Below are 230,686 nucleotides of genomic sequence, written 5' to 3' on the forward strand. Positions count from 1 at the left end.
TAGGCACGCCGCCAGCGTTCGTCCTGAGCCAGGATCAAACTCTCCATAAAAGACAAATTGATTTGCTGTAACCGAAGGTTACGAGCAGCATTTTGTCGAGAAGTGCTTGTTTAGCTCATTACTTCACTAGCTTTGACATATCGCTCATTGTTCAGTTTTCAAGGAACAAGTTAGTTACTTACCTTTCCGAATCGCTCTCGCGACCGGAATTAGAATATATCATACTTCGTTACTGCTTTGCAACTGTTTTTTTATTTTATTTTCGAATTCCGAAAGTAAAACATTCAGTTGCGACTTCCGCTTGTCCGCTTGTTCAGCGGGCGGATTTATAGAATACACCGCGACGCAATCCAATGCAAGTTGTAAAATATCCCAAATCTCTGAAAAGCAAAAGGCCTCCCCATTGCCAGGGAGACCTCTTCGCGCTTGTATCTACTTCCGCGTAACCGTATAACCTTTGTCCTGCAGCAGCTTGACGATCCCGGTGTCCCCTAGGTAATGAGCTGCGCCTACAACGATGAAGTACTCGGCTTTCTCCGTGCTCTTCAAGTAGCCGTCAATCTTATCTGCCATGCCTTTGTTGCGGTCGTCGAGCATCGCCTTGCCGAATTCCTCGTTCTCGGACATTTTGGCCGTCAGCTCGAGCAGCGCGGCATCGTCGCCTTTCTTCCACATCTCGGCCATTTGATCCACGCCTTCGTCAACCTGATCGAAATTGGTTAGCGTCGTCTTAAGGTTCGCTTCCTGGAGCTCCTTCGAGAAGCCGTCGAACATGTTCAATTGGGATTCGTACGATTCCAGCTCGATGACCGGAATTTTGCGCTCCACCGCTTTCTGGATGAAGTGCAGGTCAATGCCGACCGTACTTTGGTACCCAGCCTCCATCGATTTCAGCGTGGCGAGCGTCGTCTCGACTACCCACGGCTTGAACGTATCCAATGCGTCGGCCTTCAGTCCGCTCTTCGTCAAAATCTCGCCAACCTGCTTGTAGGTATCTGCCGAGATATGATCCTTGAGCGTCGTGCCGTCCTGATAAGTGCCCAGCTGCATGATCAACTTCTGATTATCCTGGTCGGCCGCTTTCGAGATGTCCACCTCGACGCCGAGGTAGTCCGCTTCCGCGAATGCCTGCTCGAAGGAAGGATGCAGCGGATAGAAGCTGTCGTCCGCAATATGCATGGAGCCGACGAGATAAACCGTATTGCCGCCGTTCTTTACTTCCCAAAGAAAGCCTTTGCCGCCTTCCTTGACGATCTTCGACGTCAGTTCGATCGTGCGGGTTGCGGCATCCCAGCGCACCTCGTAACCGGCCGCCTCTCCAATGATGCGAACGGGAACGTACGTCACGCCGCCGATCGTTTTGGGCTTCGCTTGAAGGGTCACCTGTTTGCCGTCGATCACGGCCGTGATCGTGCCGTTCTTGGCGTCTTGAAGCGAAAGATTAAGCGCCTTGGACGTCGATTCCAGCGGAACGAAGGTCGTGCCGTCCTGGGCAATCGGCGCGTTCGACGCGAACTCGAGTTTCTTGCCGTTCACCTCGACGTCCAACGCGGTCGGCGCGGCGATTGCCGGAAAGGCGGATGCAAGCATAGAGGCGGATAAGGCGACGGATAATAGCGCGGTTCTCTTCTTTCTCGACATAGTGAATGTTCCTCCCCATAATTAAGAAACTTCCCGCTCCACGCTGCTTACGCTTAGGAGGTTTCGGCCAAGAGCGGGGACTTGCATAACTTCGGACTAGGCGACGGACGGCTTTCTTCTGAATGTTGCTAGGGCGTAGACGTTGAACGCGACGGACAGACCCAACATGCCGCCTTTCGCCACATCATGAATCGGTGCTTCAAAATGCGTAACCAACGAATAAGCGATCAGCAGCAGTATACCCAGCAATGGAATATACGTTTTCATTCGAAAAACCTCCCACATTTATGAAATATAGTTTCTCGCGAGATGAAGTAATCGGATTCAATCCCCTTATTAGGGGTACATCATCCAAACGCCGAATACCGCCACGACAGAAATACACATAACACGGCTGCAGCGAAGAAAATAACCGAGATACGAAAATTCCTCCGCATCTTCAACCCGTATGCGACAAAAAAGATAGCCGCGGAAAATTTGGCGATGCTTTGATAATTCGTATTGTAAGAGAAGAATGAACTACTAAAAATGATCGCCGAAAGCAAGGATAACGAAACTAGAATCTTAAACGACAGAGGTTCTCTTAAAAAGCCTTTGTACATAAACTTCAATCTTTCCATGGTCTAATCGTCCTTCCTATCGGAAGTGAAGTTGTGCAGCAATCTACACTTTGTATGCCTTCATCGCTTTGCGCAGCTCTTTGATCGTCGGGCGTTTGCCATACATGAGCACCCCGGCGCGATAGATGCGGGCGGACAGCCAGCCGGCGACCAGAATCATGATCAGCAGCAAGCCGATCGATACCCATACTTCCCAGGCGGCCGGATTGCTCAGCCCAAGCCGAACGACCATCGCATATGGCGAGAACAGCGGGATAAAGGAGAACACTTTCATGACCGTCGTGTCCGGGTTGCTTAAGCCGCCGAACATGCATACGTAGAAACCAACCAGCGAGACGACCGTGATCGGCATGACCGCTTGGCCCAGATCTTCGGTGCGGCTGACGAGCGAACCGACCGCGGCGAACAGCGTCGCGAACAGGAAGTAGCCCATGAGGTAGAACACGAGCGCGTACACCAAAAGCACGGGATCGATGTCGGCCAAACGGATATTCAAGTCGGCAAGCGGTTCTCTATTGTGCGGCAGCGCCATGTTCAGCAGGATCACGCCCACGAAGGTGAGCATCTGAGCCAGACCGACGAGGAACATGCCGAAGATTTTGCCGAACATGCTCGTGACCGGCGCCACGCTCGTGATGAGGATTTCCATGACGCGCGAGCTTTTCTCGGCCGTAATCTCGCTTGCGATCATTTGGCCGGTGACCATAATGGCCATCACCAGAAGAATGAGGATCACGTAAACAAGGCCCATATCCATCGCTTGCTCGGAGGCGGTCTTGCCTTCGCCTACGTTGCCCGCGCCGGCGCTTGTCGAAATCTGAACCGTCTGGACATCCACCTCCGCAAGCAGCAGGTCGCGTTTCTCTTGCGACAGGTTGGAACCCTCCAGCATCATCTTGGTCTTCACCGCCTGCAGGGCGACCGCGAGCGATTCGGTCACGTTCGTGTCCATGAGCTTCTCAGACTTATACACGACATCGGGGAAGCCATTCGGGAAGCCGCCCGTCTTGCCTGGCTGGAATTCGATGTAGCCTTTGATTTTGCCATCCGCGATTGCTTGCTTGAGCGCCTTCTCGTCGCCTTCTGGCGACCCGCTTTCCTTGAACGGGATCAGCTTCACCGCCGGCTCCGGCAATGCCTCGAAGTACTTATTGAGCGATTGGGCCAAGAACGCATTATTGAACGTCGTCGACTTAAGCAAGTCTTCCGACTTCTCGAGGTATCCAACTGATACGGCCTCGTTCTCATTACTGCTGAATTGCTTAATGATATAAGGCAGATTGATGCCGATGCTCATTATAAGTGCGATAACCAGCGTCGTAATGACGAATGCTTTGCCTCTGAATTTGTTGCGAACCGTGAAGCCGACGACCGTCCAGAAACTATTATTCATGGCTCTCACCTACCGTCTTAATAAAGATTTCGTTAAGCGTGGGCTCCATCACTTGGAATCGCTGCACGTTCGTCTGCGCCAGCGCCAGATCTATGATCGGACGCGCCGCTTCTTCCCGGTCGATCATGAGCTCGTAGCCGTTCTCCCGTCGATCTACCCGCAGCACGCCGCCGATCGATTCCAGGCCACTAACATCCCCGTCCGTGTGCAGAATGACGCGCTCGCGCGGGAACTGCTTCTTGATCGTCTTCAAATTGCCCTGCAGCACCGGGTTCGACCTGTGCAGAATCGTAATGTTCCGGCACAGCTCTTCGACATGCTCCATCCGGTGCGTCGAGAACAGAATCGTCGTGCCCGAATCGCGCAGCTCCTTAACCGTGCCCTTCAACAGCTCGACATTGACCGGATCGAGCCCGCTGAACGCTTCGTCCATAATGATGATTTTCGGACTATGGATGACCGACGCGATGAACTGGATTTTTTGCTGATTGCCCTTGGACAGCTCTTCGACTCGCTTCCCGTAGTACTCCGGCACGCCGAACCGATCCAGCCAGCGCTTCAGATTAGCGTCCGCGTCCTTGCGCTTCATGCCGCGAAGCTGGGCCAAGTAAAGAATCTGGTCGCTGACCTTGACCTTCGCGTACAACCCGCGCTCCTCCGGCAAATACCCGAGCCCGCGCAGCTGTTCCGCGCTATAGGGCTTGCCGTGATACTGGATCGAGCCGCCGTCCGGATAAATCAAGCCGAGCACCATCCGCATCGTCGTCGTCTTGCCCGCGCCATTCCCGCCGAGCAGCCCGTAGATTTCGCCTTCGCCAACCTCGAAGCTGATCCCGTTCACTGCCGTCTTGTCGCCATATTGCTTGAAAATTCTGTCTACTTTCAATGGATTCATCGCGTTAAGCCCCTTCTCTCGAAAAATAGCTTGCCTTCTCGTTCGCTATGAGTGGATCCGCCGTCGTTCCTGCTCGATGAGTACGGTCAAAATGTCATCAAGTTCCAACTTCTGCCTTCCTGTAATGCGCAGCCCTTGATTGGCGCACCACGACTCGGCTTCCAGCACGTCGCTCGTCACCAGCTTGACCTGCGTGCCGCTTAGCTGTTCGTGCTCGCGGTAGCCGGGCATCGCCTTCCAACTGCCTGCCGTACTCCCGGACTCGATATAGAGGGCGTACCACGATTCGAGCAGCGCGTCTTTCTCGAACATGCCGAGCACCCGACCGTGAACGATGAAGACGATATAGTCAGCCAGCCGCTTGACCTCGTCGACGATGTGCGAAGCCATGAGCACCGTCCGGTCGCCCCGCTCCATGTAGCGGTGAAGCACCTCGATCATCGTTTTCCATGCGATCGGATCAAGGCCGGAGGAGGGTTCGTCGAGCAGCAGCAGCTCCGGGTTGTGCGCCATGGCGAGCGCGATGTCGAACTTGCGGCGCATCCCCTTGGACATCTTGCCGAGCTTGATTGACGGGTCGACCTCGAACCGCCTCAGCAGCTCTTGATAACGATTCAGCTCCCAACTTGGGTACCACAGGCTCGCGAAAGCCGCCTTCTCCTCCGCTCGCATACAGTCCTCGACGTCGATCGCCTGATCCGGCACGTAGCCGATCCGCGCCTTGAGCTGCCGGTCGTCTCCGCCGACGCGCTCGCCGAGCACTGTCATCTCGCCTTCATCCGGCTTGCTCAGATCGAGCAGCAGCCGAAATAGCGAGCTTTTGCCGGATCCGTTAGGCCCGACGATCGCCGTCACGTAACCTTTGGGCACCGCCAGCTCCACCGGACCGAGCTGGAAATGCTTGCGCCGCTGCACAACGCCTTTCACTTCTATCGCCGTCTCTTCCGTAAACATCCCGTTAGTCTCCTCCCCGCTTACCCATCGCGCCGCTTGCGCAATATCTCCTCAAGCATCTCCCGCATCTCGTCCTCGCTGCACTGCACCCGAACGCCCGCCTCCACGGCCGACTCGAACGCCTCGATCACCGCGCTGCGCCGGTGTACGTCCCGCATCTCGTCCCCCACCTTCGCCACGAACGTGCCCGTCCCTTGCCTAGTCCGCAGCAGTCCTTCGTTCTCTAAGTCCTGATAGACGCGCCGCACCGTGATGACGCTGCATTTGACCATCGCCGCGAGTTCCCGGATGGAAGGCAGCAGCGTTCCTTCCGCCAGCTGGCCGCTGACGATCAGCGCCCGAAGCTGCACTTCAATCTGGTGGTATAACGGCTCTGCGCTCTGTTCGTTAATTTGTATCGGAATCCACACCGTGCACACCTTCTATCGTATCGGCTGCGGACGCGCCCTTCACCGGAAGTCCACGTCCTCCAACACCGGAGTCGTCATTCATGAATTAAATTGCGCCTTTCGAGTTTCTGCCGAATGTAATGTCCCGATACGAGCAGCGCGACGATGCCGGCCACGATGAGGATCAATGCGCCCGCAGGGTTGCCTTCGCCCGCCAATTCGATCGACAGCCGCGTCGGCGAGATATCCAAGTACCATAGTCCCGCCACGACCAACGCGTACATCACGATATAGCACCAGCAGACGATAAAGTACGTGCGGCCGCTGTAGCATTGCTCGGCGAACATGTACGTAGAGGCCACCAATAGCGCGTACCCCATCCAGAAGAGCGCGAATAGCAGGTACTGCCCGAAGGAAAGCATCTCTCGGAACTCGGCGACAAACGCGTATTCGATGCCGAAGAAGTAGATGCCTACGATAGCAATCATGGCGACCAACTGCAGCATCCGGTAGAGGACGATCGATTGGAAGCCGATCGGCAGCGTGCGCCAATAGGCGAGTTTGCGCGTGTACGGATTCGTCTTCCAATAGCTGAACACCGTGCGGTTCATGATGAAGCCCATGTTCGGCAGCAGCGACAGCATCAGGAAATCGATCGGGAACGCGGCATCCCCTTCTCCATTCTGCATGCCGCTTAGCATATCGCCGATCACCAAGACGAGTATGAAGCCGAAGTAGCTGAAAAATCCAATCGTGATCAGCACGCCGACCCACGATCGCCGCATTTCGTGCCTGAACAGCATGAGCGCCCCTTGCCAGCTAGACATTTCGCATTTCCTCCAGTTCTTATCTGTGCTCACTGTGTTTAGTGTGTTTACTGTGTATATCTTTATATACAGTATAATCACACCTCTACTCGGCAGTCAACACCTTCCAGTAAAATTATTCCTGCTGCTTATCCAGTCCGCGTATTCGGCTCCCCAATTAAGGGATATGAGGCCGTGATGGTTATGCTCAAAGCGCAAAAAGCCCATCGCCGCGCGCTCGGCAATGAGCTTTTGATTAAGGTCATGAGTGATTGCTTACGTGTAGGATCATTCAATTTACGTCGTGAATGACTATCCGCATCAATGGACGTTCGAATGCGGGCGATGCATGTTTTTGGCCGTCTATAATTAATTGATTAACCTCATGAATATGAACGATGACAAGCACTACTGCCCGGTCGCTTCCTTCACCTTGGCAATCGCGCCAGCCCTGTCGGCGACTTGCAGCTTATTGAAGATGTTCGTCATGTAGTTCGAAACGGTCTTGGAGCTGAGCTCCAGCCGCTTGGAAATCTCGGCGTTAGCATGCCCTTCCACGACCATGCTGAGCACCTCCCGCTCCCGGTAGGTCAGCTCGGTGAACATTTCGAGCGGCTGCATCGGCTTCGTCGCGAAATCGATCATCCGCGCGGCCACATCCGAGCTAAAGATCGCTTCCCCGGAAGCAACGGCCCAGATCGCCCGGATAATGTCGTCCCGATCCGCATCCTTGAGAATATAGCCTCGCGCGCCTGACTTCATGGCGGTGATGACGGAGGCATCGTCTTTGAACATGGTGCAAATGAGCACCCCGATTTGCGGATTGGCCGCCCGGATGCGCGCGGTAGCTTCGATGCCGTTCAAGCCGGGCATGCGGATATCCATCAGCACGACGTCCGGCGCAAGCTCCAGCGCGAGCCGGACGACGTCCTCTCCCGTGGCCGCCTCGCCGACGACCGTCAAATCCGGTACGCTCTCCATGATGCTCCTGACGCCCTCCCGGAACATCGGATGGTCATCGGCCAACAATATTCGCAGCATCTTAATATCCCCCTCTTCTTATATTCGTTCGAAGCGGCAGCTGCGCTGCCACTTGCGTGCCGCCGCCGGAGACTTCCCGTATGCTGCAGCTGCCGCCTAGCTCTTCCGCCCGTTCCCGAAGCGAATACAGCCCAAGACCGCCTTCGGTCGGGACCGGATTGCTTGCGAAGCCGATCCCGTCATCTGTAACCTCGATCGCAAGCGTGCCTGCCTCTTCGCGAAGATGAATCCGGATCAGGCAGCTGCTCGCCCGCGCATGCTTCACGACATTAAGAAAGGCTTCCGTCACGATCCGGTAGGCGCCCACTTCGATCGCCGCAGGCAGGATCGGAAGCCGCTCTGGCAGCATAAGCTCCACCTGCAGCGGCGGGGCGCTTGCGGCGATGTCCTTCACTTGGCTGATCTGCCCGATTTGCTCCACCCGCTGCCGGATTGCGCCGTTCAAGCCCAGCTCATCGAGCGCCTGCGGTCTTAAATCATAGACAATACCTCTAATTTCGTCCACGGCGTCCCCGATGTCCTGCTTGAATTTGTTCATGATGTCGATCGCTTTGTTCGGATCCTTCTGAATCCAATCCACCACCAGGCTGGACGTCAGGCGCATGGCCGCCAATCTCGGCGCAATGTCGTCATGCAGGTTCTTGCGCATGGAACGCCGCTCTTCCTCCCTGGCGAAGATCAGCTGCTCCCGCGTATCCTGCAGATCGCCGAGCAGCCGCTCGATTTCCGTCGCCTGCTTCACGCCCTGCACGACCGTGCCCGCCTGCCGGGCCAAAAAGCGCAGCAGCTTCCAATCGGCTTCGCTGAAGCTCTCGTCCGGGCCGCGCGCGCAGACGAGCAGCCGGCCGATCTCTTCCCCGCCGGCGATTAGCGGAATCGGTATGACCTCCCCCTGCTCCTCGCCAGCCGAACTCACGCTCAGCGCTTCGCCGCCCACCATCAGATGAATGGCCGTGTACGGCAGCCGAAGCGAATCCTTCACGGTCCTCGCCACGATCTCGAGCACGGCGGCCGGGGAAGACGGCTCCTTGAGCCGGTTGCCCAATTTCTCCAGAACGGAGAACGGATCGTCGTGAACGCCGTAGATCATCCGGTTGACGACCCGCTGCAGCCGCTCCTTGAGCGGGGCGAACAGGACGGCCACGAGCGCTGCGCCGACGATCGAGAATACCATGTTAGGCCCTGACCGGAACAGCACCGATAGATACCACACCGCGACCGAATACAAGACGATAATAGCGGCGCTTAGGCAGCCGTAGACCAGCGTTCGGTTCACGAGCGGATCGATATCCCATAATCGCCTGCGCAGCATGGAAATGCCCAGCGTTATCGGAATGGGCATCATGATCAGCATGATCGCGATATCCAGCGCAAACAGCACGACGGGATCGGGCGACTGATAGAAATCGGGGTTATGCAATAACGGAGAGACCGAAACGACAAGCATCCCGCCAATCGCCAGCAGCAGCCCGTAGAGCACCCATTTGGTCTGCTGCTTCTCGGCGACTTCGGCGTGCCTGCGGTACCGGATGAGTTGATTCCACACAATCGAGCCGTACAGGAGCACCATCCACAGCAGCGTCAGCCAGGTCGGCCAATTCGCCGCTCCCCAAGGTTGATCGGAGGCATACCATGCCGCGTTTCGGATCACGGCAGCCCCGATCGCCGTCCAGAACATCGGCTTGACCACGATTTTGCCGCTCGGAAACAGCAGTAGGAAGAGGATGAACGACAAGGTGGACAAATCCCCTAGCACATTGGTCAATCCGTGTAAACCCGGCCATTGCACGGCGATAAAGCTCGCGCTATGAAACGAAATCAGGGCCGTCGCGGCAATCCAAGACATAGGCTCGTTCGGCCGTTTCCGCAGGACAAGGAACGCAACCGCGAAATAGACGGCGAAATCAAACAAGGCGATACCCGTGTACAACCCGGCGAACCCGCTGTCCGAAAGTCCCCAGCGGGCGATCACCTCGGCTGGGATCGGGGTAAGCGCGGCGTACTCGCAGGCAGTCTGCAAGCAGCTGTCCCGTAAGTAAACGTAGTAGGACGGGATCTTCGCCAAAAATAGTCCCGCATAAACCGCGCATAGGAGGAAAGCCCACCAACGCGCAGCAGACCGCCACCCCATCGGGCGGCGGCCGGCGCCATGCTCTGCTTGCGTCTGAATTGGAGCAGTCTTCATGTTCTTCTCACCTTTGCGTTCAGCTCATGATTGAATCGTATTCGGCTTTGCGACGGAAGCATGGGGCGCCAGTTGTCTAAGGACGATTACGGCATAGACCATGCCGTATGCAATCGCAGCCGCACCGCCAATGATCCCCCAGCTTCCCGGATGATCCGGCAAGGTGACCGAGGCTGCGCCCATGTACGCATACGCCGCGCTTTGAATGATGCCGAGCGTGCGCGCCCCTGTGCGGGACGTTGCGGTTAAGTACCCGGCGTAGACAAGCGCAAGTCCGAGCGCTGTCCCTTCGCCCCAGCGGAACTGCATCTGCGTATCGCCAATCTGTCCGGTAACCCCGTTGATCATGAACGGAAGCAAGCCGAGCAGCGCAATGCCCGTCATGACGAGCAGCGGGCGATTCATCGCCTTCGGCTGACGCGGGCGGAGAATGTCGCGCCGCTTCGGATAGACGGCGAACAAGACACCGAGGACGGCGGCGAACAGAATAAAGACGAAGAACGATTGCTTGGCCAGCGCGGGATCCGTCACCAGCAAGGTGCCGAGGAAGATAAGGTGGCCAATAAAATAAAACTGCAGCAGTAGCGGCTTATTCAGCGGTGCGCGGAGCATTGCGAGCAGACTTACGCTGAACAGAATGCCGATGAGCGCGCCGTGCGATGCCCCGTGGAACCGCAGGTCATCCGGGAGCGGCGCGGCTGCCATGAAGCCGCGGGCCCAGGGCTCCAGCCCTTCCGACAAGCCCTGCAGCATGATCAAACCCGCCGCGGCAAATACAATCGCAATAAATCGAAACACTACGCCAAGCCAAGTTTTATTCCTGCCATTACCAATGTCTGTTTTCATTGTACGCCTCCGTTTTCGTGTTTTGAAGCACTTCTTTGTCTTCAGGATAACGAAAGGCGCATTCCCGGTTATAGAGAGCGGTTCCCTGCGAGATGGGAAAACAGGTTAGGAAAGCAGCATGGTTGGCGAATTCGCGACGCAGATAACGGGGGCGGGCATGTGGGGACGATTAAGCGGAAGGGCGATGGCCCGCAGAACAGGCTGCGAGCGCTTGGACAAGCGGATCGCCGAGCGGCCCGAGCGCCGGGCTTGAAGCGGTCAAATTCAGCAGTCCGTTGTTTGACGACTGAAGCTGCCAACTTCAGCAGTCCGTTGTTTGAGGATCGAAACGGCCAACTTCAGCAGTAGGTTGCTGACGATCAAAAGGGCATCCCGCGTCATGGCATGACGATGAGATGCCCCTGTTACATGGCTACGCTTGCGATGCCCTCGCGATATCGATCGTCGTATGCGGCATGTCGACCACCGGATGCGCGCTCCCGCTACCGCTTCCCGTTGAAGTCCCGCACCGTCTCGAACGATTTGCGGCTGCGCGCCGCAAGGCGAATCCATTCGAGCATAATTTTGACGCCCAGCTCCGGCCCCTGCGATCCGTTCACGATCAGATCGGCATGCCACTTGGTCGGCTCGACGAATTCGTCATGGCGGTAGCGGACCAGCTCCAAATATTCGTTCACGATGTCCTCGTACGCATATCCCTTCTGAAGAAAGCGGGCCGTCCGCCGCAGCAGCCGCTCGTCAGCCGGGCATTCGACGTATAGCTTGACGTCCATCCACTCGCGCAAATAGGCGTGATGCAGCACTAATATGCCCTCCACGATGACGATCTCCGTCTCCCCATCGTTCGCCGCCCGCAGCAAGTCCTCCAGCATCTTCGGAAAGTCGAGCGAATCCGGATGGTTGAAATCATCGTACATCTTGCCGGTGAACGGCGCCGTCGTCTTCATCCGCGTGCGGAAATAATACTTGTCGGCATGTATACTCTTGATCCGATAGCCTTCCAACTCCGCTTCCAGCCGAGTGCACAACGTCGTCTTGCCGCTGCCGGAGCCGCCTCCTATGCCAATAATGATCGGTTTCCCTTGCTGCATCCTGCACGTCCCCCCATGCGCTATTCCTTCTCGGTTGCGATAGCCTGCGCTTCGCTCTCGACGAGTTGGCCCTGCTCGATCGGCACCGCAGACTCATTCTCCCTCTATATTACCATGGATGCCCAGCAAAGGCTTCCGAAAACAAAAACGTCCCGGACAGCCTGTATCAGGCCATCCGGGACGAATCGTTCGGGCACGCTGCCGCTTATTACGGCTGCAGCTTGCCGAGCAGGATATAGACGACTTGCGCGGCTTCCGCGCGAGTCAGTTTGGCTTTCGGCGCGAACTTATTGCCGCCTTGACCTTGCACGAGCCCAAGCTCCGCGGCCGTATCCACGGATGCCGCAGCCCATGCGCTGATTTCGGCTTGATCCGCGAACCCGCTCGCGGCTGCTTTCGCCGCGCCTTTGCCCTGCTTGGCTTCCAGCGCGCGCACGAGCATGACCGCCATCTCTTCGCGGCTGATCGTCGCGTTAGGCGCGAACTTGTCGCCGCCCACGCCGCCGACGATGCCCGCTTTCACGGCCGCGGCGACATAGGCCGAGTACCAAGCGCCGGAAGGCGTATCCGCGAAGGCCGCTTGGCCTTCGGCTTTCAAGCCGAGCGCCCGTGCCAGCAGCGCGGTGAATTCGGCGCGGCTGATCGATTGGGCCGGTTTGAACGCATCCGCCGTCACGCCGGTTGCGATTTGTTTCGCCGCAAGCGCTTGGATCGCGGCGTGCGCCCAGAAGCCTGCCGGGACATCGGCGAACGACTTGCGGATTTCAAGCGCCGCGTACGTGCTGAAATGCGTGACTTGCGTCGTGACGATGCCGTCTTTCACGGTACCGCCCATCCATTCCAGCTTGCCGTCTCCGCTGATGTAATAAACGCCCAGCAGCTCCGGATTCGCGCCGTCTTTCAGACGGAACGACAGTGTAATCGGCTGCTCGAACGCGCTCACGTTCTGGCGGGTGCCGTCCTTCTTCACGATGGCGAGCGTGAACTCGACCACCTCGGATACGGCAGATGCCGCCGTGTTCTTGTTCGATAGTCCTTGCAAAATGGCTTGCGTCTTGCTGCTTGGCAGCGGATTCACTGCGAAGGCGATACGCGCGCCTTCCGCATCCGCGCCGGATACGAGCTTGCTAATTGCGCCTAGCACTTCGCTTGGCACAAGAGCCGTCACTTCGCCCGACTTCACGAGCAGAGGGCTCGTGCCGAGCGTCTTCGCTGCAGCGATCGGGAGCAGCGCTTCGGTCTTGCCTGCCGCGAGCGTCACTTCCGCTTGACCGTTCTTGACGTTCTTCAGTTCGGCTTCCGTTATCACCTGCGCGCCTTCCGATACGTTCGGTGTGCTAGGCGTAGGCGCAGGCACATAACCCGAACCGTTCGCTACGAAGGTTAAAATCGCAGTGCCGCCGTCGTTACGGCTGGGCAGATTAATCGTCACCGTTCCGTCGTTGGCAACAGTGTAGGTCGTTCCGCCGTAAATGTCCTTGATAGTCGCGGATGTGCCGAACGGTACCGGTATCGTCGCCTTCACGGCTTCCGCCTTGGTGTTGATGACCGTTACAACATCCGTAGAGCCATAATGCTTGTTGAACGCAAGGTATCCGAGGACATCCGAACCGGCCAGCTTCGTCCGCGTTCCTTTGGCGAACACTTTGGAATACTCGGCGCGGATGTTCAGCAGCTTCTGATAATGATCGTGAAGCGCCTTCTCCTCTTCCAGCTTGTTCCACGGCATATCCTTGCGGTTCTCGCTTAACAAGCCGTTCTGCATATTGGCGTTCTTGCCCGAGTTACCCAGCTCCTCGCCGTAGTAGACGACCGGCTGACCCTTCGCCGTAATTTGCAGCGCCGCCGCGATCTTCAGCTTGCCTTTGTCCCCGCCCACATAGTCGGAGAGGAAGCCGTTCTCGTCATGGCTGCTCAGGAACTGCGCCATCATCTTCGTGTTGTCGATGCTAGCCTCGCGGTCCTGCAGATACGTATCGACCGCGTCGATTTGACCATCCGTAAATTGCTTCGCTCGCTCTTTGAAGCCGAAGTCGAGCAAGCTATCCATCTGGCCGGTCTGCAGCATGCCGCCGTCGTTATTGACGGTGCCGCCGTAATACTCGCCTACCATTTTGAAGCTTGGATCGATCGCCGTCAGGGCGTTCTTGAACGCCTTCCACGTCGTGTCTTCAACGTGCTTGACGGTATCGACGCGGAAGTAGTCGATCGTGTCGCCGCGCTGGGTGCGCGCGTTGTTCAACCAGCCGGTCTGCCATGCGATGACCTGATTCCGAACCGCTTCATCCTCAGTGATGAAGTCTGGCAAGAAAGCTAGCTCGCCTTTGATCGGATTCACGTCCGCGCTCAGGCCGTCCGTGCGCAGCATGCCATTGAAGCGCTGCTTATCCGCGATCGATACGTCTGCCTTATCGCCCGGCTTCAGCCCGTAACCAGTGTGGTTCAACACGACGTCGACCATGATCTTGATGCCGCGGTCATGCGCCTTCTCGATCAGTTCCTTGAAGGCGGCCATGTCGCCCAGATGCTCATCCAGCTGGGTAAAGTCCTTCGCCCAGTAGCCGTGGTAGCCATATTGCTTACCCCAGCTCTCGCCTTCGCCTTGGTTGAAATCAATGTTGTCGACGATCGGCGTAATCCAGAGGGTATTGATGCCAAGCTCTTGCAAGTAGCCCAGCTTGTCGATCATCCCTTTGAAGTCGCCGCCATGGTAAGCTTCCAGATGCGTTTTGTCCACGTTCGCGTTATTCGTCGCATCGCCATCGTTGAACCGGTCGGTCAGCGCGAAGTAAATCCGTGCCTCATCCCAGTCAAAATCAAGCTCGCCGCCCGTGTAAGTACGGGCCTGCACGGTGACCGTCGCATTGTGTCGGTGCGGATTGCCATACTGATCGACGAGCGTGACCGGAATCGTCTTCTCGCCTGCGCCGATCGTATCTTTCACCGCGATCGTATGCTTCATCAGCGTCGTGTCGAGGGTCACGTTGGACGGTCCGCCAAGAGCAGTCAGATCCAAATACCCTTTCGTAAATTGCACGTCTTCGTCGATCTGCGCGTTCACGGTCAGAACCGCGTTCGTGTTGGCGTTCAACGCTTGCGGTGCCGTGCTCGTGGTAATGGTAACCGCCGGCTTGCGGTACACCAGCGCCGTATCGCCGTTCTTCGGATCGGCGATTTCCGTCGTCTCGCCGTTCTTCGTTACGAGGAACGTATACGGGTGCTCGCCTTCCTGCACGCCTGTTAATTTGTAAGCAAACCACTCTTTGTCCGCGTCATAGACCATCGGATAGACTTTGCCGTCCAATTTGACCTTGACGTCGGTAATTGCCGTCATACCACCGCTCTTGAACAGCGCCTCGTCGCGGTAGACGAGCGTGATGCCGCCATCCTCATAGATTGGACCGTTGTTGGCCGGAACGAGGTTGATCTCCTTCTTCATGCTCGTGACGACGACTTTCGTCAGCGCTTGCCCAGCCGTCAGCGAGATGGTGCGGTCATCCGGAATATCCTGCTTCGCGGTATTCCAATCCGTCCCTTTGCGAAGCACGAAGCCGACGCTCGTCGCTTGCGGATGCACTTCGATCAGGACGCTTGCGGTATTGTTCTCGAAGCTCGTGAAATCGATTTGGTCGTTCTTGGCCCCCGTACCCCACACCCACAAGTTCCAGTCGGTGTAATCGTGGTCCGGACGGACGTAGGTGAAGAGCACGTAACGCTTATTATCGGCCGCTTCGCTGGTCACGTTCACCAGCGCGGTCTTCTTAACGCCGCCAAAGGAGACCGTTATTTTGGCCGTGCCCGCGCTAACGCCTTGAATGACGCCTGCGTTCGTTACCGTCGCGACGCTTGGCTTGTTAGAGGCATAGACAGCCGCCCCCGTTACCGCGCGCTTGCTGCCATCGGCATATTTCGCCGTTACCGTCGTTTGGTGCGTCTTGCCGACTTGAAGCGCGTAAGCCTCGCTGTCGATTTCAAGCGTCCGCAGCTCTGCGCTCTGCTCCATTCGGATGACCACAGTTGTCAGCGGATCGAGTGTAAGCGTGCTTGCCGTCAGCGCGAAGCCGGATTGCTGCGCGGCAGGAATCGCTTCCGCTCCCGCTTGGTCGTTATCGGCCAGCACTTGCCCCGTCGTCAAATTCTCCGGCAGCGTCAGCGTTCTGGATGTATTATCCGCATTCATGAACACGTAGTAGCTGCCCGTGCCGTCGGTCGAGCGATTCTTATAGGCGATGAGCAGATCGCTCTGCTTAATCTCCGGCGCCGTAATCAGCGTGACATTCTGATCGACCGTCGCTTTGTCGCCGAGACGGAAAGCATTCGTCGACTTACGGAGCTCAATGAGTCCGGCCGTGTAGTCTTTCGTCTGGTTCTGAACCGGGAACGCGGCTGCATCCGTCACCTTGGACCAATCGAACATGTTGACCGCGTCCGAGGAGTCGTAGGAATCATGGATGAAATAGCCAAAGGATTGCCCCTTCGCGTCTTTCAGCTCGGTATACTTCTGTTCTGGCACCCCTTCGCCCTTCCACTGCTTTGTGCGGCCGTATTCTTGACCGGCTTGCATGAATGCCGTGCCTTGCGAGGTCATGATCAGCGTATTGCCGAGACGAATCCGCTTCTGGATCTCCAGCTCGTTCGCCGGAATCGACGGATCCTTCTTGATCGACTGCGCGATGACGTCGTGCAGCGTCAAGTTATCATGGGCTTCGATGTAGTTCACCATGTCGCCCGGGTCATCAGCCGGCGTATTCGACGGCTGCGCCTTGATATTATTCAGGATCGTCGCGATCGGACGCGCGCCGCCCGTAATGAACCGCGGTTCCCCTTCCGAGCCGTAGCCGGATTTCAATTCGTTGCGAATTTCGTCGGAGAACACGCCCACGTCATTCGTTTTGTCCATCCAATCCTGGTCGGCGCCATGGCCCGCCAGCGACGGATCGGCAGACGCGCCTTTGAACGTTCGCCAGCCTTCGCCAATGAACAGCGCCTTCGGATTGATCGCGACTGCCGCGTTGTATGCGTTCTGCACCGCTTCCTGCGTCGCATCGCCCATCATGTCCCAACGCATGCCGTCGATTTTGTATTCCTCGAACCAATACTTCACGGAATCGATCATCAGCTTCTCGGCCATCTTGTGGCTGGTCGCCAGATTGTTGCCGAAGTCGCCGAGGAAATTGCCATTCGCATCCTGGAACGCGTAGTAGTTCGGCACGATATCGCCAAGCAGCGTTTGCTTCGACATATGCGTGTAGACGACGTCCAGGACGACGCCCATGCCTGCTTCATGCACGGCATCGATCAGCCGCTTCAGTTCTTTGACCCGCAGCTCCGGATCGGTCGGATCCTGCGAGTACGCGCCATCCGGCGCGAAGTAGCTGTGCGGATCGTAACCCCAGTTAAACTCGTTGTCCTTGGTGGAATAATCCATCTCGCGCTCGCCCATCTTCGTCTCGTCGCCATAGTACCAAGCCATGACGGGAAGAAGCTGAATGTGCGTCACGCCAAGCGATTTAATATAGTCGAGCTTCTGGATGAACGCATCGTACGAACCCCATCTTTCGCCGTTCAAGCTAATTTCGACGGAAGGATCGGATGTAAAGTCCCGGACATGAACCTCATAGATGACTGCATCCTCGCGCTTCTCATAACCTGCAATGTCGGCATACGTGAAGCCCTCTGGATTCGTCCCGCTTAGGTCGACGATCGCGGCTTTGCCCACTTTGTCGCCGTCCGCGCCCGCTTCATCCTTCGTATTGACGGTGAAAGCCGCCATTGATTTGGCATACGGGTCGAGCACTTGTTTCGTAATGCCGTTATTGGTCACTTCATACTGGTAGAAGTAGTCGCGCACAGCTTGCGCGCCCGCGATGTCCGCCGGTTTCAGATCGACGGACCATACGCCCTGTTCGCCTTTCGCCAGCCCTACGCTGCCGACCAGCTTCGACGCGTCCGCTTTGTCGTACACCTTTGCGACGACCTTCGTCGCGAGAGGCGCCCATAGCTTCAACGTCGCGGTTTTGTCGGCCGCATGATACGTTGCGCCCAAGTCATCGCCCGTGTAATTATACATCTCGTCCAGCAAGCGCCAGCCCGATGCCGCGCTCACCGTCTTGCCCTCGTAGCTGACGCTAAGCGGGAGCTGAGCCAGATCGAAAGGATCGGTCGCAGCGTGAACTTGCGTCCCATCGATGATGGTCGCACCCGTCACTTTAATCGCCGCCCCATCCTTGTCTTTGACGGTCAGTCCCTGGAGCAGCGCCGCTTCGTTCAGACCGCTCGTCAGCGTGAACCCAAGCAGCAGCTTGTTCGTCGACAGCACCTCGGCAGAGACGAAGCTGTCCGCGGTTTCGCCGAATGGCGATACGTACACCTTCGTATCGTTCTCTTGCAGCCATAGCTGGTTGTAGCGATCCAACAGCGTGAAGGTGCGATTATCGCCATCCTTGACGTCGCCGTCCGTCGGCTTCATGACGATCATGCCGATCTTCTGCGCGTTCGCTTTGAGCGGAACATCGACATACGCGCCGAAGCGGTCCGTCTTCTCGAACGGCGTCGCGCCGCCCGGCCAAGCGCCGTTCGCTTCGGACGTCTTCGCGACATCGTCCCACAGCCACAGGCCGTATTCGGTTTCCTTATCATCTGCGCGAGTATAGTGAATCCGAACGGATCCTTCCGCCAGACCGGAAGCCGGCGGTGAAGTAGACAAGGCATCCGAGCCTTCCTTGATCCATACTTCGTTCGTTTGCGCGGTCGGAATTTTGAAGACTTTGTCGTTCCCGTCCTTGACGCCCGAGACCCGATCGACGACCAAGAACGAGAATTTCTTGGCTTCCGCCTTCAACGGGATGTCAATGTATGCGCCATATCCATCCGCTTGACCCTCTGGGAACGGCATGGCGCCGGTCGGCCAACCGCTTGTTGGCGTCTGCACGTCATCCCAAGTCCAAAGGCCGAGCGTCGCATACTCATTGTCCATCCGCTGGTAGTGCACGCGCACGGAGCCTTGCGGAACCGCTGGCACCTCGACTTCGGGCACCACGACAGGCGGCACGGTAAAAGCTGCGTCTGTCGCGTGCGTGACCGCATCGTATTTGAAGGTCACTGGCAGCACCGATGGCAGCACCAGACTTGCAGGCTCCGCCGGATAAAGCGCATCGCTGGCCGCTTCCGCCCCCGGTACGGACACCTGGTAAGCGTAGCTGCCTTGCGGCACGAATACACGACTCGTGTAAACGTTATCAAAATCCGGATCGGACAGCACGATTGCCGCATCCGACGGCGTCGTAGCCGAAGCATCATCCAGCACCTGTACGTTTCCTGTCACGGAAGGCAGCTTATCGGCCGCGATTGGCGCGTAGTAAGTAGAATCCGCGATTTTCTTCGTCGTATCGTTGTAGTAGAACGTGACCGTCTTTTCTTCAGTCAGCGTAATTTGGATATTTCCGTCTTTGTTCGTTCCTTGCGGATTCGTGTAATTCCCGAACCCGTAGCTTTCATCCCATTTGCCGTTCAAGGCGACTTTATACTGATACGTGCCCGCCGGCAGCGTACCCGTAAACGAATAATAGCCGCCCCCAAGGTCCGTCAGCTGCGTGGCCGCCGCATCCGGCGTCCAGTCGCCCACCGGCGTCTGCTCAGCCCCCAACTTAAACTTGGACTGCAGATCGCCAACGAGATAAGCCGTCCGGCTTGCCGCTTCGGCCCCGTTCGGATATAGGCCGATACTGGATATCAGCAGCGCGGCAACCAAGACATAGGCCAAAACACGCCGCACACTTCCCCTAATTTTCATTTTCGCGTAACCTCCTATGTAGCTGTCCCTTTAATGCAAGCGATTTCAAATCAAGCTATAATTATGACCCATTCTTCTAATCCCCGTTACCTGCTATAACGTTGTTCGCTATGACATCAGCCGCCGAATCGCCATCCCCCCCATTTGGCATTGCAAACCTTCGTTGCACAAACGTTTGCACAAATTGCGACAAATTTCCAGTTGTTTTTATGCCATTTAACGTTTGTTTCCCACGGATGTCGAATCGTTCCACATCCCATTGTACAAACGTTTGCACAAATTCTACCACTATGTTATCACGCGCAAGCTATTGTGTAAACGGTATCATTTTTTTGGGGGGAGTGTTTCTCTCCGCTCGTACGTGGTGGCTCCAGGCGAACTTGCAGTGTGCCTATCTGGGCGGCGAGGCGCATCTCATACCACGGCGGGGCTTGCACGATGACCGAAACGATGCGAGAGCTGCCGAATTCAAAAAAAATAAGCAGCACCCGCTAAAGGTACTGCTTGTCTGATCTACGATAAGCCGAATATAGCATCCAGCACCGGCTTCGTATGGCCGCCCGGGTACATCATATACAGCAAAATGTATACGGCGACACCCGTAATTGCCGTGAAGAACCACATGACCGAGGTTACGCGTCCCCACTTCCGGTGCTTGGCGAATCTTTCCTTGAACCCCAGCACGAGCGTCGAAATCCCGAACACAGCCGCGACGGTGGCCAGCACGATGTGGAAAATTAGAAATACTCGATAATACAGCTCTAAATTGTCCGGTCCGCCCCATTCCGTGTTCCCGACGAAAATCGTCCGCGACGTATACACGATAAAGAATAAGGTAGCGAACACCGCACCGGCAATCATCACTTTCTTGTGCGCATCCAGCTTGCGCTTGATCGCCAGGTTCCACCCGATGGCGACGAGCACGGCGCTGATCACGATGAAGCTCGTACTGATCGTCGGAAATAACGTATAAATCGACACTTGCGCATCCCACCAATTCATTGATCAATCCTGTTGCCTTATTACAGTGGACGAGCCCGCCTGAATGACGGGCTTCAGCCTAGGAATCCAACCGCCAACGCCAACTGATTGCCACCCTTATGTATTCGCTCCGGCTGGTCCCAGTCTGCCGCCGCTCGAATCATCGGTATCGACATCGTCGGCATGCTCGCGTTGGTACCATTGCTTAAACACATAAATCAATATGCCCCCGTACATAAACTCCTGCACGAGCTTCATGATGATGCCGCCCGTCTGTTGATCCTCAAGCTGGCCCATTAGATTGAAGAAAGTCGGACCGCTGAATTGGCTCAACAACGTGGCTGCATCGCCGCCGACGCAATATCCCATGGCATAAGCCCATATTTCAGGGTCATTATACGTCGCGTACATCGGCGCCCCTGCAAAGATGATCAAGGCACACGCCGGAGTCAGCAGCAGCCCATTCGCGAAAATATACGCCATCTTGCGAACATCAGCCAGACGATTCCATTCCGGCACAGGACCCGCGATTTGCCACCACATCATAAATGCCGTGATAAGCAGGACAACGTAATAGACGCGGTGGATGAAGAAATGCGTCATCACATAGTCATGCACGACAGGGAAATGGTAGACCGAGAACAACACGTTAAAGGCCACTAGCGTCAAAATCGGATTCATGAAGAAGCTAAGACGCTTCCAGAATGGAGCTTGAAACATCAGTCGCCACATAAAAGCCGGGACGCCGAGCATGATAATCGGCGGCACAATGAGGTACGACAGCGACATGCTGGCCATGTGGAACGAGAACATCATATGGCCGAGCAAATCGATAGGTCCTCCCTGTGCCAAATAGAACAGGACGGCGCCGATTACAAACCATGTCTTCTGTCCGGCCGTTACCGGCGGTTCATCCGGCCGATGCTGCAATCGCCACGGTCCCGCGATATAGAAATAGAGCAGCACCAGCGCAGCCATAAAGAAGAAGAACATGGGGCTCCACAACTCTTCAAAGCTGAAATACTGTAAGCCTAGCACGCCAGGTTGGACTCCCCTTTCGTAAAACAAGCATTTACGTACGACAAAAGAGGGAGTCGCCTAGACCTCCCTCTCCCTCATTCGATTTTACCACCAAGTCCAATATTCGGCCATAACGACAATTGTCAAAACAACGAACACGCCGGTAAGAATCGCGATTGTCGGATACAAATGTCCACGGTCTTTCATGTGCATCCAGAACGACATCTGGATGAACACTTGAATGACAGCCATAACTAGCAGCATGACATAGACAAATGTCGAGTTAATCTCGCCAGCCGCGACCATCGCAAATGCGATGACCGTCAGCACGACCGAGAAAATAAATGCTACGATATGCTTCTGCGGGCCTTCATGCTTATGGCGTCTGCCATGCTCTTCCGCAGCGGAATGATGATTTGCCATTGATTAGCCCACCTTTCCCATCAGGTACACGACGGTGAAGATGAATACCCATACGACGTCGATAAAGTGCCAGTACATACCGGCAACGTATACTTTCGGCGCGGTAACCACCGTCAGACCTTTCTTGGTCGAAATCTGGATAATCAGCAAGGTAATCCACAGGACACCGAACAATACGTGCGCGCCGTGGAAACCAACGAGCGTGTAGAATGAGGTACTAAATGCGCTTGTCGAGAATTTATGGCCCTCATGCACGTACTCATAAAACTCGTAAATCTCGAGGCCAAGGAAGCCAAGGCCCAGTACAACGGTAATGATCAACCAGTTCAGCATCGCTTTCACATGGTTGCGGTGCATCGCTTGAATCGCGAATACGCTCGTGAGCGACGAAATAAGCAGGATCGCCGTCGCGATTGCAACGGTCGAGAGCTTGAAGAGCTCATCGGCCGTTGGGTTGCCGTCGCCGACTTGATGGCGAAGGGCAAGGAATGCGGAGAAGAGGGTACCGAACAGGACCGTCTCACCGCCAAGGAACAGCCAGAAGCCAAGGACCTTATTGCGGCCTTCCAGCGTCGCCTTCTCCGGCTCATGAGGCAGTTTGCCTTCTACGTGCGATGCGCTCATCCTTTTACCCCCTTGTCATGCAGCTCGTCTGGCTCGATATGGAAGCCATGGTCATCGAACACCGAGCGGAGGAACATACAGAGCAGCGTAATCGCCAGACCCGCGATCGTAACCACATGCCAGTGATACATCAAACCGAAACCTGCAATGAATAGTCCTACCGACATTACGAAAGGAAGAATCGACGGAGACGGCATATGAATCGGCCCAATCGGTTCTGCAGGCGTCATGGCCTTCTTGCCTTCCATTTTCTCTTTCCAGAATGCATCGTAACCGCGTACGAGCGGTGTTTGAGCGAAGTTGTACTCCGGTGCAGGCGAGGAAATCGTCCACTCCAGCGTACGGCCATCTTCCCACGGATCGTTCGCCGCGTCGCGCGGTTTGAATGCCGTGATGATGACGTTGATGATGAAGAACACGGTGCCAAGACCCATCAGCATGGCGCCGATCGTACTGATCAAGTTCAAGTTATTGAAGCCAAGGCCATCCAGGTACTGCCAAACGCGGCGCGGCATACCCATCAGACCAAGGAAATGCTGAACGAAGAATGTCAAGTGGAAGCCAATAAAGAATGTCCAGAAGCAAAGCTTGCCAAGACCTTCATGCAGCATGCGACCAAACATCTTCGGCCACCAGTAGAACAGACCCGAGAAGATACCCAGGATCAGACCGCCTACGATAACGTAGTGGAAGTGGGCAACGACGAAATACGAGTCATGATACTGGAAGTCGGCTGGCGCAGCTGCGAGCATGACGCCCGTTACGCCACCCATGACGAACGTAGGAACGAAGCCTACGGCGAACAAGTTGGCCGTCGTGTAGCGGATCGAACCGCCCCACATCGTGAACAGCCAGTTGAAGATTTTGATACCGGTTGGAACCGCGATCAACATCGTCGCGATCGAGAAGAGCGCGTTCGCTACCGGTCCGAGACCGACGGTGAACATGTGATGCGCCCAAACCATGAAGCCAAGGAAACCGATCAGCACGGTTGCAAACACCATCGAGCTGTAACCGAACAGACGCTTGCGGGAGAACGTACTGATAACCTCGGAAATAACGCCGAAAGCCGGCAAGATGAGAATGTACACCTCAGGGTGACCGAAGATCCAGAAAATATGTTCCCATAGGACCGCATTACCGCCATTGGAAACTTCGAAGAAGTTACCGCTGAATAGTCGGTCGAACATCAAGGCAACCAGACCAACGGTCAGTGCCGGGAAAGCGAACAGGATCAGCGCGGAAGTGATGAACGCCGTCCATGTGAACATCGGCATGCGCATGAAGCTCATGCCTGGCGCACGCATGTTGATGATCGTCGCCAAGAAGTTGATACCGCCGACGAGCGTACCTATACCCGCGATCTGAAGACCGAGCACGTAGTAGTCGACGCCATGGTCGGAGCTAAATGTCGTCGTCGACAGTGGTGCGTACGACGTCCAACCGGCATCCGGCGCTCCGCCCGTAAACCAGCTGACGTTCAGCAGCACGCCGCCGAAGAAGAACGTCCAGAAACCAAGTGCGTTCACGAACGGGAACGCTACGTCGCGCGCGCCGATCTGCAGCGGTACGATCGCATTCATCAGCGCGAACAAGAGCGGCATTGCTGCCAAGAAGATCATCGTCGTGCCGTGCATCGTCAGCAGCTCGTTGTACGTATCGGCGCTGACGAAGTCGTTGAGCGGCTTCCACAATTGAATCCGGATCAGGAGCGCTTCCAGGCCGCCGACCAGGAAGAAGAAGCCGCCGGAGATCAAATATAGAATGCCTATTTTCTTATGGTCAACCGTCGTCAGCCAGTCCATCAGACCGCTGTAACGTTTGACCGCATGTCCATGAGCCAAAGTAGGTACCCCCTTAATCCGCCAGTATTAATATTCAAGCTTCAGATCGGCCAAGTATTTCGAAATCGCATCCAGCTGCTGCTCGGACAGATCGACCTTCGGCATCAACGTGCCCGGTTTAACCGATTGAGGATCTTTGATCCATCTCTTCAGGTTCTCTTCAACCGAGCCTTCGTTAGCGTACTCTGGTTTATCTGTGTTGATCAGAATGCCTGCTACCGATTCGCGGCTGCCGATGCCGGTCAGGTTCGGATACATTTGACCGCCGTTCGCGCCTACCGCATGGCAGGACAGACATTGATTCGTGAGCACATCTGCGATTTCTTGGTCGGCCGGAAGCGCTACCGGAGATTTCTGAGCTGCTACCCACCGTTCGAACGATGCGCGATCCACGACTTTGACTTTGAAGTCCATCAAAGAGTGGGAAGGTCCGCAAAGCTCGGCGCACTTACCAAGATATACGCCTTGTTTCGGTGCTTCGAAGTACATGATATTCACGTTGCCGCCTGGGTTTGTATCTACTTTGCCTGCCAGCGACGGAATCCAGAAGGAGTGAAGCACGTCTGCCGTCTTCGCTTCAATCGAGATGACCGCGTCATCCGGAACGAGCAATTCTTGAGCTGTCTTGATTTGGTATGTAGGATACTCGAACTCCCACCAGTATTGGTGAGCCGTAACTTTGACTTGTACCGCGTTCGGATCTTTGGTGTAGTCTTCTGCAAGGCCGAAAACGGTCTTGATCGTAGGCACACCGAGGATGATCAGCAGGATAATCGGAATGACCGTCCAAATGATCTCTAGCTTATGGTTGCCCTCCACCTGGACCGGAACCGTTTTGTCGCCTGGGCGACGGCGGAATCGAATAATTACGTAGAGCGCGATTGCAAACACGACAATGACAACCAAAATCATGATCGTGATGGACAGTTTCATTAGTCCGAATTGTTCTTCGGCTACCGGTCCTTGCGGTCTTAGTGTCGACAGGTCAGCTCGTCCGCATGCTGACAGCAGCAACACCATTCCGGCAAGAAGCGGCATGAGCCGTTTTAGAACGTGCCACCGATTCATCATCAATCAACCCCACTTTTGACGTTTTCGCTTCGGCCGTGATGGCAAAAAAAAACGACCTACTGCGTGAAATACCTAGCTGTGTAGACAACTTCCGCAATCTAATCACTTTAATTAATATAAAGTTGGAGGTGCTTTTTGTCAATGTGAGTTCACACATTGTTCTCAAAGCTGTCATATTTGCAATTTGACTGTTTTCAAAGGCTTTGCACCCTCGAAAATTCGCCATCTCTATCCTTCATTGTGCTCCAAAACCATGGGTCTTTATGTATCGGTTTGAAGCGCATATTTCGAATGGGCTGGCTCATGATAAGAACAATCCCGAATACGGAAGGAGAAACTGATCATGACCAGGGGATATTTGCGGAGGACGCTCGTGCCTCTGATCGTCCTTGCCGTCGCGTTCGGCCCCGGCGTGAGCGGCTGCGGGTACAAGCGCTACGTGCAGAACAGCACCTACGATTACGGAACGAAGCAGAGGAACGATCCGAAGATGCTGGGCAGCCGGATGTATGGCACGGCTTCCGTCAATCCGCATCAGCATGACAACAATTGGGTCGAATACAGCTCCATCCTCTCCGCCGACGTCTCGAATATAAACGGGGTTGCTGGGGCGTTCGTCTTCCTGACCGACAAGAACGCCTATGTTGGCATGACGCTCGATTGGACGGCGGCCGGCACGAAGAAGACGGGCGGCGCGGGATCGAGGGAACAAGACAATACCGGCTCCAACGAAGGCGTATATAATGTAGATAACGGCAGTCCTTATTGGAATAACCAACGCGTCGCGGGGCCTTACAACTCTTACTTCACGGTCAACGACCACAATCAAATATCGAGCGAACTGAAACAAACGATCGCCGTTCACATCCGGCGAATCGCCCCAACGGTACAAGAGGTGCATATCTCGGCCAACCAGGAGTTCGTTAATCATCTCGTGCAATATGCGCAAGAAGCATGGGCGGGCCGGCCGCTTGCGCCATGGCACGATTCGTTCAACCAGCTGGTGAAGCATCAGTTCGAGGGCGGGAACGAAGTCCCTGCGCCGATCAATGTCCAGAAGCTCCAGCATGCAGGGTCTGCCGATCGTACGATCAACCCACATCCCCAGCATTGAGCCTGGTCTATACCCCTTTACCCAAGACCGCTTCGTACGAAGCGGTCTTATTTATCACCGCATTATCGGGACTTCTTCGACTTTCTTATGTCCGAACACCTCCGTTCTCTACCACGATTCCGCCGGTGTTTTTGTAATTACCAAAAAAATCTCTTCTATTAAATATAGGAACGTACGCGCAAGATGATTGTAAAAAAAAGGGTTGATGCAAACCACGCTTTAGGTTATGATAGCGTTCCGCTGCTTTTACGCATTTCACCACCGCATCCGCAAGGCGCCGGCGCCGTTACCGCCGCGGCCTCAGCATTCGATGAAAGAGGTGGACCATGCTGTTCCTCGTTTTGGCGCGCAAATCCTATTTGCGCAACCTGCAGTATCGTAGTTCCCACATGATTCACAACATCGCCAGCTGCTTATTCGGCCTCATCTATATTTATATCTGGGTAGGTATTGCCGATGACAATTCCCTTGGCGAATACGGCCTAAGCGGCATGATCAGCTATGTTGCGTTCAATCAATGCAGTCTCTGGGTGACCTCATTCCTAACGCACGGCCTCGGTATCGGGCAGTCCGTCCGGACCGGACAGATCGCCACGGATCTCATGCGGCCGGCTCATCTGTTCTACCAATCCATGTGTAAGGAATGGGGCCAGATCGCGTATCAATTCACGTACAAATTCGTTCCGATCTATCTCCTCTATTTCATCGTGTTCCCGCTTCATGTGCCTAGCTCATGGCCTACATTCGCTTGGACGGCCGCCGCGCTTCTGTGTGGCGCTTACATCTCGATCTGCATCAACTACTTGATTGGCGCTGCCGCGCTATGGACGACGGAATCGCATTGGCTGTACTGGGTGAACTTCGCGATCAGTCAGCTGCTATCCGGTTTTCTCATTCCAGTCGATTGGCTGCCAGCTTGGATGCAGTCCGCAAGCGCGGCCTCCTTTTATCCGTTCCTTCATTATATACCGGCGAAATTGTACCTCGGCCACGAACAGGCGCAGGCGCTGATCGGCGCGGTCGGATGGGCGGCTGGGCTTACGTTACTGTGCTTGGCCGTAACCGGATTGATGAGAAGGAAAGTCGAGGTACAGGGCGGATGAGAACATTGCGGGTATACCGATTACTCGTCGCTTCCAGCTTGCGAAGCCGTATGCAATATAAGTTCAACTTCTGGTTCTCCTCCGTCATGTCCGCCTTCATCAGCGTCGTCGAATTCGCCATGCTTGCGGTCATTCTACATAAGTTCGGCCATATTCAAGGCTGGAGCCTGACGGAATCGGGCTATTTGTACGCGGTGCTTCATCTGGCGAGAACGCTGTACCGCACGTTCGCCTCCGATGTGCATCATTTGGAGAAATACCTAGTCAGCGGCGACCTCGACGGCCTGCTGCTCCGTCCCGTTCCCGTCCTGCTCGGCTTAATGACGCTCAATGTCTCCATCCGTCTCGGCGAGCTCGCCCAAGGGGTCGCCATCCTAGTCTGGTCGATGCACGGGCTGCTCGCAAGCGGACAAATCGATTTCTCCGCCATCCCGCTTACCGTCATCGTCATACTCTCGGGCGCGGTACTGATGTTCGGCATTGGCCTTGCAACCGCATCGGTCGGATTCTGGATCACCCGCATCGAAGTGCTGCAGAACATAACCGAAGACGCCGCACGCACAGCCGCGCAGTATCCGCTCACCATTTATCCCAAATGGATGCAGATGCTATTGGCGAGCGCGATCCCGATTGCTTTTGCCAACTACATTCCGTCGCTCTATATTCTTCGGGGAGAAGGCGGCTGGTGGCTCCTCGCGGCATCCGCTATCTTCGCTTTGCTTGTTCTCGCCGCCGGCTTGGCGCTCTGGCGCCTCGGCTTGACCCGTTACCAAAGCACCGGCAGTTAGCGATAGCCCCAAGCCCCATACTCGAGAATCGAGGAGGCACCACATGATTACCGTATCGAACTTAACGAAACAATTCCGGCAGACCGTGCCCAAAGAAGGACGATTCAGCGGCATTCGGACACTGCTGGCTCGGGATTACCGGATCAAGAATGCCGTCACCGACATTTCCTTCTCGATCCCCAAAGGCGAATTCGTCGGCTATATCGGGCCTAACGGCGCAGGCAAATCCACGACGATCAAAATGCTTGCCGGCATCCTCCACCCGACATCCGGTACCGTGCGAATCGACGGATTAAGTCCTCATCGGCAGCGGCGGGCCGTCGCTCGCAAGCTAGGCGTACTCTTCGGACAGCGCACCCAGCTGTGGTGGGATCTGCCGACGGCGGACTCGTTCGACATCCTCGCAGCAATGTACGGATTGGATCCGCAGCGCAAAAAGGATCGTATCGGTCTGTTGACCGAGCTGCTTGAATTGAATGCCTTCATGGCGACGCCGGTCCGTAAGCTCTCGCTCGGCCAGCGCATGCGCGCCGACATTGCCGCCGCGCTGCTGCATGATCCGGAGATTTTGTTCTTCGATGAACCGACGATCGGACTCGACGTGACCGCCAAGAAGAACATTCGGGGGTTTCTGCGGCAAATCAACCGAGAGCTGGGCAAAACGATCCTGCTCACCACCCACGACATGGATGATATCGAGCAGCTGTGCAGCCGCGTGATCGTCATTAATGAAGGCGCATTAAGCTTTGACGGTACAATTCCTGAGCTCCGACACCGGATCGGGCTGCCCACAAGGATGTCGGTCACTTATAAGAGCGAAGTCGTGGCGATTGCAAGCATTCACGACGCCTTGAACATTCATGCCATCGACGGCCGTACCGTCCTTGCGACCTGCAACCGGGAGAAGATGAGCGCGATGGAGGCATTGCGCTTGCTCGAGACTCTTGGCGAAATCGAAGATATTCATATGGAGGAACCGAATTTCGAAGATATCGTACATCATATTTATTAGAAAGAACGCGGAGCTGCCCGGCTGGGTAGCTCCCTTCTTCGTTGGAGGCACATGTTCGACAAGTCGAGCCGTCAGGAGAAAAGTTTCACGTCATGAAGGACGATTCAAGGCAAACAGACGCACGATCGCTCTAGGAGAATCGGGTGATGTTCTGGCACGAACGAGCCCACGATTAATAACAAACATAACCGTAATCTCTCGATGCATGGCCGCAATCGTTGACGGTCATACTGCTCATATGGAGAATGAACCAGGCCGCTAAAAATTTGAGGTTGACATTTTCGCCGAAAACATTTATCTTTAAATTAAGATATTCGACGTAAAGATTCAAAGAGGAGGTGACCATCATGAATGAACGGCCAGATGCGGCATTGGACAGCGCCCTACATTTATTCATCGTCCTGTCCCGGGCGTTCCAGTCGGTAAGCGCCCATGCTGCCGCGGATATCCGAAATCATGGCTTGAATACGACCGAATTCGGCGTGCTCGACGTCCTTTATCATAAAGGTGAAATGCCCCTTCAGCAGATCGGCGAGAAAGTGCTCATGTCCAGCGGGAATATTACCTACGTGGTCGACAAACTCGAGAAGAAGGAATTCGTCCGCCGCAAGTCCAGCCCCTCCGACCGGCGTGTCATTTATGCGGAGATTACCGACAAAGGGCGCGCCTTCCTCGACGAGGTGTTCCCGAAGCACGAACGTGTAATTGAACGAGCGGTAAGCGGACTGTCACATGAAGAACGGCTTCAAGCCGCCGCCCTGCTGAAGAAGCTGGGACGCGCAGCGCAAGAACAACAGCTGCCATAGCCTTACATGGGGCAGCTTTTTAACCGGCTATTATCTTAATTTAAAGAAACTTAAAACAAAAATATGGAGGTTTTCACAATGAACATGGATCTTGGTCTTCTTCTTATTCGTCTGGTAATCGGTATTCTCTTCGTCGGACACGGCGCTCAGAAGCTGTTCGGTTGGTTCGGCGGTTATGGCATTAAAGGCACAGGCGGCTGGCTCGACTCGATCGGTGTGAAACCCGGCGTTCCGATGGCAATTGCAGTCGGTCTGGCGGAGCTCGTCGGCGGCTTGCTCGTTGCAGTCGGCCTGTGGCTCCCGGTCGGAGCAGCGATTCTCATCGTTACGATGATCGGCGCAATCGCAACTGTACACGGCAAGAATGGCCTGTGGTCTACGCAGAACGGGATGGAGTACAATCTCGTGCTCATTGCCGCATTGCTTGGTCTGGCGCTAATCGGCGCTGGCAGCTACTCGGTCTTGTAAGGTATCCTACTCTTAACGAACGATCCGAATTAGGAGGCGATCATGATGCAAACAATGATATACGGGCCCACGATGCAGGCAAAAGGCGCATTCGATCATGGCAAAATTATGGAGCAGAAGCCGATCGGTTTCCCGGGCGAAGGCTCGGTCATCAAAGGAATCGGCCCGCTCTTCTACTGGGCGTGGGCGACGGCCACGGATGAAGGGGCGATTCCGCTTCATCCTCATCAAGGCTTTGAAATTATGACCTATGTGACGAAGGGGCAGGCACAGCACGGCGATACGCTTGGCACGCAGAGCACGGTCGGCGCCGGCGGCGCGCAGGTCATGCAGACCGGTTCCGGCGTTAGCCACGAGGAGCGTTTCCTCGGTCCGGATATGGAGGCTTTCCAAATCTGGTTCGAGCCGCATATGCGTCCTGCGCTCCTGCGCGAGCCAACGTATTCCCAGATCGAGCATGAACAGTTCCCGCTCGAGGAGGGCGATGGCTACACGAGAAAAACAGTGCTCGGCGATGGTTCGCCGATCGAGCTCGTCGCTGATGCGCGCATGTGGGACGTCGAGGTGCAACCAGGCCGTACGATCCGTCATACCGTGCCGAAAGACCGGACGCTCGCGACGCTGGCGATCCGCGGCGGAGGCCTGGTCGCCATTACCGACGAATCGAGAGCGCCGTCCGCCTTCGCGCACCGCGATTTCCTCGTCCAGCGCGCCGAACAGACGCATGAGGCGGCATTCACGGCCGGCGCGGATGAGCCGCTTCGTCTACTTCTGATCGAGGTGCCCTCCAAGGTCGACTATCCGCTCTACCCGAAACGGTGACCGTGATCGGCACATGCACTACGCGATCGCCATGAATAAAAAAAGGAAAGGCCGTCCCCCAACCAAATCGATGGGGAATGGCCTTTTTCGCGCGGCGACGGCTGGTTGGGCACAATCCGTCTTTTTATCCGATGGCTTGCAGCTTTCCCTCCGTTCGCCGACTGGCCATAATAGCATTCGAAGCACGAATCGCGCTCCCCGCCGCGGCGTCCGCGAGCAGCTCGTCATCGTGGCTGGCCCAATCTCCAGCAACGAACAGTCCGTCTACCTCTGGCACGAACGGACCCACATTCATCTCGGAACGGAGTGTATGCATATAATCGTGGACGACCGTAATTCGAGGCAAGTACTGCCTGGCCAACAGCTCCTTACGCCATCCCGGCTGGGCAAGGTCCATGAATCCTTCCAGCTGCCGTTCGTCCGCTTTCGGATCATTCGGTTCCAGGCCATGGTATTTGGTCACGTGCACGACGACAGATCCGTCATCGGTCAGCTTCGCCGAGGCCGAATGGTTCGAGAAGAATACCGGCTGATCGATGCCAAGCACGAAAGGCCGTCCGGGCACCGGCAGCTTGCGCAGGCACAAGTCCAAGCTGGCCACCGCCGTAGCCCGCGCTTCCTCCTTCCACCGGCGGAGCGCAGTCTGCTCCGCCCCGGGTACCAGCCGGACACATTCCGACGGCGACACCGCCATGATCACCCGGTCCGCATCCAGCAGCGTCCCATCCTGCAGCCGCACGCCGATGACATTCTCCCCATCGGCGCCTCGCACGACTTCCGCGATCGGCTGACCGGTGCGCAGGTCCGCCCCCGCTCGTACCGCCGCCGCTGCCACCCCGTCTATGATACGCTGCCAGCCGCCGTCCACATAAAGCAATCCATCCTTGAACGAGCGCAGCAGCGTCCGGACGACCGGCCGCGCCAGCTGATGATCCGGGTCCAGCGTATACGAAGCCGTCCGCAGCAAGGCGTACAGAATATGCCGGGCCGAAGGATCGCCTGTCATCCGTTCGGCATATTCCCGCAGCGTCATCCGCGCATCCGGCATCGAGGATTGCCGTCCCATTTTGAACAGAATCCCGGCCAAGCTCGCCTTCCCTGACAGCGTCAAGCAGCTGCCCGACGCCAGCAGCTTCGGCAGCGTGACGAGCCGCCCGCCCCACATTAGCTGCGCGCGATTCGAAGGCGGCGCCGCCCCTGTCACTTGGACACCCATGCCGGTCAACTCCCGGTCGAACGCGCCGCCTTTGTAGTACGCATGTCCGCCGAGGTTCATCCATGCATCCCCTTTTCGCACCGACATGCCTCTGCCGCCCAGCGTGGCCGACTTCTCCAGCAGGACGACCGACTCGCCCGCCTTCGCCAAACGTCCTGCCGCTATCAATCCCGCTAATCCTCCGCCAATGACGACCGTCTTTCTCGTTTGACCTTCCGCTGCTTTCATCTTCATCCATCCTTTCGTTATCGCCCGCGCAAGGTGACGCCACACCGCCTTCCTTGGCGACGGAATGGAATGCACCCATCTCGAAGAGCACCCTTTCATCCGGGTCCCTCATCGCGGCTTTTGCTAACAAGACGGTTGACGCATACGGGTTTGTGACACGGTGGCTTACTAATTTATCGCGCCTCATCCGAATCAGGGTATCCGAAGTGGTCATGATCATGAGGTCCCCTTCGTTCTGTACGACTTTAAACGCGACGATAGCTCCGCTCTTCTTCGGTGACGTTAAGTGTCTAGATGCCCTTACCGGCTCCTCGACTCGAACAACAGGCGTGCATCCGGAGGGTAGAGGTCAGCGGCAATGGGATGAATCGCGCACAAAAGAGCCCCTTCGCGCTAGGCGATGGGGCGAATCCGATCGGCTTCCAGCCGCGCCAATTTGTCCGGGTTCACGACGTAGAACAGATTGACGATTCTGTCGTCACGCACCTCAAAAGACAAGACGCCGTGCGGGCTGCCGTTCTTGAATGTCACGATGGCGCTGAGTCCGTTCACTTCTGCGAAAGCAAAGCTGTATGCGCCTTCCGCTTTGGCCAGAATGCCCAGGAAGAAGCGAATAATCCGGTCTGCGCCGAGAATCGGCTTCGTCGCGGCAAGAATTCGGCCCCCGCCATCGTTGCGCATAACGGCATCCGCGGCAAGCACCTCGAGCAGCTTCGGCACGCTTCCGCTCTGCATCGCTTCCGCGAACCGAAGCACCAGCTCGGTCGTCTTCCCTTGCAGCGCAGGCGTGGCAAGCGGCGCTTCGCCGATACTTCGTTTGGCGCGGCGGAAAATTTGACGGCAGTTGACGCTGCTCTTGCCGACGATCTCCGCAATCTCGTCGTAGTCGAAATCCAGCACCTCCCGCAGCAGGAACACCGCCCGCTCCGTCCACGTCAGCTGCTGCAGCAGCAGCAAATAAGCGGTGGACAGCGACTCTTTGTGCACATATCGGCTCAGCGGGTCGCCCTCCATGCCTCCGCCTTCATCCGTAATGACCGGCTCCGGCAGCCACGGGCCGATATAGGTCTCCCGCTTGCTGACGCTGCCGCGCAGCTTATCGATACAGCGATTGGCCACCATTTTGCACAAATACGACTTGGCGCTGCGGACGTTCTCCTCCGGCACTTGGGCGAACGCGATGAACGTATCCTGCACGATATCCTCTGCATCCGCCGCGCTCCCGAGCATCCGGTAAGCCAGCCCGACGAGCATGCCCCGATGCTCGCGGTACAATAGTTCGGTCTCCATCTCCACCCCACGCTCCGATCCTCAATATTCTCTTACCCTTAAGACGAACGCCGGCGCATGATTGTGACAACGCTGCAGCGCCAAATGAAAAAAAGCACATCCTCCTCGTCAACCGAGTCATGATGTGCTCGTCCTGCTGCATAATCCATTATTGCGCCGTCCATGCGGTGCTTCGATCCGTCCGGCTGACGGTCACCTGCTTGCCAGCCTTCGTCAACCGGTCCACGGTCTTCGCCAGCGCAAGCTCGGCCGTATGATCCCATACCTTCGTGCCGGTCAGGTCAATGTGCACCTCTTCCGCTTCGCACGCATGCTCAATGCGCGTCTCCAATTCGGCAGCGGACGCGAAGAACAGCTGCCCTTGAATCCGGTACGTTCGCTTCTTCCCTTCCCACTCGCTGCCAATCTGCATCCGCGAGGCGTTCACGGCGAACAGGATGAAGCTGATGAGCACGCCGACGAGGACGCCGATCGCAAGATCATGCGTGACCACGACGGCGCCCACCGTAATCAGCATGACGATCGTCTCGCTGGCTGGCACCTCGTTCATCTTGAAGATCGACTTCCAGTCGAAAATCGAAATGCACACCATCAGCATAATGCCGACGAGCGCCGCCATCGGCACCATTGCCAGCACATCGCCGAGCACAAGCACGAGCAGCAGCAGGAAGAGCGCCGCTACGAGCGTGGACAATCGGTTGCGGCCGCCCATCTTCACGTTCAGCACCGACTCGGCTACGAGCGCGCAGCCGGCCATGCCGCCGAAGAAGCCCGCGACGAAGTTCGCGATCCCCTGCCCGCGCATCTCGCGGTTCTTGTCCGTCCGTTCGCCCGTCATCTCGTCCAACAAGTTATGCGTAAGCAGCGTCTCGGTAAATCCGACGATGGCCAGTGAGAACGACGTCGGCAGAATAATCATCAGCGTCTCCCAATTAAGCGGCACATCCGGGAACAAGAAGGCCGGCAGCGACGCGTCGATCTCGCCGATGCGCGCCACGCCGTCCATGCCGCTCGCCCACACCGCGAACGTCAGCAGCACGACCGCCACCAGCGGCGACGGGATCGCCTTGAAATATCGCGGCAAAATGTAAATAATCGCGAGCGCGGCCGCAGCCAGGGCGTACATTGTCCAAGACGCGCCCTTGAAATAGCGCAGCTGCGACATGAAAATCAGAATCGCCAGCGCGTTCACGAAACCAATCAACACGCCCTGCGGCACGAAGTTCATCAGCTTCCCAAGCTTGAAGACGCCCATCAAATATTGGATGACACCCGTCAGCACCGTCGCCGCGAACAAATACTGGATGCCGTGCTCTTCCACCAGCGTCAGCATAAGCACCGACATCGAGCCCGCTGCCGCCGAGATCATCCCGGGTCTTCCGCCCAGGAACGTAATGAGAATTAGAATGCAAATCGTCGCGTAGATGCCGACCTGCGGCGGCACGCCCGCCATGAACGAAAACGCGAGCGAGTCGGGGATGAGCGCAAGCGTGGCGGTCATCCCCGCCAGCACATTGCCCTTCACATCCGTCGTCCACTGCTCGCGCCATGAAGTTGCCGTTAAAGCCATAGTCCACCTCGTCCTTTAAAGGAGATCCCCTACCATACCGTCCCAGCCGGGGATGATTCGCTTCGGATATAATACCCTCTTGAGGTTGACGTGGTCAAGCCTTATATGAAGTTGCTTAATAAAGGTAACTGGTGACCTGCAACAGAATGCCCGTAATCCTATAATTGCCGATCTGGTGACCGAATTAATGCGCCGCAACCGCGTTCGCCTGGCGGTAAGCTTCGCGCTTTGCCTCGCGGTCGCTTTCTTTCAGCTTCGGACACGAGTAGCAGTATTCCTTCGATCCCGTCTTATAGTACATACAGCAAACGTTCTTCATTCGCATCTGCTTGTCGCAGTCCCGCAAATCTTGAATGTACCGCGGCTTCGCCGTGAACGGGTTCTTCGCACGATCCAGCAGTGCCGGGTCCAGCTGCTTGAGCAGCTCGTAATCTTCGGATAGCCGGGTCTTCGCCGCTTCGTCTTCCAGCGTGCTGAGCAGATAATCCACATAGTAATTCGAGTACGTCGGCATTTGGCCCCACAGGTGGCCGATGTTGATGCCGGAGGCCGTCTCGATCGAGCGGAAGATCGGTAGAATCGTCTCGTTGTAGAATTCGCCAAGCGAAGCCGTCACCCATGCGCTGCGCTGCTCTTCATCCAAGGGGGCCGCCGCGCAATCCGTACCGATGACGAACGAGATTTTGAAATACGTGCCCATGGAGATGAGTTGGAGCGTCACTTGATCGATCGAGGCCGGCAGTCGGCGATTCCAGAGCGACAACGCCGCTTGATAGCCTTGGGCAAAGCTGCCGAACGTGCTGCCGAAAATCGCGCCTACTGTATCGAGCCCTTCCGCCTTCAGCAGCGGCACGTATGTGTCCAGCACTTGGCGTACGACCTCGGGACGAAGCAAATCCGCCGCAGGCACCGTGATCAGCGCCTGTTCCTGCAAGCTCGTGCGTATGCCGAACGTCTGCTCCAGCTTGCCGTAATCGATCGTGTTCTCCATCCCTCACGTGCCTCCTTGGTTCCCGACCGGTTCTTGGTCAATATCTTTGATTCTATCTTCAATGGCTCATTTATTTGTATGATCGCGTTAGGCCACTCCTGTATCCACCGCAGCCTACGCATTAAGGTATATCGGGTATCGGGAATGAAGTCCCGTCGTTACTGATTCTCATTCTCAATACATTATAGCCGATTACTTCATTGAGAACCAGACTCATTTGCAAAAAAATAAAGACGCTTCCTCCGATTCGCAAAATCGGAAAAAGCGTCTACAGGCGGAAGCGGCCAAAGCCGGTTCACGAGAATGGCAAGTCAGGTCTAGAAACGGAAATCGTCGTCGGTCAGCGGCTCCACGTGGATCGTGCGTACATAGCCGTTGCCTTTCTTCGAGAAGAAGTCATGCTGCTTCGTGCGCGTGCTAATGCCGTTGAACACGATCGGGTTGACGTCCTCTTCCGGGAAGAGCGGATCGAGGCCGAGGTTCATGAGCGCCTTGTTCGCGTTGTAGCGCACGAACTTCTTCACTTCCTCGGTCAAGCCGACGGTGCCGTAGAGCGACTCCGTGTACTTCTCTTCGTTCGCATGCAGCAGCTGCAGCAAGCCATGGAACGTCTCGAGCGCTTCGCGCTGCTCTTCCGCATCCAGCTTCGCGAATACTTCCTGCGCCAGCACGCCGACGTACAGGCCGTGGATGCTCTCGTCGCGCAGGATGAGGTCGATGATTTCGCCGCTGCTCGTCATTTTGCCTTGGCCGGCCAGATAGAGCGGGTAGAAGAAGCCGCTGTAGAACAGGTAGCTCTCCAGCAGCACGGATGCCGCCATCGCCAGATAGAGGCTCTTCGGCGAGTCGATGTCCTTGTAATACTGGGAAATGGTCTCCGCTTTGAGCTGCAGATGTTCATTGTTCTCAACCCAGCGGAATACGCCGTCGATCTCTTCCGTGGACGCCAGCGTCGTGAAGATGCTGGAGTACGACTTCGCGTGGATTTGCTCCATCATGCCCATGAAACCGAGCACCGCTTTGCGCTGCAGACCGTCGACATGCTCGAGAATCTTCGGCATGCCTACGCCGCCTTGAACGGTGTCGAGCAGCGTCAGGCCGCCCAGCACCTTCATGTACAGCTCGCGCTCCGCGTCGTTCAGCGTCAACCACGACATCTTGTCGTCGGAGAGCGGAATTTCCTCATCGGTCCAGAATTGCATAATATTCTGATTCCAGAACGTGATCGTGAAATCATCGTCCGGTCGGTTCCAATTGACAGCTCTCATGCTCATGCGTGTGTTTCCCCTTCCCATCGGTAAAACTGCGCGGTTTACACCGCGCAGCTGATGCACTCTTCCACCGAAAGGCGGTTCGTGCGCGTATAGTAGAGCGACTTCAGCCCTTTGCTTGCCGCGTAGATATAGTAACGGGCCAGTTGGCGCGTCGTCACGTCGCTGTTGACGTGGAGCACCGTGGAGATGCCTTGGTCGACGTGCGGTTGGATCTCCGCAATCAGGTCCAGCACCTTCAGCTGGTCCATCTGATAAGCCGACTTATAGAAGAAGAAATTCTCCTTGTTCATGAACGGCATTGGATAATACGTCGTGGAGTTCGCGTACGTACGCGTCTCGATCTGCTCGACGATCGGCATGACGCTGCTCGTCGCGTTCTGGATGTACGAGATGCTCTGCGTCGGCGCGATCGCCATTCGGTACGCATGGTACAGGCCGTGCTGCTTCACTTGTTCGCGCAGCGCCGCCCATTGCTCGGGACCTGGCACATCCATGCCGTCGAACAGCCCTTTGACCTTCTCGCTCGTCGGACGGTAATCCGTTGCCACGTAGCGGTCGAAGTATACGCCGCTCGCATAGTCGGACTTCTCGAAACCTTCGAACGTCATGCCCGCGTCGCGCGCAATCTCCATGCTTTTCTCGATGGAGTAGAAGTTCATCATCATGAAGAACGTGCGGGCGAACTCCTTCGCGTCCTCGCTCTCATACGCGATCTTATTCTTCGCGAGGTAGCCGTGCAGGTTCATCGCGCCAAGACCGACCGAGTGCAGCTCGCGGTTCGCTTTGGCCACGCCCGGCGCGTTCGCGATCGTCGTCATGTCGCTGACGGCCGTCAGCGCGACCATGCCTTCGTATACCGATTCACGCAGCTTCTTGTGCTCCATGACGTTGGCGATGTTCAGCGAAGCCAGGTTGCAGCTGATGTCGCGCTGGATGATATCCTCGGTGCCGTAGTCGCCGATCTCCGACGTCTCTTGCAGCTGGAAGATCTCCGTGCACAGGTTGGACATCTTAATCTGTCCGATTCCCGAGAGCGCGTGCGCCGCGTTGGCATTCGTCTTGTTCATAATATATGGGTAGCCCGATTCGAGCTGGATAGTCGCAATCTTCACGAGCATGTCGCGCGCGCTCATGACGGCTTTCTTCTTGACGCGATCGTCCGCGAGCAGCGTATCGTACATCTCGTCCATGTTCAGGTCGTCCAAATGCTTGCCGTACGCCTTATACACCGTATATGGGGCGAATACGTGCAGCATCTCGTTGGCTTCCGCCAGCTTGTAGAAGCGGTTCGGCACGATCAGGCCGATCGACAGCGTCTTGATGCGGGACTTCTCGTCCGCATTGATCTTCTTGCTGTCCAGGAACTCCATGACGTCCCAGCCGAAAATGTTGTAGTATGCCGCGCCGGAGCCTTTGCGCTGGCCCATTTGGTCCGCGTAGGAGAACGCGTCCTCCATCAGCTTCAGCACCGGCATGATGCCTTTGGCCGCGCCTTCGACGCCTTTGATGGATTCGCCGCGCCCGCGCAGCTTGGACAAGTTAACCGCTACGCCGCCGCCGATCTTGGACAGCTGCATGCATGTCGCCAACACATAGTTGATCGAGTTGAGCGAGTCGTCGGCTTCCAGCAGGAAGCAGGACACCATCTCGCCGCGGCGGCTCTTGCCCGCGTTCAGGAACGTCGGAGTCGCCGGCTGCAGCCGCTGCTCCATCATGGAAGCCGCAAGCGTACGCGCCGTGGCGCCGCTCCCGCGTCCCAGATGCAGGGCGACGATCGCCACGCGGTCCGGATAATGCTCGAGGTATAGCGAGTGGTCGTTGCTCTTCACGGCGTAATCCGTGTAGAACTTCGAAGCGGCCATATACGACGGGAATCGGAAATTGTAGCCGTGCGTGATCCGGTATACGTCCTCGACTTCCTCGGTCGTATACTTCTCGTACAGATCCTCGTAATAGTCGTTATCAATCATATACCGGACCTTGTCAGCCGTGCTCGTGAACACCACGCTCTTCCGGTATACCTCTTCCATAAACGCCTCTACGGCTTCCTGATCGCGCTCCAGCTGGAAAAATCCGTCCGCATCGCGCTGCATGAGCAAATTGTTCAATTCAATATGCTTCAACTGCCCGCACCCCCTGTTCAAATCGCTCAACATCTCTCGCCGTGCCGGCGAGTTCGAATTTATGCAAGACCGGAACTCCGTACATACGAGATATAGTGTCCGCGCTCTTGGCGAACCCTTCTCCCCAATTCCGGTTCCCGCTTGCGCAAACGCCCTTCAATCGCTCATGATTCCTGCGCAGGAAAGCTTGCACCCGGTCAGGCACTTGCCCGAACCCGGTCGTATAGGTGATCAGCACGAAAGGCTCTTCCACCGTCATCGTTTCATCGATCTGAACCGAGCGGGCCTGGACCTTTTCGACAAATCTTCGTACGTTCCCTGTACGCGAATCATAAGCGATTAACATGGCCATTTTCTCTCCTTATACACAGATACTACGAAACTCGTTCGTAAGTATGCTATACACAGTCTGCCTCGACTTCAACCATATGTAGTCGGCCGAAACTAAATCTATATCAATATATAGTGTTTGTCAATCGTTCTCCCCCTCTGATTCTCGCAATGATACTCAACATCCCAGCAACCGCGCCACTTTGCTAGATTCGAAAAATTTTTCGACAAAAAAAGCGCCGTTTCGTAGCAATCGGCGGTAAGCCTTTTCACTGCGCCACTTCTCGAATTCCTGCCCGGATTTCGGGTTTTCGGGAATTTTTTTTGCCCTTGTGGACAGTCTGTGGACGGGATGTGGAACGGTTGTGGACGGGATGTGGATGGCGTGTGGACGATTGTCGAATAAGAGGATGCGCACACAGCGCGGCCGAACATAGAGGCTGCATTTATCAACAGGTCGACACTAGATCTAGTGTTATCCAGCGGGGATCAGATGTGGAGCGATAACAGATGCGGGAATGGCAGCGGATGGTTCTTTTTAAGAAAATTTTCAGCTTCGCTTTAGGAAGGCTTCAGCTTGCCGCGGTATAGTGGGAAGCAATGGCATGATGCCGGAACGATGGAAAGGAGGACGCCCGCCAATGGCTCTCATGCGACGCGTCAGGATCACGCTTCACCTCATCCTCTCGCTGGTACTATTCGCCTCCGGCGCGGCAGCCCTGGCTTCCGCAGACCGCTGGTTCGCCGGTACGCAGCGAACGGCCGGCGCGCCCGGCGGTCCGGCGCTGCATGTTCGCGCTGCATCCGCCGCTTCAGAGTGGACGCCCGCTCCCGGCGATTTGAGTATGCGCGCATCCGAGGACGGTCCGGAACTCAGCTTCTTCGCTCGGCTTGGGCTGTTGATCGCGATCGACCTGGCGGCCGTTAGCGCCATGCTCGTCGCCATATCGCGCGTCCTGCGCGATATCCGGGCGCTGCGCGGCCTATCTGCTTCTCGCCGGGGCGAAGCCGGATAGCATCCCCCCATCCGTGAGGCGGTCATTGAATCGGCACCCGGAATAGCACCAGCCATACCCCCGCGCAGACAACGCTCAGCGCGTACGCCATCCTCGGGCGCTTGCTGTGCAGCGCCAGCATCGGGAACATTTCGCAATAGAAGAGAATCGACCACGGCATGTTCCAACCGTTCTCGTGCGAAATCCCCTTTAGCGTCAGGAACAGCCACTCCCATGCCACGTATACCGTGATCCATCCCAACATATAGCGCCCTTTCGCCGCCCATGTGCTTTCCCAAGGAAAGTGGGCCAAGTACAGCAGTGCCGTTAACGGAAGAAACAGCAGCGTGTACAGGAGCTCCGTGGCGTAACGGCTCCCTAACGGCTTGTGCAGCTCATACACCCATAGCGGATATTCCGCGCAGAAGTAACTGTAAGTCAAATCGCAGACGATTATGTACAGAATCGTGGCGTGATAGTGCCTCCATTTCGCGAATGCGGCTTGCCGCCAATTGATCGCGAGCAGCGCCGCGACGACGCCGATGTGAATCATTCCTCGGTTACCTCTTTCGTATTACATTATTTTCCACCATTATGGTCGCTTTCGCCTTCCCTCATACGATTATTTACCAATTATCTGTAAATTATTGCGAATGCTGCATGAGCACAGCATGGATAATCAAGCCTGGTTCTGGACTGGCGGATTATAGAGGCGTGAGGATGCTGGGGGAAGACGCATCCCCGGCAGCCGTTATTCCGAGTGCAGCGGCGGTCTTGGGCAAATTAGAGTCTGTTCGGAAGGCAAAAGCGAAGCGAAGTTGAGTGTTCGAGGAGTCTTGAAGAGCACTGTAATGAAGGGAAAAACATGTAGAGTAGTGCATGTAGCGTAGTGCATGTAGCGTAGTGCACGCAGAGTAGTACCAGAAGTAGTGCGCGGGCGAAGACCACCAGTCGTTAGACTGCAGATGAAGCCAAACTCTCCGGGCAAGCGCCCCGGCGCTTCGTCCGGGGTTGGCGCCGGTTCCTATCCAAGCCGCATTAACGCATCCGTCCAACGATCCACGGAGCGCGCGCGTTCGCTCGCTTGGCGCAAGGCACCCGTGCGCTCTGGTTTAAAGCCGGTTTCGTACGATGCGGCAGTCCGTTGGCGCAGGGAGGACTTGGAGCGGTGCAGCACCATTTTGACCGCGGGGACCGTGCAGCCGAGCCGCTGCGCGATATCCTGATAGGAATAACCGAGCACCTCGGCCAGCATGAGCATTTCGACCTCCCGCTCGGTCAGCGTTTCGGCCATCCACTCCATTATCCCCCGCATGGTCGCGTAGTTCGGATCGTGGCTTGGATGCTGCATCGCTTCATCTACCGGGACATGAACGCCGCGCCGTCTGCGGTGGGCGTCGATCGTCAGGTTGCGGGCGATTTTGTACAGCAGCGAACGCGGATGGCGGAACTCGCCGACTTTGCGGTAATGCTGGTACGCGCGCAGCATGACGTCCTGAAACAAATCCTCGGCCTCCCATGCATTCGCCGTCAAATAGCGGCAGTATGTCCGCAGATGCGTGAAATGCGGCGTTACGGCATCCTCGAATTCGGTCGTCCACGGCGCCATCGCTCTCCCCCTCCCGGTCGCAAGTTCGTCTGCTACCAGTGTACCAGCGCAATGTGAACAACCGATGTCCGTCCGGGCACGCTTCGAAAAGCCTCCCGCGTTAACCTATTCGGACGCAGAAGCGATCAGCCGCGCGTTCAGCCAAAGCAGCATGCTACCGAACACTTCGCCGCGACCGCGCTCGTTGTGCAGCTCGTGCTTAAAGCCCGGCCAGGCCATGAACTCGCATAGCTCGCCCGCGCGTTCGGCGAACTGCTGGCTGGCAGGCAGCGAAGTCACCTTGTCGTCCCCGCCGTGCATGAGCAGCATCGGCACGGTCAGCTCGGACGCGTGCTCAAGCGCCCAAAGCCCCGCCCGCTGCACGCCGAAGAAGAACGCCGCCGTAATGTTCCCGTGCCCGAGCGGATCTTCGATATAACGCCTCGCCATCTCCGGATCGGTCGTTAAGTTCTGCACGGCCAGCGGGCGCGCATTCGAGAAGCCCGGATACACCTTCTCTACGATCCGGCCGACGACGACCGATAGCTTCGGCGGCTGGAAGGCGAGCTTCAGCCACGGTCCCGTAATGATCGCTCCGGCCAGCGGCGGTTGTCGGCGCAGCAGATAGTTGATAGCCACGTTGCCGCCCATACTGTGTCCAAACAAAAAGCGCGGCAGCGCCGGATAGCGCTCGGCCGCCTGCTTGAGCAGCCAATCCACCCCTTCGAGCAGCGCCTCGTAGGCGGGGGTATGGCCGCGCTTGCCTTCCGTTCGCCCGTGTCCCCGCTGATCGAACGCGAGCACCGCCCACCCGTCAGCCGCGAGCATGCCTGCCACATGCTCATAACGCCCCGTATGCTCGCCCATACCGTGCACGAGAGCGACGACGCCTTTGACGGACGCACCCAGCTCAGGCGTCCACTCGCAGCCGTACATGCGGGTGCCGTCCGCCGCTCTCCAATCGAGCTCTTTGTGGATCATGCGTTTACCCCCTTTTTCCACACTTGGATGATCCTTCTCTCATTAGTATACCCGCCCGCCGTGGCTCTCGTCCAAGCGGGAATGGACAATGACGCAGGAGAAAAAAGAGACTGGCCCTTCGAACCCTGACAAACTGTTGTCAGGAATAGATGGCTATACTGAAATTAACCGAAAAAGAACTGTTTTAAATTACGCGGCTCCAAGGTATCATATGTGAAGGTCAAATATGGAAAACGCATCGGCCGACACACTTGGACCAATCCAAGCGAGAAAGGAAATAATAACCACATGAACACAAAACCTAAATCCCCCGGCATCGTCATCGCAGGCCTCCTCCTTGCCATCTTGATGGCATCGATGGACAACACGATCGTCGCGACCTCCATGGGCACGATCATCGGCGAGATGGGCGGCTTGGACAAATTCGTCTGGGTGACCTCGGCCTACATGGTCGCCGAGATGGCCGGCATGCCGATCTTCGGCAAGCTGTCCGATATGTACGGGCGCAAACGCTTCTTCGTCTTCGGCATCATCGTCTTCATGCTCGGCTCAATCCTGTGCGGCACCGCGGACTCGATCGTCGAGCTATCGCTCTATCGCGTCATTCAAGGCATCGGCGGAGGCGCTCTCGTCCCGATTACGTTCACGATCATGTTCGACGCCGTCCCTCCGCAAGACCGCGGCAAGCTTGGCGGCTTGTTCGGCGCCGTCTTCGGCATGTCGAGTATTTTTGGCCCGCTGCTGGGCGCGTACATTACCGATTACATCGGCTGGGAATGGATCTTCTATATCAACCTCCCGCTTGGCCTGCTCTCCTTCGCGATGATCGCGTTCTTCTATAAGGAATCGCACGAGCACAGCAAGCAGCCGATCGACTGGTCCGGCGCGTTCACGCTCATCTGTGCGATCGTCTGTCTCATCTTCGCGCTGGAACTCGGCGGCAAAGAATACGCATGGGGCTCCGGCCAAATCCTCGGCTTGTTCGCAGGCTTCGCGGTCTTCGGCGCCTTATTCCTATTCATCGAATCGCGCGCAGCAGAGCCGATCATCTCATTCAGCATGTTCCGCAACCGCCTGTACGCTTCGAGCAACCTGATCGCGATGCTGAGCGGCGCAGCGTTCATCACCGCTTCGGTATACATCCCGATCTTCATCCAGGGCGTGCTGGGCGGCAGCGCAACGAATTCCGGCCTCGTGCTCCTGCCGATGATGCTCGGGTCCGTCGTCACCGCCACGGGCGGCGGCTTCCTGCTCACCAAGCTGCCGTATCGCTCGATCATGATCCCGACGCTGCTTATTCTCGTCGTGGGCCTTGCCCTGCTGACGACGCTGTCGCCGGATTCATCCCGTGTCACCGTGACGGCCTATATGATATTGGTCGGTCTTGGCATCGGCGCGTCGTTCTCCGTGCTGAGCAACGCCGCCATCCACTCCTTCTCCGCCAAACAGCGGGGAGCCGCGAGCTCGACGCTCAACTTCCTGCGTTCGCTCGGCATGACGCTCGGGATTACGATCTTCGGCATTCTGCAGAGCCACGCACTGACGCGTAAGCTGACCGACTCCTTCGCCGGCAGCAACCAAACCGTGCCGGAAGGGCTCGACTTCAGCGATCCGCATGCGCTGTTGAACCCGGCCGTCCGCCAGAACATTCCGGGCGATGTGCTGGACAAAATCACGGATGGCCTTTCGTCCTCGATCACGTTCACGTTCGCGATTGGCATCATCCCGGCCGCGCTCGCCTTCGTCTGCGCGTGGATCATGAGCAAGGAACGCATGGATCCGGCGGCGGAAGAAGCCGAATATGCAGCTTCGCACTAACGCCTCACGATAGAGCAAGGCCCGGAAGCAGCAAGTCTGTTCCGGGCCTATTTGGCATGCATTAGGCTCCCCCGATACCGAGCTATCGCGACCTCTTCGGCGGGATTCGCCTCCGTTAATGAGCTGTGGATCGCTATCGCGCATGAATCCACACTGGTTTTTCGGAGGGACGTCTCCTCTCCGATAATGCGCTACAGATTACTATCGCGCTCCAATCCACCGAATGTGTACGCCTGCTGGCACGCTCACCGATGCGCGATCAGCCTCTCGCCATCCTACATCCGTACCTCCGAACGCCAAACAACCGGCTGCCGCTTCGGCCTGCCGGTTGTCCTCTTCCTCTTCCTTGCCATTATGCGATCACTTGCGCGTCAATCCCCGATCGGCATCATGTTGATCGAGACGATCTCCTCGCTGCGTTCGCCTGGTTTCCACTCGATGCGCAAATCCGGCACGGGCTCTGTCCAGATATCCCCGCCCGCGTCCAGGACTGCGCCTGCAGCAGATTCGGCCGCGGCGGCGTCCGCCGCTTCGGCTTCATGCAGCTCGTCGAACCAAGTCAACTCCGGTCCGCAATCCCGCACGAGAAAACGCCCCTGCCGCGCATCGCCCGCCCGGTACAGCTTCAAATACGCGCGGCCGTCCTCCACGGCCAGCACTTCAACGATGCCGGACGCATGATTCATCGACAAGCGTACCCGTTTGCCGAGCCCGCTCGTGAGCGCCTTCGCTTCCTCGACCAATTCATAAGCGCGGACCAGCGGCAGCGCATGCGTCTCGTGCACGCCGTTCGGATCCGCCATGGTCAAATAATACGGCGCCACGCCGGCCCAGACGAGCTTGTCGAGCAGCTCGCCCATCACAACGGCATCGTCGTTGATGCCGCGCATCAACAGCGTCCGGTTCACGACGATGACACCCGCTTGCTGCAGCGACTCCAAGCTCGTCTTGGCTTCCGCGGTCAATTCGCGAGGATGCGTAATATGCACCGTGACGTAGATCCGCCGCTCGGGCGTCGAATACGCGCGCAGCAGCTCCAGCAGCGCTTCGTTCTCGTATATTCGACGCGGCTGACGAACCGGAAGTTCCGTTGTCAACCGAATAATCTGCACGTGGCTGATCGCGCGAAGCCGGCCAAGCAGAATCGTCAGCTGCTGCAGAGAGAGACCGAAGCTGTCGAATCCGCTGAGCAGCACGTGGTTGATCTCCGGATGACTGGCGATGTACGCAAGTCCCGGCTCGAGATTGGCTGAGTCGGTCAGCCACTCCGGCGCGATGTTCAGCAGCGCGCTCGAACCATACGCATGCTGGCAGCCCGGCACGGTATCCCGCATGTCGTCGTGCGGCGGGATTGCCCCGGCGCGTCCGTCCAGCCGGTTCGCCGGCTCGTGCAGCAGACGAAGCGGATCATCCGGATCGTTCCAATCAATAAGGTTCGAATAATAATCCGCTTCCTCCGGAAAGCGGAGCAGAACATCGTCTATCCGCGGCTGGCCACCGGCAGGGGCAGTCGACGCCCGCATGACGGCTGGATTCATTGGGTCCTGGCTTGGCATGGCAGAAACCTCCTTCTCCTGTATTAGTTAATCGATAACGGATAAGGGCCTCTTCATGAAAAAAAGACCAGCGCATGCGCCCATAAGCCCCCGTGTAACGAGCGGCAAGCTTGCGGACTACAACCGGGTCTTCATGAAACAACAAAAAGACCCGTCAATTCGGGTCTCCTGAATGTGAGCGAAGTTGGTGCTGATCACGGGACCCATCTTCTGCTGACGAGGTTAGCTGACGGACTCGGGATAGATGGTTCCCTACGTTACCGGCGTAACGACTCGCCCCTGCCAACAGGCACATAGACCTGCAAGCGTTCCGGCCGCCGCATCCTCTCCTGCGCGAAGCAAGCGAAGCGCGTTCGGGGCCGAAATTGGTTCCCCCGCTTCCCGTTCCTTGGCGTCACGGGAATTAAGCGTACGATAAGTTTACCTCGATCTGTCTGAATTGTCAAACGAATAATCAAACTTCCACCTCTCCATAACCGCTCGTCGTCCCGGACGCACCGCCCGGTTCCCAATCCGCACCTCCATAAAAATAGACCGTCCTAATCTAAGCGGTCATAATCCAAGCGTCTGCTCCCATAAGTTAAATCAGGCACACTCGCTTTCATCGCTGGAAGCCGGGTGTGCTACGGCTATATGCAGGTCACCGCTCCGCTACTTACGCACATGCGCCAGACGGCGGAATAGCTTGACGCACATGGCCAGCCAGCAAGCGCTCACCCAATACCCGCCGAGCACGTCGGACGGATAATGCACGCCCAGGTAGATGCGGGAAATGCCGATGCAGCCGATCATGCAAACGCTGAACGCGATGAGTACGCCGCGCCACCGCTTCGACGGCATATGGCGCCATAGCAAATACGTCAGCAGCCCGTAGAACGTGAAGGCCGCCATCGAATGCCCGCTTGGGAAGCTGTAGCCCGTCTCCTCAATGATCCGATGAATGTCCGGCCGGGCGCGCTCGTAGAGCCGCTTGAGCCCTTCGTTCAGCAGCGTCGAGCCGAACATGCCGCCGATCAGCAAATATAATTCTTTCCGATGCTTCAGCACGACGAAGAGCATTGCCGCCGTCCCGAGCACAAGCGGAATGACGACTTTGCTCGAGCCGATCGTCGTCAACGTCTTGGCGAACGACGTCAGTCCCGGCGATTCCATACCTTGGATGAAATCGATGACCGCCAAGTCGAAACGCATCAATTTCTCACGCGATACGAGCATCGCCAAGCCTTCAAACCCCGCTGCCGCCAAAATCAAATACACCCACCACAGCATAATGATAAGAACCCCCAGGCCAATTTATGTATAAGGTCCGGTACGAGCCGGCACGTTTACAAATACTTATTATAGGCCAAGTGCATGCAGGAGTGAAATCCGTCCATAAATCCTCGCCACCCGGGCAGCCTAGCCGTGTCGGAGGCGCGACAAGCCGCATAGACTGATCATAATAAGGGAGGATGGCGATATGCAGGCGAGAAGCGACAGCAATGTCAATGGCATTGACGTGAGCAGGTATCAGGGCGACGTAAATTGGAGCCGGGTCAAAGCGGCTGGCAAGTTATTCGCCTTCATCAAAGCCTCGGAGGGCAACAGCTCGACCGACCCTCGTTTCGAACGCAACGTCACAGGCGCCAAGGCGGCGGACGTGAAGATCGGGTTTTATCACTACGCGCATCCGGAGCGCAACACCCCAGGCGCCGAAGCGGCGCACTTCGTCGGCACGATCAGCGGCTACGACGCCGATTTCCCCCACGTGCTCGACGTAGAGGGCGCGGCGTCCTCCATCGGCGCGGCGGCGCTCACCGACTGGGTCGACGCTTGGCTGGAGGACGTGCGCAAGCAGACCGGACATCCCGTCATGATCTACTCCGGCGCGAGCTTCGCGAGATCCTATCTCGGCAAGGAGCTGGCCGAATATCCGCTCTGGGTCGCCCACTACGGCGTGAACAAGCCGATGGACAATGGCACCTGGGGACGTTGGGCCGTCTTTCAATATTCGCAGAGCGGACAGACGGACGGCATAAGCGGCAATGTCGACTTGAACGTCATGGAACGCGCTTTTTTCGATCAATACACCGGTACGCACACTGAAGTAGAAGACGTCGATACGACGAAGCCAGATACGATCAAAATCGTCATCAACGACAAACTCGCCGGATACGGACGCACCATCGAGGGCCACGTATTCGCCCCGCTTCGCCAGATCGGAGCGGCGACAGGCAATCCGGTCAGTTGGGATAACGTCGAGAAGCAGCCGCAATTCGGCGCGACCGCCGTCGACAACTTCTCCGTGATCGATTCGACGACATACGTCCCCGTGCGCACGGCGGCGAACTTGCTCGGCGGAAACGCCTATTGGGACGGCGAGACGAAGAAGGTCTATATCTATTACCGCGGATAGCGAGCCGAACAAAAAGCCGCGCCCGCCTGGCAGCATGCTGCTCGGCGGGCGCGGCTTCTCATTGGGACGAAAGCTTACGCTTGTTTCTCAATTTGGGACAGGAATTCGGCCTCGAGCTTGTCGAGGTGCTTATCCATGCACTTGCAATAGTAATCCTTGCGGCACATCGGGCACGGGATATTCAGCAGACGGTTGGCCGCTTGCAGATTCCACTCCGGGTTTTTGCTAAGGAACAACCGATATTTCGACTTGTCATGAAGGGTCACAACGTACTGGTACAGTTTCGTTTTGTCATTGATATCCGACACTTGCATGTCCGTGATTTTCGGGTTGAATGCCATTGTTCAGACCGCCTATTTTCAAGATTTTTATGTAAAATAGCATAGCGTGTTACACCTCTTGTTGTCAATTTATTGTCCCCCTTCCTGCCGGGATTTAAACGTTGCCGGCATACAAAAAAAGCGGAGCCCTCACGAACGCCGCCTCTTATGTAGTATTTCCAATCCGCTTATTAGGGGAGTAAGCCGACGATCATGCCGTTGCCCGACCGGCTGACAACGACATTCGCGAATTTGGCCGTGCGCTCCACGTCCGCTCCCGTTCCTTCCGGTATGAAATAGTGTTCGATGCCATATTCGATCCGGAACCCCTCCCACTTGCCATTAAGCGCGACCTCGCCGTCTTGGAGCGCATCTCCCTCCAGGTACAGCCGGCTGAACCGATAGACGCCCCCAGCGTCCGGCGCGAGCACGACCTTGATCTTGGCGCCGTACCCGAGCTCCTCCAAGGTGGGGACCTCCTTCTGCGGCGGCGTCGATATCCCGTAATTCAGCTGCACGTAATCGCCCTGCAGCAGCGAGCGCGGGTCCAGCGGGGCCAGCTCCAGCTTGACCGTCACGCCGCTCGCCAGCGCTGTCTCGTTGACCGCGATCATGCCGCCCAGCAATGCGCCTTGGAGGAGCAGAATCGAGACGAAGACTTTGGCGCGCAAGCGCGGTACCGGCGTGACTGTCGCCATTGCCCCGCCGCCGAACCGACGATCGTAGAACGCCGTCAGCGCGATGGCTAATGCGCCGGCCAGCGCGAGGCTGAATGATTTATGCAATAGCTTCCAAGCAGTATCGTAATACTTGACGGCCAGGAAGACGGCCCAGGCGGCCGCGCCCCAGCGGTAGTAAAAGCGGGGCGCTCCGTGCGACTGCGCCAGCAGCAGTGCCGTCAACGCGCCGAAATAAATCAAGCTGGCAGCGATGAAACGCGCCATATGACCGGCTTCCTCCCACGTGAGCAGCAAGCCTAACGCGAGAAGCGCCAAGTAAGCGGAATAGCGCAGAGACCGCTTACGCTCCGCGTTCCGAACGAGCGGCCCAGCCGAAGCCCAAGCGAGTGCATTGACCGCGAACAAGGCGGCCAGTTCGTGCCATCCGTCTTGCAGCCATTCGGGCAGAGCCGCATCCAGCAGCCAGAAGGCGTACACGTTCGCCAGCGCATAGAAGAGCAGCGGCTTCGCGATTCCGCTCGTAAGCGCCCAAGCGATGAGCGACAGCGCGACATAGAGCAGCGCATAGACCGGCTTGCCGGCCCAAGCGGCCGTCACGAGACCGAGCAGGATCGCGATCAGCTTCACCGTGAAGCGGATTGGCGCCGGTATGCCCTTCATCGCGAATGCCGCGATCACCAGCAGCAGGAAGCTGACGACGGCCAGCGCTTCAGGCGTGGCATCCCCGGCCCACAGCACGGTCAGCCCGACGATGCAGGAGGCGCCGATCACGACGCCTACGCCGCTGACGACGGCCCACAGCACGCGCTGAATATCTAGCGCCGCCACCGTTCTGCGGCGCGTACGCGTCTGCTCGCGACCCGACGCCTGGGACGGATCGGCAACCTGCACCAGCTCGCGATCCGGCTGCTCTGCTTCTTCTATAGCGTCCGTTCCTTCCCCATCCAACCGGTTCAAGAACCGAATGAAGGACGCGCTCGCCGCGAGCAGCCCGATGACGAAGACAACGCCCAGCGCGAAGAACAGCACGTTCGGGTAATGAACGACCAGTTCGATATATTTCAGAATGAGGAAACAAGCTGCATGCAGGCCCGTCATGGCCAGCAGCTGCTTGCCATCTCTACGTCTGCCCAGCGCGTAACGGGCAACGACGGCAACCCAAACGGCAAATCCCGCATTCATGAGCAGCCCTGCCACATCGAAGCTCAAGGAGTTCGACAAATATACCAGCTGGAATCCCGTCATAAGAAAAGATAACGTACGCAGCAGTTTCTCCTCGCCGCGATATTTCGCCAGCAGCAGAAACAACGCGAGATTCGCCGCCGCGACGATCGCGCCGACAATGAAATCCAGCGTCGCATCCGGGCTTCGCCAGCTTGCCGCGTCGACGTACGCGTAGAACGCCATATGCAGCAGCCCGTACGCCAGCAGCTTAAACGGCCAATATCCGCCAAACCAAGCGAATAGCAACGCTGGCAAGCTCCATAGGAGAAACAACCCGTAGCTGTCCGCATGCGAGTTGTAGATACGCCCCAGAAGCGCGACGCTGACGCCGAACGCCACGCAGCCGGTCACCGCCGCGACCCGGCCGAGCCAAGCGGTGCGGGGACGACGCGAGAGCGCGAAAGACGCGCCGTACAGCACGGCGGTCAGCAGCACGCTGAGCGCGATTCGCGCGGCGCGGCCGAACGTCCCCCACCCCGAAGCGAAAAAATAAATCGTCGCGGCGGCGATCATCGCCGCCCCAAGCGCATAGCCTGTTCGAATAACATAGGTCTTCTGCATCGGAAGAACCTCCTGATGAAGTCGTCTCTTCGGTGTAACCGGGCAGCCCTTTCATGCTCGCACACAACCGGTGCGTGCCTGCCGATGCTTTAAAGTATAACGACGGAACGAGAGCCGAATAAGTACCATCTTCTTCTGGTACCTGCGCAACAGGTCCCGTAATCAGGTTAAGTATGGTATACCCTTATTCCAATTCATCCACGCTCGATGTCATTTCGGCTAAGACGGCAGCGCAAAGAAGACCCGCGTCGGAACCGCCGGTCTTGATTGGCCCGCTCGCGCGGGTATGTCCTGCGCGCGTACGCCGCGCTATTTGTGCTTGCGCCAGTCGAGCTTGCTGTTGTTCAGCAAATGTTCGAAATCGTTATCCAGCCGCTTCTGCTCGGCTTTGCGCGCTTCTTCGGCTTTAATCCGCGCTTCTTCCCGCTGCTGCGCCTCGGCCGCTTTCATCTGGTCGGACTGCGCCTTCAGCTTCTGCACGAGCTCGGGACGAAGCAGGTCCGCGAGCGTCGCCGGTTTGTCCTGAGCAGATGCTGCGACTGGGGCGGCGGGCTTTCTTTTTTTCGCCATATGATGATCACCTCGGGTTCGTTAACTCTCCCGTCATTATAGCACGAACTCTCCTCCCGCGGCCCGGCAAGACATCGCTGCGATTCGCGCCTAAGCCCAGGCGGGTAATAAAGCTCGTACGCGTCACAACGAAAGGAGAAGGATGCAATTGAAAACGGTCTATACCGCCCATGTCACTTCCCACGGGGGCCGCGAAGGCTTCGTGCGCTCCGATGACGGCCAATTGAACTTGAAGCTCGGCATGCCGCAGGAAGGCGCGCAGAACGGGACGAACCCGGAGCAGCTGTTCGCGGCCGGCTACAGCGCCTGCTTCCTCAGCGCGCTTAGCATGATCGCACGCGGCAAGGGCGTGGAAGCGGCGAACGCTCAAGTCACCGCCCATGTCGCGCTGAACAAGGACGAGCGCCATACATACAAGCTGTCGGTCGTGCTGGAGATCGCGATTCCCGGTACGGACGAACAGCAGGCTCGCGAGCTGGCGGAGGCGGCGCATCAGATGTGCCCATACTCCAACGCGATCCGCGGCAATATCGACGTCGAGCTTCGCATCTCGCAGGCGTCGGAGCAGCCGCAGCGCTGACCGGCGCAGGCGGTATTCGCGCGCCGCTCTGCATTATGTCAAGCCTCTGCTATCGGCCTCTCAGGCGGATCGCGGAGGCTTCTTCCTGTTCTCGCCCCCGCCGCCCGATAAGCGCTTATCGGGACGCGCTTCTTCTACCTCGGAACCTGCGCTGCCAGCCGTTCGAGCGTCCCGTCGAACGGGAACCTTCCTTCTTCGATGCGCCGCCGCAAGGAGGCGAGCTCCTCCTTCGCTCGTGTGATCAGCACTTCCGGATAACCGAAGGCGACCGAATTGAACGCGAACTCGTCTTCGTCGACGACCCGCCACTGTCCATCTGCGCCCAGGAGGTCCAGATCAAGATCGACGAACGACACTTCGCCTCCGCCGATTCGTGCCGGTTCGTTCACATTGCAATAATAATGCGCGATCCGCCCGTCCACCACGTCGGCGCTGACCGTGAACCAACAGTCGGTCGCGAAGAATTCCAGCGTCCACCGGTCGATCGTAAACACGGCGTTCTTCGTAAAATGCCGCAGCCGGCGCCCTGGCGCGCTAAGTACGAACAAATGCGTATCGCCGCGTTCGAGCACCCTTGTCTCCCACTCGTAGTGCGGACGCTCCCCGTATTTGAACGCGCGCACCGTCAACTTGCTCTCCATCCGCTTTTCGAACCTCCGTTATTCCCCGCTCGAGGCGGGAGTCTGTAAACCCGATCGTACGCCCCATGCCACTTGCGCGTCAAGCGTCCTGTCCGCTCGGACGGCGGCTGGCCTTTAGCTTATCGAACTCGGGCTGCAGCCTCTTAATAAGAAGACGGGTCTGGCGCTGCCGGACCAACCGATTCACTTTGCCGGTCAATTTGGAAGAAATAAAAATAATCATCGCCCATCCCCCCGTCACCGTTCTATCGTTACGACGGAACAGACGGCCGCGAAGTTTGTCGAGTGCGAAAATTAGGCTTCGCTTAACTTGAAATTTTATCCAAAACATTTTACCATATACCTAGATTCACGATGCATCGATATTAAACCCATAGGAAGGAGCCAAGCATGAAAGTCAACAAGGAACTGATGAAAGGCAGCACGGTTATTCTTATTTTGTCGCTGCTGGACCGCAAAGAGATGTACGGATACGAAATGACGAAAGAGCTGGAGGTGCGGTCGGACGGCATCTTTACGCTGAAAGAAGGCACCCTCTATCCGATCCTGCACGCGCTGGAGAGCGAAAGGCTGGTCGAAGCGTTCTGGAGTGAGGAAGGCGGACGGAAGCGGAAGTATTACCGGCTGACGAAGGAAGGCCGCGCGCAGCTTCGGGAGAAACGGCAGGAGTGGGATCTGTTCGCTCGTACGGTCACGCGCGTGATCGGGGAGGGTCCAGTATGAAGACGATCGAACATCACCCGCTGGTCGCAGGTTACCTTGACCAGGTGTGCGCGCATGTGCGCTCCAAAGAAATGCATGCCGAAATCCGGTTGGAGCTGTTGACCCATTTGGAGGAGCTGGCATTGTCGTTCGCGGAAGAAGCCGAGGAGCCGAACACGGACGCCGCTGTCGAACAAGCGCTTCGCCGCATGGGGAATCCCGAGCTTGTCGGCAGGCAGCTGCACGCGGCGCACAAGCCGAAGCCCGAATGAGCGTCATTGCGTTGGTCACCGGACTGCTGCTGATCGGACTGATTTCCGTATTCGCCCTGCATAACGCGATCGGCGAGCAAATCTCGCCCATCTCCAAGCTCACGCGCGTCTCCATGGGCGTCGTTGCTCTTGTCTGCCTGTATTTCATCGATTATCGCCAACTGCTGCGTTACGCCACCGCGCTCTATGTGCTGACGCTGCTTCTGATGGCATATCCACGGTGGGCGGATCTGCAAATCAGCGGTAGTTATCGATGGATCACGGCTCCCGGCGGCCTTGAATTCAATATTGCCGCAGCTGCTCCCTATCTGCTTATCGTCGCCGTCGCAGGCATGCTTCACCGCGCCGCGAACGAGCAGCGCTCACTTGCGCGATGGCAGCGTCTGCTGAAAGAAGCGGCGCTCTATATGGCGCTCCCTGCCTATCTGTTCACTGTTATGAATGCGCGCTTTCAGCTTGTTGTCTACGGCATTGCGCTTGCCGTCCTACTGCTGGTCATGAAACGGATGTGGTTGCTGGCAGCCGGCATCGGCGCGGCGATCGTCTCGGCGTTTTATATGCTGTATGAAAGAAGTCCTCGTTACGCCTATGCTCTAGACCGGCTGACCGGATTCTTGAACCCTGTTGCGGACGAAAGCTTTTACACCGCGCGTTCAGTCGAATCCGTCCAAGCTGGTGGCTTATGGGGACAAGGCTTTGGCGCGGTTAATGAGCGACTCCCATACATTTATTCCGAAACCACGTTCGCTTATCTCATCTACAGCCTCGGCTGGATCTTCGGCCTTGCCGTTGCGGCTCTGGCCGTCCTATTCGTCTACCGGATGTTCCGCATGGCCTTGAAACTGAGATTCGGATGCGGCCGCGGGATGGTCGCGGGATTGTCGGCCGTCATCGGCATCCAACTGCTGTGGCATCTGCTGATGAACGTCGGCCTTCTGCCTTACTTCGGCGTACCGCTGCCAATTGTGAGCTGGAGCACCGGTTCGATCGTCGAGCTTGGCGCAATCGGATTGATGCTTGGCGCGTACCGGCGCAAAGACATGCTCGCCACCCTCGACTTGCCGCCCGTGCGCAAGACGTGAGTCGGCGATGCCCTCTAGGGCAGCGACGTGGCGAGCGGACGACAACGGAGCTGTGCTTCTAGCGAGAGGAATAACCGATTGCCATCCATTGGTGGGAAGTCTATATAAGCGCCTTAGACGCTGCCCGACTATCCCAGCGCACGGAGATGCGCGATGTTTAGCCCGGCGAATGATTGAAGAGGCGAATAATTCATGCCCCGAATCGTTCGCCAGGTTCATCATGCCCGAGCAGCACGGCATCGACTTCAATCAAGCTCCGAGGGAGGCGTCCCAAATCGCCAATCCGACGAAGAAAACGCTTACGTTTCGGGCAGCCGCGTTTTAATAAAACTTAAGGTATTTCGCAGGCTTTTCTCACCAAAATCCGACAAATTGCGTACGCCGCTCCTGATAACATAGGGACAAGTTACTGCCGCCCGCGCAGGTATCGAACCAACGAAAAGGAGTTGAATGTTATGCGCTTTGTCATGAACCAGGTATTCGAGAACGAAACCATCCAATTCGATGGCTTTCACTATATCGGGTGTTCCTTCAGGGATTGCACCGTTCTCATTACGTCGATGGACTTCGGGTTTGACCGGTGCTCCTTCTCCGGCACGACCTTCCATGTAGCCGAAGGACTGCCCCTCTTCCTCGACACATTGACCTACGAAGCGTATGAGGCAGACTCCGAACCGTTCGAGCTCTCTGGCGGCAAAATCCCAGTCGAATTATAATCGGCAGCGCGCTTCTCGACCGCGTCCGTCCGTGATACGCCAATAAAGCGGCGGCACATTCTAGTGCACGCCGCTTTATTATTTGTCTGCATCCTCGTCAGCCCCCATGCCCAATCGGCCGCGCAAACCCGTATGCGCCTCGCTGAGCCAAGGACGGAGCACCTTTAGCTGGTCGCGCCGCTTCCAGAGATGGTCCTAATTAACGATAGCCGCGTCCATTACGGATACTTCGTACGCGCCCTCCATCTCGCTGAGTTACGGTTGTGCCCCCGGCTGGTCCCATTCGATTTTATCTGCGGGTCCAAGAGTGCGGAACCAAGCAAAAAAGACGCTCCCGCAAGCAGAAGCGCCTCTCGAATTCGATCTAGTCCTCCAAGAACAAGTTCGTGGACAAATATCGCTCGCCCGTATCCGGCAGCATGACGACGATCGTCTTGCCCGCGTTCTCCGGCCGCTTCGCAAGCTCGGTCGCGGCGAAGACGGCAGCGCCGGAGGAAATGCCGACAAGCAGTCCTTCGCGCCGGCCCAACTGGCGCGCGGTCTCCAGCGCCTGTTCGTTGCCGACTTGCAGGATCTCGTCCACGACGGCGCGGTTGAAGTTGCCCGGCACGAAGCCGGCGCCGATGCCTTGAATCTGATGCGCGCCGCGCGCCCCGCCGGAGAGGACCGGCGAATCGGACGGTTCGACCGCGATCACCTTCAGCTCCGGCTTCAGCTCCTTCAATCGGCCGCCCGCTCCGCTGACCGTGCCGCCCGTACCAACGCCCGCGACGAACAGGTCGACGGCGCCTTCCGTATCGCGCCATATCTCCTCTGCCGTCGTCTGGCGGTGAATCGCCGGGTTAGCCGGATTCTCGAACTGCTGCGGGATGAATGCGTTCGGAATCTCCGCCGCGAGCTCTTCCGCCTTGCGGATCGCCCCCGCCATCCCTTCCTGCGCCGGCGTCAGCACGAGCTCCACGCCGAGCGCGCGCAGCAGCTTGCGGCGTTCCACGCTGAACGACTCGGGCAGCGTTATCATGAGCTTATACCCCATGGCTGCGGCCGCGAACGCAAGTCCAATGCCGGTATTGCCGCTCGTCGGCTCGATAATGACCGAGTCCGGCTTGAGCAGCCCCCGCTCTTCCGCATCCTTGATCATGGCATAGCCGATGCGGTCCTTCACGCTGCCCGCCGGGTTGAAATATTCCAGCTTCGCCACAAGCTTCGCCTGCAGTCCAGCCGCCTCGCTATAGTTGCGCAGCTCCAAGAGCGGCGTATTCCCAATTAAGTCCGTTAAATTTTGCGCTATTCTCACAACGATCGCCCCTAGAATCCGGATATGTTTTCGGCACCATTACTATATCATGTTTCGTCTTCGCGCCTCAAATCGGTCGCCTCCCGCTCCTTCCCCGCCAGTATTTGTGTATAATCAAGGGCATACCGATACATGGAAAGAGGAGATTACATTGAAACTGTGCCTATTGGGCGGTACCGGACGAGTCGGCCGCGAGCTGGCTGCGCGCGCCCTCGCCGCCGGACACGAGATAAACTTGCTCGCGCGCGATCCGCAGCGTATAGCATTGGCGGGGGAGAACCTTCATAGTTATACCGGCAGCGCATGCGACCCGAATGCGCTTCTAAGCGTGATGAAGGGAGCGGACACCGTGCTCAGCGCCTTGGGTACGGACGGCGGGAGCGTCCTGAGCGAGAGCGCGCCGCTGATCGTGAGCGCCATGCGGGAGGCCGGCATCGAACGCATCATAACGATCGGAACGGCCGGCATTCTGAACAGCCGCACCGAGCCCGGACTGCTCCGGTATCAATCCAGCGAGTCGAGGCGCACGCTCACCCGGGCAGCCGAGGAGCATCACGCGTTCTATCGGACGCTCTCGGATTCCGGGTTGGCATGGACGATCGTCTGTCCTACTTATTTGCCGGACGGCGAATACACGGGCGTATACCGGGCGGAACGCGATTATTTGCCGGCGGACGGGGTCCAAATTTCGGTGCCAGACACCGCTGAATTCGCTTTTCGCCAAATCGACAGTTTGCAGTACGTCGGCGCCCGGGTCGGCCTCGCCTATTAGCATCGTCGGAAGCGATCCAGGCACCCTGCGGCCGCACGGTACAGGAGAGGCTCATTGCAGGGGCGGACTTGGCAGCAGCGGTCGGAGGGTCGCTCAGAACCAGCACGCCGCAGAACCGTCAACCAGGAACCACGCTGTACGGATCGACTCAGCAGCAGCGGTCGGATGGCAGCGCAGAGCCGGCACGCCGCAGGACCGTACACCGGGAACCACGCTGTACGGATCGACTCGGCAGCAGCATTCGGACGCGCAGCGCAGAGTCTGAACGCCACAGGACCTTACTGCAACGGGTGGCCCGCTGTACGGATCGGACCAGCAGCAGCTAGCTATGCGCGAGCGCTAGACGTCAGGCCGCTGCGCCTATCCGCCCCTGACCGCGTGCCAAATATTCCAATTGCCCTCGGCTGCGGCCCCACCTTGCCTCCTCATTGTGAACAATTCGCGAACGACCAAAAAGCCTATTGCAATTCCGCCGCCGCAGCCGTATGATTAAGCCATCAAGAGGTTGTGAAAATAATCACATAACGCTGCCGATGGTTGTGAAAATAATCACAGCCATAATAAATAACCTATATTGTGAATTTAATCACAACCTAAACCGAGGAGGAAACAACCATGAAAGTTATCGTCATTGGATGCACGCATGCCGGAACAGCCGCCATTACGCAAATGGCCCACCACCATCCCGAGGCGCAAATTACGGTGTATGAACGGAATGACACGATCTCCTTCCTCTCGTGCGGCATCGCGCTCCACGTGAGCGGCGTCGTCAAGCAGGCCGATAAACTCTTCTACGCGACGCCTGCCCAGCTCGCCGAGCTTGGGGTCGACACCCGCATGAAGCATGATGTGTTGAACGTCGATACCGCGGCGAAGACGGTGCTCGTCCGCAATCTCGACACCGGCGAGGCGTTCACCGATACGTACGACAAGCTCGTCATGACGACCGGATCGTGGCCGATCATTCCGCAGCTGCCGGGCATCGACATGGAGAATATCCAGCTGTGCAAAAACTACGCCCACTCGCAGACGATCATCGCCAAAGCGAAGGACGCCAAGCGCGTTACGGTCGTCGGCGCCGGTTATATCGGCATCGAGCTGGTCGAGGCGTTCGAGCAGCTCGGCAAAGACGTGACGCTGATCGATAACATGGATCGCACGATGTTCAAATACCTTGATCCCGAATTTACAGCGGTAGCCGAAAGCGAGCTGGAAGCACGCGGTATCCGTCTTGCGCTCGGCCGCACCGTTACGGGCTTCGAAGGCCAAGACGGGCGTGTGCGCAAGGTGCTGACGACTAACGGCGAATTCGAAGCCGATCTGGTCATTCTGTGCATCGGCTTCCGCCCGAATACCGAGCTGCTGCAAGGTCAAGTCGACATGCTGCCGAACGGCGCGATTATCGTGGACGAATATATGCGCACGAGCAACCCCGATGTGTTCGCGGCCGGCGACAGCTGCGCCATTCATTACAACCCGACCGGCACCCATGCTTACATCCCGCTGGCTACCAACGCCGTCCGGATGGGCACGCTCGTCGCCCGCAATCTCGTGACGCCGACGGTCCGTTACATGGGTACCCAAGGCACGTCGGGCATCAAAATATACGACTACAACATCGCGTCGACCGGCATGACCGAAGCGGCGGCGATCGCCGGGGGCATGAAGGTCAAAGCGGTCACGCTGAACGAGAATTACCGTCCCGAATTCATGCCAACGTTCGAGAAGGTGCTGCTTAAAGTCGTCTATGTGGAGCAGACGGGCCGGATCATCGGGGCGCAGGTGCTCTCGAAGGCCGATTTGACGCAGGCGATCAACACCTTATCGGTGTGCATCCAGAACGGCATGACGATGGATGAGCTCAGCTTTGTCGATTTCTTCTTCCAGCCTCACTATAACAAGCCTTGGAACCTGCTCAACCAGGCCGGTCTGCAAGCTATGTAGATTGCAAATGCTCCGGCTACCTCTACTCCGGCAGCCAGAACCGCTCCGCTCTTATACGCGCAACGAAACAAGCCTCCTTCCCCTGCATCTTGCGGCCGAAGGGGGCTTCGTCGCGTCGCTTAGGCCAGGGCCACGCCGCGGCCCATCAGCTCTTCGGCGAGCGCCTTGCGCAGCTCGCGTCCCGCCCGCCAATAATGCACATCTTTCACCAAGCACGTGATTGTATATTTGGCAACCAGCGAATTGTCCGCGATATCCGCCAACCCATAAAGCTGCGGCGGTTCTACAGGCTGATCGTGCCCGTCGCGCAGGAACAAATACGGCATCGACTCCGTCAGCCGCTCGGATACGGCTTGAACCGCCTCTTCGATCGCCGACGGATCCGTATCGAACGGGACAGAGACGTTGACAATCGCCCGCATCCGTTCGCGGTTGAAGTTTTGACTGATTTTGATTTCCGAATTCTGAATGACGACGACATGCTGCGCCCATGTGCGAATTTTGGTCGCCCGCAGCCCGACGCTCGTCACGGTGCCGTTGATCTGCCCGCCGTTAATCGACACGTAATCGCCGACCGAGAATTGATCCTCGAAGATAATGAAAAATCCGGTAATCAAATCTTTCACCAGCGTCTGGGCGCCGAAGCCGACCGCCAGCCCCACCACCCCCGCACTCGCGATAATCGGGCCAATGTTCACGCCGATATTACCGATGCACATCAGTCCTGCCACGATATATAGAATATAGCGGGTCAGCGACATGAGCAGGGACTCCAGCGTCGCGCGCTGCTTCTCGTCCAGCCGGGTCAGCGTGAATGCCCGCCGGATTACCGTGCGCCGTATTTTTAGAATAAGCCATGTAATGCCGAGTATGATGACGATGACGGCCGCCTTACTTCCGATGATATTCAGACGATTCCACCATAGATCGCTGTTCATCCATTCGGTCATGGGGTTCTCTCCCTCCTTCCGCGCAGAATGCTTATCCTCTTTAACGCCAAAACGATAAAAGGGAAACTTATCGCCGCGAAAGGCACCGTCCTTCGCTACGCCCGCAATTCAACCGTTTGCCGCATGCGCAATAGGCGCCGCGCACGATACGGAAAATAAGAAAGCGCGGGGCCATTAGGCGCCCGCGCCGATTACGCGCCGGTATCCGAACCGGACGCTTGTGCGCATACTGTGTGTTACGTCGCTACGCGTCTTGCGCGCAAATATCGTTTAACCCACGCGCCGGTGTTGATCGAGCTGATATGCACGCCGCCGCTGGCCGTGGAGAACGTGTGGATCATTTTGCCGCTGCCGATGTAGATGCCGACATGGCCGACCTTTTTGTCCGATGAGAACCGCCCCGGCACGGAGAAGAACACCAGGTCGCCCCGCTGCAGGTTCGCTTTGCCGACATAGATGCCTTGCGTCGCCTGGCTGTAAGATACCCGTCTCAAGTTGACGCCGTACTTCGCGAACACGTATTGCGTGAATGACGAGCAGTCGAAGCGCTTCGTCTTCGAATAAGGGCCCGCGCCGAACAAATACGGTACGCCGCGGTATTTCATGGCGGTCTGAATCAGCGCGTCGATGTCGATGTTCGGCAGACCAACCGCCTGCATTTTCATCCCGCCGCTCCCGCTAGCTTCATCGCCCTCGATGATGGCCAGGCCGCCGCCCGACTTCGCTTCGCTCTGTCCTTGGCCGCCCGGCTCTTCGCTAACGTCTCCCTTCTCCAGATCGCGAACGGTACCGCGGTCTTCGGAGAGAGGGCTCAGCTTAATGTCCTTGCCGCCTTCCTTGGTGAAGCGGATATCTTCCTGGAACAGATCGCCCAACGCCGATTCCGGGATTAGCACGTCGTCCCCCTGGCGTTTGGTCGGCTCGGCGAGCATGATGGCTTCCCCGTCGCGCTCGGCTTTGGTGGAATCCAACCCCACCTTGTAGAGCGGATCCGTGCCGCCGATGAGTACCTCGCGCCCGTCATCCGACAGACGCATCTGGTAGCCGAGCGGACCTAGCAGGTCGCGAAGCGATACATAGGGCTTCCCTTCGACTTGCCGAATTCCGATTCGGGCTTCATTATCGTTGACTTGCAGCTTGCTTGGTTGCGCCTCACTCGATTTGGCTTTCATCTGACCGCCGGACGTCCTGTTATTGCCTTGCGCCTGGTTGCCGCCCTGCAGGATCGGTCTTTCTTTGCCGGTCTGCTGCGCTCTCGTCTCATTCTTCGCGGTATTCTTGCCGTTCTCCGCGCCGGAAGGGTTCTTCTGGTTGGAACCCGCGCAACCCGAAGCAGCCAGGGCCAGCAGCAGCGCCGTCCCAGCCAATGCCAAGCGTTTGGATGTCATCATAAATTCTTGTGCTCCCTCGCCTCATTTTCGATTTCGAGGATAGCTTGGCCAACGGCCTGAAAACTATGCGGAGGGAAACCCGAATTTCGGATTGGCAGCGCCGCCATTTTGCCACAAGCGTCGATAACCCGTGATAACAATAAAACCGCCGATGCCCGGCGGTTTGCGTTGCTTACTCCTATGTAGACCTAGACCATTACCAGCCCTTGCGCGCCCGAAGCGCCGTAATGTGCGCCGCATGATGGTTGCCATGCCACGCATAGATGCCAAGGCTCCGGTCAAGCGGTACCGTCTCCCCCGACTCCGGATGATAGAACGCACGCTCGAATTCCGCCTCCGTCAACGATTCGAGCAGCAGCACCCAGCGTTCGTGCAGTGCCTCGATCAGATGCAGCGACAGCTCGACCGGGGCCGTCCTCGTATCGGCAAGCTCGGCCCAACGCTCTTCCGCATAAGGCTTGATCGTCGGTTGGTCCTCCGTCAGCGCAAGCTTGAACCGCGTCAAGCTGTTCATATGGCTATCCGCCACATGATGAACCACCTGTCGAACGGTCCAACCGCCCTCGCGATATGGCGTATCCAGCTGTTCCTCGCTTAGACCCTCTACCGCCAGACGCAGCTTGGCGGGCAGCTTCTCGATCTCCCGAATCCAGGTTTCCCGTTGCTCCGGCGTGACCGCTCCTTCGTGCGCGAACGGCCCGATCGGATAACGATAGTCCATCCCTTATGCCTCCTTCAATAAGTTGAATAAAAAATCGACGCCGTGCATCGCGTATTCTCTCGCCTGCACTTCTCCCGCTTCCACGACGACCAAACAAGGCACGCTCGCGACCTGCCACCGCTGGCGCAGCTCCCGCGCATAGTTGATATTCAGCTTGTGCAGCGGGATCGCTTGGCCGGATGCCTCGACCACCTGCAGCATCCGTTCGGCGACTTTGCAGGTCCCGCATAGCGGGGTGAAGAACAGGATAGCCTCCCGGCCGCCTCCTGCTTCCGCAAGCCGGCTCAATAACTCTTTCTCCGTCAACTCTGTCAGTTCCTTCATGTCCATTCGTTCCTTCCGATTTCGTTAACCGCTGGCCGCCAGAATGCTATAGGGCCGATAAGTAATAGCAAGATGAAGAACACATCGGATCACACTCCTAATCCGCACCGGCCTCACGCTTGCGTTTGGCTTCCCAATATTCCTCGTCGAATGCCCGATTACTCTCTCGGATCTGTTCTCGCTGCCTACGAATAAATCCTCCCAAACCCACATCCCACAGAAGCAGGAAAAAGCCCAGCACGGCCAGCAAAATGCCGAGTACGCCGACTGTCATGAAGCCGTTGCCGCGATAGGCCGATTCGTATAACTCGCGAATCCCGTCTTCCGTATACGAGCCCTGCGATCCGATCATCAATTCCGTGAACTTCAGCGCAGCCAGACGCATGCCAATATATAATCCGATGCCGCCGAGCAGCATGAAGCCGCCTGTTAACGTTCTTCTCAAATGCGTCTCCTCCATTCTGAATGTCAGCCCTCTATCCTCTATATTGCTCATCCGCTCGCTTAGCAAACTCGAACCGATGGATGCCGAAATCCGGAATGCCGGAGGCAAGCACGGCGTCGCGCAGCGGATGCAGATCGGGCACGAACCGAAGCTCGGTCCCTTGGGCAAGCAGCCGACCGATCAAGCCATCATAGGCGTCCACTCGTACTGGATGCACCGGGTTCGGGGATATGTAGTAGCCTGCGGTCGCGTCGAACAGCTCGAACCCGTCCGGCTCGAAGACGTAGCGGTAAATCGTGCAGCGCTCGATCTCGGCATACCATCGGCTCTCCACGGCGAGCACGCTGTCCGCGCCGGATGCTCCGAACAGCAGCCGCTCGGCTTCTATGCTCATAGGTCCTGTACGGCGGTATGCGATGCGCGGGCAATTGCGTGGGCAATAGAATGTATATTCATGCTCCTCGTCGATCGCCCACACGACAGGCGGCATGTTCGTCCGATTCGCCTTCTGTCTCGGCCCGAACAGCGGAATATTCGGATTCTCGCTGAAATGATAGAGCCGATTAGTCATAGAACACCATATGCGATTTCTCTTCCCGGTAGTAGGCCATTCGGTCGGCCAGCGTCCCTGTATGGAATTCGAACCGGTGGCCATCCGGGTCAAGGAAATAGATCGACCGCTTGTCCCGCTCGTCGCGCAGCCTGCCCGGCAGCACGCAGACGCCCAGCTCGTTCAGCCGCGCGACGGCCGCATCGAAGTCGTCCTCTTCCAGCGTGAACGCAATATGCGTATAGGTTCCCGGCTCGGTAGCACGCTCGATATCCTCCTGGTTGAGGGCGATCCAGATGCCCTGCAAATCGAAATATGCGAGCTTACGGCCAGTGACCAGCAGCTTTGCCCCGAACACGTCCTGATAGAATGCTACGGATCGCTCGAGATCCGAGACGGAGAAACAAAAATGATTGACGCCCTTAATATTCATTCCGATATAAACCTCCCATGTCTGAACCATGCATTGTCGCTGATCGGATCACGATCAATCCTCCTGACGCAAAATAAATCCCCAAGGTTCCCAATCAAAGAAAAAATATATTCGTGCCACGCTGACGCCCGCTCGGTATGTCAATCGTTCCAGCACCCATTCTCACTTCTATGCGGTTAGTGCGGTTAGTGCGGTTAATGCGGTTAACGATTAGCGATCTTATCCATTTCGAGCCGGGGAGGTTCATACCCTTTATTTTCCTGTTAAATTGAAAAAGCATCCTTTTGTTGCCGCATGACAACAAAAGGATGCTTCTTGGTTGATCGAGCTCGACTAGTAAGCTTCGACCTCGAACAGAGACGGACCGTAAGGCGCGAAGCCTCTGCCGGTCATATAGAGACGAACGTACCGGCCATGGGCGCCTTGCCCGCCGAGGTCTACCGTCTCCACATAACCGCTCTCGTCCAGCGTCCGGTCTAGTGTTGCGACCGTTTGCCAATCGCCGCTTGCCGCGGACGGGGCGGCTTCGCCGGTTGCAACCTGCACAAGCAGCTCGGACGCATAGGCTCGTTCCCAAATCAGCCTCAATCGTTCGATCGCCTGCTCGGCCCCCAGATCGATCACGATCCATTCCGCCGCGTTATTCGCTTGCCAATTCGCTTCCCACCGCGTATCCGCGCGTCCGTCCGTCAGCAGTTCCGGCGCGAAAGGCGCATTTTGGCTCGATGCCGTCACGCTCTTGCCTAACGCTAAGTTCGCGTCGGCCGCAGCGACGGTCTGTTCGGTCTCGGATGGTTTGTAGCCTTGGGCGGCTACGCTCACCGTATAGCTTCCCGCCGCCGGGAACATGGACGCCCGAATGGTCAGACTGCCATCCGCTAGCGTATACTCGGTATCCTTGACGAGCGTCCGGCCTTCCACGCTAATGCCGGTCACGGCGCCGGTCCATGCAGCGTTAGCCGGAAACGTCAGCGTAATATCTTGCCCCACCTTGTTCTGCGACACATCGGCTGCGAGTGCCGGCGGATCGAGAAGCGACGGCTCTTCGCCCGGGTTGCTCTCCCCTTCCGCCAGCACGCCGTAGGCTTCCAGTTCCCAAAGCGAATACCCGTACGTCGTCCCTCTCGCCGTCCCCGTCATCCGAAGATGCCGCGCCTGCGCGCCATTCAACGCGACCGTATCGAGGCCGCCGTTGCCAGCCGCTTCGGTGTAGACGTCCGTCCAATCCGCGTCGCCAGGGTCTGCCGCCGTCGCAACTTGCAGCTTGTAGGCTTTGCCGTATGCAGCTTCCCAGTTCAGAACGACCGCATCCAGCTTATACACCGCGCCTAGATCCACGCTGATCCACTGCGGATCGGCCGATGCCGATTCCCAGCGCGTCGCTCCGTTCCCATCAATGGCATTCGCGGCAGGCTGCCCGGCCGTCGAAGCGGTCACCGTCTTGCCGAGCGCAACATTCGGCGCGTTCGTCTTTACTTCCTGCACCAGGTTGACGATGCCGTAGCCATCCGCTTCAATCCCGATCCGGTAGGCGCCCATCGCCGGGAACAAGTCCGCAGCCAGTTGGATGCGTCCTGCTTCGATGACGACTTGATCGCTTGGCACGACCGCACCGTTCACGGTGACGGCCGTGATCGCCTCGCGCCAAGCCGGCGCGTCGGCGAACGTCAGCTCGATCGGACTGCCGACCTTGTTGTCCGCACCGTCCGCGGTCAACGCGGGCGCCGCTTTCACTTCCTTCAGTACGACGTCGTCGATCGTGATGACATGAGGCTCGTTCGGCGTCGCGTTGGCGCCATCGATCACATTGCCGAGCAAGTAATTAAGCGTGAAGGTTACCGGAGCGGATGGCTGAATCGTCGTCCGGTACACTGCGGCGCTCTCTTGAATTGCAAAGGCCGTCTTCTGGTTGTTGTTGTATCCCGTGAACTCGATCAGGATCGGGCGACTCTTCGTGGCGGACGCCTTGAAGCTCAGCTCGTACGTCTTGCCCGCTTCCAGCTTGATGTCCTTCTGCATCAGCTGCGTAGACCAGCTGACCGGAATGTTCCACTCCGGATGAATGCCGCCGTTGTAATGAATCGTGACTTTCGCCGCGCCGCTAGCCACTTCGAAGTCCGACACGCCGCCGTCGCCCGCCCAATGCGTCCAGCCGTCTTTGCCGCTAGCGAAGCTGCCGTTGCGCAGCAGGTTGCCGTCGCTTGCGGTCAGGCTTTGTTTGACCGACGTGTCGCCGAAGCCTGCCGCTTTCACCGTGACGGTATGCGCGCCTTCCGCGGCGAACGCGCCGCCTTTGATTGTGAGGACGCCCGCTTGAACCGTGAATTGCTCCGCCGTCAGCGCCGTGCCGTCCACGCTTACCGACGCGATTGCCGCCCGCCACGCCGCGTTATCCGCGAAGGTCAGCTCGACCGGCTGGCCGAGCCGGTTGTCCGTCGTATCCGCCAGCAGCAGCGGCGGACGTTTGACCGGCGCGTCCTTGACCTCCAGCACCATATTGCGGAAGAAGACGTCATGGGCCCCAGCCGGGCTTTGCGCCGTCTTGCCGAGCAGCAGCTTGAGCGCGAGATTCACGTCGGCCGTCGGCTTCACCGTGTACGTGAACGTCTTCCAGTCGCTGCCGATCGCGAGCGATCCGGATTGGAAATGACGGTTATACGCCGCATCCTCCAACGTCGCTTCGATATCGCGGGCGACCGAAGCGCGCGCATCGAACGAAAGCGTATAGGTCAGCCCTTTCTTCAGCTCCAGGCCGGATTGATTCAGCATGACGTTCCAAGCTTCGGTGCCTACGTTGCCGACAGCAACCTTGGCCACGCCGCCCTCGGCGCTGAATTGCGCAGCCGCGCCTTGGGTGAACGGCTCCCAGCCGGCCAATCCGCCCGAGAAGTCGCCGTTGACGAGCGGGAACAGGTTGAGGCCGCCGTAATCGACATTGTTGTTCGTCGTGCGGATCAGCTTGACGTTATCCAGCACAACGTCGGCGTCGCTGCCGCCCAGATCGAAGACGAGCTGGCCTTCCGCATCCGTGACTTGTGCCGGCATCGTGAACGTGACCGTCTGGCTCGCGGCGGACGCGCTCAGCGTAATGCCCGTTTTGGCCCCGTACTGCACGGTGCCGTCCTTGCTGACGAATCGAACGCCAATCGTGCGATTCGCTTCCGCCTTCGCGTCGAAGGTCAGCTGGTACGTATCGGTCTGAAGCAGGTTGATGCCTTTTTGCGTAACGGTGACGGCCTTCGCATCGGTCCCGCCGTTTGCAATCGCGACCTCAAGCGCACGGCGTTCCGCATTCACGCTCGCCGATGCGCTGACCGGTGCGCCGGTCGTCTGGACACTCCAATATTTCATGCGGTCCATCGTGCCAAGATCGAACGTGCCGTTATAGACGTGGTTGCCGTCGGCAAGCGGCGTTTTCGGCCCGTTCGGTTCTTCGGCGCTCTCAACCTCCTCCAACCGGACGTTGCCGATCCAGACCGTATTCGCGTTGAGACCGAGATTCAACTCCAGCCGCGCCGCAAGGTCCGTGTCGTTCGTCATCTGGAAACGGTATTCGTAGTGCTTCACGTCCGTGCCGAGCGGCACCTGGAACTGATCGGAATACGCGCCCCAGCCGTTATCGGCGTCGCCCCCGAGCTTAGCCGCGATCGTGCGGTTCGCCGAGGCTTTGGCGTCGAAGCTCAGCTTGTATGCGCGGCCTTTGACAAGCGTCGCGTATTGGATCAGCTGCAGCGCATGAACCGCGTTGCCTGGATTTTGAACCGTCACCTTCGCATACGGCTTGCCGTCCACCGTCTCGATGGCGCCGCTCCCCGCCCCGCCGAAATCCGGCGCATGCAGGAAATTCCAATAGAGCGGATCCAGCGTCTGGTCGAGCGCGGTAATGTCCTTCAGCCCTTTCGTATAGGCTGGATCATAAATATAGCTGCCATCTATCGCCGCTTTGGCGTTCGCCGGGATCGGCTCTTTCTCCGTCCGCGGCTCGATCGGCGTACGGTAAGGCTTGCCCGTCAATTCATAGGCCCGCACGTAATCGACTTCCATCGTCGCCGGAAGCATCGAGTCGCTCGGGAGACGGTTGCCATCGTATTGCCCGCCGATCGCCAAGTTCAGAATCATATAGAACGGCTTATCAAACGGCGCCGGGTAGGCGTATTTGTCCGGCTGATCGGCCCCTTGGCTGTTCCAGTTGTTCAGCGTCTGATACAGCTTGCCGTCCACATACCAGCGGATCTCGCCCGGCTCCCACTCGACGCCGTACGTATGGTAGCCCGTGATGGATTCGCCCTCGGGGAACGTGTACGCGTTGCCGGTCGCCTTGTTGTTCGGCCAAGGTTTGCCGTAATGGATCGTGCCGCCCACCTCGTGCGGCAGCCGGCCGCGCGCTTCCATAATATCGAGCTCGCCGGAGGACGCCCAAACGCCGTATTCGCTGTCCTTGGGCATCATCCAGAACGCCGGCCACAAACCTTGACCTTCCGGCAGCTTCATGCGGGCCTCGAACTTGCCGTAGGCCTTGCTGAACGTCGGCGACGTCCACAGTCGGCCGGACGTATACGGCTTGCCGGATACCGTCTGCTTCTTCGCCGTAATGACCAACTTGCCGTCTTGGACGACAATATTGTCTTTCGTGTAATATTGTTGTTCGCCGTTGCCCCAGCCGTCCAAGCCGTATTCCGCGCCCGTGCCGTTCTGGTAGCCCCATTTGGACATATCGACGCCGTTCGTATCGAAATTCGCGCCCGTGCCGCCATCGAACTCGTCGTTCCAGACGAGGTCCCATTGCCCGATCGGCTGCGACAGCGTCGCGTCGGCGTAGCCCGTTGCGGACACGGTTACCGCAAGGCTGCCCGCTTCGGTCACCGCTGCCGCTGCGATCGTAACTTGGCCCGGCGTTATGACATACTGCGCAGGCGTCAGCTCCTTGGTACCCAGCTTCACCTTCGTGATTGAGGCCCGCCACTGGGCGTTATCGGTGAATGTGAGGACGATGTCCTTGCCGACCATATTGTCCGTCGCATCCGCTGTGAGCGCAGGCGGCGTCAACGTCTGCCCGCCTCCGTTGCCCGGGTTGCCACCGTTGCCTGGGTTGCCACCATTACCTGGGTTCCCGCCGTTGCCCGGGTTGCCTCCATTGCCCGGGTTGCCTCCGTTGCCCGGGTTGCCGCCGTTGCCTGGGTTGCCGGTGCTGCCTTTAGGAGGTGCGGCTTTCACCTCGCCCTTCTTCACCTCATACCCTGCGCCTTTCTCCACCGGCTGATCATTCAGCTTGGCGCCGCGGGCTTCCGAGTACAGCTCGCCGACCGTGCCTTGGACCTGCAGTTCCGTGCCGTCCGCGCCGTCCGCAACTTTCAGCTTGTCGACGGATGCCTCCGCGCCGACTTCGACCTTGGCGCTGCTCGCGACGTCCAATTGACCGACGGACGAGGTTCCTTCGAGCACGACGCGTACCGCGCCGTCCGGCTTGTCGACAACGACCGCTTTAATTTGGGAGTTGCGGATATGAACCGAATTGGCACCGCCACCGCTAATGACCAGCGTGCCCGTAATTTCGGCCCCGTCGAGCGTGACATCCCCTTCGCCGACTCCCGGCGTAAGAATGACGCTGCCGGCAATTTTGCTCTGCTCGATTGTCACGTCCGGGCTGCTAATGAGCAGTCCCCCCGGAAGTTGAAGGCCTGTGCGTTTGGTTGGCTGGTTCGCGATCTCGCCCGCCAGGCGATCGAGGAGAACGACCGCTTCGGCTCTCGAGATCGGAGCAAGTGGACGGAGCGTGCCGTCGTCAAAGCCCTTCAAGTAACCTCCCGCCACGAGCGCCGCCAGCGGCTCTTTCGCGAACGAGCCGATCTGCGCGTTGTCGGTGAACGCCTGGAGGGCATTACCCGGAGCCGCCTTCAGCGGAAACAGCGCTGCCGCCATCTTCGCCGCTTCCTGCCGCGTGACAACTTGTTCCGGTTTGAACAGCCCGTCCGGATAGCCGGCGGCATACCCCGCCTGCTTCGCGATCGCGACCGTCTCCGCGTACCACTTGCTCGCCGCCACATCACCGAATGCGTCCGCCGCTTTCGCCCGGAAGCCGAACAGCGTGTTGAGAAGCTTCGCGAATTCCGCGCGGCTAATCCTGTCGTTCGGACGGAATTTCCCGTCATTGCCCGAGGCAAGTCCGAGCGTCGCCCACTTCGCGATCTCCTTCTCGCTCCAGCTGCCCGCTACATCGCCGAATGCTGTTGCGCTCACGCTGCCGGCCGACGTTTGCCCGGTATCCGCGCCTTGGCCGCCGGAAGTGCCGGATGCTCCAACCCCCGGTTCAGCCGCCCAGCCCATTGTCGCCGGTCCTGTCATTAGCGCCGCGCTAAGCAGCAGCGCCGTCCATTGCCGTCGTTTCTTGCTCGCATGATTTGCCATATCTCGTGATCGCTCCTTCTGTCTGATGGATATCGATGCGTTTCGTGTTCAGCGTCAAATTTGTTCATACCCGGATACCTGTATCCGCTTACATATATTAATGAAGAAAAAATACTGCCGTTTCGTTGGCGGGACGTGTAGCGCGCTTCATAGTGGGCTGTTCCTCCCCCTGCCTACACCGCCTCGAATAAGGCGCAAAAAAAGGAACGCCACAATCTCTTGTGCTGCAGCGTTCCTCCCCCTGGTGTCGTCGTGCCGATCGGTGTGGTTCTTCTCCTGCGTCATGCTTGCTCAATCTTATTAAATCGCTTGAATTCAGTAAGGTTGCTGGCGCTTAACGCGCGGACCAACGGACATCAGCCGGTCAGCGTTCGGCTGTCACCGGCCAGCGGTAACTGGTCAGGTGCAATACGGTCAACAGGCTTTACGCCTGCCGACCGCAACTGCACTGCCAGCCTGCTGACTCCACAGCGCCAGGCTTAGCTCTTTACTTGCCCGAAGCCGATTGGAACCACTCGTTGACTTCCTTCGTGATTTGCTCGCCGCCGGATTTCTTCCAGTTCGCGACCATCGTGTCGAACTCGTCGATCGGCGATTGACCGTAAATGATTTTGGAATACGTCTGGTTGACCAGCTTATTGAGCAGCTCGTTCTTCTGCTTCATCGTCTCGGTCAGCGGACCTTGGAAGTAGTTCTTCATCCGGATGTCCTTCTGGTCAAGCACGATCTTCATCGCTTCGAGGTTCTCCGGCTTGCGAACGCCCGCCGTCTGCTTCTCGTAAGGCGTCTCCGGCGTGCCGCCATTGGCCAGCTTGATCATCGTATCCGCGTACAGCGACGGGATGCGCGCGCCATCGAACGTCAGCGAGTAGTAGATGGGTTCGACCAAATGCGTGCGGTCCGCGTAGTCCGGGAACAGGTCCGGATATTTCGCCGGGTCCTTCGTGATCGTGCCGTCGGGCAGCTTCGCCCAGTCGTAGCCTTCCGCGAAGCCGTTCTCGAACTCGCTGCCCGCCTGCGGGTTCGCCCAGTTGTCGAAGAAGAAGTTGTAGTAACGCAGCAGCGCTTCCGGATTCTTCGCGTCCTTGTTGATGAGCATCCAGCCGTTAACCGACGGGTTGCCGCTCTGCGCGCCGATCTTGCCGTCCGGGCCCGCAGGAAGCGGATAGCCTTTGTACTTCGCCCCCGGCACGTTGTTCAGCAGATCGCCGAACGGCCAATCCGGCAGCCAGTTGCGGCCGACGATCGCGCCCGCTTGGCCTTTAGTGAACAGCTCGGAGCCGGACACTTCGTCCTTGATGCCGGAATCCTTGGAGATGTAGCCTTCGTCCATCCACGTCTTCAGCGTCGCCAGCGCCTGCTTCGCCGCCGGGTCGACCGAGCCGTACGACAGCGTGCCGTCCGCGCCTTTGTTCCATTGCCCCGGCAGCGTGCCGTAAGCGCCGAACAGCCAGCTGATGTCGCTCATCCAGCCAAGATACGTGTTCTTGAAGCCGGTCGCAAGGCCGATCGTGTCCGACTTGCCATTACCGTCCGGGTCCTTGTTGACGAACGCGTCCATGATCGCTTCGAACTCCGCGACCGTCTTCGGCGCCTGCAGGCCGAGCTTGTCCATCCAATCTTGACGCAGCCACAGAAGCATGTCGTCGTTATACGCGTAATCCAGCACCGGCAGCGCCATCCGCTGGCCGTCGCGCGTCACCGGCAGCCACGTGTCCGGATTGAGCGCGACGCCGGCTTTGTACGCCTCGCCCGCGTACTTGTCGAACAGCTCGCCCACGTCCATGAACTGGCCGGAGTCGATCAGCATGTTGACCGTTTCCATGTCGCCGCGGTACGTGATGACGTCCGGCATTTTCTCCCCAGAGGAGAGCATCAGGCGCAGCTTGGTTTTGTATGCGTCGTTCGTGTCCGTCACGACCCAGTCGTATTTCACGTCGATGCCCAGGTTGTCCTTCATGTACTTCTGCAGGACGTTGTTCTCCATCGTCTCGCCGGATTTGAAATAATAGTTCGTGCCGACGCCCTTGACCGTCGTCAGCGTGACCGGCTCCGCGTATTTCTTGCCGTCCCAGCCGGTCTCGTCCACGTTCGCGTTCGAAGCCTCGCCGCCGCTCCCCGCATTGGACGCCGCGCCCGCATTGCCGCCGCTATTGCTTCCGTTGTTCGCCGGCTCGTTGCCGCCATTGTTGTTGCTCGAGCAAGCCGCCAGGCTCAGCGACAAAGCCGCCACCAGCGATACGCTCAGCATCCGCTGCCATCTGAAAACCATTGTGTGTATCCCCCCGATATCTTGTTGAAAGACGCCTGAGAACGCTTTCCGCTTTCTCTCACGATCACTATAAATCCGTTTGGGGCCCGTCCGAAATACCACGATTTCGAGGACGATGCCAATTTGTTATCCTCTTCGATGAGCCGATCGCCCTATTCCTTCACCGCGCCGAGCACGATCCCCTTGACGAAATACCCCTGCAGCAGCGGATAGACGAGCAGTACCGGCAGGATTCCGATGAAAATTTGCGCCGCCTTCACCGTACGCTGCGAAATGTTCTTCAGCTCGTTCACGTCCGGATTCAGCTTGCTGAAATCCTGCTGGACGATGATCGTCTGCAGAAACGTCGCGAGCGGATAGTTCCGGTAATCGTTAATATACAGCAACCCGTCGAACCACGCATTCCAGTTGCCCACGATCGAGAACAGCGACAGCGTCGCGATCGCCGGCATCGCCAGCGGCAGATAAACGCGGAAGAGGATCGTAAAGTGTCCTGCCCCGTCCATGAACGCCGCTTCTTCCAATTCCTTTGGGGTCGCCTTGAAGAAGTTCATGAGCAGGATCATGTTGAACACCTGCACCGCCCCCGGCAGCACGAGCGCCCATAGGGTATCCATCAAGTGAAGATTGCGCACGACGATATAGGTCGGGATGACGCCGCCGGTGAACAGCATCGTGAAGACGAAATACCACGCGTACACGTTGCGGCTCTTGAACGCCGCGTTCTCCTTGGACAGCGCATACCCTGCGAGGGTGATGACGGCCATCGTCATGAACGTGCCGAGCAGCGTCCGCTCGATCGCCACGAGGAACGCCCGCCCGAAGTTCGGATTGTTCATCGTCTTGGTATACGACTCCACATTGAAGTCGACCGGCCACAGCCCGACGAGATGCGAGTTGGCGGCGGCGCTGGCGCTGAAGCTGACGGCGAGAATATGCACGATCGGCAGCACGCACAGCACGGAGGCCAGCAGCAGAAGGAAATAGTTAAACCCCGTAAACAACCGGTAGCTTGTCGATTTGTAATACATGACGCCCGCCCCTTAAAAAATTTTGTAGTCCGCCAGCTTGTATGCGATCCGGTAGCCGATCACAATGAGCACGAACCCGACGACCGATTTGAAAATGCCGACCGCGGTGCCGAAGCTGTACTGGCCGTTCAAAATGCCGGTGCGGTACACGAACGTATCGATAATATCGCCCTTGTCGTACACGAGCGGGTTGTACAAGTTGAAGATTTGGTCGAAGCCGGCGTTCAAAATGTTGCCCAGCGCAAGCGTCCCGACGACGATGACGATCGGCGTCAGCGAAGGAATCGTCACATGCAGCGTCTGCTTCCAGCGCGTCGCCCCGTCCACCTCGGCCGCTTCGTAGAGCGATGGATTCACGCCCGCCAGCGCCGCCAAATAGACGATCGTGCCGAAGCCGAATTGCTGCCAGACGTCGCTCACGACGACCACGATGCGGAACCAGGTGCCGTCGCCCAGGAACAGAATCGGCTCGAGGCCGAACCAGCTCTTCAGCATGCTGTTCACGATGCCGTCGGACGCCAGCATATCGTTCAATATGCCGCCCAAGAACACCCACGAGATGAAATACGGCAAATACACGAGCGTCTGCACGGTCCGCTTTACCGAATTGCGCCGCACTTCGTTCAGCAGCAGCGCGAACACGAACGGTACGATGATGCTGCACATGATTTTGAACCCGGCGATGAGCGCCGTATTGATGATCACCTGCTTGCTGTCGGGATACTCGAACATGAACTTGAAGTGTTCCAGCCCCACCCATTTCGATCCCCAAATGCCGTCGTAAGGCTTGAAATCCTTGAATGCGATCACCAGGCCCCCGAGCGGCAAATAACCGAACAGAAATTGCAAAATTACGGCTGGCAGCAGCATCAGATGCAGCGGCCATGTCCGCCGGAGAAAGCTCCCCGCCTTGGTCTTGACGCCGCTTCTAACCGGCGTAAGCGCCTCCGTTGTCGTACTCATGCCCATACCCTCTCCACTCTTTATTGCGGATTGACATCTGCGCCGTCATCCTGCAATAGTAAGTATAGCAATGGCAAAAATAGCCCGTCTGTGCCATTAATTTTGGAACGATGCCCGAAATTTTGTTTCCTGATCCTTCCTCCGGAGGCGATGCGCCACGTTCACTTTACGAATGAATACGTTTACAAAAATCGTCGGCCTGATCCTCATGCTGGTCATCCCGATCATCGGGCTCTATTGGTTCTCGTATAAGACAAGCCTGCAGGTCGTCTCCGACGAGGTCGAGAAATCGATGTACAAGGATCTCAGCTACTTCGCCACCCAGACCGACAATATCGCGCTCCAGCTGTCCAAGAGCGGACTGGTCATCAGCGAGGATATCAACGTGAAGGCGCTGGAGTTCATCGAAATCGCGAGCCTCTACGAGCAGACCGCCGAGAAGCTGCGCATCGACGACAAGCTGAAGCTGCTCATCGCCTCCTCCACTTGGGATACGACGCTCAGCATCTACACGCCCGACACGAAGACGTTCGTCTCCTCGAACGCCTCGCTGCAGTACGATCCTGCCGTGCTCGATCGCACCTTCTCGCGCGTGTGGAACTATACGACCGACGTGCCGGCCTATTTCCGGAAGCAGCCCCGGTTCGTCCGCTACATCACCGAGCCGTTCGACGCGCCGCTGCCCGAAGCGACGCTTATCGTCGAGATGAGCTTCCCCGCGACGGAGCTCGTGAAGTCGCTCGACCGCTTCAAGGCGGGCGGCAAGGGCGATCCGTTCTTCATGACGTCGGATGGCGAGGTAATCGCCTCGAACAGCGCGAATCGCGACCTCCAGGGCGAACTGACCGCGTCGCTCGACCTTGGCCAGCTGTCCAAGAAGCCGTTCACCCGCTTCGCCTTGGCCGGCAGCGAATACGCGGTCAGCTGCGTCTGGATGCAGGAGCTGGGCCTATACCTAGTTGACTACCTGCCGATCCAGGATGTCGTCCGGCCGATTACGTTCAACAGCTACCTGTTCTACGGCGCGATCTTTTTCCTGCTCGTGGGCAGCACGATCGGCGCGTATTTCCTGTACACGAACGTCCAGGTGCCAATCCGCGAGCTCGTCCGCGGCGTACGGAAGCTGAAGCGCGGCGATTATCCGACGCTCAACGTGTTCCATCCGAACAACGAGTTCCACTTCCTGCTCGTCAGCTTCAACGACATGGCGCGCCAGATCGAGCAGCTCATCCAGAACGTGTACCTGGAGACGATCCGATCGCGGGACGCGAATTTGAAGCAGCTGCAATCGCAGATCAACCCGCATTTCCTCTACAACTGCTTCACGCTCATCCGCAGCCTCGCCCGGCTCGGCGAGAAGGAGACGGTCATGGAGCTAGCGATGCACCTGAGCAAATATTACCGGTACACCACCCGCTCCGAGCGGATGAGCGCCGAGCTGCGCGAAGAGCTGGATCTGGTCGGCAGTTACCTGGCGATCCAGGCGATCAAGGTGCAGGATCTGCAATACGAGATCGAGATGCCCGAGACGATGCGGGAGCTGGAACTGCCGCGGCTGATTCTCCAGCCGCTCGTCGAGAACGCCGTGCTGCACGGCATCGAGCCGGCGGGCTGCGGGATGATTCGCGTTACCGGCGCGCGCAACGACCGGTACAACGTCATCACCGTCGAAGACGACGGCATCGGCGTCACGGAAGAACAGCTCGCCCAGCTGCAGCAGCAAATTTCGATGCCGCCGACCGAGGACAAAGGCTGCGCGCTGTGGAATACCCGCCAACGGATGCTGCTGCAGTTCGGCCCCGAGGCGGGCTTGCGCATTATACGGCGCGAGGAAGGCGGCCTGATCGCCGAGCTCTACTGGCCGAACAAGGCGGAGGAGAGCTTGGCCGCATCATAGGCCGCGCAACGGCAGACGAGCCTCATTTTAACGAATTCAACAGAGGGACGTGACACAACAATGCACCAACTGCTTATCATCGACGACCAATCGGTACTGGCCGACGACCTGGCGGACATGCTGCCATGGGAGACGATCGGCGTCGACGTCGTGCATAAGGCTTACTCCGGGCGCGAAGCGCTGGAGCTCATGCGCGAGCATTCGATCGACGTCGTCGTCACGGATATCCGCATGCCTGGCATGTCGGGGCTGGAACTGATCGCGGAGATCAAGAAGACGTGGAAGCATACGAAGTGCATCCTGCTGACGGGCTATGCCGATTTCGAATACACGAAGCAGGCGCTGCAGCTGCAGTCCAGCGATTACCTGCTGAAGCCGGTCGCCGACGAAGAGCTGATGCAGGCGGTTCGCAAGGCGCTGGCGGACCTCGAGAAGGAATGGCAGGAGATCACCTCGACCCAGAGGGCGATGTACGCGCTCCGAGAGCAGCTTCCGAAGCTGCGGGAATATCTGCTGCTCGACCTCATTACCGGCAAAACGCCACCCGCCCCACAGCTCGCCAAACAGCTGGACATGTACGAGGTGCCATTCGCGATCGGCGCCCCTTCCCACCTAATGCTGCTGCGGATCGACGATACGGCGCAGCGGTACGACGCGCAGAGCGAGACGCTGATCGATTACGCGCTGACGAACATGGCGGCCGAGCTGTTCGAGGACCGAATGGAGGTGTGGACGTGCAAGGACGCGCACGGGTTCATCGTCTGTTTGCTCGCCGAGAAGACGCGGCAGAGCGCAGTTGGACGTGCGGACGCGGGATCGGCCGACGCGCCGTCCTCAGCCGAGGCAGGCGGACAGACGCTGGAGGATTGGATCGAGAGCCGAGCGTTCCAGCTGCAGCATGCAGCCAGGTCCTATCTGCGCATCGGCATCTCGGTGCTCACCAGCAAAAGCGGCGTATTCCCAGACGAGATCGGCTCGATGCACCAATCATCGCTGGCGAACTTCCGCCATTTCATCGGCCGCGATACCGAGCTGTTCGTCTCCCTTGCCAAGGAGCCGACGCGCGGCGAGCCTCAGCAGCTGGGAGAACTGTACCGGTCGCCGAGCATCGGCGCGCTGCTGGAGATCGGGAATTGGGAGGCGGCCGAGGAGAAGCTCGGGGCGATCTTCCGTGAGCTGGAGGAGCACTGGCAGGCGTCGCAGGAGCATATTCTGGAGACGTATTTCACGATTGCCTCCGCCATCGCCGCGCTCATTCATAAGAACAAGAAGTGGCTGGCGGACACGATCGGCGACGACTTCTACGCGGTGGCCAGCGGACGTCCCATGAATACGGTCGAGGAGCTGCGAAGCTGGACCGGACGCGTCGTCGCCAGCTACCGCCGGTCGGTCAGCAGCGTCGAGCAGGATTCCCGATCCGCGATCATCCGCCAGGTGCAGGAGTATATTCATCAGCACCTGGATACCGCGTCGCTGCACACGATCTCGGCCAGCGTCTACCTGAATCCGTCCTACCTCTCGAAGATTTACAAGCTCGAGACGGGCGAAGGCATCAGCGAATACATGCTTCGCGTGCGCATGGAGAAGGCCGCCTCGCTGCTCGCCCAGTCACCGGACAAAATTTACGAGATCTCGGTCATGCTCGGCTACCAGAAACCGAGTTATTTCATCCAGCTGTTCAAGAAGCACTACGGACTGACGCCGCAGGAGTACCGGAATAAGCTCGGGGTGTAACCAAGGGGCTTCGCCCCTTTATATCCCCCTTTTCTTTTTCCGCCCCCCAAGCCCCCTTGTTGCTCCCTCCCCCTTCCCCCTCCGCCGAGGGGAACCATAGGACTTTGCCCTCTGGACTCCCTTCTTCGTGCTGCCACAATTGCTCGCGGTCGGCGGGTCTGCTTGAGCTGGGCACGCTTTGTCCTCGCGGACAAAGCTTCAGTGGGGTTTGAAGTCAGTTCGAAGTCATAAGCCAGTCAACTACAAGCCATGGGTAGCTTCACCGGATGCACTTGATGCGGCTCCGTCCGACCTTCGCTTTCCTCCGCTTTCGCGGACACGCTTTACTTTGTTCACAAAAGAACATAACGTCAAGAAGCCACCGCTTTTGCAACGGTGGCTTCTTGACGTTCATTCATAGAATCCGAATTCACACGATCCGGTCGGACTGGTTGTATCCATTCTGGGCGGCTCGTATTTCGTTTATTTGCTGCTTCGGAACGTGTAATGGCGCGAATAATTAACCTCATATAGAACGAACAAAGGAGCAGCGCGGGCCGGCGCTGCTCCTTCTTCATTCAGTCGTAAACTTATATTCCGCGACCTGTCCGCAGGCGACGAACCCTACATTACGGTACACCTTATTGGAGGTCGGATTGGCGGCGTCTGCGTAGAGCATCGGCGTCAGCCCTTCCATCTGAAGCATGCTGCACAGCTCGCCCACCACGGCGCTGGCGTAGCCGCGCCCCCGGTGCTCGGGCGGCGTATAGACCGCGTTCAGCCGCGCGTGCCGCGGGGAGCGGTGCGCGATGTTCGCCAGCGCCACCGGCTCGTCGTCCGCCATCCAGAGATACAAGTCGCCGCGGCGAATGAGCGATTCCGCGGCCGGCCGCTTGCTCTGCGCATCGGACTGGCGGCCGAAGGCGTCCGCGTCGAAGCCAACCAGCCACTCGGCCACCGTATCCGCGTCGTCCCACACCGCCGAGCGGGCGTGGCCGCGCACGCCGGACGGCGGCTTCGCCTTCGGGCAGCTATACGCCTCCATGCTCATATAGTGCCGATAGCCGCTTCCCGTCCGCGCGGCATACAGCTTCGCGAATTGTTCCGCCAGGCGCGGCTCGCCCGTGATGCCCGGCGGCGGCTCTCCTTCCGTCAGCACGTCGGCCAAGGCGGACAACAGCGATGCTCGCTCCCCGCTTTCCTCCGCGGCCCAGAGCCAACCGTTAAATCCCGGCGTCTGCGCGTAGATGAGCGTGCGCTCCGGTGCCGCCCAACGAACAGACGTCTCCGAACCCGCAATGAGATGCAGTAAATTATACGTGACCTCGTCCTTCAGAAAACGTCCGGTCAATACGTCGTCCGATGGTGCAAACGTCTCCAGCATGCCGCTCTCCTCCTATCACGCATTTAGCGCTTCGCCGCTCTCGCATCGGCGCTGCCTTCGAATGGTTCGTGAAAGTAGTCCATATGTTAAATCCTCCCTGGCGCTTCCGTCAAGATCGCTTTATTTTCGTAAACGTTTCCATCGGTTTTTCCGATTTCAGCCATTCAAAACTATGGATAACGCTCCCCGCCGGTCCGGTGGTACGATGACATCACCAAATTCCAAGCGGTTCACCAGACGAACATATGCAAGCCCATCCATCTCCGCATCACGAAACGACCGGCCGCTGCACCTACACTTTCGAAAGAGGGGCGAAAAAGATGTTGAACGAGGAATATTTAGCCTTTAAACTATGGGAATACGACAGGCGAGAAGTGGAACGGAAGCTCGAGCTGATGCGCAAACGCGGCGAGTTCGCGCATGATTTCAAAAAGCGTGCCCGCGTGCTTGTTTCCTATCTGCCCCTCACCCGGCTCTTCTCCAAAATCCTCTAACAACAACGTACGGCGGTGATGCAAGTGGACTTCACGTATTTGAAAACATTCATGGAGGTCGCCCGCTGCCACAGCTTCACGAAGGCCGCGGAGAACCTCGGTTATGTGCAATCAAGCGTAACCGCCCACATCCAGAAGCTAGAGAACGAATACGGCGTCGTCCTATTCGAGCGGTTCGGCCGTTCCATGCGGCTGACGTCGGCTGGCGAACAGCTCCATGTCATTTTCGAGCAAATCTTGGCCTTGTACGACGACTCCAAGCACGTCATCTCTCGGCAGACCAAAGGGAATCTGGTGATCGGCACGATCGAGTCGATGGTCGCCTTCTTCCTCCCGCCCGTGTTCCAGCGCTTCCGGCAGTGCTACCCGCAAATCAATGTGCAGGTACGGCCCCTAAGCGAGCAGCAGGTCATGCAGGGCGTCAAGACGGGGGAGCTCGACGTCGGCGTCACGCTGGACCTCCCGTACGACGATGACGATCTGACCAACATTATCGTGCGCGAAGAACCGCTCGTCCTCGTCTCCGCGCCAGGCCACGCGCTGCATGGCCAGGAACGGCTGGAGGTCGCGGAGCTGTTCGGGCAATCCTACATCGCTACCGAGAAAAATTGCGTCTACCGGTGTGCATTCGAACGCCTGCTTGCCAAGCACGGCGTAGACTACCATATCCACAACGAATTCGGTTCGCTCGAAGCGATCAAGCAGTGCGTCGGCTTCGGACTTGGCATCGGGCTTATGCCCCACATCGCGGTCAGCCGCGAGCTCGACGAAGGCAAGCTCGTGCCGCTCGCCTTCCGGCACGCCGACATTACGTTCTACACGCAAATTATCCATCATAAACGCAAATGGCTCGACCCCGTCACCCGCCACTTTATCGAACTGGTGCGAGAGCAGGGACAGAAGGTGACGTAACGAAGCGGCAAAAGGCCGTCCCCGCAGCATGCGCGCGCATGGCGGGGACGGCCTTTTGCATCTCGGCTGCTGCCGGAACGGGTTCGACGTCGAGACGTTCTTTCTTTGCCGGTGCGGCAGCAGAGCGGCGTGTTTGGGCCAATGGCCGTCTAGGCGACCGCCTCTCCCGCGCCTTCGCTCACCCGAACCAATAACTAATGTAGACCATCGCCAGCAGGCCGCCGATGAACGAATACGTCGACGACCGCTCGAAGCCGTGCCCATGGCTTTCCGGTATGAGCTCTTTGTACACGATGAACATCATCGCTCCGGCGGCGAACGCGAGTCCGACGCCGATCAGATTCTCGACGTAGCTGGCCAGCCCGTAGCCCGCCACCGCGGACACCGCCTCCATTAGGCCGGTCAACGTGACGACGGCCAGCGACTTGAGCTTGCTCACCTTGGAATTAATCAAGAACACGGCGAGTATGAGCCCCTCCGGCATATTCTGGGCGCCGATCGAGATCGCCACGAGCGGACCGAGCCCCGCATCCTCGCTTGCATAGCTGAACCCGGTGCTGAGCCCTTCGGGAATGTTGTGGATGAACAGCGCGATGATGACGAGCAGCGACTTGCTGTCGAACGAGCTCATCCGGCTGCCCTCCCAGGCATCCACGTGGGGAATGTTCTTCTCGATCATGTCCAGGATGAAAATGCCGAGTGCAATGCCGAGCGTCAGCGCCACGATGCCCGATTCCTCGATCGCCTGCGGCATGAGGCCGAACGTGGAGGCCGAGACCATAATGCCGGCCGTAAATGCGATCAGAATGTCTTTCCACTTCTCCGATAGTTTGCGGATGAAGAAGATCGGGGCGGCGCCGAGGACGGTCGCCATCGCGGAGATGAAACTTCCGATAAGAGCTGCTTCCAATGCTCCGAACTCCTTTCTTATGCCTATGAAGACGATGTCCTTTATACGGCGAGCGGGCAGGAAGGTGTCAATGTGCAACGTTACGCCGCGCTTCCTCTATTCAACCATAGAAATAGGTTCCCTCCAACCCTTTCCATGCATACCCGCTTTCGCATCCCTCAATTCCATCTCCACGATCTCTTCATGCGAAGCTAACAATCCGATAATCTTAGGCTCGTATCCTTCAAATTAAGCAACAGAAAGCATAATAAAACACAGTAATGCATGTAATTATTATGTAATGTGTTGCAATTCAATTATTGAAGGAGAGACCATAATGAACAGAACGCTTCGTCTATCTGCCACGGCGCTGCTCGCCGCCTTGGTGGCGCTTCCTCCGTTTGCCGCCTCGAGTACGGCATCCGCCGCGGCGACCGTGCCGACCGACGCTTCGCTTCAGCTGAAATTCGAAGGCAGCACCTCCGATACCTCGGCATCCCAGACCTCCGTCGCCTTGAACGGCTCGCCCGCCTTTACGGCAGGCCGCGTCGGCAGCGCAATCTCGTTCACCGCCGCCGGACAATACCTCAATCTAGGCAAGACGGCAAGCACGACGTTCGGTTCGGCAACGGACTATTCGGTCGCCTTCTGGATTCAATCCTCGGGCGTATCCGGGGATCCCGCCATCATCGGCAACAAGAACTGGAATTCCGGGGCGAACGCCGGGTGGGTGCTGTCGCTGCAGTCGAACGGTTCGCTCAAATGGAACTACACGCCCGCCGGCCAGACGCGCACGGACGCGACGATCTCCGGCGTCGCCGACGGCACTTGGCACTATATCGCCATTACTCATAACCGCGATGGGGCGGCAAAATTTTATAAAGATGGCCAGCTCGTTAACACGGTCAACATCGCGGCCAAGACCGGCAGCATCGACACGACGTACGGCACGAACATCGCGCAGGACGGCACGGGCGCGTACGGCTACGCGTTGAACGCCAAGCTCGACGAGTTCCAGCTGTTCAAACGCGAGCTGTCCGAAGGCGAAATTGCCGCCCTCTATCAATCCGCCCCCGCGCTGCCGAAGAAGAAAAAAGTCATCGTCATCGGCATTGACGGTGCTCGTCCGGACGCGCTCCAAGCGGCTAATACGCCGGCGATCGACGCGCTCGTCGCAAACGGCGCCTACACGTGGAGCGCCAATGCCAACTCGAACTATACGTGGAGCGCGACCGGCTGGTCCACGCTGCATAGCGGCGTCTGGTTCGCCAAGCATGGCGTGACGGACAATTCCTGGACGAACGCCAATTTCACGCAGTATCCTTCGCTCATGAAACGAGCCGAGCAATATCAATCCGCGCTGTCGACAGCCTCCATCGTGCATTGGTCGCCGATCAACACGTCGCTTGTCGACGGCGTCGACCTGGAGAAGAATGTTGCCACCGACGCAGCCGTCGTCACCGAGACCGTCAATTTGCTCCAGAACGGCAATCCCGACTTCCTGTTCCTCCAATTCGACGACGTCGACCACGCCGGTCATTCGTACGGCTTCAGCACCACCGTGCCGCAATACATCAGCGCGTTCCAGACCGTCGACGGTCAGATCGGCACGATCGTGAGCGCAATCAAGAACCGGCCAACCTACGCACAGGAGGATTGGCTAATCCTACTCTCGACCGACCACGGCGGCAAAGGCACCAACCATGGCGGCAGCAGCATCGAAGAGCGCACGATCTTCTTCATCGCCAGCGGCGACAGCGCAAGCATGGGTCCGATTAGCGGGGCGACCAATCAGACCGATGTCATGGTCACCGCGCTGGCGCACCTCGGCGTGCCGGTTCAGGCGGCTTGGAATCTCGACGGCAAAGCGGTCGGCTTGAAGTGATGGATTCGCGTGCCTAATCGCATGATCGGAATGCGGCTTTCATCAGCTTGGCGCAAATCAAAATAATACAATCAAAATAGACCCTCATCCCGTCTTGCCCGGGATAGGGTCTATTGCTGCATACAAGGTATAATTGCGGCCACCAGCCTTCTAGTCGTGTTCCCCGCGTGGGGTGCCCATACAGATCATAACGGTTGCTTCTCCGTCGTCGTCAATCCGGCCTTGTCGCATTGTCACACCGAAGACACTAGTCGGTGAGTCGGATCGTGCCAGTTGCCCGGCCGAACTTCCATCCCGCCTGCTACCCAACGAGACGCATCGCCTTCTCAAGCGCGCCGGTCGCGCCGAATCCGTCATGATAATCGATCTTCTTCCCCTTCTTCTCCGCAAGCTCGCGAACCGCCCACATCGACGTATGTTTGATCGCCCCGCGCAGGATGATGATAATATCCGCCTTATTAATGATCCGCTGAAAATAACTTTCCACCGATCCGCCGCCGGTCTTCCCGTCGTGATGCTCCACGATAAAGCCTAATTTGTCGCCCAGCTTCTTGAACGTCTCCGTCTGGCTCCCGCCGATGATCGCGACCCTTGTTCTGCTCATAACCACGCCTCCCGTTCCATGATTTCATTTCGATGCCCCGTGGGGTTACTTCCATCTTAACCCAATATGCGTAAATGTCAATCGATTTAGTCGGAAAAGAACCAAGCCACCCGCCAACTTTTTGCATATACGGTGCAGCGGGTAAGAATGATCTATTGGTTTGCAACTATTCCCACCGCCGAATCGTTAATACAGATGGAGGTGCTTAACGATGAACAAATCCAAACAACTGGCAGCCATCCTGATGACGGCCGTGCTGGCCGTATCGCTCGCGGCATGCAGCAACGGCGGCGGCAATAACACGAACACCCCGCCCGATAGCGGCAGCGCAACGAATAATGAAGGGACCGCGCCAGGCAACGCGGGAAGCGTCACCGATCCCGCTCCGGCCGACAATCCGATCTTGCAGGGAACCGGCAAATATAACGGCGCGGCCGATTCGCATACGGTCGAAATCGAGACCCCGGACGGCCCGACCGCCTTCCAGCTCGGCGAGTCGATCGATCCGGCTATCCTCGAGCAGCTGGAGGAGAACGACCCCGTCACGTTCGAATATGAGGAGGTCGCCATCGAAGGCGATGCCTCTTCGAAGCAGCGCGTGCTGACTAAGATCCAGAAGGCCGAAGCGGCGCAAGGCGGCGCAGCAGGCGGCGTAACGCGCGCGGAGACAACCAAGCTGACGCTCGAGATCGAGGGCATGAAGGAGCAGAAGACCGCCAAGCTCGCGCGCGGCGAAGGCTACTCGTTATATGTCTTCGACGAGCTGTTCGACTTCGACGCGAAGTCGGGCGCGCTGTCCATGAAGAACTTCCCGGATTACAAGGCAGAGATCGTGCAGCTCCCAGCCGATTACAAGCTGGATAAGCTGCGCGAAGAAGCCCAGAAGGCCTTGTCCGCAACCGGCGAGGTGCGCGAGCTGAAAGGCGACGAGATCAACTCCACGATGCGCGACGCCGATCTGTTCCTGCTCGCCAGCTCCGACAAGGAGACCAAAGAGGTCATCGTGAAGGATATCGACGGCATTGGCTATCAATTCAATGTGACGATGCCAGCCGGCGAAGCGTCGGAAGGCTTCGGCCCGCATGCGTTCGCTTCGCTGAATACGATCGCCAAAGAGTAGTACTCGGGAAGGAACGGCGGAATGCGAATCGCGGGTCGCGCCCGAGCGGGCCGCCCAGCTGTCCTGACGAAGCTAAAAACCACCGCATTTCTGCGACATCAGCGCAGAACCGCGGTGGTTTTTGTTTTTACCCGCCAATCTATTATCCTTGCGAAGATGCGCCTTGCAGGCAGAACGCCTCCGCCAGCAGCTCATAAGAGCGTCGCTTCGCTTCGAAATCATGCACGATCGTGGCGACCATCATCTCGTTTGTCCCATACGCGTCCGCCAGGCGCAGCAGCTCATATTTCACCGTCTCCGGCGAACCGATGACGATCCGCTTGCGGTTCTCGCGCACGCGCATCATTTCGACCGCGGTATACGGATACGCCAGCGCCTTCTCCGGCGGCACGACGCCCTCGGACAGCCGGCCCTGCTCCAGCTGCAGGAATTGGTAGTCGAAGCTCGACGCCAGCCGCTCCGCTTCCTCGTCCGTATCGGCGCACACGGCGAAAATACTCACCATAGCCCCTGCCTGCTGTCCCGATACGTTCGGCTGGAAGTGGTCGCGGTATGCCTTGACCGCGTAAGCGCCGCCGGCGCCGTTAATGAACTGCGCGAACGAGAAGGAGACCCCCTTCTCCGCGGCCAGTCCCGCGCTATCGTCGCTGGAGCCCAGCAGCCAGACCTCGGGTGCCGACTCGATGACCGGCGATGTGATCAAGCCCGGGAAGCGATGATCCGCATTCGGCACGAGGCCGAAATAATGCAGCAGATCATCGACCTGCTGCGGGTAACGGTCGATGCCGCCCATCCGTCCTTCCTGGAGCGCGCGCGTCGCCACCGGCATGCCGCCCGGCGCCCGGCCCAGCCCCAGATCGATTCTCCCCGGATAGAGCGCCTCCAGCAGCCGGAAGTTCTCGGCCACCTTGTACGCGCTATAATGCGGCAGCATGACTCCGCCCGAGCCGACGCGGATCGTCGACGTCCGTGCGGCGACCGCCGCAATCATGACCTCCGGCGACGAATGGCCAAGCCCCTTCGTGCTGTGGTGTTCCGACATCCAGAAGCGATGATAACCGAGCCGCTCCGTTAATTTCGCCAATTCAATCGTATCTTGCAGTGCTTCCGCCGCCGACTTGCCCTCCGGCACGGGCGTTTGGTCCAATACGCTTAATCGCAGCATGACCATCGCACCTCCCTCGCATCGATGACAACCTAATATAACTCACAAAAATAAAGTATATATAATTTACGCACAAAAATCCATGGTGAGGCACATCCTGCCGTACGATCATGGGAACAGGCAGGAGCAAGCACCGGGGCCTTATCGCCATCCTCCCGAGCAAACATTCGCTTCAAGCTCACGCCGCCCGGTTCCGGAAGTCCCCTGTCAGCCTCGCGGCTGCCCGACGGCGGTCTGATCTAGCCATGCACGCCGTTACTCCGCCGCTTCTTTCTTCTTCGTTCCCCACTGCAGCTTCGCGAGCTTCTCGCCCTTGGCGCATGCTTCAATCAGCGCCGTCAGCCGCTTGCGCCGCGTGACCTCCCGTTTGGCGCCGGCCACCCACCACAGCGCGATTTTCCGGTACGACGCCGCCATAAGTTCGAACTGCGTCCATGCCTCGCCGCTGGCGCGGAATTCCCGCTCCTCTTCGTCCGTCAGCGCGGCTGGACTCTCCTGCTCGTGCGCGTAGATGGAGGATTTGGCTTCCTTGCGCAGCTCGTACGCCCGAAGTCCCTCCGGTCGCATGCGTCCTTCCGCCGTAAGTTCCGCCACTCGCTTGATGTTGACCGCGCTCCAGATGCTATCCGGCTTGCGCGGCGTGAAGCGGATCATGTACCGCTCCTCGTCGATGCTTTTGCGCAGCCCGTCGATCCAGCCGATGCAGAGCGCTTCGTCGACCGACTCCGGCCACGTCATGGTCGGCTTGCCCGCTCCTTTCTTGTAATACCCTATCCACTGTACGCGCTGACGTTCATGGTTGTCCTCCAGCCACTGCCGGAATGCGGCGGGCGATTCGAAGAATATCGGTTCTCCTTCGTCTTGACGCGCCATGTCGAGCCCTCCTTGGACACATCCATTCTGCGAGGGTGTGCGGCAAATCGGACCTCCCTTGCAGACGAACGTGATGCAACGTCTATACTGGCTATTATTGTATCATCGCGGGATGTGGAATGAAAAAAAGCCGCACAACGGCGGCTGTAAATCCGGCCGGCTAACCTGCCGAGGAGAGCCCGCTCGACCGAGGGCAAGCAGACTAATCGGCCACGAGCCACTCGAAGCGAACGCCCGTCAGCTCCGCGATCCGTTCGACCTGCTCCGGCGTCGCGCAGCCGATGAGTCCATCCGAGCCTTCCCAGGCGTAACACGTGAACCGCAGCCCGCTCCCCGCCTGTGCCAGCAGATGCTCGAACCCGACGAAAATATTCGTGTCCGTCCAATCCCCATCGACCATGAACTCCCACATGTGGCGTTGCCCCTTGTAGGTAAATGAAAGATAAGCGCGTTCATTCTCCGTGTCGAACTCATCGGCAATATCCTCGATCGGCAGCACGCCGCCGGACAACCGGCAAAGCTCGGCCGCAATGGCTGCGTAATCGCCGGGACCATGAATGCTCGCCATATCGAAATGCCAAAGGTGGTCCGACATCGGCGCCCCTTCCGCCACCGTGCCGCCCATGACGATCAGCAGCGTCTCTGCGTCGCCGATTGTATCCGTCGCCTCGCGGATGTCTGCCGGCACGTCTTTGCGCAGTGCAATGCCCGCTTGTTCGAATTGTTGCCTTAACGTCGTCATCCTCTGTTTCCTCCGCTTTCCTGATTCGGCTCTTCGGGCGCTGTCGCCTGCAGCATTCGGCCACTGCCAATTGGATTGCGTGCGGATAATACCGCGCAGCATTTAGCTAGCCCATCAGCGAGATAGAAATACAAGAGCCGGCACGACCGCGATGCGCATCATGCCAGCCCTCATTACCCCAGTATGGCCACTTTATTCTATTTGCGATGCATCTTAAACTCTAGGAACAGCTCGTTATAATGCGAGAGCATTTTCTTCCCGAGGTTGTCGTACACTTCCAGCTTCTCCGTCAGCTCCGGGCTCGGATAGAAACGCGTATCGCCCGAGATGTCCTCCGGCAGCAGCGCGAGCGCTTCCTTGTTCGGCGTCGAATAGCCGACGTATTCGGCGTTCCGGGCCGCATGCTCCGGATCGAGCATGAAATTCATGAAGGCATAAGCCCCCTCGATATTGCGCGCCGTCTTCGGGATGACCATGTTGTCGAACCACAGGTTCGAGCCTTCCTCCGGCACGACGTAGTCGAGCTTCTCGTTCTCGGACATAATCTCCGACGCGTCGCCCGACCAGACGACGCCGACGGCCGCCTCCTCGTTCGCCAGCAGCATCTTGATCTCGTCGCCGACGATCGCCTTCACGTTCGGAGTGAGCGCATCCAGCTTGCGTTTGGCTTCCTGCAGATGCGCTTCGTTCGTATCGTTGAGCGAATAATGCAAGCTGTTCAGCCCGAAGCCGATCACTTCCCGCGCGCCGTCCACGAGCAAAATATTGTTGCGCAGCGACGGGTCCCACAAGTCGTTCCAGCTCGTTGGCGTCTTGCCGTCAAGCAGGTCGGGGTTATACACAATGCCGACCGTGCCCCAGAAATACGGCACCGAATATTCGTTGCCCGGGTCGAACGACAGGTTCATGAACCGTTCGTCGATATGCTTCAAGTTCGGAAGCTTGCCGTGATCGATCGGCAGCAGCAGGTTCTCTTCCTTCATTTTGCTGATCGCATACTCGGAAGGCACGCTTACGTCGAACGTCGTCCCGCCTTGCTCGATCTTCGTCATCATCGCCTCGTTGGAATCGAACGTCTGGTAGATGACCTTGATGCCGCTCTCCTCCTCGAACTCCGCGAGAAGATCCGGATCGATATAATCGCCCCAGTTGTAAATGGTCAGCGTGTTGCCGCCCGAATAGCCTTGGGAGGAATTGAGCAGCGACGTCGCGTACATGAGGCCCAGCGCGACGATGAAGACCGCCGCGAATAGTTGCACCAGCTGTCTCATCGCACCGCACGCCCCCCTTCGGCGCCGCGTACTTGCGATCGGCTCGTGCGCTGGTTAATGAAGTAGTAGCCGATGACGAGCAGCACCGTGAACAGGAACAGCAGCGTCGACAGCGCGTTGATCGACAGCGACACGCCTTGGCGGGCGCGCGAGTAGATCTCGACCGACAGCGTGGAGAAGCCGTTGCCCGTGACGAAGAACGTGACGGCGAAGTCGTCCAGCGAGTAGGTGAGCGCCATGAAGAAGCCGGCGAAGATCCCCGGTTTGATGTACGGCAGCACGACCTTCGTCAGCACATCCCAGCCGCTCGCCCCGAGGTCGCGCGCCGCGTCGATGAGCGACGGGCTCATCTCCTGCAGCTTCGGCAGCACCATGAGCACGACGATCGGCACGCTGAAGGCGATGTGCGACAGCAGCACGGACGCGAAGCCGAGCTTGATGCCGATCATCGTGAACAGAATGAGGAACGACGCCCCGATAATGACGTCGGGACTGACGATCAGCACGTTATTGAGCGACAGCAGCGCGTTGCGCGGCTGCCTTCTGCGGACGTGGCGAATGGCCAGCGCCCCGATGACGCCGAGGATCGTGGAGATCGCCGACGACAGCAGCGCGATCACGAACGTGTTCAGCACGATGATTAGCAGCCGCGTGTCCGCGAATACCTCCTCGTACCACTCCAGCGTGAAGCCATCCCAGCCGTGCATCGTGCCGCCGCTGTTGAACGAATACGCCATCAAATAAGCGATCGGCGCGTAGAGGATCGCGAATACCGCGATTAAATACAGGTTAGCCAAGCGAGCACCTTTCTTGTTCATCCCGCCGCTCTCACCTCCGATTCCCGGTCACAAGCATAATGAGCGCCATCGCGATGATCAGGAAGACGGCGATCGTCGCCCCCATGCCCCAATCCTGCGTGACGAGAAAATGCTGCTCGATTGCCGTGCCGAGCGTAATGACCCGGTTGCCGGCAATGAGCCGCGTAATCATAAACAGCGACAGCGCGGGAATAAACACCGCCTGCGCCCCCGACTTCACCCCGTCCAGCGTCAGCGGGAACACGACCCGGCGGAACGTCGTCCACCAGGATGCCCCCAGGTCGCGCGAAGCGTACACGAGCGTTGGATTCAGCTCCTCGAGCGCGTTGTAGATCGGCAGCACCATGAACGGAATGAAAATATACACCGACACGAACACGAAGCTGAAGTCGGTGAACAAAATTTGCCGCGTCCCGATGCCGATCGTCTCCAGCACCGCGTTGGTCAGGCCGTATGTGCCGAACAGGCCGATGAAGGCGTAGGCTTTCAGCAGCAGATTGATCCAGCTCGGCAAAATAATAAGCAGCAGCCATAGCTGCTTATGCTTCGTCCGGGTAAGCAAATACGCCGTTGGATACGCCACGAGCAGCGAGAACAACGTAATGAGCAGCGCATACCAGAACGAATTGAGCGTCATCCGCATATAGACCGGCGTGAAAAACTTCGCATAGTTATCGAACGTGAACGCCCCGTTCACGTCGAAGAACGAATAGTACACGATAAGCACGATCGGCGCGATGACGAAGAGCGCGATCCACATCGCGTACGGGATTAAGTAGAGGTTGCGCGCCTTAGTGACCATGGCCGCCACCGCCGGTCACATTGCCCTCGTACGACTCCAGCCGCTTGTCGAACTCTTCCTCCGTTTCGCCGAAACGCATGACGTGGATCGCTTCCGGATCGAAGTCGAGACCGATCTGCGCGCCGACCTCCGCCCGCTTGGTGGAGTGAACGAGCCACGCGTTGCCTGCCTCGTCGATGCCTTTGATCTCGTAATGGACGCCGCGGAACAGCTGCGAATCGACACGCACCTGCAGCTTTCCTTTGCCGCTCGCGGTAATCTCCAGGTCCTCCGGACGAATGACGATCTCGACGGCCTCGTTCGGCTGCAGTCCTTTGTCGACGCACTCGAACGTGCGGCTCGCGAATTCGACGACGTAATCCGCCTTCATTCGGGCCGGCACGATGTTCGACTCGCCGATAAAATCCGCCACGAACCGGTTGATCGGCTCGTCATAAATGTCGATCGGCGTGCCGGATTGCTGGATGCGGCCTTGGTTCAGGACGAAAATCTCGTCCGACATCGCCAGCGCCTCTTCTTGATCGTGCGTGACGAAGATGAACGTGATGCCGAGCCGGCGCTGCAGCTCCCGCAGTTCGTACTGCATCTCGGTGCGCAGCTTCAAGTCAAGCGCGGACAGCGGCTCGTCGAGCAGGATGATCTCCGGCTCGTTCACAATCGCCCGGGCGATCGCGACGCGCTGGCGCTGGCCGCCGGACATCTCCGTAATTTCGCGACTCTCGTAGCCGGCCAAGTTGACGAAGCGGAGCGCTTCGGTCACCTTCTTCTGAATCTCCGACTTGGACACCTTCTTCACCCGCAGGCCGAACGCGACGTTCTCGAATACGTTCAAATGCGGGAACAGCGCGTAGTCCTGAAATACCGTGTTCACCTGACGTTTGTTGGCGGGCACGTTATTGATGATGCGTCCGTTGAAATAAATATTGCCCTGCGAAGGCTCGATGAACCCCGCGATCAGGCGCAGTATCGTCGTTTTGCCGCAGCCCGACGGGCCGAGCAGCGTGTAGAACTTGCCCCGTTCGATCTCGAAGCTGACATTGTCGAGCACCGGCGCGTCCTGATCGTACCGCTTGGTAACGTGCTCGAAGCGGATAATCGTCTGATCGGACATGTCCGCTATCTCCCCCTTCCTTCTTTCCCGAAGACCCTCGAAATTTGGCTTTCGCCGTATGCTACTATCATAAACGAAAGACGCGGTTTTACAACAGTTTTCACGGATTCGGCAAGCGGGATCGGGGGAATACGAGCGATTGGCGAAGCGCGTCGAGCTGTGACGAATCCGAGGTGGGTGGGTTGAACAAAGCATGGAGTAGTCAAAGCAGAGACGCCGACCGTGGCGAGGTTGAGAGGCTGCGGGGCTATAGTGGGTTAGATGCCGTTATTGGGGCGGATTTGCAGTGAATGAGAGGCAATAGTCAGGTAGGGGCCACTATTGGACAGGACTTCGATAGAATGAAGTGTATTTTTCGCGTCCATAGGATGTGAGAGGCGATCCATCAACGCTTCACAAGTCATTATCAAACCGGTGGACAGGCTCAACGGCCAAGTTAACGATCCACAAATCACGATCGTACCGTTCAAGAGGATCAGCCGCCAAGTTAACGATCCACAAACCACTATCGTGCTGGTCGTCCAATTCCCCTTCATTAACATGGCGCGAGGCCCTAAAGCTCGCACGTCCCCTCGGAACAGCCGCCCACCTTTTTCACGTCCGAAGCCCCCTTGTGCCTCCCCTTCTCTTCCTCCCCCGTCACATAAAAAACAGCGCCCTCCCGGACGCTGCTTCCTACTAATAATTCGTATTAACCTTGGCTGCCGACCAGCACGTAGCGCAGGACGATCAGCACGGCCAGAACCCACATGAGCCAGTGGATTTTGTATTTGCCTTTGTCGCGCAGGTTGCCGCATACGGCAAGCAGGACATACGACACGAGACCAAGCGAGATCCCGTTCGCAATGTTGTACGTGAACGGCATGAACGCGATGATGAAGAATGCCGGAATCGCGTACACCATGTCTTGGAAGTCGATCTCTTTCACAGACTGTACCATCAGCACGCCGACGATAATGAGCGCCGCGGCCGTAGCCGAACCCGGAATGAGGGAGATCAGCGGCCACAGGAACAGCGCGGCCAGGAACGCGACGCCCGTCGAGACGGCCGTCAGACCGGTGCGTCCGCCTTGCGCGATGCCCGCGGAGCTTTCGACGTACGCCGTTACCGTGCTCGTGCCGAGCATCGCGCCGCCGCTGACGGCAACCGCATCGACGAACATTGCTTTGCCGACGCGCTTCTTGCCTTCCGCCGGATCTTTCATAATGCCCGCGCGGTTCGCGGTACCGATCAGCGTACCGAACGTATCGAACAATTCCACGAACGTGAATGTCACGATGACGGAGACTAGGCCTGTCTCCCACACGCCTGCAAAATCGAAGTCCCAGAAGTTCAGTTGGCTGAAGTCCGGCACCCAATCGCCATTGCTCAGCGTGTCGCCGACATGCACGTTACCCGTGATGATCGCGATAACCGTCGTCGCCAGAATCCCCCACAGAATGGCGCCAGGCACGCGCAGCACCATCATGATTGCGATGAGCGCAAGGCCCGTGAACGTCAGGTAGACGCTTGGGCTTGCCAGATCGCCCATATGGATAACCGTTTCGAATCCAAGCACGTCCGTGAACACGCCTTTCGGAATATCCGTCACCGTGTTCTCGACGCCGATTGTCATAATGCCGCTGTTCTTCAAACCGATAATCGTAATGAAAAGGCCGATGCCGACCGTGATTGCATGCTTCAAGCTGTCCGGAACCGCCACGATCAGCATTTGGCGGACTTGCGTAATCGTCAGAATGAGGAAGATGATCCCCGACATGAACACCGCGGTCAGCGCCATCTCCGGCGTAATCGGCGAATTGCTCGCCTTGGAAGCCAGTACCGTCGAGGCAAAATACGCGTTCAAGCCCATCCCTGGCGCGAGCGCAACCGGGAAGTTGACGAACAATCCGAGCACGATCGTGAAAATCCCTGCCGCCAGCGCGGTCGCGAGGAAGACCGAATACGCGCTAAGGCCCGATGCCCCGAGAATGTTCGGATTCAGCGCCAGTATGTACGCCATCGTCATGAAAGTCGTGAGGCCTGCCAAAATCTCTGTTCTAACATTTGTTCCGTGTTCCTTCAACCGAAAGAAACCATTCATGATTGTATTGCCCTCCCAAGGGTAATATGTCAGAACAAACAAAAGAACCTAGAAAATAATGCCGTACGGCATGTTCTCTAGGTTCCCGCAAAACAGCAAAAGTATGCGAGGAGCCACCCATCCAGGCACGGTTCCTCGCGACTTCTTGCTGCTTTTCGTAGATAGATCATTTACGGTGACCTCGTAGAGACTCTTGAGCCGATTCTCAAGATTATACGAAAATATGCATATTTGTGTTCTTAGCTGTCCTCATCATACGAGGAATAAGCGACATTTGTCAACAAAATATTACGAACATTCGTCTTTCTTGTCGATGCCATCATTCGCCATTTACAAGGATTGGTTGGTGCGCAGTTGACCAAAACGCGAAAAGCAGCGGTTTATGCGAACTTTCTGAAAACAGCTCAGCGTAAGTGCGGATAGAGGCCGGACAACGAATGTTCGGGATCGCATACTGCGTACGTACAGACGGGATTGCCCAGAATCGGTTCGGGCAGGGGAGCGAGTGAAAGCCAACGCCAACCGAAGGCTGCGAAATCTTCGCCCGCATGATTACGCTTAACCTGACGACATTGCGGGCAGGGGCAGCGAGCATGCATCCCCCCTCTTTACACGAAACCGCTCGCTCGTTCTAACGCGTTGTCAACGCAAAAAGAGGCTTGGCAGCAATCCTGCTGCCAAACCTCCAGATATATCCTATTCCCACTCGATCGTTGCCGGCGGCTTCGATGTCACGTCATACACGATGCGGTTGACGTTGTCGACTTCGTTAACGATACGCACGGAGATTTTCTCCAGTACATCCCACGGAATACGAGCCCAGTCGGCCGTCATGCCGTCGATGGACGTTACGGCACGGATGCCTACCGTGTAGGAGTACGTGCGCGCGTCACCCATGACGCCGACGCTCTTCATGTTCGGCAGCGCCGTGAAATACTGCCAGATCTCGCGGTCGAGGCCCGCCTTGATGATCTCTTCGCGCAGGATCGCGTCGGAATCGCGGACGATCTTCAGCTTGTCCTCCGTTACTTCGCCCAACACGCGGATCGCAAGACCTGGACCCGGGAACGGCTGACGCCATACGATCGCTTCCGGCAAGCCGCACTCTTCGCCGACTTTACGCACTTCGTCTTTGAACAGCGCCTTCAGCGGCTCGACGAGCTTGAATTTGATGTCTTCCGGCAGACCGCCCACGTTATGGTGCGATTTGATCGTCTGCGCCGTCGCCGTGCCGCTCTCCACGATGTCGGTGTACAGCGTGCCCTGCGCGAGGAATTCGAAGTCCGCGAATTTCGCCGACTCTTCCTGGAAGACGTAGATGAACTCGTTGCCGATGATTTTGCGCTTCTGCTCGGGATCGTCGACGCCCTTCAGCTTGCCGAGGAACCGCTCGCTCGCGTCGATCTTGACTACATGCATATCGAACTTGCCGACGAACGTCTCCATTACGCTCTCAGCTTCGCCCTTGCGGAGCAGACCGTGGTCGATGAACATACAAGTCAGTTGGTCGCCGATCGCCTTGTGCAGCAGAATCGCCACGACGGACGAATCGACACCGCCGGACAGCGCGCACAGCACTTTCTTGTCGCCGACTTGATCGCGGATATCCTTGATCGTGTCGTCGATGAACGTGCTCATGCTCCAGTCGCCTTCGCAACCGCAGATGTTGTACAGGAAGTTGCGAAGCATCTCGTTACCGTAGACGGAGTGGCGCACTTCCGGATGGAATTGAACCGCGTACAGCTTGCGCTCCGCGTGCGACATCGCCGCGATCGGCGCGTGCTCCGTGCTCGCGTCCACGCGGAAGCCGGCCGGCGGCTCGACGACGAGGTCGCTATGGCTCATCCACACCGTCTGGCGGCTCTCCAGCCCTTGCACCAGGTGGCTGTCGGCGACGAAATCCACTTCCGCTTTGCCGTATTCGCGCTTGCCCGCGCGCTCTACTTTGCCGCTGAGCTGGTGGGACATCATCTGCATGCCGTAGCAAATGCCGAAGATCGGAAGGCCGAGCTCGTACACGCCTGGATCAACGAGCGGGGAATTCTCCTCGTACACGCTTGCCGGACCGCCCGAGAATACGATGCCTTTCGGCTGCAATTCGCGAATCCGCTCTACCGACGTATTGTACGGCAGCAGCTCGCTATAGACGCCCAAATCCCGAATCCGACGCGCAATCAACTGGTTGTATTGTCCGCCGAAATCGAGGACAACGATCATTTCATTTGGTTTATTCATTCGCTCACCCGAGCCTCCCTCAAATCATTGGGACAATTATACCTTTGCGATTCCGACACAGTCAAGGAAGAAAGGCAGCTCCTGTCGAATGGGAAAATCGGCCTGCATAGGCAGTTTGGTGCAGGTTTCACGCAGGCTGTCCAGCGCCTGTCCGACCGTGTCGAAAGCCGGGAACGGCGCGGGTTGCACCCGCTCGCTCGTGCGCCAAGCGGACGGATTCACGGCAGCGCCGCGGTCCGAAATCGGTGAAGCCGCGATATCGCGGAGGACGTGAACAATCTGTTACGCAATAGGCTGCCCGGTGTGGCGGAGCGGTAAAAAAAGAAGAGGCGGCGGCTCGGAATTAGAGCCGCCGCCTCTGTCTTATTTGCGGCCGATCGCCCGGATCGCGGCGACGAGCCGGCCAAGCTCTTCCGCCGCCGGGAGACGCGTCCAATCGGCGGCGTAACGCGCCTGCTCGTCGAGCCGGACGAACTCGGCGAGCAGGCCGGCGCTCTCCGGCGGCAGGCTCAGCGCCGCCGCGTATTCGCGCGCGGTCCCCGCGCTTGGCCGGGGGCCGCAGCGCTCGGTTAGCTCGCGCCAGAGCCGGTCGGCGAGCGCGAGGAAGTGCCCGCGGGCCGCGACGTGCCGGCCCGCGTCGAGCGCGCTGCCGTACCGGCGCAGCGCCCCCGCGAACGCCGCGCGTTCGCGCCCGCGCCATGCCGCCGCAAGCGCAGCGGCGGCGGCGAAGGCGCCCGCGGCCAGCCCGGCCGCGGCCCATGGCCGCGCCCCGGCTGCGCCGGCGGCTTCCCGCGCGAGCGTGCCCGCCTCGCGCGCCGCATCCCCGGCGGCGGCCATCATCGCCGCCGGCCACTGAACCGCGCGCGCGGCGATGCCTGCGGCGCGCGCAGCCCCCTGCGCGGCACCGCCGCCACCGGCCGCCGCGTCAGGCCCGCGCAGCGCGGCGGCTGCAGCCTCGCCGGCTTCGCCGCGGGCGCCCGCGGCGGCGGCAAGCCCCGCCGCCGTAATGCCCGGCGTCGGGTCGAACGCGACCCAGCCGACGCCGCCGAAATAAACCTCTACCCACGCGTGCGCGTCGCTCGCCCGCACGGTGTACAGCCGGCCCGAAGCGGCGCCAAGCCCCGCCGCTTCGGCCGCGCTCTGCGTCTCCGCCGAAGCCGGCTGTCCCGGCGCGAAGCCTTTCACATAACGGGCGGGGATGCCCTCCGCCCGCAGCAGCACCGCCATCGCCGTCGCGAAATGGACGCAGTACCCCTGCTTCTGATTGAACAAGAAGTCGTCCACGAAATCCGCGCCATCGGGGGGGACCGCCGTATCCTTGCGCGTATAGGCGTACGAGCTCTTCAAGAACGCTTCAATGGCCTTGACCGTGTCGTAGCGGACGCCGCCGCCGCCGCTGGCCGCGTAATCCGCCAGCTCCTTCACCCGCTTCGGCAGCGTGGCCGGAAGCGCCGTATAGACGCGGCGAATCTCCTCCGGATCGTCTACGAGGCCTTGCATTTCCCGAAGAAGCTGCGGATCTTCCTTGGGCACAAGGGATTGGACCGTATACGATCCGATAATCGCAGTACTCGAAGGAAACAGCGCACCCGACTCCGGATCAGTCCGATAAGTCGCGGGAGCTTCGCCAGTTCCCTTGACCGTAAGCGCCGTTACGACCGACGACGGACCGGCGCTCATGAGCGGCCAGCCCGGCTCCGGCTTCAACGCGCGAACCGCGATCTCCACCGTGTCAACTGCTCCTGCTTCCCCCGCACCGCTAGCCGTCGCCGCGTCCGTCCCCTCCGCTTGGGCCGAGACCGCCTTGCCTTCGCTATGCGTCTGGCCGACAGGCCGCGTCTCCAGCCGATCCGGCTCCGACAGCCAGCCTCGTCCATCGTACCGGCTCTTGCTCTCGCCGCGCAGATAGACCGCTTCTTCCGCCCGAACGGTGAACAGCGGCTCTTGCTTCGTCCGGATCGGCGCGCCAAGCTCGCCGTCGTCGAAGCCGTAACCTGTCCGTCCGTTCATCCCGCCATCGGGCGATTCCAGGAACGCTTCCAGATTGCGTTCCCGGATCGCCGCCGCGATGGCCTCTTCCGTGAGATGCGCCTGTCCCCACGCGATCGTTTGCCGCGCCCAGGGCGCGGCGACATTCTCGACCGGCCGGCCGAAGGCTGCCGCTCCGCCGGCGGCAAGCAGCAGGACGGTCATGCCCCCCGCTGCCAGCCACCAGCCTGCGGGCCAGCCCAGAATCCCGCCGCCATCTTCGCCGCGGACCGGGGTCGGCGCGCCGAACAGCCGCTCGAGCCTAGGCGCGAGCAGAAGCCCGTGCAGCAGCAGCCCCTCCGCCAGCGTCCGCACGACCGCGCCCATGACGTCGAGCCCCAAGAAGCTGTGCAGCAGCATCAAATAGACGAGCGTAAGTCCCGTCAAGCCGAGCCCCCACTGGCGAAGCCAGACGAGCGACTGGATCGCCGCCGCCATCATGCCAAGTCCGCTGATGAGCAGCAGCGTACGCGTCTCCCCGCTCAAAGCAAGCGAGCCTTGCGCGAGCAGCATCGCGTCCGCCCGCACCGCATTCGCGATCCGCATCAGCGCAGCCCATAGGGAACCGGCGTGCGGGGAATAAATCAATCCGACCGCGAGCACGACGATGGACGCGTTGGCCGCGAACGACGCCGCGACGGGCGGCATCAGCAGGCCGACCGCCAGGAAGCCGCCGACCGCGGCGGCGACCGGGGCGATCCGGTACAGCTCGGTGTATTTGCTCAACTGTACGAGCGGCAGCAGCCATTCCATGAACAGCCCGAACAGGAGCGCCGTCGTCAGCAGACGCCGCATCCCCGGGCCGAAGAAGGCGATCATCTCCAGCTTCTCCGCACGGGCGCGCGACCGTCCTGAACCATGCGGCATGCGCCCATTACGACTGTCCATACCGCGTCCCTCCTTCCGTCGATTCCGCCCTTACGGCCGGCTCGATCATATAGGATGCCGTAAGCGGCAGTGGCAGAACCTCCATGCCCGTTCCCCACGCGCGCAGCTGCGGCATGCCCGATTGTCCCTCAACGCCGCCAATGCCCAGCCACAGGCGAAACAGGCCGCCGCGCGACTGCACCCACTTGGCGGACGCCGCCAAACGCTCCATTCCCTCCAACGCCTCCGTCTCCACGATCGCGCCTCGCCGGCGGCCTGCCTTTCGCCCTTCATCGCCCGCGGAACGATCTTGTCTGCGGTCATGGCCATGCGCGGACATTCGATCCGAGCCCGTCTTGGCATCCGTCATTCCCGTAGCCTTAAGATGCCGATCTGCTATCCGCGCCTCGACACCGATGCCCGCTGCATTCGAGCCGTCCGCAGGCTGCGCCGCTGCGTTCGCCTGTTCCTTGAAGTCAGCCGCTATGCGCGCGATCGCCTCCGAACCTGCCGTCCCCTGGGTAGCCCCGACATGCCCCGCAAATCCCGCACGGGCGGCTCTTCTTGCCGCTCTGCCCGCGCGCCCCGAGAGGTGCGGCTCCGGCCTGATCGATCGCGGATCGGCGGTGACGCAGACGACGTCCGCCCCGCGGGGCAGCCCCGCCAGCGCGGCCGGCAGCCACTCGCCCAGACGGATCTCCCCGCTCGCGCGCAGCCGGCCCAGCTCTTCTTCGGCGGCTAACAGCGCCGCCCCGTCTCCGGCGCGCACCCGCCATCTGCGGCTGCCCGCGAGCAGCGTCGCGCTGCGTCCTGCGACGACCGCCTCCCTCATCGCGGCGGCGGCCCGCCCGACGGCGGCGTCGAATTGCCGGTCGCTGCCTGCATAGGAAGCGGCCGAAATATCGAGCAGCAGCGCGATTTCGCCAGGCGGATCGGGACTGGCGACACGCGTCTGCATCCCGAGTCCCCGTGCCATCGCCCGCCAGCTCACCAGCCTCAGCGGGTCGCCCGGCCGATAAATACGCGTCTGCGGATTGGCGCCCGGCTGCAGCCGGACGCGGCCATCCCGCTGCCAGGCGGCCGCTCCAGTCGGAAGAGCGCCCTTGCCTCCATCTTCCACGCTCCCATGCAGCGCCCCGCCCAGCGGATACGGCGTCTCGCCTCTTGGCGGGCGAGGACGAATCGTCACCCTGCTCTCGCCTGCCGGGTAGAACGTTCTCGTCGTCATGCCCAGCAGATCGCCGCACGCGACGGTCGGTCTGCCGAATGCGAGCTCCCCGCGCCGCAGGCTGCTAACCGTGTACGTCAGCGTTCGGGAACGGCGGAACCACGGCATATAGACGAAATTGGCCTCCATTGCGCTCTCGCCGGAAGCCGATACATTCCGAATTTCCTCGCGAACCGCCACCCACATGAGCGGCATCGGACGGCTGGTGCGAATCGTTAGCCTGACCGTCATGTCGCCGCCGTCCTCCAGCCGATCGGCCTCCACGCTGCGAACCGCCTCCACCCGTCCCGTCGCGAGATACGGCACAATCCATGCGATGACCGAAGCTGCGGCCGCCGCGGCGAACACCAGCCATTCCAGGGCGCCCCCTCGCGCCTCGGCCGCCAAGCCGGCTGCGCCGGCGAACGCCAGCATCATCAGCCGGGCGGCGTGCCGGCTTCGTACCGGCACCTCGCGGCCTCGCTCGGCGGTACGCTCAGCCTGCGCGGCATCTTCCCACCGCGCCATGCCCAAGCCTGCCTCGCTTCCCCCTGCTCCAGCGCTCGCGAGCATCGTATCGCCCGTAACCGCCCCTGCCGTGCCGCCCGCACCTTTACTCGCCTTCCGCCCGCTCATCGGCGTCTTCCGCTTTCCGCGCCGGGCGCCGGGACCGGCACCGCGGCCATGATCCGCGCGAGCACTTCGCCCGCCGTCAGCCCGGCCGCCGCGGCTTCGTCGCGCGGCACGAGCCGGTGCGCGAGCACCGCTTCGGCCGTCCGCTTGAAATCGTCCGGCAGCGCGAACCGCCGGCCTTCCATGTAGGCAGTCGCCTGCGCGGCCCGCACCCAGTCCCGCGACGCGCGCGGACTCGCGCCCAGCGCCAGCTCCTTCGCCGCACGCGTCGCGTTCGCAATATGCACCGCATACGTAAGCAGCGCCGGATGCACATGCACCGACTGCGCGTCCCGCTGCATGCGCGCCCACTCCTCCGGCACGATGACCGGACGCAGCTGCTCGGGTGCGGGACGCGGCGGCGCGTTCTCCAGCATTTGCACCTCGTGCTCCGGCGATGGATACCCGATGGACAGCCGCATGAGGAAGCGGTCCAGCTGCGCTTCCGGCAGCGGATACGTGCCGTCGTCGCGCAGCGGATTTTGCGTGGCGATCAGCATGAACGGATCCGGCAGCGGCATCGTCTCGCCATCGGCCGTAATGCTCCGCTCCTCCATCGCCTCCAGCAGCGCCGATTGCGTCCGCGGCGGCGTCCGGTTGATTTCGTCCGCCAGCACGATGTTCGCCATGAGCGGTCCTTGGCGGAAGACGAGCTCCCCGCGCTTGCCGTCCCACACCAATCCGCCGACGACGTCCGCAGGCAGCAGATCCGCCGTGAACTGAATGCGCCGGAACTCCCCGCCCATCACGCGCGCGATCGCGCGGGCCAACAGCGTTTTGCCGACGCCTGGCACGTCCTCCAGCAGCACGTGTCCGCCGGCCAGCAGCGCCGCGAACGTTTGCGCGACGACCTCGCTTTTGCCCAGCAGCACCGCGTTCACCCGGTTCATCATCAGCCGCAGCGATTGAATCGATGCCTCCGTCCAATTGTCCGTTCCCCGTCCGTCTCCAACCTGCTGCAACTCCGTCTCGCTCTTCCATGGCTGCGGTATCATCTCTACCCACATCCCTTTCGCTAGTTTCCTCTTTTCCTACCAGTCTCGCCATCCGCCGCGCGATTTACACCTGCTAGACAAGGTAGATTAGGAGAAAAGCGGCGTATGCGCTTTCTACTCGCTGTTCCATCTCCACAACAACGCTCCGGCCGCTCTTTCACTTGTCCCGACGCGCTTTACCTGACAGCATTCCCCCACATGCCTCAGCTGAGAGATCGCCCTGATCGTCCCGCTATACTTCGCCCCATAAAATCGACCTAACTCTATCTCGTGATTACCATTCTTCGAGAAATCACTTCCGCCATGCCACCGCTCCAATGCCCGTAACTTGTTTCTGCACACGACAAAAAGAGCCGCCTCCTAAGAGACAGCCCTCTCCCTGCATATAACTGCGTCCTCGTCCCTATTCCCCGCGCATCGCCTGCAGCACGTTGTCCACGTGCCCTTTCACGCGCAGGTTGCGCCACTCGCGAACGAGCTTGCCCTTCTCGTCGATCAGGAACGTCGAGCGCACGAGACCCATATACTCCCGCCCGTACAGCTTCTTCAGCTGCCAGACGCCGTACAGCTCGCACGCTTTATGGTCCGGATCGGCAAGCAGCTCATACGGCAAGTCGTATTTCGCGATAAAACGCTCATGCGTCGCGACATCGTCGATGCTGATGCCGAGCAGCACCGCGCCCTGCTCCGTGAAATCCGGCATCGCGTCGCGGAAGTCGCACGCTTCCGCCGTGCACGCCGTCGTCAAATCCTTCGGGTAGAAGAACAGCACCACCTTCTGCCCGAGATAATCGCTTAGCGACACGTTCTTGCCGCTCGCGGCCGGCAGCGTGAAGTTCGGCGCCTTTTTGCCGAGAACGGCCTTCGCTTTGATTGCTCCCATTACCAATAACCTCTTTCTTCTCTTGCCATTGAAACACGCCCGTCGCCACCTGCGCTGCCCCCGATTCTCGCCCCATGGGCTTCATTCGCGATCCTTCACCCGGCAGGCGTTCCAACCTCGTCCTACGAGCCCGCGCCCCGGTAACGCTTGATCCCCCGGTTCCAAATCCCCAGTCCGATCAGCAGCACGACCGCGCCGACCAGCGGCGTGTACAGCGCCAGCGTCGACAGCCCGTCCTCGTTGCGGTTCAGGAAATACGACGCCGGAATGACGCCGACGAACGCGAACGGCAGCAGCCACGTCAGCAGGAAGCGAATCGCTTTATTGTAAATATTGATCGGGTAGCGCCCGTACCCTTGAATGTTGTACATGAGCGGCAGAATGCCCGTCGGCGCGTCCGAGTAGAACGAGATCGCCGTCAGCGCCGTGTATAGCCCCGCGTAAATCATGACCGCTCCGATGACGAACACGAGCAGCATGACCAGATCGAGCACCTCGAACGGAAGGCCCAGCTGCGACCAGCTCAGCCCCATGATGACGAGGCCGACCGCCGAGCCGATCAAGGACGGCGGGTCGATATTTTCGAGCAGGATCTGGTACAGATTGTACGCCGGCCGCGTCAGCACCCGGTCCATCTCGCCCTTGACGATGTACCGCTCGCTGAAGTTCCACAAGTTGAAGAACGTCGTAAAGATGCCGTACGGCACCATGAAGAACCCGTACACGAAGACCACCTCGGCCTCCGACCAGCCGCCGAGCGTCGGCGTATGCTGGAACACGATCAGGATGAAAATCAGATTAAGCCCTTGGAACATCAAATCCGACAGCACCTCGAGCCAGAAGTCGGCCCTGTAGGTGAGCCGGGTCTTGGCGTAATTCTTCATATATTCCCATAGCAGGGTCACATAGAACATAAGTTTCGCTTAACCTCCTTGCACGAACAGCCGCGTCCGCGCCTTCCGCCATATCCACAAGATGGGGATGATGAGCACGAGGAACCAAACGATCTGCAGCAGCAGGACATGCCATGCGTCCGTACCGGTCGTCCGGCCGGTGAAGACGGAGCTCGGCAGGTACGTGATCGCCTGGAACGGCAGCCATTTCATGAGCATCTCCAGCCAGCCTGGGAACAGCGAGATCGGAATGACGACGCCGGTGAACAAATCGACGAGCACCCGCTTCATCCGCAGCATCCCCTCGTTGTTCTCGACGAAGAAGGCGAACAGCCCGGTCAGCATGTTGATCTGCGAGTTAATGAGGAAGCTGAATGCGAGCATGACCAGATAGAGCGCCCATACGCCCGGATCGGTCGGCAGACTGACCGGGAACAGCAGACACGCCAGCACCATGCCCGGCGCCATGAACAGCACTAAGCGGAAGATCCCCTCGCCGAAGCCCTGCATCATTTTGACCATCAAATACGAGTACGGCCGGATGAACTGGATCGCCACGCTGCCGTCGCGGATCTCATTGGCAATCTCCCGGTCGAGGTTGTTAAAGTAGAACGCCCGCGCCATCCACGATACCGCGACGTAGGTCGTCATTTGGGCCAGCGAGAAACCGCCAAGCTCGGTCTGATTATTATAGATGGCCTGCCATAGGAAATAATACGCGCCGATGTTCAGCGTATAAATAAGAATACCGCTATAGTAGTTAACCCGATAAGCCAGCATCATGATGAACCGGATGCGAATCAGGTCGATGTAGGCGCTAAGCATGGTTCACCGGCTCCTTCTCGCCCTCCGCCGGCCGACCATCCGTCTTGCCGCTGCCTGTGGCAGCATCGTCCGATGCCTGCGCCAGCTTCTCGGTCGCCTCCTTCGACGCGGAGCCCGACTGATAGATCTCTCGCACGATTTCGTCCGTGTTCGTCTCGACGATCTTAATATCTCGGATGTCCGAGCCTCCGCCCACGACCCGCGCCAGCGCATCCGACACGTTGACCGCGTGCGGCAGCCACATCTTGGCCGTCAGCTCGTTGTCGATCGACCAGACGATGCCGTCCAGATCGTTCGTCCGCTCGCGCAGCTTCGCAAGCTCCGGCTGATTGCCGAACTGGAAGTGGATCTCTCTTCCTTTGCTCCAGCGCGCCTTCAGCTCGTCGAGCCCGCCGTCGTAGATAATCCGTCCGTCGTCCAGCATGATGACCCGCGAGCAGAGCGCTTCGATATCTTGCAGATCGTGTGTCGTCAGCAAAATGGTCGTGCCGTGCTCCTTGTTCATCTGCTTGAGGAAGTCCCGGATCTCCGTCTTTACGACGATGTCGAGGCCGATCGTCGGCTCGTCGAGGAACAGAATCGACGGGTTGTGCAGCAGCGAAGCGACCAGCTCGCAGCGCATCCGCTGGCCGAGGCTCAGCTTGCGCACCGGACGGTTCAGCAGCTCGGATAGCTGCAGCCGCTCGACCAGTTCGTCCAGCCGCTTGCGGTAATCGGCTTCCGACACGCGATATACTTTGCGCAGCAGCTGGAACGATTCGATGACGCCGATATCCCACCACAGCTGGCTGCGCTGCCCGAAGACAACGCCGATGCCGCGCACGAATTTCTCCCTTTCTTTGTAGGGGACGAAGCCGTTGACTTGAATGCGGCCCGATGTCGGCACGAGAATGCCGGTCAGCATTTTGATCGTTGTCGACTTGCCCGCTCCATTCTCGCCGATATAGCCGCAAATCTCGCCCTGCGGGATTTGGAACGAAATATCTTTAACCGCGCGAATTTGATTATACTCTCGCTTGAATAGATCCTTGAGCGCGCCGCCGAGCCCTTCGCGGTTCCGCTGGACGCTGAATTCCTTGCGTAAGTCCTGTACGTCAATGGCAAGCATCTGGATTAAATCCCTCTTTTCCGCTTTCGACATTTCCTGGGAAATATCTACCGATTTCGTTGTTAATATATAAAACTTGATTCCATCCGATAGGGCCATCTATAATTTTATGATATGTAATACTACAATAGTTTTGATGTAAGGTAAATGCAGCTGAAATCATCACATCTTAATCTATACGAAATGAATGGAGTGGGAGATACCTTTATGTCTCGCGTTGAAGCTATGAAAGAAAAGAAGGCGAAGGCCAAGAAGAAACGGCCGTGGAAATGGCCGCTGCTGACGATCGGTCTTCTGATTCTCGTGTTTGCCGGCTATATGGGCTACCAGGCATTCGGCGCCTACAGAGGGCTGGACAGCCTCAATAATGACAAACCGCAAATTCCGATCGGCAGCCACGTGGAGGACGAGACGCTCAAGCCCGACGAATGGGTTGGCACCGAGCGCGTCAACATTCTGCTCATGGGCGGCGACAATCGCGGCTTGAAGGAGAACGACCAAGCGCGCTCCGACTCGATGCTCGTCGCCTCCATCGATCCGGTCACGAAGAAAGGTCATCTGTTCTCGGTACTGCGCGACACGTACGTCAAGATCGAGGGCCATGGCGAAGGCCGCATTAATACGGCGCTCGCGCTCGGCGGACCGAACCTGGCGATGAAGACGATCGGCGATCTGCTCGGCCTCAATATTCAATATTATGTGTATACCGATTTCGAAGGATTCAAATCGCTCATCGACGCAATCGACGGCATCGACTTCTACGTCGAGAAGAACATGAACTACGTCGACAACGCGGACGGCAACCGATATGACATTCATCTGAAGAAGGGCCAGCAGCATCTCGACGGCGACAAAGCGCTGCAGTACGTCCGCTTCCGCCACGACGCCATGAGCGACTTTACGCGCACCGAGCGCCAGCGCAACCTGCTCTCGGCCGTGGCCGACAAGCTGAAATCCGGCTGGAGCCTGCTCAAGATGAAGGAAATCGTCGACAGCGTGTCGCCTTACATCAAGTCGAACCTCGGCGTATCCGACATGATCAAGCTCGGCCAGCTCGGCATCGGCATCTCGATGGAAGGCTCTGCCCAGGTGCCGCCGATGGACTTGATCGGCGACAAGAAAGTAAGCGGCGCGTCGGTACTCTCCGTGCGCGACGACGACGCTCTGCACCAGTTCGTGCAGGATGAACTTACGAAGACGAAGACGCCGGACGCAACGACGGATGCGGCGACTGGCACGGATTCACCGGCCACTGCGGAGAACGGCACGAGCCAATAATAAGCAGCGTTACAGGTCGAGGGGCGTTCCGCTTGCAAGCGGAACGCCCTTCTTTCGTGCGTTAACGGTCCTCGCTTTCCGTTCAGCTTCCGAATGAGGTACACTGATATAGGCTCGAGGACGCCCCGGCGTGCGGCAGGCTGTCGATCGTGCAGGACATCTCTGCTTCAGTGTCTCCATCTTCGAGGCGAGAACGACGGTCGATCTCTCGCTGCCGTTATTCGCAGGGGCCTTTCTAGGACCCAGCCACCGGCGACTTTATCGTCTATCGTCAAATCGGCGGTAATTAGCCATCGTCCCTTGACCATCCCGGCTCCTCAGAGCGGTTAGGGTCCGTATTCTGCTTCGTGTCCGAACGCATGGATCTACGACCGCTCCATCGGATCGGTTACGCAGACTTCCGTTGTGCGTTCTCGCGACAGCCCCATTCCGATGTCCGGCTGACTCATTGGGCCGGTACCTACATATTCTCAAGGAGGATTCCCATTCCCATGACTACTTCGCGACCACGTTCCGAACAGCTGTACGCCGAAGCACTGCAGCATATCGTCGGCGGCGTCAACAGCCCGTCCCGCTCGTTCAAGGCGGTCGGCGGCGGCGCGCCCGTCTTCATGAAGCGCGCGCAAGGCGCCTACTTCTACGACGTCGACGATAACCGCTACATCGACTACCTGTGCGCGTACGGCCCGATCATTACCGGACATGCCCATCCGCACATCACGGCGGCCATTACGCGCGCGGCCGAGAACGGCGTGTTGTACGGCACGCCGACCGAGCTGGAGATTACGCTCGCGCGCAAGCTCAAGGCGGCCATCCCGTCGCTCGACAAAGTCCGCTTCGTCAACTCCGGCACGGAGGCTGTCATGACGACGATTCGCGTCGCCCGCGCCTACACGAAGCGCAACAAGATCATCAAGTTCGCCGGCTGCTACCACGGCCACTCCGACCTCGTGCTCGTTGCCGCAGGCTCCGGTCCTTCCACGCTCGGCATCCCGGACAGCGCCGGCATTCCGACGAGCATCGCGCACGAAGTCATCACCGTGCCGTTCAATGACCTGGACGGTCTGAAGCAGGCGCTCGAGCGTTGGGGCGACGACGTCGCGGCCGTCATGGTCGAGCCGATCGTCGGCAATTTCGGCATGGTTATGCCGGAGCCTGGCTTCCTGGAAGGCCTGTGCGCCATGACCCGCGAAGCCGGCGCGCTCGTCATCTACGACGAGGTCATTACCGGCTTCCGCTTCCATTACGGCACGACCCAGACGTTCGGCGCGTTCCCCGATCACGCAGCGATCGAGCCGGATCTGACCGCCCTTGGCAAAATCATCGGCGGCGGCCTGCCGATCGGCGCCTACGGCGGCCGCAAGGAAGTGATGGAGCAAGTCGCGCCGCTCGGACCGGCTTACCAGGCGGGCACGATGGCCGGCAATCCCGCTTCGATCTCCTCGGGCATCGCCTGCCTCGAAGTGCTGGAGCAGCCCGGCGTCTACGAGCGGATGGACGCGCTCGCCGCGAAGCTCGCCAATGCGATCAAGGATTCGGCCGACCGTCACGGCGTCCCGCTGACGGTGAACCGCATCCGCGGCTCGTTCTCGACGCACTTCTGCGCGCACCCGGTTACGAATTACGACGAGGCGCAGGATACGGATGGCGAAGCGTTCGCGCAGTTCTTCCGGCTCATGCTGGAGCAGGGCATCTGCCTCGCGCCGTCCAAATACGAGGCGTGGTTCCTGACGACCGCGCATACGGAAGCCGATATCGACGTGACGATCGAAGCGGCGGACAACGCGCTGCGTCAGATGGCGCGTTAATTCCTCCTGAACGATTCTCCAGTCGAAGAGACGAAAGAGCGTCTGCACCGCCGCAAGGCAGGTGCAGACGCTCTTCTTGTTCTATCCCGCCGCGTCCGCCTTGGCCAGGATATCGAGGAATTCTTCATGGATATGCCCGTTCGACGCCACCACGTGGCGCACGCCCAGGTCGTACGCGCTGCCTTTCGTATCGGTCACATGTCCGCCCGATTCGGTTACCAGCAGTGAACCGGCCGCCAAATCCCACGCGTTCAGCCCGATCTCCCAGAAGCCGCTCAGCCGGCCAGCCGCCACGTAGGCCATATGCAGCGCCGCGGAGCCGCCGGAGCGAATGTTACGCGCTTGCGGCGCGAGCGCCGCAAGTCCGCGCATATTGAGCGGCAGGGCGAACGAAGGATCGGCCGGGAAGCCGGTCGCGATGAGGCTTTGCTTTATCGTGTCCTCGCTCGAGATCGTCATCCGCTTGCCATGGACGTACGCGCCTTTGCCCTTCTCCGCCACGAATAACTCATCGCGCATCGGGTCATACACGACGCCGACGATGACTTCGCCCTTATGCGCAAGCGCGATCGAGACCGAGAAGAACGGGAAGCCGTGCACGAAGTTCGTCGTGCCGTCGACCGGGTCCACGATCCATAGGTACTCGGCGTCGCGCACGCTCTGCAGCGCCTTCGCGGACGCTTCGGGTCCCGGCTCCACGCCTTCTTCGCCCAGGAACGAATGCTCCGGGAAGTGCGTCTGGATGAGGCTGCGGATCATTTTCTCCGAGCCCTTGTCGACCTCCGTCACCAGATCCTGCGCGGAATATTTCAACGATAAGCTTGTATGATTACCGAGTTTCGTCTTGATCCATTCGCCCGCTTTCGCGGCGCAATTGATGGCCACAGCGGTAAAGCTTTTGCTTCCCACTGCGGGCTGCTGCTGATCACTCACGGGCCTACACCACTTTCCTCAAAGTTCGGCTCTGCTCTTGCAGGCCTCAAACACTCGTAAAGCTTTTACTACTATACGCCTCCCATAGCGCAAAGTTTCGTCCTAGCCGGCGGACAACCGGTCCCAATTCGCGCCCAAACGGCGGCACCTGCGCAGCCCCAGTCAACCGCTCTCTGAGCAGGGTGAGGGATGGCACGAGAATGATGCCGCCGCCAAGGCCGACAATGCTGCCGAATACCGAGGCGATCAGGCCAAGCAGCACGAGAAGCGCGATTTCCGGCATAGCTTCGGGGGCGCTTCCCTCCTGTCTGCTACTTCTGATTTTACTCCAACCGCCCGCAAGTCCGCTACCCCACGCCACGCATGAAAAAGGACATTGCCGCCGCACGCTAATCGTCCGACGCAATGTCCGTAACTCACATGATTTCGATGGTCGCCCCGTCGAGGACGCGAAAGCCTTGGCCCGCTGCCGCGAGCCGCTTCATATCGTCCATGAGGGCTATGACCGCGCCGTCCTTGTTCTTCGCTTCGAGCATGCAGTCCAGCTGGTTGACTGAGCCCGCCACTTCCCGCAGGAAGCGCAGCACCGGCTCCGCATCGACATTGTCGGCATGACCGCGCGGATCTCGCTCGCTCTTGGGACTCGACAAATGCAGCTTTGGCGCCAAGCGTCCTTCGAAGCTGACCGGCGCGCCTCCCGCCTGATGGCCGGAACGATCCTCACCGCCCGCGCGCGCCGCGCCGACAGCGACCAGCTCGCGTTCGGGCTTCGCCGCTCCGCCCTGCCAATCCCACGTGCGGAGAATGCGCGGCCACAGCTCGCCGTACAGCGAGGCGTCGCGCTCGCCGCCATCGTTGACGGCGTGATGATGAAGATCGAGCACGACCGGCACGCGGACCGCTTCAGCCGCTTCGAGCGTTTCGCGGAGCGTGAACGTCTTGTCGTCGTTCTCGAGCGTAATCCGGTTGCGAAGCCGATCTGGCAGCGCGCTGAACTGCTCGATGAATCTCGCCTTCGACTTCGCCTTATCGCCATAAGCGCCGCCGACGTGAATATTGCACTTGGTCGACTCGTCCAGCCCCATCTCCTCTAACATGCGGACATGGTACTCCATGTCTTCCTTCGACTTGGCCAGCACCTCAGGCCGCGGCGTACTGAACACGCAGAAGTGGTCGGGATGGAACGAGACGCGCATTCCCTTCTCCTTCGCGAACGCGCCGATCGCTTGGAACGACGGGCGCAGATCCGGCCACGGCGACCAGTCCGCGAACTCGTCATGCGTGACGAGCGGAATGAGCTTGGACGAGAAACGGTACATCTTGATATCGTGCGCCACGGCGTGCCGCATGACCTTGAGCGTGTTGTGTAAATTCTCTTCGGCGATCCGCGTAAGCTTGCGGAGGCCGGCCTCCCTATCGGCCAGTTTGGTGAAATTGGCGTATGTCATCGTCTTGGACGGCGACTTGTTCGGCAGCAGCGTGGTCATGGCGACGAAGCCGAAGCGGACGATCATGCGCCCTGTTCCCCGAAGAACATCTCGTAGGCAAGCGCCGTCTGCACGCGCGCTTCCTCCTCCGTCAGCTTGCGAACGAGCTCCATCTCCACTTGCGTGACTTCCTCGCCCTGAAAGTTGATTTCCGCGATGGAGGCCAGAATGCGCACGATCGCGATCGCCTCGTTCTCCGGCGTGTAGGCAATGACCTTCTGTCCCGCGGGGAATACGCGGAAGCCGCTTTTCATCATTTTGCCCTTGCCGTATTCGAGCAGCTCGTACAGCTCCTGCGCCGACTTGAACTTGCAGACCGAATTAAACTCCGTTTGGAATCCCATCGTCTAACCTCCGTTTGTTCGATTGTGGAAATACACCGTCCTGTCCCCCTTGCGGTCAAAGCGACAAGGGGCAGCCGGCTTGTCCCGCCAATTCCGTTATGTACAAGGATGCCCTGAAGAAGGGCTCATAATGAAACGGCGGCGGATGTCCCGCCGCCTGCCTGGTGTATGTTATAAGTGCCGTATGTTATAAGTGCCGCAGCGATTAATTGCCGCCGCCGTAATCAATGCGCTGCTTCTCCGCATGACGGGCAATGGCCAGCTCGATCAGCGTGTCGAGCAGCTCCTGGTAGGAGACGCCGGATTCCTTCCACATCAGCGGATACATGCTGTAAGGCGTGAAGCCCGGCATTGTGTTGACTTCATTAATGAACAGCGCGCCGTCGTCCTTGCGCATGAAGAAATCGACGCGGGACAGGCCGGAGCCGTCGATCGCCTGGAACGCGCGGACCGCCATGTCGCGCACCGCCTGCGCGGTCTCGGCCGGAATGTTAGCCGGAATATGCATCTGCGATTTGCCGTCGACGTATTTCGCCTTGTAGTCGTAGAATTCGTTCGACGATGCGATCTCGCCCGGCACGGACGCGCGGGGCTCGTCGTTACCGAGCACGCTGACCTCGATCTCGCGGGCATCGACGAACTCCTCGACGATGACCTTGCGGTCGAAGCGGAACGCGTAATCTACGGCCTCGATCAGCTCTTCTCGGTTGCGTGCCTTGGAGATGCCGACGCTCGATCCAAGGTTGGCCGGCTTAATGAAGCATGGGTAGCCGAGCGCCACTTCGATCTCCATGATGAAGAACGCGCGATCCTTCTCCCATTGCGTCCGGTTGAAGTACCGGAACACGCATTGCGGCAAGCCCTCCTGCGCGAATACCTTCTTCATGAGAATCTTGTCCATGCCGACAGCCGAGGCTAGAACCCCGGCGCCCACATACGGAATATTAGCCATCTCGAACAGCCCTTGAATCGTGCCGTCCTCGCCGAACGTGCCGTGCAGCAGCGGGAACACGACGTCCAGCGGCTTCGCAGCCGAGGTGGCCACAGCCGAGGCGCTATCGAAAACCGGCATCAGCGCTTCCGTCCCCGAGGCGGATTCGCCGCCGGCCAGCCGGAGCAGTTCCAGCTCCGTCGGTGCCGCCAGCAGCGTCTGTCCGGAGCGCCACTCGCCGTTCTTTCCAATATAGAAAGGTTTGATCTCGTACTTGTCGTAGTTAAAGGCTTTCATGACCGCGAGCGCGGTTTGCAGCGACACTTCATGTTCGCCCGAGCGTCCCCCGTAAACGAGTCCAACGCGCACTTTCTCCCCCATGAGCTTATCCTCCGGTTACGTATAATTTCCCTCTTTCACTGACCTCCATGCAGATTGAGCTTCTATTCAAAGCGCATGCGCATTAAAACTCATCGGCTATATGAAAGAATCGGTACCGCGTCTGTTCCGTCCACGCGTAGGAATCCTTGTAGTCCCAGTAACGGTGCCGGCTTGGGACCGTGTTCGCGTTCACCAGCGGCATGCCGCTCGCGTCGAATGCCGTCACGATCGTCGAATGCTGGAACCGGCCATCGCCGCTCCAGTCGTACATAATCACGTCGCCGAGCGCAAGCTCCGACGCCGATTCGACGGCGATCGCTCGCGTGCCGACCCGCCTCGACGCACCCAAATACGTATGCAGCGCGTTCGATACCGCCCAGCTGTAGCTCCACGATTCACGGCCTCCGGCGCGGCCCTTGTACCACCAGCCGGAATCCCTTTTACCAGTATAGTTCATCGGCGCTTGGCCTGCAAAGAGGCACTGGGACACATAGTTGGTGCAGTTCACCTCGAAATTCTCGTACGCGGGATTCGCCTCGTTCCACCACCGGTCGGCATATTCCGCGGCCAGATCGCGGCGGTAGCGAATGCCTCGCGAAGGCTTGAATCCGGATAAGACGTCATAATTAATAAAGGGCTTCGAGCCGGAGCCATGCACGATGCCTTCCTCCTCGTAGAAATCCGCCGCGGCGCTTTGCGGATCGCGAAGCGCGTAGCGGGGACGACGCTCGGACAAGTTCGGTTCGACGCGCGCGATTCGGTATTCGCCGCCATCGCCGGAGAACCAGATACGCTCGCGTTCGGCGCGATATTCCGTATAAGTCCGCCCGAGCTGCTCGACCGTGCGAGAGATGTGCAGCTTGATCAGCACGATCACTTCGCGGCCGGATGCCGATTCGCTGACGCGCTCGATCTCCACCCTCGTCTCGCTCTTGCCGGGGATCGCGCCCCGCAGCAGCTCCGCTTCCTTCAACCTCGCCAGCTTGGCGCCATAGCGTGCCAAGTGGTCGGGGTCCTGTATCAGCGTTTCGAATGCCGGGGCGTAGCGGTCGATCTCGGCCTGATTGTACAGCTGGACGTATCGGCGCAGCGCGCCCTTCCACCCTTCCGGCTCTGCCGGTTCGGCGGCGGCCCGGCGATTCGCCGAACTGACGGACGTCTGCGGTTTGGGCGCTGCGGTGCGCTTGACCGTTCTTTTCGTGTTTCCTGCTCGCGGCATGACGACTACCTCCCTGCGACCATTTTTTCTGGCGGGCAAAGTTGGTTCATTATATGAGCTTTCGGGCAAAATCATGAGGAATGGTTGCGGCGGCCGATGCGCAGCTTGGCATTCGGCGGAAATCAAAGGATTCGTCTTTACGAAACGTACGGCTTCGCGGTATACTAAGAACGAAGGAATTTTGAAATTAAGTTTTGCGCAGTGAAACTAACTGGATAAGATTGCTGGTCATTCGCCAGGCAGCCGCCCGACGAGCGTCCAGTGATTATTCGCGCGCAAGTTCTCCTGACGCCCATGCTTCCGCCGCTCGCATTCGCGCTGCTTCGGAAGTTGGCCATAGATGCACTTACATTCTTATATTTAGGAGGTCTCACCCAACCATGTCCCATCAAAACGAGTACTCCGTTCGTTCCTCGCTGGAAGTTGGCGGCAAGTCGTACGCTTACTACCAGCTGCCTGAGCTTGAGAAGCAAGGTCTCGGCGACATCTCGAAGCTGCCTTTCTCCATTAAGGTGCTGCTCGAGGCTGCCGTTCGTCAATTCGACGGCCGCGCGATCACCAAGGAGCACGTGAAACAACTGGCAACGTGGGCCGCTGGCCGCGAAGACAAGGAAATCCCGTTCATTCCTGCCCGCATCGTCCTGCAGGACTTCACCGGCGTACCGGTTGTCGTCGACTTGGCAGCCATGCGCGACACCGTGAAGAAATCGGGCGGCGATCCGAAACAAATCAACCCGCTCGTACCGGTCGACCTCGTTATCGACCACTCGGTCATGGTTGATGCATTCGGCAGCCCGGAAGCGCTCGAATACAACATGAACGTCGAGTTCCAACGCAACGAAGAACGCTACCGTTTCCTGCGCTGGGCGCAAACGGCGTTCGACAACTTCCGTGCGGTTCCGCCGGGCACGGGTATCGTTCACCAAGTTAACTTGGAGTACCTGGCATCCGTAGCGGCTACGAAGACGGTCGGCGGCGAGACCGTCGTCTATCCGGACTCCCTGGTCGGCACCGACTCCCACACGACGATGATCAACGGTCTCGGCGTAGTAGGCTGGGGCGTAGGCGGCATCGAAGCGGAAGCCGGCATGCTCGGCCAACCGCTGTACTTCGTCACGCCTGAAGTCATCGGCTTCCGTCTGACGGGCAACCTGGCAGAAGGCGCGACGGCGACCGACCTGGCGCTGACTGTTACCCAAATCCTTCGCAAGAAGGGCGTTGTCGGCAAATTCGTCGAATTCTTCGGCCCAGGCCTCTCCAACATCGGCCTCGAAGACCGCGCGACGGTTGCCAACATGGCTCCGGAATACGGCGCGACGATCGGCTTCTTCCCGGTCGACGACGAAGCGCTTCGCTTCCTGCGCAACACAGGCCGCACCGAAGAGCAAATCGCGCTTGTCGAAGCGTACTATAAAGCACAAGGCATGTTCCGTACGGACGAGACGCCGGATCCGGTCTTCACCGACGTGCTCGAGCTTGACCTGTCGACAGTCGTACCGTCGCTGGCTGGTCCGAAACGTCCGCAAGACCGCGTCGAGCTGACGAACATGAAAGAATCGTTCAACGACATCATCCGCACGCCGATCGACAAAGGCGGCTACGGCCTCTCCGACAGCAAGATCGAAGAAGTCGTCGAAGTGAAGCACCCGAACGGCGCGCTGAGCAAAATGGGCACGGGCGCAGTCGTCATCGCGGCGATCACATCTTGCACGAACACATCCAACCCAAGCGTAATGCTGGGCGCGGGTCTCGTGGCGAAGAAAGCGGTCGAGCGCGGTCTGAAGAAACCGGCTTACGTAAAGAGCTCCCTGACGCCAGGTTCCCTGGTTGTTACGGACTACCTGGAGAAAGCCGGCCTGCTCGACTCGCTCGAAGCGCTCGGCTTCCACGTCGCAGGCTACGGCTGCGCAACATGCATCGGTAACTCCGGCCCACTGCCGGACGAAGTGAGCAAAGCGATTGCCGACAACGACATGACGGTTGCTGCCGTGCTGTCCGGTAACCGTAACTTCGAAGGCCGCGTTCACGCGCAGGTGAAAGCGAACTACCTCGCTTCCCCGCCGCTCGTCGTCGCTTACGCGCTGGCTGGCACCGTGAACATCGACCTGGCGAAAGATCCGATCGGCTATGACGCGGACAACGTGCCGGTCTACCTGAAGGATATCTGGCCGACGAACAAAGAAATCGCGGACGCGATCGGAGTCGCGATGAGCCCGGATACGTTCCGCGCGAAATACGCGAACGTCTTCACGCAGAACGAGCGTTGGAACGCGATCGATGTGCCGCAAGGCGAAAGCTACGAGTGGGACGCGAAATCGACGTACATCCAAAACCCGCCGTTCTTCGAGAACCTCGGCCAAGGCATCAACGACATGGCCGACATCAAAGGCGCAAGCGTGCTTGCCCTGCTCGGCGACTCCGTGACGACGGACCACATCTCGCCAGCCGGTAACATCAAAGGCGACAGCCCTGCGGGCGAATACCTGCAAGCGAACGGCGTAGCCAAAGTCGACTTCAACTCGTACGGTTCCCGCCGCGGCAACCACGAAGTCATGATGCGCGGTACGTTCGCGAACATCCGTATCCGTAACCAAGTGGCTCCGGGCACGGAAGGCGGCGTAACGACTTATCTGCCGTCCGAAGAAGTGATGTCGATCTACGACGCGTCGATGAAATACCAAGCCGACGGCCAGAACCTCGTCGTTATCGCAGGCAAAGAATACGGTACAGGCAGCTCCCGCGACTGGGCGGCCAAAGGCACGTACCTGCTCGGCGTCAAAGCGGTTATCGCCGAGAGCTTCGAGCGGATCCACCGTTCCAACCTCGTGGGCATGGGCGTACTGCCGCTCCAGTTCCAAGAAGGCACCGGCTGGAAGACGCTGAACATCACGGGCCGCGAGAAATTCGATATTGTCGGTCTGACGAACGATGTACAACCAGGCCAAGCGGTCCAAGTCATCGCTACGCGCGAAGACGGCACCACGTTCGAATTCCCGGTACGCGTCCGCCTCGACTCCATGGTCGACGTCGACTACTACCGTAACGGCGGTATCCTCCAAACGGTACTTCGCCAAATGATCGCGAACAACGCGAAGTAAGATAAGTAATAGCAGCATTAGCGGGATGAACATTCATCCCGCTAATGTTTTATATGGCGCATGGTTTAGGCGATTCAGGAATAGCCGCGCCTCAATACGCGAACGACAAGCAAGGGCTCTCCCTAGTCATGACAATGACATGACAATGGGAGAGCCCTTGTTTGTTATGCGCTGACCCGCGCCGGCCAATTGACTTAGCTGTGGAGAACCGACGAACGCTTACGAGTTTTAAGAAGCAGCATGAGTCCCGTCATCGCCACCATACCTAGGGCAATCCACTGGGATGTGGAGAAGTAACCTACATGCCCGCGTATATTATCGCCTCGAACAAATTCGATCATGAATCTTCCGAACGCATAAAGCATAAGATAGATCCCCGCGATAAGCCCGTTCGCCTTCGTTCCTTTCCCCAGCCGGATTAGCAGGAAGAAGAGGCCGAAGTTAAACGCGCTCTCCAGCAGCTGCGTCGGCACGAGCGGCACGCCGTTGGGGGCGTAGTCGGAATCGTGGAACGTGATGCCGTACCAGCTGTCGGTCTCTTCCCCATAGCAGCAGCCAGCCAGAAAGCAGCCGATTCTCCCGAAGCCCTGCGTCAAGGCAATCGACGGGGCGAAGAGATCCAAGTAGCGCAGAAATTCGAGCTTCTGCCATCTACAATAGACGTACCCAGCCAGAAGGCCCCCGATAATGCCGCCGTATACGACGAAGCCTTGCGAGAGGTTGAGCATAATTGCGGGATCAGCCAGGATCTCCCGGCCAATCGTAATCCAATACAACAGCTTAGCGCCAATAGCTCCTCCCAATAAGCTCCACATCGTTAACGCCGAGAGGTGGTCCGGTGCCAGCCGCTGCTTCTCCACCCGATAGACGATGATTCGAAAGGCAAGCAGAACGCCTATCGCGATCATGAGTCCGTATCCATAAATCGTAATCGGTCCCAGATGAATCAATTCATTGTGCATGGCTATCTTCCTCCGATTATTCGTTTTTCCGTATTCGCACGACTAAGAGCTCGTACATACTACACATTGTAGTATCGCGATTCATAAAAATAAGGGGATTAAGAATCCCCACCCAGCATCAGCAGCATCAAGATCGAACAGGAGGCTAGCAGCGGCCTTAGCAGCGCAATCGGCACGCGAACCGACTGATCCGGCTCCAGCACCTGCAGCATCCGATAATGAAGCGCGGTCGTCTCAAAATGCACCGCGGTCTCGATTCGCCTGGTATGCCCGAGCTTCGACAGCGCGAGCAGCACTTGGCCCAAATACCGCTCCGTCCCCATTCGCCGAATGACGAACCGGTCGGCGAACAGCTCCTGCCAAGTTCGATAGTAGGTCAGAATCGGCTTGACGATCGGCAGGTACCGAAACCCGTCCATTAGCAGCGTCGAGAAGAACAGCTTCAGATTGTCGCGGCTGCGGCAGTGGTGCCTCTCGTGCAGGAGAATCGCTTGGACCTCCTTGTCGTCGAACCGCTCGAGGACCGCGGTCGAGACGACGATTCGGGGACGAAGCATCCCGATCGTCAAGGCGACGAAAGCCTCGCTCCGCACGACGAGCACTTCCGTTCCCCACTCGCGATACTTATAGTTCAGACGTTTAGTAAGCTTGTCATGCCTCATCGCGCCGAACTGCGCGAGCCACTGTCTCGACAGCCGCCATTGCCGAACGCACCGCCAGATGATCCGGCTGAGCGTATAGCCGATGACGAGATCGATAAGTATGTAATTGATCTGGACGGCATGGGCGACTCCATGACGGAACTGGTGTACGATGAATAAGCCCATCTGGACGATGATGGCCGTCACGAAGAGGATCATCAGCCCGTAAATCCCTCTTAGCTTCGTCTCGGGTCTCATTACGTCCTCCCGTTCTTCAGGTCGTTGAGCTTGCGTTCGAGCCTCGCGATGACCACGGGGTCGACATCGTCCAGCGCATCGATCATATGGGTGACGACCAGATCGCCGTACTCCTGGATCAAGCCTTGGGATACTTCCCGTGTCTGCTCGGTTAGGAATTGCTCCCGGGACTGCACCGGACTGAACTTCGCGACTCGGGCCCGGCCGACTCCGGTCTGCGCCTTGGTCAGATGTCCCTTGCCTTGCAGGCGGTTCATGACGGTCATGACCGCATTCACCGTAATCGGGCTTTCATCGTTCAGTATCGTCTGGACCTCCTTAATGCTCAAGCCGGGCGAGGACCACAGAATATCCATAATACGGGCCTCGAGCGGGCCGAAGAACCGATTCAATCCTTCGCCGCCGATGTTCATTCTTTTGATAGGCATGATCATTCCACCTCGTACTACAGAGTGTAGTATGGTCGTGACGGATTGTCAACGTTGCGGACAAAGGGCTTCGCCCTTCAAATCCCGCTTTTCTCCCTCTCCCCTCCGCATCTGCTGTCTGGTTAAGCAAGGGCTCCGCCCCCTTGACCCCACTTTTGTTGTTCCCTCCCCCTTCCCGCTCCGCTGAGGGGAACCAAAGGGCTTCGCCCTCTGGACACCCTCTTCGTGCAGCCACAATTGTTCGCGGTCGGCGGGTCGGCTTGAGCAAGGCACGCTTTTGTCCTCGCGGACAAAGCTTCAGTGGGTTTTGAAGTCAGTCCGATGTCATAAGCCTGTCAACTATAGGCCATTGGTGGCTTCACCGGACGGTTTTCATTAAGGCACGCTTTTGTCCTCGCGGACAAAGCTTCAGTGGGTTTGAAGTCAGTCCTAAGACATAAGCCTGTCAACTATAGGCCGTGGGTAGCTTCACCGGACGTGTTTTCCGTAAGGCACGCTTTTGTCCTCGCGGACAAAGCATCAGTGGGTTTGAAATCAGTCCTAAGACATAAGCCTGTCAACTATAGGCCATTGGTGGCTTCACCGGACGGTTTTCCTTAACCTGACAGCATTGCCCTCCGCCGAGGGGAACCAAGGGACCCGGCCCTTGCTTATGCTTTCGAAGCGCGTTTTCCGCCGGAAAACGTTTAGGATACCCGGAATCAGCGTACCTCGGGGCGAGACCGCGATTGTCCAAGCAAATGGAATTACAAGTCGGATCCACACGCAATTTCCATTGGACAAAGCTCTTGTTCATGCTTCATTTGCAACGTTTTGCCTTGAGGCGGTATCATGCTTCGTTACATTTCTCTTGATGGCTCCGTGCTGACCTTCGCTTACGTCCGCTTGCGCGGACACGCTTTACGTTTTTAGCCAACGCCCTTAAAAATAAAGACGGCATGCGCTCCTTCCCGCGCATGCCGTCTTCTCCTACACCTTAATAGCCGTAAACCTCGAAGTTCCATAACGAGTAGCCGTACTGCGTAGCGCGCTCCGTGCCGTACATCCGGACGTAGCGCCCCTTGCCGCTCACCGCCAAATCCTGCTGGCCGCCAGCGCCGGTCGTCGTGCTGTAAACGTCCGTCCAGTTCGCGCCGTCCGCCGACACCTGCAGCTTGAACGATTTGGCATAGGCCGCTTCCCAGTTCAGCTTCACGCTCGTAATCGTGCGCGATTGGCCGAGATCGACGGAGATCCACTGCGGATCGACGCCGGTCGCGGAGCCCCAGCGCGTGCCATTGTCGCCGTCGACGGCCGCTGCAGCTGCGAACGCATCCTGTACCGACGATGCTGTCGCGGTCTTATTCAAGGACAGCAGCGTCGCATTCTGAGCCGCGGCAGGCTTACCGTACACTTCGGCTTCAAACAGCGAGTAACCGTAGACCGTGCCGCGCTCGGTGCCGTAGATGCGCAGGTAACGTCCCGTACCCGCCGCGGTTATCTCGTCGATGCCGCCGTCGCCGGTCGTCGTACTGTAGATGTCCGTCCACGATGTGCCGTTATCGGACACTTGGATTTTGTACGATTTGCCGTACGCCGCTTCCCACGTCAGCTTCACGCGGCTAATTTGCTGCGGAGAGCCGAAATCGATCGCGAGCCACTGCGGGTCCGCGCCGCTTGCGGACGCCCAGCGCGTCTGCGCATTGCCGTCGACCGCATTCGCGCCGGCGAACGGCGTCTCCATCGAGGAGACGGTTACCGTTTTGCCCAGCGCGATGTTCGTCGTGTCGCCCGTGCCTCCCCCGTTGTCGCCGCCGCCGTTGCCCGGATTCGTCCAGTTGTCGCCGGCATTCGAGTTCGTCATCGGATTCACCTTGACGAGCGACTTCGCCGCGATGACCGCGGTGCCCGTCGTCGCTCCTGCCGCGTTCTTGAACGTGACGGTTACCGGCGCGGAGGTCGGGTTCCAGACGAGCGCGGAATACGTGCTGCCTTTCTTGTATACCGTTGCGCTGCTCCAGCCCGTCGCGTACACCTCTTTCGTGCGCGTGCCGAGCGTCGCCATGTTGTTGACGAACCAGTACGTGTTGAAAATTTCGTTGCGCTGCAGCTTCGTCGCATCCCATTTGGCAAGCGCGCCCTGCGGGTCGCTCAGCGCCTGGATCGGCCAGACGATATGCTGCCATTCCGTCTCCGGTCCGCCGTTGTCGGTTACGAAGCCGTTGTACAGCCCTGCCGCTTTGGCCGGGTCGAGTCCGTAGCTGGTCAGATATTCCGCCGTCGGCAGCCAGTGAATGCCGTAGATGTGCACCGGCAAGCCGCTGAAGAACGTGCCGTAGAAGTACGACGAGCCGTACACTTGGCCGACCGACTTGTGCTTCCATTGCGGCAGCCAGTTGTCGCCATCGTAGTTGAACCAGTATTGCTCGATCGCCTTCAGCTCGGTCGTGAAGCCGTAGATCGACGCGTCGCGATTCGCTTGATCGCCCGTCAGCAGGCTCCACATGTATTGGCCGACCCAGCCGAACAACGATTCGCCGGCGGCTTCCTGGTTGTTGCCGCTGTCGTTGTCCGCGTAGCCGCCCGCCCACGAATGGCCTTGGAACGGATCGAAGCTGCGGAAGAACGGATACATGCTGTCCGTGCGCGACGGATTCGCATAATCGCGGATCAGGTTGTCGACCATCGGTCCGTATTGCGTGCGGAACGTATCGTCGAAGGTCGCCAATACCGCGGATGCGAATACGTAATAGCCGTACGTAAAGTGATGGTCCGTAATGCCGACGTTCGCGCCGAATTCGCTGGAGCGATAGTAGGTTGTGCCCCAATCCGAGTTGTAATAGAAGAAATAGTCCGGCTCGCCCTCGGTGTACGTGTACCAGTCGGTCAGAATCGTCTTCATGCGCGCGAGGAACTTGTCGCGGTACGCCGTCTCGCCCATCTCGTTGGCCGCCAGGACGCCCATCGCGAGCGGATGAAGCCGTTTGCCCTGCCAGTAGGCGTCGGCCGCCATCAGGTTCGTGGCCGTTTCTTCGTCGAGCGTTTGGAGGTACGCCTTCATGTTCGTCTTGCTGTATTCCGGATTCGTCGGCTCGGTGAACTGCGGCACCATGCCGTAGAAGCGGTCGACCGTCGTGAAGGCGTTGCCTTCGCGCACCTTGAGCGTGCCGCGGATCGACGGGTACGTGTAGGCCGTCAGCGGCGACGTCGTGATTTTCCATTGGTGCGGATAGAGCGCCGTCAGCGTCTGGTTGGAGAAGCCGGTGCGCTTCAGCTCCGTCGTGATGTTGAAGTTGGTCGTCACCTGCGCGGTCGCTTCATTATAGTTGTAGCTGACCTTCGTGTCGGTCACGAACGCATAGGCGTGCTGGTAGAACTTGTTCAGATCGGCCGCCGAAGGCAGCGCCGCGATCGCCAGGTAGTTCTGGCCGCCGCCGAGCTGGATTTTGATCTTCGCGCCCGCTTTCTTGAACACCGTGCCAGCCGGGGCGAAAATGCCGTAGTAGCGCGTCTGAGGCGTTCCGTTCGGGTTGTTGTCCACGTTCGCGACGCGCACGCCGATGCGGTCTGTTGTCAGCGTCGCGCCGTCCGTCGTCAGCACGGCGGTACCCGCGTCGTTGAACAGCTGGTTAATGAGCGGCGAATAGATTTCGACCGCGTTCGGATCGCTGAACGTGCTGTACACGTACGGCGAGCCTTTGGAGAGCGTCACTTTCATTTTGTCCGTGGCGTCATCGCTCAGCACGGTGTTCACCGACCAGTCGCCATAGCCCGATACGCGCGGCTTCATGTTGGCGCTGTTGATGTTGCTCGCCATCAGATACAGGTCCGGATTGCCGTCCGCGCTGACGACGCTGCCATCGGCGTTCGCCCAGCCGGAGCCCGGATTCAAGATGCCGAGGCCTTGCTGGAAGAACTTCGACTTCAGCGGCAGCGTGATCAAGTAGTCGCCGAACGGCTTGATCAGAATCGACTGCCACCAGTCGTTCGAGGCGATCGGCGCGTTCACGCTGCTCGATTTGTTCTCCGGATACTTCGGCTGCGGCATGCGGATGTCGTTCGTCAAATAGCTGCCTGCACCGAGCGATACCTTCGTCGGCGTCGGAAGCGGCGGGATCGTGTACGTCGGCTGCGGCTGACCCGCCACGTAATCGTACACTTCGAATTCCAGCAGCGAGTAGCCGAACGTCGTCGCGCGGCCGATGCCGTTCATCCGGACGTAGCGGCCCGTCGCATACAGCGGAATCTCCTGCTTGCCGCCGGCTCCGCGCAGCTCGCGGTATACGGTCGTCCACTGCGTGCCGTTCGCGGACACCTGCAGGTCGAACGCGCGGCCCGCGGCTGCCTCCCAGTTCAGCACGACGCGGCCGATCGTCCGGGATGCGCCCAGGTCGACGCTGATCCATTCGTTGTCCGTATGGTTGGAGCCCCAACGGGTGCCCGTGTTGCCGTCCACCGCGTTGGCGGGGAGGGTCGCGCCGGGAGGAAGATAGCCCGATTGCTCATAGGAAGAGACGGTGACCGGCTTGTTCAACGCGACGTTCGGGCCGTACTGCACCGGCGGCTGGTTCACGCCGCCCGTTCCGTACACTTCAAGCTCGAGAATCGAGTAGCCGTATGCCGCCAGCGCCCGCTGCGTGCCGTAGACGCGCACATACCGGCCCGAGCCGCTCAGCGTCAGATCGTCGACGCCGCCGTCGCCCGTCGTCGTGCTGTAGACGTCGGACCACGTCATTTCGTCGCTGGATACCTGCACCTTATAGGCTTTGGCGTACGCGCCTTCCCATTGGATCTTGACGCGGTCGATCGCCGCCGTCGCGCCGAGGTCGATATAGATCCATTGCGGGTCCGTCCCCCATGCGCTCCCCCAGCGGGTCGCCGTATTGCCGTCGACTGCCAGATTGGCGGCGTTCGCGCCCTCCGACGAAGACGCGTAAGCGGTTCTGCCTTGCGACAAAAGGTAAGAGCCCGGTGCCGCCTGCGCTTCCCGTAGAAGCAGCGAAGACAGCATCGATAGCAGCATGGCTGCGGCGACCGTGTAGATAAGCGGTTTCCTCATCCGCTGCGTCGCCGTTTGGCTTGCGGTGTTCATCATGTTACCTCCCAAAATTGTTCGAAGTTGGCGTTGCTTTCGTGCACGTCGTTGTCCGCCTCTCGCCCCTGCTGACCGTTCGTGGTGTCGCTTGCGCGGGCTGTCCGTCTGCCCCCTTTCTCAACCGGATTAAAAACGCGATCTCGTATTCGCATGACCCAGTATACCGCCCGTCTCCGACCCGGGAACATGCCGAAAATTAGCGATTGATACCCGAATTTTTATGAAATTAGGGAGTGAAAAACAAAAAACATGCGCGGAAGAAACAAGATGTCAGACCGATAAAAAGTCTGGATTCTTGTTCCAGCGCAATAGTTTAGACAGGGTTGAACGTCTAAAATCTTGCGCCCGCACATGTTTTTTTAGGCTATTCTAACGTCTGAAACCATTTGGCCCTCTTTAAACGGAGCCCCATAAAAAAACGCCCGCACCAGGTTCCCCTGATCCGAACGTCTCTCTCCTCTCATACGGCTTAGCGGAGCAGCGCGCCAATTCGTCTAGCCGCTTCCATAATCGCCGGGATGTATTCGCCCATGGCATCCAGCGTGAGCCGATTGGACGGGCCGGACACGGACAGCGCGGCGACCAAAATGCCCGAACGGTTGTACACCGGGGCGGCCACGGCCGCGGCGCCGGCCTCCCGTTCCTCGAAGCTTGTCGCATAGCCGCTGGCGCGGATCTCCGACATCATGCGGCGGAATTGATTGCGGTCGACCGCCTCCGGCCATGTCGAATCCCGCAGCAGCTCCTCCCGCTTCTCGGGACTTTCGAAGGCGATCAGCACTTTGCTGGATGCGCCCACGTACAGCGGCAACCGAGCCCCGACCGGCGCTACCCTTCTTACGGCCTGGTTGCTCTGCACCGCTTGAATGCGAATCCGCTCGCCCCCATCCCGAATATAGAGACTGACCGTCTCCCCCAGCGTATCCCGCAGCCGCTCCATCTCCGGCAGGCCGATAATGCCCGGATCGTCCGTCTGCGGCATGTTCGCCGACAGCTCCCACACCCGCAGTCCGAGCCGGTAGCGCTCGGTCAGCCGGTCGCGGGCGACGAATCCTTTATCCTCAAGCGTGGCGAGCATCCGGTGCACCGTGCTTTTGTGCAAACCCGTCTGTTCGGCCAGCTCGCCCATCGCCCACTCGCTTCGAATCGTAAAACAGAGCAGCAGATCCAATGCGCGCTCGACGGCGCGAACGTTCGATTTGCCTTCTTCGCTCATGATGCCGCACCACCCTTCTTATGTTTCACGTAATGAAACTCTGTTACGCACAGTATATCAAATGAGAACTATTCTCGTAAAGCATTATGACAGGACGCGCGCGAATATTTCAGCTTCGTTACAAGCCGTTAACATTACGTCGACATACATTGACAGGCTTGCGCAGCCCATCATACGATAGGAGTACAGAACTAGTTTAAGCGCTTACAAAAATGGGTAAAGGGGGAGTCTCCATGAGTACTTCGATCGCACCATTGCTGCCCGCCGGCGGGAGTCTGACTCCCGGTCTGTTTCCGTCCCCCGAGTCTTCGTCCGGGAAGATCGCTTCCCGTTCGCGCCGCATGCACGCGGCGATCGCGATTTGCTCCGCGCTGATCGCGATGCTAATGTTCGCCGTTCTCGTATTTCACGGTTACGTCGCGTGGGTGATTGCCCATCCGTACGTCGCCCCGCTTACCTCCAATCCGATGGAGGCCAAAGGTCTCGCTTACCAGGACGTCTCGTTCCCGAGCGCCAGCGGCCGCACGACCGTGCACGGCTGGTACATTCCGTCCGCGGCTGGGTCCGAGGACGACCCGCAGCTGGCCGGCGCCTCTTCGACCGACCTCGCCGCGGCAACAAGCCGGACGGTTATTTTCAGCCACGGCTACGGCGCGAATCGGGAAGAGACTTGGGTGCCGATGTACGATTTGGCCGCGCTCCTTCACCGTTTGCATTATAACGTTCTCATGTTCGATTATGGCTATGCCTCCTCCATCGACCGCTCGCCGGCCACCGGAGGATTCGAGGAATCCCAGCAGCTTCTCGCCGCCGTGAACTACGCCCGCTCCCAAGGCACCGACGAGCTCGTCGTCTGGGGATTCTCGATGGGCGCGGGTACCGCGCTGCAAGCCGCGCTCCAGACGGATCAGATCGACGCCATGATTCTCGACAGCTTGTTCCTTCCGACGCCGGAAGCGCTGTACGGCAACGTGCGGCAATATTTGGACCTGCCGAAATTCCCGTCGCTGCCGCTTATCCAGTGGATGCTGCCGTTCTTCACCGGAACGAACTTTAATCATATCCCATCTGGTCAGGTGCTGAGCACCTCCTATGACATGCCGGTCTTCGTCATGCATGGCACCGATGATGCCAAGGCGCCGGTCGGCACTGCCGAGCTGATCGCCGGCACCCAGACGAACTCCCTCTCCAGAGAGTGGATCGTCGAAGGCGGCAAGCACGAGCTGCTGTTCCAGACCCGGCCCAAAGAATATATCAGTCGCGCCGCCTTGTTCCTCAGCCAAGTCGATGCCGCGTTCAAGAACAAGCAAGCCGAGCAGCTGCTCGCGCATTCCGAATCTTGATGTCATATCGCCGGTCGCGTCCGAATACGCTGGATAAAGGATGCAATCGGCACGCCGCAAGTTGAACGTTCACCTAAGCCGCCCGGCTCCCCGGGCGGCTTTTTCGCATGCGGCGCGAGCCCTACATAACGAGGAGGACGATACCGTGCTGTTTGTTTACGGCCCCTATATGCCCTTAAGGCTGCTGGAGGAAATCCAATTTTGGAAGACGCAAGAAATGGAGCATACCGTCGTCATTCGCGAAATCGCGCCGAACCTGGAGCCGCCCTACGTCGCTCTGCTGCAGGCGTGGGAGCCCGTCTTCGCGCGCACGGCGCAGATGGCCGACAAGCTGCTCTCGTCGCTCGTCCCCCAGGCGGCCGACCTCCCTCCCGCTTGCCGGGAGCAGGTGGATGCGCTGCTGCGCGTCTCAGCCGAGCAATCGAAGCGTTTCATTGAACAGCTCCACCGTATGGTCAAGGAAAGCGCCGCCATCTCTGCAAGCCCGGTCGCCGTCACCGTCGTGCATCACATCATCCGGGAGTCGGATTATTTCCTGTGCGTGCTGGCGACGCTGGTACACCCGCGCGACGACGCCGCTAGCGACGACCGGGAGGCGAACAAGACGTTGGCTGCGCAGCAACCGCAAGGCGCCAGCACGGCGACTGCTGAATCGCCGGATTCGCCCGCTGCTATCGCCGATGCCGGCGACGACCGCGAAGATAACGGAACGTTGGCTGCGCAGCAACCGCAAGGCGCCAGCACGGCGACTGCTGAATCGCCGGGTTCGCCCGCTGCTATCGCCGAAGCTGCTCCTTCTGCCGCCCGGGCGGTCCGAACGAACGCCGGGCCGTACCGCACGCCCGATGAGAACGGCGATGCGGAACCGCTTCGCGCCCCGTCCGCTCCGGTCCCGATCGGAGAACATAAGCTCCCCCCGCTCCCTTACGCTTACGACGCGCTGGAGCCCCATATCGATGCAGCCACGATGCGCATCCACCATGACAAGCATCACCAAAGCTACGTCGACGGCTTAAACAAAGCCGAGAAGGAGCTGCAGAAAGCGCGGCAAAACGGCGATTTCGCGCTCGTGAAGCACTGGGAACGCGAGCTGGCCTTCAACGGCGCGGGCCACTACCTGCACACCCTGTTCTGGCCGTCCATGTCGCCCAAGGGCGGGGGACAGCCTACGGGCGAACTGGCCGCTCATCTTATTCGCGATTTCGGCAGCATCGAGGCGTTCAAGAAGCAGTTCAGCGAGGCAGCCGAGAAGGTCGAAGGCGGAGGCTGGGCGATTCTCGTCTGGAGCCCGCGCAGCCGCAGGCTGGAGATTCTGACCGCCGAGAAGCACCAGAACCTCTCGCAGTGGGACGTGATTCCCGTGCTGCCGCTCGATGTGTGGGAGCATGCCTACTACTTAAAGCACCAGAACAAGCGCGGCGACTATATCAAAAGCTGGTGGAACGTCGTCAATTGGCCGTATGCGAATGATCGGTTCAAGAAAGCAAGCCAGTTGACGTGGGAGCCGTATTGAGCGGATACACGTCCTGCTGTTCACGGCCTGCTCCGTAACGGGCTTCCCCGAACAACAAATAAGAGCCCTCCGTCATCCGAACGGAGGGCTTTCGCTTGCTATGTCACGGCTTTTGGCCAAACTCGAATGTGAGCGAAGCCGATAACCTGAATTTGACGGTGCGGAGCCTTCCGGGAGACTGCGCTTTACCTTGCGGCGCCAACCGGCAGCCGGGACGCCTGCTCCTTGTCCGCCTGCCGGGCGGCGCGCAGGCGTCCTTTCGCATGGGGAATAATCATCGGCGTGCCGTACAGCGGATCCGGCATAATTTCGCATTTTAGCTGGAACACCGACTCGATCAACGCCGCGTCCACTACCTCTTCCGGGCGGCCCTGCGCTTCGACCTTGCCCTTGCGGATCGCGACGATGTGATCGGCGTAACGGCAAGCAAGATTGATATCATGCAGCACCATGACGATCGTGTGCCGATGACGCTCGTTCATGTCGTAGAGCAGATCCAGCACCTCGATCTGATGCGTCAAGTCGAGGTAGGTCGTCGGCTCGTCGAGCAGAATAACCGGCGTCTCCTGCGCGAGCGTCATCGCGATCCAGGCGCGCTGCCGCTGTCCGCCCGAGAGCGAGTCGACGGCGCGATCCGCCAGCTCGATCATGCCGGTCGCTGCCAGCGCGTCTCGCACGGCCTCTTCATCCTCGGACGACCACTGCTTCAGCCAGCTTTGGTACGGATAGCGCCCCTGTTTGACGAGTTGGAGCACGGTCAGCCCCTCCGGCGCGCTCGGTCCCTGTGGCAATATCGCCAGCTTCCGAGCCACTTCCTTCGTCGACAAACCCGCAATGTCGCTGCCCTCGAGAATGACCGCGCCGCGCTGCGGCTTGAGCAACCTTGCCATCGATCGGAGCAGCGTCGATTTGCCGCAGCCGTTGCTGCCGATGAACACCGTGATTTCCCCCTGCGGCAGCGTCAGGTTCAAATCTTCGAATATATAGGCGCCGCCGTAAGACAAGCCAAGCCCCTTCGCTTCAAGCACGCTCATCGCGCTTTCCCTCCCGTCTTAGAACCGGTTCCGGTTCCGGTATAGCAAATACATGAAGAACGGCGCGCCGATCGCGGCGGTGAACACGCCCGCCGGCACGTCTCTGGGCACAAAGGCGGTCCGCGCGATCAAGTCGGCAGCCAGCAGCAGCAGCGCGCCGAGCAAGGCGCTGACAGGCAGCACGCTACCGAACGAAGAGCCGACCAGTTTGCGCGCCATGTGCGGCGCCATAAGGCCGATGAAGCCGATCGCCCCGCCGATCGCGACCGCCGCCCCGGCCAGAGCCACGCTTAGCGCGAGCAGGACGAGGCGCTGGCGCTCGACGTGCGCCCCCGCGCTGCGGGCGACGTCGTCGCCGAGCGCTTGAATGTTCACGTTGCGGGCTTGCAGCCACGTCAGCGGCAGCAGCACCGCCACCCACGGCAGCAGCGTCGACACGTCTTTGTCCCACGACGCGCCGTAGATGCTGCCCGTCATGAACGTGAGCGACCGGTCGGCGAGCTGCATGGGCCCGGCAATGATGAGCATGTAGGAGACCGATTTGACCGCGGCCGAGACGCCGATGCCGATTAGCACGAGCCGCAGCGGGGAGACGCCGTTTTTCCAAGCCAGCACATAGAGCAGCCCGCTGACGATGAACGCTCCAGCGATCGCCGCGATCGGCATCCAGTGTATGGACAGCGTATCGGTGAAGAAGAAAATAAACAGCACGGCCCCGAACGACGCTCCCTCCGTCACGCCCGTTACGTCGGGCGACGCGAGCGGATTGCGGATGACGCCCTGCAGAATCGCGCCCGCCACGGCTAGCGAAGCGCCGACCAGCACCGCGACGACGACCCGCGGCAGCCGAAGCTTCAGGATAATGACCTCGTCCATCGGCGCGCCATGGCCGAATATCGTGCTAAGGACGCGCAGCGGGGAAATATATTGGCTGCCCATGCCGGTGCTCAGGACGATGGCCGCCGCAACCAGCGCCGCCAGCCCCGCGCTGATCCAGATCGTTCGGCGCTCCAGTAGAATGGACAGTTTGCCTGCCCGTATCGATTGATGCTTGCTCATGATTAAGTTCGTCTGCCTTTCCGGGCGATATACACGAAGAACGGGACGCCGATGATGGCGGTCATGACGCCGACCGGCACCTCCTTCGGCATCGCGATATACCGCGACCCGAGATCTGCCGCCACCAGTAGAATCGCGCCGAGCACGGCGCAGTACGGCAGGATCCATCTGTAGTCCGTGCCGACCATATAACGAACGATATGCGGAACGATAATGCCGACGAACGCGATCGGCCCCGCCACCGCAACCGATGCGCCGGCCAGCAGAATGACCGCCGCCGCCGAGAACAGCTTGATGCCGGCAATGCGCTGGCCCAGGCCGCGCGCCACGTCCTCGCCCATGGCCAGCACGTTCAAATGCCGCGCGAGCAGCAGCGCGATCGCCAACCCCGCGCCCATATAGGGCCATACCGCTTGAAGCTGCGGAAGCTCGCGCCCGGCGACCGAGCCAACGAGCCAGACGAGCACTTGGTCGAACATGCGTCCGTCGGAGAGCATCAGCCCTTGGGTAAGCGAAGCGAAGAACGCGGCCATCGCCGCGCCCGCGAGCGTAATCTTCACCGGCGTCATGCCGTCCCGTCCGATGCTTCCGAGGAAGAAAACAATCCCGCCGCTTACGGTCGCCCCAATGAGCGCCACCCAGGTCGTAGCTTGCAAGCCGGAGACGCCAAGCCAGCCAGAGGCCAGGATAACGAAGAACGCCGCGCCCGAATTGACGCCGAGCGTACTGGGCGAGGCGATCGGATTGCGCGTCATCACCTGCATGACCGCGCCGGCCACGGCCAGCGATGCTCCGACGGAAGCGGCGATGAGCGCCCGCGGCACTCGGGCCGTACGGATAATGAGGTGCTCCGTGCTGCCATTATTATGAACGAACGAGTCCCACACGGTCCGCAGCGGAATGTCCGTCACGCCGAGCGCCACGCTCGCTATGACCGCACAAGCCAGAATAATCGCGGAACCGATGAGGCCTAACGTTTTGATCAAATTCATGCTTTCCCACCTATGATGTCAGAGTCGCGCGACTGTAGGAAGCCCGCAAGGTTCATGTAGAATTGTAGAGGAAGCCGCTTCCGGGTGTCAATGATTTTGAGAATCGTTCTCATTTTTTCATTGACACCGGTACCATGCCCCGTTATAGTAGGTTACTGTACTGATAATGATTCTCACACTAACCTATTTAGGAGTTGACTTGCAACATGATATCCATTCCAAAACGCAGCCGCACGCTACTATTCGGTCTCATGGCGCTTATTCTCGTCGTCGTGATGGCCGGTTGCGGTTCCAAGGACGGCAATAACGGCACGAACGCGGCGGCAACAAATAATGCGGCTTCCAATAATACGTCCGCAAGCGGCGAGAAAGCCGCTGGCGGAGACGAATCGGCAAACGCGGCTGCGGACAGCGCCGCGACGCGCGTCATCAAGCACGCGATGGGCGAGACGACAATCACAGGCACGCCGACGAAAGTCGTCATCCTGACGAACGAAGGTACGGAAGCGCTGCTCGCGCTCGGCGTTAAGCCGGTCGGCGCGGTGAAATCGTGGACGGGCTCCCCATGGTACGATCATATCAAAGCCGAGATGGAAGGCGTCACCGAAGTAGGCGAGGAGAGCCAGCCGAACCTCGAAGTGATCGCGGGCTTGCAGCCGGATCTGATCATCGGCAACAAAATGCGCCAAGAGAAAGTATACGAGCAGCTCAAGGCCATCGCGCCTACGGTCATGTCCGAGGATCTGCGCGGCGAATGGCAGAACAACTTCAAGCTTTACGCCGAAGCGCTGGGCAAAACGGCGGAAGGCGACGCGCTGCTGGCGGCGTTCGATACGCGTATCGCGGACTTCAAGACAAAAGCCGGGGACAAAGTGAACGAGACGGTCTCCGTCATTCGCTTCATGGACGGCAAAACGCGTGTGTACCACACGAACACGTTCTCCGGTCTGCTATTCGGCAAGCTGGGCCTTGCCCGTACCGAAATGACGAAGAACGCGAAAGACACGTTCGTCGACGAAATCACGAAAGAGCGTCTGCCCGAAGCCGACGCGGACCGCATCTTCTACTTCACGTACGAGACCGGCGACGGCAAAGCAAGCCAGACCGAGACCGAGTGGACAGGCGACCCGCTCTGGAAAAGCCTCGGCGCCGTGAAGAACGGCCAAGCGTACAAAGTGAGCGACGCGATCTGGAACACGGCGGGCGGCATCAAAGCGGCCAACCTGATGCTGGACGAACTTTACGACATCTACGGCTTGCAAAAATAAATCGGCAAAAAAGAGCTGCTTCTCCGTCCAAGACGGGAAAGCAGCTCTTCTTGTATGACCCGCCCGGCAGCTGCCAGGCAGGCTTATTATCGCCCCCACTCCTGTCCCGTCCGGTGCCGGCTAGATGCCAGCGCCGGACACTGTCCAGTACGGGGCTCGCATAGCCCCGGAGCCGCATACGGCTTCGATCCAGCCGCGATCCTCCTCCAGCACCCGGAACGGCTCGCCGCCGAACCACTCCAGCGATGCGAACAGCTCCGAGTCCCGGATTGCCTCCAAAATCGGCGCATAGTCCAGCGCGCCCTGCGAGAGCGGCACCATCCCTTCGCGGCTACCGCTCGGCGCGTACACCTGATCGGGCGCGAAGACCGTGAGGCGATCGGCAGAGACGACGTTTTTCATATGAAAATGGCCGACCTTCGGCTTGAGCGCCTCATAGGACGCCAGCGGATCGTCGCCCGCCTCCCACAGGTGAAGGAAGTCCAAATTGACGCCGAACCGCGGGTGATCCACCTCGTCCAACAGCCGCAGCGTGGAGGCGAGATTGTCCGACAAGGTGTTCGGGTGCGTCTCGGTCAGCAGCTGCAGGCCATATTCGCCGCAAATACTGCATAGCTTCCGCAGCCTTCCCGCGTACGCTTCTCGCTCCCGCTCCGTCACGTCCGCGCTCGGCTTGGAGCTGGCGAACGTGCGAATCCGGTCGGTTCCATACCACCGGGCGAGCGCCGCGAGCCGATGCAGCTTCCGCTCCGTCGCCTCGAATCGCGCCTCGTCCGCGATATCCAGGTAATCGCTTAACATCGTCACGCGTAACCCCCGGCTGTGCATGATCGCCAGCTGGCGGCTCGTGCGCTCGCGCTCGCTGCCGGCCAAGGCCGCTGCATGCGCCCCCCACAGCTCGATGCCATCGAACCGCTGCCGGCATGCGAACTCGACCAGCCGTTCGAAGGAGACCAGCTGATGCCGGAACGAAATCGTGCAGAGCGAGAGTCTCATCGCGCCCCCGCTTCCTCGGCTGGACGCAGCACCGCCGCTTTCCATAGCCGGTACTGCCGGTCGATCTCCGCCTTGATCGCGAATTCGATCGCGTCAGCCTGATCCAGATACGCCATGATTTGCGGTAGATGCTCCCGGCTGCCGGTCATCGAGCATTTAATGGCTAAATATTGAACCGAGTTAAACACCTGCACCAGATCGCGGATTTGTTGGCACCAAGCCTCGTAGTTCTCTTCCGGCAGGCCGAGCTGATCGCGGAAGAACATGAGCGCGTAGTCGTAGCTGTATTTGCGGATCACGATAATATTGAGCTGCTTGACCGCCGGCAGCAGCATGGATAGATCGCGTCCGCCCGTCCCCTCCGCCATGCTGATGACGATATCGCGCAGCCGTGCCGTCAGCTCGTTCGCGTCCTTGCGCATCGTCTCCTCGTACAGCGCGGCGATGACCTGCGGCGTCGGCGGCAGCATGCGCGAGGAATCGACGAGATAGCCTCCACCGTCGGCATTGCCCATGAACGCCTCGACGACCCGCGCTTTGGGCATGCGGCCCTCCCACCGGAAATCCGGATCGAACATGAACCACTCGTCGGGATCGTCCGTTTTGTAGATCATGAGGAAATGGGGGAACGGCTTCTGCGCGAATTTGTTCTCCCGCTCGGGCATGAGCGACATGTCGATCTGCACAATGACATGCTGATGCTCGCTCAAATTGTCTACCAGCTCGGTGAACGCCGCCAAGTTGTCGGACTTCGGCCGGTCGTAATCGTACCATTCCGCAACCGCGATGCCGAAGAACCGCCGGTACCAGTCGATGAAATGATCATGGCTCGTGCGCGCGGAATAATAGGTAATGGCGCCTTGCTCCGTCACGTCGAAAGCCGAGTCCCATACGCCGAGATAATACGGCCGGTGGTCAAGACTTAAATCGTGCGGCGGCTGATCGACCTTCCCGCGGCGTTTGATAATTTCGCACAGGCAGCTGACCAGACAATGCACCTTGATCATGGCCGCGCCGCCTCTCCAGCCAGAGGCGCAAGCCGGCCGATGAAATCGAGCAGCGAACCGACCGTGGCGAACGCCTTGGCGTCCACTTCCTCCTCCGGCACCCGCAGTCCGAGCGTGGCTTCAATATGGACGATCAGCTGCAGCAGCGTGATCGAATCGATCCGCAAGTCTTCATTAATACGCAGCGTATCCTCGAGCGTCTGCGGAAGCCGGAGCTCCAGCTTCTCGCGCATCAGCGCGGCCACTTGGCCGCGCAGCTGTTCACGCGCGTCGTTCATCAATGGCCTCCCCTTTCCGTTTGTTCGATATATCGGCGGCTGATTTTGCCCGTCGTCGTACGGGGCAGTGAATCGACAAGATCGATCGAAGCCGGCACTTTGTAAGCAGGCAGCCCTTCGCGGCACCAGGCGCGGAGATCGTCGGCCAGTCCCTGCGGACTCGGCACGCCGACCGCGCCCGATGGCGACCAGACGACCTTTGCCCGCACCGATTCGCCCATAACGGGATGGACGCCGCGATAGACGACCGCCTCCTTCACGCCAGGGAAAGCAGCGATGCGCTCCTCCACCTCGAGCGGGAATACTTTCAGTCCGCCGACGTTGATCACGTCGTCCATGCGCGCGGCGTAGAACAAATGGCCGTCCTCCGCATAGCCCAGATCTCCGGTCGCGATTCGGCGACCGTCCAGCCCGCGGGCGACGACGATCTCCGCCGGCTCCTCCTTGGACGCTTGGCCCGCTTCGCCTTCCAGGTGCCACGAGCCAAGCAGCTCGCCCAGATCCGATCCCGCGCGCATCGAGCGGGCGACCGAGATGCAGCCGGCTTCCGTGCAGCCATATTGCTGCATGACATGCGCCGAACGCGCGCGCAGCGTCTCGAACAGCGGGCCGGGCAGCGGCGCGCCCGAGCTGATGACCCGATTAAACCGGCCGCCTAGGCCGGTCATCACATGAAACAGCAGCGGCACGCCGTAGACGAGGTGTGCCGGCGTCTCTTCGATGACCTTCAGCGCGAATTTCGGATTCGCGTTCGTAACCACGCTCGGCGCGATCCCGCGTTTCATGGCGGCGAGCACGCCGCAGATGAGGCCGTAAGAATGCGACACCGGCGCCAGAACCACCGGTCGGCATTCGGCTGCCTCGCCGAGCGCATCGTTGTAGGCTGCGATCTCTAGATCGACGTCGGTCCAGGCGCGGCGAATGAGCTTCGGTCCGCCAGTCGTGCCTGAGCTGTACTGCAGCAGCGACGGCTCCTCCGAACCTCCCCTGCCGTCATCAGCTTCCGGTACGCCGGCCGTCGGCCGAATCCGCCTGGAGTCCTGAAGCGAACCCCACAACAGCAGTTCGCAGCCCGCATCCGCAGCGGCTGTGGACGCCGCCGCAAGCGGCGTATCTCCGTGCATGAGCAGCACCGAGATATCCGCGGACCGCAGCGCCTGCACGGCGGCAAGCACGTCGAGCGGCTCCCTGAGGCAGACCGCTGCGCGCTTGCCTTGCATGCCGGCAAGCGGCACAAGCCCGTGGACGTCGCGCAGCCTAGCTTCGATGCCCGCTTGGCCCACTTCCTCCCGATTAATCGTTAACATCCGTTCTTCTCTCCTCTTTCGCGTATCCACGAACGTCTCTATTTCGCGTATCCGTGATCGTCTCTATTTCGCCTATCCGAGATCTTCTCTATTTCGCGCCTGCCGCTCCGCCGAACGAATCTCCTGCATTGCCGCATGCAGCGGATTTGCGACTTCGTGCATCAGCGTCCCCGGCTCCGCGCGGAACAGCCGTTTCTTCGTCAGCTGCTCCAAGCGGGTCGTCTCGGCGAACGGGTCGAGCAGCGCTAGCCGAGGCCTAAGCTCCGGATGGCGCTCGATATGGTCGCTCAGCGTCTCGGCGGCAATCTGCCAGAAACGCGCCTCGCGCACGACGCCGTGATCGGCCAGCACCATGGCCAGCTCGCCCAGATTGATGCCGTACAACGCGCCGAGCAGCAAATACCGGATCGGCGCGGCTTCGCGCTGCTCGAACCAGGCGCCCTCTCCGAACGCCGGGTGGATCGCCTCGAAATCGGGGGCATCGTCCGCGGACAGCAGCGGCCGGTAGAACATCGCGTCCTCGTGAAAATCCTTCAGCGCTACCCGTACCGGCCAACCATCCCGATGGATGAGCGCCATGTTCTGGGCATGGGATTCCAGCCCGATGCCATGCGCCAGCGCCAGATGCGCCACCGGCAGCACGCACCGCTCGAACAGCGCCCGCAGCCACCGCTCCGCGCCGTGCTTCGCAAGCCACGGGGCGATGAAGAGGCGCCCTGCGATCGGGTCGTAAGCGGATAGCGCATGGAAAGGCGCGCCGCTCTCGTCCACGCGCAGATGGCCACCCAGAGCATCCCGCCAAATACAGGCCAGCATGCCTTCGGACGCCATGCTTCCACCATTCGGCCCCTGCCCGCCTTCTCGCGTCTCCTTCGGCTCATAGCCGACGCCCGCGAATTCGCGGAGCAGCACGACCTCGGCGTCATCCCGAAGGTACGGATCGCGATCGACGGTGCGCTGCAGCCATTCGGAGATTGCCGGCGCGACTTTCGCATAATATGGCTCGATGTGCCGGTACGCCGACGTATTCAGCAGCGTCATGGCCAGCTTCACGGACGGCTTAGCCGGACGCGATGCGTTATGCAGCGTCCGGATCGACTGCTGGGGGCGGTATAGGTCCCCGCCCGGCCCGAGCGGGATGATGCGCCCTTCGCGCAGCTCCTCCTGCATCCGCGGGATCACGGCGTTGCGCCATTGCCATGGATGCACCGGCAAGAGCGCGACCTCCGCCAGCGTCAGCCCTCTTCCCGCGAGCGGCGCCTCGAATTCAGCCAACCGTTCCGCCCCCAGCTCGGAACGCCATAACGCCTCGAATGATTCGCCGGCCGCAATTCCGAAGGCCGCATCTTTCAGGCGCACCGCGATCCACACCGGACGCAGCAGCGGACCGAACTCCGGCCCGTAAGCCAGCTGGTCCTCGGGCGAGAAGCCGATACGGGATTTGTAGCTCGGGTGATACGGGTGGCCATCCATCGCCATCGTCTCTAGTTCGTCGTAGCTACCTTCCATCGCATGCCCTTCGCGCTGCCGTTCGTATTGGGCGATCGCGTCATGCAGCAGCGTCCGCTCCAGCTCCTCGGCGAACGAGCTCAGCTTCGCCGGGTCGGCGCCCGCCCCGGCCGCGACCTCGCGCAAAAACCGCCGCAGGCAGACCGCATCCCGCTTGCCTTCCCGCGATATGCGCTGTACCGGCGCCGCGTTCAGCCGAACGCGGCCGAACGTCAAGCGGCGTCCGCCCCGGCAGTTGTACGTAACCGGAAGACCGCCCTCGTCGCGGCCATGCAGGATGAACAGCGTTTCCTCCCGCATCTGGATCGACTCCACCGGCGCGACCCGCTCGAAGATGAAGGATTCGAGCAGCTGCCGGAATATTCGCGTCCTCACCTGCGCATAGACCTCCGAGCTTACGGCTTCCGCCAGCCGGAGGTCTATCCCCTCCGCGTGTTCCGTCATCCTTCTTCCCTCCCGCTTGCGACTCCGAATTGTTGGAAGACGTTGCGCTCTCGCACCGGGTAGACGTCCCGGCCTGTCAAGCTGTTGATAATGACGCTGCTTCGATGCGCGCCAAGCCCAAGATCCGGCGCGCCGACGCCGTGCGAATGGAGCTCCCCGTTCTGTATATAAATCCGGCCGCCGCCTTCGCCGTTCAACTGCAGCCGGTAGTCCGGCTCAACCTCGAAGCGGCCTTGGGCATCCCAGCGGATACGTTCCCGCAGCGGCTCCAAGAAGCCCGGCACCGGGTGAGCGTAGCCGGTCGCCAGTATGACCAGCTCCGTCTCGTGCTCGAACGCGCGGTCTTGTTCTGTGTGGCGGCAGGACAGACGATACCCCGGCCCGCCGCCCGCCAGCGGCTCGATGGCCTGAACGTCGACATGGGCGAGCAGCTTTATGTCCGGTCGTCCCCCGTCCACGGTCAGCTCGTACAGCCGGTCGTAAATATCCGCGATCGTCCCCGCGCTGATGCCTTTGTACAGCAGATGCTGCTTGCTCCGCACCTCGTCCTTCCGCGCCGGCGGAAGATTGTAGAAGTACGACGTATAGTCTGGCGAGAAATGCTCCAGCCCCAGCTTCGAATATTCCATCGGGAAGAATCCCGGCGACCGGGTCAGCCAATCCAGCCGGTATCCGCATTCCGCCTGCCCGTTCAGCAGGTGCAGGAACACTTCGGCCGCGCTCTGCCCAGAGCCGACGACCGTGACCGACCGCGCCTGACGACATTGCTCCAGCCTGTCGCCAAATTGCGCCGAATGAAACACGCTTCCTTCCCGCAGATACGGCTCGAATGCCTCTCCGACGTGCGGCACGCTGCCGACGCCTAGGGCCAGATTGCGCGCATAGTAGACGCGGGGTTGACCGACGCTGCCAACCGTCTCGATACGGTACAGCTCGCGCGTGGCATCTGGATCGGAGCGATTCCCAGAAACAGACGCTCCCGTGTCCGTACGGCGGTCTTCGTTGCCGACGCCCGCGACCTTGCCGACGTGCTCGATGCCGACGTCTGCGACCTTGCCGTGTTCGTTGCCAACGCCCGCGACCGCAAGCGTCGGCACCATAGCGCGGCTAGCGACCGGCACGGAACCGCCCCGTCTCGCCGCCTCGCTCCCGGCCGCCTCCAACTCTGCCTCCGTCACGGCGCTCACTTGTGTCACTTCAACGCCGAACCGGCACGAAGCGATCCGCTCTGCGGCCCACCGGCAATAGGCATCGTACTCCCGGCGCGGGATGTGGAACCGCTCATAGAAGTAGAAGGCATACAGCCGTCCATGCTCCTTCAAGTAGTTCAGGAAGCTGTACGGATTCGTCGGATCTGCCATTGTGACCAGATCAGCCAGAAACGGCACCTGCAGCGTCGTGCCGTCCAGCAGCATGCCCGGATGCCAGGAGAACGTCGGCTTGCGGTCCAGGAAGAGCGCCTTCACGTCCGGCAGCGGGTCCAGCAGCGCCGCGAGGCCGAGATTGAACGGCCCGATGCCGATGCCGACGATATCGTAGATCTGCGTTTGCTCGCTCATCGGTTCAACAACTCCTCCGCCCGGCTTCGCTCCGCGATCATGAGCGCGGCCGTTTTGTCCGGCAGCTCGATATGGCGCAAGAACGCATAGCCGCACTGCTCGAAAATATGTATCATTTTGGCGTTTCGCGCATCCGGCTCCGCGACGAGACGGCTGGTCGCGCGTTCGCGAAGCTGCAGCCGCATCATCGCCTGAAGCAGCGGCGCGGCATAACCTTTGCCCAAATAAGCAGGCGGCCCGATCAACAAGTGAATGCCCTGATCGCCCGACTCGGCCTCATAAGCGCCGGCCAGCACGTCGCGCTCCGCCCAATACGATTCGAAATAGCTCATTGGTTCGCCGTCCAGCATGCCGATGTACAACGTCTGGTGGGTATCCGCCAGGAATGCCTCCAGATGGGCCCGATACTTCTCTTCCGGAATCGCCAGCTGCCAGAACGGCACGACATGCGGCTCGCGATGCCACGCGTGCAGACGTTCGAAATCCGCCTCCATCGTCACCCGGCGGAAGCTGATCGTGCGGCCGATGCCGGCATGCCACTCTTCATAGGCGACAGCCTCGCCATCCGTCCCCCTTTCGCCTGCCGACATCCCGCTCCCGTCCGTGCTAATTACCGCGTCCGCAGCTTGACCGGATACGCTCGCAGTCCCGGCGAGCGCTCCCGCCCGATTCTGCATCGTCTCTCCGACGTCCCTTGTCTCCATCGGCTTAGACTGTGATGGCAGCAGCTGCGCCTCCTTGCTCGGCATGGACGGCCACCTCCTTCACGAGCGGGTTCGGCACGATGACATAGACGGACTGCGTATCGAGCGAACCGACCAATTCATCCATGTCGTGCAGGCGCGTCAGCAGGTTCGCCTTGCACGGCAGCTGCTCGTCATGCAGCAGCGTAGCCAAGAACACGGATGGCTCCCGGTTCTCAGGCACGAACGCCTCAAGCGCGGCGCGCAACTTGCCGAGCAGCACCCGTTCGTCGATCAGCCCTGCGGCGCCGAAGCCGTTGATCAGCCCGAACATATGGTTGAAGATCAAATAGTACCGGAAGCGCTCGTCGGCGATCGCGTCGTCGCACACCGTCTGGCTCGCTTCGCCGATGCCCGGCAGCTGCTGCGCGAGCAGCGCTTCCGTCGATTTGCAGAAGTAATAGCCTTGGTTATCCCGGTAATAGAACCGTCGCGGGTATCCGTCTTCGAGCTGGACCACGCTATTCTGTTGATGTGCTTCCAGCGCGATGCCCCATCTCATATAGAGGCGAACCATCGGCTTGAGCGAGATGTCAAGGTAGCGGTCGAACCAGTCGGCGCTCACCTCGGCAAGCGGGCGTCCCTCGCGCTGCGCGATGCTCGCGATGATGACGGCAAGCTTCGAGCGCTCGCCCGGCAGCGGATCCTGCACGAGCGCCGCCACCGGCGAAGCGCCGCGCGACGCCTGCCATCGGAACGGATTGTCGCGCAGGACGAGCTCGAAGCCCGATTCGTCCTCGCCGTCCGTCAGGCGCAGCGTGATGAACGCCGGATCGGCGATAATATCGAAGCCTTCGTACTCCTCCCGGACGCGGCCGACCTCCGTCTCTAGCAGCCGTTTCACTTCCACGCCGCGCTCCAGCTCCTTGTATTTGTTCACCCGCAGCGAGTTCGTCACCTTGACCGGGATCGACAGCTTATACATGAAGCGCGCATCGTTGCGGTAGACGGTCCGCAGCGACGAGGTCGCCTGATACGGGCTGCCCGCCGCGCCCAAATATTGAAGGTTGCCCGCCGCGATCGCGCTGCGCACGTTCGATTGCGCCAATAGCCAATCCGCCTGCAGCGGATGGACAGGCAGAAGCGCCCACTCGTCGGAAGACGCGTGCGCGGCAAGCCACTCCTGATTCACCTGCGGATCGCCCCGCAGCTCGGAGAGAATCAGCTCCGCTGCCGGCGCGACCAGCGCCGAACCCTGCACCACCAGCGAGTGGTGCGCGCGGAAATAATGCAGCTGGAACGATCCGCCAAGCTCAGGCGAATACACCGCGTTATCCGCCTCCGGAATGCCTTGACGGCTCTTCGGCGTCGGATGCAGCAGATGGCCGAAGACAAGCGCTTGTTCCGCGTCGATGTAATCGGCGTCCGGACCATACAGCTTGTCGCTGTCGCCCGATCGCGCCCAGGCGAATTCTTCGACGTTGCGGCAGCTTTGAATAATGCGGAGCATCAGCTCGTCGGCTTGGCCGGCTTGGCCGAATTCGAGCGCGATCTCCTTCGTCAGCAGCGCGGCCAGCGACACGTAATCCGCCGGGTACGGCTCAGCGCCGTCTGCCGCGATCCGGATCGGAGAGCCGAACAGGTGGCGACCCGTCGGCGATTTGTACGTCACGCTTGCGTGAACAGTGACCGCTTGACGCGCAAGCCGGAGCACCAGCTTCTCGAGGCTGCCGTCATGCCCCCGGCTATCAGGCGCATGTTCCGCGCGATCCGTATCCCCCGCGTGTGCCCCGATAGCGTTTGCCGCACGTTGATCGTCACCGGCTTCCGCGCTCGACAATTGGTATTGGGACTCTCCCGCCTCGCAGTCCTCCTGCACGCGGAACTCGCCCTGTCCAGTCTCCCGAATATAACAATTCAGCAGCGTTTGCATGGCGGCGTGGCCCGCCGCTTCTTTCGCTTGCAGCTTCGATAATTTCATAGGTCACCTCTTAACAAATGATCAGTCGAATCGGCTGTCGCCGTTCTATGTCAACACCTTGGCATGCCCGCCGCCATGATCGGCGAGCTGCGCTCGCGCACCTTGCGCTTCGCCCGCAGAATCGCTCTCCAGCCGCTCTCCGGCGAACACGACCAGCTCGAGCATCCGCGCCGTGTGCGCTAGCGTAGTCAGCGGATTCAGAATCGTCAACTTCAAGCACAAGCGCCCATTCACGCGCGTTCGGGCGAGTATGCACGAACCTTCCTCCAGCAGGCGGGCGCGTATCCCCGCATTAACCGCATCCGCCAGTTCTCCGTCCTCGCCATCCGGTATGTACCGGAACACAACGGTGCCCAGCTCCGGCTCGGCCATGAGCGCAAGCTTCGCCTCCCGTTCGATTAGGCGGGCTGTGCCGGCGGCGGTGCGAATCGTATGATCGACCATGTCTCCGAACGTCCGACGCCCGTAATACCGAAGCGAGACATACAGCTTCAACGCGTCGAAGCGCCTCGTCGTCTGCACTGACTTGACGACCAGATTCGGCACGCCCTCCTCCTCGTCTTCCTCGGGATTCAAGTAATCCGCATGGAGCCGGATCGTCTGCAGCCGCTCCCCCTCGCGCACGAGGAAGGCGCCGCAGCTGACCGGTTGGTAGAAGCCTTTATGAAAATCAACCGTGACCGAGTCGGCGCGTTCCAGTCCCTCAAGCCGGCCGGCGTGCAAGTCGCTCAGCGCAAGCGCGCCGCCGTAGGCCGCATCGACGTGGAACCACAGCCCGTGCTCCTCGGCGATCACCGCAATCTCCGGCAATGGATCAATGCTGCCGTAATCAGTCGTGCCAGCCGTCGCGACGATCGCGATCGGGATAAGATCGGCCGCTTTCATCTGAGCCAGCCGTCCAAGCAGCGCGTCCGGACTCATCCGGCGCCGCTCGTCGCACGGGACGGTGACGACCGCGTGCTCCCCGAGACCCAACAGCGCCGCCGATTGCTTCACCGTGAAGTGCGCCGCCTCCGAGCACAGAATGCGCATCCGGCCCGCCGCCAGCGGCAAGCCCTTGTGCTGCACGTTCCATCCCCAGCGCGAGCTGGCAAAATGATTGCGCGCCAGCAGCAGCCCCATGAAATTCGACTGCGTCCCCCCGCTAGTGAAGACTCCGTCCGCCCCTGCCGGGAGACGGAAAAGCTCGCGCAGCCATGCGACGACCGCTTCCTCGAGCATCGTGCCCGACATGCTCTGATCCCACGAATCCATCGACTGGTTCATCGCCGAGATCCACGCCTCGGCCGCGAGCGTCGCCAGAAGCGGCGGGCAGTGAAGGTGAGCCGCGCAGGCCGGATGGGTCACGATAGCGCTATGGCGAAGCACGTCTGCGCCGATCTCATCGAAAAGCGCCTTCCAATCCTCGGCTGGCTCCCGCGGCCCGATCTCGCTTCCTTCGAGCAGCTCGCGCAGCCGCTGCGGCGTCTCCCCGCTATACGGCTGTTTCTTCGCGGCGAATTCGCGAATAAGCACGTCGCCCGCTTTGCGCATCACATCCCGGTACAGATGCTGACTGTATGGAGACTCGTTCAGGAACAAGCCCTCGAACCGTCCCGCCTCATCCTCCTGCTCCTGCTCCTGTACATGCTCTAGCTCCGCCCGCTCCCCCAGAATCGCTTCTGCGGACGCCCCTGCTTGTTCGACACCCGGTCCTTCCCAAGCGGCCGGGCTGTAAGCATCCCCGACGCGGCCGCCTTCTCGTTCTTGCATTACGCTTGCACCTCTTCCAATCGTCCGATATAGGCGCGCTCCGCTTCCCGCACCGCGTCATAGAAGATCTCCGCGATCGCCTCCAGCTCCTCGTCCGTCACAATGAGCGGCGGGAGGAACCGGACGACGCTGCCATGACGGCCGCCCAGCTCCAGAATAAGCCCGCGTCGCAGGCAGCCCTGCTGGATCGCCTTGGCGAGCGCCGGATGCGCCGGGTAGCTGCCGAGCGAATCGCGCGCGCCGTGCGGATCGACGATTTCCACGCCGATCATGAGTCCTCTGCCGCGCACATCGCCGATGCAGCCGGCATCCGCCTGCACCCGGCGCAGCCGCTCCATCATGCCCGCACCCAGCACGGCCGCGTGATCCGCCAGCCCATTCTCGCGCACATAGCGGAGAACCGCCGTCCCGGCCGCCATCGCCAACTGGTTGCCGCGGAACGTCCCGGCATGCGAACCCGGCTCCCAGACGTCCAGCGCCTCGTCGTATACGACGACAGCCAGCGGCAGGCCGCCGCCAATCGCCTTGGAGAGAATGACGACGTCCGGCGTAATGCCCGAATGTTCGAAAGCGAACATGGCCCCTGTGCGGCCGATGCCCGTCTGCACCTCGTCCAGCATGAGCGGCACGCCGCTCTTCGCCGTAATGCGGCGCAGCTCGCGCATCCACTCATCCGGCGATGGGATGACGCCGCCTTCGCCCTGCACCGCTTCCACGATCATCCCCGCCCCTTCGACGATGCCGCTCTCCGGGTCGTCCAGCAGCCGTTCGATGAACTGCGAACCGATCCGCGCGCCTTCCGCGCTGCCGACACCGAACGGGCAGCGGTACGAATACGGATAGGGGAGGAAATGCACATCCGCCATCAGACCGGGCACGCGCCGCTTCGGTCCAAGATTGCCGGTCAGCCCGAGCGCGCCATGCGTCATGCCGTGGTAGCCGCCATGGAAGGAGAACATCGTTCGTCGCCCGGTTGCCGTCTTCACCAGCTTCACGGCCGCTTCCACGGCGTCCGCGCCGGACGGGCCGCAGAATTGGATCTTCGCTCTTCCCGCGAGCGGGGCAGGCAGCAGGCTGAACACTTCGTCCACGAACTTCTCCTTCACCGGCGTCGTCAGGTCCAACGTATGCAGCGGCAGGCCGCTCGCCAGCACGTCTTGCATCGCCTCCAGCACGACCGGATGATTATGGCCCAGCGCCAACGTACCCGCCCCTTGGAGGCAGTCCATGTACGTTTTGCCGTCCGCGTCCTTCACGCGAAGACCGCTCGCCGAGACGAAGGCTGCGGGGATTTTGCGCGGGTATGTCCGTGCATTCGACTCTCTGCGACGTTGACTATCTAAGTAGGGCCCATTGCCTACGCTCACATGAATTCCCTCCGAGTCCAATTGAGAATAATTATCAATACATGCTCGAACGATATTGTAAATGATTATCATTATCATTACAAGCGTCTTTTTCACCTTTTCTTGTAAAACTTTTGAAAGGACTGTCTTAATCGACTTATTTCTTGCTTATTGTACAAAAAACTCCGCAGCCATCGGATTACGCCGAAACCTGCGGAGTTCACGCGCCGATCAACGCGATTTGCGCGTGCGATAAAGCAAATAGACGAAGAATGGCGCACCGATGCCCGAGGTCAGAATTCCTGCCGGAATGTCGTGCGGCAGGAATGCGGTACGGGCGACCGTATCCGCAAGCAGCACGATCAACGCGCCAATCACGCCGGCGACGGGCAACAAGCGGCCCGACAAGGAGCCGACCAGTCTGCGCGCCATATGCGGCGCGAGCAGTCCGACGAAGCCAATTGGCCCCGCCATCGAGATAGCCGATCCCGCCAAGCCGACGCTGATCAGCAGAAGCGATATCCGCCCTCGCTGTACCGCGCTGCCGATACCCGCCGCCAGCTCGTCGCCCAGCAGCTGGGCGTTGAGATGGCGCACATGCCCGGCCGCCAGGACCAAGAAGAGCGCCGTCCACGGCAGCAGCGTCAGCACGTTCGTCCAGCTGGTGCCGTACACCGTTCCCGTCAACCACAAATAAGCCGCGCCGGCCGTATACGTCGAAGGCGCCATCATAATCATGAACGTCGTCAGCGCATTCATCAGCATCGCGACGCCGATGCCGACGAGCACGAGCCGAAATGTCTGCACCCCCCTCTTCCAGGCAAGCAGGTACACGATCGAGGATACGGCGACTGCTCCGAGCATCGCGGCGACCGGCAGCAGCTGAATGCTGTAAGCGCCTGGAATTAGCGTCAGGAAAGCCGAAGCGGCCAGCGAAGCCCCTCCGCTGATGCCGACGACATCGGGCGCGGCCAGCGGATTGCGGACGACGCCCTGCAGAATCGCGCCGGCTACAGCCAGCGAGGCGCCGACCAGCATGGCGATCGCGATTCGCGGCAGCCGCAGCGACTGCACGACCAAGACATGGTCGGCAAGTCCCGCTCCGCCCGCCGCGCGCAGCACGTCAAGCGGCGGAATGCGAATCTCCCCCAGGCCCGCGCTTACGATCGCAGCCGCCAGCAGGAAGGCAGACAGCCCGAGGAACCACAGCAGGGAACGTCTGTGGAAGCGGCTCCCGGTTGCAGGGACAGCGTGGCCCAATCCCTGTGCCGGGTGAACTTTGTTGGTCGCGCTCTTCATGCCGCGGCCTCCCCCCTTGCCCGCCGGGCTACGTAGATAAAGAATGGCGTGCCGATAACGGCCGTCAATACGCCGGCCGGTACCTCCAGCGGCATGATGACGAATCGGGCTGCCAAGTCGGCGAGCAGCAGCAGCACCGCGCCCAGTACCGCCGAATAAGGAAGCAGCCAGCGATAATCCATGCCCGCGAGATGGCGTGCGATATGGGGAATGACAATGCCGATGAACCCGATCGGACCCGCGACCGCGACGGAGCTCCCGGCGAGCAGCACGATGATGAGGCCGCAGATCAGCCTGACCGCCGCCGTTCGCTGGCCAAGCCCGCTCGCGGCATCATCGCCCAGCACGAGAATATTAATCTGCCGAGCGAGCAGGAATGAGCCCAACAGCCCGATCAGCATGTACGGGCTCACCGCCTCGAGCATGTCGATCGGCCGACCGGCAATGGAGCCCATGAGCCAGTAGAGCACATCGTTCAATCCGTTCTCGTTCAGCACGAGCAGCCATTGCGTCATCGACGCGAAGAGCGCCGTCATCGCCGATCCCGCCAGCACGATGCGCATGGGCGACAGCCCGCCGGCGCCGAGGGAGCCGAGCGCGTAGACGATCGCCGCGCCGACGGCCGCTCCCGCGAAGCACACCCAAGCTTGCGCCGTCATCGAACCGACGCCGACGACCGTAATGGCCAGGACGACGGCGAGCGTCGCCGCCGCGTTAATGCCAAGCACCCCTGGCGACGCGAGCGGATTGCGCGTCATCGCCTGCATGAGCGCGCCCGCCACGGCCAGACAAGCGCCGATCGCCGCCGCGATCAGCGCGCGGGGAACCCGGGTCGTGCGGACAATGATTTGTTCGTTGACGCTGCTGTCGTAATCCGTCACGGCCTGCACCGCGTCGGCGAAGCGGATCGGCGTGGCGCCGAGCAAGACGCTGAGCGCGATGCATGTCAGCATGAGCGCAATGCCGGCTGCAAGTCCCGCGGTCTTCCAACCGTTGCCGGGTAGTCCCTTGGCAATCAAACGATCCTCTCCTTCTTATGCGAAAAGAATGAGCGCACAAGCGCCCATTCTCTGGCAATGCATGAAATTAGTCCAGATCGAAGTAGAAATACAGATCGTCGAGCATCATTTTCGCCGCCATTGCGCCCCCCGACATGTTCCAGGACACCACGTCGACTTTGTAGTATTTCTTGTTCTTCACGGCATCGAGGTTCTTCCACAAGTCGCTGCCGGTCCAGTCCGTCTGCACTTTGTAAACGCCGCCGTCGCCGACCCAATCCGTCGTGAAGTCGAAGATGTAATCGCCGTCCAGCAGGTTGATCTGCTCCTTCGTCGTTACGCCGATGAAGCCTTTGCCGGTCGCTTTCTGCGCCGCCGGATGAGCGAAGCCGAGCTCGTCGAGAATGTTGTATGCGAAGCCCTCCATGTACGCGCGGGCCGAGCCGTCCGGGTTGAAGCGAATGATCGAGACTTCCGTGTTTCTTGCTTTCGTGCCGATTTTCGATTTAAAATCCGCCACCCGGTTATTCCAGTCCTTGATGAACGCGGTCGAGATCGACTCTTTGTTCAACACTTCCGCGATCGTCTGCAGGTTCGTCTTCCAGGAGTAGATGTCTTCGGTCATGATCGTTGGCGCGATCGCGGACAGCTGGCTGTAGATTTTCTCGTGGCGCATCTTGGAGCCGATAATGACGTCCGGCTTCAACGCGACGATCGACTCTACGCTCGGTTGCGTCTCGTCGCCGAGGTTCTTCACGTTGCTCATGCCGGCACGCAGATATTTGTACCATGGCTGTTCGACGTACGACTCCACCGCGCCGACCGGTTTGACTTTAAGCAGGACAGAGATGTCGACCCCGCCATTGAACAGGACGACGACGCGCTCTGGCACTTTGTTCAGCGTCGTCTTGCCCATAGCGTGGGTGAACGTCTTCTTCGTCTCGAGCACGACCGTGCTCGTGGAAGCCTTCCACGATACCCATACGCCGAGCGACTCCCCCAAGAAACGGAGCGGCACGAGCGTTGCGCCGTTGCTCGTCACCGGAGCCGCGTCCAGCGCGACGGACTTGCCGGCGATCTTCGCCGTTTTGCTGCCGATCGTCAGTTCGACGGTTTTCGTACCTTTGGTCAGGCTGATCTTACCGCTTTTTTGGTCCCATTTGACTTTGGCGCCAAGCTTCTCGGCAAGTGCCCGGTACGGAACCAGCGTCGAGCCGCCGACTATTCTCGGCTTCGAGTCGAAGGAGACAGATTTGCCGTCCAGCGTAACGCTGATCGACTTGCCTGCGGCGGTCGCCGTGAGCGGCACGGCCGCCAGGATGATCGTCAAGGCGAGCATGACGAGCAATGCGCGTATACGTGTGATCGATTGCATGTGTTTGTTTCAACCCTTTCCCTCTATGTATGTATTTAATTCGCTTGTACGGCTTCTCCCGTCAGTGCCTTCCCCAAATCCCGGAACTGCTGGTAGAGTTCGTAGTCCTGCTGAATTAACAAATCCTTATCGGCCTTGGAAGCCGCCGCGGAGGCGAGAAACTCGTCCACCTTCTGCTCCAATTCCGGATAAATATCGCTGCCCTTAGCTTGCACGTCGTCCTTGATCGCTTCCCAGACGCCCGCGATCTGTCCGCTGAGCTCCCGCCACTTGGCGTCGTCCCCGGCTTCGATCGCCTGCTTGAAGTCTTTCGTCAGCGAACCGAGCTGCTTCACCCCATCGAGCGTATCCGCCACTTCCACCGGCGCCGCTTCGACCTTTGGGCTATTCGCCTGCGCGCGCTCGTCCCCGGCCTTGCTCTCGCTTATCGCCGCGCTCTCGCTCCCGGATCTCGTTCCCGCCGGGGTGCTCGTCTCGCCGGCGCACGCGCTTAACAGCGTCGCGGAGGCAGCTAGCAGAACAAGCGCGGCTCCTCGCAATCTCATGGATGCAAACCCTCCCGCCAATCTTCAATTGATAATCAATCTCATTAGGTCCGAGGTATATGATAATCATTCTCAATTATTTTGTCAATGCTATCCATAGAATTTTTTGGTTGATTGCTAACATTATCCTTGATTTGTCCAAATTGGGTAGTCATGAAGTCGCACTACCATCCGTCTAGCGCTGTCGAAAAAACAAAAAAAAGAGAGCCTTCCCTGCTTGGGATAAGCTCTCTTCAACGTCTTGCTGATATTGCCGCGCGCCTCGTCTATTGCTTCAGCAGCGACAGAAATTCCGAGCGAAGCGCCGGACTTGTGCGGAACTCGCCGCGTACCGCGGACGTGACCGTCTTGCTGCCCGGCTTCTTCACGCCGCGCGCGCACATGCATAGATGCTCGCCCTCGACGACGACCATGACGCCGTGCGGCTCCAGCGTATCGTCCAAAATATTGGCGATCTGCGTCGTGATCCGCTCCTGCACTTGCAGCCGGCGCGTAACGGCTTCGACCAGACGCGCGAGCTTGGACAGCCCCGCGATCTTGCCGCTCGGCAAATATCCGATGTGCGCCTTGCCGAAGAACGGCGCCATGTGATGCTCGCATTGGCTATAATACACGATGTCGCGCACGATCACGAGCTCTTCGTGCTGCTCGTCGAACGTAACGCCGAGCACGTCCTTGGGATTCACCTCGTATCCGGCGAATATCTCCTCGTACATGCGCGTCACGCGCGCAGGCGTCTCGAGCAGCCCCTCGCGTTCGACGTCTTCGCCGATCAATTTCAGGATTTCCCTGACATGATGCTCGATCTGCTCCCGATTGCGGCCAACGCTCGCGTTCACGTAATCCTTCATGCCCGCCATGCGGCGAAGCCCCCTTTCATGCCCTCCGGGCGCTGCCGCGAACTACTTGCGGCCGCCAGGACGGCGCATGCCTTGCTGCTGTTTGTTCATCATTTGCTGCGCCTTCTGAAGCTGCGATTTGTTCATATTGTACCCCATCTGCTTGGCCATCTTCTGCAGCATATCCGGATCGCTCTGCATCTTCTCCAGCTGCTTGCGCAAATAGAATACGCCCGCGAAGAAGCCGCCCACGGCGCCCACGATGAGGGTAATGATCGAAATAATGACCGTCCACATGCGTCTATCACCATACCTTATATTTTTAGTGAAATGTGTCAACTTTGCACCTTATCATAGCATGCCCGCCCGCCGCGGAGCAAACGTTAAACGCCGTCGTTACGCGATTGCCGCCGCCCCTTCTCCAAGTCCAGCAAATGCCGCTTGATCGCAAGCCCTCCGCCGTAGCCGACCATCTCGCCGGACGCGCCAATGACCCGGTGGCACGGCACGATGACGGGGATCGGATTGCGGTTGTTCGCGCCGCCGACCGCCCGGACGGCCTTCGGCTGACCGATTGCCTCCGCGATGTACTTATAGGAACAGACCTCGCCGAACGGCACTTCGGTCAACGCCTGCCATACTTTGGTTTGAAAAGGCGTGCCCCATAGGTTCAGCCGCAGCTCGAACGACTGGCGGCCGCCCGCGAAATATTCCGCCAGCTGCACGGCGGCGACGTGCAGCCCGGGATGCTCCGGCCCCCGCGTCCACTCGGCTCCCGGGCGGTAACGCTTCGTCCATGCTGCCAGCTCCTCCGCATGGTCCGCGTACCCGCCGAAATCAATGCGGCATAGCCCCTCGTCGGTCGCCGCCAGCAGCAGCGTCCCGATCGGGGAATCCACCTCCGCGTAATAAATCGTATCGCCCATTCTTCATGCCTCCCCAGCCGGCTTGTCCGCCGTCAACGCCCCGTTCTTGCTGGCTTCGATCGCGCGGTCGACGGCGGCCAGCACCTGTTCGTCCTGCTCCTTGCCTTTGGCGTCCAGGAGCGCTTGCCGCGCCGACTCGCCGCCGATGCGGCCGAGCGACCATGCCGCGGTCGCGCGCAGCTCGAAGCGCGGATCTTCCCGCAGCACGTGGACGAGCGCCGGAACGGCGGTCTCGTCTTTGAAGTTGCCCAGCGCGATGACCGCGTTGCGCTGAATCGGCTTGCGCCCCCGCCAAGCGGAGGACGAGCGGCCGAACGTCTCCTTGAACTCCCGGTTGCCCATCTTCAAGATCGGCAGCAGCAGCGGCTTTGCGGTCTCCGGGTCGGGCTGCAGCTCCGGCTGGTGCGTCCAGTTCTTGCCTTTGTTCACCGGACAGACCACTTGACACGTATCGCAGCCGTACAGCCGGTTGCCGATCTTGCGCATGAACTCGTCGGAGACGATGCCCTTCGTCTGCGTGACGAAGGAGATGCAGCGCTGCGCGTCCAGCTCGCCCGGCCCGACGAGCGCGCCCGTCGGACAGGCGTCGATGCAAGCCGTGCAGTCGCCGCACCCTTCGGTAACCGGCGTATCCGGCGGCAGCGGCAAATTCGTAATCATCTCCCCGAGATAGACCCACGAGCCCCACTCGGGCGTCAGCGTCGCGCAATTCTTCGCGCTCCAGCCGATGCCCGCCCGCTCGGCGACGGCCCGGTCCACGAGCGCCCCGGTATCGACCATGCTCTCGGCTCGAAATCCCGGCACACGCACCCGCAGCCATGCCTCAAGCTTGGCAAGCCTGTCCCGCAGCACGACGTGGTAATCCGTCCCCCAGGCTGAGCGCGACAGAATGCCCCGCCTTGCCCCCGGCTCGGACTTCGGCGCATCTTGCAGCTTGGACGGGTACGCCACCGCTATGGCGATGATGGACTGCGGATCCTCGAACAGCAGCGCAGGTTCGGTGCGCTTGTCGAGATCCTTCTCCTCGAAGCCCGATTCCCGCCCGAGCTCCCGGTGACGGATCAGCCGGCTCTTCAGCTCGGTGAACGGATCAGCCGCGGCGACGCCGATCTTATCGATGCCGAGTTCGGCCGCGGCCGCCTTCATCTCTTCCTTCAGCTTGTCCCATGATGTCGTCTCATTCATCTCGTTATCCTCCGGGGCAGCGCCGTTACAGCCGCTTGATCGCCTCGCGGGCGAGCTCGTCGCAGCGGTTGTTCCATTCGTTGTCGCTGTGGCCTTTGACTTTCACGTAGCTCACCTTATGCTGCTGCATGAGCGTCCATAGCGCCTGCCATAAATCTTGATTCTCCACCGGCTGGCCCTTGCTGTTCTTCCACCCGTTGCGCAGCCAGCCGCGTATCCAATTGTTCTGAAAACAGTTCACGACGTACGCCGAATCGCTGAAAATTACCGCTTGGCACGGCTCCTTGAGCCGTGTCAGCGCCTCGATGACAGCTCGGATCTCCATCCGGTTGTTCGTCGACATCTTCTCCGCGCCGGAAATTTCCTTCCGGTGCTTCCCATAGAAAAGCACAGCGCCCCAGCCCCCCGGTCCCGGGTTGCCAGAGCACGCGCCATCGGTATAGATCATAACTTCCTTCACTCGTTCGTTCACTCCGCTCCCGGCCGCTCGCCCGACATGCGCGGATCGCAAGCCGGCGAGGAGCCGTCTTATAAAGCGTTCAACTTGGGAATCGGCCACAGGATGAAATCAGCCCGTCCCTGAATCAGCTTGCGCGGCACCGCTCCGAACGAGCGGCTGTCCAGGCTCGCTCGGGCATGCCGGTTATCGCCCATGACGAAATACGTATCGGCCTCGACCTTGTACGGCCCGTAATCCAAATCCTCGATGGCCGTATCGGTATACGCCTCCACAATCAGCTCCCCGTTCCGGTACAGCTGCCCGCTGCGCACCTCGATCGTGTCGCCCGGTAGGCCGATGATCCGTTTGACGAGGAACTCTTTGCGGTCGGGGCGGTCCGACGGATCCTTCAAAATGATGACGTCTTCACGCTGCGGATCGCCAATGTAATACGAGAATTTGTTCACGAACAGCCACTCTTTCTCGTACAACGTCGGTTCCATGGAATGCCCTTCCACGGTGGAGAGATTGAACACGAAGAAATGGAGCAGCAGTACGACGACCAGCGCGATCGACAGCGTCCGGCCCCAATCGATCAATTCGGATGCCCACTTCGGAAGTTCCTTCCCGGATTTGTCCGGCTTGGGCGGCTTCGACGATGAGGTCCGCTTCTCCTGCGCTTTGCGGCTGCGCGATAGCCCGCCTGTCTCGGCGTGCTGGTGGGTATCCAATTGGCTCATCTTTGCCGCTTCCCTCCGCCCGTCTGTTTCTGCCACGCCTCGTAATAGTGAGCGACGCCTTCTTGATGGAAGGGTGCGATCTTCGATTCCACGCGGCCGATCAGCGCGCGCAGACCGTCTTGAACTTTGCGCTGCACCTCCGCGGAGTAGTGGTAAATCGCTTTGTGCTGCTCGTACTCTTCGCGGTCGACGATCTGGGCCCGCCCGTCCGCGGTCAAGATCACATCAAGATCATAATCAATATACGTGAGCACGCTCTCATTATAGAACGGAGGCGAGGCCACGTTGCAGTAATACCGCACGCCGTGCTCCTCCATAAGTGCCACGACGTTAAACCATTGTCCCGGAATAAAAAAAGAAACCGCTGGCACACGGCTAATCCACTGCTTGCCGTCGGATTCTTGAATCGGGGTCTGCTCATTGATCAGCACCCGCATGGATTCCGAAGCGTGCTCCGGCAGCAACAGCGTATCCGGAACGAGCCAATTCTCCAGCCACATCCGATGGAGATGGCCGTCGTGCTTGAAGCTCTTGATGATGCAAGGCTGAAATTGTTCCATACGCTAACTCCCAGAGAAGTTCTTACCTATAAGAAAAGCATATCTGCACGCCAAAATCAATGGCATTGCCAGATATGCTTCATAAAGCGCACCGTACGCTCTCTTCTTATCCCGCCACAATGCTGAGCTTCTGGAAGGAACGGAAGAAATCCGTCGTTGCGTAACCGAGCGATTCGTATAAAGAGAGAATGGGCTCGTTATGTTCGTCCGCCGTAATCAAGATTTTCGCAACATTGCGCTGTTCGAACCGTCCGCGCAGCGACTGGATCAGCTTCTTGCCGACGCCTTGGCGCTGGTAATCCGGATGAACCGCGATGCGATAATAATACCCTCTGTTGTTGTCGATCGTACCGATAATCATTCCGATAATCTCATCTTCTTCCACGGCTACGAGCACGAGCTCGCTATCCCAGGACAGTTGACGGGCAAAGGCTTCCATGGTCAGCTCATAACACTCTTCCGATAGAACGGTCTCGAGGAGCTGGGTTACAGGTCGGTAATCCGACAGTTGGAAGGAACGAACGTGCATCATTCAACCTCTCAATCGATAACATAGTTTTGGATAAAGTTAATAATACGACAAATTCGAATCAAATCCTTCTGAATTCTTTAAATTCTCGTAAAAAAAGTGCGAAATCCGGGGAATATTGATGAAAACGCTTAATATTAAGCGCTTCCAAAGCGTAAAGGTTCGGATTTGTCTCGTTTTCTCGTATTTCCTTCGATTATCGACATGAATAGTTGAATTTTACATAGATATCCAGCACAAGATCGACTGTTTTGGCAGATTTTTTCACATTAACTTAGCGACTATTCACAAACGTTTTTGTTAATGATGTCAACTTCATGCAAGGTATACCTGAGAGTGAGAGATGGGAGAAGCGATTTTCCAGCGATTTTGTCACTTGTGCGTCAACCACACCCCAATTATGTACTAATCGCGCAATAATCATGTCAGCTTATCCCACTTCGCTGAACGACGCGTCCGCTTCACTTCCGTTACCCCCTTCCCGGTAACGGCCTCCGTTCCTTGATCTTGTACAGCCTTGTTGTTACACCAATATGAAGATCGAAACGGAAATATGCGAATTGCGAACGGCGAATTGCGAACGGCGAATTGCGAACGGCGAACGGCGAACGGCGAACGGCGAACGGCGAACGGCGAACGGCGAACGGCGAACGGCGAACGGCGAACGGCGAACGGCGAACGGCGAACGGCCCGGCGCTTGAAGCGCCGAGCTTTTCTATGCCCACCATGTCAGTCTTTGCCGTCCGCGGGGTGATGCTCGTCCCATTCTTTGGCCTGGGAAGTAGCGATCGCAATCGCGCGGCCTTCGTCGTAGCCGTCGCGCAGCAGGGCGTTCGCGATTTCGACCGCCTTGTTCCGCACGCGCGGCTCGAAGTTTTTGAGCGACGGCGGGTAATCCCCTTTTCGCCAAGGCATGCTTCCCACCTCCCGGAGCGCAGATCCCGGCTTAAAGCGGGCGGTTCGTCAGGGGCGTAGTCGCATCGCGCGTATCGTACAGATCCGCATTCTCCGAATTATAGCGTCTGAACGTCTCGTACGCGTCGTTGTCGCGTTTAGCGTCAGCGTCTACGAGCACCAGAATGCGGCCGTTATCGATATAATCGTCATAACGCTTCGCTTCGTCCTCCGGAATGCCAAGGCCGATCAGTCCGCCTACCAAGCCGCCCGCGCTAGCGCCGACTGCCGCGCCCGTCAGCGTCGCTGCGATCGGCCCGGCCGCGAGAATCGGACCGATACCCGGAATCGCAAGCGCGCCAAGCCCTGCGAGCAGTCCCGCAGTGCCGCCGAGTATGCCTCCGGTCGCAGCTCCCGTCGCCAGCCCTTCAGGCGCCTTCGTGCCCGTTTCATCCGTCACATCCTGCACGTCGTCCCTGTCCTTGGCTATAACCGATATCTCATCGGACCGGTATCCCTTGCGCTTCAGCTCGTCAATGGCGTCTACCGCCGCTTCATACGTATTAAATACACCGACAATTTTACGATTGTTACCCATTCTAATTCCCTCCTTGGCCTCTCCCGGCTAGCGGGACAAGCGTGGTTGATTTGCTTCTCCTTACCACTCGCATCCCTGTTTGAATCGCCGCATTCCACCGGGTTGCGCGCCGCTTCCGCCAGCTGTTTGCATATGGCGCAAAACGGGTAATATAGCAAGGTTTGTCCGTTTTTTTGAATTATCTCACTCCTATAGGTCATCTTGCATTGCCGTTTCGCCTTGCATAAAACGGCAGTTCCTGGAGACGCTAGTCTAGGGCTCCGACCCACCCGACTTTCGAAACATAAACGTTGATTTATTATCGTGAATCAGGGATAATGGGAAATGAATCCATACATATTTCAAGGAGGTTTTTCATTCATGGCACATCAACTGCCTGCACTGCCTTACGCTAACGACGCGCTCGAGCCACACATTGACGCGCTGACGATGGAGATCCACCACGACCGTCACCATAACGCATACGTGACGAACCTGAATGCCGCGCTGGAGTCCGCTCCTGAGCTGCAATCCAAATCCGTCGAAGACCTGATCGCGGACCTGAACAGCGTACCGGAAGCAATCCGTACTGCTGTCCGCAACAACGGCGGCGGCCACGCGAACCACACCCTCTTCTGGGAAACGATCGGCCCGAACGCGGGCGGCGCGCCTACAGGCGCTCTGGCAGCGGCGATCGACGCGGAACTGGGCGGCTTCGACACGTTCAAAGCCGACTTCGCGAAAGCGGCTACGACTCGTTTCGGCAGCGGCTGGGCGTTCCTCGCGGTAACGAAAGACGGCAAGCTCAAAGTGTACAGCCTGCCTAACCAAGACAGCCCGATCATGGAAGGCGAGACGCCGCTCCTCGGCCTGGACGTTTGGGAGCACGCGTACTACCTGAAATACCAAAACAAACGCCCTGACTACATCGGCGCGTTCTGGAACGTCGTCAACTGGGCTGAAGTTGGCAAACGTTACGAAGCAGCCGTAAAATAATACGCCCTGCGCGCAACGAAACACCCCCGAAACGGCTCAGCCGTCTATCGGGGGTGTTTGCGTTCTTATGTTCAAAAGAGGTCATAGATGGGACTGAATCGCCGTGCGGATTTGCTCAAGCGAACGGTTGACCGTGACGTTCTCGATGACATGCTCACATTGCTTGCGGTACACGACCTCATCCGTGTACAGGCTCAAGTACCGGTCAATGACGTCGACGGGCATCGCCTTTGTCTCCAGCCGTTCCTTGACCGTGCGCTTATCCGCATAGATGAATAGGCGGACAACCCGCTCGCCGTACAGCTTCTTCAGCAGCGAGGCCGCTTCACTATCCACGATGACATACGCGTGGCGTCCTTCCTCCAGCGGCTGCAGCAGTTCCTTCGTCTTAATGCCGTAATGCTCCCTGCCAATCACCGCCGTCTGGATGAACTCGCCGCGGCGCTCCATCGCCTCGAACGTCTCTTTGCCGATAAAATGATAATCCAAATCCGGGGGCTCTAGCGCTCGGGGCGGACGTGTCGTATAGGAAAGCACATGATCGATGCCCAGTTCTCTGCCGATCCGATGCGCGATAGTCTTGCGCCCGGACCCGCTCGTGCCCGTAAAGACGAATATAAACGGTCCAGCCATAGGAAACGCCTCCTTCGCCATGCCCTTAATGAACGATTGCAGCCTGCCAAAATAGCAGCGTCAAGGATGGGAATCGCGCCGTAAAATGCGCCGTACAGCTATTGTATTCCACACCGTGCCGCCATTTTCCTGTTGAGTGCCGTCCCCGGCCAAGATAGCAATATTTTCATACATTTCATACATTGCCAAATCGATGGACTACATTCATCATCGCCGCACCCATCTGACTCTATACCCCCCTCCTTCGATTACACCGCCCAATAAAAAACACACGGGATAGGCTCCTGCCGCATACATTGCATTAAAGGCGTTTACCCATTCGCATGTGCAAAAGGAGACCGAACTATGTGGTATGATCCGTATGCTTCCGGCTATGCGCCGGATGGCAGCGCAGGCGCGCCCTTGGTGCGCGCAGGCGGCGATTGCGGCTGCGGAGGGCCTCGCGCCGTGACGCCGCTGCATCCCGCTCCCCCCGGGCCGGGAATGATTGGACCGGGCCTTGGACCAGGGCCATTCCCGCCTCCGCCAGGGCCGGGGCCATTCCCGCCTCCACCGGGGCCAGGGCCGTTCCCGCCTCCACCGGGGCCGGGGCCATTCCCGCCTCCGCCAGGGCCGGGGCCATTCCCGCCTCCACCGGGGCCAGGGCCGTTCCCGCCTCCACCGGGGCCGGGGCCATTCCCGCCTCCGCCGGGGCCGGGGCCATTCCCGCCTCCACCGGGGCCAGGGCCGTTCCCGCCTCCACCAGGGCCGGGGCCATTCCCGCCTCCGCCGGGGCCGGGGCCGTTCCCGCCTCCACCGGGGCCGGGACCATTCCCGCCGGGGCCAGGGCCGTTCCCGCCTCCACCGCCGCCGGGACCATTCCCGCCGGGGCCGGGGCCGTTCCCGCCGTTCCCGATTCCGATCCCGCTGCCGATTCCACTGCCGCCGGGACCGGGCAGATTCGTCACCGTCGTAGTGAACGGCGGCATCGCCTTCCCATGGGTGACGAACTCGTACCGCATCCCGCACTTCCCCGGCCAGACGATCTATCAAGCGCTGGCCGCGACAGGCTCGGTTAGATTCGGTCCAGGCGGTCGGATCGTATCCGTCGGCGGCGTATCCATCGGCGGGGGCGTACTCGTTCAGCTTCTGTTGAACGGACAGCGTATTCCGCAATCGCTGCTCAGCTTCCCAGTGCATGCTGGCGACGTGGTAGCCGTCCAGCTCTTCCTGGCCGGCACGGGCCAGCAGCGCGAAGATTACGCGCAGCCGATCCATAACGAGGCGTACACGAACCCGCTCCAGCCTGGGGCATACGGCGAATACAGGGCGGAGAACGAAGAAGCAAACGAAGGCTAGCGATTAGCCAAGAAGAAACAACTAGAAGAGGCCGTGCGGGAAAGATGTCCCGCACAGCCTCTTTTTGACGATATCACAAGCTTCAACGCACACCGTCACTTCGCTCTCTGACTATGGCGCGTAACGCGCGAGCTTCCGCATTACGCCTCGTTCCGCCTAAGCGTAAGTCCGCGCAGCCACCCTCTGAACCACTCTGCCCTGCGGCCGTTCACTTCTTCGGCATAATCATCGCCGGCAACTGACAGCACATAGCCGCTATCGGTGACGTAGAAAGTCGAATACCGGGATACGAAGTACTTGCCCGCAAGTCTCCCTGCGTCTTCGCCCGCTTTTGCGACCCCTGCAATGACCCGCATTCCCTGACGCAGCATCGGATCTGCCCCTTCCACTCGCGCGCTGATGATGAGTTCAATCTTCGCAGGCACGACCTCTCCTTCAATGCGCTTCAATACCTCCACGGTAATAACGTGGTACGCTTGGATCCCCCAAACATTCGTCTCCAGCACCGAAGGAGGCGCAATCACTTCCGCCTCTATATAAGAGTCCGCCTTGTCCGCCACTTCCTCAAACTCCGGGATTTGTAATTCAATAAGTTCCGGATAGTACGTATTCGCCGGGTAAGTTGTCCGTAAGGTACGTATTTGCTCAGCCGTTAGCCTGGATTCCAAAGTCCGCTCGCGCACGAATAGCCCCGCAGCTACCACTAAACAAACCACAGACGCAAGAACAATCAGCCATCTTTTACGCCCCACCTCCGCCTCTCCCCTCAACCGCGTCAAACACGAATTCAGATCCGCGAACTCCGCACCTCTCATAACCGATTTTGTCTTAGTTAAATCTTACCATCCCGCTCCAGTTAGGATAAATGCTTTCTTGCTCCCCACGGCGCATAGTCATTCTTCTGCAAAACAAAAAGCCCCAAAGCCAAATAGGCGAGGGGGCTTCCCTTATGAATTCATTCCTTGCATCGATGCTATAACGACGGCTTACTTCTGCCCGTAATATGCGTTCTTCCCGTGCTTGCGCAGGTAATGCCGGTCCAGCAAATGCTGGTCCATCGGCTGTACGCCCGGATTGAGCGCGAACGTATGCAGCCCCATCTTCGCCACTTCCTCCACGACGACCGCATTGTGAACCGCATTGTGCGGGTCCTTGCCCCACACGAAAGGCGCATGGCTATTCACCAGCACCGCCGGAACAGCGGCCGGATCAATACCGCGAGTGCGGAACGTCTCGATGATAACGTTGCCGGTCTCGAGCTCGTAAGCGCCTTTAATTTCCGCCTCGGTCATCGCCCGGGTACATGGAATTTCGCCGTAGAAGTAATCGCCATGCGTCGTGCCCAGCGCCGGAATCGCGCGTCCAGCCTGCGCCCAGCTCGTCGCCCAAGGGGAATGCGTGTGGACGATCCCGCCGATCGATTCGAACGCGCGATAGAGCGCCACGTGCGTCGGTGTATCCGAGGAAGGCCGCAAGTTACCCTCCACGACGTTCCCTTCCAAATCCACGATGACCATTTGCTCCGGGCGCAGCTCCTCGTAAGGCACGCCGCTCGGCTTAATGGCGACAAGACCGCTCTCGCGATCGATGCCGCTTACGTTCCCCCACGTAAAAGTGACCAGTCCGTACTTAGGAAGATCCATATTCGCTTCCCATACGGCTTGCTTCAAAGATTCCAACATCAGAGCTCCTCCTTGTTCCGTTAACTTGATCGGACATGATTCTCGTTGACTGCTGGTCTCATTATAACTTGTACGTACAAGTGTGTCATCTCTTATTTTGCGGGCTCGTCCTCGCGGGCGGCTGCCGTCGATTCCCGAATGATCAGCTTCGGTTCGTATACGACGTCGCCTGAAGCGCCGCGCCCGTGCTTGCCGCCGATCAGCCGCATGAGCATCGCTACCGCGTCCTCGCCCATCCGCGTCTTCGGATGCTCGAGCGTCGTCAGCTTCACTTCCGTCGCGGTCGCCAGCGTCGCGTCGTCGAATCCGACGATCGACAGGTCGCTTGGCACGGCGAGTCCGCTGCGGCGTACGATGTCGAGCAAGCGCACGGCCAGCTCATCGTTGTAGCAGACGATCGCCGTCGGCCGCTCGCCTGGACCCAGCGCGAGCAGCGCCTCGAGCGCCTCGGCCGGTTTCGTCAGCTTCTCTTCGGTCGTATAGCGGAGCAAGCTTCCGGTCGCAAGAGGCAGCCGGCGCTCCCGCAGGCAGCGCATGAAGCCGCGCATCCGGTGGACGCCCTGGAAATCGTCGGTCTTGAAGAAGCCGGCGATTCGCTTGTGTCCAAGCTCGGCCAGATGTTCTGCGGCACGATAGCCGCCCAGCTCGTCATCGACCTTCAGGCATGGCGCGTCGACGTCGCTGTAGCGCTCATTAAGCATGACGTACGGGATGCCTCTGGCCTCCAGCGCCAGGAAATAATCGAAGTTCGGGTTGCCCTCGGCGCTCTTGGTCGGCTCGATAATGAGTCCGCCAAGCGGCTCGCGGAGCATCGACTCCAAGCTTTCGCGCTCCTTATCCTTCTCATTGTCGGTGCTGGCGAGCAGCAGCCGGGCTCCCTGCGCGCGCAGCGCGGATTCCACCCCGCGAACGATAGTCGGGAAGATATAGTCCGAGATGTGGGTCGTCATCAGACCGACGGTCAACCCCGGCGGTTCCGCCGGCTTCCGTCCGTTCTCCGGCATGGAATCGGCGACGAACGTCCCTTTCCCCTGCACGCGATAGAGCCAGCCCTCCGCCTCGAGGTCGCCCAGCGATTGGCGCACCGTCTGCCGGCTCATGCCGGATTGAGCGGCGATCTCGTGCTCGGACGGCAGCTTGTCGTGCGGACTGAACTGTCCCGCCGCGATCCACGAGATAATCTGTTCCTTTAACTGTCTATATTTTGGGGGTAGCTGTTCTTTCACATCGCACCTCACTGTTCGGTAATCCAACTTGTATGATTGAAGTATAACACGCCGCCAACTTGTACGTACATAATTGTACAAGACGAATCAGCGTTCGCCCATCTGTCATTGGCCTAGCGAGGTTCACTCCACAGAACGGCAAATTCCTCCATAGGCAGAGAAGCCCGTACAAAATATGATTCAGCTATTGCGCGAACGGCTCTGGACAAAGACCGAGAGCCGGGGCAAGCCCTCGGCTCTCGATCTTTGGATTATGGTTCGTCCGGGTTCTCGCGCTTCCATTCCGCCGCGCTGCGGCGCGAGCGTGCTCGAAGTCGAGGTCGATCATGACGACATACGGCTTGCCCGCACGGTCTAGCCGGGGCTGTCTATGCCTTGAGCCGCTCGATCATGTAGGCTCGGACATCGTCTGCCAAATCTTCCCGCTTCAGCGCCAGATCAATCGTCGCCTGCACGAAGCTGAGCTTGTCGCCGACGTCGTACCGGGTGCCCCCGAAGCGATAAGCGGCGAGCGGCTTCGCCATGCCCAGCTGCTGAAGGCTATCTGTCAGCTGAATCTCCCCGCCTTTGCCCGGCTTGGCGTTCTCCAGCAGCTCGAAGATCGCCGGTTCCAGCACGTAGCGGCCCATGACCGCGATGTTCGACGGCGCTTCGCCCGGCGCCGGCTTCTCGACGAGCGAACGGATAAGCCCTGGCGACTCCGGATACAGCTCGGCAATCCCGAATTTATAAGTCTGATCCCATGGCACCTCCATCAGCGCCACGACCGACGTCTCGCGCTCGTGATGCAGATCGATCATCGACTTCAGACACGGCGGGTCGGACTGCAAAATATCGTCGCCGAGCAGGACCGCGAACGGCTCATTCTCCACGAAGCTGCGTGCGCTCAACACCGCATGGCCAAGTCCGAGCGGCTCCCGCTGGCGAATGTAGCAGATGTCGGCCAGATGCGAGATGCCGCGCACGAGCTCCAACAGCTCCGCTTTCCCGTGTGCCTCAAGCTCCGCCTCAAGCTCGTACGATTTGTCGAAATGGTCTTCGATGGCCCGCTTGTTCCGCCCCGATACGATTAGAATGCGCTCGATGCCCGAGGCGACGGCTTCCTCTACGATATATTGAATGGCCGGCTTGTCGATCAGCGGCAGCATCTCTTTGGGCTGCGCCTTCGTCGCCGGCAGAAACCGGGTGCCAAGTCCCCCGGCCGGTATAATCGCTTTGCGTACGCGTTTGCTCAACTTCTTGTTCCTCCCCCGCAAAAGGTCATCGTATAAGCTTCATTCTACTCTTCTCTGGAACGAACATCCATAGCCGTACAACCTTTCCACCCACCTAAGATCGCCCGATTTTCAAAGTTTCAAAGGATATCGGTTGAGCGTCCGCCATTTGACTTCCGTTCCCAGATCATGACAAACTTGTGGGAGTGGCTGCAACTAACGTTCCATGACTTGACTTTAAAGAGCGAAGGAGTGTCTTGCTATGCTGTTTACCCGAAACCTGCGAACATCCCGCCGCGACGAAATGATCGACATTACGCGCGAGGTCGCTTCGATCGTCTCGAAGGAGGACATCCGGGAAGGCCTTGCGGTCGTCTACTGCCCGCATACGACTGGAGGCATTACTATCCAGGAGAACGCGGATCCCGACGTCAAACACGACGTGCTGATGCGGCTGGACGAGATCTATCCGTGGGAGCATCCCAAATACCGGCATGCCGAAGGCAACACCGCTTCCCATCTGAAAGCCATAACGACCGGCTCTTCGCAAACCGTCGTCGTTCAAGACGGCAAGCTGCTGCTCGGCAGATGGCAGGGCATCTACTTCTGCGAATTCGATGGCCCGAGAACGCGCGAGTATGTCGTTAAGCTGATTAAAGGCTAATAGAAGTAAGGCCGCCCAAACATTTTGCTTGGCGCCTCCTCATCCACCATTTCCGCCGCGTGCGGGAAGTGGAAGAGCGAGGCGTTTTTTATTATTGACATATTTGCTTATTTATAATAATTTTAATTTAGTAATTATTTTATACATCACCTGTTTTGCATTCAAACAACAATCGTGTCCCAGTAATGTGATTGGAGGAAGCGCCCGATGGAACAGATCATCATTCTCGGCTCCGGCCATTCCGGCCTCGCCGCCGCCATATACCTGGCCAATGCCGGCTATCAGCCGCTTGTCGTCGAAGAATGTCCCTCTAACTTCCGGTTCATTCCGGCAGCGGAGGCGCCGCGTCCCCAAGATTGTGCCGAGTTCGCGCCCGATAGCGTGACGCTATCGTCCGGTAGCTATAGTGACACACTCGCATCCCTTAGCGATACGCACACACCCGGTAGCGACATGCTCGCCGCGATGCGCCTGCAGGCCAGACGGATCGGCGTTCGATTCCATACCGGGCGCATGCCGCAGCCAAAGGGCAATCCCTTCCGGTTCGAGCTCGAACCCGGCGTAGCGGTATCTTCGCGGTCGATTATCATAACGAACGGCAAAATGGCAAACCATATGGATATCCTTGGCGAGCGCTTGAACGAAGAGCTTCTCGAGCCCGCGTTCGCTGGCGGGGACGGCTTCTTCTTGCAGGGACGCCAGATGATGGTCGGCGGGAGCGGCGCTGCCGCCTTCGAGGATGCGCTCTTCCTGACGCGCTTCGCCTCCGAAGCCCGTCTCGTTCACCGGCACATGAAGCAGCGCGCCTTGCGGCTCAGCCAGGAAGAGGCCCTGACCGCTCCAAGCACGCGGTGGACAATGGACATGATGCCGATTGAAGTCATTCCCGGCGAGCTGGGGCTGCACGGGTTGAAGATCCGCATGCGGGCAAACCACTCACAGCCGCAGTCTTCGCCAAGCGGCAGCTTTCCGCTTTCGACTCCGCGCACACGCGTAATTTTACCGCATGAAGCCCCTCTCGTTCCCGACGAACGAGGGATACCGCTGGCGCCTCGGGGTACGACGGCAGCCTATCCCCCCGGTATTTTCTCGTGCCTGGACAGCCGCGAATCCCGCAGCGCCTCTCCGCTTCAGGCCGCTGCGGCGGGATGCCTGGCCGCAATCCGCTGCGAGCAATTCCTCACCTTGAAGGCGGCGGCCGTCTAACGATTCAAGACCACGGCGCCGGTGTAAAAGAAAAGTAGTCCAACCTATTTAAATAAAGGAGTGTTGACCCATGGCAACAGCAACTTCCACGAAAAACGTACAGGAAATTCTCAATAAACAAGTCGCGAACTGGAGCGTGCTCTATGTGAAGCTGCACAACTTCCACTGGTATGTGAAAGGCTCGCAGTTCTTCACCCTGCACGTGAAATTCCAGGAGTTCTACGAGGAAGCGGCGCTGCATGTCGACGAGCTGGCCGAGCGCTTGCTGGCCATCGGCGGCAAACCCGAGGCGACGATGAAGCAATACCTCGACACCTCCAGCATCAAGGAGGCCAAAGGCACCGAGAGCGCAGAGCAAATGGTCGACGTGCTGATCGACGACTTCGGCACCGTGATCGACGAGCTGAAGGACGGCATGGAGAAAGCCGAGAAAGCCGGCGACGAGACGACAGCCGACATGCTGCTCGCGATTCACAGCACGCTCGAGAAACACGTGTGGATGCTGAAGGCGTTCAACGGACGCTAAGCTAATCGGCTAAGGAGCGCTCCGAAGGGCCACCAGGAATTCGAGTTGATGCCCATTCGCGGACCGACAGGGAAGCGAATGGGCTTCAATGCGTATAAATCAGGCTCTCGTCAATGTAACGGCTTGAATCCCGACATATTCGCCATGCGGCGGCATGCGAAATACAGCGCGAAATAAATGGGCGCGGGTTAGCGTAACCAGCTTGTTCCACTCCCATGTTGCGCGCACCGATACGTGAAACAAGCCCGTGTATCCCCCAAGGCGGGGATACACGGGCTTGTTGCCGTTCGATTGATCGCTGAGAGCGCGGCAATTAAACCGGCTGTGGCGCCTGCTGGCTGAGTGCGATCGCCTGCTCCAAGTCGGCCAGAATATCACGGATCGATTCCGTGCCGATCGACAAGCGAATCAGCCCCGGCGATACGCCCGCCGCAAGCTGTTCGTCCGGCTTCAACTGCGCATGGGTCGTGCTCGCCGGATGGATGATCAGCGACTTGGAATCGCCGACGTTCGCCAAGTGCGAGAACAATTTCGTCGCGTGAATCAGCTTCTTGCCGGCGTCGATGCCGCCTTTAATCTCGAAGGCGAGGATAGCGCCTTGACCGTTCGGCAAATACTTCTGCGCCAGCGCGTGCGACGGATGGCTCGCAAGCCCCGGGTAGCTCACCCAAGCCACGTCCGGATGACTCTCCAGGTACTTGGCAACCTCGAGCGCATTGGCGCTATGGCGTTCCAAGCGCAGATGCAGCGTCTCCAGCCCTTGCAGCAGCAGGAAGGAATTGAACGGCGACAGCGCCGACCCGAGATCGCGCAGCAGCTGGACGCGCGCTTTGATGATATAGGCAAGCGGCCCTACCGCTTCGGTGTACACGACGCCGTTGTAGCTCGGATCCGGTTCGGTCAAGCCGGGGAACTTGCCGCTCGCCGCCCAATCGAAGGTGCCGCCGTCCACGATGACCCCGCCGATCGAGGTGCCGTGGCCGCCGATGAATTTCGTCGCGGAGTGAACGACGATATCCGCTCCATGCTTGATCGGCTGGAGCAAATACGGGCTCGGGAACGTGTTGTCGACGATAAGCGGGATGCCGTTCTCGTGCGCGATAGCCGCTACCGCCTCGATGTCGAGCACGTCGCCTTTCGGATTGCCGATCGTCTCGCCGTATAGCGCCTTCGTCTTATCCGTGATCGCCTTGCGGAAGTTCTCCGGATCGCTCGCATCGACGAACGTCACTTTAATACCAAGCTTCTTGAGCGTATGGGCGAACAAATTATACGTTCCGCCGTACAAGCTCGATGATGAGACGATCTCATCTCCGGCTTCGGCGATATTGAGAATCGAGAACGTAATCGCGGCCTGCCCGGATGCGAGGCCAAGCGCCCCGACGCCGCCTTCCAGCGCGGCAATCCGCTGCTCGAATACGTCCGTCGTCGGATTCATGATACGGGAGTAGATGTTGCCGAATTCCTTCAGCGCGAACAGATTGGCCGCATGGTCCGTGTCGCGGAAGCCGTACGAGGTCGTCTGATAAATCGGCACGGCCCGCGACAGCGTCGCCGGATCATATTCCTGCCCTGCGTGTATAGCCAGTGTTTCCAATGCGTAATTCGGTTTGTCGCTCATCTTGAATTCCCCTTCTCATCTGAATTAGGAACGCGATTATGCCGATTCTTGGATGGCTCTTCCATATTCGTATTCTTCGGCCGAAGCCGAATCCCTGCCGACCTTCAATTCTAATAATTCACACCCAAATACTTGGTTTTAATGTAGCTTAGCACTTTCTTCCAAATCCCGTCAACTGTTTTTTTGCCGTTCTCCGCGTAGACGCCGACTCGTTGCCGCAGGCTGGGCAGATCGCGCTTCGGCGCACGCGCGCCCAACGCCGCAACTCTCCGCCTTGGCGCATGAAGAAAAAGCCATCGGCCCGCTGCTGGCGGGTCGATGGCTGTTCCTCGCGCTTTAAGCACGCCTTTCACTTCGTTAATTATGCATGCGTCTAACGATTCATCCCGTTAACGCTGCTTGTTCGCTGCAATCTGTTCGGCCAGCTCGTTCAAGTACGCCCAGCGGTCCATCAGCTCCTCCAGCTTCGCTTCGAGCTGCTGCTGCTCGGCAACGAGCTGCTGCAGAAGCATCGAATCGCTGCTGGACTCATCCATGCGCTTGGCGACGGCCGCGAGCGCTTCTTCGATCTTCGCGATCGTATCGTCGATCGTCTCGAATTCCTTCTGCTCCTTGTAGGACATCTTCGTCGGTCCCGCATTCTCCGCCGCACGTGCCGAAGCTGCCGGCGCTGCGTTCGACGAAGATTTGCCAGCTGCTTCAACCTGTGCTTTGCGTCCGGCTTCCGCCGCCTGGTTCTCCGCGAATTCCGAATAGTTGCCAACGTGGTGCGTCACGACGCCATCGCCCTCGAAGGCGAGAATTCGGTCGACCGTCCGGTCCAGGAAATAGCGGTCATGGGAGACGACGAAGACGACGCCCGGGAAGTCGTCCAGGTAATCCTCGAGCACGGTCAGCGTCTGAATATCCAGGTCGTTCGTCGGCTCGTCCAGCAGCAGCACGTTCGGCGCATCCATCAGCACCCGCAGCAGCTGCACGCGGCGCTTCTCGCCGCCGGATAGCTTGCCGATCGGCGACCACTGCATCGTCGATGAGAACAGGAATCGCTCCAGCATTTGGCCCGCCGATATCGAGGAGCCGTCCGCCGTCGTGATCCGTTCGGCGCCTTCCTTGATATAGTCGATCACGCGCATGGCGTCGTCCATCTCTTCGCGCTCCTGCGAGAACACGCCCAACCTCACGGTAGGCCCCAGCTCCACCGTCCCCGCGTCCGGCGTCAGCTGGCCGGAGATTAGCTTCAGCAGCGTCGATTTGCCGAGTCCATTGCGCCCCACGATGCCTACGCGGTCCTCCGGCACGGCGATATAGCTGAATTCGCGAATGACCGTTCGTCCTTCGAACGATTTCGTGATCCCTTCAATCTCGACGATCTTCTTGCCCAGCCGCGCGGACGCCACCGACAGCTCCAGCTTGCCGGACGCCTTCTCCGGCGCCGCATCCTTCAGCGTCTCGAACCGTTCGATGCGCGCCTTCTGCTTGGTCGTCCGCGCCTTCGCCCCACGGCGCATCCAGGCCAGCTCATTGCGGAACAGGTTCTGGCGCTTCGCCTCCGAGGCCGCTTCCCGCTCCTCCCGCTCGAGCTTCAGCTCCAGGAAGCGGCTGTAATTCGCCGTATAGAAATACGCCTTGCCCCGATCCAATTCGAGCGTCCGGTTCGTCACCCGGTCTAGAAAATACCGGTCATGCGTAATCATAAGCAAAGCGCCTTTGCGCTTGGCCAGCATTTGTTCAAGCCAAGCGACCGACTCGTTGTCGATATGGTTGGTCGGCTCGTCCAGCAGCAGCACGTCGGCCGGCTGAATCAGCGCCGCCGCCATCGCGACACGCTTGCGCTGGCCGCCGGACAGCGTGCCGAGCTTAGCGTCGAAGCGCAGGATGCCAAGCTTCGTCAGCGCCGTCTTCGCTTCGCTCTCGATTGTCCACGCATCCAGCTCGTCCATCCGCTGGTTGGCCCGGACAAGCTTCTCTTGCAGCGACGGGTCGCCGCTGTTCAGCGCAAGCGCCGCAAGCGCTTCGGTATACGCGCGCACCGCCTTCATCGGTTCGGAATCGCCCGCGAGCACGTGCTCAAGCACCGTCGCTTCGGGATCGAAAGGAGGATCCTGCGCAAGCAGCTGCACGGTCACGCCGCTGGCCGTCATGATCGAGCCGGAGTCTGGCTGCTCCAGTCCCGCCACGACTTTCATGAAGGTAGACTTGCCCGTTCCGTTGACGCCGATAATGCCAATTTTGTCGCCAGCCTCGATGCCGAACGCGACGTCTTCGAACAGCATTTTCTCGCCATAGCTTTTCGTTATATGATCAACCGTTAATACGTGCATGTTTCAACCGCCTATCATCTAATGTAGAGACGTCCGTCTCTCCTCTGGCCAACCCTTCGCTTTAACTTTATACGAAGAGGCTTGTGGGGGCAACCAGGCAGTACCGGCTAACGGCCGGTAGATGGTATCTTACGGGGTGATCGCCGGAAGCCTCTCAAGATTCCCGCCCTCGATGCAACGCTCAATGAAACCGCGCACCATGCAAAAAACAGCGCCGCAGGGTGCTTATCTCGCACAACCTGCAGCGCTGCTGCCTACTTACTTCTATTGCTAAACGTTACGACCGGCTAATTACGCCAGCACTGCTTCGCGCTCCGCGCGTGCGTACCGGACTTCTTCTGCACGAGCTGCGATTGCCGCCATCGTGCGCACCGCCTCGAGCGGGTATTTCCCTGCGGCCGTCTCGCCGGATAGCATAACCGCATCCGTGCCATCCCAGATGGCGTTTGCGACGTCGCCCGCTTCCGCGCGCGTCGGGCGCGGCTGCTGCTGCATCGACTCGAGCATTTGGGTCGCCGTCACGACGAATTTGCCGGCTTTGTTGCACGCGGCGATCATTTGCTTCTGCGCGATCGGCACGTCTTCGATCGGAATCTCGACGCCGAGGTCACCACGGGCGACCATGATGGAATCGGATGCCGCGATGATCGCTTCCAACTCATCGAGACCTTCCTGGTTCTCGATTTTGGACATCACTTTAATGTGGGAAGCGCCTGCGTCCGCCAGCATCTTCTTCACTTCGAGCACATCCTCCGCACGGCGAACGAACGACATCGCGATGATTTCCACGTTGTTGTCGATGCCGAATTGGATATGCTGCTTGTCGCGCTCCGTTACGCCTGGAAGCGATGTGCGGATACCTGGCAGGTTAACGCCTTTGCGCGATTTGATGATGCCGCCGTTCAGAATCGTGCAAACGACGTCCGACCCTTCGATGCGCTCGACGGCGAGCTCGATCAGACCGTCGTCGATCATGATGCGGGAGCCGACTTTCACGTCCTTGGACAAATCATAGGATACCGAGATCCGGTCGATCGTGCCTGCAATTTGCTCCGTCGTCAGCGTCAGCGTCCCGCCGCTTTGCAGCAAGTACGACGGTTCCGCCAAATTGCCCGTGCGAATTTCCGGTCCTTTGATATCCAGCATCATTTCAATTGTGGTATTCTTCTTGCGAGCGGCTTCGCGCACGAGCACGATACGTTCCTGGTGATCGTCCAGCTCGCCGTGCGCCAGGTTCAGGCGGGCGATGTTCATCCCCGCGTCGATCATGTTCTCCAGCATCTCCGGGCTCAGACAAGCCGGTCCCATCGTACAAACGATCTGTGTTTTCTTCATTGCGTTGTCCACTCCTGTCAAATACTATCGTTCTTTGTCTTCCGTTAGGTCTATTGTATAGGAGCGGCTGTTCAAGATCGATGAACTATAGTACAGTAGTTATACTATAGTCCGATAATAATTGAGGCGAGGCCATGTTCAGCATTTTTCATATCGGCGAGGAACGGGGCATCCTTCGTCAAGACCGGCGCAGGCTGGGTAATGACAGTTACCTGTTTCTGTGGGTCCGATTCGGACGGGTGACGTTGGAGATCGCCGGCAAGCCTTACGCCTGCGGCAAGAACGAGCTCCTGCTCGTGCCGCCCGGGCGGACGATGTTCGAGCTCTGTGGCGAAGGCGGCATCCGGGATGCGATCGCGATCCGGTTCAGCCCGGCAACCGCGGAAGTCGCCAGCCAACTGCCTCTTCTGGGGGCGGTCAAGCCCTTGGCTTGGACAACCCGCATGCCCGAGCTCATCGACGAGAAGCTGCTGCAGCTGACGGGGCATTGGAACGAACGCGGGTCCTACTACTCCGTCTTGTGCAGCGCCGTGCTGGCGGAGGTGCTCGTCCTCATTAGCCGCGAGGTCGATACCGGCGCGAAGATGCCGTCGACCGTCCAGCATGCCGAGCGGATGAAACGGTATATCGACGAGCATTACCGGGAGAAAATCACGAAGCTGGAACTCGGCCGCTGCGTCGGCGTCAGTCCGAACTATGCCGCCGCGCTCTTCCGCAGCGTGACGGGGCTGACCATTAGCGACTTCGTCCACCGCAAGCGGATGAAGACGGCGCAATACTTGCTCCGCCACTCGCAGCTTACGGTACAGGAGATTTCCGAGCACCTCGGCTACAATGATCCGTCCTACTTCAACCGGACGTTCAAACGGACGGTCGGGCGCCTGCCATCGGAGCTGATCGCGGAGCGAAGCCAGCGGGAGTGAGGCGTTGCGGCGCGCGGGACAGGCTCAATTTTGATAAAAACGACGAATGTAGTTCATATTGGCCTTAGGGGCCTACCTAATCGGAGAGGATGATGGCGATGAACATCAATATTTTGAAGGCGGAGTTGAAATACACCGGGAAAGAGGACGGCTACCTGGGCTTCGTCCATTTTGCGGTCGAAGGCCATAAATCGGACTACGAGCTGACGCTCAAGAGCAAAAACTGCGAGGACTGGATGTACAGCCTGAATTTCCTGAGCGGTCCGGGCAAAGAAATCCAGATCAACAAGGTGGAGGAGCAGATCGAGGAGAACGACGACCTGTTCGACACGCTGATCGATGCTGCGCTGGATGCGCTGGAGAAGGCGAAGAGCGAGGATGGCGAGCAGGCTTAGCATGTACAGGAAGTTTCAATAGCCTATGAGCCCCTTAAAAAAATCAAATGGCGTCACGGGGCGTACCTCGGTGACGCCATTCACCGTCTTCGATTCATTGCGAGTTTCTTCAGCAAATTATTTACAGCGAAAGCTGAACGCACATGGCAAAGAGAAGTTGCAACGCTTTACCTAGCTATTCCTTTCGATATTTCAACCACTCATTCCGACCTATCGTTGATTTGTTATGTCTCAGATTTTAGTAGTGATGAGATTGTATCCTGACCGATCTTCCGTCTCAAATATGTGGATACAACCACAAGCAATACAATGACACCAAACAAGGTTAACGCAAGTATACGGCAATAAACAATCATCGGATAGGATAATTGGTTAAAATATAGAAATGCTATGTATAATCCTGAACTGACGAATGTAGAAATGGAAAAGTAAACAAAAACCTCTAGCAACAAAAAGCTGTATATATCTTTTAGCCTCATTCCGAGCGACCGGTATATGCCCCAGTACCTCTTTCGCACCTGGTACTTGCCGTTGAGAATGGTATATATGCAGGTAATAGACAATAGAATCGCAACGTAAAATGTCAATGCACCTGACCGGTAGATGAAATCGGACATACGCCTCCAATCGCTAATGACCTTCGGTATATACTGAAAGAGACCACCGGGTGTTACCGCCGCTAACGCATAGACTTCGTTATAGATATTCTTGGCATCGGTGTCCGACACGTCTCCGCGGAGATAAATACTCAAGTCTTTGTATCCTTTGGTAATGCCCTGCTGCAGTGCGTACTGTTCATCCAGTACAATTGTTACATCATCGTGGGCAACCACCACATCGTCAGCCGACAATTGGTACGGCGCATTTACTACCTTCGCAATTCGGAACTCCCACTTCTTCACTATAGGGCTGCCCTCCTGGTCAAGGACAATTCTAGATAAGGTTATGTTTTTGCCGAGTAACTGCTTTTGTTCCTCAGGTTGCATATCCGGGCAATAGAGAGCGAGAGAAGGCAGGTCCTTATTCCCCAAATCATTATTCTTATTGAAATTACCCGAAGAATCCAGCATAAATGTTGCGTTTGGTATTATAACATCCTCGTAGAATGTTAACTCCTTTTGCTGGTCAGAGCTGTACTTCTCAATCCAGGAAAGGAGGTAAGGCGTGAGATTCTCTTTTTTTAAGATAGGCATGATATCGAACATGGATGGCTCTTTATCAACCAGGTTAATTCCCTTTAGTGATTCCAGCTTATGTACTTCTTCCGGGGAATAGATAATATCCGGGGAAACACGAACGATGTGACGGTCAATTGTTTTAGAAAAAATATTTTCTTGGGAGGATAGATAATAATCGTCTTCCGAATCCCAAGTTCCTGCCGTTTCCTTAGAAAACGTTACCGAGATTAATATCACCATGATCGAAATAATTATCGTCAACAGCGACAAGAGCGTACGTTTCGGAAATAAAAAAAGTTGTATAGCCAGCTGTTTGATTCGAAATGAATTAATACTTGATATCCATTCAACTGTCCGATGGTTGCCAAGGGCAATGTCTGTTTCGAAGCTTTGCTTCGCGCTCTTATCCTTTAGCGTTCGAACAGACAACAAGGAAGAGACTACAATTACACCATATAATACTACGAGCCATTTTAGAGATCCCGAGCCCATGGCCAACCAATCACTTGACCTCGTTATACCGCTGTTATAATTACCGCTCGTGATGACTTTTTTAAGAATAAGTACAAGCGGTATAGAAAGTAACGTTCCTAGCATAAAAATATAGGAGGTTTGAAACACTGTGAGTTGATACAAGTACTTACTTGTCGCACCTAAAGATTTTAGAACAGCAAAGTTAAAATTACGGTTAGCATTATAAAACGAAATTAACGTCGTAAGGCTTACTAAAGCAACGATTAATATAATGAGCTGCACAACTAGCGACAGCTTCGTTATAATTCCGAAATCCTTTAGGCCGTAATAAATGAGCCGCTCATTCATAAAACCTTGTCCACCGCGATTCATGATTTTCCGATAGGCAGACTCATAATTACCATCACTTGTCATCTTGGAATCATAGGGAATCAAGACGTTTGCGTTGACCTGATTGTCCGAGGCGTTGCGGCCGGCTAATATATTCGGAAACAGCGTTTTCCTTGTATCGACTCCCCATTTTGCAGAGTAATTGTCTACAATGCCAGTCAACTTAAGCTTTCGCGACTCGTTGCCGATATGCAGTTCGTGAATAGTTCCTAGTTTCCAATTGGGGTTCAGAAACTTCAAATAATGGGCTTCAATGGCAACTTCATCATCGGACTTAGGAAATGTACCTGCCAGTAATGATAGATGTCCCAGATCGATGAATTTTTCGTCAATCCACCCTACTGCCGCACTACGATTATTTTTTAAACTCACTGACCCAGTTATTGCAAAGTGCCCGTATGAAACCTCGGATCGACTAGGATATGCTTGATTCATAATTACGCCCGAGAATTCGCCATACTGGGAAAAAGCATATAGCTTCATATTGCGATTAATCATTGTTGTCGAAGAAAAAATGGTTAATACTGTAGTTATGACGATTGAAAAGCTTACCGTCATTAGAATCAGCCACTTTTTTCGTGCAATAAGAAATTTAAATGCCAAATAGAACATGAGTATCCTCCGAGGCCGAAACTTTGCCGCTATCTATTGTAATTTCAATATGATCGGCGTCTATCAGGTGTTCTTCATGCGTGACTATAACGAGAGTTGTCCCCCTTCTTCTAACCGTTCGTACAAGTAAATCTGCGATCATTCTGCTTGTTGCTGTATCTAGGCTTCCCGTAGGCTCGTCTGCAAAAATGATAGCAGGGGACATCATGAGAGCTCTGGCTATAGCCACTCTCTGCTGTTCCCCACCTGATAATTGATAAGTTTTACGTTGCAGCAGTGCACCGATCCCCATTTCTGCGGCTACGTCAAATATCGCATTCGACTTCACTTTTTTCCTCGGATTAAAAAAAACAGGTAGCTTGATATTCTCGTATGCGGTCAGTTCAGGGATAAGATTATACGATTGAAATACAAAACCAAATTCTTCATTCCTTATCCTCGATTGCTCTTGATCGGACAGTTCGTAGAAGGATTTCCCCTCATAAAAAACGGTTCCCGAACTTGGCTTGTCCATCCCCCCGAGTATATTAAGCAGCGTTGTTTTTCCCGACCCGCTCTTCCCTTTAATGATGTATGTTTTGCCTCTCTCTAGCGTAAGCGAACAAGTTGCCAATTCCAAAGTCGCGCTTATGGGATTGTACTTCTTGTTTATACGGTTAGCTGTTAGAATCGCGGTCATTATGCAGTCGTCTCCTTCACCTTTTTCTTTTTATTATGGGTATAGACTCTGAATACAAAACTCGTAATATAATAACCAGCTATACAGCCAATAGTATTTAATATGACATCATCAACATCAATCGATCTTGCTCCTAAACCTATCCAATATAATAACAATTGGACTCCTTCAAATATGAAAGAAATAATTAAAGCGTAATAAAATATAGAATTCACTTGAAATAATCTTATTTTAAACCAGGCATATATACCAAGTGGAACCGTAAGAATCAAGTTACCAATAACATTTTTAATAGCAATATTAACCGAGGGATAACTCGCATATCCTAAAATTGTCTTAAATGGAACTAGGTTGTAGTTTAATGCAGCCATAGGCATGGATCCATAAATCCAAACTATAAAAATTAAAGCAAACACGTATGCAGAGAAGGTATATATATATAACTCTCTAACCATACTGTCACCCTTCTTTCGGACAAAAATGAGCCTTATAACCAAAAAAAGCAATGACGCCGGAAAAACAAATGTTAACATATCCTTTATTATATGCACGAGACTCCTCCGCTAATTATAGTTATTCTATAATTTACCATTTTAACCATGAGGAATTGTCACATATTTCATCCCTCGATGAGCGTAAAACCCTTTCGCTCCTTGTTACTTTTTCGCATTTCATCTGTGAACCGTTGTAAATATTCCCGTACATCTAGCCAGCTTTCTATGGATGTAGACGAATTAGCACTTCCACCAACCCTTGATCTTCGAGTTCCTTCTAAGGAGAAGTGCTGTATCGTTTTGCGATCCTACCGGTCCTTCGTGACCTTGTAACTCGTTTTCCGACTATCCCTTCGGCAATTTATTCGGCGTGGCATAGTCACCCATTGATCTGGAAATTCACACTTTGCTTGCGATAGTAAATACCTATATCGACTCAAAGTCTTCTTTATCTATCCAAAGCCCCACAAGCCGGATTCTGTTGGATGCATAGTGAGCTTCATTACTCCCTAATTGCTTAGGCGAATCATACGATTGTCTGGCCTCCTTATTACACGAGAGCCTTACAACCTTGATTGACTAGTATAGGTCTAATTGACTTGGAAGATACTGCATGTTTTCTGATAAGTAAATAAAACATCCAAAGCACCTTCTCTTTAAGAGAGGATTTGCTTTGGATGCTTTTTCATTATTACTGGTTAATAGTTCCAACACCAATGATTTTAGCTGCACTTCCTCCATTTTTTGACACGTTAATTGTATAGTTACCTTTATCAATCTTACCAAAGTTTTTAGTTTGAGATGAATCGTCAGCGAGCAGATTGGATACGGTGTAATAAGTGTAGAAGTTCTTGTACAGTTGAACAGAATAATTATCCTTACTTGTACTACGAGTACCATCATAGTTGAATGAATCTGCCTTAGCTGTTGTCGAAGTAGCTATGTTCTCCAACGAGTGAACATTCGTTCCTTTAACCTCATAGCCTATATCAAAGGAATACGAGCCACTATAAGCCGCAGCCGACACAGCACCCACGACTACCGACGACAATACCGCTGCAACCATTAACTTCTTTTTCACTACAAAAAACTCCTTTTTCTGATAGATTTTGGAAACATCTCAAATCTTACATAACCATTACAAGATTGTCAACAAGGATTAAAATATTTAAATCAAAAGTCCCCTATCGCCTGCAACACCAAAATAAGTCCATTAACAAAGGAATCTTTTAAGGCATTTTAATGTATTTGCATAGTGCAATAGACCTCTTCATGGTCATAGACGATACCAACACTACGCTATACTTACTCTAGTGATCACCTGATTTCGTTTTTAAATAAGGGAAGATTTACCATGATATCTTAGATTCAGAGGGAATATTAAGACTTTGCATATTCGCGATGCAAAAAATAATGAAGGACAGCTGTGGAGGTACTGCACGGATTGGGCTTTGTCAGCTATTGCTCATTTCGGTTCCGCTCAGGGTGAAATTTAGGTCAAAGGAAACAACATAGAACGGCGCTCACAGCGACTTGGGTCTCAAATTTAACCGAACAGAGTGTCGTTATGGCGCGTTAAAAATATCTATGGAGAAGCAGCCACTTCTATGCGGTTGGTCACCTCGTGCTCGATTCACGTTGACTATCTACAAATCCGGTCTTTCGGGTGTACCTGACCTCCAATGAGCTTGCTCACATTTCTGTAACCAATCTTTAAGGTTATCATAAGCCCGACTTCAGCTTCGTTTAAGGTTCGGCGCCTATACTTAACTTCAACGACCCCCCTTTATAATAGAGTAAGACTTGGACCCGCAGCGATGCGGGTCATTTTTTGCGCTTCTAGCGAAAAACCGGCTTGCTGCCGCAGCCGGTGCTTCTCGGGGTTATAGCCACGCCTTCAGCAACGCGGGCAGCTCGCCAATGTCTCGGATCTCTGCATGCGGTGCATGGTCCGTGTCCGACGCGGCGCCTCGTCGGTTCAGCCATACCGACCGCCAGCCCGCTTCCATCGCGCCGGCAATGTCGTTGCGCCAGGAGTCGCCGATGTATAAGCATACCGCCGGCGCGTATCCCGTCACGGCGCTGACGTGCTCGAATATCCGCGGATCGGGCTTGGCGATGCCCACGCCGTCCGAGATGAAAATCCGATCGGGCGACACGATGCGGTCCAGTCCGAGCGCGCGGATTTTGGCCATCTGATGCTCGACCGGACCGTTCGTGATCATGCCCAGCCCCAGCCCCGCTTCGCGCACGAGCGCAATCGCCTCGAGAACCCCGGCCGACAGCTCGATTCGCCCTTGTTCCTCGATATATCGCGCCTGCACCGCCGCCGACTGTTCGCGCGTAACCGCAAGGCCGAACTCCGCGAACGCCAGAATGACGCGCTGCACCCGCATCTCTTCTAACTCCATTCGTCCCTCCGCGTAAATCTCCCAGAGCCGGTCGCTGTGATAGCGCACCCGTCGGTAAGCCGTCTCCAGCGGAAAATCCGCCGGCAGCGTCAGCACCGCCTCTACCGCCTTGCGGAACGGAGAGAGCGAATCGTACATCGTATCGTCCAAATCAAAAAAGACCGCTTCGAACCGGCCCGCGGCGTTGCTTGCTTCCGTATGCATGTCAGCTTCTGCCTTCCTTCCGTTACATCCTTCGTCCGCACTATCGTATCACGAAGCGGCGCGCAATGAATAGCGCTGGGTAAAGAGGGATGCTGTAGTCGGCTGGGCACCACTATTGTGCGCCAACCTTGGCGGATCGCTTGCTGTAGTCGGCCGGGCACCACTATCTCGCTCCAGCGCAGGTTGATCGCTCGCTATAGTCGGCTGGGCCCCACTATTGCGCTCCAGCGCAGGCGCCCCCCGCTCGCTGCAGGCTGCGCCTTCAAGGCGCGCAGGCGCCCGTCTAGCGGATCGTCGCCGTTCTGACCGGCTCTTCCCGCACGAATCGGTCCCCCGTCCAACGGCGGACAATGTCCATATAGGCGCCGGCCTCCTGATCGTAGTAGGTGTTCCGGAAAGCCCGATCTCCCTCCATCGGGTATTGAATCGAGTAGGCTCGTTCCGCGGAATGGATATTCCGTTCCAACACCCCGAACCCGTCCCGTTCTAGGGTGAACAAACTATAGATATTGCCGTTGCTCCCGCCCCACTGCCCTAAGGAAAAATCATCCCAACCATCCCCGTTGTAATCCGCGAGCGCCAGCTCAAAGGGATCCGCCTTGCGGAAGATCATCCTACCGCCTCCATCGAACGATTCACCCGCATCGAGGCGCGCAAGCTCCTTGCCATCTGCATCCCATGCCACGAGCTCGCAGATTCCTTGGCGGAACTCGCCCTGGAACGGCCCCGGCTCAGGATCGTTACTTTCGTTGCCCCTGGTCATCATCAGCCGAATCGTAACGCGGGTGCCGAACGGATTGCGTTCCGATACGCCTTCTGCCAGCGTGACGGGCTCTTGAAGCCGGGCGTCAACCATACCGGCGGTTTCGGAGGAGACGCCCCCGGCCGATTCGGCGCTGCTCGATGCACCGCCGGTTGGCCCCGTCTCCTCCTTGGTTGCGTTTGCCGAACCGCCTGCCGCGCAGCCCGACAACAAGGCGATAGTCCCGACCACCGCCAACGCGTTCTTTATTTTAAGCTTCAACCTGTGTTCCCCCATTCTTGACGACTATCGATACAGACGCTCGGCAGACAGTCATAGTTGCACCATCAAGGCCCCCAAACAGCTTAGATGCAGTCGCCGCGCGCAAAAAAAGCCATCCCCATGCATCACGCCTTGGGATGGCTTCGCTCTATTCGCCCGCTAATTCCGGTTAATAACGACGAGCTTCAGCTCGGTCATATCCTCGATCGCGTATTTGATCCCCTCGCGGCCGAGGCCGCTCTCCTTCACGCCCCCGTACGGCATGTGGTCGACGCGGAACGTCGGGATGTCGTTGATCATCACGCCGCCGACGTGCAGCGCGTCCGCCGCATCGAGAGCGGTGCGCAGGTCGTTCGTGTAAATCCCCGCCTGCAGGCCGTAAGGCGAGTCGTTCACGAGCCCGATCGCCTCTTCGATCGATCCGACTTTGCCGACCAGGACGATCGGCGCGAACACTTCCTTGCACGACACCTGCGCGTCCGGCGGCACGTTCAGCAGCACGGTCGGCAGCAGAATACCGCCCTCCGCCGTTCCGCCGCACGCGATCCTAGCCCCGCTCTCCACCGCTTCCCCGATCCAGCCTAAGGTGCGGGTCACTTCGCGTCCGGCGATGAGCGCCGACACATCGGTCGCCGGATCAAGCGGGTCGCCGACCTTCAGTTGACCGACCGCCGCGACGAGCTTCTCCACGAACGCTTCGTACAGCTCGTCGACAACGTAGATACGCTGCAGCGAAATGCACACCTGCCCCTGGTTCGAAAAAGCGCCGACCGCGCAGCGGGCGACGACCGCATCCAGGTTGGCATCCTTGTCGACGATGACCGCGGCGTTCGAGCCAAGCTCGAGCGTCACTTTTTTCAGCCCGGCCATCGCCCGGATCGAAGCGCCGACGGCGGCGCTGCCGGTGAAGCTGACCGCGCCGACGCGCGGGTCGGACGTGATCGTCTCGCCGAGCAGCTTGCCATCGCCGGTGATGACGTTCAGCGCGCCAGCGGGCAGCCCCGCTTCCGTGAACAGCTCCGCGATATAGAACGCGGACAGCGGCGTCTGCGGCGCGGGCTTGAGCACGACCGTATTACCGGCGGCGAACGCCGGACCGAGCTTATGCGCGACGAGATTCATCGGGAAGTTGAACGGCGTTATCGCGCCGACGACGCCGATCGGCTCGCGCATTGTATACGCGAGGCGCCCTTCTCCGCCCGGCGCGGCGTCGAGCGGAATCGTCTCGCCGTGCAGACGCTTCGCCTCTTCGGCCGCGAACAGATACGTCTGCACCGTGCGATCCACTTCCCCATACGCCGCCTTCAGCGGCTTGGCCGCTTCGAGGGCGATCAGCCGCGCCGCTTCCTCCCGGCGCTCGCCGAGCAGCTGAGCCGCGCGATACAGGATCCCAGCCCGCTGATGAGCGGGCATCCGGCGCATCGCCGGACGCGCCGCGACGGCCGCCGCGATCGCCAGCTCCGCCTCCGCTAGTCCCGCATTCGCGATTCTTGCGATCGCTTCGCCGGAGTAAGGCGCATACAGGGTTATATAGTCGGCCGTCTCGACCTGAGCGCCGCCGATGAGCAACTGTTTCTTCATCATGGAATAAATCCTCCTTGCCGCTTCGAAATCGTTAACTCGTCTGTCAACGACAGCGGCCAGCCGGCCCGGTCCCGCCGCTTCCGGCAGTCCAGGCCATGGCTGGCCAACATCGCTTATTATATTGCTTTCGCGTACATTTCCGATAAGGCCTCGCTGATGATATCCAGCCCTTCCGTCAGCTGCTCGTCGGTAATGACGAGCGGCGTCAGGAAGCGCACTACGTTGCCGTGAACGCCTGCGCTGAGCAGGATAATGCCCTTCTCGTAGCAGACCCTCAACAAGCTTGCGACGAACGCCTTCGCCGGCTCGCCGGTCGCAGGTTCCACGAACTCCACGGCGCACATGGCGCCGAGGCCGCGCACGTCCCCGATGATCGGATATTGTTCCTGCAACCTCTCAAAATGCCCGCGAATCCGCTCCCCGATCATCTCGGACCGGTCGCTCAACCCTTCCCGCTCCATCTGTTCGATGACGGCGAGCGCCGCAACGCAGCCGAGCGGGCTGCCGCCGTACGTGCCGCCCAGCTCGCCCGGGCTCGCCGCATCCAGCAGCTCCGCCCGGCCGACGACACCGCTGATCGGCAGCCCCGCCCCCAGCGACTTGGACACCGTGATCAGATCCGGCTCGATGCCGAAGTGGCTGCTCGCGAACATCCGCCCCGTCCGGCCGAAGCCGGTCTGAATCTCGTCAGCGATGAACAGGATGTTGTTCCGTTTGCATACCTCGAACACGCCTTGGACGAACAGCTTCGGCGGCACGATGAACCCGCCCTCGCCCTGCACCGGCTCCATGATGACCGCCGCGATCTCTTCCGGGGCCGCTTCCGTCAGCAGGAAATCCTCGAACTGCTTGACGCAAAAACGCGCGTACTCCTCTTCCGTCATCGATGCCGGACGGTGATACGGATACGGATACATCGCTTTGTAGGTCGCGGGCGCGAACGGTCCCATTTTGAACTTGTACGGTTTCACCTTGCTCGTCAAGCTCATCCCGAGCAGCGTCCGGCCGTGGAAGCCGCGCGTGAAGGAGACGATGCCCGGCTTGCCGGTATATTTGCGCGCGATTTTCACCGCGTTCTCGACCGCCTCCGCCCCGCTGTTCAGCAAGAGCGCCTTCTTCGGAAAGTCGCCCGGCGTAATCTCGGCCAGTTTCTCCGCCAGCTCGACGTATGATTCGTACATGCCGACGTGGAAGCTCGTGTGCAGAAATTTCGCCGCCTGCTCCTGGACGGCCTTCACGACTTCGGGCGGACAGTGCCCGGCGTTGATCGTACCGATCGCGCCGACGAAATCGAGGAACGTATTGCCGTCGACGTCCGTGAGCAGCGCTCCGCTCGCTTGTTCCACGAACAGCGGAAAGTTGTTGCCGACGCCGAGCGATACGGCCGACGCGCGGCGCGCAAGCAGCTCCGCCGTGCGCGGTCCCGGCAGCGGACCTTGAATGGACGCGAATTTGCGTTCTGTCGCCATATTATCTCATACTCCTTACCCGCGGTACCAGCCGAGCGGCTCGACCTGTAGATTCGTATTGATTTGCTTCACTTCCGTGTAGGCTTCATAGCCGAAGGTGCCGAGCTCCCGGCCGATGCCGCTCTGCTTGTAGCCGCCCCACGGCGCTTCGTTGTACGTCGGATGATACGTATTGATCCACGTAATGCCGGCGCGGAGCTTGCGGGCGACCCGCTGCGCCTTGGCCCCGTTGTTCGTGAACACCGCCCCCGCTAGCCCGTAGATCGAGTCGTTGGCGAGCCGAATGGCCTCCGCCTCGTCTTTGAACGTCTGCACGACGAGCACCGGTCCGAAAATCTCCTCCCGCACGATGCGCATATCCGGCGTCGTGTCCGTAAAGATCGTCGGCTCCATGAAGAAGCCGCCCGCGTATTGGCCATCGGTAAGCCGGTTGCCGCCGCATACGAGCCGGGCGCCCTCGGCTTTGCCGATCTCGACATAATCCAGCACCTTGCGCAAATGCCCCTCGGAGACGAGCGGTCCCATCTCGGTATCTTCGGAAAGTCCCTCGCCGACGACGATCGTCTTCGTCCGCTCCGTCAGCCGTTCCATGAACCGGTCGTAGATGCTCTCCTCGAGCAGCAGACGCGATCCGGCTGCGCAAATCTGTCCTTGGCCTGCGAAAATCGCGAACATCGCATACTCGACCGCCGTCTCGAAATCCGCGTCGGCGAACACGATGTTCGGCGACTTGCCGCCGAGCTCGAGCGAAATCTTCTTCATATTGCCCGCGGCGGCCCGCATGATGCTGCGGCCGGTCGCCGTGCCGCCGGTGAAGGCGATTTTGTCGACCTGCTCGTTCTCCGCAAGCTCATGGCCGACCGTCGCCCCCGCGCCGAGCACCAGATTCGCCACGCCCGCCGGGAAGCCCGCCCGCTCGATCAGACCGAACAGCTTCACCGCCGTCAGCGGGGTGATCTCCGCCGGCTTGAAAACGACCGTGTTGCCGGCCGCCAGCGCAGGCGCCAGCTTCCACGCCGCCATGAGCAGCGGATAGTTCCACGGCACGATTTGGCCGCAGACGCCGATCGGCTCGCGGACGACGACCGCCTGCATCGGATCGGCCACCTCATACGTCTGGCCGTGCGGTTTTGTCGCAAGACCGGCATAATAACGGAAGCAGGCCACCGCGTCGTTCACGTCCCCTGCCGCTTCGCGCAGCGGCTTGCCGCTGTCCAGCACCTCGAGCCGCGCGAATTCGTCCTTCTCCGCCTCCAGCAGACGAGCCAGCTCGAAGATGAGCCGGGCCCGTTCGGCTGCCGGCGTCGCGCTCCACTCGCCTTCGTCGAAGGCGGCGCGCGCCGCCGCGATCGCCCGGCGCGCGTCCTCCGCGTTCCCTTCCGCCGCGCTGGCGATGACCGCTCCGCTGGCCGGATTGATAATGGCCCGCGTCTCGCCCGATAAGGCGTCCACCCACTGGCCGCCTATGTACATTTGCAGTTGTTCGCTCATACGTTCGCTCCTCCTGCTCCCATGGTTTGCGGTGCTCGGTCCGCTATTTTCCGCACATCGGCTGCTGCTGCGTGATGCAATGGATATTGCCGCCGCCAAGGGCGATTTCGCGCGTGTTCACCTGCACGACCTCGCGGTCCGGGAACAGCGCCTGCAGCTGCGCCAGGGCCTCGCCGTCGCGCGGATCGTCGAACGTCGGGATCACGACGCCGCCGTTGCAGATGTAGAAGTTCACGTACGTCGCGGCGAAGCACGTCCCCGTCGCCCGGCTGTAGCTGCGGCGGGCCCGGTCGATCCGGCGCGCCTCCTCGTCGGAGATCGTCAGCGGCGACGGAATGTGAATGCGGTGAATGTCCAGCTTTCGTCCGCGCGCGTCGACCGCTTCGCTCAGCGTCTTGTACGCCGCCTGCAGCACCTCGTATTGCGGATCGGCGGGATCGTCGGTCCAGCTCATCGCCACGACGCCCGGCCGGATGAACGCCGCGACTTCGTCGATATGGCCGTCCGTCTCGTCGAACAGCATGCCGTCCTTGATCCAGATGATCTTCTCGATATTCAAGTACTCCCTCAGCAGCTCTTCGACCTGCGCCTGGGATAAGTCGGGATTTCGGTTCGGATTGAGCAGGCATTGCTCGGTCGTGAGCAGCGTCCCTTCCCCGTCGACGTGAATCGCGCCGCCTTCGAGGATGAACTGCTGGGCATCGTATCGGTCCTTATATTCCAGCTCCAGCACCTTCTGCTTCACGAGCATATCCTGGTCCCACGGAAAATACAGTCCGCCCTGCAGGCCGCCCCAAGCGTTGAAGCCCCAGTCGACGCCCCGCACGTCGCCCGCGTCGTTCTTCACGAACGTCGGGCCGACATCGCGCATCCACGCATCGTTGGAGGACATCTCCACCACCCGGATCGGATCGGGAAAAATAGCGCGCACATGCTCATACTGCGAGGAGCCGACGCCGATCGTCACAGGCTCGAACCGGGAGATGGCGAGCGCCACCTCCACGAATGCGTCCTGCGCGGGCTTGGCGCCCAGACGCCATGTATCGGTTCTCGTCGGCCACAGCATCCAAGTGCCGCGATGGGGTTCGTATTCGGCCGGCATCCGGTAGCCGTCCTGTCTCGGTGTACTGTTGATCGTTCTTGGCATGCGGCTTCACCTCGGAGAAAATTAAGCTTTCGTGTGCGCGAGCACCTTGCGGAACGTCGCGACGACGCGATCGACTTCGTCCATGGCGATCGTCAGCGGCGGCTCGATCCGGATCGTCTTTGAATTGATGAGCGTGCCCGCCACCAGAATGCCCTCGTCGAACATGCCTTTGGACACCTCGTAGCCGACCTCGTCGCGGTGGAACTCGATGCCGATCATCAGACCGATGCCGCGAATCTCCATCACCTTGTCTTCATGCCCCGCGGCCGCTTCGCGCAGACCGTTCAAGAAATAGCGTCCGACTTCGTCCGCGCGGGCCGGAAGGTTCTCTTCGAGCAGCACGTCGATGGTCGCGATCGCCGCCGCGCAGGCGAGCGGATTGCCCCCGAACGTCGTCGTGTGCATGAACGGGTTCGGGAAGAAGCTCTTGAACACGCGCTCGTTCGCGACGACCGCGCCGGCCGGCATGACCCCGCCGCCGAATGCTTTGGCCAGGCAGAGAATGTCCGGCGTCACGCCGTATACTTCGGAGGCGAACATGCGGCCCGTGCGGCCCATGCCGGTCTGCACCTCGTCGAACACGAGCAGCGCGCCGTACTGATCGCACAGCTCGCGCACCTCGCGCAGGTAGTTCGGCGGCGGCAGGATGATCCCGCCCTCCCCTTGCACAGGCTCGAGCAGGACGGCTGCGACGTCCTCGCCGACCATCGCGCACGTCTCGAACGTCTTGCGCATCATCTCGATGTCGCCGAACGGGATGTGGCGGAAGCCCGGGATGAGCGGCAGGAACGGCTTGCGGAACATGCCTTTGGCCGTGCCGGAGAGCGAGCCCAAGCTCTTGCCGTGGAAGGCGCGCGTCGTGGAGATGATCGTCGTGCGCTCGCTGTGCATTTTGACCAGCTTCAATGCCGCCTCGACGCTCTCGGTGCCGCTGTTCGTGAAGAACGAATATTTCAAGTCGCCCGGCGTAATCCGCTCGAGAATTTTGGCGAGCATGGCGCGCAGCGGATCGAGCAAATCCTGGCTGTGCAGCGCCTGGCGCTTGAGCTGGTTCTCGACTGCCGCGACGACCTTCGGATGCCGGTGTCCGACGTTGTAGATGCCGAAGCCGCCGAGACAGTCGATGTATTCTTTGCCGCTGACGTCCTTGAAGCAGGAGCCTTCGTCCGACCACTCGACCGCCGCGAACTGGCCGCCCTGCGTCACCGTCTTGCGGTATTCGAGGAAGCCCGGGTTGACGTTCTCGCGGAAGCCGTCGACGGTCTCCTTCGTAATCCACGCCGCTTCTTCCTTCGTCACGTCCTTCTTCGCGATCAGGCCAAGCACTTTCTTGATATAAGATTTCGTCTCGTCCTCGCCGCCGTGCTGCTCCGTTACTTTCGAATGATCGATGGCCATGGGGATGCCTCCTTGGATTTGGGGTAATAGGGGTGTCAAACGGCCGTATCATCCGGCCCATGTCTGCAAGGCTTCGACTGCCGGCGCCTCTTCCGCTAACTCCGCGAATCGCGCGTCATCAGCATGCCGTACGTCTCCGGCCGCCGGTCGCGCATGAACTGCAGCAGGTTGCGGGCGAAGTCAATCTCGCCGAGCTCCACCTTCTGGATCAGAATCCCTTCCTCGTCGCCCAGCGACTGCACGATGTCGCCCATCGGGTTGCTGACGAACGAGCCGCCGTAGAACGTCATGTCGTCCTCGCGTCCTACGCGGTTGACGGCGGCGATGAACACGCCGTTGTGAATGCCGTGCGCAGAGATCGCCTTCTCCCACGTCCGGCGCGTCGACAGCTCGGGATGGTCCGGTTCGGAGCCGATCGCCGACGGGAAAAATAGGATCTCCGCGCCCTGCAGCGTCAGGGCGCGAGCCGTCTCCGGGAACCATTCGTCCCAGCAGATGCCGATGCCGATCGTGCCGAACGCCGTTTTGTAGACCGGATAGCCGGTGTTGCCCGGAATAAAATAATATTTCTCGTGGTACTGCGGCCCGTCGGGAATATGGTTTTTTCGCGTCGTGCCCAGGCAGGTGCCGTCGGCGTCATAGACGGCGGCGCTGTTGTAGTAGAGCCCGCGGCCGGCTTTCTCGTAATAAGGCACGATAAGGACGACGCCAAGCTTGCCGGCCAGTTCTCCCATCGTCCGCAGCACGTCGCTGTCCGGCGGTTCCGCCAGTTCGTAGCCCCGCGGAGTGACGCGCTGCGCAACGTAAGGGTTCGCGAACAGCTCCTGGAGACAGATGATTTGCGCGCCTGTCGCCGCGGCCTCCTCGATATGCGCGATCGTGCGCCGGACGTTGAGGGCGGCGTCGGGATCGCAGGAAAGTTGAATGAGAGCGAGGGTCACATCGGATTGGTGCATCGGCTGCAGCTCCTTTTTATATATATTGAATGAACGTCAGTCATTCGCGACTAAATGACGGCCGCGAAGGCCGTGCATGCAGGATGGGCGGCGTATTGGCGTCTAACGGCGGCCTGATAGCCGGGCCGCTCCCGGCTACTTCGCCGGCGCCATTGAACGCTTCAGGAACTGGAACACTTCGTGCTGGGATTCCTCGCGCGTGATGTCCTGGTCGCGGCCGATGAAGAATCGCTCCGCGGCGTTCTCGACCATGTTGACGATCATTTTGGCCGTCCAGCCGACGTTGAGCTCGCCGATGATCTCGCCGCTTTCGATCGCCCGCTTCAACTCGTCCTCGAACCATTCGTAGTACGGCTTGTAGATCGTCTCCCAAATTTCCATCGAGTGGTCGATGGCCAAGCCCGAGTACACGAGCACGATGACGTCCTTGTATTCGTCGGTAATGTTGTAGATCTCGTCGATGAACGTCTGGAGAAATTCCATGAAATTCGCGCGGTCCTTCGTCTTCTCCCTGCTCTTCTCGAGCGTGATCGAGATCAGGTTCTGGGCGATGGCCGGGATGAGCGCGTTCTTCGAGCGGAAATACAGGTAGAACGTCCCTTGCGCGACGCCGGCTTTCTTGACGATGTCCGAGATGGACGTACTGTAGAGCCCCTTCTCGGAGATGATTTCAATGGCCGCCTGCAAAATGGCGTTATATTTGTCGTTGATTGTTGTTGCTGACACGAATCGCCCTCCAATGACTGACTCTCATTCATTTTTCGTTTGTGTGATTTATCATAGCTCAGTCGCGATTATGGCGCAACCATTAATTTCAATTGCTATGTCACATTATGTAACACCTCGCTCTAAATTTCCGCTTGAAAGATGAAAAATGGGCGTTGTATACTAGGTCGCATAAAGCCAATATGTGGTTGGGGGAGTGATTCCATCCTTCTTGCGGAAGGAATTGTGACGGGTACCGCTTACAAAATCATATCGACGTCTGCGCTCGGCAGACAAGGAGGCATGGTATGCACGGAGAGACAACGACACTGAAACGCTCGCTTGGCCTGTGGCAGCTCATTCTTCTGGGGCTCGGCTTTATGACCCCAATGGTTGTATTTGACACGTTCGGCATCGCATCGGAGGAGACGGGCGGCCACGTTCCCGCCTCGTACGTCATCGCGCTCGTCGCGCTGCTGTTCACCGCCGGAAGCTATGCTTTCATGATTAAAGCCTTCCCGAACGCCGGATCGGCTTACACGTATACCCAGAAGTCGTTCCATCCGAATCTGGGCTTCATGGTCGGCTGGCTCGCGCTGATGGACTACATGTTCCTGCCGATGGTCAACGCTCTCATCGCCCAAATTTACATGACCTCCTGGTTCCCGAATGCGCCCTCCTGGATCTTCGTCGTCATCTTCGTCGCGCTCGTGACCGCCATCAATCTGCTCTCCGTCAAAGGCACCGCCAACATGAACAGCTACCTCGTGCTGTTCCAGATCGGCATGGTGATCGTGTTCGTCGGCATCTCCGTCTGGGGCTTGCTGCACGGCAAAGGCACAGGGTCGCTATGGTACCCGGACGCGTTCGTCTCCGGCGACATCGAAACGTCGACCTTGATCTCCGGCGCGACGCTGCTCTGCTTCTCGTACCTGGGCTTCGATGCCGTCGCGGGCTTCGCCGAAGAGACGGACAATCCGACGCGGACGATTCCGCGCGCCCTCTTCCTGACCGCGCTCGTGGGCGGGCTTCTGTTCATCATCGCCTCGTATTTCGCGCAGGCGTTGTTTCCGAACGTATCGGACTTCAACGATCCCGAAGCCTCCACGCCGGAAATGGCGATTTACCTAGGCGGCGTCGTCTTCAAGGCGATTTTCCTAACCGCCGGTTTCGCCGGCACGATCGCCTCCGCTATTTCGTCGCAGGCGAGCGTATCCCGTCTGATGTATGCCATGGGCCGCGACCGGATGCTGCCTACCCGCTGGTTCCGTCATCTCTCTCCGCGCACCCGCACGCCGATTTTCAACACGCTGTTCGTCGGCGTCGTCTCGCTCACCGCCGTCTTCTTCAGTCTGGATACGGCGACGTCGTTCATTAACTTCGGCGCGTTAACCGCGTTCACGTTCGTGAATTTGTCGGTCATCGCCCACTATGTCGTCCGCCGCCGCATGGTCCGCAGCGCCAAGGAAGTGCTGTCCTACCTGATCATCCCGATCATCGGCGCCGCATCCATGATCGTCCTATGGGTGAACCTGGATCGGCACTCCATCTATCTCGGCATCAGCTGGGCCGCCGTCGGGTTCGTCTGTTTGATCTTCTCCACCAAAGGGTTCCGCATCCTGCCCGCCGACCTGAATTTGTCAGGTACAAGTCGAATCGACGAGTCGGTGTAACATGAATCGGATGCCGCGCGCTCACAATTCCCGTCGCTTCGCCATTAGCTCTGTCCGAATACGTAGCGTCCGTGGAATCTCCGTGTAGACCGGTTCACGCCGCCGTCCCTATACCATTATGAATGATAATCATTCAGTATGACGGTAAACGCGTATTTTGGTGAATGAACGTCATTCATTATAGTTGATTTCATGATCGACGAACGCTCCCCTACGCCGCGCCTCCTCCCCTCGGATCGACGGCACGCGCTGCCGCCCGGCCGCCGCGGGCTTAGCCCATGCCAAAAAACCTCCCGTTCGCGAAAGAACGGGAGGTTTTGCGTAGGATACCGCGCGATCTACACCATTTTCGGACGCCGCAGCTCGAACGGAACCTTGCCCTCGATCGTCGTCTCCAGCTCGATCTCCGCCATCCGCAGCGCGTCCATCGGCCGCAGCATCGCGTGCAGCTCGAACGGATCGGTGAATTTGCCTGCCAGCCATTGCTCGATATGCTCCTCCTCGAGGATCGCGGGCATCGTCCGTTGATACGGGGAGACGAGCCCGTTGGCTTGCGTGGTCATCAGCGTGCACGTGCGCAGTTCCTCGCCGGAATTCGAGCGGAAGACGTCGTACAGGCCCGCGATCGCGAAGGAGCCGCTGCGCATCGTCATTTTGGCGCGGACCGTCGTCTTGCCGTCGGTCTTGGTCACGTAGAAGCCGGTGCAGGGCACGATGCAGCGCTGTTTCTTGAGAATGCGGTCGAAGATCGGCTTCCATAACATTGTGCGCGTCTCCATCAGCACGGAGTCCTTGGCCCAATACGGCAGCAGTCCCCAGCGGAAATCATCGAGCAGACGTCCTTGATGCGGGTGATCGAAGATGGCGGACACCGTCTCGGTTGGACTAATTTGCAGACGGTTCGCATTATATGTTAGTACCTTTTCAATTTGGTATCGCTGCTCGAGTTCCGCTCGTTCGGCCGTAATGGCAATCGCTTCGCACATCCTAAGTACCCCTCGCTTTGATGGTTTTAGTTGATTTGGTTATTATTTACCAAACAATTATCATTCATGTGCGAATGTGCCTAAATAAAGGTATACTAATAAAGGTACTTACTTTACATACCGATATTCGAAAGGAGCGCTTAATTATGGCTGTATCGGAACAAAACCTGGCGAAATACGCCGAGTTGATCGTCAGAACCGGCGTGAACGTACAACAAGGGCAGGACGTATTCGTCACGACGACAATCGAGATGGCGCCCTTGGCGCGTCTCGTCGCGGCGTCGGCCTACGAGGCGGGCGCGCGCAACGTGCACATCGACTGGACGGACGATACGCTCTCGCGCCTCAAATACGAGAAAGCGGCGGACGAAGTGTTCACCGTATTCCCCGACTGGGAGAAAGACAAGCGGATGTCGTTCGTCGACAGCGGCGCGGCGTTCATCGCCATCGTCTCCTCCAACCCGGATCTGCTGAAGGGCATCGACCCGCAGCGCATCGCGAACTTCCAGAAGGCATCCGGCACGGCGCTTGCGGGCTACCGCCAAGCAGTGCAATCGGACAAAGTGCCGTGGACGGTCGTCGCGGCGGCCAACAAGGACTGGGCGGTCAAAGTGTTCCCGAATGCCGGCACGCCGGATGAAGCGGTCGACCAGCTGTGGGATGCGATCTTCTCCTCGGTTCGTCTGCTCGCGGAGGATCCTGTCGCGGCCTGGGCGGCGCATAACGACAATCTGCACCAGAAGGCGGATTACTTGAACGCGAAGCGCTACAAGAAGCTTCACTATCGCGCGCCGGGCACAGACCTTACGGTCGAGCTGCCGGAGAAGCACCTGTGGCTCGGAGCGAGCAGCACCGATCCGAAGGGCAACGCATTCATGGCGAACATGCCGACCGAGGAAGTGTTCACCGTGCCATTCCGAGAGGGTACGGAAGGCTACGTCTCCAGCACGAAGCCGCTCAGCTACGCGGGCAACGTCATCGACGGCTTCAAGCTGACGTTCGAGAAGGGCCGCATCGTGAAGGTCGAAGCACGCCAAGGCCAAGAGATTCTGCAGCAGCTCGTCGACACCGACGAAGGCTCGCACTACCTTGGCGAAGTCGCGCTCGTGCCGCACGAGTCGCCGATCTCGCAATCGAACATCCTGTTCTACAATACGCTGTTCGACGAGAACGCCTCGAACCACTTCGCCATTGGCAGCGGCTACGCGTTCAACCTCCAAGGCGGCAAGCAAATGAGCCGTGAGGAGCTCGCCGAATACGGCGTGAACAACAGCATCACGCACGTCGATTTCATGGTCGGTTCGGCCGAGATGGATATCGACGGCATCACCGAAGACGGCACGGTCGAGCCGATCTTCCGCGGCGGCAACTGGGCGTTCTAAATTGCCGCTTGTAACGAACAGCGCCCCCACCAAGCCGGATTGGCTGGTGGGGGCGCTGTTTCGTTTTTCGATTATTAGCGATGTTTTTTATAAATACTGTTTAATGTTAAGGATGTTGCATATTCCCAGTATCTAGACTTGGGAGCGCCGCCAATCGGCCAAACTGTTCAATCATCGCCAGATAACAGGCCTGATCGATCTCAAAGCCGCCTGATAGCCTTACCTCATAACGATCGGCATTGGCGCCGTATTTGCCCGTCGACAAGAAGTAGCGGATAGCCAGCTGGTCCTTGCGGAATCGCAGCGTTTCGACGCTCATCTCGAAATCCTCGGGGAACGTGGAGGCCAATTCGATTCGAGGCGCGACGTTCTTCCCCCGAAGCTGATGAGCGAACGTATCGAAATTATGCAGCGTGAACCACACGTTACTGCCCCGCCCCGTAAATCTGTGATCCTTAATCTCGATCGCGCAGGATATGCTCGGCGACTCGCCGGGAACGTACTGCTCCAGCATAAAGGAAATCGTCGATTCACCATCAGCGGAGACAATGCGAAAATCATAGCCCTGGATTACATCCGACACTAGCTCATCCCCCGCTTCCCGGTCCTTTTATTCAAGCTTAAAACAAACCGGCCAAATAAGAAACATCGCAAACGTAAAAACTGCTTCATCAATCAGCAAATTCCGATCGAACTTGCCGACATTATGCGTAATCCGCCTATTTAAATGTGTTCCGCCGTCTCACCGCTTCCCTGGGGGGGATGGCCATGTTATCGGGTGAAGAGAGCGCTGTTCCATCTCCACGCCAACTCTCCGGCTGCTTCCTCCCCCGCTTAGACTTGCTCAACCTGACTGGCCGGAGGACGGATCCATATAGACGCTCCAGGCGTCCCGCATAAACAAACAGCGCCGCAGGAGCTTATCCCGCGGCGCTGCTTGGCATTATGGAGCGATAAGGGCTGCCTGCAGCAGCCTTTCTCCCGGCTGAGCATTCGGACTAGCGTCCGATGCCGCCCTCTCGATTCAATTCGATGGCAAAGACGAATCGTCCCGCCGTATGCTTCAGCGTGATCGCGCCGCCATGCAGCGTGGCGATCTGCCTGGCGATCGACAAGCCTAAGCCCGAGCCATCCCGGTTGGCCGCGCCCGTACGGGCTTCGTCCGCCTTGTAGAACCGCTCGAACAGCTTCCGCTCCTGCTCCTCGGTAATCGGCTCGCCCTCGTTCTCGACGACGATCCCTATCCGCTTGTCCTCCGCCATCAGCGTCACGCCGACCTCGCCCGGCGCAATCGAGAATTTGAGCGCGTTCATGAGCAGATTGTCGATTGCCCGGACGATCTTCTCCGGATCGACGTCCACTGGCACGTTCGCCTCCGGGAGCCGTGCGCGGAGGGTAAGTCCCCTCTCCAGCGCCAGCGGCTCGTATTCGGTTAGCAGCTGGCCGAGCAGCGCCTTCATATCGACGCGTCGCAGGTCCAGCCGGATATCGCCGGAGGACAGCCGCGTGTAGTCGAACAAATCGTCGATCAGCTTCTTGAGCTGAAGCGTCTTGTTGTACGTGTTCTGCACGAAACGGTCGTGTTCGGCTTCGTCCCGATAGGCGCGGCTCCGCAGCAGGTCGAGATAGCCGATGATGCTCGTAAGCGGCGTGCGGAGGTCGTGCGAGACGCCGGTGATTAGTTCCATCTTCGCCCGCTCGGTCTGCCGCTCCTGCTGAAGCTGGCGCGCCAGCTTCTCCGCCATCGCGTTGATATTCCTGGCCACAAACCCGAGCTCGTCCTTGCCGTGCGTATTCAGCCGCACGGACAAATTGCCTTTGGCCAGCTCGCTCAAGCCCGCGTTGATCTGCTGGAAGCGCCGCATCTTGCGATAGTTCAGCAGATAGAACGTGATGACGAAGAACAGCACGAACAGCACCATGTTCCGGCCGCTCTGCGGAACGTAGAAGTATCCTTCCTTCCCGTGCAGCCTCCCTTGCAGGACGAGGACCACTTCCTTCTCCTCCCACATGGAATGCTCGATCCACACATAAGGCATGCCCTCGTACGGCTCGTCAAATTTTCCCGACCGCTCGTACAGCTGCTCCAGGTCGAGATGACTCTCCTCCCGCGCTTGATCCGAACGGAAGCGTACCTCCCCGTCCTCGTCCGTCACGTAGATCGCGTATTTGCCGCCGCTTGCCTCCTGGACGGCCGCGCGCATCGCGTATTCGTTCACGCGCAAGGGCACCTCGTCCCGCAGCCAGGCGAGCCGGTTATTCATCTCGTTAACGCTCGCTTCGTAACTCGTGTAAGGCACTTTGTGCGCCGCGCGGAACAGCACGTCGATCTGCATGACGGCGAGCGTGCTCACCAGCAGGCTGAGCGCGAAGGTGACGACCAAGTGGATGCGCAGCGACAATGGGCGTTTATTCAATGCGGTACCCCACTCCCCAGACCGTCTTGATGTAGAGCGGCTCTCGCGGATTGCGTTCGAGCTTCTCGCGCAGATTGCGGATATGGACCATGACCGTGTTGTCCGAGTAGCCTGTCTGCTCCTTCCATACGCTCTGATAGATGCGGTCCGCGCTGAACACATGCCCTCGGTGGCTGGCGAGCAGCTGCAAGATGCCGAATTCGATCGGCGTCAGCGCGACCTCCCGTTCGCCGGACGTTACGCGGTGGCGATCGATGTCCACGATCAAGTCGCCGATGATGATGCGCGTCTCTTCCTGCTTCCGCGCCCTCAGCCGCTCCATCCGGCGCAGCTGCGCCTTCGCTCTGGCCAGCAGCTCAAGCGGGTTGAACGGCTTCGTCACATAATCGTCGGCGCCCGTCGTCAGGCCCGTGATTTTGTCCAAATCTTCGCCCTTCGCGGACAGCATGATGACCGGCACATCCCATTGCTCGCGTATGCGCAGGCACGTCTTGATGCCATCGAGCACCGGCATCATAACGTCCAGAATTACCAGGTCCACCGCTTCCTGCCGCAGCAGCGCCAGCGCCTGCTGTCCATCCGCCGCCTCCAGGACGCGATAGCCCTCGTTGCGCATATAAATATGGATGACGTCCCGGATCTCCGGGTCGTCGTCCGTCACCAACACGGTGAAGCTTGTTTGACTCATCGCTTTCTCGCCGCCTTCAATGATTAAGTCTGTCAAAGGTTCATGTCGTTATACGTATACGCCACATACGGCCGCAATCCCTGCCGACGCGCGGCTCGCTCGCCGCTGCCGTTACCCGGCCAGGCCGGACTTCGTCTTCCGGCGGCGGACGATGATCCGCGTGGCGAAATACAGCACCATCGTGCTTGCCAAGAAGAAAATTTTGCTTGCCATCCCTGTTCCCTCCATCAGCTCGAAGGCTTCGTCTCCCCAATGAAACCCAAGCATGAAATAGATGAATATCCATGCGACCGCGCCCGTATACGCGAACAGCGCCAGCTTGCGCAGCGGCACGCCCTGCGCTCCGGCGACGAACGGCATCAGGTAGCGCACGCCCGGCAGGAAGCAGCTGACGAGCAGCGCTTTGGCCCCATACCTGGCGATCAGCGCATCCACCTTGGCCAGCGGACGCCGAAACCGTTCGTTCGCCCGGAGCTTCCGCATTAGAAGATGGCCGAACAGGCGGCCCACCAAGAATGAGACCGTATACGCCACGATGAGTCCTGCGAAGCTATAGATATAGATCCGTCCCGGATCGAGCGTTCCCTGACCAGCCAGCGAACCGCCCAGCAGCATCGTCGCTTCGTTCGGAATCGGAATGCCGATCGGCCCCAAGCCGAACGCCACGAAGAAGATGCCATATCCATATTGCGCCACGAGCTGCGCAAGCATATCGAGCATGAAGAATCATTCCCCTTTACCGCATGGTCATAACGTTCCTTAACGTCTGCTATAAGCATACGACGCAAATCTAAGCAGGGAGTTGGTGAAATTCTGAAGGTTTTCTGAAGAAAGCTGAAGGAGATCGCCGGACCGTAACTCGATATGGGGTGAGGAAGGAATGCGAGAGGTCTGTTTAGTGTCGATATGGAGGTGGAACAGCTGAAAGCCTTCCGGAAGTACGCTGCTTCGGAAGCATTTACTTGCGGTCGACTTTGGTGAATGCTGCGTTCCTTGATGGGAACGCAATCCAATCACCAGATGTAAACGTATTTCTACCACTGAACCAGCTTGAAATCAAGAAACTCGTATACAACGGCGAGTGGAACCCCCTACAGACCGTAGGTCTCGTATTTTCACCGGACTTTAGTCACCGGTACTCTTGTATTTGGTATCAAGCGCACGACTCGTTACAACCTGTTGAAACACTGCAGGTTAGATCTGATCAGGTGAATAGTACTCACAGCTTAATTTCCTGAAGTCCTTAATATTCCATGTGAGCACTGGCGTGTCAGGTAATGCTTTTGATTTGACCGCCAGTAAAGCATCCGCCAGGTCGACATTCTTATCCCCGTATTGTTCTAGGGCTTGAACGATATGCGGGCCTTCTGTGACCATATTCTCGCTCTCGCACAGATGAATGAGCGTTCGCGCAATGTCTTTCCTCGAATGATTGAATCTGGATTTGAGGACCCAGCATATTTCCATCACAATGATATCCGGCAGCAAAAGCTCAAATACACCTTCAGTTGCGCGTTGGAAGACCTTTCTTGCAATCGGGCTTTGTGTCGGATCGTCATTCGCTAAAAACCGAATGATTAAATTAGCATCAGCCATGTATCGAGCGGCCATTAGTTCACCCCATCTGCCTTTGACATGGTGACTTCTGCCGCTTCTTTCTGGAACTGTTCCCTTGCTTCCTCCATCTCGTACGTAACGCCCGGAACGTGGAGAATCCCGAATAAATCCAATGCCGACTTTTTCTTCTGAGGCTTCATGCCGATTAAAGCCCCCGTATCATCGTCGATCTCAAACATGATCCGATCCCCTTCCTCCAGGCCCCATTGGTTCCGCAGCTCAACTGGAATCGTCAATTGTCCCTTGCTCGTTAATTTGCCTGTGATATGCTTAGCCAAAAAAAATCCCTCCCACGAATTATTACCTCATTTCACACGAAACGTTACTCACACATCAAAGTCTTACCTCAATTATTAGTATTACATATATACTATCACCTTACATGATAGCAATTCAATCTCCCCCGCGCAGGTAGACCCGAACAGACTGGCTGACTTCGCCGCACAAAAAAAGCCGCCCCGTCAAAGCGGAGCAGCTTTCCCTTGCCATCCTATTTCTTCGCCACGTATTTGCGGATGTCGAATGCAACCGCCGCGACGATGATGAGACCTTTGATGATGAGCTGGTAGTACGGGCTGATGCCGATGAACGTCAGACCGTAGTTGATAACGCCGAAGATGACGACGCCGGCCATAACGCCCGGAACGGTACCGATACCGCCCGCGGTGGATACGCCGCCGACGACGCACGCCGCGATGGCGTCAAGCTCGTACATGTTGCCGTAGTTGTTCGTCGCGCCGCCGGTGCGGGCTGCTTCGAGCACGCCGGCCAGACCGTAGAGAGCGCCGGCGATCATGTAGATGTACATGATGTTGCGGGAGACGCGGATACCGGATACGTTCGCCGCTTGGATGTTGCCGCCGATCGCGTACATGTTTTTGCCCAGCTGCGTCTTGTTGAAGATGACCCAGACAATGATCGCGACGACGATCGCGATGATGACGATGTACGGAACCGAGTACGTGCCGTCCACGCCGATGTAGCCTGTACCGATCTTCGTAAAGTCGGAGCGCAGACCGCCAATCGGCTGCGAGGAGTTCGGCGGCAGGTCGAAGTACAGGGAGTTCAGACCGTACACGCCGACCATGGTGCCGAGCGTCGCGATGAACGGCGGAACGTTCAGCTTCGCGACGATGAAGCCGTTGAGCAAGCCCACGAGCAAGCCGGCAATGATCGCCAGGATGATCGGAATGAACAGGTTAATGTGACCCAGATCCGGGAAGAACCGGTTCGCGTATTCGTCCATCTGCAGCATGGAAGCCGAGATGACCGCCGTCAGACCGACGATGCGGCCAGCGGACAAGTCGGTGCCGCCCGTGATGAGAATGAACGCCATGCCCAGCGCGATAATGGCGCGGGTCGACGATTGGAGCAGGATGTCGCGAAGCGTCGTGATCGCGATGAAGCTCGGATCATAGACGGCGATGCCGACGATCAATAAGACAAGTACGATATAGATCGCGTTCTGCGATGTGAAATTCTTGATTCTAGCTGCGTTCATGCGCAAAAATCCTCCTTCGATCAGCCGCGTTGGGCGGCAAGCCGCATAATATCTTCTTCGGTGGCAGTCGCTCCGTTGACGATGCCCGTCATACGTCCTTCACACATAACCATGACCCGGTCGGACATGCCGAGCAGCTCGGGCATCTCGGATGAGATCATAATGATGCTTTTCCCTTGCTTGGCAAGTTCGGTCATGAACGTGTAAATTTCGTATTTGGCGCCGACGTCAATGCCCCGGGTCGGTTCATCCAGCATGAGGATGTCCGGGTTGGTCAGCAGCCAGCGCGCGAGCAGCACCTTCTGCTGGTTACCGCCGGAGAGGTTCTTGATCGGCGTATCGATCGTAGGCGTCTTCGTGCGGAACCGCGCGACGTTGTCTGCGGCGTCCTTGCGCATCTTGCGGTCGCTGAGCAGCCCGAACTTGTTGCGGTACTGCTTCAAGCTCGCGATGGCCGTGTTTTCCTTGATCGACAGCACCGGGAAAATACCCGTTACGCGGCGTTCCTCGGTCAGCAGCGCGATCTTGTGATCGATCGCTTCCACCGGCGACTTGATTTTCACTTGCTTGCCGTTAATGGAGATCGTGCCCGACGCGACGCCGCGAAGCCCGAACAAGGCTTCGATCAGCTCGGTCCGCTGGGAACCGACCAGACCGCCGACGCCGAGAATTTCGCCTTTGCGAAGCTCGAAGGAGACGTCCTTGAACGACTTGTCTTGCGTGCTCGTCAGATGGTCGACCTTCAGAATCGCCTCGCCCGGCACGTTCGTGCGCTCCGGGAAACGCTCCTTCAGTTCGCGGCCGACCATCCGGGAGATGATCAGGTCCATCGTCATTTCCGAGGACGGCCACGTGCCGATCAGCTTGCCGTCGCGCATAATCGTGATGTCGTCGGAGATGCGAAGAATTTCTTCCATTTTGTGCGAAATATAAATGATCGAGACGCCCCGCGCCCGCAGCTTGTTGATAATCTTGAACAGCTGCTCGACCTCGTTGCCCGTAAGCGAGGAGGTCGGTTCGTCCATGACGATGACTTTGGCGCGGTACGACACGGCTTTGGCGATTTCAATGGACTGCACGTTCGAGACGGACAGCGATCCGACTTTGACGTGCGGGTCGAGGTTCATTTCGAGTTCGGCGAGCACCGCTTTCGTTTCTTGCAGCATCTTGCGCTCGTCGATGAAGCGGAAGGGACCAAAGCCCTTCATCGGATAACGGCCGAGCCAGAGGTTATCCATGACATTCCGGTGCGGGACCGGGTGGAGCTCCTGGTGAATCATCGAAATACCGCGATTAAGTGCATCTTTCGAATCTGCAATCTTGACGGGCTGCCCGTCGAAAATAATTTCGCCGTCGTCCGGTGTGTAGATGCCAAACAAACACTTCATCAGCGTCGATTTGCCCGCGCCATTCTCGCCCATCAGCGCGTGGACAGTGCCCGGACGCACCTTCAGCGTCACATTGTCGAGCGCCTTGACGCCCGGGAACGATTTGGAAATGTGATTCATCTCTAGGATGAACGGGGTATTCGCCACTTTGATACGCCTCCTGTGCCTTACCTATATACAAGATGAAACGGCTGCGGCCACCTTGCGGCGGCGCAGCGCGCTTCATCACGTTGAATCTGCGTAAATCTCGAATTATTGAGCGTCTGCGATGTTGTCTTTCGTGATTTTCTTGTAGGCGATCCAGACATATTTGCCGTCCGTGATGTCATAGCCCGTGTTTTCTTTCGTAGGCGTTTCGCCTTTCGCCAGGACCGATGCGAGCTCCAGGGTTGCTTTACCTTGGTTCTTCGCGTCGTTCAATACCGTACCGAGCAGCGTGCCGTCTTGCAGCGCTTGGATAGCAGGGGCCGTTGCGTCTACGCCGACAACCGGCATGTATTTGTCGCCTGTGAAGTAACCAGCCGCTTTGAGTGCTTCAACTGCGCCGAGCGCCATGTCGTCGTTGTTCGCGAAGACCGCTTCGATTTTGTCGCCGTGGGAAGCAAGGAATGCCGCCATTTTCTCTTGGCCTTTAACGCGGTCCCACATTGCGGTGTCTTCTGCGAGTTTCTCAACCGGGATGCCTGCGTCTTCAACGGCTTTAACCGAGAATTTCGTGCGAAGCTCGGCGTCTTGGTGTCCTGGCTCGCCTTTAAGCATGACGTACTGGAGCTTGCCGTCGCCGTTCTTGTCGGCTTTCGGATTCGCTTTCCAGTAGTCCACGATCAGCTGACCTGAGATCGTGCCGGACTCTTCCGCTTTCGCGCCGACGTAGTACACTTTGTCCCACTTGTTCATGTCGTCCGCCATTGGCTCGCGGTTCAAGAATACGATCGGCACGTCTTTCGCTTTCGCTTTGTCGATCAGAACGCCTGCAGCCGTACGGTCTACCGCGTTGATCGCGAGCGCTTTATAGCCTTTGTTGAGGAACAGGTCCACTTTATCGTTTTGTGTCGGTTGGGAGTTTTGGCTATCGACGATGTCGACTTCCGCTTTGCCCGCTGCCGCGTCCTTGAGCGCGTTGCGAACGCCCGTCATGAACGTGTCGTCGAATTTGTAAATCGCGACGCCGACTTTCGGAAGCTCAGCGCTTGCGCCGCCCGCGTTCGTTCCCGCGTTCGTGCCTGCGTTCGTTCCCGTGTTGCCTGCGTTGTTTTTGCCTTCATTGTTGCTGCCGCAGCCTGCCAGCGCGCCAACGGCCAATACGCTAGCGAGTACAATGGCTGTCATTTTTGTCTTTTTCAAGAAGAACAACCTCCCTTTAAATCGTTCATGGTTCGTTGATGGTTCGTTGATTCAAGTGCCTGCGTTGGTAGTGTTTCTCTCGCCTGCTGAATTTATTATGCGCGATCGGGCGGGGAAAACGAATTCAATATTCTCATGTTTTCTATCGAAATTCTCATCTGTTTTAATAAAAAAAGACATGTCGAAACATGTCTGAAGTCCTAAACGCGCCAAAGCGTATTCCGGACTGGAATTATGCGAATTATTTGACGAACGGGAAAAGAATCTTCTGGTTATCCATCCAGAACATATTGTCCCGGTCGATGATCTTCGTATGAATATCGACCCGCTGCGGGATGGCCTCGCCCTCCAGCGCCTGCATCGCGTGCTTGACGCCGAGGTAGCCCATGCTGAACGGATTCTGCACGATCGTCGCCTCCAGCACGCCGTCCTGCAGCATCTCCAGCTCCTCGTGGGCGCTCTCGAACGCCACCACCTTCACCCGGTCTTCCTCTCCGCGCCGGATGACCTCGCGTCCCGCGCCGATCGCGGCGTCGGCGTTCAACGCGACGATGCCGTCGACGAGCGTCGCGTCCATAAGCGAGCGCGTGACATCCTGGCACGCCTCGATGCCTGCCATGCAGTAGCGGTTGTCCAGCACGGTGATGAACGGTTCCTGCTTGAACGTATCGAGAATGCCGCGAATGCGCTGCTCCATGTTGCGATCGTCCTTCACCGAACTTAGGATGACGACGTGTCCTTGCTGACCGAGCTGCTCGATAATCCGCTCGCCCGCCTTCTTACCCGCATCGTAATTGTCGATACCGATGTAGGAGCGCACCGCGCCGGCGTTAATATCGGTATCGATGGCAATAACAGGAATCCGCACGCCAGTGACGGCCCTGGCCATGTCGACGTCATCGGCCGCCGCGACGACGAGCGCGCGCGTCTTGTCCGCCAGCGCTTGGCGGACGAGCTTGATTTGGCCGGCGGAATCGTCGCTGTCGGGCATCGCCGTCACGTGCAGGTTGGCGCCGAATTCCTTGGCTGCCGCCTCCGCGCCCATCCGCACGGTCTCCCAAAAGTCGCTTTCCTGCTCGCGCAGGACAAGGGTGATCGCCGGCTGACCGGGCGCCTCGCCCTGCAGATTCACCCGATCCTCGGCCTCCCCCGCCGGGAGCAGCGAGTACAGAATGCCCGCAATGGCGAAAGCCGCGACGATTGCCAGCAGCGCGTAGCCGAACTTCTCGTTCCGGTTCATCCGGCCTCCCCCTCTCTAGCGCCCCCCGCCGTTACTCTCGGAATTTCAATTGTCACCGTCGTACCCTCTTCCAATTCGCTCTCGTATGTCAGCCCGAATTCATCGCCGTAGTAGAGCCGGATGCGCTCGCGCACGTTGTGCACGCCGACCCCCGACCCGGAGCTGACCGGCTGCGCGCCGCCGCTTGCAGGCTCCGGCGCGATCTCGCGACCTGCGTTCAGCGCGGCCAGCTTCGCCGGCGGGATGCCCAGCCCGTTGTCGCGGATGGTGAAGCGGACCCGATCTCCTGCCGCGGCTGCCCGCACCTCGATCTCGCCTTCGTCGACCATCCGCTCGATGCCGTGGACGATCGCGTTCTCGATGATCGGCTGCAAGATGAGCTTCAGCGTCCGGTCGTGCACCACGCCTTCGTCCGCTTCCACGGTGAACCGGAATTTATTTTTGAAGCGGATCTCTTGAATGGTCAAGTAATTGCGGGCATGCTCCATCTCCTCCTGCACGGTAATGATCGCCTGCCCTTTGCTCAGACTGATGCGGAACAGCTTGGAGAGCGACGTAATCGTACGCACGATCTCCTCGTTCTTGCTCATGCCGACCATGCGGACGACGGAGTTAAGCGTGTTGTACAGAAAATGCGGGTTAATCTGGGCCTGCAGCACTTCGAGCTCGTACTTGCGTTTGGCCTCCTGCTCCCGCACGATCTGGTTCATCAGTCCTTTGATCGTCCCCATCATCATGTTGTAGCGCTGGGACAATCGTTCTACCTCGAGCGCTCCTTTCACTTGGACAGGCGTGCCGAATTCGCCCCGTTCGACCGACTTCATCGCCTTCTCGAGCTGCTTGATCGGACGCGAGATGCGCGCGGACATGAACGCGGAGATGATGAGGACGAGCAGCAGCACGAGCGCCAGAATGCGGAGCGTGTAATCCCCGACTTCCTGCTTGCTCGTCATCACTTCGTCCATGTAGGAGACGCCGACGACCTTCCATCCGATATTGTTGACCGTCTTGATCGTGATCAGGCGGTCCTCGCCGGTGGAATCGTCCATATAGGAACCGTAGGCGTATTTGAGCGCCTGCTCGACGTTCTCGTACTTCAGGCCGATATAGATCAGCTGCTGCTGCGGATGGTACACGATGTTGCCCGCCGAGTCGTCGATAATGTAGACGTAGCCCTTCTGGCCCAGACTGACGCGCTGGCTCAATTCGTCGATCTGCTTGAAATTAACATCGACGAGCAGCACGGCGTTCTGGGTCACGCCGCCGCGCTTGATCGTAATGCCTTTGCTCATCGAGACGACCCACCGGTACGAGCCGTGATAAATATTCTGGATGTGCGGCAGCGAGAAGCTGAGATGGTTCGGCGTGTCGACCGCCGATCGGAACCAGCTCTGCTCGCTCAGCGTGATCGAGTCGCGCACCGTCTGCTTCGGATTGCTCTCTATGAGCTCTCCGCTCTCGGTGAACAGCGCCAGCGACACGATGTCCTCGCGCGTGCGGAGAATCGCGTTCAGCTCGCTTGCCACCGTCTCCCCCGGCTTTCCCTGGGCGTTGGCGACGGTCTGGTCGATGACGCGGAACACTTCGGTGATGCTGCCGACGTAATCCTCGAGATTGTAGCTGACCTGCTCAACGATCTGCTGCGTGCTCAGAATGGCGCTCTGCTCTTCCGTCTGCGAAAATTTATCGTAGAGAAGTAGTCCGAACAACGCGATGATCGCGACGGAGAAGAGCGAGAACGAGACCGTCAAAATGAATTGGATGCTCCTGCGCATGGGCGGCCTCACTCCTCTTGGGAGCGGTTGCGGTATTCTTTCGGCGAGATGCCCACCTGCTTCTTGAAGCAGAAGCTGAAATAGTTCGGATCGGAGAAGCCGACCCGCTCCGCGATCTCGAATGCCTTCAGATCCGTCGTGCGCAGCAGCTCCTTCGCCGCCTCCATGCGGATGTTCATCAGGTAGGCGACGAACGTCAGCTTCGTCTCCTTCTTGAACACGCTGCTGAAGTAGCCTGCGCTAATGTGCAGCTGGCTGCATACTTGGTTGACGGAGATGTTGCTGTCCGCATAGTGGGCCCGCGTGTAGTCGATCGCCTGCTGCACGAGCTGCTTGTAGGAATGCTGGCGACTGCTCGAGATCGTGTGCGCGAGCTTGACGCACAGGTTGCCGAACCACTCCCGGGTCGCTTCGATGCTGCCCTGCTTCTCGATCTCGGCGAAAATTTTGCCGCTGCCGCCCAGCAGTCCTTCGAGGTCGGCATCCGCGTCCTTGGCCGCCTTCAGCACGGCAGTCAGCAGCTCGATGACGTACACCTGGTAGTCCTTATACGACGTCTCGGTCCGCGCGATCTCCTCGAACAGCTCGTGTACGACCTGGCGCACCTCGTCGCCGGTCCCCAGCTTCAGCGAGCGGACGAGCTCCTGCTCCTTCAGCTCGTCGAAGCGGAGCCGGTTCACGAACCGCCGCTCCACGTCGCCGATATAGATAATCCGGTTGCTGCCCTCCAGCACCCGGTAATCGATCGCTTGCAGCGCTCCCTCGTAGCCGCGCTTCAGCTCAGCCAGTCCCGATACCGGTTCGCCGACGCCGACCGTGACGGGCAGCTTCAAGAACCGCTCAATCTGATCGATCGTGTCCTGCAGCACGGCGAGCGTAGCACGCAGCAGCGCTTCATGGTCCGCCTCGGCCGAGATGGAGAGCAGCACGATATGATCTTGGTGGATGAACGCACGGCCTAGCCCTTGCTTGTTCCACAGCTCCTCGGCGATATTAAGCACCGCGAACAGCTGCAGGTCGAGGTCGTCCGACGCCAGGAGCGAACTCATTCGCCCGGCTGATGCCGCCTCCTGACCCGTCTGCAGGCTGATGACCGAGACGAGATAGCCGGAGCCGTCCAGCTTCAAGCCATAGGTGCGCGCCTTCTCCGCGATTTGGCTCCCCGGCAGCTTGCGCGAGAGCAGCGAGGCGAGGAACGTCTCCCGCAGCACGGGCAGACTGGTCCGGTAGTGCTCGCGCAGCAGCTCCATGTCCTCGCGCCGCGCGATCTCCGCGTCGATACGCGCCTTCACCTTGGCCAGCGTCGCCGTGATCTGCGCGCCGTCGAACGGCTTGAGCACGTATTCGTCCACCTCGAGCTTGATCGCGCGCTGGGCGTATTCGAACTCGTCGAAGCCCGAGAGCAGCACGATACGCGTATTCGGATGTTCGCGCCGAATCCACTCGGACAGCGCCAGACCGTCCATGAACGGCATGCTGATATCGGTCAGCACCACGTCCGGATTCAGCCGCTCGACCAGCTCCGTCGCTTCCCGGCCGTTCTCGGCGGTAGCCACGACTTCGAAGCCGTGGGCCGCCCAGTTGATCTCCTGCAGCAGTCCCTCCCGGACATCGATTTCATCATCGACAAGCAGCAGCTTGTACAACATCTATGGTTCCTCCTTATAAGGCTCACGGTTCAATAGCATGGATAACAAGAACGAGAGACGACAGGCGCGCCGCCGTCTCTCATTCGGTCATGCCCCATTATACCGAAAGGCGCGGCCGTTACAAACCGCTTTATTCCAGGTGCGCGCAATCGGCGCTGGGTGTTCCGGCGATGACACCTTCGGGGATGGCCTTCTCCGCCGCGCCGCGCGCGAGAAAAAGCCCGCGCCCTCTCGCGGGGGACGCGGACTTCCTTCCGGCTACTTTCCTGCCTACTTGACCAGCCATACTTGAATGAGCGAGAGCAGCTGAGCTATATCGATCGGCTTGCTGATGTAGTCGGATGCGCCAGCCGCCAAACACTGCTCGCGGTCCTGCTTCATCGCCTTCGCCGTCAGCGCGATGATCGGCAGCCGCGCGTACCGCGGCTGCGAGCGGATCGCCCGCATCGCTTCATAGCCGTCCATGACCGGCATCATGATATCCATAAGGACGAGATCGACGTACGTCTCCCGCCGGAGCAGCTCGAGGCTCTCCTGCCCGTCGTGGGCGGCGATGACCGTGAAGCCGATCTTCTCCAGCGCGCTCGTCAGCGCGAAGACGTTGCGGACGTCGTCGTCGACGATGAGCACGCTGCGCCCGGCGAACTGCCCGCGCGCCGCCTCCATGGGCCGCTCCGCCGCGGCCGCGGCTGCCTCTGCTTCGCTAACCCTACGCTCGCCCCTTGCCTGCTTCGCATCGCCGCCCACGCCACTCATGTGCCGGAACGCGACATTTGCCATTCCCGCGCCTCCAACCGCGCCCTCTGTCAAAGAGGGCAAAAATAACGTGAACGTCGAGCCGCTCCCCTCGACGCTATCCAGCGTGATATGGCCGCGAAGCAGCTTTGATAGCTCCCGGGAGATCGACAGGCCAAGACCGGTGCCGCCGTATTTGCGGTTCGTCGTGCCATCCGCTTGACGGAACGGATCGAAGACCGCTTCGTGCATCGGGGCGGGAATGCCGATTCCCGTATCGGATACCGCGACGACGATCGCCGCGCCTCCTGGGACGTGCCTGGCCGCCGCCTCGTCGAGCACCGGGTCGAACGGCCGCAGCGTTAGGCGCACGGTGCCCTGCTCCGTGAATTTGATCGCATTGGATAATAAGTTCTTGATGATCTGATGAACGCGCAGTCCATCGCTATAAATAATGTCCGGTATGGCCGGGTCCCGCTCCACGGAGAAGGCAAGCCCTTTCTTCTCTGCCAGCGGGCGGAAATGATGCTCCATCACGAACGGCAGCTCCGTCGTGTCCACCTCGTCGATATGGATGTCCAGCTTGCCGGCTTCCACCTTCGACAAATCGAGAATATCGTTGATCAAGAGCAGCAGGTCGCCTCCCGCCTCGTGGATGACGCGGGCGTAATCTTGCTCTTCCGGCAGCAGCGTGCCATGCGCGTTCTCCGCCAGCATTTGGGACAGAATAAGCATGCTGTTCAGCGGCGTGCGCAGCTCGTGCGACATATTGGCGAGAAATTCGGATTTGTACTGCGAGCTCCGCTTCAGCTCTGATGCGTAATTCTCAAGCTCGACCTGGGTGCGCGACAGCTCCCGCGATTTCTCCTCCGCGAACCGGGTGCGGTCTTCGAGCTGCTCGTTCGTGGCGCGAAGCTCCTCCTGCTGCGTCTGCAGCTCTTCCATCATCGTCTGCGACTCGCGCAGCAGCCGCTCGATGCGATCGCGGCTCTCCACGCTGTTCATCGTCGTGCCGAACGTCTGAACGACTTTGCAGAGCAGCGCCCGCTCCGTGTCCGCGAACGGACGGAAGGCGGCCAGCTCCAGCACGGCGACCGTCTCGCCTTCGAAGACGATGGGCGCGACCAGCACGTGCTGCGGATCCGCTCCCCCGAGCGCGGAGGCAATCCGCAAGTAAGACGGCGGCGCTTCCTTCAGCTCCAAGACCCGCTGCTCGACCGCGCATTGGCCGACTAGCCCTTCGCCGAACCGGTAGGATGCCGCCGCGTCCGCTTCCCCGCTGACCGCGAAGGCCGCCAGGCGCTCAAGCCGCCGCCGCTTGCGATCATCGCTTCGATAGTACAACACACCGCAATCGGCGCCCATTTGGCGAACCATCATGCCCAGGAAGGAATGACCAAGCCGCTCCATGTCCGTTATCCCTTGATGGGCGCTGACAATCTCCGTCTGCGTCGTCTGCAGCCACGCCTCGCGTTCCTTGCTCTCCAACAGCCGGTTCGTCGCTTCGCCAAGATCGCGAATCTCGTCCCGGGTATCCACGACGATGCGGCGTCTCCCCGCGCTGCTGGATACCGCGATCTCCTCGATCGCCTCTTTCACGTCCCGGATCGTCCGAGTAATTGAGCCGGCGATATACAGCCCGATAGTTACCGCGACGCAGACGGTCAAACCGATGGCCAGCAGCAGCACCAAGCGCAGCGTGCGGCTCTGCTCCTCCAGCTGAGCAATGCGCGCTTCGGACAACTGCCGTTCGACAAGACGGAAGTCTTCCAACTTCTTGCGCACTTCGTCGAATAGCGCCTTGCCCGCATCCCGCTGGAAGAAGAGGGCCACCTGGTCGTCGCGGCCCTCCTTCTTCAGCGCGACGATCGGATCGCCGGCCGTCTCGATCCACTTCCGGATCGAAGCAGCGATCGAGTCCAGCCGCCGCTGCTGCGCCGGATCGTCCTTCGTCAAGTCGTACAACTCGTGATAGTCCCTCTCCCAGCCCGCATGTCCGTCATCATAAGGAACCAGGTAACTCGGTTTGCCGGTGATAACGAAGCCGCGCTGCCCCGTCTCCATATCCAGCATCGCCTTCTCGATCCGGTTCGTCAGGTCCTGAATCGAGAAATCGTGCACGGTAATAAATGAGACTTCCTCTTGCTGCGTATTTAGCCGGTCGCCCAATACAACGATAGATGCAAGCAAACATAGAATGATGGCCAAATAGCCGGTCAAAATTTTCGCGCGAATGCCGAAGCGCAAACGACTTTGCATCTCCACTCCCTGCCCGTCTCTTGTAGTGGTAAAACATTCATCCATGATTATAAACGATGACAGGACAGGGTGCTATGTCGGGGACGTGAATACTTGGCTCGCTGCATAAGGGCCAAGGGGGTGGAGACTTTCGCGCGCGGAAGCGACACTATTCGGTCAATATGACGGGTCCCTGCTCCGTGATCGCGATTGTATGTTCATATTGGGCCGACCACTTGCCGTCGAAACTACGCGCGGTCCAGCCGTCCGCATCGAGCCGAATATATGGCGAGCCCAGCGTCAGAATCGGCTCGACGGTGAGCACCATACCGGCGCGCAGCTTCTTGCCTGTACCGGGTCGCGCGCGATGCGCCACCTGCGGCTGTTCGTGCATGTATCTGCCAATGCCGTGTCCGACGAAGCTCTCGACGACCGCAAGGCCAGCCCGCTCGGCCGCCGTGCCCGCCGCGAAGCCGATGTCGCCCACCCGATTCCCCGGAACGGCTGCCGCAATGCCCGCCATGAGCGCTTGCTTCGTCGCTTGCATCAGACGGGCCGCCTCAGCCGAAGGGACGCCCACCGCGTACGTCCAGGCGGAATCGGCCATCCAACCGTCCAACTCCGCCACCATGTCGATCGTGACGATGTCGCCGCTTCGCAGCGGCTTGTTCGTCGGCACGCCATGGCAGCAGACGTCATTCACCGAGGCGCACGTGGCATACCGGTAGCCTTTGTAGCCTTTCTGGGCGGGCCTTGCGCCGTGCCGGACCATGTACGCTTCGGCGAACGCGTCGATCTCGGCCGTCGTGACGCCCGGCGCCAGCCGCTTGTTGATCTCCTTATGACACGATGCGACAATCGCGCCCGCCTTGCGAATTCGGGCGATCTCCGCCGCCGTCTTCAATTCTCCCATCCGCTTCCCCTCCTGCTTGTCACCGGTGCGCGCGGATAATAAAAAAGCCTCGTCCCATAAAAGCGGACAAGGCTTTGCCTATGCGTATTTAACTGACCGAGGATTTCAGACGGCCCATCTCGTGGTCGACCAGCATGGTCAGCTCGTCCTCGTATCCTCCGGTGATGCGGTATTTGCGGATATAATCGCGTACGAATTTGCGTGAGTCCTTCGGTTGAAAAATTCTCGTCAGTTCCTTAAGGCTTTCCTTGACTTCATTATGGCTTCGTTTCGCCATGAAATCCCCTCCTAGCATCGGATGGCGGTCCTAACAATCCAAGTACGAAGAGCAATCTGACGGAGTTAAGCGCGAACCGCTTAGGTACCTCTAAAGAAAGAACATGCCGACTGAATTAGGCGACTTCATGCTGTTAGCATCAAACGAACGACTATTCTCATTAGTCAGTTAATTATAACATTTATAATTAGCAGTTGAAAAGCGAACACGGCCTATATTTTCCTTGAAACTCACATTTTGTCGTTATTTGCCGCACCGGGGACTTCCTCCTCCGCTGCGGACGCCGCGGTTGCTTGCTTGGCGGCATGCTTGCTTCCGGTGGGCGACCAAGCGCTGTTCTTATACATGCGCAAATACGCAATGACGCCGATAATGGCTACCAGAATGCCGAATGCGATGACCATCGTCGTGACCCATGGATGAACCATTATCTTGCTCCCCTTTCGCCCTGCCCGTTTTTCCAGTTATAGGCTAAGTATAGGGGAAAGGGAGAACGCTTTCAATGTGGTGTCCAGGCCGCTACAAAATTGTAACATTGTAATGATTACGTTACTTTTCGAAACGATGCCCCGCCCCAGGCGAGGCGCTGTCCATCTTCGGCGTAAATATGACCTTCGAGCGTCAGCGTCCTGCCCGCCCGGTGAATCAGCCCTGCCTGGCAGGTCAATACGCCGCCGGATACGCTTTGCAGATAGTGGATGTTCAGCTGTGCCGTGACGACCTTCTCCCCCGGACAAGCCAGCATCGCCGCCATCCCCATCGTGTTGTCCATGAACGTCGCGAGCACGCCGCCGTGCACGATGCCATACAGGTTCAAGTGCTCGGGACCGATCGCAAGACATAGCCCGGCCCGGCCCGTCTCCGCGCGGATCAGACCGCAGCGGAGGCCCCCGCCGAAATCGACGCCCTCCGGCGCAACCTGGCGAAATACGCCCTTGGATGGATGACCCCGCTGCCCGAACTCCTGGCGCTCGCTCATCTGCACTCCTCCTCGCTCGTATCGGCATTGGTCCAGGCGCATAGTGACCTGCGGCTAGTCGGGCGGCCGTTCGCTCGTTTCTTCGCCCGGCTGCGGTCCGCTCTTCGCCGCCTCTTCTTCGTACAGCTTGCGGTGCAGCACTTTGCCGATCATCGACATCGGCAGCGACGTGCGGAACTCGTACTGATGGGGGACTTTGAACGATGCGAGCCGTTCTCTGCACCAGCGGTTCAGCTCCTCCGCGGTGACGGACGCGCCTTGGACCGTCACGACGAACGCCTTGACGCTCTCGCCGCGGTACGGGTCCTGGACGCCGATGACCGCCGCTTCCCTGATCGCCGGATGCTCGTGGAGCACCTCTTCGATTTCGCGGGGATAAATATTGAATCCGCCGGCAATGATGACATCCTTCTGCCTGCCGACGATGGCGAAGTAGCCTTCCTCGTCCATCACCGCCAGATCGCCCGTATGAAGCCATCCGTCCTGCAGCGCGGCAGCGGTCGCCTCCGGGTTGTTCCAGTAACCCAGCATGACCTGGGGGCCACGAACGAGCAGTTCGCCAACGGCGCCGGATGGCTGGTCCTCGCCGGTCTCCGGATCGACGAGCCTCGCTTCCGTATTCGGAAGGGGCACTCCGATCGATCCGGTCTTGCGCTTGCCCCACAGCGGATTCGCGTGCGTGACCGGCGAAGACTCGGTCATTCCGTAGCCCTCGGTAAGCTTGCCGCCCGTGATCGCCTCGAACTGCTGCTGCACATCCAGCGGAAGCGCCGCCGCGCCGCTGACGCAGGCTTCAATCGACGATAAATCATATTTATGCAGTTTCGCCGCGTTCATGATCGCGATGTACATCGTCGGCGCGCCTGGGAAGAGCGTCGCCCGGTTCTTGTGAATCGCTTTCAGAACGGCCGTCGGCTCGAACCGCGGCAGCAAAATAAGCAGTCCTCCGCGCAGAACCGCTTGATTCATTAATACCGTCAATCCGAACACATGAAACAGGGGGAGCGCGGCGAGGAACCGCTCCTTCCCATCCCGCATCCGGTAGCACCAGGCCGACGTCTGCAAGGCGTTCGCGATCAGATTGCGGTGCGTCAGCATGACGCCTTTCGGCAGGCCGGTCGTTCCGCCGGTGTATTGTAGAAGCGCGACGTCCCGGGCGGCGTCCGTTGCGACCGGCTTCGGGTCCTCGGCCGACGCGGCCAAGAACCGGGCATAGGCGATCACCCCAAGGCTTCCGTATGGAATCGGCGCCCGCTTCGTCCCGCGCTGCGTCAGCGGGAAGAGCAGGTTCTTGGGGAAAGGGAGCGCCTCCTGCATCGTGGCGACGATCACGCGCGTAAGCCCGGGAAGCGGCCCGCGCGCGGGGTCTGCCCCGCGAGCCGCGGCCAACCGCGGATACAACAGATCGAGCGTCAGAATCGCCGTGGCGCCGCTGTCCCGCAATTGATGGACGAGCTCCCGCTCGACGTACAGCGGATTCGTCATGACGACGATCGCCCCCGCGAGCAGCGCGCCGAAATAACCGGCGACGGCCTGCGGACAGTTCGGCAGCATAATCGCCACCCTGTCCCCCTTGACCACGCCCGCTGCCTGCAGCCCCGCCGCGAATCGGCGGGCGTCCGCGTACAGCTTGGCGTACGTCGTCCGCTTGCCGAAGAAATCGAGCGCGTCATGATTCGGATAGTTCGCCGCCGCGCGAATCAGCAGCTCGTAGACCGCATCGTCCGGAATCTCGACCTCATGGGGCACCTCCACCGGGTAATGCCTGTACCATAGCCGCTCTTTCTCCCTCTCTTGCTCCATCGACGATTCCCCCCTGAAAGGATAGGTCGCTTGCCGGGCGGCCCGCGTTCGGCGCGGGCTGCATCGCTATGCGCGGTTCGCATCCGGGTGAGCGTTGGCGAAGCTAATGTGCGAAGGTCGTTGATCGCGCTGCGTGCAAATGCCGGACGTTCACGGTGCGAGCAGACACCGGGCCGCGTCGGTAGGCGCGTTCGCGATGCGTGGCAGGCGCCGGCCAGCGTCGGTAGGCGCGTTCGCGATGCGTGCAGACACCGGGCCGCGTCGGTAGGCGCGTTCGCGGTGCGCGCGGACACCGGTCAGCGTCGGTAGGCGCGTTCGCGGTGCGGGCAGGCGCCGGCCAGCGGTAGACGCGTTCACGGTGCCTGCAGACGCCAAGCTTGCCGGATTAGCATACAGACACCCGGTCTAAGCGCTCTGCTAACGCTAGCAGATATAGCCTCCCGTGCGGATCGCCGCAGCCGCAATGCCGCGCTTTAAACCGATTGTGTCGGTGAGCGGCGCCCGCATCAATTTGCGCAAAATCCCCAGCTGCCCTTGCAGCGCGTCGCCGCTCTCCAACGCGGCCAACAACCGCTTCGCCTCGACGTCGATGCGGTCCATCGCCTCCTGCACGAAGACGGCCGTCATCTCGGCAGCCAGCTGCGACTTGGCCGCGTTCTCTGGGCTGAGGAGCCTTTTGCGCGCGCGCAGGTTGGCGCTCTCCATCGCGTAAATCTGAATCATCATGTCCGCGAGCGCGCACATGACCTCCTGCTGCTGCTCCAGCCCCAGCCCGTACTTTTGGACCGCCAGCCCGCCTACCGCCAGAAACGCGGTTTTCGCTTGACCGATCCGGTATGTCTCCTTGGCCAGCGGTTCACTGAAAGCCGGGAGCGGCATCGGCTGGTGCAGCTTATGCTGGAGGGCGCGCGCCTTGCGGAGCAGCGGCAGCTCCCCGCGGAGCGCTTTCTTCATCAAGGCGGTCGGGATCAGCAGCCGGTTGATCTCGTTGGTGCCTTCTACGATCCGATGGACTCGTGCATCCCGATACATTTGCTCGACTGCGCTGCCCTGCATGTACCCGTATCCGCCGTGAATCTGAAGGCATTCGTCGACGATCCGATCGAGCGCTTCCGTGGCGAATATTTTGTTAGCCGCGCATTCGATCGCATACTCCTCCAGCATCGAAGAGACGGCTTCCCACCCGCCATTCGCCTCCGCCTGCCCATCGCGCATCTCCCGCAGCGTATCTTCAAGCCGCCCGGCCGTCCGGTACGCCATGCTTTCCATCACGTAGGCCGCGATGTTCATATCCGCTAGCTTCGCTCCGATAAGCGGGAACGCGGACAGCGTCCGGCCGAACTGCTTGCGCTTGGCGGCATAACGGACCGAAACCGCCAACGCTTCCTTCGCTCCGCCCACGCAGTGCGCCGCCAATTTGAATCGCCCGATATTGAGCACGTTAAAGGCGATCGCATGCCCGTAGCCCGCCTCCCCCAGCACATTCTCCGCCGGAACGGGCGTATCGTCGAAGTGCAGCGTGCATGTCGATGTCCCGTTGATCCCCATTTTGCGCTCTTCCGGCCCGATCTCGAACCCCTTCATCCCCCGCTCGACGATGAAGGCCGTGATATAATCCCCATCCACTTTCGCGAACACGACGAACACGTCGGCGACCCCCGCATTGCTGACGAACTGCTTGGTCCCCCGGAGCGCGTAGAACGCGCCGTCCGGCGACAGCCTCGCCGTCGTCTTCAGCCGCAGCGCGTCCGATCCCGCCCCCGGCTCGGTCAGCGCATACGCCGCGATCCGCCTGCCGACCGCAAGATCCGGCAAATACCTCGCCTTCTGCTCCTCCGTGCCGAACAGCACGATCGGCAGCGTGCCAATACCGGCGTGCGCATTCATCGTGAGGCCGATCGACCCCGCCGCCGCAAGCCTCTCCGCGAGCAGCGTCGAGCTTGCCCAATCTAGGCCAAGCCCGCCGAAGGCCGCCGGCACATCCGCGCCGAGCAGACCGAGACCGCCGGCTGCCTGCAGGCTCGCCTTCGTCGCCGCCGCGTCGAACATCGCAGGGTCTGGGCCTTGGGCCGCTTCGCCGGCCGCGAAAGCGGCGGCCGTCTTCCCGTACGCCAGCTGCTCTTCCGTCAAGTCCTCCGGCGTCGTCGTCAGTTCCGGCGGCATATCGTCGACCACGAAGCGGCCGCCCCATCGGTTCGTACCGTTGTTTGCCATACGGATGCCCCTTTCTGCATTTCCGCATTTCCACATTTCCGCTTTCCGCATTTTCGCTTTCCGCATTTCCAACTTCCACTTTCCCGGCGCTTACCGCCTCCTAACGCCCCGCATTGCCCCGTCGCACCAACTCTGCACGAAGGTTTTTGCATGACCGCACATTCGGGATGAAGGGAAGTCCGGACAAGCGGTAAGCGCTTACAAAAAATCGTTAAGTATTTATATCTATGCCGGCTGCGCAGGCATGATGCCACTCGTCAGCGACAAATAGAGTCGATCGTCGCTTGGCGGCACTCCATAACGAGCTTGCGCCCACTATTGGCGCAAGCGAACTTTGACTCTGACGCAATAGTCGGTTCCATGCCACTATTAGGGTCGATTTCCTTATCGACTGCTCAGTAGTCGGTCCCACACCACTATTTGGTGTTCACTTCCTCGCCGACTGCTTAATAGTCGGTTCCATGCCACTATTTGCGTACTAGTTTTATGGGAGATTGAAATTGACGTTGTCATAATACCGTTTTCATCCCTCATCTGCTACACCGGTTAGCGGCCTACAAGTGACTATCGCCTCACCACCGCCTCCCATCGGCCCCCAGTTCACGTCCCCCGCACTATCGCTAGCCCCTATACAGTCTACCCTTCCCCGGCACGCCCCCCTTTTTAGCGCCTGTCCAGCCGCCACCTTCCCCCTCATTCACCACAAAAAAACGCAGCCCTCACGGGGCTGCGCTTGCGATCACTTATTCCTGTTCCTCGGAATTGATGATCTTCACGTCCGGGTTGATCAGCCATTTGCCATCGGCCGATTTCTCGATCGTGTAAATATAGTGCGTGCTGTAGTGGGCGTCTTCGCCCTGCTCGTGCTCGATGAACGAGACGTGCGCCACGCCTTCTTCGTAGACGAAAATGTTGATCGCGTCATGCGAGAACGTGTCGTCGTAATCCGCGAAGAAGTCCTTATAATAATCGATGAATCCGGCTTTCTCGTCCGTCGTCAGATCGTACGTCGCCGCCAGCGCCTCGACGTTCTCGTCGTTCAACGCCTTCACGTTCGCCTCAAGCACGGCGAGGATCGCCGCCTTGTCCGCGTCCGGCACGGCCGGCTTCTGCTTAACCGCGTCTTCGGCGCCCGGATACGTGGTGTCGTCCACCGTCAGGTCGGAGATTTTCCAGGAACCGTCCGCCTGCTTCACGGCCGTAATCGTCAGCAGATTATTCTCATCTAAATAGAAACGCTTCTCGCCCGCTTCTTTGGTCGTGGTCGCTTCCACGGACAACACCGCCGTCTTGCGGTCGAACGCAAGCAGCTCGATGTCATCGAATACCGTATCCGTGCGAACCTCGTCTTTGCCCGCGTCCGCCTCGAACTGCGCCTTTAATTCGGCCAGCTGCGGGGAATTTGCGGCGAAGAGTGCCAAGTAACCCGCTTTGTCTTCGTTGCTTGTCGCCGTCTCCAGCTTCCCGAGCAGTTCGGTCAGCGCCGCGTATTCCGTCTCCGTCGGCACCGGGTAGTTCAACTCCACGACCCGCGTTTTATTATTCCAAGTCACGTCCAGCCCGGAAGCCTCGCCGATGAAGCGCAGCGGCACGAGCGTGCTGCCGTTAACCGCAATCGGTTTCACCGCGGTTTGGGGCGCCTTGCCGTTCACGAGCGTGTTCGTCGTGCCAATTTGCATCTGTATGCGCGCCGAATCGGATTCGCCGACGATTTTCTTCGTCTTCGCGTCATAGCCGACCTCGTAGCCGAGCGCTTGGAACAACGTGCGGAACTCGACGTACACCGTGTTCGACTGCACCACGGGCGCAACCTTCATCGTCAGCTCCTCGCCGGCGAGGACGACTTTGATCGGCTTCTGCGCAGTCGTCTGCGCGGCCATGCCCGGCTGGGCGAACGACAGGGTCAATGCGGCGCCTACCAATAGTGCGGAACTACGCTTCATCAGGGAAGATTTCAAGGGAACAGCTCCTAATAGTCAATATAGTCTAGCGCTCAATCGATGCTAGATTAACGGATGGAGGGGCTGACCGTCAATGGTGCTTTTTACCCCTTGTCAAGGCGGTTGCGAGCATGGCGATTATGGCGCCGTATAGGGCCACTTCCATGTCGTGATGCGCATCCCACGGATCGCCTTGCGAGCCGAGAAACAGCGCCCCGCGCTCGGGATCGAGGATGAACGTCACCCACATCTCGATAAGCTCGTAGAACGCGCCGAACGCCAAAATGACGCAAGGGACCAGCACGCAGGACCAGCCATGCCGTACGCCGGCAACCCGCCGCAGCAACTCATAGACCGGATAGGCGATCAGCAGACCAAAAGCGCAATGGACGATTCGGTCGTAATTATTCCGCTCGAACGCAAACAACGCGTTAAGCCAGCGATCCAGCGGCGTTTCGTTATACGAATAATGAGCCCCCACCGTATGTAACGCGATGAAAGCGATGATAAGCAGGTACGATGTATTGCTCCATACGAACCACCGCCCCGTCGCGATCAGTCCCGCCGCCGCGAGCAGGGTCAGCAGATTTTCCAGCCACCAGTTGAATTTGCGGTAGGGATCATAGCCCATCCACAGCCAGAACAGCGCGAAAACGACCAGCGCTATATGGAGCGTTCGATTCTCGCGGAAATGCTTTACTCTCCATGCCGCCGCAGACGCATCCTCGTTATGTTGCGAAACTCTAGACATCTGAACGCCCCCCGATTCTCTCTAGTTGATCCTCTTCGCCGTCGCCCCCGGTTCGAGCCGGGCACCCGACCGCGCTTCTCTATTGCAACTTATCATGCCCCGCGTGCTGCCCTCGCCACCGGCTCCCCCTCAATCCCCTCATCCTCCGGCATTCCCACGCTCAAACCGTGATCGGCTCGTATACGCACGCTCGCGCTAACCCGGCTTCGAAATCGATCGTCTCGTACATCTCCAGCCGGTGAAAACGTCCCATGCGCTCGTACCCATGCGCCGCGACCCAATCGCGAAGCAGCGCATACGTAAAATCCGCCGCGGATGCCGGTCCCCGATGCTCCGTGACCGCATACGATTGTGCCGGAATCGCGTAGAGCGCTTCCGCCTCCGGCGCGTCGATGTCCCGGTCGATCTCCGCGCACAGCCAGCCCTCCTCGTCGGCGCCTGTCGGTCCGGCTGCCGGCGTGAAGAGCCGAATCCAACCGTCCGCCCCATCTTTGCCCGTCATGCGCGCAAGCCGCGCCGCGCCTTCGCCTTGCGCCCAGTCCAGGAAAGCCGCCGTCTCCCGGTTCTCGGCCGGAATCCGAATGCCCGCCAGCAGCATTTCGCCGCGCGCCACCACCTGAACCTCGCGCGCCTGGACCGGCACGTAGATTGCCGTCATGCCCCGAGGCTGAAGCGCGTCCGTGAACACTTCGTACCGCGGTTGTTCGAAATCCAGATTGTACGCCGCCCGGTGCGCCATTTCGCTAAAATAACGCCAAAACGCCGGGATATGCCGCTCCTCGAAACGGAAGACAAGATGCTCCGCGGGATGAAGCGTGAACGGAATCATGCCCGGCGGCAATTCGCCGAACGCCGACACCCGTCTCGCCGCGACCCGTCCGTCGCTTAACGTGACGAGATACTCCTCCGTCCCCAGCACGTGCGGGATCTCGCCTCCTCGCTCCCTCAGCTGCCCGAATAGCAGCTGTTCCGTCTCATGAGCCTCGATGCCCCGGAACCCGACGAGTTTGATCTCCTCGGTCATGACGCCCCGGATCTGCATCGGCCTGTCCATCGCTTCGCGAACCGCCATCGCAATCCCTCCTTAGGGTACAAAACGATCCTTCGGCTTATGAATCGTCGCCCTTACCCCTGTTTTACCCCAGTCCCCCCGCCGCAGAAGCGGCCCGTTCGAATCTGGCCCGTCGCCGTCGTCTCCTCTACCGAGATGCCTCCTTCGGAAACCTAGTCGCCTCTTATCCCCTTGCGCCTGTCGCAAGAAACACCCCTTGACTTTCGCAACAGGCGGGAGTATAACAAAACTATTCAAATGATAACGACATTCCAAGACGGGAACACGCACGTCCGTCGCAGGCAATCCCCAGAGAATCGGCCATGTGCTGAAAGCCGATGTTTGCCGCCGGACGCGGATGAATCGCTCATCCTTCGCATCCTCCCTGAGAAGCCTTGCCGAACCGCCTTCCCTGCCTACGCAGAATCGCGAAGTAAGCTTGGACGGTATCCGCCGTTACACGGAGCGCGTATGTTGGTACGCGGCAGAGCGCATCTTCGTCCGGGCTTAGGCACGGGAAGATGAATAAGGGTGGTAACGCGAGCAGATCTCGTCCCTGATCAGGGGCGGGATTTTTTTATTTGTTTGACCTACCAAAATGATAGAGTGAAGGATGGCGATCGGGATGGAGAAGGAACGAGGCGGCGTCGAGCCGCAAGAGGAATATGGCCGGATCGGCATGGCTGAGATTGCCCAGGCGCAAATTCACGTGAAGGACGCGGTCGTCCGCACCCCCCTGCAGCATAACCGGGTGCTCTCGGCAAGATACGGCTGCGACGTGCTGCTCAAGCGCGAAGACTTGCAGGTCGTCCGCTCCTTCAAGCTGCGGGGCGCCTATCATCTAATGAAGTCGCTCCCGGCCGACCGGCTGGCGCGCGGCGTCGTCTGCGCCAGCGCCGGCAATCATGCACAAGGAGTCGCGTACTCGTGCCAGACGCTGGGCATCCCCGGCAAAATCTACATGCCGAGCACGACGCCTCGCCAAAAAGTGAATCAGGTGGCGTTCTTCGGCGGCCCCGACGTGGAGATCATCCTGACCGGCGATACGTTCGATGATGCTTATGCACAGGCGATCGCGGCCAGCGAGAAATACGACATGGAGTTCGTTCATCCGTTCGACGATCCGAAGATCATCGCGGGCAACGGCACGATCGGCAAGGAGATCATGGAAGCGGTCGAGTCCATGCCGGACTACGTCTTCGTCACGATCGGCGGCGGCGGTCTGGCCGCAGGCGTCGGCGCGTACGTGAAGGCCGTATCGCCGTCGACGAAGCTGATCGGCGTCGAGCCGGAAGGCGCCCCATCGATGAAAGTATCGCTCGCCGCGGGCAGCGTCCAGCCGCTGGAGACGATCGACAAGTTCGTCGACGGCGCGGCCGTCAAGCGCGTCGGCGACCTGACCTTCCGCATGTGCCAAGAGCTGCTCGACGACATCGTCGTCGTGCCGGAGGGCAAAGCGTGCACCGCGCTGCTCGACCTGTACAACGAGAACGCGATCGTGGCCGAGCCGGCCGGCGCGCTTACCGTCGCCGCGCTCGACCTGTACCGCGAGCAGATCGCGGGCAAGACGGTCGTCTGCGTCATCTCCGGCGGCAACAACGACGTCGACCGGATGCAGGAGATCAAGGAGCGTTCGCTCGTCTACGAAGGGCTGAAGCATTACTTCATGCTGAACTTCCCGCAGCGGGCCGGCGCCCTGCGCGAATTCCTCGACGAGGTGCTCGGCCCGGACGACGATATCGCCCGTTTCGAATATACGAAGAAGCACAACAAAGACAACGGCCCGGCGCTCGTCGGCATCGAGCTGAAGCACCGCCAGGACTACGAGCCGCTGGTAGCGCGCATGAACGCGAAAGGGTACCAGTTCCTCGAGCTGAACAAAGACCCGCTGCTCTTTAATCTGCTCATCTAGTACGACAAGGCGGCCAACGCATAGGCGCGCATTCCTCCTGACAGGACGAATGCGCGCCTTTTTGGTGTATCGTGCGCTCGCAGTGCGACGACTCGCGAGCGAGCGTCCATAGTGGCGTACAGCCCGCTACTCCGCACACTGGAGACGAAGCGAGCATCTGCAGCGGCGCTCAGCCATAACTCGCCCACTACTCAGCTCGCCCCGCCTTTATGCGATAGGTTCACGTCATTCTCCCCCTCCGCCTTCAGCAGCGGCGCGTACATCATGAGCGCGCGGTTCTCCGCGACCAGCTCGTCGGCGACCAGCTCGTCTGCCGCGTTCCATGTCCGCCGGCCGATCTGGTTGCTGCGCTCGTATCCGCCCCAATACGCCTGCGTGATCCGGTGCTCGCGTTCGTAGATCTCGTACCGTAAGACCGATGCCGCCGCCGATCGCCATTCCCCGTATAACCGATGCTCCCGAAGCTCCAACACCAGTTGATAATCGGCTTCCGTGTCATTGCGGATCATCAGATCCAAGTAATTATAGGCGCATGTCGCCCCGCTGCCGAATGGCTGCGTTCGCCCTGCATCCGGGAAGACGTCATAGCTGTGCCGGTGCCGCTCCACAACCGTCAGCGGCGAGTGCAGCGTCATCCAGTAGATGAGATTCGACAGCTGACAGAGTCCGCCGCCTACGCCCGCCTTGAAGCCGCCGTAGAACAGCACCATGCCGGGCATGTACCCTTTACGCTTCGTCGGCTTGCCGATCGTCCGCCAATAAGAGAGCGTCTCCCCGGGACGGATCACGATGCCGCTTAACCGCCGCACCGCAAGCGCGAGATTGATCTCCTTATTATGCTGCATCCACATCTCCACGTCCTTCAGCTTCCTGAGCGTCGGCGTGTCGTAGCGGAACACCGGGTACGGCAGCGGGCTCGTCTCCCGCCGCTTGGCGAAGGTCACGCCCCCGAACCACCAATACAGCCGCCTCTTCCATGTAAAATACCGCTTCCCCGCCGCCAGCCGCAGCGAAGACCGCTTTACTGGCTTCGTATCGCCAGGTATACGCAAACGCCGCAGACGCACGATGAATTCGCCTCCTCGATCATCCGGTTCAATCTCCCCTATTCCATTTTATTTCCAATCCACATCACCCGGCAATAAAGAAAGTCTAAAAGTTTACGGTCATCCCCGATTGCGCGTATATTCGCCGCTGCCTAGGTTATACAAGAACTAGAAGGTGCTCCCTCGGCTAACAAACGTTTCACGCCGCGTTCACATTCGCATGACAATGCTGGATTACGATCGGCTCAGGAGGTGTTTCCCCCATGAGCATCGAGAAATCCATGCCAGGACGCGGTAACGGCCCGAAGGTGCTGCTGCTGTACGCATCCTTCGGCGACGGGCATCTGCAAGCTGCGCGCGCGCTGCAAGAAGCGTTCGGGCACCGCGGCGTCGGCGGCATGATCCTGATCGATCTGCTGGCCGAAGCGCATCCGTGGATGAGCGCGGTCACCAAACAGCTTTATACCAAAAGCTTTACGCTGCTGCCGGAATTATACGGCTTCGTCTACGACGCCACCCGTCCGATGCGCCATGACTCGCTCTTCGCGCAATGGCTTCACTCCTTCGGCCGCGCCAAGCTGCGCAGCCTGCTTCAAACGCACCGGCCGGACGCCGTATTTCATACGTTCCCGCTGCTTGCAATGCCCGAGGTGAGGAAGCAGCTCGGCCTGCAAGTTCCGACGTATACGGTGGTCACCGACTTCGATCTCCACGGCCGCTGGGTACACCCCGATATCGACCGTTACTATGTGCCGACCGAGGACATGCGCGCCGAGCTGATTAGCCGGCGCATCCCGTATCCCCGCATATGCGTCAGCGGCATTCCGCTTCGGCGCGGCTTCGGGAGCGTGACCGTCAGTCCGCCGCTGCGCGCCAAATACGGCATTCCCTCCGGCTCGCAAGCCGTTCTCGTCATGGCAGGCGCCCAAGGTCAGATGAGTGACGCAGCCGGCCTATGCGGCGCGCTGCTCGCCGAGCCGGGACCTCATGTTGCGGTCGTATGCGGCCGCAACGCCAAGCTCGCGGAGTCGCTGCGGGAGTCGTTCGCCGGCCATCCCGCGGCCGGACGCCTGCGTGTGTTCGGCTACGTCGAGCACATACACGAACTTATGGCGCTCGCCGCCTGCATGGTCACGAAGCCGGGCGGCCTCACGCTCGCCGAAGGGCTCGCCAGCGGCCTGCCGCTGTTCACCCCTTCGCCCGTGCCCGGGCAGGAGCTGCGCAATGCCCGCTATCTGGCGCGCGGCGGCGCGGCCGTCATGACGCACGGGACGGAGGAGCTAGCCGCGGAAATCTTGAAACTCCTGGGCGATCCGACTCGTTTAAAGAACATGCAGCAGGCGCTTGCGCGGCTTGGCCGGCGGTACGCCGCGGACACGATCGCATTAGACTTTTTGTCTAGCTTGAATATAATGGAAGAAGCGCGTTCGATCGTCGTCCCCGGTCCGCCCCATGCGGACGATGCGGCGTACGAAGGACGCTTCTGACCTGATCACCCAAGGAAGTGAGCGATATTTCGAAGCGATTGTTCATACCGGAGATCGCCTTGTTCTCCGTCATTCTGTTTCTCGTCGAATTCGTCCGCGGCGCCGCGCTTGTCAGCTTCCTCCCTGTCTTTGGGCAGAAGACGCTGGGCTTGAATTTCGACGTCATCGGCATCGCCATCACCGCCCATTACTTAACCGATACGGCACTCAAAATGGGCATCGGCGCTCTGCTCGACCGGTTCTCCATCCGGTTCGTCGTTCATGTAGGCTTACTGACCTCGCTGGCTGGCATCGCGCTGCTGCAATTCGCCTATTCGCCTTGGCTGTTCATCGTCGCTTCCGCCTTGTACGGCGTCGGCATCTCGCCGATCTGGATCGTCTGCCTGACAAGGGTAAGCGAAGAGAAACGGGCCACCCAAATGGGCTACCTGTACACGATTTGGCTGGTCGGTCTCGGCGCGGGCCCGGTCGTCTGCAACTTCATCATCGATCACAGCATCAGCCTGACGTATTACATTCTGCTGGCGCTCTCCGTCCTATGCTGGCTGCTCTCGCTCTTGATCTCGGGCGCCAAGGCGACGAATGTCGTCTCCCTGCCGGTCCGGGAACAGTTCAAGGTGCTGGGTGAGCGGCTCCGGCATACGAAGCTTCTGCTCCCCGGCATGATTCTGCAGACCGGCGGCGCGGGGATGCTCGTGCCGATTCTGCCGAGCTTCGCGGAGAACCGGCTGGGCCTCAGCGGCGCGCAATATTCCATGCTGCTGCTCGCCGGCGGCGCCTGCACGGCGGCAGGCCTCATCCCGTTCGGACGGTTGTCCGACCGGCTGGGCGGCAAGAAGTGGTTCCTCGTGTTCGGCTTCGTCTTCATCGGCGTCGCGCTTTATCTGCTGTCGACCGAGCCGTCGATCGGCGTCAGCATGGCGCTCGCAGGCCTGCTCGGCCTCTCGTACGCCGCGCTGCTGCCCGCATGGAACGCCCTCATCGCCAACTATGTCCCGCCGCAGCAAGCAGGTCTTGGCTGGGGCATCTTCTCCACCGTGGAAGGCATCGGCGGCATGCTCGGCCCGGTCGTCGGCGGCGTGCTGGCCGCCTCGATGGGCGAGCCGTCGGTCGTCCTGTACAGCGCCGTGCTGTACGGCGTGATTGGTTTCTTCTACATTTGGTTCCCGTTCCGCTCGTTTACGTAGAGAGGCCTTACGCGCCTTCGCTTATTTTAAGGAGAATACTTAACCCATGAGTCAAATCAATCAGTGGATTCACGAGCTGAAGCAGCTCGACCTCGACCAACTTCAGCGGACGCTCCAGAGCTACTCGGCATTCGGCCCGCTGCCGGGCATCGCGCTGACGCTGGTCGAGTCGTTTCTGCCGATCCTGCCGCTGCTCGTCTTCGTCGCGGCGAACGCGAACATTTATGGGCTGTGGCTCGGTTCGCTCTACTCCTGGATCGGCGTCAGCGCGGGATCCCTTATCGTGTTCATCTTGGCCCGGAAGATCGGCAGGCGGTTCCGTCCATGGCTGCAGCGGCGGTTCCCCAAGATGGAGAAGTTCTTCGACTGGGTCGAGCACCGCGGATTCACGCCGATTTTCCTCTTCGCCTGCTTCCCGTTCTCGCCTTCGGCTCTTATTAATATCGTATCGGGCATCGGCAACGTGCCGTTTCGCTCCTTCCTGCTCGCCGTTCTGCTCGGCAAAGCCGTCATGATCTTCGGCGTGTCCGTGCTCAGCTTCGACATCGCCGACTTGGCGGAGGAGCCGTGGCGCATCATACTCGCGGTTGTGCTGATCGTCGTCATGTGGTTCGGCGGCAAGAAGCTTGAATCGCGCTATCAGTTGAAATAGAGGGATATTCGGGGGAATGAACCGTTGCTGACGTGGGGAAACAGCGTGGGCCCGCTCCCGCTCATCGGATGGATGAGCGGCTTGGCCACCGGCGGCGTGCTGCTGCTCGCCCTCGGGCTAGTAGGCGCGATGTTCGCCATCATCCGGATCACGACGAGCGATTCGGATAAACATCAAGAAATCCGCGATTTCGTCGAGACGCTGTTCGGCACGCCCGCCCATCTGCGGCCCGGCGGCGGAGCTGCGGAAGAGACGGCGGCCGGCAAGGAAGAGCACCCTGCGGCGGCTCCCGGCATCGCGGCTTACTCCGAGCCTTGTCCGGGATGCGGCAAGACGGTCACGCAGCTGCACGCAGACTGCCCTTCCTGCGGCCTTCGCCTGCAGTAACAAGAAGAAGCCATGCACGCCTTCACTGGCGTCCATGGCTTCTTTGCCGCTATCCGCGACTGCCTCGTTTTCCAGCTCGCCGATACATAGTTTGCCCGCTTCCGCGCACACTGTAGAGGCAATTCTTTGCGATGCAGGTTACCATTATAAGGAGGTCGTTGCACATGTCAGGCGAATTCCCGTCCGAAGCGCAGAACCAAGCCAGCCAAGCCCAATCCGAGGCCGACCGCACCGGCAAAGGCAAGGCGAAGGCGAGCGCCATGCAGTCCAAGGCGGATCATGCCGCAGTACGCAAGCATGGCTTATAACCGGCGCGCAAGCCGGGCATGCTATCGTTGACAGCCGTACGTCTTGATACCGGTAACAAGCAGGAGAAGCCATTGTCCTTTAAGGAGGAAATGCAGTCATGAGCGAAGAGCAGAACCATTACGAGATGCAGCCGATGTCCGATGAGCACGTCGAGGTCGATGGCGTGTACCGGAATGAGTGGGGCCGCGAGGAGAAACTGAAGCGCGGCGAGACATTCCCGGCCGACCCGCAGATGGGAACGAGCGAGTGGCAGCTGGTCGAGCTCGACTTCGAGAACCATCACAACGGCGAGACCGACCCGCGCCTGGTGCCCAAAGCCGATTCGCTCGGCAACGACGCAGGCGGTCACGAACGTTCGCACAGCCCGCATAAGATCCGTCATCGCCAAGCATCCAAGAAATAACGCGCGAAAGCCCCGCTTAAGGACGCAAGGTCCGCTAAGCGGGGCTTTTTAACGAGATGAACCGTTCAGGTTGTTGAAATTATGGGATTAAAACGCGAACGACAGATAGCTCAGCGTCCCCATATCATAGCCGCGGTACAGGATCTCCGGCTTCTCTTTCGAGCCGCTCCCCAGCGCCACATACAGCGGGACGAAATGCTCCGCGCGCGGAACCGCCATGCGCGCCCCGGGCGCAAGCTCCTCGTAGCGGAACAGCGACTCCGAATCGCCGTGATCCAACCGCTCGATCAGCCAATCGTCGAACGCGACCGACCAGCCTTCCGGCTCCCGCTGCCCCCATTTGATCATGCGCAGGTTGTGGACCGTGACGCCGCTCCCGATAACGAGAATCCCTTGTTCGCCAAGCCCTCGCAGCGCTTCGCCGATCCGGTAATGCTCTTCCGGCGAGCGGTAAGGGTTGACCGACAGCTGGACGAGCGGAATATTCGCCTCCGGGTACATCCGGTGCAGCAGCGTCCACGTGCCGTGGTCCAGCCCGCGCTCGCCGTCGCGCCGTACCGGAATGTCATGCTCCGCGAATCTCGCCTCCAGCATCTCCGCCACGACCTTCGAACCTCTGGCCCGATACTCGATCTGATACAGCTCGTCCGGGAATCCGCCGAAATCGTAAATCGTCTCGTACACGTCGTCCGTATACGTCATCGCGAGCGTCTCGGTCTCCCAATGCGCGGTAAAGACAACGATTGCCTTCGGTTTGAACCTTGCGCCCAGCTCCTCGAGGAATGTCGCGTATTCGGTTTGTTCAATCGCCAGCATCGGCGATCCGTGCGCTAAAAATAATGACGGCAGCATAATTGCAGCCCCTCTCTTCGTTGTCGGTTACTTTATGTAAGTTAGTGTACATTCAACACATAATCATGTCAAGTAACTATTATTTCTTTAGCACCTATTCATTCATGTCATTAACGGCTATAATAAAGTTAACGAGGTGATGACAATGCATGA

Annotated in this window: 199 protein-coding genes and 2 riboswitches (1 of these 201 cut by a window edge); of the genes, 49 read left to right on the plus strand and 150 right to left on the minus strand. The window is 58.9% G+C overall.

Annotation, left to right across the window (positions count from 1 at the left end):
• Window positions 1-432 precede the first annotated feature (432 nt).
• The 10 genes from ACFFSY_RS06885 to ACFFSY_RS06930 form a co-directional block, all read right to left on the minus strand.
• On the minus strand, window positions 433-1,641 hold the full coding sequence (locus ACFFSY_RS06885; RefSeq protein ID WP_377491906.1) for a TraB/GumN family protein: 1,209 nt from the start codon (window positions 1,639-1,641) through the stop codon (window positions 433-435).
• Between the two features lie 96 nt (window positions 1,642-1,737).
• Window positions 1,738-1,908 carry a hypothetical protein gene (locus ACFFSY_RS06890; RefSeq protein WP_377491909.1) on the minus strand — a complete coding sequence of 57 codons (171 nt, stop codon included), beginning with the start codon at window positions 1,906-1,908 and terminating at the stop codon, window positions 1,738-1,740.
• 396 nt (window positions 1,909-2,304) lie between these two features.
• Complete coding sequence (locus ACFFSY_RS06895; protein WP_377491911.1) at window positions 2,305-3,654, minus strand: ABC transporter permease; 1,350 nt, start codon at window positions 3,652-3,654, stop codon at window positions 2,305-2,307.
• Window positions 3,647-4,549, minus strand: coding sequence for an ABC transporter ATP-binding protein (locus ACFFSY_RS06900; protein ID WP_377491914.1), 903 nt, complete (start codon window positions 4,547-4,549; stop codon window positions 3,647-3,649). Before ACFFSY_RS06900 ends, ACFFSY_RS06895 begins: the two co-directional genes overlap by 8 nt.
• A gap of 45 nt (window positions 4,550-4,594) precedes the next feature.
• Window positions 4,595-5,503, minus strand: coding sequence for an ABC transporter ATP-binding protein (locus ACFFSY_RS06905; protein WP_377491917.1), 909 nt, complete (start codon window positions 5,501-5,503; stop codon window positions 4,595-4,597).
• A 20-nt stretch (window positions 5,504-5,523) separates the two neighbouring features.
• Window positions 5,524-5,913 carry a GntR family transcriptional regulator gene (locus tag ACFFSY_RS06910; protein ID WP_377491920.1) on the minus strand — a complete coding sequence of 130 codons (390 nt, stop codon included), beginning with the start codon at window positions 5,911-5,913 and terminating at the stop codon, window positions 5,524-5,526.
• A gap of 74 nt (window positions 5,914-5,987) precedes the next feature.
• Window positions 5,988-6,719, minus strand: coding sequence for a hypothetical protein (locus tag ACFFSY_RS06915; RefSeq protein ID WP_377491923.1), 732 nt, complete (start codon window positions 6,717-6,719; stop codon window positions 5,988-5,990).
• A gap of 387 nt (window positions 6,720-7,106) precedes the next feature.
• Window positions 7,107-7,739, minus strand: a complete 633-nt coding sequence (locus ACFFSY_RS06920) for a response regulator transcription factor (protein ID WP_377491926.1) — start codon at window positions 7,737-7,739, stop codon at window positions 7,107-7,109.
• A 1-nt stretch (window position 7,740) separates the two neighbouring features.
• The gene (locus ACFFSY_RS06925; RefSeq protein ID WP_377491929.1) at window positions 7,741-9,924 is read right to left on the minus strand and encodes a GAF domain-containing sensor histidine kinase; all 2,184 of its coding nucleotides are present in this window, start codon (window positions 9,922-9,924) and stop codon (window positions 7,741-7,743) included.
• A 24-nt stretch (window positions 9,925-9,948) separates the two neighbouring features.
• On the minus strand, window positions 9,949-10,770 hold the full coding sequence (locus ACFFSY_RS06930) for a hypothetical protein (protein WP_377491932.1): 822 nt from the start codon (window positions 10,768-10,770) through the stop codon (window positions 9,949-9,951).
• A 118-nt stretch (window positions 10,771-10,888) separates the two neighbouring features.
• Here ACFFSY_RS06930 and ACFFSY_RS06935 point away from each other — a divergent pair, with 118 nt between their 5' ends.
• Window positions 10,889-11,023, plus strand: a complete 135-nt coding sequence (locus ACFFSY_RS06935; RefSeq protein WP_377491935.1) for a hypothetical protein — start codon at window positions 10,889-10,891, stop codon at window positions 11,021-11,023.
• 229 nt (window positions 11,024-11,252) lie between these two features.
• Here the strand turns inward: ACFFSY_RS06935 and ACFFSY_RS06940 are convergent, their stop codons facing one another.
• The 8 genes from ACFFSY_RS06940 to coxB form a co-directional block, all read right to left on the minus strand.
• A complete protein-coding gene (locus tag ACFFSY_RS06940) occupies window positions 11,253-11,861 on the minus strand; it encodes a uridine kinase family protein (protein WP_377491938.1) in 609 nt (202 codons plus the stop codon).
• A 208-nt stretch (window positions 11,862-12,069) separates the two neighbouring features.
• Entirely contained in the window at window positions 12,070-19,653 is a 7,584-nt protein-coding gene (locus ACFFSY_RS06945) for a pullulanase (RefSeq protein ID WP_377491941.1), read from the minus strand.
• 513 nt (window positions 19,654-20,166) lie between these two features.
• Window positions 20,167-20,655 carry a DUF420 domain-containing protein gene (locus tag ACFFSY_RS06950; RefSeq protein ID WP_377491944.1) on the minus strand — a complete coding sequence of 163 codons (489 nt, stop codon included), beginning with the start codon at window positions 20,653-20,655 and terminating at the stop codon, window positions 20,167-20,169.
• Between the two features lie 96 nt (window positions 20,656-20,751).
• Window positions 20,752-21,672: a cytochrome c oxidase assembly factor CtaG gene (gene ctaG / locus ACFFSY_RS06955; RefSeq protein ID WP_377491947.1), complete on the minus strand. Its 921-nt coding sequence runs from the start codon at window positions 21,670-21,672 to the stop codon at window positions 20,752-20,754.
• A gap of 87 nt (window positions 21,673-21,759) precedes the next feature.
• Window positions 21,760-22,077, minus strand: coding sequence for a cytochrome C oxidase subunit IV family protein (locus ACFFSY_RS06960; protein WP_377491950.1), 318 nt, complete (start codon window positions 22,075-22,077; stop codon window positions 21,760-21,762).
• A 3-nt stretch (window positions 22,078-22,080) separates the two neighbouring features.
• On the minus strand, window positions 22,081-22,701 hold the full coding sequence (locus ACFFSY_RS06965) for a cytochrome (ubi)quinol oxidase subunit III (protein ID WP_377491953.1): 621 nt from the start codon (window positions 22,699-22,701) through the stop codon (window positions 22,081-22,083).
• Complete coding sequence (gene ctaD / locus ACFFSY_RS06970; RefSeq protein WP_377492821.1) at window positions 22,698-24,506, minus strand: cytochrome c oxidase subunit I; 1,809 nt, start codon at window positions 24,504-24,506, stop codon at window positions 22,698-22,700. The genes ACFFSY_RS06965 and ctaD overlap by 4 nt, the downstream gene beginning before the upstream one ends.
• A gap of 66 nt (window positions 24,507-24,572) precedes the next feature.
• On the minus strand, window positions 24,573-25,616 hold the full coding sequence (gene coxB / locus ACFFSY_RS06975) for a cytochrome c oxidase subunit II (protein WP_377491956.1): 1,044 nt from the start codon (window positions 25,614-25,616) through the stop codon (window positions 24,573-24,575).
• Between the two features lie 343 nt (window positions 25,617-25,959).
• Between coxB and ACFFSY_RS06980 the strand changes: the two genes are divergently transcribed.
• From ACFFSY_RS06980 to ACFFSY_RS07010, 7 genes are all read left to right on the plus strand, one after another.
• Entirely contained in the window at window positions 25,960-26,730 is a 771-nt protein-coding gene (locus ACFFSY_RS06980; RefSeq protein WP_377491959.1) for a hypothetical protein, read from the plus strand.
• Window positions 26,731-27,056: 326 nt separating this feature from the next.
• Window positions 27,057-27,833: an ABC transporter permease gene (locus ACFFSY_RS06985; protein WP_377491962.1), complete on the plus strand. Its 777-nt coding sequence runs from the start codon at window positions 27,057-27,059 to the stop codon at window positions 27,831-27,833.
• On the plus strand, window positions 27,830-28,621 hold the full coding sequence (locus ACFFSY_RS06990) for an ABC transporter permease (RefSeq protein WP_377491965.1): 792 nt from the start codon (window positions 27,830-27,832) through the stop codon (window positions 28,619-28,621). Before ACFFSY_RS06985 ends, ACFFSY_RS06990 begins: the two co-directional genes overlap by 4 nt.
• 43 nt (window positions 28,622-28,664) lie before the next feature.
• Window positions 28,665-29,633, plus strand: coding sequence for an ABC transporter ATP-binding protein (locus tag ACFFSY_RS06995; RefSeq protein WP_377491968.1), 969 nt, complete (start codon window positions 28,665-28,667; stop codon window positions 29,631-29,633).
• Window positions 29,634-29,980: 347 nt separating this feature from the next.
• Window positions 29,981-30,439, plus strand: coding sequence for a MarR family winged helix-turn-helix transcriptional regulator (locus ACFFSY_RS07000; protein ID WP_377491971.1), 459 nt, complete (start codon window positions 29,981-29,983; stop codon window positions 30,437-30,439).
• Window positions 30,440-30,517: 78 nt separating this feature from the next.
• On the plus strand, window positions 30,518-30,907 hold the full coding sequence (locus ACFFSY_RS07005) for a DoxX family protein (RefSeq protein WP_377491974.1): 390 nt from the start codon (window positions 30,518-30,520) through the stop codon (window positions 30,905-30,907).
• A gap of 45 nt (window positions 30,908-30,952) precedes the next feature.
• Complete coding sequence (locus ACFFSY_RS07010; RefSeq protein ID WP_377492823.1) at window positions 30,953-31,729, plus strand: pirin family protein; 777 nt, start codon at window positions 30,953-30,955, stop codon at window positions 31,727-31,729.
• Window positions 31,730-31,853: 124 nt separating this feature from the next.
• Here ACFFSY_RS07010 and ACFFSY_RS07015 read toward each other — a convergent pair whose 3' ends face one another.
• The 7 genes from ACFFSY_RS07015 to nrdI form a co-directional block, all read right to left on the minus strand.
• A complete protein-coding gene (locus ACFFSY_RS07015) occupies window positions 31,854-33,173 on the minus strand; it encodes a phytoene desaturase family protein (protein WP_377491977.1) in 1,320 nt (439 codons plus the stop codon).
• 393 nt (window positions 33,174-33,566) lie between these two features.
• Window positions 33,567-34,463, minus strand: coding sequence for an RNA polymerase sigma-70 factor (locus ACFFSY_RS07020; protein WP_377491980.1), 897 nt, complete (start codon window positions 34,461-34,463; stop codon window positions 33,567-33,569).
• A gap of 148 nt (window positions 34,464-34,611) precedes the next feature.
• Entirely contained in the window at window positions 34,612-36,033 is a 1,422-nt protein-coding gene (locus ACFFSY_RS07025; protein ID WP_377491983.1) for a SulP family inorganic anion transporter, read from the minus strand.
• A 184-nt stretch (window positions 36,034-36,217) separates the two neighbouring features.
• Window positions 36,218-37,024 (minus strand): hypothetical protein, encoded by an 807-nt coding sequence (locus tag ACFFSY_RS07030; RefSeq protein ID WP_377491986.1) that lies wholly within the window; start codon window positions 37,022-37,024, stop codon window positions 36,218-36,220.
• A 317-nt stretch (window positions 37,025-37,341) separates the two neighbouring features.
• A complete protein-coding gene (nrdF, locus tag ACFFSY_RS07035; RefSeq protein ID WP_377492825.1) occupies window positions 37,342-38,292 on the minus strand; it encodes a class 1b ribonucleoside-diphosphate reductase subunit beta in 951 nt (316 codons plus the stop codon).
• 44 nt (window positions 38,293-38,336) lie between these two features.
• Window positions 38,337-40,421 (minus strand): class 1b ribonucleoside-diphosphate reductase subunit alpha, encoded by a 2,085-nt coding sequence (gene nrdE / locus ACFFSY_RS07040; RefSeq protein WP_377491988.1) that lies wholly within the window; start codon window positions 40,419-40,421, stop codon window positions 38,337-38,339.
• On the minus strand, window positions 40,408-40,767 hold the full coding sequence (gene nrdI, locus ACFFSY_RS07045) for a class Ib ribonucleoside-diphosphate reductase assembly flavoprotein NrdI (RefSeq protein WP_377491991.1): 360 nt from the start codon (window positions 40,765-40,767) through the stop codon (window positions 40,408-40,410). The genes nrdE and nrdI overlap by 14 nt, the downstream gene beginning before the upstream one ends.
• Window positions 40,768-41,392: 625 nt before the next feature.
• Between nrdI and ACFFSY_RS07050 the strand changes: the two genes are divergently transcribed.
• Entirely contained in the window at window positions 41,393-41,767 is a 375-nt protein-coding gene (locus tag ACFFSY_RS07050) for a hypothetical protein (protein WP_377491994.1), read from the plus strand.
• A gap of 22 nt (window positions 41,768-41,789) precedes the next feature.
• Here ACFFSY_RS07050 and ACFFSY_RS07055 read toward each other — a convergent pair whose 3' ends face one another.
• The 3 genes from ACFFSY_RS07055 to ACFFSY_RS07065 all read right to left on the minus strand — a co-directional run bounded on the left by ACFFSY_RS07055 (window position 41,790) and on the right by ACFFSY_RS07065 (window position 44,315).
• A complete protein-coding gene (locus ACFFSY_RS07055) occupies window positions 41,790-42,299 on the minus strand; it encodes a CBO0543 family protein (RefSeq protein WP_377491997.1) in 510 nt (169 codons plus the stop codon).
• Between the two features lie 471 nt (window positions 42,300-42,770).
• On the minus strand, window positions 42,771-43,355 hold the full coding sequence (locus tag ACFFSY_RS07060; RefSeq protein WP_377492000.1) for an RNA polymerase sigma factor: 585 nt from the start codon (window positions 43,353-43,355) through the stop codon (window positions 42,771-42,773).
• A gap of 105 nt (window positions 43,356-43,460) precedes the next feature.
• On the minus strand, window positions 43,461-44,315 hold the full coding sequence (locus ACFFSY_RS07065) for an alpha/beta hydrolase (RefSeq protein ID WP_377492003.1): 855 nt from the start codon (window positions 44,313-44,315) through the stop codon (window positions 43,461-43,463).
• A gap of 288 nt (window positions 44,316-44,603) precedes the next feature.
• Between ACFFSY_RS07065 and ACFFSY_RS07070 the strand changes: the two genes are divergently transcribed.
• Window positions 44,604-46,133, plus strand: coding sequence for an MDR family MFS transporter (locus tag ACFFSY_RS07070; RefSeq protein ID WP_377492006.1), 1,530 nt, complete (start codon window positions 44,604-44,606; stop codon window positions 46,131-46,133).
• A gap of 371 nt (window positions 46,134-46,504) precedes the next feature.
• Here ACFFSY_RS07070 and ACFFSY_RS07075 read toward each other — a convergent pair whose 3' ends face one another.
• Both ACFFSY_RS07075 and ACFFSY_RS07080 read right to left on the minus strand, forming a co-directional pair.
• Window positions 46,505-47,689 carry a KamA family radical SAM protein gene (locus tag ACFFSY_RS07075; protein ID WP_377492009.1) on the minus strand — a complete coding sequence of 395 codons (1,185 nt, stop codon included), beginning with the start codon at window positions 47,687-47,689 and terminating at the stop codon, window positions 46,505-46,507.
• Window positions 47,690-47,887: 198 nt separating this feature from the next.
• Window positions 47,888-48,109: riboswitch (cyclic di-AMP (ydaO/yuaA leader) on the minus strand.
• A 231-nt stretch (window positions 48,110-48,340) separates the two neighbouring features.
• Window positions 48,341-48,958, minus strand: a complete 618-nt coding sequence (locus tag ACFFSY_RS07080) for a phosphatase PAP2 family protein (protein WP_377492012.1) — start codon at window positions 48,956-48,958, stop codon at window positions 48,341-48,343.
• 190 nt (window positions 48,959-49,148) lie between these two features.
• Here ACFFSY_RS07080 and ACFFSY_RS07085 point away from each other — a divergent pair, with 190 nt between their 5' ends.
• Window positions 49,149-50,084, plus strand: coding sequence for a GH25 family lysozyme (locus ACFFSY_RS07085; RefSeq protein ID WP_377492015.1), 936 nt, complete (start codon window positions 49,149-49,151; stop codon window positions 50,082-50,084).
• 74 nt (window positions 50,085-50,158) lie between these two features.
• Here ACFFSY_RS07085 and ACFFSY_RS07090 read toward each other — a convergent pair whose 3' ends face one another.
• The 3 genes from ACFFSY_RS07090 to ACFFSY_RS07100 form a co-directional block, all read right to left on the minus strand.
• Window positions 50,159-50,425, minus strand: a complete 267-nt coding sequence (locus tag ACFFSY_RS07090) for a hypothetical protein (RefSeq protein ID WP_377492018.1) — start codon at window positions 50,423-50,425, stop codon at window positions 50,159-50,161.
• A 170-nt stretch (window positions 50,426-50,595) separates the two neighbouring features.
• Window positions 50,596-52,869, minus strand: coding sequence for a GDYXXLXY domain-containing protein (locus tag ACFFSY_RS07095; protein WP_377492021.1), 2,274 nt, complete (start codon window positions 52,867-52,869; stop codon window positions 50,596-50,598).
• A 309-nt stretch (window positions 52,870-53,178) separates the two neighbouring features.
• Window positions 53,179-53,439: a YqkE family protein gene (locus ACFFSY_RS07100; RefSeq protein ID WP_377492022.1), complete on the minus strand. Its 261-nt coding sequence runs from the start codon at window positions 53,437-53,439 to the stop codon at window positions 53,179-53,181.
• 148 nt (window positions 53,440-53,587) lie between these two features.
• On the opposite strand from ACFFSY_RS07100, the gene ACFFSY_RS07105 reads away from it, so the two are divergent.
• Window positions 53,588-54,019: an organic hydroperoxide resistance protein gene (locus ACFFSY_RS07105; RefSeq protein WP_377492026.1), complete on the plus strand. Its 432-nt coding sequence runs from the start codon at window positions 53,588-53,590 to the stop codon at window positions 54,017-54,019.
• Between the two features lie 134 nt (window positions 54,020-54,153).
• Here ACFFSY_RS07105 and ACFFSY_RS07110 read toward each other — a convergent pair whose 3' ends face one another.
• Both ACFFSY_RS07110 and ACFFSY_RS07115 read right to left on the minus strand, forming a co-directional pair.
• Window positions 54,154-54,660 (minus strand): DUF402 domain-containing protein, encoded by a 507-nt coding sequence (locus ACFFSY_RS07110; RefSeq protein ID WP_377492028.1) that lies wholly within the window; start codon window positions 54,658-54,660, stop codon window positions 54,154-54,156.
• Between the two features lie 79 nt (window positions 54,661-54,739).
• Window positions 54,740-54,883, minus strand: coding sequence for a hypothetical protein (locus ACFFSY_RS07115; RefSeq protein ID WP_377492031.1), 144 nt, complete (start codon window positions 54,881-54,883; stop codon window positions 54,740-54,742).
• 167 nt (window positions 54,884-55,050) lie between these two features.
• Between ACFFSY_RS07115 and ACFFSY_RS07120 the strand changes: the two genes are divergently transcribed.
• The 4 genes from ACFFSY_RS07120 (at window position 55,051) to ACFFSY_RS07135 (ending at window position 57,432) form a co-directional block, all read left to right on the plus strand.
• Window positions 55,051-55,383 carry a PadR family transcriptional regulator gene (locus ACFFSY_RS07120; RefSeq protein ID WP_377492034.1) on the plus strand — a complete coding sequence of 111 codons (333 nt, stop codon included), beginning with the start codon at window positions 55,051-55,053 and terminating at the stop codon, window positions 55,381-55,383.
• The gene (locus ACFFSY_RS07125) at window positions 55,380-55,634 is read left to right on the plus strand and encodes a permease prefix domain 1-containing protein (RefSeq protein ID WP_377492037.1); all 255 of its coding nucleotides are present in this window, start codon (window positions 55,380-55,382) and stop codon (window positions 55,632-55,634) included. The genes ACFFSY_RS07120 and ACFFSY_RS07125 overlap by 4 nt, the downstream gene beginning before the upstream one ends.
• Window positions 55,631-56,716 (plus strand): FtsW/RodA/SpoVE family cell cycle protein, encoded by a 1,086-nt coding sequence (locus ACFFSY_RS07130; protein WP_377492040.1) that lies wholly within the window; start codon window positions 55,631-55,633, stop codon window positions 56,714-56,716. Before ACFFSY_RS07125 ends, ACFFSY_RS07130 begins: the two co-directional genes overlap by 4 nt.
• A gap of 455 nt (window positions 56,717-57,171) precedes the next feature.
• Window positions 57,172-57,432, plus strand: a complete 261-nt coding sequence (locus tag ACFFSY_RS07135) for a hypothetical protein (RefSeq protein WP_377492043.1) — start codon at window positions 57,172-57,174, stop codon at window positions 57,430-57,432.
• 364 nt (window positions 57,433-57,796) lie between these two features.
• Here ACFFSY_RS07135 and cysK read toward each other — a convergent pair whose 3' ends face one another.
• Entirely contained in the window at window positions 57,797-58,735 is a 939-nt protein-coding gene (gene cysK / locus ACFFSY_RS07140; RefSeq protein WP_377492827.1) for a cysteine synthase A, read from the minus strand.
• 145 nt (window positions 58,736-58,880) lie between these two features.
• Here cysK and ACFFSY_RS07145 point away from each other — a divergent pair, with 145 nt between their 5' ends.
• Window positions 58,881-59,501, plus strand: coding sequence for an NAD(P)-dependent oxidoreductase (locus ACFFSY_RS07145; protein ID WP_377492046.1), 621 nt, complete (start codon window positions 58,881-58,883; stop codon window positions 59,499-59,501).
• A gap of 615 nt (window positions 59,502-60,116) precedes the next feature.
• Complete coding sequence (locus ACFFSY_RS07150) at window positions 60,117-61,445, plus strand: FAD-dependent oxidoreductase (RefSeq protein ID WP_377492049.1); 1,329 nt, start codon at window positions 60,117-60,119, stop codon at window positions 61,443-61,445.
• 119 nt (window positions 61,446-61,564) lie between these two features.
• Here the strand turns inward: ACFFSY_RS07150 and ACFFSY_RS07155 are convergent, their stop codons facing one another.
• The 11 genes from ACFFSY_RS07155 to ACFFSY_RS07205 all read right to left on the minus strand — a co-directional run bounded on the left by ACFFSY_RS07155 (window position 61,565) and on the right by ACFFSY_RS07205 (window position 76,930).
• Entirely contained in the window at window positions 61,565-62,395 is an 831-nt protein-coding gene (locus ACFFSY_RS07155) for a mechanosensitive ion channel family protein (protein WP_377492052.1), read from the minus strand.
• Window positions 62,396-62,631: 236 nt separating this feature from the next.
• Window positions 62,632-63,786, minus strand: a complete 1,155-nt coding sequence (locus ACFFSY_RS07160) for a C40 family peptidase (protein ID WP_377492055.1) — start codon at window positions 63,784-63,786, stop codon at window positions 62,632-62,634.
• A gap of 196 nt (window positions 63,787-63,982) precedes the next feature.
• A complete protein-coding gene (locus ACFFSY_RS07165; RefSeq protein WP_377492058.1) occupies window positions 63,983-64,507 on the minus strand; it encodes a YfiT family bacillithiol transferase in 525 nt (174 codons plus the stop codon).
• Window positions 64,508-64,510: 3 nt separating this feature from the next.
• Entirely contained in the window at window positions 64,511-64,831 is a 321-nt protein-coding gene (locus tag ACFFSY_RS07170) for a thioredoxin family protein (RefSeq protein WP_377492061.1), read from the minus strand.
• Between the two features lie 97 nt (window positions 64,832-64,928).
• The gene (locus tag ACFFSY_RS07175) at window positions 64,929-65,276 is read right to left on the minus strand and encodes a hypothetical protein (RefSeq protein WP_377492064.1); all 348 of its coding nucleotides are present in this window, start codon (window positions 65,274-65,276) and stop codon (window positions 64,929-64,931) included.
• A 31-nt stretch (window positions 65,277-65,307) separates the two neighbouring features.
• A complete protein-coding gene (locus tag ACFFSY_RS07180; RefSeq protein ID WP_377492067.1) occupies window positions 65,308-65,847 on the minus strand; it encodes a DUF6886 family protein in 540 nt (179 codons plus the stop codon).
• Entirely contained in the window at window positions 65,840-66,259 is a 420-nt protein-coding gene (gene fosB / locus ACFFSY_RS07185; protein ID WP_377492070.1) for a metallothiol transferase FosB, read from the minus strand. Before fosB ends, ACFFSY_RS07180 begins: the two co-directional genes overlap by 8 nt.
• A 333-nt stretch (window positions 66,260-66,592) precedes the next feature.
• Complete coding sequence (locus tag ACFFSY_RS07190) at window positions 66,593-72,664, minus strand: hemoblobin-interacting domain-containing protein (protein ID WP_377492073.1); 6,072 nt, start codon at window positions 72,662-72,664, stop codon at window positions 66,593-66,595.
• 487 nt (window positions 72,665-73,151) lie between these two features.
• Window positions 73,152-74,936, minus strand: a complete 1,785-nt coding sequence (locus ACFFSY_RS07195; protein ID WP_377492075.1) for an extracellular solute-binding protein — start codon at window positions 74,934-74,936, stop codon at window positions 73,152-73,154.
• A gap of 152 nt (window positions 74,937-75,088) precedes the next feature.
• Window positions 75,089-75,967, minus strand: a complete 879-nt coding sequence (locus ACFFSY_RS07200; RefSeq protein ID WP_377492077.1) for a carbohydrate ABC transporter permease — start codon at window positions 75,965-75,967, stop codon at window positions 75,089-75,091.
• Between the two features lie 12 nt (window positions 75,968-75,979).
• Entirely contained in the window at window positions 75,980-76,930 is a 951-nt protein-coding gene (locus ACFFSY_RS07205) for an ABC transporter permease (RefSeq protein WP_377492080.1), read from the minus strand.
• 172 nt (window positions 76,931-77,102) lie between these two features.
• On the opposite strand from ACFFSY_RS07205, the gene ACFFSY_RS07210 reads away from it, so the two are divergent.
• Both ACFFSY_RS07210 and ACFFSY_RS07215 read left to right on the plus strand, forming a co-directional pair.
• Window positions 77,103-78,827, plus strand: a complete 1,725-nt coding sequence (locus ACFFSY_RS07210) for a sensor histidine kinase (protein WP_377492083.1) — start codon at window positions 77,103-77,105, stop codon at window positions 78,825-78,827.
• Window positions 78,828-78,887: 60 nt separating this feature from the next.
• Complete coding sequence (locus ACFFSY_RS07215; protein WP_377492086.1) at window positions 78,888-80,561, plus strand: response regulator transcription factor; 1,674 nt, start codon at window positions 78,888-78,890, stop codon at window positions 80,559-80,561.
• A 553-nt stretch (window positions 80,562-81,114) separates the two neighbouring features.
• Here ACFFSY_RS07215 and ACFFSY_RS07220 read toward each other — a convergent pair.
• Window positions 81,115-81,924, minus strand: a complete 810-nt coding sequence (locus ACFFSY_RS07220; RefSeq protein WP_377492089.1) for a GNAT family N-acetyltransferase — start codon at window positions 81,922-81,924, stop codon at window positions 81,115-81,117.
• A gap of 320 nt (window positions 81,925-82,244) precedes the next feature.
• Here ACFFSY_RS07220 and ACFFSY_RS07225 point away from each other — a divergent pair, with 320 nt between their 5' ends.
• A complete protein-coding gene (locus ACFFSY_RS07225) occupies window positions 82,245-82,418 on the plus strand; it encodes a hypothetical protein (RefSeq protein WP_377492093.1) in 174 nt (57 codons plus the stop codon).
• A gap of 39 nt (window positions 82,419-82,457) precedes the next feature.
• Window positions 82,458-83,330 carry a LysR family transcriptional regulator gene (locus ACFFSY_RS07230; RefSeq protein ID WP_377492096.1) on the plus strand — a complete coding sequence of 291 codons (873 nt, stop codon included), beginning with the start codon at window positions 82,458-82,460 and terminating at the stop codon, window positions 83,328-83,330.
• A gap of 178 nt (window positions 83,331-83,508) precedes the next feature.
• On the opposite strand, the gene ACFFSY_RS07235 is transcribed toward ACFFSY_RS07230, so the two are convergent.
• Window positions 83,509-84,240, minus strand: a complete 732-nt coding sequence (locus ACFFSY_RS07235) for a ZIP family metal transporter (protein ID WP_377492099.1) — start codon at window positions 84,238-84,240, stop codon at window positions 83,509-83,511.
• 316 nt (window positions 84,241-84,556) lie between these two features.
• Between ACFFSY_RS07235 and ACFFSY_RS07240 the strand changes: the two genes are divergently transcribed.
• A complete protein-coding gene (locus tag ACFFSY_RS07240) occupies window positions 84,557-86,104 on the plus strand; it encodes an alkaline phosphatase family protein (RefSeq protein WP_377492102.1) in 1,548 nt (515 codons plus the stop codon).
• A gap of 301 nt (window positions 86,105-86,405) precedes the next feature.
• On the opposite strand, the gene ACFFSY_RS07245 is transcribed toward ACFFSY_RS07240, so the two are convergent.
• Window positions 86,406-86,708 carry a DUF2325 domain-containing protein gene (locus ACFFSY_RS07245; RefSeq protein ID WP_377492105.1) on the minus strand — a complete coding sequence of 101 codons (303 nt, stop codon included), beginning with the start codon at window positions 86,706-86,708 and terminating at the stop codon, window positions 86,406-86,408.
• Between the two features lie 211 nt (window positions 86,709-86,919).
• Here ACFFSY_RS07245 and ACFFSY_RS07250 point away from each other — a divergent pair, with 211 nt between their 5' ends.
• A complete protein-coding gene (locus ACFFSY_RS07250; protein WP_377492108.1) occupies window positions 86,920-87,828 on the plus strand; it encodes a DUF8580 domain-containing lipoprotein in 909 nt (302 codons plus the stop codon).
• A gap of 142 nt (window positions 87,829-87,970) precedes the next feature.
• Here the strand turns inward: ACFFSY_RS07250 and ACFFSY_RS07255 are convergent, their stop codons facing one another.
• From ACFFSY_RS07255 to ACFFSY_RS07330, 16 genes are all read right to left on the minus strand, one after another.
• On the minus strand, window positions 87,971-88,993 hold the full coding sequence (locus tag ACFFSY_RS07255; protein WP_377492111.1) for an LLM class flavin-dependent oxidoreductase: 1,023 nt from the start codon (window positions 88,991-88,993) through the stop codon (window positions 87,971-87,973).
• A 255-nt stretch (window positions 88,994-89,248) separates the two neighbouring features.
• Window positions 89,249-89,866, minus strand: coding sequence for a YdeI/OmpD-associated family protein (locus tag ACFFSY_RS07260; RefSeq protein WP_377492113.1), 618 nt, complete (start codon window positions 89,864-89,866; stop codon window positions 89,249-89,251).
• 202 nt (window positions 89,867-90,068) lie between these two features.
• A complete protein-coding gene (locus tag ACFFSY_RS07265; protein WP_377492115.1) occupies window positions 90,069-90,608 on the minus strand; it encodes a hypothetical protein in 540 nt (179 codons plus the stop codon).
• Window positions 90,609-90,805: 197 nt separating this feature from the next.
• Entirely contained in the window at window positions 90,806-91,879 is a 1,074-nt protein-coding gene (locus ACFFSY_RS07270; RefSeq protein WP_377492118.1) for an ABC transporter substrate-binding protein, read from the minus strand.
• Entirely contained in the window at window positions 91,876-92,697 is an 822-nt protein-coding gene (locus ACFFSY_RS07275) for an ABC transporter permease (RefSeq protein ID WP_377492121.1), read from the minus strand. Before ACFFSY_RS07275 ends, ACFFSY_RS07270 begins: the two co-directional genes overlap by 4 nt.
• Before the next feature lie 10 nt (window positions 92,698-92,707).
• Window positions 92,708-93,499 (minus strand): ABC transporter permease, encoded by a 792-nt coding sequence (locus ACFFSY_RS07280; RefSeq protein WP_377492124.1) that lies wholly within the window; start codon window positions 93,497-93,499, stop codon window positions 92,708-92,710.
• Entirely contained in the window at window positions 93,489-94,610 is a 1,122-nt protein-coding gene (locus ACFFSY_RS07285) for an ABC transporter ATP-binding protein (protein ID WP_377492128.1), read from the minus strand. The genes ACFFSY_RS07280 and ACFFSY_RS07285 overlap by 11 nt, the downstream gene beginning before the upstream one ends.
• Window positions 94,611-95,301: 691 nt before the next feature.
• Window positions 95,302-96,693, minus strand: coding sequence for an NCS2 family permease (locus ACFFSY_RS07290; RefSeq protein WP_377492131.1), 1,392 nt, complete (start codon window positions 96,691-96,693; stop codon window positions 95,302-95,304).
• Window positions 96,694-96,831: 138 nt separating this feature from the next.
• A riboswitch (purine riboswitch) is annotated at window positions 96,832-96,932 on the minus strand.
• Between the two features lie 457 nt (window positions 96,933-97,389).
• A complete protein-coding gene (gene guaA / locus ACFFSY_RS07295; protein WP_377492134.1) occupies window positions 97,390-98,928 on the minus strand; it encodes a glutamine-hydrolyzing GMP synthase in 1,539 nt (512 codons plus the stop codon).
• 363 nt (window positions 98,929-99,291) lie between these two features.
• On the minus strand, window positions 99,292-101,844 hold the full coding sequence (locus ACFFSY_RS07300) for a DUF4129 domain-containing transglutaminase family protein (protein ID WP_377492137.1): 2,553 nt from the start codon (window positions 101,842-101,844) through the stop codon (window positions 99,292-99,294).
• The gene (locus tag ACFFSY_RS07305) at window positions 101,831-103,666 is read right to left on the minus strand and encodes a DUF58 domain-containing protein (RefSeq protein WP_377492140.1); all 1,836 of its coding nucleotides are present in this window, start codon (window positions 103,664-103,666) and stop codon (window positions 101,831-101,833) included. Before ACFFSY_RS07305 ends, ACFFSY_RS07300 begins: the two co-directional genes overlap by 14 nt.
• Window positions 103,663-104,697 carry an AAA family ATPase gene (locus ACFFSY_RS07310; protein WP_377492143.1) on the minus strand — a complete coding sequence of 345 codons (1,035 nt, stop codon included), beginning with the start codon at window positions 104,695-104,697 and terminating at the stop codon, window positions 103,663-103,665. The genes ACFFSY_RS07305 and ACFFSY_RS07310 overlap by 4 nt, the downstream gene beginning before the upstream one ends.
• A gap of 403 nt (window positions 104,698-105,100) precedes the next feature.
• The gene (bcp, locus tag ACFFSY_RS07315; protein WP_377492146.1) at window positions 105,101-105,580 is read right to left on the minus strand and encodes a thioredoxin-dependent thiol peroxidase; all 480 of its coding nucleotides are present in this window, start codon (window positions 105,578-105,580) and stop codon (window positions 105,101-105,103) included.
• A 122-nt stretch (window positions 105,581-105,702) separates the two neighbouring features.
• On the minus strand, window positions 105,703-106,494 hold the full coding sequence (locus ACFFSY_RS07320; protein ID WP_377492149.1) for an ABC transporter permease: 792 nt from the start codon (window positions 106,492-106,494) through the stop codon (window positions 105,703-105,705).
• Between the two features lie 9 nt (window positions 106,495-106,503).
• Entirely contained in the window at window positions 106,504-107,298 is a 795-nt protein-coding gene (locus ACFFSY_RS07325; protein WP_377492152.1) for an ABC transporter permease, read from the minus strand.
• Window positions 107,291-108,406 (minus strand): ABC transporter ATP-binding protein, encoded by a 1,116-nt coding sequence (locus tag ACFFSY_RS07330; RefSeq protein WP_377492155.1) that lies wholly within the window; start codon window positions 108,404-108,406, stop codon window positions 107,291-107,293. The genes ACFFSY_RS07325 and ACFFSY_RS07330 overlap by 8 nt, the downstream gene beginning before the upstream one ends.
• Before the next feature lie 207 nt (window positions 108,407-108,613).
• On the opposite strand from ACFFSY_RS07330, the gene ACFFSY_RS07335 reads away from it, so the two are divergent.
• Complete coding sequence (locus tag ACFFSY_RS07335; RefSeq protein ID WP_377492158.1) at window positions 108,614-109,684, plus strand: LCP family protein; 1,071 nt, start codon at window positions 108,614-108,616, stop codon at window positions 109,682-109,684.
• 491 nt (window positions 109,685-110,175) lie between these two features.
• Entirely contained in the window at window positions 110,176-111,492 is a 1,317-nt protein-coding gene (locus ACFFSY_RS07340; protein WP_377492161.1) for a glutamate-1-semialdehyde 2,1-aminomutase, read from the plus strand.
• Between the two features lie 81 nt (window positions 111,493-111,573).
• On the opposite strand, the gene ACFFSY_RS07345 is transcribed toward ACFFSY_RS07340, so the two are convergent.
• From ACFFSY_RS07345 to ACFFSY_RS07370, 6 genes are all read right to left on the minus strand, one after another.
• Entirely contained in the window at window positions 111,574-112,425 is an 852-nt protein-coding gene (locus ACFFSY_RS07345; protein WP_377492164.1) for an inositol monophosphatase family protein, read from the minus strand.
• Window positions 112,426-112,471: 46 nt separating this feature from the next.
• Complete coding sequence (locus tag ACFFSY_RS07350) at window positions 112,472-112,708, minus strand: hypothetical protein (RefSeq protein WP_377492167.1); 237 nt, start codon at window positions 112,706-112,708, stop codon at window positions 112,472-112,474.
• A 133-nt stretch (window positions 112,709-112,841) separates the two neighbouring features.
• Window positions 112,842-113,939 carry a UV DNA damage repair endonuclease UvsE gene (gene uvsE, locus ACFFSY_RS07355; RefSeq protein WP_377492170.1) on the minus strand — a complete coding sequence of 366 codons (1,098 nt, stop codon included), beginning with the start codon at window positions 113,937-113,939 and terminating at the stop codon, window positions 112,842-112,844.
• Window positions 113,936-114,256: a hypothetical protein gene (locus tag ACFFSY_RS07360; RefSeq protein ID WP_148932164.1), complete on the minus strand. Its 321-nt coding sequence runs from the start codon at window positions 114,254-114,256 to the stop codon at window positions 113,936-113,938. The genes uvsE and ACFFSY_RS07360 overlap by 4 nt, the downstream gene beginning before the upstream one ends.
• 205 nt (window positions 114,257-114,461) lie before the next feature.
• Window positions 114,462-115,568 (minus strand): D-alanine--D-alanine ligase, encoded by a 1,107-nt coding sequence (locus ACFFSY_RS07365; protein ID WP_377492173.1) that lies wholly within the window; start codon window positions 115,566-115,568, stop codon window positions 114,462-114,464.
• Window positions 115,569-115,650: 82 nt separating this feature from the next.
• The gene (locus ACFFSY_RS07370; protein WP_377492175.1) at window positions 115,651-116,787 is read right to left on the minus strand and encodes an amidase domain-containing protein; all 1,137 of its coding nucleotides are present in this window, start codon (window positions 116,785-116,787) and stop codon (window positions 115,651-115,653) included.
• 380 nt (window positions 116,788-117,167) lie between these two features.
• Here ACFFSY_RS07370 and acnA point away from each other — a divergent pair, with 380 nt between their 5' ends.
• Window positions 117,168-119,885 carry an aconitate hydratase AcnA gene (gene acnA, locus ACFFSY_RS07375; RefSeq protein ID WP_377492178.1) on the plus strand — a complete coding sequence of 906 codons (2,718 nt, stop codon included), beginning with the start codon at window positions 117,168-117,170 and terminating at the stop codon, window positions 119,883-119,885.
• A 194-nt stretch (window positions 119,886-120,079) separates the two neighbouring features.
• On the opposite strand, the gene lgt is transcribed toward acnA, so the two are convergent.
• The 5 genes from lgt to ACFFSY_RS07400 form a co-directional block, all read right to left on the minus strand.
• On the minus strand, window positions 120,080-120,847 hold the full coding sequence (gene lgt, locus ACFFSY_RS07380; RefSeq protein ID WP_377492181.1) for a prolipoprotein diacylglyceryl transferase: 768 nt from the start codon (window positions 120,845-120,847) through the stop codon (window positions 120,080-120,082).
• Window positions 120,848-120,945: 98 nt separating this feature from the next.
• Entirely contained in the window at window positions 120,946-121,746 is an 801-nt protein-coding gene (locus ACFFSY_RS07385) for a M56 family metallopeptidase (RefSeq protein ID WP_377492184.1), read from the minus strand.
• Window positions 121,746-122,174 carry a BlaI/MecI/CopY family transcriptional regulator gene (locus ACFFSY_RS07390; RefSeq protein ID WP_377492187.1) on the minus strand — a complete coding sequence of 143 codons (429 nt, stop codon included), beginning with the start codon at window positions 122,172-122,174 and terminating at the stop codon, window positions 121,746-121,748. The genes ACFFSY_RS07385 and ACFFSY_RS07390 overlap by 1 nt, the downstream gene beginning before the upstream one ends.
• Window positions 122,175-123,150: 976 nt before the next feature.
• On the minus strand, window positions 123,151-127,248 hold the full coding sequence (locus tag ACFFSY_RS07395; protein ID WP_377492191.1) for a galactose-binding domain-containing protein: 4,098 nt from the start codon (window positions 127,246-127,248) through the stop codon (window positions 123,151-123,153).
• Between the two features lie 469 nt (window positions 127,249-127,717).
• Entirely contained in the window at window positions 127,718-128,464 is a 747-nt protein-coding gene (locus ACFFSY_RS07400; RefSeq protein ID WP_377492194.1) for an IclR family transcriptional regulator, read from the minus strand.
• A gap of 233 nt (window positions 128,465-128,697) precedes the next feature.
• Between ACFFSY_RS07400 and ACFFSY_RS07405 the strand changes: the two genes are divergently transcribed.
• Window positions 128,698-129,807 (plus strand): alpha/beta hydrolase, encoded by a 1,110-nt coding sequence (locus ACFFSY_RS07405; protein WP_377492197.1) that lies wholly within the window; start codon window positions 128,698-128,700, stop codon window positions 129,805-129,807.
• A 145-nt stretch (window positions 129,808-129,952) separates the two neighbouring features.
• On the plus strand, window positions 129,953-131,320 hold the full coding sequence (locus tag ACFFSY_RS07410; RefSeq protein ID WP_377492200.1) for a Fe-Mn family superoxide dismutase: 1,368 nt from the start codon (window positions 129,953-129,955) through the stop codon (window positions 131,318-131,320).
• Window positions 131,321-131,505: 185 nt separating this feature from the next.
• Here ACFFSY_RS07410 and ACFFSY_RS07415 read toward each other — a convergent pair whose 3' ends face one another.
• Genes ACFFSY_RS07415 through ACFFSY_RS07425 form a run of 3 tightly spaced genes read right to left on the minus strand, consistent with a single transcriptional unit; the run spans window position 131,506 to window position 134,405 of the window.
• Window positions 131,506-132,354: an ABC transporter ATP-binding protein gene (locus ACFFSY_RS07415; protein ID WP_377492203.1), complete on the minus strand. Its 849-nt coding sequence runs from the start codon at window positions 132,352-132,354 to the stop codon at window positions 131,506-131,508.
• A gap of 18 nt (window positions 132,355-132,372) precedes the next feature.
• Window positions 132,373-133,413 carry a FecCD family ABC transporter permease gene (locus tag ACFFSY_RS07420; RefSeq protein WP_377492206.1) on the minus strand — a complete coding sequence of 347 codons (1,041 nt, stop codon included), beginning with the start codon at window positions 133,411-133,413 and terminating at the stop codon, window positions 132,373-132,375.
• Window positions 133,414-133,415: 2 nt separating this feature from the next.
• A complete protein-coding gene (locus ACFFSY_RS07425; protein ID WP_377492209.1) occupies window positions 133,416-134,405 on the minus strand; it encodes a FecCD family ABC transporter permease in 990 nt (329 codons plus the stop codon).
• Between the two features lie 206 nt (window positions 134,406-134,611).
• Between ACFFSY_RS07425 and ACFFSY_RS07430 the strand changes: the two genes are divergently transcribed.
• Window positions 134,612-135,673 carry an ABC transporter substrate-binding protein gene (locus ACFFSY_RS07430; protein WP_377492212.1) on the plus strand — a complete coding sequence of 354 codons (1,062 nt, stop codon included), beginning with the start codon at window positions 134,612-134,614 and terminating at the stop codon, window positions 135,671-135,673.
• 120 nt (window positions 135,674-135,793) lie between these two features.
• Here ACFFSY_RS07430 and ACFFSY_RS07435 read toward each other — a convergent pair whose 3' ends face one another.
• The 22 genes from ACFFSY_RS07435 to ACFFSY_RS07540 form a co-directional block, all read right to left on the minus strand.
• Complete coding sequence (locus ACFFSY_RS07435; protein ID WP_377492216.1) at window positions 135,794-136,669, minus strand: sugar phosphate isomerase/epimerase family protein; 876 nt, start codon at window positions 136,667-136,669, stop codon at window positions 135,794-135,796.
• Window positions 136,666-137,676 carry a DUF6005 family protein gene (locus tag ACFFSY_RS07440; RefSeq protein ID WP_377492219.1) on the minus strand — a complete coding sequence of 337 codons (1,011 nt, stop codon included), beginning with the start codon at window positions 137,674-137,676 and terminating at the stop codon, window positions 136,666-136,668. The genes ACFFSY_RS07435 and ACFFSY_RS07440 overlap by 4 nt, the downstream gene beginning before the upstream one ends.
• Window positions 137,673-137,954, minus strand: a complete 282-nt coding sequence (locus ACFFSY_RS07445) for a phosphopantetheine-binding protein (protein ID WP_377492222.1) — start codon at window positions 137,952-137,954, stop codon at window positions 137,673-137,675. Before ACFFSY_RS07445 ends, ACFFSY_RS07440 begins: the two co-directional genes overlap by 4 nt.
• The gene (locus tag ACFFSY_RS07450) at window positions 137,954-139,261 is read right to left on the minus strand and encodes an AMP-binding protein (protein ID WP_377492225.1); all 1,308 of its coding nucleotides are present in this window, start codon (window positions 139,259-139,261) and stop codon (window positions 137,954-137,956) included. The genes ACFFSY_RS07445 and ACFFSY_RS07450 overlap by 1 nt, the downstream gene beginning before the upstream one ends.
• Before the next feature lie 72 nt (window positions 139,262-139,333).
• The gene (locus tag ACFFSY_RS07455; protein WP_377492228.1) at window positions 139,334-141,214 is read right to left on the minus strand and encodes an IucA/IucC family protein; all 1,881 of its coding nucleotides are present in this window, start codon (window positions 141,212-141,214) and stop codon (window positions 139,334-139,336) included.
• Entirely contained in the window at window positions 141,211-142,773 is a 1,563-nt protein-coding gene (locus ACFFSY_RS07460; RefSeq protein WP_446686129.1) for a lysine N(6)-hydroxylase/L-ornithine N(5)-oxygenase family protein, read from the minus strand. Before ACFFSY_RS07460 ends, ACFFSY_RS07455 begins: the two co-directional genes overlap by 4 nt.
• Window positions 142,770-143,522: a GNAT family N-acetyltransferase gene (locus ACFFSY_RS07465; protein ID WP_377492231.1), complete on the minus strand. Its 753-nt coding sequence runs from the start codon at window positions 143,520-143,522 to the stop codon at window positions 142,770-142,772. The genes ACFFSY_RS07460 and ACFFSY_RS07465 overlap by 4 nt, the downstream gene beginning before the upstream one ends.
• A complete protein-coding gene (locus tag ACFFSY_RS07470; RefSeq protein WP_377492234.1) occupies window positions 143,482-145,437 on the minus strand; it encodes an IucA/IucC family protein in 1,956 nt (651 codons plus the stop codon). The genes ACFFSY_RS07465 and ACFFSY_RS07470 overlap by 41 nt, the downstream gene beginning before the upstream one ends.
• A 45-nt stretch (window positions 145,438-145,482) precedes the next feature.
• On the minus strand, window positions 145,483-147,189 hold the full coding sequence (locus ACFFSY_RS07475; RefSeq protein ID WP_377492237.1) for a pyridoxal phosphate-dependent decarboxylase family protein: 1,707 nt from the start codon (window positions 147,187-147,189) through the stop codon (window positions 145,483-145,485).
• Window positions 147,189-148,556: a diaminobutyrate--2-oxoglutarate transaminase gene (locus ACFFSY_RS07480; protein WP_377492240.1), complete on the minus strand. Its 1,368-nt coding sequence runs from the start codon at window positions 148,554-148,556 to the stop codon at window positions 147,189-147,191. The genes ACFFSY_RS07475 and ACFFSY_RS07480 overlap by 1 nt, the downstream gene beginning before the upstream one ends.
• A gap of 210 nt (window positions 148,557-148,766) precedes the next feature.
• Window positions 148,767-149,834 (minus strand): FecCD family ABC transporter permease, encoded by a 1,068-nt coding sequence (locus ACFFSY_RS07485; RefSeq protein ID WP_377492243.1) that lies wholly within the window; start codon window positions 149,832-149,834, stop codon window positions 148,767-148,769.
• Window positions 149,831-150,787, minus strand: coding sequence for a FecCD family ABC transporter permease (locus tag ACFFSY_RS07490; RefSeq protein ID WP_377492831.1), 957 nt, complete (start codon window positions 150,785-150,787; stop codon window positions 149,831-149,833). Before ACFFSY_RS07490 ends, ACFFSY_RS07485 begins: the two co-directional genes overlap by 4 nt.
• 133 nt (window positions 150,788-150,920) lie before the next feature.
• A complete protein-coding gene (locus ACFFSY_RS07495; RefSeq protein ID WP_377492246.1) occupies window positions 150,921-152,207 on the minus strand; it encodes a stalk domain-containing protein in 1,287 nt (428 codons plus the stop codon).
• A 35-nt stretch (window positions 152,208-152,242) separates the two neighbouring features.
• Entirely contained in the window at window positions 152,243-152,752 is a 510-nt protein-coding gene (locus tag ACFFSY_RS07500; RefSeq protein ID WP_377492249.1) for a hypothetical protein, read from the minus strand.
• Window positions 152,753-153,018: 266 nt separating this feature from the next.
• Window positions 153,019-153,612 carry a GTP cyclohydrolase I FolE gene (gene folE / locus ACFFSY_RS07505; protein ID WP_377492252.1) on the minus strand — a complete coding sequence of 198 codons (594 nt, stop codon included), beginning with the start codon at window positions 153,610-153,612 and terminating at the stop codon, window positions 153,019-153,021.
• Between the two features lie 42 nt (window positions 153,613-153,654).
• Window positions 153,655-153,888 (minus strand): YneF family protein, encoded by a 234-nt coding sequence (locus tag ACFFSY_RS07510; protein ID WP_377492255.1) that lies wholly within the window; start codon window positions 153,886-153,888, stop codon window positions 153,655-153,657.
• An 86-nt stretch (window positions 153,889-153,974) separates the two neighbouring features.
• On the minus strand, window positions 153,975-154,517 hold the full coding sequence (locus ACFFSY_RS07515; protein ID WP_377492258.1) for a methylated-DNA--[protein]-cysteine S-methyltransferase: 543 nt from the start codon (window positions 154,515-154,517) through the stop codon (window positions 153,975-153,977).
• 3 nt (window positions 154,518-154,520) lie between these two features.
• A complete protein-coding gene (gene queG / locus ACFFSY_RS07520; protein WP_377492261.1) occupies window positions 154,521-155,702 on the minus strand; it encodes a tRNA epoxyqueuosine(34) reductase QueG in 1,182 nt (393 codons plus the stop codon).
• Between the two features lie 25 nt (window positions 155,703-155,727).
• Window positions 155,728-156,162: a ribonuclease HI gene (rnhA, locus tag ACFFSY_RS07525; protein WP_377492264.1), complete on the minus strand. Its 435-nt coding sequence runs from the start codon at window positions 156,160-156,162 to the stop codon at window positions 155,728-155,730.
• A 68-nt stretch (window positions 156,163-156,230) separates the two neighbouring features.
• Window positions 156,231-156,881 (minus strand): signal peptidase I, encoded by a 651-nt coding sequence (gene lepB, locus ACFFSY_RS07530; protein ID WP_377492267.1) that lies wholly within the window; start codon window positions 156,879-156,881, stop codon window positions 156,231-156,233.
• Window positions 156,878-157,441: a DUF402 domain-containing protein gene (locus ACFFSY_RS07535; protein WP_377492269.1), complete on the minus strand. Its 564-nt coding sequence runs from the start codon at window positions 157,439-157,441 to the stop codon at window positions 156,878-156,880. The genes lepB and ACFFSY_RS07535 overlap by 4 nt, the downstream gene beginning before the upstream one ends.
• Before the next feature lie 106 nt (window positions 157,442-157,547).
• On the minus strand, window positions 157,548-157,970 hold the full coding sequence (locus tag ACFFSY_RS07540; RefSeq protein ID WP_377492833.1) for a GNAT family N-acetyltransferase: 423 nt from the start codon (window positions 157,968-157,970) through the stop codon (window positions 157,548-157,550).
• A gap of 560 nt (window positions 157,971-158,530) precedes the next feature.
• Between ACFFSY_RS07540 and ACFFSY_RS07545 the strand changes: the two genes are divergently transcribed.
• Entirely contained in the window at window positions 158,531-158,671 is a 141-nt protein-coding gene (locus ACFFSY_RS07545; RefSeq protein WP_377492272.1) for a hypothetical protein, read from the plus strand.
• 28 nt (window positions 158,672-158,699) lie between these two features.
• Here ACFFSY_RS07545 and ACFFSY_RS07550 read toward each other — a convergent pair whose 3' ends face one another.
• A complete protein-coding gene (locus ACFFSY_RS07550; protein ID WP_377492275.1) occupies window positions 158,700-158,885 on the minus strand; it encodes a DUF2188 domain-containing protein in 186 nt (61 codons plus the stop codon).
• A gap of 31 nt (window positions 158,886-158,916) precedes the next feature.
• Window positions 158,917-159,462, minus strand: coding sequence for a YflT domain-containing protein (locus tag ACFFSY_RS07555; protein ID WP_377492278.1), 546 nt, complete (start codon window positions 159,460-159,462; stop codon window positions 158,917-158,919).
• Between the two features lie 360 nt (window positions 159,463-159,822).
• Here ACFFSY_RS07555 and ACFFSY_RS07560 point away from each other — a divergent pair, with 360 nt between their 5' ends.
• Complete coding sequence (locus tag ACFFSY_RS07560; RefSeq protein ID WP_377492281.1) at window positions 159,823-160,437, plus strand: superoxide dismutase; 615 nt, start codon at window positions 159,823-159,825, stop codon at window positions 160,435-160,437.
• 81 nt (window positions 160,438-160,518) lie between these two features.
• Here ACFFSY_RS07560 and ACFFSY_RS07565 read toward each other — a convergent pair whose 3' ends face one another.
• Window positions 160,519-161,070, minus strand: coding sequence for a guanylate kinase (locus ACFFSY_RS07565; RefSeq protein WP_377492284.1), 552 nt, complete (start codon window positions 161,068-161,070; stop codon window positions 160,519-160,521).
• 345 nt (window positions 161,071-161,415) lie between these two features.
• Between ACFFSY_RS07565 and ACFFSY_RS07570 the strand changes: the two genes are divergently transcribed.
• Entirely contained in the window at window positions 161,416-162,408 is a 993-nt protein-coding gene (locus ACFFSY_RS07570) for a hypothetical protein (protein ID WP_377492287.1), read from the plus strand.
• 140 nt (window positions 162,409-162,548) lie between these two features.
• On the opposite strand, the gene ACFFSY_RS07575 is transcribed toward ACFFSY_RS07570, so the two are convergent.
• The 3 genes from ACFFSY_RS07575 to ACFFSY_RS07585 form a co-directional block, all read right to left on the minus strand.
• Entirely contained in the window at window positions 162,549-162,968 is a 420-nt protein-coding gene (locus tag ACFFSY_RS07575; RefSeq protein WP_377492290.1) for a hypothetical protein, read from the minus strand.
• Between the two features lie 426 nt (window positions 162,969-163,394).
• Window positions 163,395-164,090 (minus strand): L-ribulose-5-phosphate 4-epimerase, encoded by a 696-nt coding sequence (gene araD, locus ACFFSY_RS07580; RefSeq protein ID WP_377492293.1) that lies wholly within the window; start codon window positions 164,088-164,090, stop codon window positions 163,395-163,397.
• A 92-nt stretch (window positions 164,091-164,182) separates the two neighbouring features.
• The gene (locus ACFFSY_RS07585) at window positions 164,183-165,316 is read right to left on the minus strand and encodes a GntR family transcriptional regulator (RefSeq protein WP_377492296.1); all 1,134 of its coding nucleotides are present in this window, start codon (window positions 165,314-165,316) and stop codon (window positions 164,183-164,185) included.
• A 175-nt stretch (window positions 165,317-165,491) separates the two neighbouring features.
• On the opposite strand from ACFFSY_RS07585, the gene ACFFSY_RS07590 reads away from it, so the two are divergent.
• A complete protein-coding gene (locus tag ACFFSY_RS07590; RefSeq protein ID WP_377492298.1) occupies window positions 165,492-165,674 on the plus strand; it encodes a hypothetical protein in 183 nt (60 codons plus the stop codon).
• 10 nt (window positions 165,675-165,684) lie between these two features.
• Here ACFFSY_RS07590 and galU read toward each other — a convergent pair whose 3' ends face one another.
• Window positions 165,685-166,551 (minus strand): UTP--glucose-1-phosphate uridylyltransferase GalU, encoded by an 867-nt coding sequence (galU, locus tag ACFFSY_RS07595; protein WP_377492301.1) that lies wholly within the window; start codon window positions 166,549-166,551, stop codon window positions 165,685-165,687.
• A 241-nt stretch (window positions 166,552-166,792) separates the two neighbouring features.
• On the opposite strand from galU, the gene ACFFSY_RS07600 reads away from it, so the two are divergent.
• From ACFFSY_RS07600 to ACFFSY_RS07610, 3 genes are all read left to right on the plus strand, one after another.
• Window positions 166,793-167,194, plus strand: coding sequence for a secondary thiamine-phosphate synthase enzyme YjbQ (locus ACFFSY_RS07600; RefSeq protein WP_377492304.1), 402 nt, complete (start codon window positions 166,793-166,795; stop codon window positions 167,192-167,194).
• 207 nt (window positions 167,195-167,401) lie between these two features.
• On the plus strand, window positions 167,402-168,400 hold the full coding sequence (locus ACFFSY_RS07605) for an NAD(P)/FAD-dependent oxidoreductase (protein WP_377492307.1): 999 nt from the start codon (window positions 167,402-167,404) through the stop codon (window positions 168,398-168,400).
• Between the two features lie 70 nt (window positions 168,401-168,470).
• Entirely contained in the window at window positions 168,471-168,926 is a 456-nt protein-coding gene (locus tag ACFFSY_RS07610; RefSeq protein WP_377492309.1) for a Dps family protein, read from the plus strand.
• 313 nt (window positions 168,927-169,239) lie between these two features.
• On the opposite strand, the gene ACFFSY_RS07615 is transcribed toward ACFFSY_RS07610, so the two are convergent.
• From ACFFSY_RS07615 to pyk, 3 genes are all read right to left on the minus strand, one after another.
• Entirely contained in the window at window positions 169,240-170,547 is a 1,308-nt protein-coding gene (locus ACFFSY_RS07615) for a homocysteine synthase (protein WP_377492312.1), read from the minus strand.
• Between the two features lie 389 nt (window positions 170,548-170,936).
• Window positions 170,937-172,868, minus strand: a complete 1,932-nt coding sequence (locus ACFFSY_RS07620; protein WP_377492315.1) for an ABC-F family ATP-binding cassette domain-containing protein — start codon at window positions 172,866-172,868, stop codon at window positions 170,937-170,939.
• Window positions 172,869-173,159: 291 nt separating this feature from the next.
• Window positions 173,160-174,203: a pyruvate kinase gene (pyk, locus tag ACFFSY_RS07625; RefSeq protein ID WP_377492318.1), complete on the minus strand. Its 1,044-nt coding sequence runs from the start codon at window positions 174,201-174,203 to the stop codon at window positions 173,160-173,162.
• Window positions 174,204-174,337: 134 nt separating this feature from the next.
• Here pyk and ACFFSY_RS07630 point away from each other — a divergent pair, with 134 nt between their 5' ends.
• Complete coding sequence (locus ACFFSY_RS07630; RefSeq protein ID WP_377492321.1) at window positions 174,338-175,126, plus strand: helix-turn-helix transcriptional regulator; 789 nt, start codon at window positions 174,338-174,340, stop codon at window positions 175,124-175,126.
• A 98-nt stretch (window positions 175,127-175,224) separates the two neighbouring features.
• Window positions 175,225-175,521 (plus strand): hypothetical protein, encoded by a 297-nt coding sequence (locus tag ACFFSY_RS07635; RefSeq protein WP_377492324.1) that lies wholly within the window; start codon window positions 175,225-175,227, stop codon window positions 175,519-175,521.
• A 224-nt stretch (window positions 175,522-175,745) separates the two neighbouring features.
• Here the strand turns inward: ACFFSY_RS07635 and ACFFSY_RS07640 are convergent, their stop codons facing one another.
• The 13 genes from ACFFSY_RS07640 to ACFFSY_RS07700 all read right to left on the minus strand — a co-directional run bounded on the left by ACFFSY_RS07640 (window position 175,746) and on the right by ACFFSY_RS07700 (window position 191,758).
• Window positions 175,746-178,175: an ABC transporter permease gene (locus tag ACFFSY_RS07640; RefSeq protein ID WP_377492327.1), complete on the minus strand. Its 2,430-nt coding sequence runs from the start codon at window positions 178,173-178,175 to the stop codon at window positions 175,746-175,748.
• Window positions 178,156-178,854 carry an ABC transporter ATP-binding protein gene (locus ACFFSY_RS07645; protein WP_377492330.1) on the minus strand — a complete coding sequence of 233 codons (699 nt, stop codon included), beginning with the start codon at window positions 178,852-178,854 and terminating at the stop codon, window positions 178,156-178,158. Before ACFFSY_RS07645 ends, ACFFSY_RS07640 begins: the two co-directional genes overlap by 20 nt.
• A complete protein-coding gene (locus ACFFSY_RS07650; protein WP_377492333.1) occupies window positions 178,854-179,309 on the minus strand; it encodes a VanZ family protein in 456 nt (151 codons plus the stop codon). The genes ACFFSY_RS07645 and ACFFSY_RS07650 overlap by 1 nt, the downstream gene beginning before the upstream one ends.
• 730 nt (window positions 179,310-180,039) lie before the next feature.
• Window positions 180,040-180,429 (minus strand): hypothetical protein, encoded by a 390-nt coding sequence (locus tag ACFFSY_RS07655; protein WP_377492336.1) that lies wholly within the window; start codon window positions 180,427-180,429, stop codon window positions 180,040-180,042.
• Between the two features lie 802 nt (window positions 180,430-181,231).
• The gene (locus ACFFSY_RS07660) at window positions 181,232-181,963 is read right to left on the minus strand and encodes an HAD family hydrolase (RefSeq protein ID WP_377492339.1); all 732 of its coding nucleotides are present in this window, start codon (window positions 181,961-181,963) and stop codon (window positions 181,232-181,234) included.
• A gap of 283 nt (window positions 181,964-182,246) precedes the next feature.
• Window positions 182,247-182,987, minus strand: coding sequence for a hypothetical protein (locus ACFFSY_RS07665; RefSeq protein WP_377492343.1), 741 nt, complete (start codon window positions 182,985-182,987; stop codon window positions 182,247-182,249).
• Between the two features lie 159 nt (window positions 182,988-183,146).
• Entirely contained in the window at window positions 183,147-184,568 is a 1,422-nt protein-coding gene (locus ACFFSY_RS07670; protein WP_377492835.1) for an aldehyde dehydrogenase family protein, read from the minus strand.
• A 119-nt stretch (window positions 184,569-184,687) separates the two neighbouring features.
• Window positions 184,688-186,040 (minus strand): 4-aminobutyrate--2-oxoglutarate transaminase, encoded by a 1,353-nt coding sequence (gene gabT / locus ACFFSY_RS07675; protein WP_377492346.1) that lies wholly within the window; start codon window positions 186,038-186,040, stop codon window positions 184,688-184,690.
• Window positions 186,041-186,055: 15 nt separating this feature from the next.
• Complete coding sequence (locus ACFFSY_RS07680; protein WP_377492349.1) at window positions 186,056-187,531, minus strand: aldehyde dehydrogenase family protein; 1,476 nt, start codon at window positions 187,529-187,531, stop codon at window positions 186,056-186,058.
• 43 nt (window positions 187,532-187,574) lie between these two features.
• Entirely contained in the window at window positions 187,575-188,678 is a 1,104-nt protein-coding gene (gene aguA, locus ACFFSY_RS07685; RefSeq protein ID WP_377492352.1) for an agmatine deiminase, read from the minus strand.
• A 21-nt stretch (window positions 188,679-188,699) separates the two neighbouring features.
• Window positions 188,700-190,076, minus strand: coding sequence for a putrescine aminotransferase (locus ACFFSY_RS07690; protein ID WP_377492355.1), 1,377 nt, complete (start codon window positions 190,074-190,076; stop codon window positions 188,700-188,702).
• 95 nt (window positions 190,077-190,171) lie between these two features.
• Window positions 190,172-191,032 (minus strand): carbon-nitrogen hydrolase, encoded by an 861-nt coding sequence (locus tag ACFFSY_RS07695; protein WP_377492357.1) that lies wholly within the window; start codon window positions 191,030-191,032, stop codon window positions 190,172-190,174.
• Between the two features lie 135 nt (window positions 191,033-191,167).
• Window positions 191,168-191,758, minus strand: coding sequence for a TetR/AcrR family transcriptional regulator (locus ACFFSY_RS07700; RefSeq protein WP_377492360.1), 591 nt, complete (start codon window positions 191,756-191,758; stop codon window positions 191,168-191,170).
• 287 nt (window positions 191,759-192,045) lie between these two features.
• Here ACFFSY_RS07700 and ACFFSY_RS07705 point away from each other — a divergent pair, with 287 nt between their 5' ends.
• Window positions 192,046-193,410 carry an APC family permease gene (locus ACFFSY_RS07705; RefSeq protein WP_377492362.1) on the plus strand — a complete coding sequence of 455 codons (1,365 nt, stop codon included), beginning with the start codon at window positions 192,046-192,048 and terminating at the stop codon, window positions 193,408-193,410.
• A gap of 338 nt (window positions 193,411-193,748) precedes the next feature.
• Here the strand turns inward: ACFFSY_RS07705 and ACFFSY_RS07710 are convergent, their stop codons facing one another.
• Window positions 193,749-194,396, minus strand: a complete 648-nt coding sequence (locus ACFFSY_RS07710; RefSeq protein WP_377492365.1) for an SOS response-associated peptidase — start codon at window positions 194,394-194,396, stop codon at window positions 193,749-193,751.
• 146 nt (window positions 194,397-194,542) lie between these two features.
• Here ACFFSY_RS07710 and ACFFSY_RS07715 point away from each other — a divergent pair, with 146 nt between their 5' ends.
• A complete protein-coding gene (locus ACFFSY_RS07715) occupies window positions 194,543-195,778 on the plus strand; it encodes an aminopeptidase (RefSeq protein ID WP_377492368.1) in 1,236 nt (411 codons plus the stop codon).
• Between the two features lie 106 nt (window positions 195,779-195,884).
• On the opposite strand, the gene ACFFSY_RS07720 is transcribed toward ACFFSY_RS07715, so the two are convergent.
• The 22 genes from ACFFSY_RS07720 to ACFFSY_RS07825 form a co-directional block, all read right to left on the minus strand.
• On the minus strand, window positions 195,885-196,361 hold the full coding sequence (locus ACFFSY_RS07720; protein ID WP_377492371.1) for a hypothetical protein: 477 nt from the start codon (window positions 196,359-196,361) through the stop codon (window positions 195,885-195,887).
• 415 nt (window positions 196,362-196,776) lie between these two features.
• Window positions 196,777-198,195: a HAMP domain-containing sensor histidine kinase gene (locus ACFFSY_RS07725; RefSeq protein ID WP_377492374.1), complete on the minus strand. Its 1,419-nt coding sequence runs from the start codon at window positions 198,193-198,195 to the stop codon at window positions 196,777-196,779.
• Entirely contained in the window at window positions 198,188-198,883 is a 696-nt protein-coding gene (locus ACFFSY_RS07730; protein WP_377492377.1) for a response regulator, read from the minus strand. Before ACFFSY_RS07730 ends, ACFFSY_RS07725 begins: the two co-directional genes overlap by 8 nt.
• A gap of 111 nt (window positions 198,884-198,994) precedes the next feature.
• On the minus strand, window positions 198,995-199,603 hold the full coding sequence (locus tag ACFFSY_RS07735; protein WP_377492380.1) for a DedA family protein: 609 nt from the start codon (window positions 199,601-199,603) through the stop codon (window positions 198,995-198,997).
• A 474-nt stretch (window positions 199,604-200,077) separates the two neighbouring features.
• On the minus strand, window positions 200,078-200,494 hold the full coding sequence (locus tag ACFFSY_RS07740; protein ID WP_377492383.1) for a type II toxin-antitoxin system VapC family toxin: 417 nt from the start codon (window positions 200,492-200,494) through the stop codon (window positions 200,078-200,080).
• Window positions 200,494-200,778: an AbrB/MazE/SpoVT family DNA-binding domain-containing protein gene (locus ACFFSY_RS07745; protein WP_377492386.1), complete on the minus strand. Its 285-nt coding sequence runs from the start codon at window positions 200,776-200,778 to the stop codon at window positions 200,494-200,496. Before ACFFSY_RS07745 ends, ACFFSY_RS07740 begins: the two co-directional genes overlap by 1 nt.
• 212 nt (window positions 200,779-200,990) lie before the next feature.
• Window positions 200,991-202,001 (minus strand): galactose/methyl galactoside ABC transporter permease MglC, encoded by a 1,011-nt coding sequence (mglC, locus tag ACFFSY_RS07750; RefSeq protein WP_377492390.1) that lies wholly within the window; start codon window positions 201,999-202,001, stop codon window positions 200,991-200,993.
• Between the two features lie 20 nt (window positions 202,002-202,021).
• A complete protein-coding gene (locus ACFFSY_RS07755; protein WP_377492837.1) occupies window positions 202,022-203,509 on the minus strand; it encodes a sugar ABC transporter ATP-binding protein in 1,488 nt (495 codons plus the stop codon).
• A gap of 132 nt (window positions 203,510-203,641) precedes the next feature.
• Entirely contained in the window at window positions 203,642-204,718 is a 1,077-nt protein-coding gene (locus tag ACFFSY_RS07760; protein ID WP_377492839.1) for a galactose ABC transporter substrate-binding protein, read from the minus strand.
• Between the two features lie 256 nt (window positions 204,719-204,974).
• A complete protein-coding gene (locus ACFFSY_RS07765; RefSeq protein ID WP_377492393.1) occupies window positions 204,975-205,973 on the minus strand; it encodes a substrate-binding domain-containing protein in 999 nt (332 codons plus the stop codon).
• Complete coding sequence (locus ACFFSY_RS07770; protein WP_377492396.1) at window positions 205,970-207,748, minus strand: sensor histidine kinase family protein; 1,779 nt, start codon at window positions 207,746-207,748, stop codon at window positions 205,970-205,972. Before ACFFSY_RS07770 ends, ACFFSY_RS07765 begins: the two co-directional genes overlap by 4 nt.
• 8 nt (window positions 207,749-207,756) lie before the next feature.
• Window positions 207,757-209,394: a response regulator gene (locus ACFFSY_RS07775; protein ID WP_377492841.1), complete on the minus strand. Its 1,638-nt coding sequence runs from the start codon at window positions 209,392-209,394 to the stop codon at window positions 207,757-207,759.
• Between the two features lie 273 nt (window positions 209,395-209,667).
• Window positions 209,668-212,391 carry a CHASE3 domain-containing protein gene (locus ACFFSY_RS07780; protein ID WP_377492399.1) on the minus strand — a complete coding sequence of 908 codons (2,724 nt, stop codon included), beginning with the start codon at window positions 212,389-212,391 and terminating at the stop codon, window positions 209,668-209,670.
• Between the two features lie 148 nt (window positions 212,392-212,539).
• The gene (gene map / locus ACFFSY_RS07785; protein WP_377492402.1) at window positions 212,540-213,283 is read right to left on the minus strand and encodes a type I methionyl aminopeptidase; all 744 of its coding nucleotides are present in this window, start codon (window positions 213,281-213,283) and stop codon (window positions 212,540-212,542) included.
• An 88-nt stretch (window positions 213,284-213,371) separates the two neighbouring features.
• Window positions 213,372-213,560: a hypothetical protein gene (locus ACFFSY_RS07790; RefSeq protein WP_148932235.1), complete on the minus strand. Its 189-nt coding sequence runs from the start codon at window positions 213,558-213,560 to the stop codon at window positions 213,372-213,374.
• A gap of 230 nt (window positions 213,561-213,790) precedes the next feature.
• Window positions 213,791-213,988: a hypothetical protein gene (locus tag ACFFSY_RS07795; protein ID WP_377492405.1), complete on the minus strand. Its 198-nt coding sequence runs from the start codon at window positions 213,986-213,988 to the stop codon at window positions 213,791-213,793.
• 116 nt (window positions 213,989-214,104) lie between these two features.
• Window positions 214,105-214,539 (minus strand): PaaI family thioesterase, encoded by a 435-nt coding sequence (locus ACFFSY_RS07800; protein WP_377492408.1) that lies wholly within the window; start codon window positions 214,537-214,539, stop codon window positions 214,105-214,107.
• Window positions 214,540-214,593: 54 nt separating this feature from the next.
• On the minus strand, window positions 214,594-216,342 hold the full coding sequence (locus tag ACFFSY_RS07805; RefSeq protein ID WP_377492411.1) for a long-chain-fatty-acid--CoA ligase: 1,749 nt from the start codon (window positions 216,340-216,342) through the stop codon (window positions 214,594-214,596).
• Between the two features lie 423 nt (window positions 216,343-216,765).
• Window positions 216,766-218,556: an acyl-CoA dehydrogenase FadE gene (locus ACFFSY_RS07810; protein WP_377492414.1), complete on the minus strand. Its 1,791-nt coding sequence runs from the start codon at window positions 218,554-218,556 to the stop codon at window positions 216,766-216,768.
• A gap of 743 nt (window positions 218,557-219,299) precedes the next feature.
• On the minus strand, window positions 219,300-220,514 hold the full coding sequence (locus tag ACFFSY_RS07815; protein WP_377492416.1) for a stalk domain-containing protein: 1,215 nt from the start codon (window positions 220,512-220,514) through the stop codon (window positions 219,300-219,302).
• 73 nt (window positions 220,515-220,587) lie between these two features.
• A complete protein-coding gene (locus tag ACFFSY_RS07820) occupies window positions 220,588-221,247 on the minus strand; it encodes a DUF2238 domain-containing protein (protein WP_377492419.1) in 660 nt (219 codons plus the stop codon).
• A gap of 160 nt (window positions 221,248-221,407) precedes the next feature.
• Window positions 221,408-222,319, minus strand: coding sequence for a hypothetical protein (locus ACFFSY_RS07825; RefSeq protein ID WP_377492422.1), 912 nt, complete (start codon window positions 222,317-222,319; stop codon window positions 221,408-221,410).
• Window positions 222,320-222,923: 604 nt separating this feature from the next.
• Here ACFFSY_RS07825 and ilvA point away from each other — a divergent pair.
• Window positions 222,924-224,210, plus strand: coding sequence for a threonine ammonia-lyase IlvA (gene ilvA, locus ACFFSY_RS07830; protein ID WP_377492425.1), 1,287 nt, complete (start codon window positions 222,924-222,926; stop codon window positions 224,208-224,210).
• Between the two features lie 191 nt (window positions 224,211-224,401).
• On the opposite strand, the gene ACFFSY_RS07835 is transcribed toward ilvA, so the two are convergent.
• Entirely contained in the window at window positions 224,402-225,277 is an 876-nt protein-coding gene (locus tag ACFFSY_RS07835; RefSeq protein ID WP_377492428.1) for a VanW family protein, read from the minus strand.
• A 242-nt stretch (window positions 225,278-225,519) separates the two neighbouring features.
• On the opposite strand from ACFFSY_RS07835, the gene ACFFSY_RS07840 reads away from it, so the two are divergent.
• The 6 genes from ACFFSY_RS07840 to ACFFSY_RS07865 all read left to right on the plus strand — a co-directional run bounded on the left by ACFFSY_RS07840 (window position 225,520) and on the right by ACFFSY_RS07865 (window position 229,681).
• Window positions 225,520-226,743, plus strand: a complete 1,224-nt coding sequence (locus ACFFSY_RS07840; protein WP_377492431.1) for an MGDG synthase family glycosyltransferase — start codon at window positions 225,520-225,522, stop codon at window positions 226,741-226,743.
• A 17-nt stretch (window positions 226,744-226,760) separates the two neighbouring features.
• A complete protein-coding gene (locus ACFFSY_RS07845; RefSeq protein WP_377492434.1) occupies window positions 226,761-227,930 on the plus strand; it encodes an MFS transporter in 1,170 nt (389 codons plus the stop codon).
• A 46-nt stretch (window positions 227,931-227,976) separates the two neighbouring features.
• Window positions 227,977-228,582 carry a TVP38/TMEM64 family protein gene (locus ACFFSY_RS07850; protein ID WP_377492437.1) on the plus strand — a complete coding sequence of 202 codons (606 nt, stop codon included), beginning with the start codon at window positions 227,977-227,979 and terminating at the stop codon, window positions 228,580-228,582.
• Window positions 228,583-228,606: 24 nt separating this feature from the next.
• Window positions 228,607-228,969, plus strand: coding sequence for a hypothetical protein (locus tag ACFFSY_RS07855; RefSeq protein WP_377492440.1), 363 nt, complete (start codon window positions 228,607-228,609; stop codon window positions 228,967-228,969).
• Window positions 228,970-229,133: 164 nt separating this feature from the next.
• Window positions 229,134-229,277, plus strand: coding sequence for a hypothetical protein (locus tag ACFFSY_RS07860; RefSeq protein ID WP_377492443.1), 144 nt, complete (start codon window positions 229,134-229,136; stop codon window positions 229,275-229,277).
• Window positions 229,278-229,375: 98 nt separating this feature from the next.
• Window positions 229,376-229,681 carry a transposase gene (locus ACFFSY_RS07865; RefSeq protein ID WP_377492446.1) on the plus strand — a complete coding sequence of 102 codons (306 nt, stop codon included), beginning with the start codon at window positions 229,376-229,378 and terminating at the stop codon, window positions 229,679-229,681.
• Window positions 229,682-229,768: 87 nt separating this feature from the next.
• On the opposite strand, the gene ACFFSY_RS07870 is transcribed toward ACFFSY_RS07865, so the two are convergent.
• Complete coding sequence (locus ACFFSY_RS07870; protein ID WP_377492449.1) at window positions 229,769-230,533, minus strand: DODA-type extradiol aromatic ring-opening family dioxygenase; 765 nt, start codon at window positions 230,531-230,533, stop codon at window positions 229,769-229,771.
• Window positions 230,534-230,678: 145 nt separating this feature from the next.
• On the opposite strand from ACFFSY_RS07870, the gene ACFFSY_RS07875 reads away from it, so the two are divergent.
• Window positions 230,679-230,686, plus strand: the 5' end (the start) of a protein-coding gene (locus ACFFSY_RS07875) for a winged helix-turn-helix transcriptional regulator (RefSeq protein WP_377492452.1). 340 nt of this gene lie beyond the right edge of the window; only the first 8 of its 348 coding nucleotides appear in the window; the start codon lies at window positions 230,679-230,681; its stop codon lies beyond the right edge, outside the window.

The organism is Paenibacillus aurantiacus (assembly GCF_042431225.1).
GTDB classification, from domain to species: Bacteria; Bacillota; Bacilli; order Paenibacillales; family Paenibacillaceae; genus Paenibacillus_Z; species Paenibacillus_Z aurantiacus.

Coding starts and splice junctions, on each gene's coding strand:
- ACFFSY_RS07445 (WP_377492222.1), bottom strand. CDS start 137,954: ATGAACGACGCGCGTGAACAGCTGCGCGGCCAAGTGGCCGCGCTGATG.
- acnA (WP_377492178.1), top strand. CDS start 117,168: ATGTCCCATCAAAACGAGTACTCCGTTCGTTCCTCGCTGGAAGTTGGC.
- ACFFSY_RS07565 (WP_377492284.1), bottom strand. CDS start 161,070: ATGGCTGGACCGTTTATATTCGTCTTTACGGGCACGAGCGGGTCCGGG.
- ACFFSY_RS07660 (WP_377492339.1), bottom strand. CDS start 181,963: ATGCATACGGAAGCAAGCAACGCCGCGGGCCGGTTCGAAGCGGTCTTT.
- ACFFSY_RS07650 (WP_377492333.1), bottom strand. CDS start 179,309: ATGGTTAGAGAGTTATATATATATACCTTCTCTGCATACGTGTTTGCT.
- ACFFSY_RS07760 (WP_377492839.1), bottom strand. CDS start 204,718: ATGACAGCCATTGTACTCGCTAGCGTATTGGCCGTTGGCGCGCTGGCA.
- ACFFSY_RS07000 (WP_377491971.1), top strand. CDS start 29,981: ATGAATGAACGGCCAGATGCGGCATTGGACAGCGCCCTACATTTATTC.
- ACFFSY_RS07285 (WP_377492128.1), bottom strand. CDS start 94,610: ATGTCCGATCAGACGATTATCCGCTTCGAGCACGTTACCAAGCGGTAC.
- ACFFSY_RS07330 (WP_377492155.1), bottom strand. CDS start 108,406: ATGCTTGCCATTGACGTACAGGACTTACGCAAGGAATTCAGCGTCCAG.
- ACFFSY_RS06930 (WP_377491932.1), bottom strand. CDS start 10,770: ATGAAAACAGACATTGGTAATGGCAGGAATAAAACTTGGCTTGGCGTA.
- ACFFSY_RS07420 (WP_377492206.1), bottom strand. CDS start 133,413: ATGAGCAAGCATCAATCGATACGGGCAGGCAAACTGTCCATTCTACTG.
- ACFFSY_RS06940 (WP_377491938.1), bottom strand. CDS start 11,861: ATGCAGCAAGGGAAACCGATCATTATTGGCATAGGAGGCGGCTCCGGC.
- ACFFSY_RS07740 (WP_377492383.1), bottom strand. CDS start 200,494: ATGGCCGCTCGATACATGGCTGATGCTAATTTAATCATTCGGTTTTTA.
- ACFFSY_RS07435 (WP_377492216.1), bottom strand. CDS start 136,669: ATGAGACTCTCGCTCTGCACGATTTCGTTCCGGCATCAGCTGGTCTCC.
- ACFFSY_RS07195 (WP_377492075.1), bottom strand. CDS start 74,936: ATGGTTTTCAGATGGCAGCGGATGCTGAGCGTATCGCTGGTGGCGGCT.
- bcp (WP_377492146.1), bottom strand. CDS start 105,580: ATGGGAGCAATCAAAGCGAAGGCCGTTCTCGGCAAAAAGGCGCCGAAC.
- gabT (WP_377492346.1), bottom strand. CDS start 186,040: ATGGCGACAGAACGCAAATTCGCGTCCATTCAAGGTCCGCTGCCGGGA.
- ACFFSY_RS07025 (WP_377491983.1), bottom strand. CDS start 36,033: ATGGCTTTAACGGCAACTTCATGGCGCGAGCAGTGGACGACGGATGTG.
- ACFFSY_RS07550 (WP_377492275.1), bottom strand. CDS start 158,885: ATGCCTTGGCGAAAAGGGGATTACCCGCCGTCGCTCAAAAACTTCGAG.
- ACFFSY_RS07335 (WP_377492158.1), top strand. CDS start 108,614: ATGTCTCGCGTTGAAGCTATGAAAGAAAAGAAGGCGAAGGCCAAGAAG.
- ACFFSY_RS06995 (WP_377491968.1), top strand. CDS start 28,665: ATGATTACCGTATCGAACTTAACGAAACAATTCCGGCAGACCGTGCCC.
- ACFFSY_RS07085 (WP_377492015.1), top strand. CDS start 49,149: ATGCAGGCGAGAAGCGACAGCAATGTCAATGGCATTGACGTGAGCAGG.
- ACFFSY_RS07150 (WP_377492049.1), top strand. CDS start 60,117: ATGAAAGTTATCGTCATTGGATGCACGCATGCCGGAACAGCCGCCATT.
- ACFFSY_RS07705 (WP_377492362.1), top strand. CDS start 192,046: ATGCACGGAGAGACAACGACACTGAAACGCTCGCTTGGCCTGTGGCAG.
- ACFFSY_RS07120 (WP_377492034.1), top strand. CDS start 55,051: ATGAAAGTCAACAAGGAACTGATGAAAGGCAGCACGGTTATTCTTATT.
- ACFFSY_RS07605 (WP_377492307.1), top strand. CDS start 167,402: ATGGAACAGATCATCATTCTCGGCTCCGGCCATTCCGGCCTCGCCGCC.
- ACFFSY_RS07730 (WP_377492377.1), bottom strand. CDS start 198,883: ATGAGTCAAACAAGCTTCACCGTGTTGGTGACGGACGACGACCCGGAG.
- ACFFSY_RS07465 (WP_377492231.1), bottom strand. CDS start 143,522: ATGCCGAGCAAGGAGGCGCAGCTGCTGCCATCACAGTCTAAGCCGATG.
- ACFFSY_RS07820 (WP_377492419.1), bottom strand. CDS start 221,247: ATGTCTAGAGTTTCGCAACATAACGAGGATGCGTCTGCGGCGGCATGG.
- ACFFSY_RS06965 (WP_377491953.1), bottom strand. CDS start 22,701: ATGAGCGCATCGCACGTAGAAGGCAAACTGCCTCATGAGCCGGAGAAG.
- ACFFSY_RS07770 (WP_377492396.1), bottom strand. CDS start 207,748: ATGCGCAGGAGCATCCAATTCATTTTGACGGTCTCGTTCTCGCTCTTC.
- ilvA (WP_377492425.1), top strand. CDS start 222,924: ATGGAGAAGGAACGAGGCGGCGTCGAGCCGCAAGAGGAATATGGCCGG.
- ACFFSY_RS06915 (WP_377491923.1), bottom strand. CDS start 6,719: ATGTCTAGCTGGCAAGGGGCGCTCATGCTGTTCAGGCACGAAATGCGG.
- ACFFSY_RS07020 (WP_377491980.1), bottom strand. CDS start 34,463: ATGGAGACCGAACTATTGTACCGCGAGCATCGGGGCATGCTCGTCGGG.
- ACFFSY_RS07180 (WP_377492067.1), bottom strand. CDS start 65,847: ATGACTAATCGGCTCTATCATTTCAGCGAGAATCCGAATATTCCGCTG.
- ACFFSY_RS07190 (WP_377492073.1), bottom strand. CDS start 72,664: ATGGCAAATCATGCGAGCAAGAAACGACGGCAATGGACGGCGCTGCTG.
- lgt (WP_377492181.1), bottom strand. CDS start 120,847: ATGCACAATGAATTGATTCATCTGGGACCGATTACGATTTATGGATAC.
- ACFFSY_RS07310 (WP_377492143.1), bottom strand. CDS start 104,697: ATGATACCGCAGCCATGGAAGAGCGAGACGGAGTTGCAGCAGGTTGGA.
- ACFFSY_RS07495 (WP_377492246.1), bottom strand. CDS start 152,207: ATGCAATCGATCACACGTATACGCGCATTGCTCGTCATGCTCGCCTTG.
- ACFFSY_RS07690 (WP_377492355.1), bottom strand. CDS start 190,076: ATGGCCATCGATCATTCGAAAGTAACGGAGCAGCACGGCGGCGAGGAC.
- ACFFSY_RS07110 (WP_377492028.1), bottom strand. CDS start 54,660: ATGGAGAGCAAGTTGACGGTGCGCGCGTTCAAATACGGGGAGCGTCCG.
- ACFFSY_RS07065 (WP_377492003.1), bottom strand. CDS start 44,315: ATGATCCACAAAGAGCTCGATTGGAGAGCGGCGGACGGCACCCGCATG.
- ACFFSY_RS07130 (WP_377492040.1), top strand. CDS start 55,631: ATGAGCGTCATTGCGTTGGTCACCGGACTGCTGCTGATCGGACTGATT.
- ACFFSY_RS07485 (WP_377492243.1), bottom strand. CDS start 149,834: ATGAAGAGCGCGACCAACAAAGTTCACCCGGCACAGGGATTGGGCCAC.
- ACFFSY_RS06950 (WP_377491944.1), bottom strand. CDS start 20,655: ATGAATTGGTGGGATGCGCAAGTGTCGATTTATACGTTATTTCCGACG.
- ACFFSY_RS07490 (WP_377492831.1), bottom strand. CDS start 150,787: ATGCTGACATGCATCGCGCTCAGCGTCTTGCTCGGCGCCACGCCGATC.
- ACFFSY_RS06925 (WP_377491929.1), bottom strand. CDS start 9,924: ATGAAGACTGCTCCAATTCAGACGCAAGCAGAGCATGGCGCCGGCCGC.
- ACFFSY_RS07515 (WP_377492258.1), bottom strand. CDS start 154,517: ATGGGCGATACGATTTATTACGCGGAGGTGGATTCCCCGATCGGGACG.
- ACFFSY_RS07800 (WP_377492408.1), bottom strand. CDS start 214,539: ATGAGCGAGCGCCAGGAGTTCGGGCAGCGGGGTCATCCATCCAAGGGC.
- ACFFSY_RS07215 (WP_377492086.1), top strand. CDS start 78,888: ATGCACCAACTGCTTATCATCGACGACCAATCGGTACTGGCCGACGAC.
- ACFFSY_RS07755 (WP_377492837.1), bottom strand. CDS start 203,509: ATGAATCACATTTCCAAATCGTTCCCGGGCGTCAAGGCGCTCGACAAT.
- ACFFSY_RS07460 (WP_446686129.1), bottom strand. CDS start 142,773: ATGAGCGAGCAAACGCAGATCTACGATATCGTCGGCATCGGCATCGGG.
- ACFFSY_RS06920 (WP_377491926.1), bottom strand. CDS start 7,739: ATGCTGCGAATATTGTTGGCCGATGACCATCCGATGTTCCGGGAGGGC.
- ACFFSY_RS07780 (WP_377492399.1), bottom strand. CDS start 212,391: ATGCAAAGTCGTTTGCGCTTCGGCATTCGCGCGAAAATTTTGACCGGC.
- ACFFSY_RS07165 (WP_377492058.1), bottom strand. CDS start 64,507: ATGGACTATCGTTATCCGATCGGGCCGTTCGCGCACGAAGGAGCGGTC.
- ACFFSY_RS07300 (WP_377492137.1), bottom strand. CDS start 101,844: ATGGACAGTCGTAATGGGCGCATGCCGCATGGTTCAGGACGGTCGCGC.
- ACFFSY_RS07840 (WP_377492431.1), top strand. CDS start 225,520: ATGAGCATCGAGAAATCCATGCCAGGACGCGGTAACGGCCCGAAGGTG.
- ACFFSY_RS07010 (WP_377492823.1), top strand. CDS start 30,953: ATGCAAACAATGATATACGGGCCCACGATGCAGGCAAAAGGCGCATTC.
- ACFFSY_RS07610 (WP_377492309.1), top strand. CDS start 168,471: ATGGCAACAGCAACTTCCACGAAAAACGTACAGGAAATTCTCAATAAA.
- ACFFSY_RS07060 (WP_377492000.1), bottom strand. CDS start 43,355: ATGGCGCCGTGGACGACCGAATTCGAGGATGCCGTAACGCCGCATTTC.
- ACFFSY_RS07260 (WP_377492113.1), bottom strand. CDS start 89,866: ATGGCGCGTCAAGACGAAGGAGAACCGATATTCTTCGAATCGCCCGCC.
- folE (WP_377492252.1), bottom strand. CDS start 153,612: ATGGCGGGCATGAAGGATTACGTGAACGCGAGCGTTGGCCGCAATCGG.
- ACFFSY_RS07450 (WP_377492225.1), bottom strand. CDS start 139,261: ATGTTAACGATTAATCGGGAGGAAGTGGGCCAAGCGGGCATCGAAGCT.
- ACFFSY_RS07870 (WP_377492449.1), bottom strand. CDS start 230,533: ATGCTGCCGTCATTATTTTTAGCGCACGGATCGCCGATGCTGGCGATT.
- ACFFSY_RS07640 (WP_377492327.1), bottom strand. CDS start 178,175: ATGTTCTATTTGGCATTTAAATTTCTTATTGCACGAAAAAAGTGGCTG.
- ACFFSY_RS07865 (WP_377492446.1), top strand. CDS start 229,376: ATGAGCGAAGAGCAGAACCATTACGAGATGCAGCCGATGTCCGATGAG.
- ACFFSY_RS07245 (WP_377492105.1), bottom strand. CDS start 86,708: ATGAGCAGAACAAGGGTCGCGATCATCGGCGGGAGCCAGACGGAGACG.
- aguA (WP_377492352.1), bottom strand. CDS start 188,678: ATGCCAAGAACGATCAACAGTACACCGAGACAGGACGGCTACCGGATG.
- ACFFSY_RS07555 (WP_377492278.1), bottom strand. CDS start 159,462: ATGGGTAACAATCGTAAAATTGTCGGTGTATTTAATACGTATGAAGCG.
- ACFFSY_RS07680 (WP_377492349.1), bottom strand. CDS start 187,531: ATGAGCGAACAACTGCAAATGTACATAGGCGGCCAGTGGGTGGACGCC.
- ACFFSY_RS07395 (WP_377492191.1), bottom strand. CDS start 127,248: ATGATGAACACCGCAAGCCAAACGGCGACGCAGCGGATGAGGAAACCG.
- ACFFSY_RS07370 (WP_377492175.1), bottom strand. CDS start 116,787: ATGCCGCGAGCAGGAAACACGAAAAGAACGGTCAAGCGCACCGCAGCG.
- ACFFSY_RS07440 (WP_377492219.1), bottom strand. CDS start 137,676: ATGATCAAGGTGCATTGTCTGGTCAGCTGCCTGTGCGAAATTATCAAA.
- ACFFSY_RS07325 (WP_377492152.1), bottom strand. CDS start 107,298: ATGCTTAGCGCCTACATCGACCTGATTCGCATCCGGTTCATCATGATG.
- ACFFSY_RS07400 (WP_377492194.1), bottom strand. CDS start 128,464: ATGAGCGAAGAAGGCAAATCGAACGTTCGCGCCGTCGAGCGCGCATTG.
- ACFFSY_RS07220 (WP_377492089.1), bottom strand. CDS start 81,924: ATGCTGGAGACGTTTGCACCATCGGACGACGTATTGACCGGACGTTTT.
- ACFFSY_RS07290 (WP_377492131.1), bottom strand. CDS start 96,693: ATGAATGGTTTCTTTCGGTTGAAGGAACACGGAACAAATGTTAGAACA.
- ACFFSY_RS06980 (WP_377491959.1), top strand. CDS start 25,960: ATGACCAGGGGATATTTGCGGAGGACGCTCGTGCCTCTGATCGTCCTT.
- ACFFSY_RS07805 (WP_377492411.1), bottom strand. CDS start 216,342: ATGGAGCAAGAGAGGGAGAAAGAGCGGCTATGGTACAGGCATTACCCG.
- ACFFSY_RS07470 (WP_377492234.1), bottom strand. CDS start 145,437: ATGAAATTATCGAAGCTGCAAGCGAAAGAAGCGGCGGGCCACGCCGCC.
- ACFFSY_RS07790 (WP_148932235.1), bottom strand. CDS start 213,560: ATGGCGAAACGAAGCCATAATGAAGTCAAGGAAAGCCTTAAGGAACTG.
- ACFFSY_RS07320 (WP_377492149.1), bottom strand. CDS start 106,494: ATGTTCTATGTGACCCTGCTATGGGAATATATGAAGAATTACGCCAAG.
- ACFFSY_RS07590 (WP_377492298.1), top strand. CDS start 165,492: ATGATTCAGCTATTGCGCGAACGGCTCTGGACAAAGACCGAGAGCCGG.
- ACFFSY_RS07710 (WP_377492365.1), bottom strand. CDS start 194,396: ATGTGCGAAGCGATTGCCATTACGGCCGAACGAGCGGAACTCGAGCAG.
- ACFFSY_RS07670 (WP_377492835.1), bottom strand. CDS start 184,568: ATGAAGAAACAGTTGCTCATCGGCGGCGCTCAGGTCGAGACGGCCGAC.
- ACFFSY_RS07340 (WP_377492161.1), top strand. CDS start 110,176: ATGACTACTTCGCGACCACGTTCCGAACAGCTGTACGCCGAAGCACTG.
- ACFFSY_RS07570 (WP_377492287.1), top strand. CDS start 161,416: ATGTGGTATGATCCGTATGCTTCCGGCTATGCGCCGGATGGCAGCGCA.
- ACFFSY_RS07365 (WP_377492173.1), bottom strand. CDS start 115,568: ATGGGGGAGAAAGTGCGCGTTGGACTCGTTTACGGGGGACGCTCGGGC.
- ACFFSY_RS06985 (WP_377491962.1), top strand. CDS start 27,057: ATGCTGTTCCTCGTTTTGGCGCGCAAATCCTATTTGCGCAACCTGCAG.
- ACFFSY_RS07620 (WP_377492315.1), bottom strand. CDS start 172,868: ATGCACGTATTAACGGTTGATCATATAACGAAAAGCTATGGCGAGAAA.
- ACFFSY_RS07225 (WP_377492093.1), top strand. CDS start 82,245: ATGTTGAACGAGGAATATTTAGCCTTTAAACTATGGGAATACGACAGG.
- ACFFSY_RS07360 (WP_148932164.1), bottom strand. CDS start 114,256: ATGGGATTCCAAACGGAGTTTAATTCGGTCTGCAAGTTCAAGTCGGCG.
- ACFFSY_RS07430 (WP_377492212.1), top strand. CDS start 134,612: ATGATATCCATTCCAAAACGCAGCCGCACGCTACTATTCGGTCTCATG.
- ACFFSY_RS07155 (WP_377492052.1), bottom strand. CDS start 62,395: ATGACCGAATGGATGAACAGCGATCTATGGTGGAATCGTCTGAATATC.
- ACFFSY_RS07135 (WP_377492043.1), top strand. CDS start 57,172: ATGCGCTTTGTCATGAACCAGGTATTCGAGAACGAAACCATCCAATTC.
- ACFFSY_RS07080 (WP_377492012.1), bottom strand. CDS start 48,958: ATGCTGTGGTGGGTGTATTTGATTTTGGCGGCAGCGGGGTTTGAAGGC.
- ACFFSY_RS07405 (WP_377492197.1), top strand. CDS start 128,698: ATGAGTACTTCGATCGCACCATTGCTGCCCGCCGGCGGGAGTCTGACT.
- ACFFSY_RS07615 (WP_377492312.1), bottom strand. CDS start 170,547: ATGAGCGACAAACCGAATTACGCATTGGAAACACTGGCTATACACGCA.
- nrdF (WP_377492825.1), bottom strand. CDS start 38,292: ATGAGAGCTGTCAATTGGAACCGACCGGACGATGATTTCACGATCACG.
- guaA (WP_377492134.1), bottom strand. CDS start 98,928: ATGAATAAACCAAATGAAATGATCGTTGTCCTCGATTTCGGCGGACAA.
- nrdI (WP_377491991.1), bottom strand. CDS start 40,767: ATGTTAATCGCTTATGATTCGCGTACAGGGAACGTACGAAGATTTGTC.
- ACFFSY_RS07630 (WP_377492321.1), top strand. CDS start 174,338: ATGTTCAGCATTTTTCATATCGGCGAGGAACGGGGCATCCTTCGTCAA.
- ACFFSY_RS06900 (WP_377491914.1), bottom strand. CDS start 4,549: ATGAATCCATTGAAAGTAGACAGAATTTTCAAGCAATATGGCGACAAG.
- fosB (WP_377492070.1), bottom strand. CDS start 66,259: ATGAATATTAAGGGCGTCAATCATTTTTGTTTCTCCGTCTCGGATCTC.
- ACFFSY_RS06885 (WP_377491906.1), bottom strand. CDS start 1,641: ATGTCGAGAAAGAAGAGAACCGCGCTATTATCCGTCGCCTTATCCGCC.
- ACFFSY_RS07415 (WP_377492203.1), bottom strand. CDS start 132,354: ATGAGCGTGCTTGAAGCGAAGGGGCTTGGCTTGTCTTACGGCGGCGCC.
- ACFFSY_RS07645 (WP_377492330.1), bottom strand. CDS start 178,854: ATGACCGCGATTCTAACAGCTAACCGTATAAACAAGAAGTACAATCCC.
- ACFFSY_RS07810 (WP_377492414.1), bottom strand. CDS start 218,556: ATGGCAAACAACGGTACGAACCGATGGGGCGGCCGCTTCGTGGTCGAC.
- queG (WP_377492261.1), bottom strand. CDS start 155,702: ATGAATGAGACGACATCATGGGACAAGCTGAAGGAAGAGATGAAGGCG.
- ACFFSY_RS07635 (WP_377492324.1), top strand. CDS start 175,225: ATGAACATCAATATTTTGAAGGCGGAGTTGAAATACACCGGGAAAGAG.
- ACFFSY_RS07200 (WP_377492077.1), bottom strand. CDS start 75,967: ATGTATTACAAATCGACAAGCTACCGGTTGTTTACGGGGTTTAACTAT.
- ACFFSY_RS06905 (WP_377491917.1), bottom strand. CDS start 5,503: ATGTTTACGGAAGAGACGGCGATAGAAGTGAAAGGCGTTGTGCAGCGG.
- ACFFSY_RS07540 (WP_377492833.1), bottom strand. CDS start 157,970: ATGCACGTTCGTTCCTTCCAACTGTCGGATTACCGACCTGTAACCCAG.
- ACFFSY_RS07070 (WP_377492006.1), top strand. CDS start 44,604: ATGAACACAAAACCTAAATCCCCCGGCATCGTCATCGCAGGCCTCCTC.
- ACFFSY_RS07850 (WP_377492437.1), top strand. CDS start 227,977: ATGAGTCAAATCAATCAGTGGATTCACGAGCTGAAGCAGCTCGACCTC.
- ACFFSY_RS07205 (WP_377492080.1), bottom strand. CDS start 76,930: ATGAGTACGACAACGGAGGCGCTTACGCCGGTTAGAAGCGGCGTCAAG.
- ACFFSY_RS07350 (WP_377492167.1), bottom strand. CDS start 112,708: ATGCCGGAAATCGCGCTTCTCGTGCTGCTTGGCCTGATCGCCTCGGTA.
- ACFFSY_RS07510 (WP_377492255.1), bottom strand. CDS start 153,888: ATGTGGACGGTCATTATTTCGATCATTACCCTCATCGTGGGCGCCGTG.
- ACFFSY_RS07050 (WP_377491994.1), top strand. CDS start 41,393: ATGGCTCTCATGCGACGCGTCAGGATCACGCTTCACCTCATCCTCTCG.
- ACFFSY_RS07090 (WP_377492018.1), bottom strand. CDS start 50,425: ATGGCATTCAACCCGAAAATCACGGACATGCAAGTGTCGGATATCAAT.
- ACFFSY_RS07600 (WP_377492304.1), top strand. CDS start 166,793: ATGCTGTTTACCCGAAACCTGCGAACATCCCGCCGCGACGAAATGATC.
- ACFFSY_RS07280 (WP_377492124.1), bottom strand. CDS start 93,499: ATGGTCACTAAGGCGCGCAACCTCTACTTAATCCCGTACGCGATGTGG.
- ACFFSY_RS07115 (WP_377492031.1), bottom strand. CDS start 54,883: ATGATTATTTTTATTTCTTCCAAATTGACCGGCAAAGTGAATCGGTTG.
- mglC (WP_377492390.1), bottom strand. CDS start 202,001: ATGAACGCAGCTAGAATCAAGAATTTCACATCGCAGAACGCGATCTAT.
- ACFFSY_RS07695 (WP_377492357.1), bottom strand. CDS start 191,032: ATGCACCAATCCGATGTGACCCTCGCTCTCATTCAACTTTCCTGCGAT.
- ACFFSY_RS07390 (WP_377492187.1), bottom strand. CDS start 122,174: ATGCCTATCAAAAGAATGAACATCGGCGGCGAAGGATTGAATCGGTTC.
- ACFFSY_RS06945 (WP_377491941.1), bottom strand. CDS start 19,653: ATGAAAATTAGGGGAAGTGTGCGGCGTGTTTTGGCCTATGTCTTGGTT.
- ACFFSY_RS07735 (WP_377492380.1), bottom strand. CDS start 199,603: ATGCTCGATATGCTTGCGCAGCTCGTGGCGCAATATGGATATGGCATC.
- pyk (WP_377492318.1), bottom strand. CDS start 174,203: ATGAAGAAAACACAGATCGTTTGTACGATGGGACCGGCTTGTCTGAGC.
- ACFFSY_RS07255 (WP_377492111.1), bottom strand. CDS start 88,993: ATGCTGCGATTAAGCGTATTGGACCAAACGCCCGTGCCGGAGGGCAAG.
- ACFFSY_RS07030 (WP_377491986.1), bottom strand. CDS start 37,024: ATGGAGAACACGATCGATTACGGCAAGCTGGAGCAGACGTTCGGCATA.
- uvsE (WP_377492170.1), bottom strand. CDS start 113,939: ATGATCGTCCGCTTCGGCTTCGTCGCCATGACCACGCTGCTGCCGAAC.
- ACFFSY_RS07425 (WP_377492209.1), bottom strand. CDS start 134,405: ATGAATTTGATCAAAACGTTAGGCCTCATCGGTTCCGCGATTATTCTG.
- ACFFSY_RS07125 (WP_377492037.1), top strand. CDS start 55,380: ATGAAGACGATCGAACATCACCCGCTGGTCGCAGGTTACCTTGACCAG.
- ACFFSY_RS06990 (WP_377491965.1), top strand. CDS start 27,830: ATGAGAACATTGCGGGTATACCGATTACTCGTCGCTTCCAGCTTGCGA.
- ACFFSY_RS07100 (WP_377492022.1), bottom strand. CDS start 53,439: ATGGCGAAAAAAAGAAAGCCCGCCGCCCCAGTCGCAGCATCTGCTCAG.
- ACFFSY_RS06960 (WP_377491950.1), bottom strand. CDS start 22,077: ATGGCAAATCATCATTCCGCTGCGGAAGAGCATGGCAGACGCCATAAG.
- ACFFSY_RS07825 (WP_377492422.1), bottom strand. CDS start 222,319: ATGGCGGTTCGCGAAGCGATGGACAGGCCGATGCAGATCCGGGGCGTC.
- ACFFSY_RS07170 (WP_377492061.1), bottom strand. CDS start 64,831: ATGAAGGAACTGACAGAGTTGACGGAGAAAGAGTTATTGAGCCGGCTT.
- ACFFSY_RS07795 (WP_377492405.1), bottom strand. CDS start 213,988: ATGGTTCATCCATGGGTCACGACGATGGTCATCGCATTCGGCATTCTG.
- ctaD (WP_377492821.1), bottom strand. CDS start 24,506: ATGGACTGGCTGACGACGGTTGACCATAAGAAAATAGGCATTCTATAT.
- coxB (WP_377491956.1), bottom strand. CDS start 25,616: ATGATGAATCGGTGGCACGTTCTAAAACGGCTCATGCCGCTTCTTGCC.
- ACFFSY_RS06890 (WP_377491909.1), bottom strand. CDS start 1,908: ATGAAAACGTATATTCCATTGCTGGGTATACTGCTGCTGATCGCTTAT.
- ACFFSY_RS07535 (WP_377492269.1), bottom strand. CDS start 157,441: ATGGAACAATTTCAGCCTTGCATCATCAAGAGCTTCAAGCACGACGGC.
- ACFFSY_RS07095 (WP_377492021.1), bottom strand. CDS start 52,869: ATGCAGAAGACCTATGTTATTCGAACAGGCTATGCGCTTGGGGCGGCG.
- ACFFSY_RS07715 (WP_377492368.1), top strand. CDS start 194,543: ATGGCTGTATCGGAACAAAACCTGGCGAAATACGCCGAGTTGATCGTC.
- ACFFSY_RS07860 (WP_377492443.1), top strand. CDS start 229,134: ATGTCAGGCGAATTCCCGTCCGAAGCGCAGAACCAAGCCAGCCAAGCC.
- ACFFSY_RS07475 (WP_377492237.1), bottom strand. CDS start 147,189: ATGCAAGAACGAGAAGGCGGCCGCGTCGGGGATGCTTACAGCCCGGCC.
- ACFFSY_RS07210 (WP_377492083.1), top strand. CDS start 77,103: ATGAATACGTTTACAAAAATCGTCGGCCTGATCCTCATGCTGGTCATC.
- ACFFSY_RS07500 (WP_377492249.1), bottom strand. CDS start 152,752: ATGAGATTGCGAGGAGCCGCGCTTGTTCTGCTAGCTGCCTCCGCGACG.
- ACFFSY_RS07455 (WP_377492228.1), bottom strand. CDS start 141,214: ATGACGGAACACGCGGAGGGGATAGACCTCCGGCTGGCGGAAGCCGTA.
- ACFFSY_RS07765 (WP_377492393.1), bottom strand. CDS start 205,973: ATGAACCGGAACGAGAAGTTCGGCTACGCGCTGCTGGCAATCGTCGCG.
- ACFFSY_RS07075 (WP_377492009.1), bottom strand. CDS start 47,689: ATGCCAAGCCAGGACCCAATGAATCCAGCCGTCATGCGGGCGTCGACT.
- map (WP_377492402.1), bottom strand. CDS start 213,283: ATGGGAGAATTGAAGACGGCGGCGGAGATCGCCCGAATTCGCAAGGCG.
- ACFFSY_RS07385 (WP_377492184.1), bottom strand. CDS start 121,746: ATGAGACCCGAGACGAAGCTAAGAGGGATTTACGGGCTGATGATCCTC.
- ACFFSY_RS07240 (WP_377492102.1), top strand. CDS start 84,557: ATGAACAGAACGCTTCGTCTATCTGCCACGGCGCTGCTCGCCGCCTTG.
- lepB (WP_377492267.1), bottom strand. CDS start 156,881: ATGAGCCAATTGGATACCCACCAGCACGCCGAGACAGGCGGGCTATCG.
- ACFFSY_RS06935 (WP_377491935.1), top strand. CDS start 10,889: ATGGTTGGCGAATTCGCGACGCAGATAACGGGGGCGGGCATGTGGGGA.
- ACFFSY_RS07005 (WP_377491974.1), top strand. CDS start 30,518: ATGAACATGGATCTTGGTCTTCTTCTTATTCGTCTGGTAATCGGTATT.
- ACFFSY_RS07560 (WP_377492281.1), top strand. CDS start 159,823: ATGGCACATCAACTGCCTGCACTGCCTTACGCTAACGACGCGCTCGAG.
- ACFFSY_RS07265 (WP_377492115.1), bottom strand. CDS start 90,608: ATGACGACGTTAAGGCAACAATTCGAACAAGCGGGCATTGCACTGCGC.
- ACFFSY_RS07055 (WP_377491997.1), bottom strand. CDS start 42,299: ATGATTCACATCGGCGTCGTCGCGGCGCTGCTCGCGATCAATTGGCGG.
- ACFFSY_RS07015 (WP_377491977.1), bottom strand. CDS start 33,173: ATGAAAGCAGCGGAAGGTCAAACGAGAAAGACGGTCGTCATTGGCGGA.
- ACFFSY_RS07275 (WP_377492121.1), bottom strand. CDS start 92,697: ATGAACAAGAAAGGTGCTCGCTTGGCTAACCTGTATTTAATCGCGGTA.
- ACFFSY_RS07270 (WP_377492118.1), bottom strand. CDS start 91,879: ATGAGACAGCTGGTGCAACTATTCGCGGCGGTCTTCATCGTCGCGCTG.
- ACFFSY_RS07160 (WP_377492055.1), bottom strand. CDS start 63,786: ATGATGACATCCAAACGCTTGGCATTGGCTGGGACGGCGCTGCTGCTG.
- ACFFSY_RS07250 (WP_377492108.1), top strand. CDS start 86,920: ATGAACAAATCCAAACAACTGGCAGCCATCCTGATGACGGCCGTGCTG.
- araD (WP_377492293.1), bottom strand. CDS start 164,090: ATGTTGGAATCTTTGAAGCAAGCCGTATGGGAAGCGAATATGGATCTT.
- ACFFSY_RS06895 (WP_377491911.1), bottom strand. CDS start 3,654: ATGAATAATAGTTTCTGGACGGTCGTCGGCTTCACGGTTCGCAACAAA.
- ACFFSY_RS07305 (WP_377492140.1), bottom strand. CDS start 103,666: ATGAGCGGGCGGAAGGCGAGTAAAGGTGCGGGCGGCACGGCAGGGGCG.